This window comes from Bacteroides sp. DH3716P (assembly GCF_025914115.1).
Lineage (GTDB): Bacteria > Bacteroidota > Bacteroidia > Bacteroidales > Bacteroidaceae > Bacteroides > Bacteroides ovatus.
In genome coordinates, this window is record NZ_CP083673.1 from 1 (window position 1) to 230,686 (window position 230,686).

General features: G+C 42.6%; 132 protein-coding genes and 2 pseudogenes (1 of these 134 cut by a window edge). 71 read left to right on the forward strand and 63 right to left on the reverse strand.

The window, feature by feature from the left end:
* Positions 1-243 precede the first annotated feature (243 nt).
* From KQP79_RS00005 to KQP79_RS00030, 6 genes are all read right to left on the reverse strand, one after another.
* Positions 244-1,152 carry an MUN family extended-spectrum class A beta-lactamase MUN-1 gene (locus KQP79_RS00005; RefSeq protein WP_206340447.1) on the reverse strand — a complete coding sequence of 303 codons (909 nt, stop codon included), beginning with the start codon at positions 1,150-1,152 and terminating at the stop codon, positions 244-246.
* Between the two features lie 312 nt (positions 1,153-1,464).
* Positions 1,465-2,769, reverse strand: coding sequence for a MobV family relaxase (mobV, locus tag KQP79_RS00010; protein WP_048927168.1), 1,305 nt, complete (start codon positions 2,767-2,769; stop codon positions 1,465-1,467).
* A gap of 216 nt (positions 2,770-2,985) precedes the next feature.
* A complete protein-coding gene (locus tag KQP79_RS00015) occupies positions 2,986-3,963 on the reverse strand; it encodes a toprim domain-containing protein (RefSeq protein WP_048927169.1) in 978 nt (325 codons plus the stop codon).
* Between the two features lie 274 nt (positions 3,964-4,237).
* Positions 4,238-5,479: a primase-helicase family protein gene (locus tag KQP79_RS00020; RefSeq protein ID WP_054350315.1), complete on the reverse strand. Its 1,242-nt coding sequence runs from the start codon at positions 5,477-5,479 to the stop codon at positions 4,238-4,240.
* A 200-nt stretch (positions 5,480-5,679) separates the two neighbouring features.
* Complete coding sequence (locus KQP79_RS00025; RefSeq protein ID WP_048927171.1) at positions 5,680-6,069, reverse strand: hypothetical protein; 390 nt, start codon at positions 6,067-6,069, stop codon at positions 5,680-5,682.
* A 22-nt stretch (positions 6,070-6,091) separates the two neighbouring features.
* The gene (locus KQP79_RS00030) at positions 6,092-7,324 is read right to left on the reverse strand and encodes a site-specific integrase (RefSeq protein WP_048927172.1); all 1,233 of its coding nucleotides are present in this window, start codon (positions 7,322-7,324) and stop codon (positions 6,092-6,094) included.
* 523 nt (positions 7,325-7,847) lie between these two features.
* On the opposite strand from KQP79_RS00030, the gene KQP79_RS00035 reads away from it, so the two are divergent.
* The 3 genes from KQP79_RS00035 to meaB all read left to right on the forward strand — a co-directional run bounded on the left by KQP79_RS00035 (position 7,848) and on the right by meaB (position 15,990).
* Positions 7,848-13,583: an alpha-2-macroglobulin family protein gene (locus tag KQP79_RS00035; protein ID WP_004312096.1), complete on the forward strand. Its 5,736-nt coding sequence runs from the start codon at positions 7,848-7,850 to the stop codon at positions 13,581-13,583.
* Between the two features lie 236 nt (positions 13,584-13,819).
* Positions 13,820-14,887 carry a DUF1573 domain-containing protein gene (locus KQP79_RS00040; protein WP_004301426.1) on the forward strand — a complete coding sequence of 356 codons (1,068 nt, stop codon included), beginning with the start codon at positions 13,820-13,822 and terminating at the stop codon, positions 14,885-14,887.
* 11 nt (positions 14,888-14,898) lie between these two features.
* Positions 14,899-15,990, forward strand: a complete 1,092-nt coding sequence (gene meaB, locus KQP79_RS00045; RefSeq protein ID WP_004320987.1) for a methylmalonyl Co-A mutase-associated GTPase MeaB — start codon at positions 14,899-14,901, stop codon at positions 15,988-15,990.
* 91 nt (positions 15,991-16,081) lie between these two features.
* Here the strand turns inward: meaB and KQP79_RS00050 are convergent, their stop codons facing one another.
* Positions 16,082-16,999, reverse strand: coding sequence for a DMT family transporter (locus tag KQP79_RS00050; protein ID WP_138343166.1), 918 nt, complete (start codon positions 16,997-16,999; stop codon positions 16,082-16,084).
* A 122-nt stretch (positions 17,000-17,121) separates the two neighbouring features.
* Between KQP79_RS00050 and KQP79_RS00055 the strand changes: the two genes are divergently transcribed.
* The 7 genes from KQP79_RS00055 to KQP79_RS00085 all read left to right on the forward strand — a co-directional run bounded on the left by KQP79_RS00055 (position 17,122) and on the right by KQP79_RS00085 (position 28,687).
* A complete protein-coding gene (locus KQP79_RS00055; RefSeq protein ID WP_004315636.1) occupies positions 17,122-17,985 on the forward strand; it encodes an AAA family ATPase in 864 nt (287 codons plus the stop codon).
* Between the two features lie 22 nt (positions 17,986-18,007).
* Positions 18,008-19,036 carry a DUF4435 domain-containing protein gene (locus KQP79_RS00060; protein WP_004315637.1) on the forward strand — a complete coding sequence of 343 codons (1,029 nt, stop codon included), beginning with the start codon at positions 18,008-18,010 and terminating at the stop codon, positions 19,034-19,036.
* Positions 19,037-19,073: 37 nt separating this feature from the next.
* Complete coding sequence (locus KQP79_RS00065) at positions 19,074-20,414, forward strand: mechanosensitive ion channel family protein (protein ID WP_008776530.1); 1,341 nt, start codon at positions 19,074-19,076, stop codon at positions 20,412-20,414.
* A gap of 34 nt (positions 20,415-20,448) precedes the next feature.
* The gene (locus KQP79_RS00070; RefSeq protein ID WP_004315639.1) at positions 20,449-21,345 is read left to right on the forward strand and encodes an AraC family transcriptional regulator; all 897 of its coding nucleotides are present in this window, start codon (positions 20,449-20,451) and stop codon (positions 21,343-21,345) included.
* A gap of 373 nt (positions 21,346-21,718) precedes the next feature.
* Positions 21,719-24,433, forward strand: coding sequence for a TonB-dependent receptor (locus tag KQP79_RS00075; RefSeq protein ID WP_138343167.1), 2,715 nt, complete (start codon positions 21,719-21,721; stop codon positions 24,431-24,433).
* 43 nt (positions 24,434-24,476) lie between these two features.
* Positions 24,477-25,685 (forward strand): hypothetical protein, encoded by a 1,209-nt coding sequence (locus KQP79_RS00080; RefSeq protein ID WP_115485039.1) that lies wholly within the window; start codon positions 24,477-24,479, stop codon positions 25,683-25,685.
* 191 nt (positions 25,686-25,876) lie between these two features.
* Entirely contained in the window at positions 25,877-28,687 is a 2,811-nt protein-coding gene (locus tag KQP79_RS00085; protein WP_138343168.1) for an ATP-binding protein, read from the forward strand.
* 140 nt (positions 28,688-28,827) lie between these two features.
* Here the strand turns inward: KQP79_RS00085 and KQP79_RS00090 are convergent, their stop codons facing one another.
* The 11 genes from KQP79_RS00090 to KQP79_RS00140 all read right to left on the reverse strand — a co-directional run bounded on the left by KQP79_RS00090 (position 28,828) and on the right by KQP79_RS00140 (position 39,524).
* Positions 28,828-30,267: an NADH-quinone oxidoreductase subunit N gene (locus KQP79_RS00090; protein ID WP_087321454.1), complete on the reverse strand. Its 1,440-nt coding sequence runs from the start codon at positions 30,265-30,267 to the stop codon at positions 28,828-28,830.
* Positions 30,268-30,304: 37 nt separating this feature from the next.
* The gene (locus KQP79_RS00095) at positions 30,305-31,789 is read right to left on the reverse strand and encodes a complex I subunit 4 family protein (protein ID WP_004312107.1); all 1,485 of its coding nucleotides are present in this window, start codon (positions 31,787-31,789) and stop codon (positions 30,305-30,307) included.
* 38 nt (positions 31,790-31,827) lie between these two features.
* Entirely contained in the window at positions 31,828-33,759 is a 1,932-nt protein-coding gene (gene nuoL / locus KQP79_RS00100) for an NADH-quinone oxidoreductase subunit L (RefSeq protein ID WP_022199692.1), read from the reverse strand.
* A gap of 191 nt (positions 33,760-33,950) precedes the next feature.
* Complete coding sequence (gene nuoK, locus KQP79_RS00105; protein ID WP_004312109.1) at positions 33,951-34,259, reverse strand: NADH-quinone oxidoreductase subunit NuoK; 309 nt, start codon at positions 34,257-34,259, stop codon at positions 33,951-33,953.
* Between the two features lie 37 nt (positions 34,260-34,296).
* The gene (locus KQP79_RS00110; protein ID WP_004312110.1) at positions 34,297-34,809 is read right to left on the reverse strand and encodes an NADH-quinone oxidoreductase subunit J; all 513 of its coding nucleotides are present in this window, start codon (positions 34,807-34,809) and stop codon (positions 34,297-34,299) included.
* A gap of 2 nt (positions 34,810-34,811) precedes the next feature.
* A complete protein-coding gene (locus KQP79_RS00115; protein WP_004305338.1) occupies positions 34,812-35,300 on the reverse strand; it encodes a 4Fe-4S binding protein in 489 nt (162 codons plus the stop codon).
* A gap of 12 nt (positions 35,301-35,312) precedes the next feature.
* A complete protein-coding gene (gene nuoH / locus KQP79_RS00120; protein ID WP_004315645.1) occupies positions 35,313-36,389 on the reverse strand; it encodes an NADH-quinone oxidoreductase subunit NuoH in 1,077 nt (358 codons plus the stop codon).
* A 20-nt stretch (positions 36,390-36,409) separates the two neighbouring features.
* Positions 36,410-38,002, reverse strand: coding sequence for an NADH-quinone oxidoreductase subunit D (locus tag KQP79_RS00125; RefSeq protein WP_004312112.1), 1,593 nt, complete (start codon positions 38,000-38,002; stop codon positions 36,410-36,412).
* 82 nt (positions 38,003-38,084) lie between these two features.
* On the reverse strand, positions 38,085-38,687 hold the full coding sequence (locus tag KQP79_RS00130; protein ID WP_004312113.1) for an NADH-quinone oxidoreductase subunit B: 603 nt from the start codon (positions 38,685-38,687) through the stop codon (positions 38,085-38,087).
* Positions 38,678-39,028, reverse strand: a complete 351-nt coding sequence (locus KQP79_RS00135) for an NADH-quinone oxidoreductase subunit A (protein WP_004312114.1) — start codon at positions 39,026-39,028, stop codon at positions 38,678-38,680. The genes KQP79_RS00130 and KQP79_RS00135 overlap by 10 nt, the downstream gene beginning before the upstream one ends.
* A 118-nt stretch (positions 39,029-39,146) precedes the next feature.
* Positions 39,147-39,524: a hypothetical protein gene (locus KQP79_RS00140; RefSeq protein ID WP_004312115.1), complete on the reverse strand. Its 378-nt coding sequence runs from the start codon at positions 39,522-39,524 to the stop codon at positions 39,147-39,149.
* 260 nt (positions 39,525-39,784) lie between these two features.
* On the opposite strand from KQP79_RS00140, the gene KQP79_RS00145 reads away from it, so the two are divergent.
* The 10 genes from KQP79_RS00145 (at position 39,785) to KQP79_RS00190 (ending at position 58,990) form a co-directional block, all read left to right on the forward strand.
* Positions 39,785-41,389: a DUF6377 domain-containing protein gene (locus KQP79_RS00145; RefSeq protein ID WP_008020697.1), complete on the forward strand. Its 1,605-nt coding sequence runs from the start codon at positions 39,785-39,787 to the stop codon at positions 41,387-41,389.
* 192 nt (positions 41,390-41,581) lie between these two features.
* Positions 41,582-42,106 carry an RNA polymerase sigma-70 factor gene (locus KQP79_RS00150; RefSeq protein ID WP_008642111.1) on the forward strand — a complete coding sequence of 175 codons (525 nt, stop codon included), beginning with the start codon at positions 41,582-41,584 and terminating at the stop codon, positions 42,104-42,106.
* Positions 42,107-42,183: 77 nt separating this feature from the next.
* Entirely contained in the window at positions 42,184-42,414 is a 231-nt protein-coding gene (locus KQP79_RS00155; RefSeq protein ID WP_004305330.1) for a hypothetical protein, read from the forward strand.
* Positions 42,415-42,426: 12 nt separating this feature from the next.
* Entirely contained in the window at positions 42,427-44,991 is a 2,565-nt protein-coding gene (locus KQP79_RS00160; RefSeq protein WP_234120535.1) for a glycoside hydrolase family 38 C-terminal domain-containing protein, read from the forward strand.
* Between the two features lie 18 nt (positions 44,992-45,009).
* Complete coding sequence (locus KQP79_RS00165) at positions 45,010-47,349, forward strand: GH92 family glycosyl hydrolase (RefSeq protein ID WP_008776537.1); 2,340 nt, start codon at positions 45,010-45,012, stop codon at positions 47,347-47,349.
* A 48-nt stretch (positions 47,350-47,397) separates the two neighbouring features.
* Entirely contained in the window at positions 47,398-50,487 is a 3,090-nt protein-coding gene (locus KQP79_RS00170; RefSeq protein ID WP_234120537.1) for a discoidin domain-containing protein, read from the forward strand.
* 45 nt (positions 50,488-50,532) lie between these two features.
* Positions 50,533-51,939, forward strand: a complete 1,407-nt coding sequence (locus KQP79_RS00175) for an SGNH/GDSL hydrolase family protein (RefSeq protein WP_234120539.1) — start codon at positions 50,533-50,535, stop codon at positions 51,937-51,939.
* Positions 51,940-51,948: 9 nt separating this feature from the next.
* Positions 51,949-54,630: a family 78 glycoside hydrolase catalytic domain gene (locus KQP79_RS00180; RefSeq protein WP_234120541.1), complete on the forward strand. Its 2,682-nt coding sequence runs from the start codon at positions 51,949-51,951 to the stop codon at positions 54,628-54,630.
* Positions 54,631-55,663: 1,033 nt separating this feature from the next.
* Positions 55,664-57,808 carry a TIM-barrel domain-containing protein gene (locus KQP79_RS00185; protein ID WP_234120543.1) on the forward strand — a complete coding sequence of 715 codons (2,145 nt, stop codon included), beginning with the start codon at positions 55,664-55,666 and terminating at the stop codon, positions 57,806-57,808.
* Between the two features lie 384 nt (positions 57,809-58,192).
* The gene (locus KQP79_RS00190; protein WP_151921179.1) at positions 58,193-58,990 is read left to right on the forward strand and encodes a KilA-N domain-containing protein; all 798 of its coding nucleotides are present in this window, start codon (positions 58,193-58,195) and stop codon (positions 58,988-58,990) included.
* A 256-nt stretch (positions 58,991-59,246) separates the two neighbouring features.
* Here the strand turns inward: KQP79_RS00190 and KQP79_RS00195 are convergent, their stop codons facing one another.
* Genes KQP79_RS00195 through KQP79_RS00220 form a run of 6 tightly spaced genes read right to left on the reverse strand, consistent with a single transcriptional unit; the run spans position 59,247 to position 70,402 of the window.
* Positions 59,247-62,342, reverse strand: coding sequence for a SusC/RagA family TonB-linked outer membrane protein (locus KQP79_RS00195; protein WP_004301480.1), 3,096 nt, complete (start codon positions 62,340-62,342; stop codon positions 59,247-59,249).
* Between the two features lie 6 nt (positions 62,343-62,348).
* A complete protein-coding gene (locus tag KQP79_RS00200; RefSeq protein WP_004320977.1) occupies positions 62,349-64,124 on the reverse strand; it encodes a RagB/SusD family nutrient uptake outer membrane protein in 1,776 nt (591 codons plus the stop codon).
* Positions 64,125-64,138: 14 nt separating this feature from the next.
* Entirely contained in the window at positions 64,139-66,970 is a 2,832-nt protein-coding gene (locus KQP79_RS00205; RefSeq protein WP_138343175.1) for a SusC/RagA family TonB-linked outer membrane protein, read from the reverse strand.
* A gap of 33 nt (positions 66,971-67,003) precedes the next feature.
* Positions 67,004-68,071, reverse strand: coding sequence for a DUF4961 domain-containing protein (locus KQP79_RS00210; protein WP_138343176.1), 1,068 nt, complete (start codon positions 68,069-68,071; stop codon positions 67,004-67,006).
* Positions 68,072-68,086: 15 nt separating this feature from the next.
* On the reverse strand, positions 68,087-68,542 hold the full coding sequence (locus KQP79_RS00215) for a DUF5004 domain-containing protein (protein WP_044135567.1): 456 nt from the start codon (positions 68,540-68,542) through the stop codon (positions 68,087-68,089).
* A gap of 15 nt (positions 68,543-68,557) precedes the next feature.
* Positions 68,558-70,402 carry a RagB/SusD family nutrient uptake outer membrane protein gene (locus KQP79_RS00220; protein ID WP_061448033.1) on the reverse strand — a complete coding sequence of 615 codons (1,845 nt, stop codon included), beginning with the start codon at positions 70,400-70,402 and terminating at the stop codon, positions 68,558-68,560.
* A gap of 357 nt (positions 70,403-70,759) precedes the next feature.
* Here KQP79_RS00220 and KQP79_RS00225 point away from each other — a divergent pair, with 357 nt between their 5' ends.
* From KQP79_RS00225 to KQP79_RS00250, 6 genes and pseudogenes are all read left to right on the forward strand, one after another.
* Positions 70,760-72,064 carry a DUF5005 domain-containing protein gene (locus KQP79_RS00225; protein ID WP_138343177.1) on the forward strand — a complete coding sequence of 435 codons (1,305 nt, stop codon included), beginning with the start codon at positions 70,760-70,762 and terminating at the stop codon, positions 72,062-72,064.
* Positions 72,061-72,285, forward strand: a pseudogene (locus tag KQP79_RS00230) (9-O-acetylesterase); the annotation flags it as partial. The gene KQP79_RS00225 and the pseudogene KQP79_RS00230, both read left to right, overlap by 4 nt.
* 55 nt (positions 72,286-72,340) lie before the next feature.
* A complete protein-coding gene (locus KQP79_RS00235; protein ID WP_234120545.1) occupies positions 72,341-74,614 on the forward strand; it encodes a GH92 family glycosyl hydrolase in 2,274 nt (757 codons plus the stop codon).
* 30 nt (positions 74,615-74,644) lie between these two features.
* Positions 74,645-76,801 (forward strand): GH92 family glycosyl hydrolase, encoded by a 2,157-nt coding sequence (locus KQP79_RS00240; protein ID WP_138343433.1) that lies wholly within the window; start codon positions 74,645-74,647, stop codon positions 76,799-76,801.
* Between the two features lie 78 nt (positions 76,802-76,879).
* Complete coding sequence (locus tag KQP79_RS00245; RefSeq protein ID WP_138343435.1) at positions 76,880-78,013, forward strand: glycoside hydrolase family 130 protein; 1,134 nt, start codon at positions 76,880-76,882, stop codon at positions 78,011-78,013.
* A 49-nt stretch (positions 78,014-78,062) separates the two neighbouring features.
* Positions 78,063-79,445, forward strand: coding sequence for an SGNH/GDSL hydrolase family protein (locus KQP79_RS00250; protein WP_004301490.1), 1,383 nt, complete (start codon positions 78,063-78,065; stop codon positions 79,443-79,445).
* 213 nt (positions 79,446-79,658) lie between these two features.
* On the opposite strand, the gene KQP79_RS00255 is transcribed toward KQP79_RS00250, so the two are convergent.
* From KQP79_RS00255 to KQP79_RS00270, 4 genes are all read right to left on the reverse strand, one after another.
* Positions 79,659-81,110: a TrkH family potassium uptake protein gene (locus tag KQP79_RS00255; protein WP_117683328.1), complete on the reverse strand. Its 1,452-nt coding sequence runs from the start codon at positions 81,108-81,110 to the stop codon at positions 79,659-79,661.
* Positions 81,111-81,206: 96 nt separating this feature from the next.
* On the reverse strand, positions 81,207-82,547 hold the full coding sequence (trkA, locus tag KQP79_RS00260; protein WP_004305310.1) for a Trk system potassium transporter TrkA: 1,341 nt from the start codon (positions 82,545-82,547) through the stop codon (positions 81,207-81,209).
* 1 nt (position 82,548) lies between these two features.
* Positions 82,549-84,453 (reverse strand): 1-deoxy-D-xylulose-5-phosphate synthase, encoded by a 1,905-nt coding sequence (gene dxs, locus KQP79_RS00265; RefSeq protein WP_004301493.1) that lies wholly within the window; start codon positions 84,451-84,453, stop codon positions 82,549-82,551.
* A 268-nt stretch (positions 84,454-84,721) separates the two neighbouring features.
* Positions 84,722-84,859 carry a hypothetical protein gene (locus KQP79_RS00270; protein WP_153882607.1) on the reverse strand — a complete coding sequence of 46 codons (138 nt, stop codon included), beginning with the start codon at positions 84,857-84,859 and terminating at the stop codon, positions 84,722-84,724.
* Between the two features lie 148 nt (positions 84,860-85,007).
* Between KQP79_RS00270 and KQP79_RS00275 the strand changes: the two genes are divergently transcribed.
* The 6 genes from KQP79_RS00275 to KQP79_RS00300 all read left to right on the forward strand — a co-directional run bounded on the left by KQP79_RS00275 (position 85,008) and on the right by KQP79_RS00300 (position 94,684).
* A complete protein-coding gene (locus KQP79_RS00275) occupies positions 85,008-86,465 on the forward strand; it encodes an RNA-binding domain-containing protein (protein ID WP_074707650.1) in 1,458 nt (485 codons plus the stop codon).
* Positions 86,466-86,491: 26 nt separating this feature from the next.
* Entirely contained in the window at positions 86,492-87,481 is a 990-nt protein-coding gene (locus KQP79_RS00280; RefSeq protein ID WP_138343437.1) for a GSCFA domain-containing protein, read from the forward strand.
* A complete protein-coding gene (locus KQP79_RS00285) occupies positions 87,457-89,997 on the forward strand; it encodes a bifunctional UDP-N-acetylmuramoyl-tripeptide:D-alanyl-D-alanine ligase/alanine racemase (RefSeq protein ID WP_049701911.1) in 2,541 nt (846 codons plus the stop codon). Before KQP79_RS00280 ends, KQP79_RS00285 begins: the two co-directional genes overlap by 25 nt.
* Before the next feature lie 157 nt (positions 89,998-90,154).
* Positions 90,155-90,376: a twin-arginine translocase TatA/TatE family subunit gene (gene tatA, locus KQP79_RS00290; protein WP_004301497.1), complete on the forward strand. Its 222-nt coding sequence runs from the start codon at positions 90,155-90,157 to the stop codon at positions 90,374-90,376.
* Between the two features lie 17 nt (positions 90,377-90,393).
* Positions 90,394-91,230 carry a twin-arginine translocase subunit TatC gene (gene tatC, locus KQP79_RS00295; RefSeq protein WP_004301498.1) on the forward strand — a complete coding sequence of 279 codons (837 nt, stop codon included), beginning with the start codon at positions 90,394-90,396 and terminating at the stop codon, positions 91,228-91,230.
* Positions 91,193-94,684, forward strand: coding sequence for an AAA domain-containing protein (locus KQP79_RS00300; RefSeq protein ID WP_138343441.1), 3,492 nt, complete (start codon positions 91,193-91,195; stop codon positions 94,682-94,684). The genes tatC and KQP79_RS00300 overlap by 38 nt, the downstream gene beginning before the upstream one ends.
* 399 nt (positions 94,685-95,083) lie before the next feature.
* Here KQP79_RS00300 and KQP79_RS00305 read toward each other — a convergent pair whose 3' ends face one another.
* From KQP79_RS00305 to KQP79_RS00315, 3 genes are all read right to left on the reverse strand, one after another.
* On the reverse strand, positions 95,084-96,601 hold the full coding sequence (locus KQP79_RS00305) for an MFS transporter (protein WP_061448036.1): 1,518 nt from the start codon (positions 96,599-96,601) through the stop codon (positions 95,084-95,086).
* 328 nt (positions 96,602-96,929) lie between these two features.
* Entirely contained in the window at positions 96,930-97,850 is a 921-nt protein-coding gene (gene kduI, locus KQP79_RS00310; protein ID WP_004324875.1) for a 5-dehydro-4-deoxy-D-glucuronate isomerase, read from the reverse strand.
* A gap of 67 nt (positions 97,851-97,917) precedes the next feature.
* Positions 97,918-99,324 (reverse strand): PTS galactitol transporter subunit IIC, encoded by a 1,407-nt coding sequence (locus tag KQP79_RS00315; RefSeq protein ID WP_004301502.1) that lies wholly within the window; start codon positions 99,322-99,324, stop codon positions 97,918-97,920.
* A gap of 301 nt (positions 99,325-99,625) precedes the next feature.
* Here KQP79_RS00315 and KQP79_RS00320 point away from each other — a divergent pair, with 301 nt between their 5' ends.
* From KQP79_RS00320 to KQP79_RS00335, 4 genes are all read left to right on the forward strand, one after another.
* Positions 99,626-100,825, forward strand: coding sequence for a glycoside hydrolase family 88 protein (locus tag KQP79_RS00320; protein WP_032844441.1), 1,200 nt, complete (start codon positions 99,626-99,628; stop codon positions 100,823-100,825).
* Between the two features lie 9 nt (positions 100,826-100,834).
* Positions 100,835-101,806, forward strand: a complete 972-nt coding sequence (locus KQP79_RS00325; RefSeq protein ID WP_138343445.1) for a pectinesterase family protein — start codon at positions 100,835-100,837, stop codon at positions 101,804-101,806.
* A gap of 337 nt (positions 101,807-102,143) precedes the next feature.
* Positions 102,144-103,892, forward strand: coding sequence for a pectinesterase family protein (locus KQP79_RS00330; RefSeq protein ID WP_061448038.1), 1,749 nt, complete (start codon positions 102,144-102,146; stop codon positions 103,890-103,892).
* Positions 103,893-104,057: 165 nt separating this feature from the next.
* A complete protein-coding gene (locus KQP79_RS00335; protein ID WP_022199668.1) occupies positions 104,058-108,593 on the forward strand; it encodes a two-component regulator propeller domain-containing protein in 4,536 nt (1,511 codons plus the stop codon).
* 144 nt (positions 108,594-108,737) lie between these two features.
* Here KQP79_RS00335 and KQP79_RS00340 read toward each other — a convergent pair whose 3' ends face one another.
* From KQP79_RS00340 to KQP79_RS00370, 7 genes are all read right to left on the reverse strand, one after another.
* The gene (locus tag KQP79_RS00340; RefSeq protein WP_004309412.1) at positions 108,738-110,234 is read right to left on the reverse strand and encodes a pectate lyase; all 1,497 of its coding nucleotides are present in this window, start codon (positions 110,232-110,234) and stop codon (positions 108,738-108,740) included.
* 35 nt (positions 110,235-110,269) lie between these two features.
* Positions 110,270-111,931: a pectate lyase gene (locus KQP79_RS00345; RefSeq protein WP_008650710.1), complete on the reverse strand. Its 1,662-nt coding sequence runs from the start codon at positions 111,929-111,931 to the stop codon at positions 110,270-110,272.
* Between the two features lie 31 nt (positions 111,932-111,962).
* Positions 111,963-113,546, reverse strand: coding sequence for a hypothetical protein (locus KQP79_RS00350; RefSeq protein WP_004309414.1), 1,584 nt, complete (start codon positions 113,544-113,546; stop codon positions 111,963-111,965).
* A 93-nt stretch (positions 113,547-113,639) separates the two neighbouring features.
* Positions 113,640-115,268 carry a pectinesterase family protein gene (locus tag KQP79_RS00355; protein WP_004305292.1) on the reverse strand — a complete coding sequence of 543 codons (1,629 nt, stop codon included), beginning with the start codon at positions 115,266-115,268 and terminating at the stop codon, positions 113,640-113,642.
* Positions 115,269-115,352: 84 nt separating this feature from the next.
* A complete protein-coding gene (locus KQP79_RS00360; RefSeq protein ID WP_004309416.1) occupies positions 115,353-117,230 on the reverse strand; it encodes a DUF5123 domain-containing protein in 1,878 nt (625 codons plus the stop codon).
* A gap of 15 nt (positions 117,231-117,245) precedes the next feature.
* The gene (locus tag KQP79_RS00365; RefSeq protein WP_004301514.1) at positions 117,246-119,153 is read right to left on the reverse strand and encodes a RagB/SusD family nutrient uptake outer membrane protein; all 1,908 of its coding nucleotides are present in this window, start codon (positions 119,151-119,153) and stop codon (positions 117,246-117,248) included.
* 25 nt (positions 119,154-119,178) lie between these two features.
* Positions 119,179-122,436, reverse strand: a complete 3,258-nt coding sequence (locus tag KQP79_RS00370) for a SusC/RagA family TonB-linked outer membrane protein (RefSeq protein WP_061448040.1) — start codon at positions 122,434-122,436, stop codon at positions 119,179-119,181.
* Positions 122,437-122,783: 347 nt separating this feature from the next.
* Here KQP79_RS00370 and KQP79_RS00375 point away from each other — a divergent pair, with 347 nt between their 5' ends.
* From KQP79_RS00375 to KQP79_RS00425, 11 genes are all read left to right on the forward strand, one after another.
* The gene (locus tag KQP79_RS00375; protein ID WP_004301517.1) at positions 122,784-123,578 is read left to right on the forward strand and encodes a LiaF transmembrane domain-containing protein; all 795 of its coding nucleotides are present in this window, start codon (positions 122,784-122,786) and stop codon (positions 123,576-123,578) included.
* A 3-nt stretch (positions 123,579-123,581) separates the two neighbouring features.
* Complete coding sequence (locus KQP79_RS00380) at positions 123,582-124,400, forward strand: LytTR family DNA-binding domain-containing protein (RefSeq protein ID WP_004309417.1); 819 nt, start codon at positions 123,582-123,584, stop codon at positions 124,398-124,400.
* A gap of 118 nt (positions 124,401-124,518) precedes the next feature.
* The gene (locus tag KQP79_RS00385; RefSeq protein ID WP_061448041.1) at positions 124,519-126,048 is read left to right on the forward strand and encodes a hypothetical protein; all 1,530 of its coding nucleotides are present in this window, start codon (positions 124,519-124,521) and stop codon (positions 126,046-126,048) included.
* 397 nt (positions 126,049-126,445) lie between these two features.
* Positions 126,446-127,327 carry a hypothetical protein gene (locus KQP79_RS00390; protein ID WP_004309419.1) on the forward strand — a complete coding sequence of 294 codons (882 nt, stop codon included), beginning with the start codon at positions 126,446-126,448 and terminating at the stop codon, positions 127,325-127,327.
* Positions 127,328-127,339: 12 nt separating this feature from the next.
* Positions 127,340-129,145 carry a DUF5123 domain-containing protein gene (locus KQP79_RS00395; RefSeq protein WP_004309420.1) on the forward strand — a complete coding sequence of 602 codons (1,806 nt, stop codon included), beginning with the start codon at positions 127,340-127,342 and terminating at the stop codon, positions 129,143-129,145.
* Between the two features lie 34 nt (positions 129,146-129,179).
* Positions 129,180-131,555, forward strand: a complete 2,376-nt coding sequence (locus KQP79_RS00400; RefSeq protein WP_004309421.1) for a BACON domain-containing protein — start codon at positions 129,180-129,182, stop codon at positions 131,553-131,555.
* 36 nt (positions 131,556-131,591) lie between these two features.
* Entirely contained in the window at positions 131,592-134,801 is a 3,210-nt protein-coding gene (locus KQP79_RS00405) for a SusC/RagA family TonB-linked outer membrane protein (RefSeq protein ID WP_061448042.1), read from the forward strand.
* A 24-nt stretch (positions 134,802-134,825) separates the two neighbouring features.
* Positions 134,826-136,727 carry a RagB/SusD family nutrient uptake outer membrane protein gene (locus KQP79_RS00410; protein WP_004309423.1) on the forward strand — a complete coding sequence of 634 codons (1,902 nt, stop codon included), beginning with the start codon at positions 134,826-134,828 and terminating at the stop codon, positions 136,725-136,727.
* A gap of 18 nt (positions 136,728-136,745) precedes the next feature.
* A complete protein-coding gene (locus KQP79_RS00415) occupies positions 136,746-138,389 on the forward strand; it encodes a DUF5123 domain-containing protein (RefSeq protein WP_004309424.1) in 1,644 nt (547 codons plus the stop codon).
* A gap of 123 nt (positions 138,390-138,512) precedes the next feature.
* Entirely contained in the window at positions 138,513-139,868 is a 1,356-nt protein-coding gene (locus tag KQP79_RS00420) for a pectinesterase family protein (protein WP_004309425.1), read from the forward strand.
* Between the two features lie 48 nt (positions 139,869-139,916).
* On the forward strand, positions 139,917-141,494 hold the full coding sequence (locus KQP79_RS00425; protein WP_004309426.1) for a glycoside hydrolase family 28 protein: 1,578 nt from the start codon (positions 139,917-139,919) through the stop codon (positions 141,492-141,494).
* 853 nt (positions 141,495-142,347) lie between these two features.
* Here KQP79_RS00425 and xyl3A read toward each other — a convergent pair.
* Positions 142,348-144,939: a xylan 1,4-beta-xylosidase gene (gene xyl3A, locus KQP79_RS00430; RefSeq protein ID WP_004309427.1), complete on the reverse strand. Its 2,592-nt coding sequence runs from the start codon at positions 144,937-144,939 to the stop codon at positions 142,348-142,350.
* Between the two features lie 410 nt (positions 144,940-145,349).
* On the opposite strand from xyl3A, the gene KQP79_RS00435 reads away from it, so the two are divergent.
* Positions 145,350-146,117 (forward strand): class I SAM-dependent methyltransferase, encoded by a 768-nt coding sequence (locus tag KQP79_RS00435; protein WP_004309429.1) that lies wholly within the window; start codon positions 145,350-145,352, stop codon positions 146,115-146,117.
* Positions 146,118-146,250: 133 nt separating this feature from the next.
* Here the strand turns inward: KQP79_RS00435 and KQP79_RS00440 are convergent.
* Positions 146,251-150,587 (reverse strand): annotated as a pseudogene (locus KQP79_RS00440) (two-component regulator propeller domain-containing protein).
* Between the two features lie 476 nt (positions 150,588-151,063).
* Between KQP79_RS00440 and KQP79_RS00445 the strand changes: the two are divergent.
* Genes KQP79_RS00445 through nagB form a run of 3 tightly spaced genes read left to right on the forward strand, consistent with a single transcriptional unit; the run spans position 151,064 to position 154,157 of the window.
* On the forward strand, positions 151,064-152,041 hold the full coding sequence (locus KQP79_RS00445; RefSeq protein ID WP_004305273.1) for a TIGR01212 family radical SAM protein: 978 nt from the start codon (positions 151,064-151,066) through the stop codon (positions 152,039-152,041).
* Positions 152,042-152,099: 58 nt separating this feature from the next.
* Positions 152,100-153,296 carry an FprA family A-type flavoprotein gene (locus KQP79_RS00450; protein WP_004309431.1) on the forward strand — a complete coding sequence of 399 codons (1,197 nt, stop codon included), beginning with the start codon at positions 152,100-152,102 and terminating at the stop codon, positions 153,294-153,296.
* A 48-nt stretch (positions 153,297-153,344) separates the two neighbouring features.
* A complete protein-coding gene (gene nagB, locus KQP79_RS00455; RefSeq protein ID WP_004301540.1) occupies positions 153,345-154,157 on the forward strand; it encodes a glucosamine-6-phosphate deaminase in 813 nt (270 codons plus the stop codon).
* 102 nt (positions 154,158-154,259) lie between these two features.
* Here the strand turns inward: nagB and KQP79_RS00460 are convergent, their stop codons facing one another.
* The 6 genes from KQP79_RS00460 to KQP79_RS00485 all read right to left on the reverse strand — a co-directional run bounded on the left by KQP79_RS00460 (position 154,260) and on the right by KQP79_RS00485 (position 163,219).
* On the reverse strand, positions 154,260-156,386 hold the full coding sequence (locus tag KQP79_RS00460; protein WP_022199656.1) for a GDSL-type esterase/lipase family protein: 2,127 nt from the start codon (positions 156,384-156,386) through the stop codon (positions 154,260-154,262).
* Between the two features lie 145 nt (positions 156,387-156,531).
* Entirely contained in the window at positions 156,532-157,146 is a 615-nt protein-coding gene (locus KQP79_RS00465; RefSeq protein ID WP_004301542.1) for an L-threonylcarbamoyladenylate synthase, read from the reverse strand.
* A 19-nt stretch (positions 157,147-157,165) separates the two neighbouring features.
* Positions 157,166-159,694: an AsmA-like C-terminal region-containing protein gene (locus tag KQP79_RS00470; protein WP_004309434.1), complete on the reverse strand. Its 2,529-nt coding sequence runs from the start codon at positions 159,692-159,694 to the stop codon at positions 157,166-157,168.
* Positions 159,695-160,059: 365 nt separating this feature from the next.
* Positions 160,060-162,054, reverse strand: a complete 1,995-nt coding sequence (locus KQP79_RS00475) for a tetratricopeptide repeat protein (RefSeq protein ID WP_004309435.1) — start codon at positions 162,052-162,054, stop codon at positions 160,060-160,062.
* A gap of 2 nt (positions 162,055-162,056) precedes the next feature.
* A complete protein-coding gene (locus KQP79_RS00480; protein ID WP_004301545.1) occupies positions 162,057-162,842 on the reverse strand; it encodes a Cof-type HAD-IIB family hydrolase in 786 nt (261 codons plus the stop codon).
* Positions 162,843-163,042: 200 nt separating this feature from the next.
* The gene (locus KQP79_RS00485) at positions 163,043-163,219 is read right to left on the reverse strand and encodes a hypothetical protein (RefSeq protein ID WP_004309436.1); all 177 of its coding nucleotides are present in this window, start codon (positions 163,217-163,219) and stop codon (positions 163,043-163,045) included.
* Between the two features lie 302 nt (positions 163,220-163,521).
* On the opposite strand from KQP79_RS00485, the gene KQP79_RS00490 reads away from it, so the two are divergent.
* Complete coding sequence (locus tag KQP79_RS00490; RefSeq protein ID WP_004309437.1) at positions 163,522-164,793, forward strand: hypothetical protein; 1,272 nt, start codon at positions 163,522-163,524, stop codon at positions 164,791-164,793.
* Between the two features lie 185 nt (positions 164,794-164,978).
* Positions 164,979-166,151 (forward strand): MalY/PatB family protein, encoded by a 1,173-nt coding sequence (locus KQP79_RS00495; protein WP_004309438.1) that lies wholly within the window; start codon positions 164,979-164,981, stop codon positions 166,149-166,151.
* A gap of 344 nt (positions 166,152-166,495) precedes the next feature.
* On the opposite strand, the gene KQP79_RS00500 is transcribed toward KQP79_RS00495, so the two are convergent.
* From KQP79_RS00500 to KQP79_RS00525, 6 genes are all read right to left on the reverse strand, one after another.
* Positions 166,496-169,261, reverse strand: a complete 2,766-nt coding sequence (locus KQP79_RS00500) for a glycosyl hydrolase (RefSeq protein ID WP_004320957.1) — start codon at positions 169,259-169,261, stop codon at positions 166,496-166,498.
* The gene (locus KQP79_RS00505; RefSeq protein WP_004309132.1) at positions 169,258-170,661 is read right to left on the reverse strand and encodes a glycoside hydrolase family 28 protein; all 1,404 of its coding nucleotides are present in this window, start codon (positions 170,659-170,661) and stop codon (positions 169,258-169,260) included. The genes KQP79_RS00500 and KQP79_RS00505 overlap by 4 nt, the downstream gene beginning before the upstream one ends.
* Positions 170,658-171,260, reverse strand: a complete 603-nt coding sequence (locus KQP79_RS00510) for a DUF4450 domain-containing protein (protein WP_061448043.1) — start codon at positions 171,258-171,260, stop codon at positions 170,658-170,660. Before KQP79_RS00510 ends, KQP79_RS00505 begins: the two co-directional genes overlap by 4 nt.
* Positions 171,211-172,746 carry a glycoside hydrolase family 28 protein gene (locus KQP79_RS00515; protein ID WP_264386610.1) on the reverse strand — a complete coding sequence of 512 codons (1,536 nt, stop codon included), beginning with the start codon at positions 172,744-172,746 and terminating at the stop codon, positions 171,211-171,213. The genes KQP79_RS00510 and KQP79_RS00515 overlap by 50 nt, the downstream gene beginning before the upstream one ends.
* Before the next feature lie 48 nt (positions 172,747-172,794).
* A complete protein-coding gene (locus KQP79_RS00520) occupies positions 172,795-174,033 on the reverse strand; it encodes a rhamnogalacturonan acetylesterase (RefSeq protein ID WP_004305254.1) in 1,239 nt (412 codons plus the stop codon).
* A gap of 129 nt (positions 174,034-174,162) precedes the next feature.
* Entirely contained in the window at positions 174,163-177,039 is a 2,877-nt protein-coding gene (locus KQP79_RS00525; RefSeq protein ID WP_032847388.1) for a sugar-binding domain-containing protein, read from the reverse strand.
* Positions 177,040-177,281: 242 nt separating this feature from the next.
* On the opposite strand from KQP79_RS00525, the gene KQP79_RS00530 reads away from it, so the two are divergent.
* From KQP79_RS00530 to KQP79_RS00550, 5 genes are all read left to right on the forward strand, one after another.
* A complete protein-coding gene (locus tag KQP79_RS00530; RefSeq protein WP_004309136.1) occupies positions 177,282-179,639 on the forward strand; it encodes a family 43 glycosylhydrolase in 2,358 nt (785 codons plus the stop codon).
* 31 nt (positions 179,640-179,670) lie between these two features.
* Positions 179,671-181,821, forward strand: a complete 2,151-nt coding sequence (locus tag KQP79_RS00535) for a beta-galactosidase (protein WP_004305251.1) — start codon at positions 179,671-179,673, stop codon at positions 181,819-181,821.
* A gap of 38 nt (positions 181,822-181,859) precedes the next feature.
* Positions 181,860-182,225, forward strand: a complete 366-nt coding sequence (locus KQP79_RS00540; RefSeq protein WP_004301557.1) for a hypothetical protein — start codon at positions 181,860-181,862, stop codon at positions 182,223-182,225.
* Positions 182,226-182,269: 44 nt separating this feature from the next.
* Positions 182,270-183,655 (forward strand): glycoside hydrolase family 28 protein, encoded by a 1,386-nt coding sequence (locus KQP79_RS00545; protein ID WP_004309137.1) that lies wholly within the window; start codon positions 182,270-182,272, stop codon positions 183,653-183,655.
* Between the two features lie 96 nt (positions 183,656-183,751).
* Entirely contained in the window at positions 183,752-184,429 is a 678-nt protein-coding gene (locus KQP79_RS00550; protein WP_032847384.1) for an SGNH/GDSL hydrolase family protein, read from the forward strand.
* Positions 184,430-184,530: 101 nt separating this feature from the next.
* Here KQP79_RS00550 and KQP79_RS00555 read toward each other — a convergent pair whose 3' ends face one another.
* The 3 genes from KQP79_RS00555 to KQP79_RS00565 form a co-directional block, all read right to left on the reverse strand.
* On the reverse strand, positions 184,531-186,612 hold the full coding sequence (locus tag KQP79_RS00555) for a RagB/SusD family nutrient uptake outer membrane protein (RefSeq protein ID WP_032847382.1): 2,082 nt from the start codon (positions 186,610-186,612) through the stop codon (positions 184,531-184,533).
* Between the two features lie 24 nt (positions 186,613-186,636).
* Positions 186,637-189,768, reverse strand: coding sequence for a SusC/RagA family TonB-linked outer membrane protein (locus KQP79_RS00560; RefSeq protein ID WP_032847379.1), 3,132 nt, complete (start codon positions 189,766-189,768; stop codon positions 186,637-186,639).
* Positions 189,769-190,271: 503 nt separating this feature from the next.
* Positions 190,272-191,450, reverse strand: a complete 1,179-nt coding sequence (locus KQP79_RS00565) for a tyrosine-type recombinase/integrase (RefSeq protein ID WP_032856251.1) — start codon at positions 191,448-191,450, stop codon at positions 190,272-190,274.
* Between the two features lie 399 nt (positions 191,451-191,849).
* Between KQP79_RS00565 and KQP79_RS00570 the strand changes: the two genes are divergently transcribed.
* The 8 genes from KQP79_RS00570 (at position 191,850) to KQP79_RS00605 (ending at position 210,392) form a co-directional block, all read left to right on the forward strand.
* Positions 191,850-192,863, forward strand: coding sequence for a fimbrillin family protein (locus KQP79_RS00570; RefSeq protein WP_157133807.1), 1,014 nt, complete (start codon positions 191,850-191,852; stop codon positions 192,861-192,863).
* A gap of 45 nt (positions 192,864-192,908) precedes the next feature.
* Positions 192,909-194,534: a fimbrillin family protein gene (locus tag KQP79_RS00575; protein WP_004301565.1), complete on the forward strand. Its 1,626-nt coding sequence runs from the start codon at positions 192,909-192,911 to the stop codon at positions 194,532-194,534.
* 59 nt (positions 194,535-194,593) lie between these two features.
* On the forward strand, positions 194,594-197,773 hold the full coding sequence (locus KQP79_RS00580; protein ID WP_004301566.1) for a SusC/RagA family TonB-linked outer membrane protein: 3,180 nt from the start codon (positions 194,594-194,596) through the stop codon (positions 197,771-197,773).
* A gap of 21 nt (positions 197,774-197,794) precedes the next feature.
* Entirely contained in the window at positions 197,795-199,807 is a 2,013-nt protein-coding gene (locus KQP79_RS00585; RefSeq protein ID WP_004308490.1) for a RagB/SusD family nutrient uptake outer membrane protein, read from the forward strand.
* A 46-nt stretch (positions 199,808-199,853) separates the two neighbouring features.
* On the forward strand, positions 199,854-202,904 hold the full coding sequence (locus tag KQP79_RS00590) for a SusC/RagA family TonB-linked outer membrane protein (protein WP_032855809.1): 3,051 nt from the start codon (positions 199,854-199,856) through the stop codon (positions 202,902-202,904).
* A gap of 21 nt (positions 202,905-202,925) precedes the next feature.
* On the forward strand, positions 202,926-204,647 hold the full coding sequence (locus tag KQP79_RS00595; protein WP_004301569.1) for a RagB/SusD family nutrient uptake outer membrane protein: 1,722 nt from the start codon (positions 202,926-202,928) through the stop codon (positions 204,645-204,647).
* Positions 204,648-204,727: 80 nt separating this feature from the next.
* Positions 204,728-206,812, forward strand: coding sequence for a hypothetical protein (locus KQP79_RS00600; RefSeq protein WP_004308492.1), 2,085 nt, complete (start codon positions 204,728-204,730; stop codon positions 206,810-206,812).
* Positions 206,813-206,993: 181 nt separating this feature from the next.
* The gene (locus KQP79_RS00605; RefSeq protein ID WP_004308493.1) at positions 206,994-210,392 is read left to right on the forward strand and encodes a DUF6250 domain-containing protein; all 3,399 of its coding nucleotides are present in this window, start codon (positions 206,994-206,996) and stop codon (positions 210,390-210,392) included.
* Here KQP79_RS00605 and KQP79_RS00610 read toward each other — a convergent pair.
* The 3 genes from KQP79_RS00610 to KQP79_RS00620 all read right to left on the reverse strand — a co-directional run bounded on the left by KQP79_RS00610 (position 210,373) and on the right by KQP79_RS00620 (position 215,748).
* Positions 210,373-212,133, reverse strand: a complete 1,761-nt coding sequence (locus KQP79_RS00610) for an ATP-binding protein (protein ID WP_234120717.1) — start codon at positions 212,131-212,133, stop codon at positions 210,373-210,375. The genes KQP79_RS00605 and KQP79_RS00610 overlap by 20 nt on opposite strands.
* Before the next feature lie 712 nt (positions 212,134-212,845).
* Complete coding sequence (locus KQP79_RS00615; RefSeq protein ID WP_004308494.1) at positions 212,846-214,480, reverse strand: rhamnogalacturonan acetylesterase; 1,635 nt, start codon at positions 214,478-214,480, stop codon at positions 212,846-212,848.
* A gap of 128 nt (positions 214,481-214,608) precedes the next feature.
* On the reverse strand, positions 214,609-215,748 hold the full coding sequence (locus KQP79_RS00620; RefSeq protein ID WP_008642231.1) for a glycoside hydrolase family 88 protein: 1,140 nt from the start codon (positions 215,746-215,748) through the stop codon (positions 214,609-214,611).
* A 244-nt stretch (positions 215,749-215,992) separates the two neighbouring features.
* Here KQP79_RS00620 and KQP79_RS00625 point away from each other — a divergent pair, with 244 nt between their 5' ends.
* From KQP79_RS00625 to KQP79_RS00640, 4 genes are all read left to right on the forward strand, one after another.
* Positions 215,993-217,834, forward strand: coding sequence for a rhamnogalacturonan lyase (locus KQP79_RS00625; protein ID WP_004308496.1), 1,842 nt, complete (start codon positions 215,993-215,995; stop codon positions 217,832-217,834).
* 3 nt (positions 217,835-217,837) lie between these two features.
* Entirely contained in the window at positions 217,838-219,247 is a 1,410-nt protein-coding gene (locus KQP79_RS00630) for a glycoside hydrolase family 105 protein (protein WP_061448045.1), read from the forward strand.
* Between the two features lie 19 nt (positions 219,248-219,266).
* Positions 219,267-219,581, forward strand: coding sequence for an L-rhamnose mutarotase (rhaM, locus tag KQP79_RS00635; protein WP_004308498.1), 315 nt, complete (start codon positions 219,267-219,269; stop codon positions 219,579-219,581).
* Positions 219,582-219,806: 225 nt separating this feature from the next.
* Positions 219,807-224,099 carry a two-component regulator propeller domain-containing protein gene (locus KQP79_RS00640; protein WP_032855813.1) on the forward strand — a complete coding sequence of 1,431 codons (4,293 nt, stop codon included), beginning with the start codon at positions 219,807-219,809 and terminating at the stop codon, positions 224,097-224,099.
* A gap of 70 nt (positions 224,100-224,169) precedes the next feature.
* On the opposite strand, the gene KQP79_RS00645 is transcribed toward KQP79_RS00640, so the two are convergent.
* The 5 genes from KQP79_RS00645 to KQP79_RS00665 form a co-directional block, all read right to left on the reverse strand.
* On the reverse strand, positions 224,170-224,376 hold the full coding sequence (locus KQP79_RS00645; RefSeq protein ID WP_004308500.1) for a DUF3791 domain-containing protein: 207 nt from the start codon (positions 224,374-224,376) through the stop codon (positions 224,170-224,172).
* A complete protein-coding gene (locus KQP79_RS00650) occupies positions 224,373-224,897 on the reverse strand; it encodes a DUF3990 domain-containing protein (RefSeq protein ID WP_004308501.1) in 525 nt (174 codons plus the stop codon). Before KQP79_RS00650 ends, KQP79_RS00645 begins: the two co-directional genes overlap by 4 nt.
* Positions 224,894-225,142 carry a DUF3791 domain-containing protein gene (locus tag KQP79_RS00655; protein ID WP_004308502.1) on the reverse strand — a complete coding sequence of 83 codons (249 nt, stop codon included), beginning with the start codon at positions 225,140-225,142 and terminating at the stop codon, positions 224,894-224,896. The genes KQP79_RS00650 and KQP79_RS00655 overlap by 4 nt, the downstream gene beginning before the upstream one ends.
* Positions 225,143-225,213: 71 nt before the next feature.
* On the reverse strand, positions 225,214-228,177 hold the full coding sequence (locus tag KQP79_RS00660) for a glycoside hydrolase family 2 protein (protein ID WP_004308503.1): 2,964 nt from the start codon (positions 228,175-228,177) through the stop codon (positions 225,214-225,216).
* A gap of 14 nt (positions 228,178-228,191) precedes the next feature.
* The gene (locus KQP79_RS00665; protein WP_004308504.1) at positions 228,192-230,093 is read right to left on the reverse strand and encodes a rhamnogalacturonan lyase; all 1,902 of its coding nucleotides are present in this window, start codon (positions 230,091-230,093) and stop codon (positions 228,192-228,194) included.
* Positions 230,094-230,313: 220 nt separating this feature from the next.
* Here KQP79_RS00665 and KQP79_RS00670 point away from each other — a divergent pair, with 220 nt between their 5' ends.
* On the forward strand, positions 230,314-230,686 hold the 5' portion of the coding sequence (locus tag KQP79_RS00670; protein ID WP_004308505.1) for a glycoside hydrolase family 28 protein. The gene runs 1,091 nt beyond the window's last position; the window shows 373 of its 1,464 coding nt (coding positions 1-373); the start codon lies at positions 230,314-230,316; its stop codon lies beyond the right edge, outside the window.

The window sequence follows — 230,686 nt, forward strand, 5'->3', positions numbered from 1 at the left end:
AGATTTTCAACGGTTTAATATAACCGTTTGAAGAATAAACATTTAACTGAGTATTTGAGAAACAGTGGTAACGAGTTAGCAACTGTGCTATTTTCAGCGTTTTGCGGTGCTATACTGTCAAATAACTCTTTCATTTGCAAAGTTATTACTTTTTATTGAAACGCACACTTTTCCGATATGAAATTTAACAAAAAGTCTCCAACAAATATATGTTAGAGACTTTGATTCATTACAATTGGATTTTTATTTATTCAAATGACGATAAACTATATTTGATATATCTGCCATTATTTTGGCGTTATCATCATCAGACTCACGAGAATCCTTTATCAAAACGACAATGTAGCACTTCTCACCGTTGGGAAGATATATCACTCCTGCATCTCCCTCGCTTATCTGTATGCCATCAGCAGTTCGGTTAGAACGTCCCGTTTTATGCCCAAATTTTATATCGGTAGGCAACCCCGCTATTAGTTTGTTCTTGCCAGACACACAATCAAGCATGGCTGTCTCTAAAAACGCAAAATGCTCTTTTGTCAAAATATTTTCTGTATGAAGTTTCTTGAGCAATTGCGCAATAGCTAATGGTGTGCTCCAATTGTTGTAGCATAACATAATGTCCGTATGCATGCTTTCCTCTGTCTCCGTGAAATTCATATCCTTTATCCCAAGAGATTTTATGTAGGAGTCCACTTTATCAATACCACCAACAAACCTTATTAACCAATCGCATGTGTTGTTGTCGCTAATCGATACTGTGTATTTGATTATATCCCTATAAGATATACGAATCCCTTGGTCGGGATATTTATCCCTTAACGGGCTATACGTGTTTTTCAGCATTTCTTTCTGTTTGATATACACCATTTTGTCCAGCGGAATATTCTCTGCTTCCATTTTTTTCAGAGCTGTCACTGCTATATGGAATTTGAATACACTCATAGTGGGATATTTGTCCTCGTTGGCAATGGCAATTATATCGTCATTATGGATAATTGCTACCCCGACAGACGCTTGCTTCCCTTTGATAATCTTTTCAATTTCTTGGGTCATGTTCTGCCCGAAAGCCATAATGCTGCAACAGCAACAAAGCATAACTGATAATAGCGTTTTTGTCATGTTCATTTTTGATAGTGGAACTTTTTGTTTCATATAGTTTTCTTTTTTGCTTCTTAGCCCAAAGAAGCGGATGCTCAAATGCAGAAACGTGGACTACCAATGCAACATTCTAAGTCGAAGGTCGTAGGAAACCTAAATGCACGAATGTAGTATAGCAGCCCACGCTATATGCGTGAGAACCACTATGCCATCCTTGTGCAGTGTCTTGAATTTCCTACGTTCTCGACTTACAAGAAAGCATAACGCTTCTTTTTCTTATGTCTTGGATAGAGTTGCCTCAATCCGAGTGCAAAAGTACAAAAAATCCGTGATATGTCATTCAACAATCACGGACTTTATTTTGATTTACAGTTGCATACCTCTGTTTTGTCTTGGTTTCGGTATTCCGATAGCTTCCCTAAACTCGTTCATCTTCTTTCTGAACCAGCTTATATGTGATACTCCATCAATCTTGAAATCGAACTTTCCATTTTCATCCTCTTTAATGGAGCAGACGGCACGTTGGGTTTCAAAGCCTTGGTTGAACTCGGAAGAATGTAGCTTGCCTTTTATGGGAACGTCCTTGAATGTGCATAATCTTCGGATAATATCGTCATTGAAGCCCAAGCGTTCACGCAGGAAATTTATTGTCGGTATCAGCTTCTCCACATATGGGAAGTAGCGTTTCACAAAGTCTGTAAACTCGGACAATTTGCGGTGTCGCAGCTCGTAAGCGTCTGTTATCTCCTGTATGTGTTTCGCCTGTTGCTGTTCCCTTTGTCGGGCTTCTTCTTGAAGTTCTGATACACGCTCATGCAGATTCTTGTTCTCCCTCTCCAGCGTCTTGACCTTGTTGCTGCCGAAAAAAGAACCGACACTCTCGGCTATGTTGGTCGCTGCGGTCGTGGCTGCGCCTTTCAGTTTCTCAGTCTGCACCTCTTTCTTGGCTTGGCGGAGTTCCTGCCGTGCCGCTTCTTTCCGCTCCTGCAAATCTACCACTTCCGCTTTGAGGCTATCGACAAGTTTCTGTGTGTCCCGATAATACTGCTGCGTGGACTTGTGCCGTGCCGTTGAACCGTCTATGCCACGCTGCAATCCGTACTTTGCCATCGCAATGGCGTAGGTATCTTGGTAGGTCTTCAATTTCAGCCGTGTCATAATGTCATCGGCACACAGTCTTACGGTGTCGGTCGGCTTCTTGCGGTAGCGTTTCTTTGTCTGTTCCTCCCGTTTCCTGCGCTTACGTTCCCCCTTTACGATTGGAACAAGGGTGATGTGTATGTGTGGCGTTTCCTCGTCCCGATGAAGGTGCGCAGCCACAATATTCTCCTTACCGAACATGAAGGCAAAGTAGCTCATGTTGTCGGCACACCACTCGTCCAATCTGCCTTCTTTTTCGATACGCTCCATGTCCTCATGCGTTCCCGACACGATGATGCGGATTGCCTGTACTTGGTTGTTACCGATTTTGCGTGTCAACCCTGCGTTTTCCAAACGGTGTTGGATGGCTGCTGTTCGGTCTTTCACTCCATCGGGATAGTCGATGAGTTTTCGGTTAAGATGCGTGCGAGTTGGATCGGCGTTCTTCGGTATGATAAAACGCTCGATGTGGGCGGTCGTTCCGCTGTCGGAACCGTGCGCCTTTTCCATATGTAATACGACAAATCCCATATATGGTTTTCCTTTCTTTTTTAGCTTGTGAAACAATGGTTGATTATTCTCCTGTACGGCTTCTGCCGTTGGCTTGGGAGAGTCCAGAGAGGTGCAACCTCTTTGGCTTATTGGGGAATTTTCAGCGTTGCTTGCAATGCGGCTCGGAAAATTCCCTAATAAGCTATGGTATTTTCCGCTTGTAAATATCCGCACGGCTGCAAGCGTTCTCACTCCCTACATCTTCAGCCCTCGCTTTTTCGGTGGCTGCATCATCCGCCTTGCGGATTGGACTTGCCTCTCCTGCTTCATCGGCTCTGCCGATTGGGACAAGGGCTTACCGCACAGGTAGTCGTTCAAGTCCTTATACTCACTATAGTGTATGGACTTGTCGGAAAGGCGTTCCCCGAACCTTGCTTGCAGATGCTCACAGGCTGTCCGTCCTGCCGTATCGTTGTCAAGGAAACAGCCGATTTGGGAATAGTCAGCCAATATGCCCTCCGCCTTTGCGAGATTGGAAACGGAGTTCAAGATGATATAATCCTGCGTGGTCAGTCGGGGGCATTGCGGATTGTTCCTCACACGGATGGAAAGGAACGAGAGGTAATCCATGAAGCCCTCGAAAAGATAACAGGTTGTCGGCTGTTCTCCACTTTGTCGGATATGGGTGATGTCCTTTGGAGCGACACAACCTTTGAAATAGCGGTTGCGCACCTCATAACCACCTGCCATATTCGGGAAACCGATGGCGAAGTATGGTCTGCCCTTGTTTTCAAAATGCAGTTCCTTACATTCCCTCTTGGCGAGTTCGGTGCTTATTCCTCGCTCCTGCAAATAGGATAATAGTACAGGAGAGGATAACTCCGAAACTTGCAGATGTCGGTACATCGGTTCTGAAACGGATTGCCGACCAAAAGAAAATGGTACATGGATGGCGGTGTGCAGATGCGGTGTCTGTTTGGCGATGCACTCCAACAGATACGGCACGTTGTCGGAGCGGTAGAGTTCCGAAGCCAATGCGATGATATTGCCACCCTTGCCGATGCCGAAGTCATACCATTGGTTGAGTTCGGTGTTTACCTTGAACGAGGCTTCGGCTTCCTCTCTCAGCGGTGACTTGTACCAAAGGCTGCTATCTTGTCGCTTGACGGGTGTGTACCCCAGACTTTGCAGATAGTCTGCTATTCTGATTTGTTTTGCTTCCTGTATTGTCATAATGTATATTCCTACGGATTTGATGATGGTTGATAAAGCGATGATTTGATGAACATATGGTTTAACACATTGATTTATATCTATATATCATCTCATCATTTATTCATCAAACCACTCACGAAAAGAGAAATTCATCGTTTACGGTGTCGGGCATGGTCTGTCCGTCCTGTTTTCTCCTTTCATCAGTGAGATACTTTTGATGAATGTTTGATGAGAATGTAAATATCTATATTTCAATATATTTATATACTTATTCATCATTTCATCAAAATAATCATAGTGTTTCCAAAAACGATTTTGTCACGGTGTAGAACCGTCCTGTCTTCCGCATGGGCGAATAGTGACAGTCACGGGTATAGTCCAACTGATAGGTGGTATAGGTAAGCGTGTTGGGTGCAGGATTAAGTTTCCAACACTCTTTCAATACCCTGCGTACTTGATGTTTCTCCACTTTTGCCTGTGAATACCGCAACAAAAGAAAAATATCGTTGCAGTCAAAAGAGAAAGTGTCCGTGCCTACACTTTCCATAATGTCAAGGATAAGCTCGTGCATCTCTATCTCCAATCTGTTGCGGTTGCTGCGGATAATCTTCTGCAAGGCTTCGGTATGCAGTAGTGAGGGCGTGAACCACATACGGCTTTTCTTTTCGGTGGATAGCTGCCTATGCTGTAAATGGTGGAGAAAAGCAGGTATCTCCGCTTTCAGTTTTTGCAGGAAGTCGGTATCATCCGACTGCAAGCGGTCTATCTTGCGCACCCAATAACGGGTTTCACCTGCATCAATGATGACAGGCAGGTACTCGTTGTTTGAACACAGCACGAATTTGGCGAAGAACGCAATTTCGTCACGGTCTTTGCCTTTGGCTTCCACCTTGTAGGATAGTGCCGTGCTCAGGTTCTTCAACCGCTCGCTGTCCTCCCGGCGGCTCAGCAATACTTCGTCCACCACGATAAGGAGTTTCCCAGCCCAGTCGGAATTGAACTGGCTGCGGAAATCCTCGTTGGTGTTGAATGTCACGTTATTCTGAAACAGGGCTTTCAGAAAATTGAGGAATGTACTTTTGCCTGTGTTGCGCTCCTCCGACACCAACAGCAGGATGGGCAACTTCTGAATGGGTTGCAGGTAGAGCAGTTGAAGATAGTCCATTCCCAACTCGTATTGCTCCCCGAAGATATGTTCCACCAATGAGCGGACAGAGGGGAAATCACCCTCTTGCGGTTGGTGGGGTATCGGCTCGTAGAGGTTAAGGAACTTGCCGATTACAGGCTGATAGCTGACGTGTTCGGGTACGGTGCAGAAGCCGTCATACTTGGGTACGCTGCCGATGTAGTCCTTGCCATAGTCTTGGCGCAGGGTCTCGTTGTTCCATGCGATGCGCTTCCTTACATACCCTCCGTTCAGTCTTGGCTGCTCCACAATCTTGTAGAGCGTTGTGCCGACACGGATAAACTCTTCCTTTGCCATGCCGCCATCTGTGGGCGGTCGGTGGCTGTCATTTACTTTGTTTGCTTCCATATTCCAATGATTTAAGTTTGAAAAAATGTCAGCTACAAAAGTATAATCAACTGTCGGATAAGTTGATACGCAAATCACAGCAGAACGCAGCAAAAAATACTTCGGGGCTGTTCGGGGCTGTAAAAACAAAAAATCCGAAGAAACAGAGCTGAAAACAGATGCTTCTTCGGGTGCGTGAGTATGTGTGAATGGCAATACGCCTATGCAAAGTATTTCGGATTTGCCGTATCAGTGATGTTCAGCGAAAAGAAGATGCCTGTTTTTTCTTTTCGCAAGTACAGTCTTTCAAGTATGGCTCTGCGAACCTGTTCCGCTCCGAATGTGTTGATGCGGAAAGCAAGGGCGATGATGGCTTCAAGACTGTAAACCTCCATGCTGCGTTTGTCCGACAGTTTGATGGTATGCTTTGTCTCATATTCCCTCAAAACACCGCTTTTACAAAGAGCCTTTATCCCTGCTCGGATTGTTGGGGCGATAACCCCGAACAACTCGCAGAGTTCCCACTCGGTCATGGCAATGGAGACTGTATCGGTCGGCAGGGCGATGTTGCCCTGTCCGTCCATCGTGATGATGCTTCGTTTCTCTTTCATCTGTATTCTTCTTTATGGGTTATCAAATGGCACTGCAAATGCTTTTCTCCATATCCCCCAACTTGTCGGACAACAGTTCCAAGTCCTGACTTATCTTTTGGGCGGTTATCTTCGCGTAGATTTGAGTGGTCTTTATGTTGGTATGCCCCAACAGGCGGCTGACGGTTTCAATGGGTACTCCGTTGGATAACAGTATGGTAGTTGCTGCCGAATGTCTTGCGACATGATATGTTAAATGTGTCTTTATACCGCACAAATCGGCTATGGCTTTCAGCTTTTTGTTGCAGGTCGTATTACTTGGCATGGGGAAAACCTTATTGTCCTTTGCCATCCCCTTATACTTCTCTATAATCTTTCGGGGAACGTCCAACAGACGGATATTCGATTCGGTGTTGGTCTTCTTTCTTCGGGTGATAATCCATAAGTTACCGTCAAAGAAAGTTTGCAGGTTGTCGGTGGTGAGGTTCTTGACATCGGAATATGCCAACCCCGTGAACACCGAAAACAGAAACAGGTCCCTCACAAGCTCGTGGGTCTTGTCGGGCATCTCGGTATTCATCATGGTGTGTATCTCCTCTTTCGTGATATACCCCCTGTCCACGCTTTCGGGAGAGTTGATATACCCTGCAAAGGGATTGAACGGCAGACGACCGTCATTTCTCGCTATGGAAATGATGTGCTTCAACACAATCATATAGCCCCAAATGGTATTAGTGCGGCATTTCTTCACCGTGCGCAGGAAATACTCGAAGTCGTTGATGAACGTGAGGTTTAACTCTTTGAGGGGAATATCCTCACGCTTGTATGTATGGGGCAGGAACTCCCGAATATGCTTGCAGACGGTTATGTACCGTTGGAATGTTCCTTTGGCACGGCTGTGTCCGACTTTCTTTGCAAACTCCGCATTGTGCTGCTCAAAGAGTTTCAGCAAGGTTTCCTGCTTGATACCGATACCGAGATAGGCATCTTTCAGTTTGGCAGCGGTCACATATCCGTCTGTCTGCATCAGTTCTTGGTAGCGGCGGTTCACCTCCACCCGAATCTTGTCAACCGCACGGTTGATTCTCTGCGCTTCGGCACTCTTGCCCGAAGCACGGTTGTTCTTCACATCCCACAAATGGGGTGGAACTTCCATTTTGCAACTGAACTGCTTAATCTCTCCGTCCACCGTAAGGCGGCACATCAGTGGCAGGTTGCCGTTGGGCTTTGCACTGCCTTTCTTCACGTAGAATAAGACCTTGAATGTACTTCGCATAACTCACTTCTTTTTTGGTGACAAAATTAGTTTACCGTGAGTTACCAACAGCTACGCAAAATTACGCAAATCGCAGAAAAACAGATGCTTATTCTGGAAGTTCACACATTACGGCAGTAATGATGTGGTAACTGAACTCTTGCGTTGTGTGGCTTTTGGATGTCTGCAAACGACCTTTTCCACATCAAAAGCAAAAGCGTAACGACCACTCTTTCAGTTGAATCGCTACGCTTTTCTCAAATTTACTTTTTAGCTATCTGTTTATTTTANCATCAAAAGCAAAAGCGTAACGACCACTCTTTCAGTTGAATCGCTACGCTTTTCTCAAATTTACTTTTTAGCTATCTGTTTATTTTATTCCAGAGCGAGTTGATTAATAGGCTAATGTTTATACAATATGGTATGGGGCTGATAGCTTGATAAAAGCTTTTTTTAAGCTAAAAAGTACAAATCTTTAAACTTTATTTCCTTACTTTGTTATTTATAAGAGTGAGACTTATAGCAAACTTAAACTAGAAAGATTATGAAAGTAAAGCAAATTTGTATGATGGTGCTGCTATGGTTGGGAGTGATTCCGGCGGTACAGGCACAAACTTTCGACAAATTATGGAAAGAAGTGGAGCAAGCGGAGAAAAAGAGCTTGCCTAAGACTGTGATAAAACTGACTGATGAGATTTATCAGAAAGGGGAAAAAGAGAAAAACTCTCCACAAATGCTCAAAGCATATACGTGGCGGATGAAATATCGGGAAATGTTGAATCCCGACAGTCTTTACGCTGATTTGAAAGGACTGGAACAATGGGTGAAACAGACTGACCAACCAATGGATCGCGCCATCCTACACTCTTTGATAGCGGGAATCTATGCAGATTATGCAGCCAGCAATCAGTGGCAACTCCGCCAACGGACAGAAATCGTAGACCAGACACCTGCTACCGATATGCGTGAATGGACAGCCAATATGTTCATCGAAAAAGTGCGGACAAATATAAAGGAGGCATTGGCCGATTCTGTATTGCTGCTCAAAACGTCCTCACGCGGCTATATTCCTTTTGTAGAACTGGGGGAAACGAGCGAATACTATCACCATGATATGTATCATTTATTGGCTTCCCGTAGCATTGAAGCACTGCAACGGGTGGAAGAATTGAGTAACAGGATTACTAATGACGGTACTGTGAATCCGGTCAAACAAGATATAATAGCTATTTATGGGAATATGATTCCCGCTTATAAAGCAACCGGATTAAAAGAAGGTTATGTGTTGACAGCACTTAACTACCTGGAATGGAGATGGAATGCTGATCGGAATATTCGACCTCTGCAGGCTAAGGGCGAACTTCCGGTACTGACGGAAGATACTTATCTGAAAGCTTTGAACACATTGAAAAGCAAGTATGCTTCCGAACCGATCTGTGCCGAAGTCTATTTGGCAGAAGCCCGGTATACTATTGGAAAACAACAGCAGCTCAATGCATTGCAGCTTTGCGATGAGGCAATCCGCCTTTATCCAGGCTATCGCAGAATCAATGCTTTGAAGAATCTTCGGGAAGAGATATTGGCTCCTTATTTGAATGTTAATGCATCCGATTTGGCTTTTCCGAACGAAGAGATAGAATTAAGGGTCTCACACAAAAATCTGGATGGTTTCACTGTCCGTCTTTATCAGGCGAAGAAACTGATAAAGGAACAACATTACGCTGTGCTTCGTCCGAAAGATTATCAGACGCAGGACACTGTGTTTACATTCAAAGCTCCTGAACTTGGATCTTACGTGATGCGTATCATACCGGATATTCGTGCGAAGAGAGATAGTGAAAGCAAGTTTGATGTAACACGTTTCAAAGTGCTGACATGCCGTTTGCCGGACAAACAGTATCAAGTGGTGACGCTGGATGGACAGACAGGGTATCCTATTCCCCATGCGAAAGTGACGATGTACAGTAATGACGAAAAAGTGTTGCAGGAGTTTACGACAAACGAAGAGGGTAAGGTCGTATTTCCCTGGAAATCCGAATACCGCTATCTGAAAGCTTCCAAGGGGACGGATACGGCAATGCCGAAACAAGGCATTTATGCAGGAAGTTACGGATATTACGGCGACGAAGATAAAGTGACTGAAAATATGACTTTATTGACCGACCGTTCTTTGTATCGTCCCGGACAGACTGTGTATGTGAAGGGAATTGCTTATTCTCAACAATCGGATACGGCGAATGTACTTCCGAACAAGGAATATACGGTGACTTTATTGGATGTAAACAATCAGGAAGTAGGGCAGAAGTCGGTACGTACCAATGAGTTCGGTTCGTTTACCACCGATTTCGCATTGCCTTCGGCCTGTTTGAACGGAATGTTTTCTTTGAAAGCGGGAAGAGACCATACAGGCATTCGGGTAGAAGATTATAAACGTCCGACATTTGATATCACTTTTGAAAAGCAACAAGGAAGTTACAAACTGGGTGATGAGGTACAGGTGAAGGGTAAGGTACAATCTTATAGTGGTGTGCTGCTTCAGGATCTTCCGGTGAAATATACGGTAAAGCGTTCTGCATACAGCCTTTGGCGGTTTGCGGAATCTGTGCAGATTGCTTCCGGTGAAGTGATGGCCAATGAGAATGGAGAATTCACGATACCGGTTCGTTTGCAGGAAAGTGACTCTTATAAGAATAATGATAAGGTATATTATCGTTATTCCATTGAGGCCACTGTTACCAATGTGGCAGGTGAAACACAATCTTCTACGGACGTGATTTCGGCAGGAAACCGTTCGTTGATTTTGCAGGTGGAATTGCAAGATAAGACTTGCAAGGATCAACCCTTCGAAACAATGTTTAAAGTGCAGAACCTGAATGGACAACCTGTGGAGGTGAAGGGGAATTATTACTTGTACCCTGCCAAAGACAAGGACTTTAAGCAGTTGGAAGAGAAACCGGTTGCAACGGGAACCTTTACTTCTAATGAAGACATGACGCTTGACTGGAAGAATCTTCCATCGGGACCTTATGTGCTGAAAGCATCAGTGAAAGATAATCAGGGCAAGGAAGTGACTGCTGACACCAACACGATTCTTTTCTCTGTTGAGGACAAACGTCCGCCTGTAGAAACGACGATGTGGTTCTATGGTGCAAATACGGAATTTGATGCTGCCCATCCGGCCGTGTTCTGTTTCGGTACGTCGAAAAAAGATGCTTATGTGATGATGAATGTATTTTCCGGTGATAAATTGCTGGAGAGCAAGACGTTGAATTTGTCAGATACGATTGTACGTTTCGAGTATCCATATCGGGAAAGTTATGGGGATGGTGTCTTTGTGAATCTCTGTATGGTGAGGGACGGACAGGTTTATCAGGAACAGGTGCGGCTGACCAAACGGATTCCTGATAAGACACTGACTATGAAGTGGGAAGTGTTCCGTGATAAATTGCGTCCGGGACAAAAGGAAGAATGGAAGCTGACGATTAAAACGCCGCAAGGACAAGCTGCTAACGCGGAAATGCTGGCAACGATGTATGATGCTTCCTTGGATAAAATATGGAATCGGCAACAGAATTTCCAAATCTATTATAACCAGATTGTCCCATATTCTAACTGGATGAGTGGATATTCCGGCAATAATTCATTCAACTACTGGTGGAATACGAAGAGTCTCAAAGTGCCATCACTGGAGTATGACCATTTTGTGATGCTATCGGACTATTATAATAATGGAAGAGATTTGGGTGAAGTAATAGTGAGAGGATATGGCTTGACGAGAAAGTTGACGGTGACAGGTAGCGTTTCGACATTGGACGTTGCAACTTTAAGGAGTAATGCGCCAAAGATGAAATCGGCTATGGCTGCTGATGCCATGACTAATGTTGAATTTCAATCGGAAATGATACCCACGGGAGAAAAAGCGGATGAGGCATCTGACAACGAAATGCTTCCCGAAGCATCTGCTGACTTGCGTACCAATTTAGCAGAAACAGCATTCTTCTATCCTCAACTTCGCACCAATGAACAGGGAGAGATCTCTTTCTCATTCACGATGCCTGAAAGTCTGACGCGTTGGAACTTCCGTGGATATTCTCATACAAAGGGAATGTTGACGGGAACATTGGATGGCGAAGCTACCACAAGCAAAGAATTTATGCTGACTCCTAATCTCCCTCGTTTTGTGCGTGTGGGTGATAAGACTTCTCTGGCAGCTTCTATCTCTAATATGACTGGTAAGCCGCAAGCCGGAACGGTCAGTCTGGTCCTTTTTGACCCGATGACAGAGAAGGTTATCAGTACACAAAAACAGAAATTCAGCCTTGCTGCCGGAAAGACAATGGGTGTGGACTTCCAGTTTATCGTTAGTGATAAATACGAAATAGTGGGATGCCGGATGATTGCCGACAGTGGTACTTTCAGCGATGGAGAACAACAGTTGCTTCCGGTTCTTAGCAATAAAGAGCATTTGGTGGAGACACTTCCAATGCCAGTGCGTGGAGAAGAAACCCGTACTTTCTCACTCGATCATCTGTTCAATCAACAAAGTAAAACAGCCACAGATCGTAAACTAACTGTTGAATTTACAGGAAACCCGGCTTGGTATGCCGTTCAGGCATTGCCTTCATTGAGTCTTCCGACAAGTAATAACGCTATTTCCTGGGCTACTGCCTACTATGCCAATACATTGGCTTCGTTTATCATGAACAGTCAGCCGAAGATCAAAGCGGTATTTGAAAGTTGGAAACTGCAAGGAGGTACGAAAGAAACGTTCTTGAGCAATCTGCAAAAGAATCAGGAAGTGAAGAATATCATTTTGTCCGAGTCTCCCTGGGTACTCGAAGCACAGACGGAAGAGCAACAGAAAGAGCGCATCGCCACCTTGTTTGATTTGAATAACATCCGTAGTAATAATATCGCAGCTTTGACTCGATTGCAGGAGTTACAGAACTCAAATGGGGCATGGTCCTGGTATAAAGGAATGAACGGGAGTCGATCTGTAACTACCTATATCGCCGAACTGAATGCCCGTCTGGCTATGCTGACAGGTGAGAAATTAAGCGGATCGGCTCTTTCCTTGCAACAGAAGGCTTTCGCTTACCTTCATCAATCAGCTTTGGACGAGTATAAGGAAATCCTGAAAGCACAGAAAGACGGTGTGAAGTTTACTGGCGTTTCGGGCAGTATTCTGCAATATTTGTATCTCATCGCTATTTCGGGAGAGCAGGTACCCGCAGCCAATAAAGCGGCTTATACCTATTATCTTTCTAAGGTAGGAGAATTGCTGACTTCTCCTTCGATGGATACAAAAGCGATTGCCGCCATTGTGCTTGATAAAGCCGGACGCAAGAAGGAAGCGCAGGAATTTGTCGCTTCTCTGAAAGAACATCTGACGAAGACAGATGAACAGGGAATGTTCTTTGCTTTCAACGAGAATCCATATACATGGGGCGGAATGCAGATGCAGGCTCATGTAGATGTGATGGAAGCGCTGGAACAGACAGGTGGCAATACCGATACAGTGGAAGAAATGAAACTTTGGTTGTTGAAGCAAAAGCAGACACAACAGTGGAATTCTCCGGTAGCTACTGCCGATGCGGTATTTGCATTGCTGATGAAGGGCGCTAATTTACTCGACAATCAGGGAGATGTACGGATTGTGATTGCTAATGAAGTGCTGGAAACTGTTAGTCCAAGTAAAACGACTGTTCCTGGATTGGGATATATCAAACGTTCTTTCACACAGAAGAATGTGGTGGATGCCCGCAAGATTGAAGTGGAAAAGAGAAATCCGGGTATTGCTTGGGGAGCTGTGTATGCAGAATTTGAATCTCCTGTCAGTGATGTGAAACAACAGGGCGGCGACCTGAATGTTGAGAAACAGTTGTATGTGGAGCGTACGATGAATAACGTGCCTCAATTACAGCCTATTACTGCCAAAACGGTTCTTCAGGTAGGTGATAAAGTCGTTTCCCGTTTGAGCATCCGCGTAGACCGTCCGATGGACTTTGTACAGTTGAAAGATCAGCGGGGCGCTTGTTTCGAACCGATCGGCAGTATCTCCGGTTATCGTTGGAACAACGGGCTTGGCTATTACGTAGACATCAAAGATGCATCGACTAATTTCTTCTTCGATCATTTAGGAAAGGGTGTATACGTGTTGGAATATAGTTACCGTGTCAGTCGTGCAGGAACTTACGAAACAGGTTTGGCAACTATGCAGTGTGCTTATGCACCGGAATACGCTTCGCATTCTGCTTCGATGACAATTATTATTAAATAGTTCCGGCAGGGGATTTTTATTCTCACCGACGAGCGAGGCGTTCCTCACCGATGAAGAGGGTGTTCCTCACCGAGGAAGGCATCCTTCGTCGGTGAGGAACTTTTTTCTTATAAACAGGGGCTTACAAGGACTGCTATTAAGTAAAGTCTTTTCCCAATCTGTGTTAATCTGTGTAATCTGTGGTGAAAAACTCATCTAAAACCCCTACATTTGTGCACCAAAATAAAAAATATCGCATGAAACGTAGTTTACTATCTATATTATCTTTACTTACTGTCGCTTTGGCAGCCGTTGCCCAACCTCGTATCTCTTCAAATAAAGAGACACATAACTTCGGACAAATTGAGTGGAAACGTCCGGTGACAGTGGAATATACCATCACTAACACGGGAAACCAGCCATTGGTACTGACCAACGTCACAACCTCTTGTGCCTGTGCCGTGGCCGACTGGACCAAAGAACCGATTGCTCCGGGAGGAAAAGGAGTCGTAAAAGCTTCTTTTGACGCAAAAGCGTTAGGACATTTTGAAAAGTCGATAGGAATATATAGCAATGCCAGTCCGAGCTTGGTCTATCTGAAGTTTACCGGTGAAGTAGTGCAGGAAATAAAAGATTATACAAAGCTACTTCCTTATACAATCGGAAATATTCGTTTGGATCGTGATGAGTTTGCTTTCCCCGATGTCTATCGCGGACAGCAGCCTTCATTGACCTTCGATATCGCCAATCTTTCGGACCGTCCTTACGAACCGGTATTGATGCATCTGCCTCCTTATCTGAAAATGGAAGCAGAACCCAAAGTCTTGTTGAAAGGCAAGAAGGGAACTATCAAACTGACGCTGGATGCGAGCCAGCTAAAAGATTACGGATTGACACAGACTTCTGTCTACCTTTCCCGTTTCTCCGGTGATAAGGTGAGCGAAGATAATGAAATACCGGTTTCGGCCATTCTTCTTCCCGACTTCTCTCGTATGACGGAAAAAGATTCTTTGAACGCTCCTGCCATGCACATTTCGGAAACGGATATTGATCTTAGTATCCCGTTGATAAAGAAGAATAAGGTAAGCCATGATATATTGATAGCCAATTCCGGAAAGACTCCGTTAGTCATCAGTAAGTTGCAGGTATTCAATTCATCGGTAGGAGTGAGCCTGAAGAAGACGGTCCTTCCTCCGGATGGAATGACGAAGCTCAAAGTAACTATTCGTAAGCGTGACGTAGGTAATAAGAAGCATCATTTACGTATTCTGATGATAACAAATGATCCGTTACGCCCGAAAGTCGAAATCAATATCAAACGCTAAATCCTATGATTATGGAACATCCTGAAAATAGTGAAGAATATAAGGGGCTTGTTGTCAATAAAGGCATTGAGCAACCCTCATCTGTGAATCCCTACTTAAAGCGGAAACCTAAGAAACGCCAACTTTCAGTAGCAGAGTTTGTAGAAGGTATCGTAAAAGGTGATGTCACCATATTGAGTCAGGCTGTGACATTGGTTGAAAGCGTAAAGCCTGAACATCAGGCTGTCTCACAGGAAATCATAGAGAAGTGTCTGCCATTTTCCGGTAATTCGATCCGGATTGGTATCAGCGGCGTTCCCGGTGCGGGAAAGAGTACATCCATAGATGTATTCGGTCTGCACGTGCTCGAAAAGGGGGGCAAACTGGCGGTATTGGCCATTGACCCTAGTAGTGAGCGTAGTAAAGGCAGTATCTTAGGGGATAAAACGCGTATGGAGCAGCTTTCCGTGCATCCTAAATCGTTTATCCGCCCTAGTCCGTCAGCCGGTTCTTTGGGAGGAGTGGCACGCAAAACACGTGAGACGATTATTCTTTGTGAAGCTGCCGGATTCGATAAGATTTTTGTGGAGACCGTAGGAGTGGGACAGAGCGAAACGGCTGTTCACTCGATGGTTGATTTCTTCCTGTTGATTCAGTTGTCCGGTACGGGCGATGAACTGCAAGGGATTAAGCGTGGTATTATGGAGATGGCGGATGGTATCGTTATCAATAAGGCCGATGGAGATAATCTGGAACGTGCCAAGTTGGCTGCCACTCAATTCCGTAATGCATTACATCTGTTTCCTGCGCCTGAATCCGGATGGATTCCCAAAGTATTGACTTACTCCGGTTTTTATAACCTGGGAGTGAAGGAGGTCTGGGATATGATTTACGAATACATTGACTTCGTGAAAGAAAACGGCTATTTTGAATATCGCCGCAACGAACAAAGTAAATACTGGATGTATGAAAGCATCAATGAACAACTTCGTGACAGCTTTTATCATAATCCGAAGATTGAAGCGATGCTCTTAGAAAAAGAACAGCAGGTATTGAAAGGCAACCTGACTTCGTTTATAGCTGCAAGAAGTCTGCTCGATACTTATTTTGAGGATTTGAAATGAGACTTTAAATGATAATAAGGTTCTGATTTTTAGAGAATACATTTAGCATAAGCGGGTAGGAAACTTTCAGTCTTTCTACCCGCTTGTACTATTAATGAAGCTTTTCTGCTTTTTCAAGATCAGCTCTCGATTTACTTTGAGTCACAATATATACTCCCAGGAATACAAGTGCGATAGCAATCCCTTTCTCCCAGCCGAAACTTCCGATACCCATCGCGATTGCTGCAATCGTAGCCACGATCGGTTGCATATAATTGTACATACTGACTACCGTAGGACGGAGCAGCCTCTGTGCAGTCATAATGCAGAGATATGCGAGGAAACTACCTCCTAATACGACATAAAGTACCTGTATAATGGCGACAGTGGAAACAGAAGTCCATTGAATCGTAGAAATATCATAATAAGAGAACGGAATATAGCACATTGAAGCATATATGAACATCCATTTATTAATCGTTACTGCCGAATATCGTTGAGACAATCCTTTGAATACAGTCAGGTATATGGAAAAACTGATTTGCGCAACGAGACAAAGTAAGTCACCAATCAGGCTTCCATTTCCGTTGCTTCCTGCCTGGCTACTCATAATGAGAATAAGTGCTCCCATCGCACCTACAAAAATCCCCAGTACTTTCTTATTGGTAATAGGTTCTTTCAAGTAAATGGCCGCTACAACCATTGTTACAATCGGTAGAGTGGTAGTTACGATAGAAGCATCAATAGGAGAAGTCATAGAAAGCCCGAAGATGAACACTCCTTGATTGAATACTAGCGCAAACAGTGAAGCAAAGAAGATTTTCAGCATATCTTGATGATTCACATGTTCCTGTTTGCAAAACATGGAAAGGATCCAGAAAGCGGCTGCTGCCCCCACCATGCGGAATGTAGTGACAGAAATTGGAGAAAACTCTTGAAGAGCCGACTTACCGATGGGAGACATTAATCCCCACATAACGTTTGCTGTAAGCGCAAACAAATGACCATACAGGTTCTTACTTTTGTCCATGTTGATACTATTTATTTTACCATATCTCTGATATCATTAACAATCAAATAGAGAAAACGGTTGCAAAGGTAGTCTTTTATCGTATGATTTGTTTATATTTGCCTTGATTAAACTTGAATATTATGGAACAACAAGCCAATTATATCCGTCGTATCGAGATACACGGACTATGGGAACGCTTTAATATAGGATGGGATTTGCGTCCCGATGTGAACATCCTCTCCGGCATCAACGGAGTGGGGAAGACTACCATTCTGAACCGTTCGGTGGGATACCTCGAAGAACTTTCCGGTGAAATGAAAAGTGACGAGAAGAACGGTGTGCGTCTCTTTTTCGACAATCCCCAGGCAACCTATATTCCTTATGACGTCATCCGAAGCTACGACCGTCCCCTGATTATGGGTGACTTCACAGCCCGCATGGCCGACAAGAATGTAAAGTCTGAACTGGACTGGCAACTCTATCTCTTGCAACGCCGTTACCTCGATTATCAGGTCAACATTGGTAATAAGATGATTGAAATGCTTTCCAGCACTGATGAAGAAGAACGTCGTAAGGCAGCCACATTGTCTGTAGCTAAACGTCGTTTTCAGGATATGATTGACGAACTGTTCAGCTATACACGCAAAAAGATAGACCGGAAACGGAACGATATCGCTTTCTATCAGGATGGCGAACTATTATTCCCTTATAAACTGTCGTCCGGTGAAAAGCAAATGCTGGTTATCCTGTTGACCGTACTCGTGCAGGACAACAGCCATTGTGTATTGTTTATGGATGAGCCGGAAGCCTCCCTTCATATAGAATGGCAGCAGAAACTGATTGCTATGATACGTGAACTGAATCCGAATGTGCAGATTATCCTGACTACCCATTCGCCTGCCGTCATTATGGAAGGCTGGCTGGATGCCGTGACAGAAGTAAGCGATATATCTACCACCGTAGGGCACAAGCTCGACAAGGATTCTCCCAACTGTAATTTGTAATTCGTAACCTGTAATTGAACAAATGGCAACTTCACTACGAGATAATCTGACTTCTTCTTATTTCAATGCCGCCCATAAGCTTTATCCGAAGAAAGCCCGCCGACGTATCATCGCTTACGTAGAAAGCTATGACGACATCGCTTTCTGGCGCACATTGCTTGAAGAGTTTGAAGACGACGAACACTATTTCCAAGTGATGCTTCCTTCGGCCACCTCTCTGGCAAAAGGAAAAAAGATGGTACTCATGAACACGCTGAATACTGCCGAATTGGGGAGAAGTCTGATTGCCTGTGTGGACAGTGACTATGATTTCCTGTTGCAGGGAGCTACCAATACTTCCCGTAAAATCAACCGGAACAGGTATATTTTTCAGACTTATACCTATGCTATTGAAAACTATCATTGTTTTGCCGAAAGCCTTCACGAAGTATGTGTGCAGGCTACGTTGAATGACCGTTCCATTTTAGATTTCAACTTCTACCTGAAGAAGTATTCTGAAATAGTATATCCGCTTTTCCTCTGGAACGTATGGTTCTATCGCCAACGGGATACTTACACTTTCCCCATGTACGATTTCCATACTTATACTTCTTTGCGCGAGATTAATCTCCGGCATCCGGAAAAGAGCTTGGAATCCCTTCAACAACGGGTTAATCAGAAGTTGGCAGAGTTGAAAAGGAAATTCCCCCATAACATCAATCAGGTGAATGGATTGCGGACTGAATTTAAAGAGCTGGGCTTGGTGCCGGAAACTACTTACTTGTATATGCAGGGACACCATGTGATGGATAATGTGGTAATGAAACTACTGATTCCGGTCTGCACCGTATTGCGCCGTGAACGGGAACAGGAAATCAAGCGGTTGGCCGAACACAATGAACAGTTCAGAAACGAACTGACTTGTTATCAGAACAGCCAGGTGAACGTAGAAATCATGCTCAAGAAGAATGTAGCCTACAAAAGACTCTTCCATTATGATTGGCTACGGCAGGATATCAGTGAATATTTGGAAGAAGGAAAGAATAAAGAAGAAAAGAAACAGAGATCATAAATAAAAGAAAAACTAAAAAAGAGAGAGACGATTGCTTATGAAAGAAGTAAAAGAAGTGGTTGATACAGTGAGTGTGGCATTAGCAAACGGGCAACCGGAAGAAGCAGGTAATGTAGTGATGCAAGAGGTGAATCATGCTTTGCTCTCGATGGGAGTGGATGAAGCTATGGCTGATAAGATTGATAACTTTATCATTTTATTGTTTATTATTGGAATAGCATTATTGGCTAATCTGATTTGCCGCAAGATTATTCTGCGTACCGTGGCTAAATTGGTGAGACAGACAAAAGCTACTTGGGATGATATTGTATTTAATGATAAAGTAATGGTGAACATCAGCAGGATGGTGGCGCCTATATTGATTTATATATCTATTCCTATTGCCTTCCCCGAACATGCAGACTCTGCTTTGCTTGATTTTCTTCGAAGACTTTGCATGATTTATATCCTTGCAGTCTTTCTTCGCTTCGTCAGTGCTTTGTTCACGGCTGTGTATCTGGTATATAGCGCGCGTGAACAATATAAAGACAAACCTTTGAAGGGGCTTTTGCAGACAGCGCAAGTCATTCTCTTCTTTATAGGAGCTATCATCATTATCAGTATTCTGATAAAGCAAAGTCCGGTAGTGTTGCTGACCGGATTGGGAGCTTCCGCTGCGGTTCTGATGTTGGTTTTCAAGGACAGTATCATGGGATTTGTCTCCGGCATCCAGCTTTCCGCCAATAATATGCTGAAGGTGGGCGATTGGATCACGATGCCGAAATACGGTGCGGACGGTACGGTGATAGAAGTAACATTGAATACCGTAAAAATACGTAACTTCGATAATACCATCACTACCATTCCTCCTTATCTATTGATTAGTGATTCTTTCCAAAACTGGCAGGGAATGCAGGAATCCGGCGGACGTCGTGTGAAACGTTCCATCAATATAGACATGACCAGTGTGCATTTCTGTACACCGGAGATGTTGGCAAAATACCGGAAGATACAACTGTTGAAAGACTATGTGGATGAAACGGAAAAGGTAGTGGAAGAATATAATAAGGAACATCATATCGACAACTCTGTGTTAGTGAATGGACGTCGGCAAACAAACTTGGGAGTTTTCCGGGCCTATCTGACTAACTATCTGAAGAGTCTGCCTACCGTCAACCAAGACCTGACCTGTATGGTACGTCAGCTTCAGCCTACTGAAACCGGTATCCCATTGGAACTTTATTTTTTTTCTGCCAATAAAGTATGGGTTGCCTACGAAGGCATACAGGCAGATGTTTTCGATCATGTGCTTGCCATTATTCCCGAATTCGACTTGCGTGTCTTCCAAAACCCGTCGGGGGCAGACCTGCATCGGATAGGGGTAAAGATAGAAAACTAATCAAACGATAAAACGCTTATAAATTGTAATTACTATGACTACACCGTTATCCAACCAGATTATCCGTGAAATCACTCCTTTGTCAGATAAGGATTGCTTTTACATTGCGGAACGTTATAAAACGGAATTCACTTATCCTATACACAACCACTCCGAGTTTGAATTGAACTTCACCGAAAAGGCTGCCGGAGTAAGGCGGATTGTAGGAGACTCTTCCGAAGTGATAGGTGATTATGATTTGGTATTGATAACAGGAAAAGATTTGGAACACGTCTGGGAACAGAACGACTGCCATTCGAAAGAGATACGGGAGATTACGATTCAGTTTTCTTCCGATCTTTTCTTCAAGAGCTTTATCAATAAGAATCAGTTCGACTCTATCCGCCGGATGCTGGATAAAGCACAAAAAGGGCTTTGTTTCCCGATGTCTGCCATACTCAAAATATATCCGTTGCTGGATACGCTTGCTTCCGAGAAGCAAGGATTTTATGCGGTCATTAAGTTTATGACGATCCTGTATGAACTTTCTCTCTTTGAAGAAGAAGCGCGTACCTTGTCCAGTTCGTCTTTTGCCAAGATAGATATTCATTCGGACAGCCGGCGTGTGCAGAAAGTGCAGGAGTACATCAATACACATTATCAGGAAGAAATACGCCTGGGGCAGTTGGCCGATATGGTGGGGATGACGGATGTGTCATTCAGCCGCTTCTTCAAACTGCGTACAGGCAAGAATCTTTCCGATTATATCATTGATATTCGGCTGGGCTTTGCTTCCCGGTTGCTGGTAGATTCTACCATGTCAATAGCCGAGATTTGTTATGAGTGCGGTTTTAATAACCTTTCCAATTTCAACCGGATCTTCAAGAAGAAAAAGAGTTGTTCGCCCAAAGAGTTTCGTGAGAACTACCGGAAGAAAAAGAAACTGATTTAGTGTATTCATCCTTATGAACTAATTCGCCGAATACGGAGAATTAGGTTTCGATATGCATAAAATTAATCGTCTGACGGTTGTTATCTTTTCGTCTGACTACTGTTGAACTTTCGTCTGACAATTGTCAGACGAAAGTTCAACAGTAGTCAGACGATTAATTTTATGCATAATGAGAGATAAAAGAGTGAAGTTCCGGTCTTAAATTTGCTTATAAACAAGTTAAACTAATAGCGTAACTGATTGATAATACGTTTGTAACATCTTGTCATCATCTTGCAATGACTCTTTCAATAGATTGTATTTTTTTCGTCTTACGGTTGTAATGCTCACCCTCTATCTTTGCCGACGTAATTAAAACGTAGAGCAAAGTTAGATGAAAAAACTATTTCTTATCCGATTTTCAGTGGTAGCCTTCTTTTGCCTGTTGTGTGTACTTCCTGCATTGGCTGCTAATATCAAGATTAAAGGAGCTGTGAAAGACAAACTATCCAAGGAACCTTTGATAGGAGCTACGATACGTTTGCTCGGAACTCAAGCCGGAGCAGTGACCGATATGGAGGGCAATTTCGAATTGAACAGTATGGGCATTCTGGAAGGTATGTATGATATTGAGATTAAATATGTAGGCTACAAAACAGAAGTGCGCCATAAAGTGCGTGTGGAGAATGGAAAACAGGTGATACTGAATCTGGAGTTGGAAACCGATGCACAGGAACTTGCCGATGTGGTGGTTGTAGCTAAGAAGAATAGGGAAAATGAGAATATGCTGTTGCTCGAACAGCAAAAAGCAGTCATTGCCGTACAATCTGTTGGTGTCAGGGAGCTTTCCCGCAAGGGTGTTTCGGATGCAGAAGGTGCTGTGACGAAAGTTGCCGGAGTGTCTAAACAAGACGGAGTGAAAAATGTCTTTGTCCGTGGATTGGGTGACCGGTACAATGCAACTACTTTTAATGGATTTGCTCTTCCTTCCGAAGACCCGGAATATAAGAATATCTCTCTTGATTTCTTCGGTACGGACATTATTCAGTCGGTAGGTGTAAATAAAGCATTCAACGCGGGAGGCAGCAGCGATGTCGGAGGGGCAACCATTGATATTGTATCCAAAGAACTAATTGGTAGCGGTCATCTGGGATTCGGCATTTCCGGTGGCTTGAATACACAAACGGTAGCAGCCGATTTTCTGAAACAGGATGGAGTGAACTTCATGGGCTTTGCCAATCGCACCGAACCTGCCGATGAAAATTCATGGAACTTCAGAAATAAGTTAGACCCTTCCGCTCAACATTTTCAAATTAACCGGAGTTACAGTATTTCCGGAGGTAAACGATTCTATGTCGGAAAAGACAAAAATCCGCTTTCTTTCTTCCTGACCGCCGGACATACGATGGACTATCAGTATACGGATGAAATCATACGTAATACAACTACCAGCGGTACGGTCTACAAAGATATGAATGGTAAGAAGTATGCGGAGAATATCAGTCAGCTGGCACTTGCCAATGTGGATTTCGATATGCAGAACCGTCATCACATCAGTTATAATTTGATGATGATTCATGCCAATACCCAGTCGGTGGGCGATTACAACGGTAAGAACTCGATTTTTAGTGATGACTATGAAAACCTCGGATTCACCCGTCGCCAACAAACAAATGACAATATGCTGATCGTTAACCAACTGATGACTAACTGGGGATTGACCAAATCATTAAGTCTCGATGCAGGTGCTTCCTATAATATGGTGAAAGGGTATGAACCGGATCGTCGTATCAATAACCTGACTAAAGCGGAAGACGGCTATACGTTGCTAAGGGGCAACTCACAACAGCGCTACTTCTCAACTTTAGATGAAGACGACTTGAATGTAAAAGCAGGCTTGGTCTATCGTCTGAAAGATAATATAGAAGAAATTTCGAATGTCCGTTTCGGATATACAGGCCGATTCGTAGATGATAACTTCAAAGCTACGGAGTATAACCTGACCGTAGGGCATGTTTCTACCCTCCCTTCTTTGGACAACTTATCGCTTGACGATTATTATAACCAAGAAAACTTTGCTTCCGACTGGTTCAAGATACAGAAGAACTTAGATGAATATACCGTAAAAAAGAATATCCATTCCGCTTATGCCGAGGCTACCTACCAGTTTACTCCCTGTTGGATTGTGAATCTGGGAATGAAATACGACAAGGTAGATATTGAAGTGGATTACAATGTGAATCGTGGAGGCTCTAAAGGAAACAATACCATTCAAAAAGATTATTTCCTGCCCAGCTTGAATCTCAAATACAATCTGAATGATAAAAACTCGCTTCGCTTCGGAGCAAGTAAGACATATACGCTTCCACAGGCCAAGGAGATATCTCCTTACCGTTATGTCGGCGTGAACTTCAACAGTCAGGGTAACCCCAATCTGAAACCTTCGGATAATTATAACCTTGATCTGAAGTGGGACTTTAATCCCACTCCGACCGAGTTGATTTCTCTCACAGCTTTCTATAAATTGATTAAGAATCCGATATCCCGCATCGAAGTGGCAAGCGCCGGAGGTTATCTTTCTTATGAGAATATAGCGGATAAGGCAACCGTGGCAGGAGTGGAAGTAGAAATACGTAAGAATCTGTTTGTCCGTCCGGTGAGTAATGCTGCGCACGGAATGAATAAACTCTCTTTGGGATTGAATGGCTCTTATATCTACACGAATGCAAAAATGCCTTTGGCAACGGTTACCACCGGTTCGCAACTGGAAGGAGCCGCACCGTGGATTGTCAATTTCGACCTCTCGCATAACTTCACGAAAGGAGAACGCAGTTTTGTCAATACATTGGTACTTAATTATGTGAGTGATAAAATATATACCATTGGCACACAGGGCTATCAGGATATAATGGAGCAGGGAGTACTGACACTGGATTTTGTGTCCCAAGCCAAACTGAACAAGCATCTTTCGCTTAACCTGAAAGCCCGCAACCTGCTGAATCCCTCTTATAAGTTAAGTCGCAAAGCGAACGAAAACGGGGAAAAGGTGATATTGAATGATTATAAGAAAGGAATAAATATAAGCCTGGGAGTGTCGTGTACATTCTAAGCCGGGTGATGAAATAAGATTATTAACTAATAATGAAAGCAAAATGAAAAGATTGTTTGTGAACTTTATGACGTTTGCCGTTATGGCAACAGCACTTACATTGACTGCATGTAGCAGTGATAGTGACGGAGACGGTGATGGTAACGGAGATGGTGGAAACAACGGTGGGACCGGTAGCTCTATTGTTGTGGGCGAAAATATCCTGTCCGGCACGCTGACCGGAGAACAGACACTGGAAGCTAAGGAATATATTCTGAATGGAACGGTAGTCATTGAAAATGGAGGCCGTCTGAATATCCCTGCCGGAACAACGATTAAGGCTCGCGAAGGTTTCAGCAGTTATCTGCTGGTAGCACAAGGCGGTAAACTTTATGCTGACGGTACAGCTGATAAACCGATTGTTTTCACTGCCAATTCAACAACCCCTACATCCGGCTATTGGGGAGGAATTATTATCAATGGTAAAGCTCCGATTTCCGGTTCGAACGCCAATAAGAGTGATACAGGTCTGACGGAAATCGACAACAACTATAAATACGGTGGTAATGTCGATAATGACAATTCCGGTTCACTGACTTATGTGAAAATCTGCTATGCCGGTGCCCGCTCTACTGCCGATATCGAGCACAACGGATTGACACTGAACGGTGTTGGAAACGGTACCAAGATCGAGAATATCTACATTCTTGAGAGCGCGGATGATGCCATCGAATTCTTTGGCGGTACGGTGAATGTAACCAACCTGTTGGCTGTGAACCCGGATGATGATATGTTCGACTTCACTCAAGGATATTCCGGTAAATTGAAAAACTGCTATGGCGTTTGGGAAAGCGGTTATACCAGTACGGAAGCAGATCCGCGCGGCATTGAAGCAGATGGTAACTTGGATGGCATTTATCCGGATCATTTACGTCAGTCAGACTTTGCGGTTGAAAATATGACAATCGTAAATAATGCTGCCAATACAACGGATAATGTAGACCGTATGCAAGACGTGATTAAAATCCGTCGTGGAGCAAAAGCTACGATCACCAATGCTCTTGTCAAAGGTTCCGGCGGTACAATCGATTTGATTGATATGAATGACAGTAAAGGGGCAGGAAGTGCAGCTTCCAGCATCAGCATCACTCATACATTGAACTTTAAGAATAAGCTGAACGGTACATTGAATACATTTACCGAGCCGACTACGAATACTGGTGCAGATGCATCCCTGTTTACTTGGACTGGATATAATATTTCCTCATTATAATAAGATATAGGTTAGCGGAGTCCGTATTTTTCAATAGGAGGTATGGGAGAATTTGTAACAAACAGATTCTCCCATATTCTATTTATTTATTTTCGTAATCTTCTTTTAGCTTTTTTATTTGCTCCTTTATGGTATCAGTGATTACCTTTTTTGTATATTTGTCAACCTATTGTTTTACAATGATACAAAATATGCAGACAGACAACGAGCGATACAAAAAAATGGCTTCTCTTGCACAAATCGGGTGGTGGGAAGTAGATTTAACGGCAGGATATTATTTATGTTCCGATTATCTTTCTGATCTTTTGGGATTGGACGGCGACACCATCTCTACTTCGGATTTTCTGAACCTGATACGTGAAGATTATCGCAAGCAGATTGCCCAGGAGTTCCGGGCAAATTCTTCTATCCATAAGGACTTTTATGAACAAACTTTCCCTATTCATTCAAAATATGGCGAGGTCTGGTTGCATACCCGTCTGGCTTTTCGTGAGAAGGGTACAGGTGTTGATGGAGGTGATAAGTCTTTCGGAATAATCCAGCGCGTTGAGGCTCCCAAGGAAGAAGATCAAAGGGATGCATTAAGGCGTGTGAATGATTTGCTTTGTCGTCAGAATTTTGTTTCGCAATCGTTGCTTCGTTTCCTACGTGATGAGGCAGTAGAATCTTGTATCGCAGATATTTTGAGAGATATTCTGAATCTTTATAATGGAAAAGGGCGTGTTTATATTTTTGAATACGACGAAATTTATGCCCATCATAGTTGTATCTACGAAGTTGTTTCTGAAGGAGTATCGGCAGAGATAGACAATCTGCAGGACATGCCTGCCAGTGAGTCAAAATGGTGGAGTGAACAGATATTATCGGGCAAGCCGATTATTTTAAATACACTGGAGCAGTTATTAGAAGAGGCTCCTGATGAATATCAGATTCTTGTAGTTCAGGGAATCAAATCGTTAATGGTGACTCCTTTGATGACAGGCGACTGCGTTTGGGGATATATGGGGATTGATCTGGTTGAGACTTACCATGACTGGAGTAATGAAGATTTTCAATGGTTCTCCTCATTGGGAAATATTATAAATATCTGTATCGAGTTGCGTAAAACTAAGGACAAGGTAATCCGTGAACAGACTTTCCTAAATAATCTGTTTCATTTTATGCCGATGGGATATATACGTATGTCCATTATCCGTGACGAGAATAATAAACCTTGCGATTATCGGGTGACGGATGCGAATGAGGTCAGTTCAACCTTTTTCGGGCTTCCTTTGGAGTCGTATATTGGTTCTTTGGCATCTGAAAAGCATCCTGACTATCTCCAAAAACTTAATTTTCTGGAAGAAATACTGGATAGTAATTCTTATAGAGAGAAAGATGAATATTTCCCTCGAACGGAACGGTATACGCATTGGGTTATTTATTCTCCCGGAAAGGACGAAATAGTCGGTCTATTCCTCGATTCTACGGGATCGGTACAAGCTAACCGGGCATTGGATCGTAGTGAAAAACTCTTTAAGAATATCTTTGCTAATATTCCGGCAGGAGTAGAGATCTACGATAAGGACGGCTATTTGATAGATTTGAATAATAAGGATTTAGAAATATTCGGTGTAGTGAATAAATCGGATGTGATAGGGGTTAATTTCTTTGAGAATCCGAATGTGCCGCAGGGGATTCGTGATCGTGTGCGGAATGAAGATCTGGTGGATTTCAGACTTAATTATTCTTTTGAGCAAGCAGGAGGATATTATGAGACAAGCCGTTCTAATGTGATAGAACTATATTCGAAGGTTAGTAAACTATATGATAATGAGGGCAACTTCAGCGGATATATTTTAATAAGCATTGACAATACGGAGCGTATTGATGCAATGAACCGTATTCGTGATTTTGAGAATTTCTTCTTGATGATATCCGATTATGCAAAAGTAGGATATGCTAAATTGAATCTCTTGAACCGCAAAGGTTATGCTATAAAACAGTGGTATAAGAATTTAGGTGAGGAGGAAGATATTCCTTTGAGTGAGGTGGTAGCAGTTTATAGCCAAATGCATCCCGAAGACCGTAAGCGTTTCCTTGATTTTTATGATGGAGTCAGAGACGGAAAAAGGAGGCATTTCCAAGGGGAGATGCGTATTCGTCGTCCCGGAACGAAGAACGAATGGAATTGGGTCAGCAGTAATGTAATGGTCACCAATTATAAACCGGAAGAAAATGAAATAGAAATCATCGGTATCAATTATGACATTACAGAATTGAAGGAGACTGAAGCCGAATTGATTCAGGCACGTGATAAAGCAGAGATGATGGATCGTTTGAAAAGTGCTTTCCTTGCCAATATGAGTCATGAAATCCGTACGCCGCTGAATGCCATTGTCGGTTTCTCCGATTTGCTGGTAGAAACTGAAGAGCTGGCAGAACGTCAGGAGTATATTAAGATTGTACGTGAGAATAATGAACTTTTGTTGCAATTAATTTCAGATATACTCGATTTGTCAAAGATTGAAGCGGGTACATTTGAGTTTACTAACGGAGATGTAGATGTAAATCTGTTATGTGAGGATATTGTCCGCTCTATGGGGATGAAAGCGAAAGAAGAGGTGGAACTGGTGTTTGATGATCATCTTCCGGTTTGTCATGTCATTAGTGACCGTAACCGTATACATCAGGTGATCTCTAACTTTGTTAACAATGCAATGAAGTTTACCTCTGAAGGTAGTATTCATGTGGGATATAAACTAAAAGATGGCGAATTGGAATTCTATGTTGAAGATACAGGCATCGGTATTGAAAAAGAGCAGTTGCCACATATCTTTGAGCGTTTTGTGAAGCTTAATTCTTTTGTACACGGTACAGGATTGGGACTTTCTATCTGTCAGAGCATCGTTGAACAATTAGGTGGGCGGATTGGCGTTGATTCTGAAAAAGGAAAAGGATCAAGGTTTTGGTTTACTATTCCCGGAGTGATCGTGACGGAAGAGATGAACTGTGCCCGGTAGAGTGGTAATAAGGCAGGTGAATATCTTCCTTCCTCATTAATAAAAGCGGCTTTTATATAGAAGAAACGGTCTTGGTTTTGATGTCGATTGATACTGACATGAAACCAAGACCGTTTCTTTGGTGAAAAGGTGTAGTCCGTTTAAATTCCGAACGACAGTTTATCGATAGATTGATATACGATACTTGCAATACCCAGTCCGATGATACCCAATGTGCAAAGTGCCAATCCCCATTTTGTGCAGCGGTCGCTGCGGAAAGTAGGAATCGGGTTGTCGGAAGGAGTGATGTACATTGCTTTTACAATCAATAGATAGTAATACAACGAAATCACTGTATTTACCAATGCGATGAATACCAGCAAGTGGAAACCTGCATCGAAAGCAGCCATGAAGATAAAAAACTTAGAGAAGAATCCGGCAAACGGAGGGATGCCTGCCAATGAGAACAGAGACAGAGTCATCAAGAGAGCGATTTTGGGATTCGTTTTATAAAGTCCTGCGTAATCTTCGAGCGTGAATTTCTGACTGCGTAATGCCACGATAGTGATAACGGCAAATACTCCGAGGTTGGCGGCAGCGTACACTAATACATAATATACCAATGCCGTCATGCCTTGTGCTGTGCCTCCGATAACGCCTAACATAATATATCCCGCTTGCGAAATACTGGAGAACGCCATCAAACGTTTCAGGTTTTGCTGACGGACAGCAAATATATTTGCAATAGTGATAGAAGCGATGGTTACCCAATAAAGTACTTCCTGCCAGTCATTAATCATTGGAGCGAATACTTTGATAAGGACGGCCAATAATACAAATGCTGCCGATCCTTTTGATATAACACTCAAATAAGCGGTAACTGCACTCGGAGCGCCTTCGTAAACGTCTGCTGTCCATAAGTGGAACGGAACCAGTGACAACTTGAATGCCATTCCTGTGAAGAAGAATATAAATGCCATGATCTGTAACGGATTTCCGTCGATATGGGCAGGGAGGTCATCGAAATAAAGAGTCCCGGCAGAACCATAGATCATGGACAGACCAAACAACAGCAATGCACTGGAGAAAAGAGCTGTCAGAATGTATTTGGCACCTGCTTCGGCAGAGTTGTGACGGTATTTATCGAAGGCAATCAATGCTGCCATCGGAATAGAAGCTGTTTCGAGCCCGATGAAGAACATCAGGAAATGTCCGGCGGAAATCATGAGATACATACCAAACAAGGTAGAGAGTGTAAGCACATAGAATTCTCCTTGTTTGAATGAAGTGTCTTCTCTTTTCATCCACTCGTGTGCCATCAGGAAAACAATCAGTGTACCGACGTTCAGGATTGATTTAACAACTGTGTGCATCGGTACATAGTGATACATACCACCGAATGCATCGGCAGCAGTTCCCGGAATCAGGTTGATAGCCGTATGGATAGCCATCAGAATAACGGGCAACATGGTGTTCAGGCGTGCTTTCCCACTATTTTTGTGTGCATCCGGACTCATGAAGAGGTCAGCTAGAAATAGCAGCAGTAAGACAGCTATGAGCGACAGCTCTTCTCGCATATTTAGAAATTGTGAATAATCCATCTTGTTTATTTATGAATTAAGAATTATGATTTATGAGTTAGGGGATTAGTTGTGAGACAACCGGTAATACGCTTTCACCAATCATGTGGCTAACCCAGAAAGGAGCCATACCTAGTCCGGCAACGCAAACGATGAGGCAGATAACGGCTACACGTTCGTCCCAAGTTGCATCAGTCAGTTCGAGGTGATGTTTGTTGGTGCAGGTTCCGTATAGGATCTTACCTACCAGGCGCAGGATGTAGACTGCGGTAATCACAATTGAAGAACAGGCAATGATAGTCAGTGTACGGTGAAATACATCGTTGTTCTGGAAAGAGCCGACGAAGATGGTCATTTCAGCAATGAAACCGCTTAATCCCGGCAGACCGAGGTTGGCAAGACCGGCAATCACATAACATACACTAAGGAACGGCATAATTTTCATTAAACCGGCAAGTTCGCGAACGTCACGTGTGTGTGTACGTCCATATATCATACCGATCAGAGCAAAGAACAAGGCTGTCATCAATCCGTGCGAAAGCATCTGAAGGATTGCTCCTGTTGCTGCTGTCTGGTTTAGCATCAGAATGGCGAAAAGAACCAGTCCGCAGTGAGATACGGATGAATAAGCATTGATATATTTCAAGTCGGTCTGTACGCAAGCGGAGAAGGCTCCGTAGACTACAGAGATACCTGTCAGTATCAGGAATATCCAGGAAAGTTCGTTGGCTGCTTCCGGCATCAGATACATGGCGATACGGAAACATCCGTAACCTCCCAGTTTCATCAATACTCCGGCATGAAGCATGGATACGGCAGTCGGGGCAGAAGCGTGACCGTCAGGACTCCATGTGTGGAACGGGAAAAGGGCGCCCAATACACCGAAGCCGAGGAAAGTCAGCGGGAACCAGATGCATTGCTGTGCAAAAGGTATGTTGTGCAACTGTGCAATTTCGAGAAGGTTCATGGTGGTTGCTCCCGAGCCGAAATAGATTCCGAGAATACCGATCAATAGGAAAGCGGAACCGCCCATCAACATAAGGGTCAGTTTCATGGCTGCATATTCTTTACGTCCTGATCCCCATACACCAATCAGCAGGTACATCGGTATCAACGCAATTTCATAGAACATGAACATGGTGAACAAATCGACGGATATAAAGAATCCGAATACTCCCATAGACAACAGGGTGAACCAGAGGAAATATTCTTTCGTCAGCGGTTGCAGGCGCCAGGAAGCGAATGTACCGGTGAATACGATGACAGCAGATAATAACAACATGGCTACCGAAATTCCGTCAACACCTACTGAATAAGATATGTGAAGCGGGGCATACCAAAGCGTATCTGCACGGAAAAGCATTTCTGCCGTATTTCCGGCGCTACGCTCTCCCAGATACAGGAATGTAAGTACGACGGAGGCAATCAGAAGTGCCGATGCGCCAGTAACCATAACCCCCCGGATGGCTTTGATTCCTCGTGCTGCCCAAAGTCCGGCCAGCATCAATAAGGGGATAAGTACGAATATGGATAAGAAATTCATCTTTATGATTTACTATTTAAAGATTTACTATTTACTATTTAGAGAATCAGCAGTAGGATAAGTGCCAATGCACCGCAAAGGAACACATACGCATATTGTTGTACCTGACCGCTCTGCAAACCACGAATCTCGTCGCTTGTTGTATTGGTGGCCCATGCCAGGAAGTCAAAGAATCCATCCACTACATGACGGTCGAACCATGCGATAGGAGTAGAGATGCAGCGGAAGATAATCTTATGCGTAATAAACTGGTAGATATCATCAATATAGAAGCGATTATAGGCTGCCTTGTGCAGACCTTTGAATCGTTTTGCCAACGAATCAGCAACAGGCTGTTTGGCATTCTTGTACATCCATGTAGCGATTGCAATCGAAATAATCGCAATAACAACGCTCGTAATAGTTACTGACGGATCGAGATGGATAGAATAAGATTCACCATTCGAACTGATGAAGTGTCCGAAAGGAATAAATCCTGCTCCACAAGTTACAACTGCCAGGAACATCAGCGGGAAAGTCATAGCCAACGGACTCTCATGTGGGCGGCAAGGTGCCGCTTCCAAGTTTCCGTGCGGCGTGTTATGTTCCGAATGGGAACCTGCCCGGGGCGGCTCGCTCCCCCAAAAAATACCGTAGTAAAGGCGGAACATATAGAAAGCTGTCATTGCAGCGATGACTGTCATCACCCATCCCATTACAGGGCTGTATTGGAAACAAGCAGCCAGAATTTCATCCTTCGAGAAGAAGCCCGAGAACGGAGGAATACCGGCAATAGCCAGACAAGCAATCAGGAATGTCCAGTGAGTGATCGGCATATATTTGCGTAAACCTCCCATAGCGGACATTTCATTAGAATGTACGGCATGGATAATGCTACCTGCACCGAGGAAGAGTAATGCCTTAAACATGGCATGTGTGAAAAGGTGGAACATGGAAGCCATGTAGCCCAAACCTCCTTCGTGCGGATTCATGGAAGTACAAACACCCAGAGCTACCATCATGAAGCCAATCTGTGAAATGGTAGAGAAAGCCAGTACACGTTTGATGTCTGATTGTACGCAAGCCACACTTGCCGCGTAGAATGCTGTAAATGCACCTACCCAAGCAACCATGTGCAGCGTATTCGGTGCGTATGTAATGAAAAGTGGGAACATACGTGCCACCAGATATACACCGGCAACTACCATGGTAGCCGCATGAATCAATGCGCTGACCGGAGTAGGACCTTCCATTGCATCCGGCAACCAGATATGCAACGGGAACATGGCACTTTTACCGGCACCACCGACAAACATCAGTCCGAGAGCCAACGGAAGCATAGAAGCTCCACCGCTTATCAAGGATATTGTATCCGGAGTGAAGCCGAATGTACCACCGTAATATCCGTAAATCAGGATACCGATCAGGAAGCCCAAGTCAGCAAAGCGAGTAACAATAAACGCTTTCTTGGAAGCAGCAATGGCAGCCGGTTTTGTATAATAAAAACCGATTAGCAGGTAAGAACTTACCCCCACCAGCTCCCAAAAAAGGTACATCTGGAAGATGTTGGTTGCAACGACCAATCCCAGCATAGACATGGTAAACAGGGATAGGAAAGCGTAATAGCGTTGAAAACCGACTTCTCCTTTCATGTAACCGAAAGAGTAGATATGTACCATCAGTGACACTGTAGAGATGACGATCAACATCATTACCGATATAGGATCGAGCAAGATGCCCAAATCGAAGTGTAAAGTCTCTGTAAAAGGAAGCCACGTGAAGTTGTAAGGCATCAGTGTGGCGAATGTTCCGTCTTCCAGTCGTGGAGCGGAGAAATATTGGATAGCTGTAACGTAGGATAGTACTGCTACTGCTCCCAGTATCAGCGTACCGATTGTACCCGCTGTCCGGTGGGACATCCATTTACCTCCGATTCCCAATATGAGAAAGGAGAAGAAAGGAAGAAGGAGTATTAGAATTGTTAGTTCCATACAGTTTTATTTAATTACTTGAGTTATTATTATTAATTTTTGGTCTTATAGCTGATAATCACTATACTCGGACCTTCTGTTTGGTTTCCCGGTGTGAAACTAGTTGTTCCTCGGTGAGAAACACTTTGTTTCTCGGTGTGAAACGAAGTGTTTCAAGGGATGAAACACCTTGTTCCTGGGAATGAAACAAATCACCACTTCAACTCGTCCAGGTTGCGCACCTGAATGCTTCGAAGATTACGATAAATGTTAATCATGATGGCGATAGCTATTGCAGTTTCCGCAGCCGAGATGGCGATGGAAAAGAGTGCAAAGAAATAACCCTCCATTCCCCCCGGAAAAAGGAAACGATTGAATACGGCGAAGTTGATGTCCGTAGCATTCAGCATTAACTCTACAGAAATCAGGATAGCCAGTGTATTTCGGCGGGTAAAGAATCCATAGATTCCTGCAAACATCATGATGGTAGAAACTACCAGGTAATATTCCATGTGTATCATATTCGAACTCTATTTTGATAGTTAATACTTAAAATTCCTATCTCTTACGTGCAATCATGATGCCACCGATGATACACGCCAGCAATAATATGCTGACAGCTTCGAAAGGCAATACATAACCGTATTTGTCACTACTTAATAAAGCGTTCCCGATAGCATGAATGCTAATTTCTTGCGGGGCCAAATTAGCTGTCTGCATGAAATCGTGCTTCAGTGTGATAAACAGGATAATGGCCAAACCGGCAATCATAGTGAAGAGTCCGGCTAAGACTTTACTTCGTTTTGCTTTCTCGGCCCGGTCGCCTTCTCCACTGGTCAATAGGATGGAGAATACATAAAGAACGACGATACCACCGGCATAAACCATAATCTGAACGGAACCCAGAAAGGTGTAACCCAGCAAAAAATAGATGCCGGCCGTGCCGAAGAGCACGAAGAGCAGGTAGGTGGCCGAGCGTACGATACGTTGGGTAGTCACCGTCATGATGGACATAGCAATAATAAATGCTGCCAAAAAGTAGAATACTACTGTTTCAAGTGTTGATCCCATATCTAAACTTCTTTTTTCTTTTCTATTACTTTACTACCGTCGTGGTTCAACTTCAGGACAAGTTTCGTCCGGTCGAAGACTGCATGTTCGAAGTTCTGGTCGAACGTGATGGCATCGTGCGGACAAGCATTGACACAGAGCTGGCAGAACATACAGGCACCCAAATCATATTCATAGGTTGCCAGAATTTTCTTCTTCTTTCCATCTTCTGTTTCGACGGTTTCGCTGGTCACTTTGATTGTATCGTTCGGACAGGCCATTTGACACAATCCGCAAGCTACACAGCGATGTTCATTATTCTCATTGTGGGGCATATTCAGCGTACCACGAAAACGGTCGAACATTTTCAGCTCTTTCCGGTTTTCGGGATATTGCTCGGTCACTTTCTTACGGAAGTATACCTTGATGCTGGTTTTCATACCCGTTGCCAGTGTACTGATGCCATGCACCAGACCACCTAAGTACGTATATTTTTTATCTTTATATTCCATAATTTTCATTTATCAAAAGTGGAAGCCGAAAGCTACGCAGCATGCCATTAATAATAGATTTACCATAGAAATTGGAACCAGGTATTTCCATTCCAGATTCAAGATCTGGTCGATACGCAAGCGTGGGAAAGTCCATTTGATCCACATCAGAAGGAATACCACAAAGAATGCTTTGGCGAAGAACCAGATAAAGCCCGGAATATAATCCATTACAGTGTTAAATCCATCCAAACCAACAATGTGCAGCGGCATCCATCCTCCCAGGAAGATGGTGGCGGCAACACTGGCTACGATAAACAGATTCAAGTATTCTGCCAGATAGAAGAAACCGAAACCCATACCGGAGTATTCAGTATGATATCCGGCTGTCAGCTCACTTTCCGCTTCGGGAAGGTCGAACGGGCCACGGTTACATTCTGCATTTCCGGCAATCAGATAGATGATGAAAGCAATGACCGCAGGAATATGTCCCTTGAAGATGAACCAACCATCAGCTTGTCCTTCTACGATTTCAGAAAATTGCATGGTTCCCGTCAGCACTACCATTGTCATGATACTCATACCAACCGAAAGTTCATAACTGATAATCTGTGCACCGCTTCGCATGGCACCGATCAAAGAGAATTTGTTGTTACTACCCCAACCGGCCAGCAAGATACCGACAACTCCAATGCTGGAAGCTGCCAACAGGAAGAACACGCCCACATTAAAGTCCAGAATCGCCGCACCTTTATTAAAAGGAATACAAGCGAAAGTCAGGAATGAAGCGATAATCACCATGAATGGAGCAAGATTGTAAAGGAAATGGTCGGCACCCTTCGGCATGAAGATTTCTTTGGTCAGCATTTTGAGCACGTCGCAGACCACTTGGATAGAACCCCATTTACCAACACGGTTCGGTCCAAGACGACACTGGAAGAAACCGCAGACCTTACGCTCCATGTAGATCAATATGATAGCCAGGATGGCATACAGTGCTACGAGGCACACGCCGACAGCTACACATTCTATAAAGATGGCTAATCCCTCCGGCATAATGGAGAGCAGTAGCTCATGTATCCAGTTTGTTACTATACTAAAGTCGAACATATATTTTTAATAATTAAGTATTATCTGTCAATATCCGGAACGACATAATCTATTGTTCCGCCAATAGCAATTAAGTCTGCAATCTTTGTTCCCCGGCAAATGGTGTCAATTGCAGCAACAAGCGGCAATCCCGTAGCACGGTAGTGCAGGCGGTAAGGCGTTTTGTCACCCTGACTTTCCAGGAAGACACCAAATTCACCACGACTTCCTTCTACTGCTGCATAGTAACTGCCTTCCGGAACACGGATGATAGGTTTCATCTTCTCCTGATAAGGTCCCTCGGGAATATTGTCTATTAATTGCTCAATGATGTTCAGACTTTCCATGATCTCATCCATACGCACCAGGTAACGGGCAAAGCAGTCACCTTCCGTATAAACGATTTCTTTGAAATCGACTTTGTCATATACACCGTATGGCATTCGTTTACGTACGTCACACGCCCATCCTGATGCACGGCCTGTACCTCCGGTACAACCGAAAGAGATGGCATCTTCACGGCTTAACACACCGACGCCTTTCATACGGCTCTGTGCGATGATGTTACCCGTGAATATATCGTGATATTCGTGGATAATTCCTCTCATATATGGAATGAACTCTTTTACTCGTTTGACGAAGTTAGGATGAAGATCAGCCTGTACACCGCCAATCGTATTGTAGTTCATAATCAGACGTCCGCCGCAAGTTTCTTCAAAGATATCGAGAATTTTCTCGCGGTCACGGAATCCATAAAAGAATGCTGTCAACGCTCCTAAGTCCATAGCAAGACAAGAGTAGAACAGCAAGTGAGAATCGATACGTTGCAACTCGTCCATTATGGTACGGATGTACTGTACGCGTTCACTGACCTCAATGCCCATGGCTTTTTCAATGCACATACACAATGCATGGCGGTTCTGATGCGCGCCCAAATAGTCCAGACGGTCTGTCAAAGCCAATGTTTGAGGATAAGTGAGGCTTTCATTCATTTTTTCGATTCCCCGATGGATATAACCACAGTTCGCATCAATCTTACGAATGATTTCACCTTCCAGAGAAACACGGAAGCGCATTACACCATGAGTAGCAGGGTGCTGCGGACCGATGTTGACTACATATTCTTCTTCGCCGAACAGTTTCGTCTCTTTGTTCTTGATGGTTCCGTCCGGGTTCAGTTCTATTTCTTGAGTCGTATCAAACGTCTCTTCATTGGTCATGCACAGTGGGTTATCCTTTTCCGGGTCGTTATCTTTACGCATTGGATAACCGATCCAATCGTTGCGCAGGTAGAGCCGGCGCATATCAGGATGACCAACGAAGGTGATGCCATAAAAATCAAAAACTTCACGTTCGTAGAAGTCGGCTATCTTCCAGATGTCGCTGACAGACGGAATTTCCGGTAGCTCGCGGTTGGTTGTCGCTGTTTTTAGTGCTATCCGTTCGCCTGTAATGGTAGATTCCAGATGGTAGACTACGCCTAAGCCGCGGAGTTTTTCCGGAGCGTCTTTCTCATCGGCTACTCCCCAGTCCATACCGGTGAGGCTTTCGAGAAAGTCCATCTGTTTTTCATTTCGCAAGCGCAGCATCTCGTCGTGTAACGCTGCAGGAGCTATAAATTGTATTTCTTGCATAAATCAAATTAAATTAAGAATGAAAAATTAAGAATGAAAAATCTGCCGGGATGTTGCATGCGAATTCTTCATTCATCATTCATCATTCTTCATTTCTTAAATAATCCGGTTTCTTCTCTTTTCTGTTTACTCCACCAAAGAACTTTTCTATTTTCACTTTGCGTTGCAATTGCATCATGCCATAATAGAATGCTTCAGGACGTGGCGGGCATCCGGGAATATATACATCTACCGGAAGAATCTTGTCCACCCCGTTTACTACGTGATAGGACTTCTTGAAAGGACCTCCGCTGACAGCGCATCCGCCTACGGCAACCACATACTTCGGATCGGGCATCTGGTCGTAAAGTCGTTTCAGTACCGGAGCCATTTTATTGGTGATTGTTCCGCATACCATAATCATATCAGCCTGACGCGGGCTGGCACGTGCTACCTCAAACCCAAAGCGGGCCATGTCATAACGCGCGGCACCCAGTGCCATAAATTCGATACCACAACAACTGGTTGCAAAGGTAAGCGGCCACAGTGAATTGCTGCGTCCCCAGTTGATAAAGTCGTCAAGTACTCCGAGGGCAACATTGGCTCCTCCTGCATTAAGTTCTTTGACCAACTTTTCCAATGATTCATTGTCAATAAACTCATCATACGGAATAGATTTTATTTTTGGCTTTTTGGTTATTTCCATTCCAAAGCTCCTTTCCTCCAGGCATAAGCAAGACCCAGAACTAAAATGATAAAGAAGAAGAGAACACTAATAAGTCCCTGTGGTCCCATGTCACGCATAACTACCGCCCACGGAAACAGAAAAGCTGTTTCGACATCGAACATAAGGAATAGGATGGCAAACAAGTAGTAGCCTACACGGAACTGCATCCATGATTTACCACGTGTCGGTATACCACATTCATAAGCCTCAAACTTTTGCAGGTTGTATGAACGGGGAGAGATAGCACGCGAGAGGGCTATTACTACACCGACAAAAGCAAGCGCTGTCAGTAAAACAACAACTAAAAATGTAAAATTCATAATTCAATAGCTGTTTAGATTGAATATTATATAGAAATAAGCAATTAGTCTATTCGCCCTATGGAGAATAAAACCAACTGTAATAAATGACGAGCAAAAGAGTCTACTGTACTGTAGGCTAAATGACAATCTTTCTCAACCCATATATATAATAGGAGATAGGATCGTAATAATATGTAGGAGAATGGGATGAGACAGGGTAAGGCGGACTTTGATGTTTGTAATGGTCACAGAAATAAGCGATTAACAAAAACATGCTTTTATCTGTCGGAACATGTGCGACATCTGTATGACTCATGTCACAGGTTTGCGTCGTATAAAGATTATAAAGACGTTCCAAAGCATCCTGAATCGGACGATCTTGTGATACATAGCATTTCTCCTGCCGATAAGTCGGGGAGGAAACTTTGCACATATCTTCCATTGCTCCATTAGTTGCACAATGGATGAGCAAAGCCAACACTAAAAGTAGTCCGAATTTTAAGCTTTGTTTCATCTTTCTCTTTTAACGGCTGCAAATATAGAACTAATATTTATACTTTTTGCAAAGTCCGTATAGCAAAAAAGCTTTTTTTAACTCCATATCTTTTAGATTCATTTTTTAGTCAGCATGGTTTCACAAATATCATTTAGAATGGGGTAATTTCTCCATCTTCATTTGTTAAAAGATGCAATAAAAAGAATGATTTACGCTCTTTTTGGCGAATAACACAAAGAAAATACATTTTTTTGCAGATTAAGAAAGAATACATGATTATGAAACGCACACTTTGGTTTATATTTTTCCTTCTAAACTCCTTGTTTTACCTCTATGCAGATAGTGAGAATGATTCTTTGTTGAAGGTGTTAGACAAAGTGATTTCTGAACGTTTGATATATACCCAGAAAAAAGAAGCTACCATAAAAGAATTAAAGAAAAAGAAGGTTGGCCTTAATTCGTTGGAGGATATATATAATTTAAATAAAGAGATTATCCATCAATATGAGACTTTTGTCTGTGACTCGGCAGAACAATACATTCATGAAAATATTGATATAGCAAAAACGATCGGTAATAAAGAATATCTTTTGGAAGAGCAGCTCCGGTTGGCTTTTGTCTATTCCTTATCCGGTTTGTTTATTCAAGCAAATGATATTTTTAAGTCGATAAAATGTGCGGATTTACCCGATCATTTGAAAGCTTTGTATTGCTGGAATCGTATACGTTATTATGAAAATCTCATTAAATACACGGACGATGTACGGTTTTCAAACGAGTATATATCGGAAAAAGAGGCTTATCGGGATACTGTGATGAGCATCTTATTTGACCAGTCGGATGAATATAGAAAAGAAAAAGCTGTGAAGCTTCAAGATAAGGGAAGTACCAAAGAGGCTCTTCTGATTTTGACAGAGATATATGATAAACAAGAGCCGGCATCTCATGGATATGCTATGATGGCTATGGGGCTTGCCAGGGCTTATCGGTTGATTGGGAATTATGCACTGGAAGAAAAGTTTCTAATGCTGGCTGCTATGACAGATACAAAACTGGCTGTCAAAGAGAATGAGGCATTATTGACATTGGCAGTTAATTTATATCATAAAGGAGATATAGATAGGGCTTATAACTATATTAAAGTAGCGTTGGATGATGCCATCTTTTATAATTCCCGTTTTAAGAATACAGTAATTGCCCGCATCCATCCGATTATTGAAAATACATACTTGATCCGGTTGGAAAAACAAAAGCAGAACCTCCGTTTCTATATATTTCTGACTAGCTTGTTTGTGGTAGCTCTTGCTATCACCCTGTATTTTACATATAAACAAACAAAAATTGTATCCCGGGCTAAACGGCATCTTAAAGCTATGAATGAGGAACTGGTCGGGCTGAATAAGAATCTCGACGAAGCTAATCTGATCAAGGAAAAATATGTGGGGTATTTTATGAATCAATGTGCCGTTTATATTAATAAACTCGATGAGTACAGGAAGAATGTGAACAGGAAAATCAAGACCGGACAGATTGATGATTTATATAAGTCATCCTCCCGACCTTTTGAAAAGGAACTTGAAGAACTTTATCATAACTTTGATAAAGCGTTCCTTAATTTGTATCCTAACTTTGTGGAAAAGTTCAATTCTTTGTTGAAACCGGAGGAGCGTTATAAACTGGAAAAGGACCAACTGAATACAGAATTACGCATATTTGCATTGATACGGTTAGGAATTACCGATGTTGGACAGATTGCTGTATTTTTGCATTATTCTGTGCAGACAATCTATAATTATAAGAGTAAAGTGAAGAGAATGTCGACTCTTGATAGTAATATCTTTGAGGAGGAGGTAAAAAAGCTTGGTTCTTTGTCTCAAAAATGATTCTATCCGGTTTACCAAAACTAAAAAATGAAATCTTTTTAAAGTGTTGATTATTAGATTTATATACACATATTAATCTCTAAAACGTTTACTTTCCCGCCTACTTCCATTAAGAAGTAGGCTTTTTTCATCTCTATATTTGCATCACAAGATTTTTGATAACTGAATACTAATCTAAAGAAACACACAACTATGAGTTTTTCAGAATTGTATCTTATTTATTATCCCAAACTAGTTCGGTTTGCAAAAGAATTTGTGATGTCGGAAGAGGAGGCTGAGAACATAACACAAGATGTGTTTACAGACTTATGGGAAAAGAGAGAGTCAATGAATCATATTGAGAATATGAATGCTTATCTTTTCAGGCTTGTAAGAAACAAATGTTTGGATTATTTAAAGCATAAAGTATTCGAGCAAAAGTATGTCGAGAATGTGAAGGCTTCTTTTGAGATTGAGTTGAATCTGAAATTGCAATCTTTGGATCGTTTTGATGTATATGATATATCAGAAAGAAATCAGATGGAGAACCTGATACGGGATGCTATCAATAGTTTGCCTAAAAGATGTCGTGACATATTTTTGTTAAGTCGCATGGAAGGATTGAAGTATAGGGAAATATCCGAACGTTTGGGCATTTCGGTAAATACAGTGGAATGTCAGATGGGAATAGCACTAAAAAAGTTGAGAGCAAAACTCAATGTGACATTGGCTGCATAACTTTTTAATGAATTTATCGGTATTTTTTAGGGGTATTTATTGAGATAATCGTTCTTTGATAAAAAAGGACTGTGTATATGGAGAATTGTCTGAATAAATATTTTGCGGATGAATTTACTTCTGATGAAAAAACAGAGTTTCTCATAGAAGTGGAAAACAACGAAAGGCTGAAGGAAGAATTTATAGAAAATCAGAATTTGCTGGCACTCGTTGATTGGATATCTCCGGAATATGAAAATAATAAAGAAGTTGTCCAACATAAATTATATGAATTTATGCGTAGAATGGAGCAACACAAAGATAAATAGCTTTAGGATACTATGAGTAAAATTTATATCATATTACTGACTGTTTTCTTTTATGCAAATGTTTATTCTCAACAAGCTTATTTTGTTGATGGGTATCATGGCGGGATATATGGACATTATCCGGTAAAGTGGAAAACTCAATTTATTGTGGATCAGCTGGCTATGCATCCGGACTGGCGGATTTGTATGGAGATAGAGCCTGAAACATGGGATACAGTCAGAGTACAGACTCCGGAGGCTTATTTGCGTTTTAAAGAGATGGCTACTAGTAATCAGGTAGAGTTTACGAATCCTACTTATGCACAGCCTTATTGCTATAATATCTCGGGAGAGAGTATAATAAGACAGTTTCAATATGGTATTGCTAAAATAAACAAACATTTTCCGGGGGTGGATTTTGTAACCTATTCGGTAGAAGAACCTTGCTTCACAAGTTGCTTGCCACAAATCCTTAAACAATTCGGCTTTAAATATGCTGTATTAAAATGTCCCAATACCTGTTGGGGAGGGTATACTGCTGCTTATGGCGGAGAATTGGTTAATTGGGTAGGACCGGACGGGACTGCAATATTGACTGTTCCCAGGTATGCTTGTGAAAAACTGGAGCCGGGATCAACCTGGCAGACAACTGCGTGGGGAAATTCGGATGCTTATTTAAAAGATTGCCGTAACGCAGGTATCAAGCATCCTGTTGGTATGTGTTTTCAGGATGCGGGATGGAAAAACGGCCCATGGCTGGGAAGTGGAAAGAACACAAAAAATAACTCTATATATATGACATGGAGAGATTATATTGAAAATGTCTCCATCGGAAAAACGGATGATAATTGGTCTTTTTCACAGGAAGATATACATGTGAATCTTATGTGGGGAAGTCAGGTTTTGCAAAAAATAGCGCAAGAAGTACGCGTTTCAGAAAATAGAATTGTCATGGCAGAGAAAATGTCTGTAATGGCTTATCTGGAAAATAAATATATTTGTCGACAGGCAGATATGGATGAGGCTTGGCGTACACTGATGTTGGCACAACATCATGATTCGTGGATTGTGCCTTATAATGGACTGAATAGGAAAGGAACATGGGCTGATCAGATTAAGCGATGGACAGACAGTACCAATCATCTTGCAGATGGAATTATTGAGGCATCTATGCGGAGCTTTAATGAAAAGTTTATTCCGCAAAATAATGCTCAACAGCAATATATACGTGTTTTTAATACATTAGGAATGAGAAGAAAGGAAATCGTAAGTGTTCTTCTGCCTACGGAATTTGAAAATGCGGATTTAAGTGTTTATGACTGGAAAGGTAAAGATATAGGTTGTTTGGTAGAAAATGGAGGTAAAGAGATAAGATTATTTTTTGAGGCAGAGATTCCTCCCTTTGGTTATTCCACGTATTGTATAAAAAAGAAAGAAGCCGGTAAGAAAGAGGCTTCGGAGAGTAGATTCGTTTTGGAAGGTAATAAGGTGAATAAACAGGAATACGTGGTTGAAAATGATATGTATAAAATTGTTTTTGACTTATCAAAGGGAGGAACCATAAAAAGCCTGATAGCTAAAAAAGAAGGGAATAAGGATTTTGCAGGTAAAACGGAGAAATATGCCTTAGGGGAGCTACGAGGCTTTTTTTATGAAGAAGGTAAATTTCGTTCTTCTATAGAGACTCCGGCCAAGCTGACAGTAGTAAGGGATAATGTATATGAGCAAAAAATTAAGATAGAGGGTGAGATTGCTTCCCATCCGTTTACACAAGTAATCACTCTCACTAAAGGAACGAGACGGATCGATTTTGATTTGACGGTTGACTGGAAAAAGAATGTAGGTATTGGTGAATATAAAGAGGAACGTTGGCGTGATAATCGTCGGGCTTATTGTGACGATCGGTTTAAACTAAGTGTATTATTCCCGACTGATTTACATGCTCCCCGTATCTATAAAAATGCACCGTTTGACGTATGCGAAAGCAAACTGACTGATACTTTCTTTGGTTCTTGGGATCAAATCAAACATAATATTATACTTCATTGGGTTGACTTGGCTGAACAGGAAGGCGACTATGCTTTGGCTTTATTATCAGACCATACTACTTCTTATTCTTATGGAGAGGACTATCCGCTAGGACTGACTGCTCAATATTCGGGTGGAGGACTTTGGGGACCTGATTATAAAATAACACACCCTTTGAGGATGAAGTATGCAATTATACCTCATCGTGGCAAATGGGACAAAGCATCAATCGCAGATGATAGCGATTGTTGGAATGAACCATTGCTGTATTCTTGCTATCCAATGGCAAAACCGGAATCGAAATCATTTATTGATTTACAGAATACTGGTTATCAAGTGAGTGCTCTTCAAATGAAAGATGGAAAGGTACTATTGCGCCTGTTCAATTCTGAAGGAGACGAAAGATTACAAAAGGTTACCATTGACATGCCATTATCCGGAGTGGAGGAAGTTGATTTGAATGGACAATGTATCGAAAGAAAGAAGATAAAAACACGTGCAGGTAAATCGGAAATGACGATTTCAATGCCTCGTTTTGGTATTAAGACTTTCGTTCTTAGTTTGACTTAAAATAATTAGATTATTGTTATGTATAAAGCGACTGCTAATCTTTTAATTGTTTGCTTTTTGTGTTGGATGACGGGTTGCTCATCAACCCATACCGCATCGGAAGATTTGGTTCCGACTGATTATGTAAACCCGTTTATTGGTGCCAGTACTAGTGTAGGGGCTGCCGGTGTTTATCACGGATTAGGTAAAACTTTTCCCGGAGCTACGACTCCGTATGGTATGGTACAGGTTAGTCCTAATACAATAACGGGAGGTGATAACGGTTCCGGATACAGTGATGAACATAAGACAATCGAAGGATTTGCTTTTACCCAGATGAGTGGTGTGGGATGGTTTGGTGATTTGGGCAATTTTCTTGTGATGCCTACAACTGGTGAATTATATAAAGTGGCAGGTAAAGAGAATAATGATAGTATAAAAGGATATCGTTCGGCTTATAACAAAGCCACTGAAACGGCTAAGGCCGGATATTATTCGGTAGAATTGACTGATTATCATATCAAAGTAGAAAGTAGTGCGACACCGCACTGTGGAATTTTACATTTTACTTATCCTTCTAGTGACCAATCGCGTATTCAGATTGATTTAGCCCGTAGAGTAGGGGGAACATCTACTTCCCAGTATATTAAAGTTGTAGATGATTACACTATTCAAGGATGGATGAAGTGTACACCTGATGGTGGTGGATGGGGTAATGGTGAAGGAAAAGCCGATTATACCGTTTATTATTATGCACAATTTAGTAAACCTTTGACTAATTATGGCTTTTGGAGTGCAGATATTCCCGAACATTGGGTTCGGAAACGTGATGAAGTAGTGAGTATTCCTTATTTGACTCGTGTATCACAAGCTCCGGTTATAAAAGACAAGAAAGAACTGACGGGTAAACATCTGGGCTTTTTTACTGAATTTCCAACGAAGGAGGGAGAGACTGTAGAGATGAAAGTTGGTATCTCTTTTGTTGATATGGAGGGTGCTGCAAATAACTTTGAACAAGAAATAGCCTCTAAAAATTTTGGACAAGTAAAGCAGGAAGCTACTGAATTGTGGAATAAAGAACTTAATCGTGTCCGGATATCCGGTGGTACGGATGATGAAAAAACGATATTCTATACTGCCATGTATCATACGATGATTGATCCTCGTATCTATACAGATGTAGACGGACGTTATGTAGGCGGTGATTATAAAATACATACGGCTGACAGCACCTTTACAAAACGTACTATATTCAGTGGATGGGATGTATTTCGTAGTCAGTTTCCTTTGCAGACTATAATTAATCCGCGTTTAGTAAGTGATGAACTGAACTCATTGATTACTATGGCAGATCAGAGTGGGCGCGAATACTATGAACGTTGGGAATTGCTGAATTCCTATTCCGGCTGTATGTTGGGAAATCCTGCTTTGTCTGTTTTGGCAGATGCTTATATCAAAGGGATTCGTACGTATGATGCAGAGAAAGCATATCGTTATGCCATTAACACATCCCGTCGTTTTGGTAATGATTCATTGGGGTATGCTCCGGAACCATTGAGTATTTCAACCACTTTGGAGTATGCTTATACTGATTGGTGTATATCTCAATTAGCGAAAGCTATGGGGAAAGAAGACGATGCCAAATGTTTCTATGAAAAGGGACAGGCATATCATCATATTTTTGATAAAGAAAAGGGATGGTTCCGTCCCCGTAAAGCAGATGGTACATGGGTAGAATGGCCGGAGAATGCACGTCTTAAAGAATGGTATGGGTGTATAGAAGCAAACTCTTATCAGCAAGGTTGGTTTGTACCTCACGATGTTACGGGAATGGTGAATTTGATGGGTGGTAAGGAGAAAGTTATTGCGGATTTAACAGATTTCTTTAATAAAACTCCTTCTAATATGCTGTGGAATGAATATTATAATCATGCGAATGAACCTGTGCACTTCGTTCCTTTTTTGTTCAATCAGCTTGAAGTTCCCTGGTATACTCAAAAATGGACACGCTATACATGTGAAAAGGCTTATGCAAACAAAGTTGAAGGAATTGTTGGCAATGAAGATGTAGGTCAGATGTCAGCGTGGTATGTGTTGGCTGCTTCCGGTATTCATCCTTCCTGTCCGGGAAATACACGTATGGAGATTACAAGTCCGGTTTTTGATAAAGTAGAGTTCAATCTTGATCCCAGCTATTATACTGGTAAGAAATTCACGGTGATAGCTCATAATAACAGCATAAATAACGTCTATATACAAAAGGCCTTGTTGAACGGTCAGGAATACAATAAATGTTATCTTGATTTTGCGGACATTGCAGCCGGAGGTACATTGGAGCTGTTTATGGGTGATAAACCTAATGTTGAGTGGGGACTTTGATTGAATAACATACTCTAAAACAAATTGTTACTTTAAAATCTTGATAGTATGATGAATAAACTTGGGCTTATCATTATATCGGTTATATGTGCTCTAATCCAGACAGGGTGTGCAGAGCAGAGTACATGGATGTCTTTGAACAGCTCTAATCCTCGGATTATCTGGGAAGTGAAACCCCAGGCAGATTTAGAGAACATAACCGGAGAGCAGATTTCTACTCCGGAATTTAAAATGTCCGATTACGTTAAAGGTGTGGTTCCCGGAACTGTTTTTACTGCTTATGTTGAAGCAGGAATCGTTCCAGATCCTAATTATGCCGATAATATTTATAAAGTAGACGAAACGTTTTATAACCGTCCTTTCTGGTATCGTACGGAATTCGAACTCCCGTCTTCTTATTCGGAGGGGAAGCGGGTATGGCTTCATTTCGACAATACGAACCGCTTTGCCGATTTCTATTTTAATGGTGAGAAGATATCAGGAACAAAAACATCTACTAAAGATGTAAGCGGTCACATGTTACGTTCGAAGTTTGATGTAACTAATCTGATAAAGAAATCCGGTAAGAATGTGATAGCTGTTCTGATTACCGATGCTGATCAGAAAAAGACGCGTAAGGCTAAAGACCCGTATGGAGTTGCGTGTAGCCCCAGTTATCTGGCTGGTGCCGGTTGGGACTGGATGCCATACGTACCGGGACGTCTGGCTGGTATCACAGGCAATGCTTATCTTGTGGTAACGGGAGATGTAGTGATGGAAGATCCTTGGGTACGTTCAGAGTTACCGACCTTGCAGAAAGCAGAGCTTTCTGTCTCAACAGATATTAGAAATGCTTCTTCTTCCCCCAAAGATGTCGTTGTATCCGGAGTGATTCAGCCGGGGAATATTTCTTTCTCTAAAGACATTCGGGTAGAAGGAGGAACAACAGCCAGACTATCTATTAACAAAGATGACATAGCGCAATTGGTCGTTGACCATCCGAAACTTTGGTGGCCGAATGGTTATGGTGATCCCAATCTTTATACTTGTAAGCTGACTTGTTCTGTAGATGGAAAAGTGTCGGATGTAAAAGAAATGACATTCGGTATCAAGAAGTATGAGTATAAAATGGTCGATAATGTAGTGGGATATCCTGTTCTTACATTCTTTATCAACGGACAGAAGATCTATCTGAAAGGTGGAAACTGGGGAATGAGCGAATATCTGCTTCGCTGTCAGGGTAAAGAGTATGAAACGAAAATCAGACTTCATAAGGAAATGAATTACAATATGATCCGTCTATGGACCGGTTGTGTTACTGATGATGAGTTTTATGATTATTGTGATAAATATGGGATTATGGTATGGAATGATTTCTGGTTATATGTAGCATACAATGACGTGGCTCAACCGGAAGCATTTAAAGCGAATGCCCTTGATAAAGTCAGACGTCTTAGAAACCATCCTTCTATTGCTATTTGGTGTGGAGCAAATGAAACGCATCCGGCACCTGATTTGGATAATTACCTGCGTGAAATGATTGCGAAGGAGGACAATAATGACCGTATGTATAAGTCTTGCTCCAATCAGGATGGATTGTCCGGAAGTGGTTGGTGGGGAAATCAACCTCCAAGACACCATTTTGAAACTTCAGGCAGTAATCTGGCATTTAATACACCGGCTTATCCATACGGTATTGATCACGGTTACGGTATGCGTACAGAAATAGGAACGGCCACTTTCCCCACATTTGAAAGTATCAAAGAGTTTATCCCGCAAAAAGACTGGTGGCCTCTACCTACTGATGAGCAGTTGAAGAATGATGATGACAATGTATGGAACAAACATTTCTTCGGTAAGGAAGCGTCTAATGCCAACCCGGTTAATTATAAGAATTCAGTAAACACACAGTACGGAGAATCATCCGGACTGGAAGAATTCTGCGAGAAAGCGCAAATGCTGAATATCGAAGTGATGAAAGGTATGTATGAGGCTTGGAACGATAAGATGTGGAATGATGCAGCCGGACTTCTGATCTGGATGAGCCATCCGGCTTATCCCTCGTTTGTATGGCAGACTTATGACTATTATTACGATCCTACAGGTGCTTATTGGGGAGCAAAAAAGGCTTGTGAACCTTTACATATCCAATGGAATGCTTCCAATAACAATATAAAAGTAATAAATACTACAGCAAAGGACTTGAAAGGTGCAATAGCTAAAGCTGCAATTTACAACTTGAATGGAAAAGAAGTGCCTGCATACGGACAGGCAAAACAGGTCGATGTGGCAGCCAGCAACATTGCAGAAGCATTTTCTTTGAACTTTAACCCTTTCAATCTGGCTTATGGAAAGAAGGCTGTAGCTTCTTCTTCAACAGGTGCCTCTAAAAGTGCTTCAATGGTTACTGACGGAGGAGCGGGAAGTCGTTGGGAAAGTGCATACAGTGATCCTCAATGGATATACATTGATCTTGGTAAAGAAGAAAAGATAGAAAAGGCTATTTTGAAATGGGAGGCAGCTTGTGCTAAGAAATACGAACTGCAAGTATCGAATGATGCGCAAGAATGGAAAACCGTTTATGCCAACAAAGATGGAAGAGGTGGTACTGAACAGATTGAATTGGAACCTGTTACAGCACGTTATGTGAAATTGGCAGGCATCAGCCGTGCCACACAGTTTGGATATTCATTGTTCGAATTCGAAATCTACGGTGAGAAACCAAAAGAGATAGAAGAACTGACTCCGCTTCATTTTATCAAGTTGGAACTGATAGATGCCAAAGGTAATCTAATCTCTGAAAACTTCTATTGGCGGAATGGCGTGAGAGATCTTGACTATACATTGCTGAACACACTTCCGGAAGTTGCTTTGTCTTGCCGATTGGTGGATAAATCGATGTCTGACGGAAAGATAAATATAGCTGTAAAGAACAATTCCGGGACTGTGGCTTTTGCTAATCGGGTGAGGCTTGTTAATAAGGCTACGCAAAAACGAATACTTCCAATTATTATGTCCGATAATTATGTGACGTTGATGCCGGGCGAAGAAAAGGTTATCACTATGGAGGCGACTCCCGAACTGTTGAAAGGAGGCGTAAGTGTATTGGTGAAACAGTATGGGAAAGCAGAGAAGAATAAGCTGGATATAGCAGATTGATTGTTGTACGGTTATCTTTATGGTTTGATTAAAAGAATAAAGAAAATGGCTAATAGACTAAAAATGAGGATATTCTTGTTGTTATCTTTAGTTTATATAAATTGCGATTACTTACAGGCACAAACAACAATACCCCGGTTTGAAGAAGGGGAACGTGTCGTATTTGTAGGAAACAGCATTACTCACGGCGGACATTATCATTCATTTATCTGGTTGTATTACATGACTCGTTTCCCGGATAAACCGATTACTATCATGAATGCCGGAATTGGTGGAGAGAGTGCGTGGGATATGAAGGATCGCCTGGACTATGATGTTTTCAACAGGAAACCAACTTATGTGACTCTAACTTTCGGTATGAATGATACCGGTTATGATATTTACATGAAAGACGATGCAAAAGAACTGTCGGAACAACGGATTGCAAAGTCATTGGAAAGCTATCGGGAAATAGAAGAACGCTTACTGGCTAAAAATAAAATAAAGAAAGTTTTGATTGGTGGTTCTCCTTATGATGAGACTTCCCGGTTTAATAATTTTATATTGCATAATAAGAACAACGCCATTTTAAAAATCATAGATGCCCAACGTACATCGGCTAAAAAGAATGGCTGGGGTTTTGTTGATTTTAACCAACCGATGCGTGAGATAAGCAGAAAAGAGCAGGAGGCAGATTCTACATTTACATTCTGCAGGATAGATAGAATTCATCCGGATAATGACGGACAGATGGTTATGGCCTATTTGTTTCTGAAAGCACAGGGATTGGCTGGGGATGAAGTGTCGTCAGTATCTATTGATGCATATCATTCATCTGTAATAACCCATAAGAACTGTAAGATTTCAAAACTAAAAAAGAGCGGAGCTGATCTGACTTTTGATTATCTGGCGTATGCTCTTCCTTATCCGCTGGATTCTATTTCTAGAAGTGGCTGGGGAAATAAAAGGTCACAACGCGATGCAATGCAGTTGGTTCCATTTATGGAAGAGTTTAATCAGGAACGTTTTCAGGTAACAAACTTAGAGAAAGGAATGTATCGGTTAACTATAGACAATCAGTTTATTGACAATCTCTCATCCGAAAAGTTGGCGAATGGAGTGAATTTGGCAGATTACCCGAATACTCCCCAATATCAACAAGCTGCGAAAATCATGTATCTGAATGAAGAACGGTTTGAAGTGGAGAAACGTTTTAGAGAATACTTGTGGACCGAATATTCATTCCTGAAAAAAGAAGGATTACTGTTTACTGATGATCAGAAAGCTATCGATAAACTAAAAGAATATTTACCTAAAGACGGGTTTCTTAGGATGAGCTACGATTGGTATATAAAAGCGATGAATCCTGAAATACGGGAGGTTTGGAGCAATTATATGAAGAGTCTTGTTGAAACAATTTATAAAATCAATAAACCTGTCACTCATAAAGTGAGGCTGGTAAGAGTTGAATAATAATAGAAGATGAATAGAATGAAACGATTGCTATGTTTAGGTTTGATTTGTTATTTCTGTTGTCTGTCGATGATAGTATATGGAAATGAGAAAACTTCGCCTTTCTATTTGGCGGAATTAAAATGTGAGAATCTTATTGATCCTTTGGGGATTGATAATGTAACTCCTCACTTTAGTTGGAAGTTAAAGGGGGACGGCTGGAAAGGCGGGCAAACTTATTATGAAATACAGGTAGCTTCGGATAGTATTCTGTTGGTGCAGGATAAAGCTGATTTATGGAATACCGGGAAATTGAAATCCAATGCTTCGGTTATGGTACCTTATCAGGGAAAGGCTTTAACTTCTCGTTCTTTGTGTTATTGGCGGGTACGCGTTTGGGATGTTAAAAAACAAGCTTCATCATGGAGTCCTGTTGCCCGTTTTGGAGTTGGCATCTTGGATCAGTCACAGATGAAAGGAGAATATATAGGGGCTTCTGTTGAAGGTGGTAAGATTTGTGCTCCTATTCTTCGCAAAAAAGTGAAACTGACTCAAGGGGAGACTTCTTTCTTGCATGTAAATACGTTAGGTTATCACGAAATTTATATCAATGGGAGAAAGGTTGGGGAGGACGTTCTGACCCCTGCTGTATCACATTTATCTAAACGTTCACTAATTGTTACTTATGATATTACTCCTTATTTAAGAGAAGGAGAAAATGATCTGCTTATCTGGCTGGGACAAGGTTGGTATAAAACGACGACTTTCGGAGCAGCTTATGAAGGTCCGCTGGTAAAAGCAGAATTGGATGTGTTGAGAAATGGTAAATGGGAAGTCGTAACGAAGACAGACGGATCATGGTACGGACGTGAAAGTGGCTATTCGGATACAGGTACTTGGCGTGCTTTGCAGTTTGGAGGTGAGAGGGTGGATGGAAGGATTCTTCCGCGAGATCTTTCAACACAGGCTTTAGACAAAATGAAATGGACTCCTGTTGTGAAAGTGAATGTTCCCGATCATATCGCTTCCCCTCAAATGTGTGAGATAAACAAGATACATCAGATTTTGCAGGCTGTTTCTGTAAAGAAGCTGGGTGAAAGTCTCTGGCTGGTAGATATGGGGAAGGTTCAGACCGGATGGTTTGAGATGCAAATGCCTATATTGCCGGCAGGTCATGAAGTTATTATGGAATATAGTGATAATTTGACGAAAGACGGTGAATTTGACAAGCAAGGTGAAAGTGATATTTATATATCTGGTGGTAAGCAAGGAGAATACTTCAGAAATAAATTCAATCATCACGCTTTTCGATATGTGCGCATTTCCAATCTTCCTCAAAAACCGGAAACAGGTGCTATGAAATCTCTGCAGATTTATGGAGATTATAAACAGACCGCAACTTTTGAATGTTCGGATGCCGACTTGAATGCTATTCACCAAATGATTCAGTATACGATGAAATGTCTGACTTTTAGTGGATATATGGTAGACTGTCCGCATTTGGAACGTGCAGGATATGGTGGTGATGGAAACTCCTCAACGATGTCTTTGCAAACGATGTACGATGTAGCTCCAACATTTGAAAACTGGGTGCAAACATGGGGAGACTCCATGCGTGAAGGAGGAAGTTTGCCGCATGTTGGTCCTAATCCGGGTGCCGGTGGCGGCGGTCCGTATTGGTGCGGATTCTTTGTACAGGCTCCCTGGAGAACGTATGTCAACTATAATGATCCCCGCTTGATTGAGAAATATTATTCTCAAATGAAAGAGTGGTTTAAGTATGTTGATAAATATACAGTAGATGGTTTGCTGAAACGTTGGCCCGATACCAAATACCGTGACTGGTATTTGGGTGATTGGCTGGCACCTATGGGAGTAGATGCAGGTAATCAGGCTTCAGTGGATTTGGTAAGTAACTGTTTTATCAGCGAATGCTTGAGCACTATGTATAAGACAGCCATAACATTAGGAAAAAGAGAAGAGGCGGAAGAGTTTGCTATGCGTAGAGAAAAACTCAACAAGTTGATTCATCAGACGTTCTACCGTGAGGATGAAGGGATCTATTCTACCGGTTCACAGTTGGATATGTGCTATCCTATGTTGGTAGGTGTTGTACCTGATTCTTTGTACAATAAAGTGAAAGAGAATGTCGTTGCCATGACCGAAGAAAAATATAAAGGACATATTGCTGTTGGTTTGGTTGGAGTGCCTATTTTGACAGAATGGGCTGTTCGGAATAAACAAGTGGATTTCTTCTATCAAATGATGAAGAAACGTGATTATCCCGGTTATCTGTATATGATTGACCATGGTGCGACAGCGACTTGGGAATATTGGAGCGGAGAACGAAGTCGTGTGCACAATTGTTACAATGGAATTGGTACTTGGTTTTATCAGGCTGTAGGAGGAATACGTCTTGACGAGGCTAAACCTGGATATCGTCACTTCTATGTCGATCCTCAAATTCCAAACGGTGTGACCTGGGCAAAAGTAACGAAAGAATCACCTTATGGCACAATTGCTGTTAATTGGAAGTTGAAAGATGATAATCAGTTGAATCTTCAATTGACAGTTCCTGCCGGAACAACGGCTACAGTTTGCATCCCTAATAATGCTGTCTCATGTAAAAAGAATAAGAAGAAAGTGAGCGTTAAGGAGCAGACTGTTGATGTAGAAGCAGGGCATTATGATTTTCTATTTAATTTGAAATAGATACCCTACTAGAGTGTATTTATGATTTTCATTTCTCATATTCTCATTCATTAATCATAAATAGCAGAAAACTAATAGAATAGACTATGAGAAATGATTTCTAAGACGGCATTTCTCATAGTTTTTCCGTCAAATACCCCGTATTTTACCTTGTTTCTCATACTTGTTAGATTCATTTCTCATAGTGTTTTTCCAATCAACCTATACAAGAATAAAGAAGCAACTAGTCAACGATTATCAGGGAAGTACATATTCTTCTTGTCCCATATATTGTGGGAAGGTATTCCCTATTAACAGGGAAAAGATTCTCTTATTTTGTGGGAATAAATTCTCATAATATTAGGGAACATTTTCCCATAATATATGGGACAATCGGAACTACAGTTTATCTTCAACCAGAAAAAAGGAGAAGTATAGTATTTAACTATGAGAAATACTCTGAAATACTATGAGAATAAGGTGAATTTTAAGCTAAAATAGAAGGTGTATTATGAGAAATGCCGTCTTAGAAAGTATTTCTCATAAGCTATTTATTTGACTATTTGTTGTTTATCAGTCACCTATGAGAATATGAGAAATGAAATTTAAAAATCTTCTCTAGAGGCTGCTGAATTTTTTATTGATACATTTAAAAACGTACCGTAATAAACTAAATTATCATTTAATTTAAATCTGTGCAGAAACAAAATTAACTTTAGGAAAATTGTCTTGTGAATTGACTTGAAGTTAATCGCCTTGATTATTATTTTTATATGATTCTTTTTAAATTTCTCTTTAGTGGTTTCTTAAATTTCAAGCGTTCATAGTATAAAGTTCAATAGATATAGGTAAAAAGTTAGGATTGGTGTTTGAAATTCCACAATATTCCTCCGGTCTGTTTATTCTTCTTTTATGAGTGACCGGAGGAGTTGCTGGAAATCCTGTTTGACCAAAATGAAAATATGATATCATGAGGACTGTTTTCCAAGCTTTTGATAATGAAATTGCCAGACTAAAATCCGTTGGCGGAACTAATAACTAAAATAATATTTAAATGAGAAAAAGAATATCGTTATTGCAAATGGCTGTTTTCTTCTTTACGGCTCAGGTAGCTTGGGCAGGTAATATAAAAACAGAAAAAGTAACACTGGTAGGAAATGGAATTGTAGAATTTATCCCCGTAGGGTATGATGTTTCCCGTACGCCTTCATTAATTCTCTCCCATGAACCGGAAAAGAAAGGTGAAGTACCGGAAAACTGGAAATTAGTACCTCAATTTACGATGACTGATGGCAAGGCAAATGCCTCATTGGATGTTCCAGCCGGAACAAGTCTGTATGGAGGTGGTGAAGTGACCGGTCCGTTGCTGCGTAATGGGCAAAAGATTAAAATGTGGAATACGGATAATGGTATGTATCGGGTTGATGGTGGCTCACGTCTGTATCAAACGCATCCGTGGGTGTTGGGTGTTCGTCCGGACGGGACAGCATTTGGCGTATTGTTTGATAGTTTTTGGAAGGCTGAATTGATTACTAATTCAGATAAAATTGAATTTAATACTGAAGGAGCACCTTTTCGTACTTATATCATAGATCGTGAATCTCCGCAAGCTGTATTAAAAGGACTTGCCGAATTGACCGGTACTATAAGTATGCCTCCCAGATGGGCAATCGGTTATCATCAGTCTCGTTTTTCTTACGTGCCGGAAGCTAGAGTGAAAGAAGTTGCCAATACTTTTCGTGAAAAGAAGATACCGTGCGATGTAATATGGTTTGATATCAACTATATGGATGAATTCCGTGTATTCACGATTAATAACAGGGATTTTCCCGATCCGAAGCGCATGAATAAGTATCTGCATGATAATGGATTCCATTCCGTGTATATGATAGATCCAGGCGTAAAAGTGGATGATAACTATTTTGTATATAAAACCGGAAAAGAGCAAAATGCTTTTGTTTGTGATATCTATCGTAATGAGTTTCACGGGAAAGTATGGCCGGGTGCTTGCGCATTTCCTGACTTTACCCGTCCGGAGACGCGCACTTGGTGGTCCGGACTTTATAAAGACTTTATGGCTAATGGAATAGATGGCATTTGGAATGATATGAATGAACCGTCTGTATTTGATGGTCCTGGGGGAACGATGCCGGAGAACAATATTCATTTAGGAGGAGGCAATTTACCTATTGGTAGCCATTTAATGTATCATAACGCTTATGGTCGTCTGATGGTCGAAGCTTCTTATAATGGCATGATGGCTGCTAATCCAGGCAAACGTCCATTTCTTCTTTCCCGCTCCAATATTATTGGCGGACAGCGTTATGCAGCCATGTGGACGGGCGATAACGAAGCTACTTATGAACAGATGAAACTTTCTGTACCGATGTCTATTACATTGGGGTTGTCCGGTCAACCTTTCAATGGTCCGGATATAGGTGGATTTGCTGGGAATACGACTCCCGATTTGTGGGGAAACTGGTTAGGCTTCGGTGCATTTTTCCCTTTTTCCAGAGGACATGCTTCCTGTGATACAAATAACAAGGAACCGTGGGCATTTACTAAAGATATAGAAAAGGAATCACGCATGGCATTAGAACGTCGTTACCGTTTGCTGCCTTATCTCTACACAGCTTTTCATGTGGCTCATAAAGATGGACAGCCTGTGATGGCTCCGGTTTTCTTTGCCGATCCGAAAGATGAAAGTTTGCGTGCTGAAGAGCAAGCTTTCATGTTGGGGACAGACCTGTTGATAATTCCTGCATTTGCAAAGAATCCTTCTCTACCCAAAGGAATTTGGGAAAATTTATCTTTGGTTAAAGGAGATACAAAAGGTAAATATCAGGCTAAATTAAAAGTGAGAGGTGGTTCTATTATTCCAGTAGGCAAAATAATTCAGAATGTGAATGAAAATTCATTCGACCCATTGACTTTAGTTGTTTGCCCGGATGAGGATGGTAAAGCGGAAGGCTCTCTGTATTGGGACAAAGGAGATGGATGGGGATTTCAGAAAGGAGATTATAAACAGCTAACTTTTAAAGCAGAGTTAGTAGACGGGCATCATCTTATTGTAAAAGTGACAGAAGATAAAGGGGAAGACCAAATTGATTTTGGAATGATAAAGGTAGAAGTATTGCATGCTGGCCATACTTATAAATCTTCTGGTGATATAGCTAAAGGCATTACAGTGAAATTGTAAGGGAGAATACAATAAATGAGGAGTTCGTTTATTTAACTATCTTCTTTTTGTACTGTTTAGAACTAAACTTCATCCTTATAATCCAAATGTGATTACTAAAAATAGCTTCCAGTCAAAAACATCAGTAAAAAAGGTTTTTGACTGAAAGCGAACCGAAAGCAAAAAAGAGAGATGAGTTCAGTCTCTTTTTTAGAGCCTCTATATTCGTTCAATAGAGCCTCTGTTTAAGTGAAATGCAGGCTTCGTTTCACTTAAACAGAGGCTTTGTTTTACTCACCTGACGCGTTCTTTGACTTGTTGTAAACGAAAACTATTCATAAATAATGTGTTAGAGATTGAAGGGAAAAGTGTACCTTTGCCCATCGTTTAACCGGAGAAGACAAGATGACCAAAATAACAGTATTGACTACAGACATCAATGTAGTGTCTATTAATAACGAAGATTATATCTGCATTACTGACATGCTAAAAGCCAAAGATGGCGATTTCTTCATATCAGACTGGCTGAGAAACAGGAATACACTGGAATACCTCGGTATATGGGAGCGGTTGTATAACCCAGGATTTAATTATGGCGAATTCGCCACAATTAGAAATCAGTCGGGGTTGAACAGTTTCAAAATCAGCGTGAAAGAATACGTGGAGAAGACCCATGCTATCGGTATTCAAGCGAAAGCCGGAAGATATGGAGGCACCTATGCACACAAGGACATCGCATTTGAATTTGGAATGTGGATTAGTGCTGAATTTAAAATCTATTTAGTCCGCGAGTTCCAGCGTCTTAAGGAGCAGGAACTCGCGCAACTGGGCTGGAGTGCCAAGCGAGAACTGTCGAAAATAAATTACCGCATCCACACCGATGCTATCAAACAAAACCTTATCCCGGCAGAAGTCACACCACAACAAGCTTCCCGCATCTACGCCAGCGAAGCCGATGTGCTGAACGTTGCCATGTTCGGCCTCACTGCCCTCGAATGGCGCGATGCGCATTCCGACCTGAAAGGAAACGTCCGCGACTATGCCACGGTGAACGAATTGATTTGTCTCTCGAACATGGAGAATCTGAATGCCGTATTCATAGGAGAAGGACTTCCTCAGCACGAAAGGCTTGTCCGGCTGAACCGGATAGCTATCCAGCAGATGCAGATACTGGAAGATGTAAACAAGAAGTACCTCAAGTAGCTGCTTTTACCAGAATGAACCGATAGATTTTTAGCACGGCAACTATAATAGTTTTCGTCCCGCCCCGCACACCGACTTGTGTGTGGAGTGGGACGTTTTCGTTTACGGCAAGCCATGTACCCCTACATGTACGGATTCGGCTTCCTATCAAATAATAATGCTTGATTTACAATGTGTTATCAATGAAAAAAGGGGATGCATCTATGAAGACGCATCCCCTTTTTCATTGATACTACTATGAGTATTTATCAGTTTATTAGAATGTAAGTTGTACTCCTAAGTTAAACACGCGCTGGTTCATGTATGCATCACCGGCGGAGTTGGACTTGATTTCCGGGTCTTGTTGATACTTATCAAAACTTGTCCATGTAAACATGTTGTAAGCATTGAGATAGACACGGAGGTTTGTAAGCCATGAAGGCAACACTTTTGTGGGCACTTGATAGGAGACGTCGATGGTTTTCAAGCGGATGTACCAAGCATCAATCAACCAAAAGTCGGACATATACGCTGCTGCGCTGTTTACAGTTGACGGATTGCTTGTTAAGCGCGGAAATTCGATGGCTTCACCGTTCAGGTAGCGTTCTAATGTCCAGCGTTTCTGGTGTAGAGGTTGGAATTGACTCTTGAAAGGTTCAATACCTGTGCCGTTTACCGAGAAACTGTAGTTGAACGAACCTTGGAAGAGTACGCTCACTGACAATCCTTTCCACGAACCACCGATTGTCCATCCCAACGTGGTGTTGGGTAAGTTTGGCTTACCAATAGCTCCCTTGTCGAAGTCGTTGATAACACCGTCTCCGTTCAAATCTTTGTATTTCAAGTCACCGGCTTGGATAGGAACGTCGGTATTGGGCACAGCCGGTGCATTTGCGGCTCCTGCATGAATCAAGTCCACTTCTTCAGGTGTATAATAACCTATCCAAGTGTAACCGAATGGTTGACCGATAGGACGACCTGTTGCCGACAACCAATCGTATCTTTGTTGTGCTTCGGCATTAAATTCTACCTTATTCTTAGCATACGAGAATACGAAGTTGGTATTGAAGTTGAACTCACCGAAACGGTCTTGATAACCAATCTGTCCGTCGAAACCCATATTGCTGGTGCGTGCCACGTTGATAGGTGAAGTACCCACACCTAAGATCTGCGGTATGTCATTGCGTTTCACAAGCTGATTGTATCGTTTGTCATAGAACCAGTCGAAAGTAAATGAGAAGCGGTCGAATGCATTGAAGTCGAGACCTATATCAAACTTCTTGGCTTCTTCCCATGTCACACTGCTATTACCAAGGTCACCTTCCGTAATAGCAGTGGAAGTGACATCGCTTTGTCCAAAATTATAAGCATTATCAGTTGCTGTATATATCTGGTTGTAAAGGTAGCGGTTACCCATAGCTACGTCCGAGCCTACAATACCATACGAAGCTCTGATTTTCAATAGTTGGATGAAAGAAATGTTATCCTTGAAGAACGATTCTTCGGAGATACGCCAACCCACACCAATAGCAGGGAATATTCCGTAGCGGTGTCCTTCGGCAAAACGGTCGGTACCGTTGTATGCAACATTGAAGTCGACCAGATATTTATCTTTATATTTGTAACCTACGGTAGCGGTAAGACCCTGAAAGTTTTCGGGAATCTTTTCTCCTGTATCGTCTGGATTTTTTTCTACGGTACGGCTTTGGCGGCTATACAGTAACGTGGCACTAACGTCATGTATTCCATTGAATATGCGTGCATAGTTGATGGAGGCCTGAACATCCAGATTTTTCACAGCCTGGTTGGTTCCGGCCGTCAGAGCATACTGTGAATAAGCATATTTACGGTTGGGGTTGATGTTATACTGATCCGTAGTAGGATCGTAGTGGTAGGTAGGGTACGCATCTTTTCCACGGTTTACTTTGCGGAAGACTTCGTCAATGGTAGAGTAAGCAATACGAGCATTGGCTGACAATCCTTTGGTGAGCCAATCCATCTTCCAGTTCACACCGTAGAGAATGTTGTTATCGTTACGGCGTGTACGCGTGTAACCTTCGTTAGCCAAACGTGCATTCAATGTAGGTCCGTAACCGTCCACATCTGAAAGATAAGCATACGATCCGTCCGGATTGAGTACCGGTGCCGAATAGGGGTGCATGGCGGTGAAATTGTAAATCTCGCCTGTAGCATTCAGACTACTCGGTTCGTTGATGTTCATGAAGCGCGAACTGAAGTCCAGACGCATAGTCAGATTATCAGTAACAGTAAAGTCCAAGTTGGTACGGTAGTCAAAACGGCGGTAAAAATAGCCGGTATTCACATCGTCATCCGCTTTAGCAAAGTTACGAACCAAACCACCTTGTGAGAAATAACCCCCGGATACGAAGTATTTCAAACGTTTGGTACCACCCGATACGTCGACATTGATGTTCGACTGCATAGCCGATTTTTTGAACACTTCGTCGTACCAGTTTACATTAGGATGTCCGTATGGGTCGGAACCGTCTTTAAACAGTTCCAAATCATGTTGTGTAAACATTTTAGTCAAACCATCGTTAGTACGTGCCTCGTTGACTAACAGGGCGGTGTTGTATGAGTCTAAGAAGTTGGGTTTACGGACAGGTATCTGACCGCCGGCTTCTGCACGTACATGGATCACTGGTTTTCCTTCTTCACCGCGACGGGTCTTGACTACCAACACACCGTTAGCACCCTTGATACCATAAATAGCAGTAGTGGATGCATCTTTCAAAATAGATATGCTTTCAATCTCATTGACATTGATTTGTGATAGCTGTTCGTAACTGTATTCCACATCATCAACCATAATAAGCGGTTTGTTACCGTCTTCATTCAAGGAGCTGACACCACGGATAAAGAAGTCGGAAGCATCTTTTCCCGGCTGACCGGAACGTTGCTGACTGAAGAAGCCGGGCAGTTTACCCGATAATGTATTCTGTAAGCTACTTGTAGGAACTCTACGCAATTCGTTGGCTTGAATACCGCTCACGGCACCGGTCAGAGTGATACGTTTCGCGCTACCGCGACCTGTGATAACAACTTCGTTCAGGTTGTTGGCTTCGGAAACCCTCAATGCGATATTCAGTGTGCGCTGATTCGTTATTGCGACTTCCTGATTTTGATAGCCCACAAACGAAAATACCAATGTTTCGCCACGTTTCACTTCCAGCGAATATTTTCCATCTATATTGGTGATGGTACCCCTTCCGGCTCCCTTTACCAGAATACCAGCTCCGATAAGCGGTTCGTTGCTTTCCCCATCAATAATGGTACCGCTTATCGTAAACGATTGGGAGTATGCCTGTACAATGCAGAGGAGGCACAAGAATGTTATAATTACTCTTTTCATAAGATATTACCAATTAGGGTTTTGAACCATATTCTTATTTTTTATTACTTCCGAATAAGGAATCGGATAGAAATAACGTTTATTGTCCCATTGTACATTGAGTACAGCTTGCGGAACATAGGTCGTGGAAGTCTGTGATTTAGTGATGTACATTCCTTGAATAGGCTGTGCATAGACCTGTTCGGCAAGTCGCCAACGACGAATGTCCCAATAGCGATGCTCTTCAAAAGCTAATTCAATGCGGCGTTCATTCTGAATCACTTTGCGCATTTCGGCTTGCGTCAAATTGTGTGTCTGCTCATTGGTTGTTAGTCCATACAAATTCTTTTCACCAGGTTCGATGCCTGCACGTCGGCGCAGGGCGATGATAGCATCATATACAGCTTGCGAAGGAGTAGACAAATATTCGTTTTCGGCTTCGGCAAAGTTCAGAAGTATTTCGGCGTAACGGAACATCACCCAGTTGTGTTGTGTGTCTTGATATTCGTTGGCTGCTTCGAAATCACCCATAAACTTGCGCATGTAATAACTCGTGAGCGAGTATGACGAACCAAGAGGATTATTGGCTCCACCTTGCCAAGTTTCCATCGTAGAGTTCACCCATGACGAACCATTGTGTATAATGGTATATTCCAAACGTGGATCACGTTGTGCGTAAGGAAGCTGTTCATTGTATTCATATTTACCTTTATCATTGATAAAGTGACCGTCTTTCATTAAAAAGGCATCGACTAAATTCTGTGTGGGATTGGTGCGGCCGTTTCCTTGTTTGGCACCGCTAAGTCCCAATGGACCGTTAGCTGTTTCCACCGTCTTATCCATTGCGTTTTCACGGAAGAAGATAACTTCTTTATGTTCGTTTGAATACCAATTGGTAAATACATTTTTGAAATTATCGTCAAGTCCCATGATAGCTCCGTCACCTGTTCCGTACGTGTTAATAAAGTTGCGGGCGGCATCGGCTGCTATTTTCCAACGTTCGCGATCATAAGAGGCATATCCTATCAACTCATTACCAGATTCAATGGGCTTTTCGTTGAATAACGGACTTGCTGCATAGAGCAATACACGAATCTTCAGTGCCTGGGCAGCCTGTGTGTTTACTACGTGTGCGCTAGCGGCGGCGTCAGGTAGTGGCAGCGAACGAAGGTCATCTTTGATATCGTCAAGCTCACTTACAATATACTTGATACATTGCTCGAACGTGCTACGTGGCAATTCGATGTTTTCGTTCAATTCGTACACTTTATCACCGATAATGGGCACTCCACCGTAGCGCTTCACCAATTCAAAATAGAAGTAAGCACGCAGGAACCGGGCTTCGGCTTTCATAGAATCATTGAGCCTGCGTGTATTACCGAGTGCATCAGTGTAAGTAGTGTTGAAAGGTACTACGTCAATGCCACTCAACAGAATGTTCACGCGGCGAATCACCAAATAAGGGTCGCTCCAAATCATATCCGAGTTAATAAAATTGGAGGCACTGTAACGTCCGATGGCCAGTTTGTATACATCGGACTCGGACGAAATAACAGAGAGCGCATCGTCGGAAGCGGCATCCAGGTAGTCACCATTTACGCCGTTGTGTCCATTACGCATGTAATAGTAGATGCGGTTGAGGTATTTACGTACTACAGTTCCGTTGGAGTCGGTCTTCGAGAAGAGGTAATCTTCTGTAAACATATCTACAGGCGTACTCTCATAACTGTCTGTACATGCGGCAGCACTCAATAACAGCATAAATGCTCCTACTGCCCATGTGCCATATTTATTTTGTTTCATATCCATCATTTTTATTAGAAGTTAAGATTGATTCCAGTCGTAATGGTGCGCTGTAACGGATAGCTGGTGAAGGTAACTTCAGGGTCTTGCAAACGGGTACGTGACCATGTGAGTAAATTTTGTCCCTGTACAAATATCTTCACGCGCAGTCCGCCTAAGTAATTACGGCAGAAGTTTTCGGGTAGTTTGTACGATACGGTGGCGTTCTTGAGACGAATGTAGTTTCCGTTCTGTACAAAGAGTGAAGAGTTCCAGTTGTTTCCGTAGTTGTACATATTGCCTCCGGCAGTCAGTCTCGGATACGTAGCTGTTTCAGCTGTTTCGGGTGTCCAACGATTCAGCAAATTGGTGTAAGCTTGTCCGTAGCTTTGTCCGATCACTTGGAACCCTTCGAGCAACGTGCGGTCGCTATTATATAAGTCGCGGTTGTAAGCACCTTGGATAAGTGCTGTAACTTCCAACCCTTTCCATTCAAAGCCTAAATCAATACCAAAATAGCAAGTCGGTTTGTCGCCACCAATCACAGTACGGTCGAATTCGTTGATTTCGCCGTCACCGTTCATGTCTTTGTATTTCACGTCACCCGCTTGAATATTGTTGAAGCCGTTCATTACGGGATAACCATCGGCTATATCTTTAGCTGTGAGGAATCCGGTAGCTACCAATCCGTAGATGGTACCGGTGGGTTGACCTGTCATTTTCAGATAGTCGTAAGGTACGTATTGCTCGTCCATGAACAACCGTTTGTTCTGTTCCATACTCCAGTTGGCTGATACATAATAGTTCACCTTACCGATGTGATCTTGCCAGCTAAGTTGTGTTTCCAATCCGTAGTAACGTGTTTTTCCGATATTTTCTGCCGGATAAGCAATACCTAATAATTGGATACTTTTACCACGTGATTGCAAAATATCGTAGTAGTAGTCATTGTAATAGTCGGCCGAGAGAGTCAAACGGTTCTTTAATAAGGTTAAATCTAAACCTACATTGACCTTCCTTCCTTTTTCCCATGTCAGGAGGGTATTAGCCAATGGGGATATTTCTGACACTGAACCTCCGTTGCTCATGGATGTACCGTTGCTATACCAGAATCCGCCATCTTCATTGTATCTCTTTAAATAGCTGAAGTAACCGGCATTGTCGATTCCGTTTCCTGTATGACCGTATGTGGCACGTAACTTGAGTTGGTCTATCTTCGATGCCTCCATAAACTTCTCTTTGCTGATATCCCAACCCAGACCTACTGCCCAGAATGTTCCCCAGCGACGTCCATTGTCATAGCGGTTGTAATAACTTTCCGTTACGGCTGCTTGCGCGAAGTATTTGTTATCGTAATTGTATTCAACTTTCTGTCCGATGTTCGACGGAATCATAGGCAGGTCGTAGTTGTTGAGTATAGTACGTGTATCGCCCCAAAGTGAAGCTTTTACACCATGCATACCGAATTGGCGTTCCCAGTCTACATACATTTTGCCATACATATATTGGTACGTCGATACTGAACGGTAACTGTTGGTTTGTGAACTCACATCTCCATACTTGTCATAAGCCTCGTTGCCTTGTTGGGTTATGCTGTATTGAAATACTTGTGCCTGTTTGGTACGAACGATAGCATTGCGCACTTGCGATGAGATGTTTCCCGTTGCACCAACGGAAAGTCCTCTCACCAATTTATCGAAGTCATATTTCAAATTAATGGTTCCTACGACGTCGCGGGTATTGCTTGAGATATATCCCGAACCAGTGGTCTGTGCATAGAGATTTTGGGTATACGAAGCGTTACCACCATACGTACCGTTGGGATTTAAGACGGGATAAGCATTGTTGGGAGTCTGCCATACGTTGCTCAAAAGGTCGCTGTATCCTGTCCCCGAAATACCTCCAGGTTGGTTTCCTTTTTCTATACGTCCCATTAAAGACATGCTTACCTTAAATTCATCTGTCACGTTGATGTTTACCTTCGATGTGATGAGATACCGGTTGTACTTGAAATTGGTGTTGTAGCTATTAGCATCGCTCGTCTTGAACAATCCGTTTTCGCTGTAATATCCCAAACTTACAAAGTATTGAGCCACTCGTCCGCCACCTGTTACATTCAGGTTATAGGCTTGCGACGTAGTAGAATTGTTCATAATAGCATCTTTCCAATTTACGTCGGGATGCAGATAAGGGGAAGTTCCATTACGATAGGCTTCGAAATCATCATACGTATAGAGTGGTGATTTGCCATCATTGAGCAATGCTTCGTTGAGCAAATAAGCATATTGATAAGCCGAAAGTGGATTTGGGCCAGATTTCAATGCACTGGATATACCAAACTTTCCGGTGAGTGAGAGATGGAAACCACCTTTTGCATCAGGATTTTTGGTAGTAATAATCAATGCACCACGTGAACTGCGCATTCCTAAAAACATATTGGAAAGGGCATCCTTTTGAATGGTAACTGATTCAATGGCTTCGGGATCTATGGAATACAGGTCACGTTCTACACCATCGACAATAGCTACAGGCGATTGTCCGCGTGCTGAAATGAGAAACTCCGAATTATCTCCGTAGATACCTCCACCTACATTAGGAATAGCTCCCACTATATCGGATTTAGTATTGGCATCAGTCCGTAACAGTTGCATGCCACGGAAAGGTGATACATTAAGACCTTTCAATCGTCCTTGCAATCCGGTAAGGATGGTGGCTGACTGATATTTTATCAAGTCGTTGGTATAAACCGTCGAAGATGCCCCTAGGGTATTACTTTTAGTGTGATCCACACTGTCTATCGGTGCATCTTGTGCCTTTAGTGCGACGGCAGCTATACATAGTAGTCCCGTCGTTATCATTTTATACATATTCTGTTTCATTATCAGTAGAATATAAGGTTATCACTCGCAATAGAACGTATATATGAATGGTTCCTTCTGCGGAGGAAGAGGTATATTTAACATTACGAAGTCATCATCAGACTGTGTAACGGAGATAGATCCATCGGCATTAGTGAAGGCATATTCAATACTTACAAGCTCTGTTCCTTCAGGTACATTGAAGAACCCTTCCGGCCAGAATGTGATATTGTATGTTTTGGTATACTGATTCTCTCGTTTCATCAGGGTCTTGTCACTCTTCTCATTTACGGTATAACGGTGTCCGTCGCTAGCTACCGCCGTTCCTTCAAAATAGATCTTATCGGCCTTGACAAGTGCATTTTTGTCGTCCATGCCTCCTATGAAGCTAAAGGTTACAAAGTCGTTTTGCAATGCTGTTAATGGAGTGGTTTTGTTGAAGTGTTCGCTACAGAAGTCAGTGACAAGTCCTTCACCTTCTACTACCTCAAAACATCCGGCTTCCTCACATTTCTTTGCATCTGCACTTGTACTGAAGTTATCGTCAGTACTGTTAATAAAGAATGATGGTTTGAAACGCAGATTTTTGTTTCCTACCGGTACACGGACATAGATTGTAAAATGAATTTCATCTGCGACACCGTTATAGGGTCTTGTCCAATAGGCTGCCCATTCCATATCTTCCAGAATATTGGTACCGACACCGTATTCCTGCATGAGAGCAGCCGACCACGACAATCCTGGTTTGTTGCTAGGTTGTTCGGTCAATAGGATAAGCGTCATGTTTTGCTCACCTATATTCGGATCAAATGTATCTTCTGTGTACGAAACCCTGGCATTTTGTGCCAGATTCCAACTCTTAGGAGCCAAAAAACCGAAAACAAGTCGTTTGTCATTGCGTGGGTCTCCTTGAACCTTAATGTGTCCATGCATTTTGAAAGTAGCAGTCGTTCCGGCCTTTGCATAGTTTACGGCTTTTCCATCTATCATTTGGGTTATATCGACAGAATCGATAAAGAGGCAACTCATAACGATGAAAGTCATAAGTATAGTTGATAACGCTACGATGTGCCGTTTGCGTTGAAGCAAGCTGATTAATTTCTTTTTCATAAAGCGTTATGATTTTTAGTTTTCTGATATTTTCTTGAATACATAGGTGTAGGTATTCGAACCACACCCGGGGCTATGAGTAATCACGATGTTACGTTCGCCATTGGTAATGGGGAATAGGATATCGGTACTGGCCTGCTCCGTGGCTCCATCCTCTGTGAAATAGAGGCGAAAAGGATAATAGATATCGTCAACTTTCCACGTGCCATTGTGGCGTACCACAAAAGGCAGATAGTTTTCAATTGTGTACTTACCATCTTTCTTCAGGTTAATTTGGAACTGGCTGAAGTCCATGGTTTCGGTAATATCATTACTGTTGCGGCTCACTGTGGTGAGTTGCCACGTGCCTGATATGTCTTTGACCTGCTCCGTGTTTTTGTCAGGATCAGCAGGAGCAGAGAACGTATCACACGATGTCACAAGCAGAGTAGTCAGCAAGGCTATTGCCGCCAAATGTATGCTATGTTTCATATTTAGGGTATTTTATTAATTATAGTAGGGATTCTGTAGCAAATCTTTCGACTTCACCGTTTCATTGTAAGGAATTGGGAAGAAGTACATAGCCGGACGCCATACATGCGTGCGTACATCAAATTCTTTCCAAGTCTTTGTTCCGTCAGTGGCGCGAGTGATTTCAATGCCATGCATGGTTTTGCTTTCGGTTTGCGGAGCAATCATCCAGCGGCGTACATCAAAGAAGCGATGCCCTTCAAAAGCAAATTCAAGGCGGCGTTCTTCCTGAATGGCTTGGCGCATCTGTTTTTGTGTCATATTCTTTTTAAGTCCATACATACCATCTGCACCGGGCTCGATGCCGGCACGCTTGCGAATGAGTTTTAATATAGGATAGCAACCAAGTTGTTGTCCACCTAGTGTTTCTTCGAAATCGGGACCATGATATTCATTGGCTGCTTCAGCATACATCAGTAAAATGTCGGCGTAACGTATCAGTGGATCGTTGTGACGGCTTGGGTTCCATGTACTACCTTTACATAAGCGATCACATCCCTTGCGTACATAGAAACCGGTGGCAGTGCCTTGGTATACGGCATCGCTTGTCTGCCCTACGCCAATCCATGTGTTAACAACTGTGGTAGCACTGTAAGTATCGTCGGCAGGGACCAAAGCACCATCATAAATCACGGTGTTGTTGAAACGTGGATCACGATTTTGAGCGGGATTCAGAGGATCGAATGTGTATTGGCTGTTGTCAATGGGTTTACCGTCAATCATAGGGAAGGCATCTGCCAATTCTTTGTATATATACCCGCCGTGGCGTGTTCCGGAGTGACTGCCACTAGGTGGATAGTAAGCAGCTTCATGTCCGGACTCACGTTGATACTTACGGTCGAGGATATTGCCGGCAAAGGCTCCGTTATTGTTTTTACCATCATCATCGGTTAAATTGGCATTTCGTGTATCGCCGGCTTGGAATACGACGTAGAATCCGAAACCTGGTTCGGCTTTGCCGTTCAAATCTTTACTTCTAATAAAGAGATTATAGGTTCCTAGGTTGATTACTGCGCGGGCAGCATCCATTGCCGTTTTCCAACGTTCTTTATCATAAGAGGGATAGCCTACTAATTCTTTGGTATCAGTAGGAGCGAAATCACTTCCATTGAATAATGGACTAGCTGCATAGAGGCAGACACGGGCTTTAAGACCCAATGCCGCTGCCGATGAGGCGCGACCGTTTTCTTGACCTGTTCGTCGCACGGGAAGTACATTGAGTTGGACGATAGAGTCACATTGATGGGACACATACTCTACACATTCTGCCCATGTATTGCGCGAGGTTTTCATTGTTGAAGTGGCATCATACACGTTATTACCGATAATAGGTACACCACCGTAGTGTTTCATCAAAATGAAGTAGTACCAGGCACGCAAGAAAAGTGCTTCGGATATGTATTGAGCTTTCCGGCTTTGTACCATCGGTGATCGGTCGATGTTGGCAAGGAATACGTTACACCGGCGAATGTTAGTGTAGCATTTCGACCATGCATCATCACTCACCGTAACCGGATTAACCGTACCGGTAGCAAACATCATGTTTGTCCAGATGGTTGACGAAGGATAAAATTCAGCTTCGTCACAAGCGCTTTGCAGCCCACCACCATTAGCCAAAAGGTATGTCCATCGGTTGTAGTTGATATCAAACCCGATGTCGGTATAAATTCCGGTCAGGAAGTTGGCGGTATACGTACTATCTGCAAAAACGGTCTCACGATTTAAATCCGAAGTTTGGGTTTGATCGAGGAAACTGTCATTACAGGACGCAACTGTTCCTAAAAATAGGAGTAGCGTTAATGATTTCATGTACAATTTCATAGTAAAACTTATAAAATTAAAATTAAACAATTTAAAGCCAATAAGCCGAGACTAATTCACGACTTGAATTTGTATTAAGACGATTGACAAGATATACACCACTAAACACAATACTTTTTTTTCACGTATTATTATTCAGTGAAAAGGTCATTGTATTATTCGAGCAATGATAGTAAATCAAATACATCTAAAGAAAGAATTATCCGAGTTAGTGGTTTTTCATTCCTGAATCGTCTTTATCCTAAACTCTAATAGTATAACATTATGAGACGCATCTTTTTGTCAACCTTTATAGCTTGTATTATCGGCTTTACAGGTGCAGAAACAAATTAAATAATCTTAAATATCTTATTAAACATGAAACCAATTCATCTTATCCTAAGTATCGCACTCCTCGCCGGAGGAGCATGTGGTGACCAGCAAGAACCTTATTACGGCAATTCAGAAGTGAAGATGCCTCAAATTGATTCCGAATGGAATCTCGAACTAATGCCAAATCGATCAGGACAATATTGGAAAGTATTCGTCTACAAAGACTTGAAATACAATGCCCTTTTCACTCGGTCGTTGGGCTGGAATGGAGGAGACGGTGTGTTCACCACTGGTTTGCCTGACGGGAATATATTTTGGTCGTTCAATGATAGCTTCTATGGCGTAATCAATGAAAATCGTTCACGAGGTAATTGTAGTTTCCCTCGTAACAGTATTATGGTACAAACACCTGGTGAGAATGATGAAAATCTTGTTTGGTTAGCTGATTACGTACAAACCAACGATCCTAATGCGGATAGATACTATCAGGTACGTACTCACATTCGTCATCCGAAAGCTACACTATCGGATGAAAAAATACAAGCTGGAGAAATCGATCAGGATTATCTTTATTGGGCAGGAGATGCTACGATATATAACAATCAGATGCAAATGTTGTGGGGAGCCGTTGATAATACCGATCCGAACAACTTGATGCGCCGCTTTGGTACTTGCTTGGCTACTTATAGCTTGGAAGGAAAGCCGGGTGATGCTACTTATATGAAACTTATCAGTCGTAATGATAATTTTAACGACCACACTTTAGGTTATGGCGACACTATGTGGGAAGACGAAGACGGACATATCTATCTTTACACAACTTCCAATTATAAGGTGGCTGTGGCACGTACCGCTACACGCGACCTTGGCAGCCAGTGGGAATATTATGTGGCCGATCCGCAAGGACATTTCTCGTGGACAACGCAGTACCCCTCAATCCAAGATGCTGAAAACTCTACAATTATCCCTTTGGAAAGTGCATGCTCTATGCCTTGGGTATTTAAAAAAGGTGATACCTATTACATGATCGGACAATCCATGTGGTTCGGGAGAGACGTGCTGATGTTCCGTAGTAAGCACCCTTATGGGCCGTTTGTCGACCAAAAGACTCTTTTTACATTACCCGAATTTCTTGATAAGATTGGCGAACAACGTTATCAACATGTTTATATGGTAAATATTCATCCGGCTTTATCACGTACCGGTGAATTGGTGATCTCTACCAATACAGACTGTTCCAACTTTTGGGATAATTTCAATGCACCGGGTAGTGCTGACTTCTATCGTCCTTATTTCTACCGTGTATTTAATTGGGAATCATTGTACGATAACGATGCTCCACTTGAGTAAAAGGATTTACTATCTCTGGCGTTGATCATAAGTTTCATTGGGCTGATGCTGTGATTGATGGTAATTCCATCATCGTCTCATCTCCTGAAGTTGCTTTCCCAATAGCAGTGCGTTATGCTTGGGCAGATAATCCAATTTGTAATTTATACAATGGAGTTAACCTTCCGGCGTCCCCTTTCCGTACAGATGACTGGCAGGGTATTACTTATGGTAATAAATAGATATAGTTGTTTCGATTTGCCAAGTGAAATAGATGTAACACATAAAAAAATAACCATGAACAAGCTCATTTATTTAGTAATCTTCTCTTTCTTATCAACAAGTATATATGCCCAAATGAAAGACCTTGTGCAATATGTCAATACACTGCAAGGTACCGACTCTCATTTCGGATTAAGTTATGGAAATACATATCCTACTACAGGTATGCCTTATGCTATGCATACGTGGTCTGCCCAGACAGGGAAAAATGGAGAAGGCTGGAAATATCAATATGCAGTAGATAATATCAGAGGATTCTGCCAGTCTCACCAATGCAGTCCGTGGATGAGTGATTATGCAGTGTATTCCTTTATGCCGATGGTGGGGAAATTAGTTGTAAATCAGGAGATGCGGGCAACGAAGTTCAGCCATGATAATGAAATAGCCAAGCCGCATTATTATAAAGTGATGCTGGATAATGGAATTACAACCGAGATGGCTCCAACTACTCGTGGTGTACATTTACGCTTTTCTTATCCCTCTACCGAAGACGCCTATCTGGTAATTGACGGATATACAGATATGAGTGAAATCAAGATTGATCCGGCAAAGAGACAAATCTCCGGTTGGGTGAATAACCAACGTTTTGTAAATAACTCTAAGACATTCCGTAGTTACTTTGTAGTGCAGTTCGACAAAGCATTTGAGGATTACGGTATGTGGGAAAATCAGAAAGATGAGATTTATCCTAAAAAGTTGGAAGGAGAAGGCAAAGGCTATGGTGCTTATATCAAATTTAAGAAAGGATCGAAAGTACAGGCAAAGGCTGCCTCTTCCTATATCAGCGCAGAGCAGGCTGTGATTACATTGAACGACGAACTGGGTAAAGATAAGAATTTGGAAGCCACCAAAATACGTGGACATAAAACGTGGAATGAATTATTGAACAGAATCCAGGTAGAAGGTGGAACAGACGAACAAATGAAGACTTTCTACTCCTGCCTGTTCCGTGCCAATCTCTTCTCACGCAAATTCTATGAACGTAAAGCGAATGGAGAACCTTATTATTATAGTCCTTATGACGGCAAAGTATATGATGGATATATGTATACAGATAATGGCTTCTGGGACACTTTCCGTTCTCAATTTCCATTAACTAATATTCTTCATCCTACCATGCAGGGACGTTACATGAATGCCTTGCTTGCCGCACAAGAACAATGCGGATGGTTACCTTCCTGGTCAGCTCCCGGAGAAACAGGAGGAATGTTGGGTAATCACTCCATTTCATTATTGGCAGATGCGTGGGCAAAAGGGATTCGGACTTTTGATCCGGAGAAAGCCTTAAAAGCATACGCGCACGAAGCCATGAATAAAGGTCCTTGGGGAGGTGCCAACGGACGTGGTTTCTGGAAAGAATATTTTGAACTGGGATATGTTCCTTATCCGGAATCAATGGGATCGAGTGCACAGACAATGGAATATGCATACGATGATTTCTGTGGCTACCAACTGGCTAAAATGACCGGAAACAAACACTATCAGGAAGTCTTTGCCCGTCAGATGTATAATTATAAAAACGTATTCGATCCGTCTATCGGTTTTATGCGTGGAAAAGGCGTTGATGGTAAATGGCAGGAACCGTTTGACCCATTGGAGTGGGGTGGACCTTTCTGCGAAGGTAATGCCTGGCATTATACCTGGTCCGTATTCCATGATGTAGAAGGATTAATAAACTTGTTCGGAAGCGACCAAAGATTTACGACCAAAATGGATTCGGTATTCACCCTTCCCAGCACTATTAAACCGGGAACTTACGGAGGAGTGATCCATGAAATGAAAGAAATGGAATTGGCGGGTATGGGACAATATGCACACGGCAATCAGCCGATTCAGCACATGCCTTATCTGTATAGCTATGCCGGCCAACCGTGGAAAACCCAGTATTGGGTGCGTCAGATCGTTGAAAGATTGTATAATTCCACAGAAAGAGGATATCCGGGAGACGAAGACCAAGGTGGTATGTCATCATGGTATATCTTGAGCTCATTAGGCATTTATGCCGTTTGTCCGGGTACGGATGAGTATGTAATTGGTAGCCCGTTATTTAAGAAAGCTACTATAACGATGGAAAACGGCAATAAATTCGTGATTGAAGCGAACAACAATAGTAAAGAGAATCTCTATATCCAGTCTGCTACCTTAAATGGACGTGTGTTGGATAAGAATTTTATCAGATACGACGATATAGCAGACGGAGGAATTATCCGTTTTGAAATGGGAAGTCAACCGAATAAAGAACGATGTACGTCGAAGTATGCTGCTCCTTTCTCATTGTCGAAAGAATAAGAAACTAAAAAGATATAAGAAGAATACAGTATGAAAAATAAAATTTTAACAGGTTTATTATTGGTTTTGATTGGAGGGTGGGGGAGTCTCTCGGCGCAGAGCGCTGGGAGTAATTATGCCCGTCAGGTAAATACCCTAATAGGAACGAAGGGCGTGGGTTTGACTTCGGGATATCTTTATCCCGGAGCCACCTATCCTTATGGAATGGTGCAGTTCACCCCCTCTTATTTTTCCAAACGTTCCGGATTCGTCATCAATCAGTTGAGTGGTGGCGGTTGCGAACACATGGGCAACTTTCCCACTTTTCCGGTAAAAGGTAAACTGAAGATGTCTCCGGACAATATTCTCAACTACCGCATCAATATTTCTGAAGAAAAAGGACACGCCGGTTATTATGAAGCAAAGGTGCAGGAAGATATTCATGCAAAACTGACAGTAACTGAAAGGACCGGTATGGCGAGTTATGAATATCCGGCAGATCAGCAATATGGTACGGTAATTATCGGTGGAGGCATTTCCGCAACTCCGATAGAGCAGGCCGCCATCGTTATTACTGCACCGAATAAGTGTGAAGGATATGCAGAAGGCGGTAATTTCTGTGGACTCCGTACACCGTATAAAGTCTATTTTGTAGCAGAGTTTGATACGGATGCGTTGGAATCGGGAACATGGAAAAGAGATGAACTGAAGCCGAACACGACTTTTGCTGAAGGAGAATACTCCGGAGTCTATTTTACTTTTGATGTAAATAAGAAGAAAAATATCCAATATAAGATTGGGGTTTCTTATGTATCAGTAGAAAATGCACGCGAGAATCTGAAAGCGGAGAATACCGGATGGGATTTCCTGCAGATTCAGAATCAGGCAGAATCCAAATGGAATCATTATTTGGGTAAGATTGAAGTAGAAGGAACCAATCCGGATCGTACCACTCAATTTTATACTCATCTGTATCGTTCATTCATTCACCCGAATGTATGCAGCGATGTGAACGGAGAATACATGGGAGCTGACTTCAGAGTGCATAAATCCCGTTCCAAGCACTATACTTCTTTTAGCAACTGGGATACCTATCGTACACAGATTCAACTATTGTCAATCCTTGATCCTGAAGTAGCCTCTGATATTGTTATTTCTCACCAATTGTTTGCCGAAGAAGCTGGTGGTGCTTTCCCGCGTTGGGTGATGGCTAATATAGAGACCGGCGTGATGCAAGGAGATCCGACTCCTATCCTAATATCCAATGCTTACGCTTTTGGTGCCCGCAATTATGACCCGAAACCGATTTTCAAAACCATGAGAAAAGGAGCGGAAGAACCGGGAGCAATGTCACAGGAGGTTGAGGCTCGTCCGGGACTGAAACAGTATTTGGATAAAGGATATTACAACGCTTCTATACAACTAGAATATACTTCCGCTGATTTTGCAATCGCACAATTTGCTTTACATGCCGTAGGAGATGAGTTTGCAAGTTGGCGTTATTTCCATTTTGCACGTTCATGGAAGAATCTGTATAACCCGGAAACCGGATGGTTGCAATCACGTAATCCGGATGGTTCGTGGAAACCACTGACTGAAGATTTCCGTGAATCGACCTATAAGAATTATTTCTGGATGGTGCCATACGATATTGCCGGGCTGATAGAAATCATCGGAGGCAAAGCAGCGGCAGAAAAACGCCTGGATGAATTCTTTACTCGTCTGGATGCCGGCTATAATGATGCCTGGTTCGCTTCCGGCAATGAACCGAGCTTTCACATTCCCTGGATATACAACTGGGTAGGAACTCCCTATAAAGCACAGGAGATTATTAACCGTGTATTGAATGAACAGTATTCAAGTAAAATTGATGGTCTGCCGGGCAATGATGATTTAGGGACGATGGGTGCCTGGTATGTGTTCGCTTGTATCGGTCTTTATCCCGAAATACCGGGAGTGGGAGGCTTTACGGTGAACACTCCGATATTCTCATCCGTGAAAGTTCATTTGAAGAAAGGGGATATGGTGATAAAAGGCGGTTCGGAAAAGAATATTTATATCAAGTCCATGAAACTGAACGGTAAACCGTATGACAGTACATGGATCGATTGGGATCAACTGAATAATGGGGCTACAATAGAATACACTACTTCGGCTAAGCCTGACATGAAGTGGGGAACTAAAGTGACGCCTCCCTCTTTCCCTTAAAGCAAATCAACGAGGTATATAAATTTATGATATAAGATAATTTTGTAAGAGCACTTATTTATAACATCAAACGTGAAAATGAAAAGAAAACTACAAAACATAGCTTATCTACTGATGGCTGCCGCATTAATCACTTCCTGTGGCGAGAAGAAGCAAACAGCAGAATTCCCGGATTGGGCGTGGGCAGATTTCCAGCGTCCGGAAGGAATTAATCCGATTATTTCTCCTGACACTACTACCTTTTTCTATTGTCCGATGCGACAGGATTCAGTAGCATGGGAAGCGAGTGATACGTTTAATCCCGCTGCTACTGTTTATGATGGGAAAGTAGTAGTCCTCTACCGGGCTGAAGACAATTCGGCAACCGGTATCGGATCACGCACCTCCCGTTTGGGATATGCCTCTTCTGACGACGGACTACACTTCAAACGAATGTCCGTACCTGTATTTTATCCGGCAGACGACAGTCAGAAAGAGTTGGAAAATCCCGGCGGTTGCGAAGACCCACGTGTTGCTGTAACAGAAGACGGGCTTTACGTAATGCATTACACACAATGGAACCGCAAACAGGCGCGTTTGGCAGTGGCCACCTCGCGCGATCTTCAAACGTGGGAAAAACATGGACCGGCTTTCGCAAAAGCATACAACGGAAGATTCATAGATGAATTTTCCAAATCTGCCTCTATCGTAACCCAATTAATCGACGGCAAACAAGTGATTGCCAAGATTGACGGCAAATACTGGATGTACTGGGGAGAAAAGTTTGTGAATGTAGCCACTTCCACAGACCTTGTCAACTGGGAACCGATGTTGGATGAAAATGGAGAATTCCTGAAGGTGATGACTCCCCGCGCAGGTAAGTTCGACAGTGACCTGACCGAATGTGGTCCTCCTGCCATCCTGACTGACAAAGGAATACTGCTGCTTTATAACGGCAAAAATAAATCGGGCGCAGAAGGAGACACACTGTATACAGCCAACTCTTATTGCGCCGGACAAGCCTTATTTGATGCCAAAAATCCTACTAAACTAATCGATCGCTTGGATAAACCTTTCTATATTCCCGAATCAGACTTTGAAAAGAGCGGACAATATCCAGTCGGAACCGTATTTATAGAAGGGCTTGTATTCCACAATCAGAAATGGTTCTTATATTATGGCTGTGCCGATTCACGCGTGGCAGTTGCCGTATATGATCCTCTCAAAAAATAAAGAAAACGTTCATAATGAAAATAACAGTTTATAAAATAGAAATTAAGACATGAAAAAACTTTTTGTATTGATTGCAGCGGCTTGTATGACATGTACTGCTGCGTTTGCACAAACTGTGAAACCTTTTAAGGAGGGTGAGAGAGCAGTGTTCCTGGGAAATAGTATAACGGATGGTGGGCATTACCATTCATACATCTGGTTATATTATATGACTCGTTTTCCGGATATGCCTATCCGTGTTTTCAACGGTGGTATTGGTGGAGATACGGCCTATGATATGAACAAACGTCTGGATGGTGATATTTTTGCGATGAAACCTTCCGTGTTGATGGTTACTTTTGGTATGAATGATTCCGGATATTTTGAATACAACGGTGATAAGCCCAAAGAATTCGGTGAGCAGAAATATCAGGAAAGTATAAAGAATTACCAGCAGATGGAGAAACGTTTTAAAGATCTTCCTGATACCCGTATCGTGATGGTCGGAACTTCTCCGTATGATGAAACCGTACAACTCAAAGAGAATACACCGTTCAAGACAAAGAATGAAACCATCAAACGGCTTGTTGAATATCAGAAAGAATCGGCAGCTAAGAATAATTGGGAATTTACCGATTTAAATGCTCCTATGACAGCTATTAATCAGCAATATCAGCAGAAAGATCCTACCTTTACCCTTTGTGGCAGTGACCGTATTCATCCCGATAACGACGGACACATGGTAATGGCCTATCTTTTCCTGAAAGCCCAGGGATTTGTAGGTAAGGAGGTAGCGGATATGGAGATTAATGCTAATAAGAAACAAGCCGTTAAGTCGGAAAATTGTACCGTTTCAAATATAAAGAAGAATGGAAAAGATTTGAGTTTTGACTATTTGGCAGAAGCTCTTCCTTATCCTTTAGATACTATTGCTCGTGGTTGGGGACAGAAAAAGAGCCAGGCAGAAGTGCTGAAAGTTGTTCCTTTTATGGAAGAGATGAACCGTGAAACGTTGAAAGTAACAGGACTGAAAGGCAATTATAAGTTGTTGATAGACGATGAAGAAATTGGAACCTGGAGTGGAGATGAACTGGCAAAGGGCATTAATCTTGCTGCTGAATCCAAAACTCCCCAATACCAACAAGCATTGACGGTGATGCACCTGAATGAATATCGTTGGGAAATTGAAAGAACATTCAGAGAATATGCGTGGTGTGAATTCGGCTTTTTCCAGCAAAAGGGATTGCTGTATGCTGACGACAGAAAAGCGATCGAGGTGATGGATGAAAACTTGGATAAAAACGTTTGGTTGAAGGGACGTCGTGATATGTATTCAAAGATGATGTTTGAAGCTGTCCGTGATGCTCGCCAACAGGAAATGGATGTTCTTATCAATAAGATTTATGAAATAAATAAGCCTGTTGTAAGAAAGATTTTACTTAGAAAGATATGATGTGATAACAACGTACAAATACGATAGAATACTCACCGTAATGAGAAAGAATTCTCACTGTAATGAGAACTTTTTCTCATTGCGATGAGTATTTTTTCTCATTACGGTGAGAATCGTTGAGAATATATGAATAGATAAGTACTCTTTGTAATAGCCTGATAATGTACTCCTTATTGTAGCTTTTGCATTAAAGAGACTACCTTTATTGAATTCTTAATTCTTTTTCCAGAAATCGGAAGTGAAAAGTAGTAATACTGTAAACAATTCCAAACGTCCCAAGAGCATTAAAAAAGAAAGCAGCCATTTGGCGGCATCAGGCAATTCACTCCATGAGAAGGCCGGGCCGCATGTGCCAAGTCCCGGTCCCATATTACCCATACTTGAGATTACGGTTCCGATTGATTCCAGAAAACCGACTCCCAGCCCCATCATGATAAGTATGCTGATGATAGCGATGACTGCATATAAAAAAGTAAAGGCCAATACTGTAGACTGGATGGAAGGAGAAATAACCTGTTTGTTAACTCGCACCGGGAGCACGGCATTAGGGTGAAGAATATGTTTGAATTCGTTTTTCACAACCTGAAACAGGATAACCATACGAATACATTTTATACCTCCTGTTGTACTGCCGGCACAGGCTCCGATTATCATCACTATTAGAAGGCATCCCCAAAGGATAGAAGGCCAAAGCATATAATCGGCTGTGGCAAATCCCGTAGAAGTTTGCAAGGAAATCACTTGGAAAAGTGATTTACGGAACGCTTCTTCTATCTCCATAGAAGAAGTCTGATGAAGCCAGACTGCAATAAATATAGTAAAGAAAGAAACACACCAGAAATAGAATTTTAGCTCTGCATCATGAATGAACTTCTTTATTTTTCCATTGAACATCAACAGTAATAGCGTGAAGTTGATGCCCGAAAGAAACATGAAAATAGAGATTACATAATCTATATAGGGTGAGTGATAATATTCGATACTTGCTTGTTTGGTAGAAAATCCGCCAGTGCTGGTTGTCGTGAAAGCATGGCATATACTGTCAAACACACTCATACCTCCAAATACTAATAAGACAATCAATGTCCCTGTCATTCCGGCATAAATACCCCAAATCCATTTGGCAGTGATACCAATACGGGGATGCACTTTGTCATGAGTAGGACCGCTGGCTTCTGCTGCAAACACCTGAATCCCGCCCACACCGAAAATCGGCAGAACGGCAATGGTGAAGAATACAATACCCAAACCGCCTATCCATTGTGTCATAGCCCGCCAAAAAAGTATTCCATGAGGCATTGACTCTATATTATTCAAGATGGTGGCACCCGTACTGCTGAACCCGGACATCGTTTCAAAAAATGCATCCGTAACACTTGGGATATACCCTCCTATATAATAAGGTAACATTCCGAAAAGGGAAAAGGTGACCCATGCTACACTGACTATGACATATCCATCACGGCGATTCAGGGATTTCACTGCGTCTTTCCCGATGGCGAGCAACAGAATACCGATGCTAGTGGTAATAGCCGATGAAACCAGAAAACTCTGCAAGTCATTCTCCTTATAAAAAAGAGAAACACCTCCACAACATAATAGCATAACTGTTTCTATCAGAAGCAGAAAACCCAGAATCCGGAATATCATCTTCGAGTTAATCATAAACAAGTATTTGTTAAATATTAAGTATCTAGTATTAAGTATTACCCATAACTGTCCATTTTTACCGACTAATACTTAATACTTGATACTTAATACTTAGTTAAAGAACTTCTCAATCTTTTTAATCATCATGCTTAGGCAGAATACGACTACATGGTCGCCGGGGCGGATTTGCGTATCACCTGTCACCAGGATACCTTCTCCGTTACGGATCATTCCTCCGATGGTGGTGCCTTTGGGGAGCCCCAGGTCTTTAATTAGGTGTTTGGTTATTTTGGCCCCTTCCGGTACGGTGAATTCTGCAACGTCCGCATTGGCAAAAGTCAGGCATTTCACATTAGACACGTCGGCGTCCAGCATCATTTGGTAGATATGGCTGGCAGCAATCATTTTTTTATTGATAACCGTGCCGATGTCGAGACTCTCTGCCATACCGATATAGTCGATGTTCTCCACTTCTGCCACCGTCTTTTCCACTCCCATGCGTTTGGCGGCGAGACAGGCAAGGATATTCGTTTCCGAGTTGCCGGTCAAGGCTACAAATGCTTCGGTATTCTTAAGCCCTTCCTCGATAAGCAGATCCATGTCGCGACCGTCTCCGTTGATAATCATTGTTTTGTCATCCAGTAGCTCTGTCAGACGGTTGCAACGGTTCAGGTCATTATCCACTATTTTCACCTGCATATAGTCCGGCACATATTGTGCGGTACGGACTGCGATACGGCTACCTCCCATAATCATTACATTGCGTACATCGGCATAGTCTTCTTTGCCGGCTATTTTACGTATATAAGGAATGTATTTGCGGGTAGTGGTGAAATAAACAATATCATGCAATTTAATAACATCGTCTCCGCGAGGGATAATCGTTTCCGTTCCGCGTTTGATGGCCACTACGTGGTAAGGAATGTTGGGACCGCCTAATTGGTGCAGCGGTATATTCAGGATTTCAGCCTTTTCGCGCATCTTCGTACCAATCAGAACCAGCGAACCTCCACAGAATTCCCACCATTGGCGTACCCAGCTCATGCGCATGGAAGATACGATTTCTTTAGCAGCCAGCATTTCCGGGTAAATCAGAGAATCTACTCCCAGCTTCTGGAAAAACTCTTTATTTTTGGGTAGAAGATATTCATAGTTGTCGATACGCGCCACTGTCTTTTTGGCTCCCAGGTTGGTAGCCAGCATACAGGCAGTCATGTTGCGGCTTTCGTCCGGTGTGACTGCGATGAACAGGTCGGCTTCTTTGACGCCCACTTCTTTCAATCCGGAGATGGAAGAAGGAGAAGCGGCAACAGTCAGCAAGTCAAAGTTGGCGCTAAGAGCACTTAGTTTCTCTTCGTCATCATCCATCAAGATAATATCTTGCTTTTCGCGCGATAACAGTTTGGCCAAATGGGTGCCTACGTTGCCGGCACCGGCAATAATAATCTTCATGTCAATTGATAAATTCTTTTATTTTAGTCAGAATCCCTTCTTCATCCATGCCGCACAGTTGGTACAGTTCGGCAACTGCCCCATGTTCTACAAATATATTAGGGATACCGATACGCTTCACGGTCGGTTTGTATTCGTTGTCTGCCATAAATTCGAGGACAGCGCTACCCATACCGCCTTTGATAATTCCGTCTTCGATGGTCAGGATACGTTGGAATTTACGTCCTGCCTCATGCAACAACTCTTCATCCAGTGGTTTCAGAAATCGTAAATCGTAATGGGCGATGGACAGACCTAAATCTGCTTCTGCCCGGGTGATGGCACGGGCGGCTACATTTCCTATCGGTCCGATAGTAATCACTGCAAGGTCGCTACCCTCTTTCAGTTTCCGTCCTTTTCCTACCGGGATCTCTTCCAGCGGACACTTCCAGTCCACCAGTACGCCGCGTCCACGGGGGTAGCGGATCACGAACGGTCCCTTGTCCGGCAATTGTGCCGTATACATCAGGCGACGTAATTCGTGTTCGTCCATGGGGGAACTGATAGTCAGATTAGGGATCGGGCGTAAACATGCCATATCAAAAGCTCCGTGATGAGTAGGACCGTCTTCGCCAACCAGTCCGGCGCGGTCGAGACACAAAACAACAGGAAGATTCTGAATCGCTACGTCGTGGATGATATTATCATGCGCCCGTTGCATAAAAGAAGAATAGATATTGCAGAACGGTTGCAGTCCGTCTTTAGCCATCCCTCCGGAGAAGGTAACCGCATGTCCTTCGGCAATACCGACATCGAAAGCGCGTTTCGGCATTTTCTCCATTAGTATATTCATCGAACAGCCGCTGGGCATGGCGGGAGTGACACCGACAATCTTCGGGTTGGCTTCGGCAAGTTCCACCAGTGTATTTCCGAATACGTCCTGGAAAAGCGGGGGCATTCCTTCGGTGTTGGCAATGAAACGTTCGCCAGTGACGGGATCGAACTTGCCGGGAGCATGCCATTCGGTAGCGTGTTTCTCTGCCGGACCGAATCCTTTTCCTTTGATAGTGTGCAGGTGCAGGATTTTAGGTCCTTGCATATCTTTGATATCACGTAATACTCTTGCCAGGTTCTTTACGTCGTGTCCGTCTATCGGACCGAAGTAACGGATATTCATCCCTTCAAAAATATTCTGTTGCTGGGCCGCCATTGATTTCAGGCTATTTCCGAAACGGATGAGCGCTTTGCGGCGTTCTTCGTTTAAAATGCCAAGCTTGAACAGCATGCGCGAGAGCTTGAAACGTAGCTGATTATAGCGGTTGGAAGTCGTTAAGTTGAAAAGATACTGCTTCATGCCTCCTACGCTGCGGTCGATTGCCATATCATTGTCATTCAGGATAATGAGCAGGTTGTTCGACGTGGCAGATGCGTTGTTCAGTCCTTCAAAAGCCAGTCCGCCACTCATTGATCCGTCGCCGATAATGGCTACTACATGGCGTTTGGCGTCTCCTTTCCGGGCGGCTGCGACAGCCATACCAAGAGCGGCAGAAATAGAATTGGAAGCGTGTCCGCACGTGAAAGTATCATATTCGCTTTCTTCCGGAGACGGGAAAGGGCGGATTCCACCGAGTTTCCTGTTTGTGGAAAATGCTTCACGGCGTCCTGTAAGAATTTTGTGGCCGTATGCCTGATGCCCCACGTCCCATACAATACGGTCGTATGGTGTATTGTAGACGTAGTGCAGAGCTACGGTTAGTTCCACGGTTCCCAGGCTGGCGGCGAAGTGTCCGGGGTTGCAGCAGAGTTCTTTAATAATGTCTTGCCTTAGTTCACCGCATACTTCCGGCAGTTGCTCTACGGTTAGTTTACGTAGGTCTTCGGGGTAATTGATGGAGTTTAACAAGTTATATGTTGGTTCACTATTCATGATTCTAGGAAATTTAGTGCAAAAATACGAAAAGAAAGTATATTCGACCTCCTTTTCGGCGAAAAACTTATTTTGTTTCCTACTGTCTAATCAGTCTGTAGTACCAATAATAAATGAATAAATGAGAGTAGGTTAACTATCCAGTTAATCTAAATGGTTACTTTTTATCAATGAACTAATCATTTTACATGTATGTCTTCTTGTTTTATTCCTTTAAATAATGGTTGGCATTCATTGGCTATTTCATCCAATAATTGATTAGAAATATTCATTGATAGCTGATTTGTATGAATGAAATATTGTTCCAGTTCCAGTCGGTATCTATGATACTAAATAAATCAACTCCTTGTATGGATAGTATTCCGTTTTGGTTATCTGCTTTTAGGCTAACTTGTATGTTATTCATATTATGGATAATTATATTTTGCAGTTTGTTGGTTTGATTATCAGATAAAGACAAAGATAAGAAAGTTCTTTTGCTTCTCCAATTATTTGTCATATCTTTATTGTACTTTTGCTTCGAGAAAAAGTTTAAAAAACAATATATTCAATAGATGTCTATTAATGAACTTATAAACCAGTCTGAAGGTCGGCGTTTAGAATTTAAAGGTGAGCTTCCTACAAATTCTGATTTAGCAAAAACTGTAGTGGCTTTTGCCAATGATGCGGGAGGTGAAATTTATATAGGTATCAATGATAACCCGCGACAGATAATAGGGTTGTCCGAAGAAGAATTACCTCGTATTGAAGAGCAAATTAGTAATTTAATATATGATAGATGTTATCCGATTATATTACCTGAAGTCTCTTTTTTAACTATAGAGGACAAACACCTTATTAAAGTGTGTATTTATCGTGGAAGTATGCCCCCTTACTATCTTAAAGATAAAGGGAAGCTGAAAGGAACTTATATTAGGGTTGGTTCAACCAATAAACTAGCTGATGAAACAATTATTGCAGAGTTAGAGCGGAGACGGAGAAATATTTCTTTTGATAGTGAGGTTGTCATGGATAAGTCCGCAGATGAATTGGATATAAGTGGGTTTAAATTACTCTACAAAGAGAAAACAGGTGAAGATTTAAATATTCAAGTGCTTCGTAAACTGGAATTGGTTAAGACTGAACAGGATAAAGAATATCCTACAAAAGCTTTACTTCTATTTTCGGATGATAATTTGCGTAATTCTATGTTTCCGAATGCCAAAGTTGAATGTGCCCGTTTCAAAGGGACAGGAACGGAAGAGTTTTTAGATCAAAAAAGTATTATTGTCCACATTGGGTTACAGGCGGAAGAAACTTATAACTTTGTACTTCGGCATATTAATAAAGCAGCAAATATAGAGGGAGTATATACGGTTTCACGTTGGGAGTATCCAGTGAAGGCAATAAGGGAGATTATCCGTAATGCGATTGTACATAGAGATTATTCTCTGACAGGAAAAGATGTCAAAGTTGCCATATATGATGATATGGTTGAGATCACAAGTCCTGGGCTTTTACCACCCTCTATTGATTATTCGGCAATGGAGAGCCGCCAATCAGATGCAAGAAATAAAGTAATAGCTCCTGTGTTTAAAAGACTTGGCATCATTGACCAATGGGGTAATGGATTGAAAATGGTGGCTGAAGAAATGAAATCTTATCCTGAAATTGATTTATGTTGGAAGGAGGTTGGTTTGTCTTTTCAAGTACAGTTTATTAAAAAGAACTATCAGGAGAATATAAATATGGAAGATAGTGCCGATAATGAACGAAGACCGGCTCAATATACTACCCAACATACTACCCAATCTACTACCCAATACACTACCCAGAAATTAACAGAAGCCCAAAATATGATTTTAAGTTATCTAAGAGAACATCCGGAGGCCACACGGGCGGATTTAAATAGTCATATTGAAGGTATAACAGTCGATGGTATAAAATATAACTTGGCACGTTTACAGGAGTTGGGCTTATTAAAACGCGTAGGAAGCAAACGATATGGGTATTGGGTAGTGCTTGGAGAATAGTTTGAAATTTTTAAAGAGAAAATAATATGGATTTCCGTACACAAATAGAGTTACCTGTTGGTTTACCGCCTATTACTCATGCCGGACAAATACTCATGATGGGATCTTGCTTTGTCCAAAATGTAGGGAATTTTTTGAAAGATGCCAAATTTCAATTAGATTTGAATCCTTTTGGTATTCTTTACAACCCTTCTTCTCTTTCTGCTGTTCTGATTGAAATCTTAAAAAGAAAAGTATATAAGAAGGGTGACTTGTTTTTCCATAATGACCTTTGGCATAGTCCTATGCATCATGGTCTTTTTTCTGGACCTACCTTGGAAAGTACATTGCAGAATATCAATATTCGGCTGTTACAAGTTCATCAGGCTATGCAAAAACTTGACTGGCTGATGTTGACTTTTGGAACTGCTTATGTTTATGAGCAGAAAGAAACGGGAAAGGTAGTGTCTAACTGTCATAAACTGCCTGAGAATAAATTTAATCGTAGGCTTCTGTCTGTTGAAGAAATTGTAGAAGATTATACAGCACTCATCACCGAAATGGCCGCCCGGAATCCGGAACTAAAATGGCTGTTTACAGTCAGCCCGATCCGTCATATACGCGACGGGATGCACGCCAACCAGTTAAGCAAATCGACTCTGCTACTCGCCATCGACCGATTGCAACAACTGTTCCCGGAACGAGTGTTCTATTTCCCCTCTTATGAAATCATATTGGACGAATTACGTGATTATCGCTTCTATGCCGACGATATGTTGCATCCGTCTCCTCTGGCGATTCGTTACCTGTGGGAACGCTTCTCCGAAACCTTCTTTTCTCCTGAAACAAAGCAGGTTATCGTAGCTGTGCAAGACATCCGCCGGGACTTGGCGCACAAACCCTTTCATCCCGAGTCAGAAGCGTATCAACGCTTTTTAGGACAAATAGTGTTAAAAATAGAACGACTTATTGGAAAATACCCGTACTTAGATTTTCAAAAAGAAACAGAACTATGTCATATGCGATTGAATCCATAGCCAAAAGTATCGGTGCCCGCCGTGTGGGCAAACATAAAGCGACTATTGATTGGCTGCTAACAGACAGCCGCTCTTTGAGTTTTCCGGAAGAAACTCTTTTTTTTGCTTTAACTACCAAACGAAACAGCGGAGCCCGTTATATCCCCGATTTATATGACCGGGGCGTACGTAATTTTGTAATTACGGAAGAAGACTTTAAAGAAGTTGAGAATGGAGAGTTGAGAGTTGAGAGTTCTATGCAGCATGATGGTGCGCAGCCCACTCTCAATTCTCAACTCTCAACTCTCAACTTCCTCATCGTTCCCAATCCTCTGAAAGCTTTGCAGAAGCTTGCCGAAACACATCGTGATAAATTTAAGATCCCTGTGATCGGTATCACCGGCAGTAATGGAAAAACCATTGTGAAGGAGTGGTTGCACCAGTTGCTTAGCCCGGATCGTTGCATCGTTCGTTCTCCACGCAGTTATAATTCGCAGATCGGAGTCCCACTTTCTGTGTGGCAACTTTCTGAAGAAGCCGAACTGGGTATTTTCGAAGCCGGCATTTCCGAGATGGGGGAGATGGGAGCTTTGAAACGAATGATTAAGCCTACTATTGGTATTCTGACCAATATCGGTGGTGCCCATCAGGAAAACTTCTTCTCCTTGCAGGAGAAATGCATGGAAAAGCTGACGCTTTTCAAAGACTGTGATGTCGTGATTTACAATGGTGATAACGAGTTAATCAGTAATTGTGTCGCAAAATCAATGCTGACGGCACGTGAGATTGCTTGGAGCCGTACCGACATTGAACGCCCGTTGTATATCAGCCGTGTGACCAAAAAAGAAGATCATACCGTTATATCTTATCGTTATCTGGAGATGGATAATACTTTCTGTATCCCTTTCATCGATGACGCTTCCATTGAAAATGCACTGAATTGTCTGGCAGCTTGTCTTTACCTGATGACACCTGCCGACCAGATAACCGAGCGGATGGCCCGTCTCGAACCGATTGCCATGCGTCTGGAGGTGAAAGAGGGGAAGAATAACTGTGTACTGATTAATGATAGCTACAATTCAGACCTGGCATCATTGGATATTGCTCTCGATTTCCTTGTACGCCGCTCGGAAAAGAAAGGCTTGAAACGGACGCTTATCCTGTCGGATATACTGGAAACCGGACAAAGTACCGCTACGCTTTATCGGCGTGTAGCACAATTGGTACAGAGCAAAGGGATTAATAAACTGATTGGTGTAGGGCAGGAGATATCTTCTTGTTCCGCTCGTTTTGATGATGATCTCGAACGCTACTTCTTCCCTAATACAGAAGCACTCCTTGCATCCAATATACTTAAATCGCTTCATTCGGAAGTGATTCTGGTGAAAGGTTCCCGCGTGTTCAACTTTGATTTGGTATCCGAAGCCCTCGAATTGAAGGTGCATGAAACCATTCTTGAAGTAAATCTCGGGGCGATGGTAGCCAACTTGAACCATTACCGTTCTATGCTTCGCCATCCGGAAACAAAGATGATCTGTATGGTGAAAGCATCAGCTTACGGAGCCGGTTCGTATGAAATTGCCAAGAGTTTACAGGAACACCATGTTGATTATCTGGCTGTAGCCGTTGCTGACGAAGGTTCCGAACTCCGCAAGGCAGGCATTACCGCCTCTATTATCATTATGGACCCGGAACTTACTGCATTCAAAACCATGTTTGATTATAAACTGGAACCGGAAGTCTATAATTTCCATCTGCTCGACGCACTCATCAAAGCTGCGGAGAAAGAAGGAATCACCAACTTCCCCATTCATGTGAAACTTGATACAGGTATGCACCGTTTGGGCTTTGCGGTAGAGGATATTCCATTGCTTATCCGTCGTCTGAAGAATCAGAGCGCGGTGATTCCCCGTTCGGTATTCTCTCATTTTGTAGGAAGTGATTCGTCACAGTTCGACGCTTTCACCCGCGGACAGATTGAATTGTTCGAGAAAGGTTCGCAAGAATTGCAGGCCGCCTTCTCTCATAAGATTCTCCGTCATATCTGTAATACGGCAGGAATCGAGCGTTTCCCCGAAGCACAGTACGATATGGTGCGCTTGGGAATCGGACTTTATGGAGTCAGCCCGATAGACAATTCGATAATACATAATGTAAGTACGCTCAAGACCACCATCCTTCAGATCCGGGATGTTCCTCAAGAAGATACGGTAGGATATAGCCGGATGGGGCATTTGGTACGCCCTTCACGCATTGCAGCTATTCCTATCGGTTATGCGGATGGACTGAACCGCCACTTGGGACGCGGCAACGCCTATTGCCTGGTGAACGGAAAGAAAGCTCCTTATGTGGGGAATATCTGTATGGACGTCTGCATGATTGATGTGACGGATATTGATTGTCGGGAAGGCGATCAGGCTATTATCTTCGGTGATGATCTGCCGATTACGGTGTTGTCCGATAAGCTGGAAACGATTCCTTATGAAGTGTTGACAAGTATATCGACACGGGTGAAACGGGTATATTATCAGGATTAATTCACCACAGATTACACGGATTCACACAGATTGAAGAGAATATATAGTAGCAATAAATCGAAAGATAAGCTATAAATCTGTGTGAATCCGTGTAATCTGTGGTGAAAATGATTATATTTGCAGCAACTATTAAAAACCTCTTATATCAAATAAACTTATGACAAACTTATTATTGTTAGGCTTTTTGCCCAGTGGTTCCGAATGGATTATTATCGCTTTGGTTATCCTTCTTCTTTTTGGTGGAAAGAAAATTCCTGAACTGATGCGCGGATTAGGCAAAGGCGTAAAGAGCTTCAAAGACGGTGTAAACGAAGCGAAAGATGAAATAAACAAGGCTAAAGACGAGTTGGACAAACCAGTAGATCCTTCTAAGAACTAAAAGAGCACAACATACGGATGGCAGAAATGACCTTTTGGGATCATTTGGACGAATTGCGTAAGGTACTTTTTCGGGTAGTTGGAGTTTGGTTTGTATTGGCAATAGGCTATTTTATTGCTATGCCCTACCTCTTCGACCATGTGATACTTGCGCCTTGCCACAATGATTTCATATTCTACGATTTATTACGGCATATCGGTAAAACATTTGATTTGACCGATGACTTCTTCACGCAACAATTTTATGTGAAGCTGGTCAATATCAACTTGGCTGCTCCTTTCTTTATTCACATGTCGACAGCATTTTGGATGTCGGTGGTGACGGCTATGCCTTATATCTTTTTTGAAATATGGCGTTTCATCAATCCCGCCCTTTATCCGAATGAGAGAAAGGGCGTGCGTAAAGCATTGACTATCGGAACACTGATGTTCTTCATCGGTGTACTGTTGGGCTACTTTATGGTTTATCCGTTGACTCTCCGTTTCCTTTCTACTTATCAGTTGAGTTCGGAAGTGGAGAATATCCTGTCGCTCAATTCTTATATCGACAATTTTATGATGCTGATTCTCTGCATGGGATTGGCTTTTGAACTTCCATTGGTTACATGGTTGCTTTCTTTAATGGGAGTGGTCAACAAGTCCTTCCTGCGGAAATACCGCCGTCATGCGGTTGTCGTCATAGTGATAGCTGCTGCTATTATTACTCCGACGGGAGACCCGTTCACCTTGAGTGTTGTTGCTATTCCGCTTTATCTGTTGTACGAGATGAGTATTTTGATGATAAAGGACAAGAAGAAAACAGAAGAGGAAGTTGAAGATGAAGCTGGAGATGAAGTTGCCCTGTCCGAAGAGTGAAGCGATAGAATCTTATGAAATCCTTTTAGCAGTTTGCCGGACGGAAGATGCTTATCTTGCCGTAGGATATAAGCAAATGCGCGACTTGCTGGAGCGTATTTGTCGCGCGCAAATGCAAAACGAAAGCTTACAGATGACCGACCTTTCCGCACGAATCAGTTTTGTGGCGGCTAAGGTCGGTCTCTCTGTTGCAGAGCAGAACCGGCTGCATACTTTCCGGCTCACTTCGAATGCTATCTTGAACCGCCAGCAGGAGCCCAACCGGGAACAACTCTTGCGCGATGCGAAAACATTAGCTTTCTTTATTCGTAAACTCTTGGAAGAAGATATTCCCTTGGAACTATACCGGCTACTTCCGCGTGCGGATGCCACCTACCTGGTTGCGCCTCCTGCCCGCGAACGAGTGCAGCGGATACGTGTCTGCTTCCAGTATGCCGACGAGCAATATTTGTATGTGACTCCCTTGGACGAAGTCTCGGAGAAACCATATTTAGTTCGTTATAATATTCCTCAAATCAATGAAGAGTTTGCAGAAACGTGCAAACTGCTTTGGCGTCATGCCCAGGTCAATTTATTGGATGTTGCAGTGGATGAGGCGGGAATCCTGACTCCTTCTTTCATTGTACTCGAACCGGATTATTTACTTGACATCAGTTCTTTGGCAGAGTGTTTCCGTGATTACGGGCATCATCCAGCCAATTATTTTCTTTCCCGCCTTCAACCGATTGAAAATGCCCGGCCTCTGTTACTGGGAAATATAGCCAATCTTTTCCTGGACGAATGGATTCATGCGAAGAGTGAAGACATAGATTATCGTACCTGTATGCAGAAAGCCTTCCGGCGTTATCCTATTGAGTTGGCTGCCTGTTCCGATTTGCGCGACAAAGAGAAAGAACGCCAATTCTTTGAGGACTGCAAACTGCACTTCGATCATATTCGTGAAACGGTCAATGATACCTTTCATGCAGCCGGTTATGAACTGGACAAGACAGATGCCGTGCTCGAACCGTCTTATATCTGTGAAGCACTCGGACTTCAGGGACGTCTCGACTATATGCAGCGGGACATGTCTTCTTTCATAGAAATGAAATCCGGCAAGGCGGATGAATACGCTATCCGGGGCAAGGTAGAGCCGAAGGAGAATAATAAAGTACAGATGTTACTTTATCAAGCAGTCTTGCAATATTCAATGGGAATGGATCACCGGAAAGTGAAAACCTATTTGCTTTATACCCGTTATCCGCTTCTTTATCCCTCCCGTCCTTCATGGGCGATGGTACGTCGGGTGATTGATTTGCGTAACCGCATTGTGGCCGATGAATATGGCGTCCAATTGCGAAACAGTCTGGAATATACGGCACAAAAACTGGAAGAAATCAATGCCTCCACCTTGAATGAACGAGGATTGAAAGGACGTTTTTGGGAAACATACCTGCGTCCCTCTATTGATAACTTTCAATCGAAACTGAAAGCTCTTTCTCCACTGGAAAAGAATTACTTCTATGCGGTGTATAACTTTATTACAAAGGAACTTTATACCTCAAAATCCGGTGATGTGGATTATGAAGGACGTACCGGGGCAGCTTCTTTATGGCTTTCTACATTAGCGGAGAAATGCGAGGCCGGAGAAATCATTTATGATTTGAAAATAAAGGAGAATCATGCGGCCGATGAACATAAAGCCGGACTTACTTTTTCTTTCTTTAAAAAGGAAAAGGCTGGGAAAACTTTGTTGAATGAAGCTGCCGTAAATGACATTACCGGAGATAAAGCTATTGGAAATGATATTCTTGGAAATGAAGCCTCTGCAAGTAAGACTGTCAGAAGTGAAGCTCTTGAAACAGGGACTTCTCTTCCTAATTTCCGTCAAGGCGATGCCATTATCCTTTATGAACGTAACCGCGATACAGATAACGTTACCAATAAAATGGTTTTCAAGGGTAATATTGAATACCTGACAGAAAACGAAATAGGTATTCGCTTACGTGCTACCCAGCAGAATCCATCCGTACTTCCTGCCGAAAGCCTTTATGCGATAGAACATGATACAATGGATACAACATTCCGCTCGATGTATCAGGGGTTATATATTTATCTTTCTGCAAGGAAGGAGCGGCGTGACTTATTGTTGTCACAGCGTCCTCCTCGTTTTGATGAATCATTGGATTCCATGATTTCCCGTTCGGAAGACGATTTTACGCGAATCGCCCTGAAAGCAAAAGCCGCACAGGATTATTTCCTTCTTATCGGGCCTCCGGGAACAGGCAAAACTTCATGTGCCCTGAAGAAAATGGTGGAGACTTTTCATGCAGATAAAGATGCGCAGATTCTTTTGCTTTCATACACCAACCGGGCTGTCGATGAGATATGCAAGTCGCTGGCTTCCATTGCTCCGGCTGTTGATTTTATACGTGTAGGAAGCGAATTGTCATGTGATGAAGCCTACCGCGGGCATCTGATTGAAAATGAATTATCCTCTTGTAACCGTCGTTCGGAAGTGTACGAACGCATCCGGAATTGTCGGATTATTGTGGGAACGGTAGCGGCTATTTCCGGCAAACCGGAACTGTTTTGTTTGAAGCATTTTGATGTAGCCATTATTGATGAAGCTACCCAAATATTGGAACCGCAGTTGTTAGGCATCCTCTGTGCACGTGGAGAAGACGGAAAAGATGCAATAGATAAGTTTGTGTTGATCGGAGATCATAAGCAACTGCCTGCTGTCGTACAGCAAAATACGGAGCAATCGGCCATTTATGATGAATCTTTACTGTCTATCGGGTTGACCAATCTGAAAGATTCCTTGTTTGAACGCCTCTACCGGAACTGTACTGCAACGGTTCAACGTTCCTACGATATGCTGTGCCGCCAAGGGCGAATGCATCCGGAAGTTGCTTTGTTTGCTAATCGTGCCTTTTATGGAGGGCGTCTGATCCCTGTCGGCCTGCCTCACCAAATAGAATCATCCGATACTATCTGTCGTTTGGCTTTTTATCCCTCTGTGCCGGAGAAGGCCGGAGCATCTGCAAAGATCAACTATTCGGAAGCACGTATTGTTGCCGACTTAGCTGTTCGCATTTATGAAGATCATCAGGCAGATTTTGACGAATCCCGTACTTTAGGAATCATTACCCCTTACCGGAGTCAGATAGCATTGATAAAAAAAGAAATAGAATCATTAGGTATTCCAGCTCTGAACCGAATTCTAGTTGACACAGTAGAACGGTTCCAGGGAAGCGAGCGTGATGTAATAATCTATTCCTTCTGTGTCAACTACCCTTACCAACTAAAATTTCTATCCAATCTGACGGAAGAAGAGGGTGTTTTGATCGACCGGAAACTGAATGTTGCCTTGACCCGTGCAAGAAAACAGATGTTCATTACAGGAGTTCCCGAACTACTCGAACGCAATCCACTCTATAAAAGTTTATTAAAATTAATAGAAAGCTTCTGAAAAATTGCATCATTTTGCAGATGTTAGTTTTTATTCTCTCTTTATGCAATTCATTAACACCTCTATGTTGAACAAACGCCTATATTTGCAACACGTTTTTTTCATAGAGATTTAGATTTAAGGTTAGAAGAATTGTGGAAGTCGTGAGACTTCCCTTTTTTTCATCTTAACGTTTACTATACTTCATTATAGGAATGCAAAAACACTGTTTTTAGTGTTTCGGTTAAAAATTTTGCAGGAGGATGATGCAGGATAAGTAAACCTAAAAAGCCTTCTTCGTGAGAAGAGGCTTTTTTATTTTTTCATTTTTCATTTTTTTGAATAATTGGTTAAAACAAAAGAGTAACTCGGCGACGAGTTACTCTTTTGTTTTTAACGATTCTATCTGTTTGAATAGATCTACTCTAATACGATAGGTTTGTATTTCGGAACTAATGCCTTCATGATAACCCAACCCAACAGATAAGCTACTGCACATACGCAGAAGATAACGAAATATCCGGCTGGTTTGCCTTCGAATCCCATGAATGTCATGGCTGGGTGTACGAATTGTGCTCCTTGTTCGAGTAACTCTTTCGTCATTTCCACCTCATGACCGTCAACTATCGTTGTTCCGGAAGCATATACGAACAAGTTACCTGCCACTTTCTGAAGAATCATAGAGCCTACGCCTCCTGCCATACCACCTATACCGGTGATACTTGCAATAGCTGTTCTTGGGAACATATCGCCTACGGTAGAGAATATATTGGCCGACCAGGATTGATGAGCAGCTCCACCAATACCGATTAAGATAACCGGGAACCATGGAGAAACAGTACCTAACGGTTGTGCTAACAGTACAACCAGCGGGAAGAAGGCGAAGATTAGCATCGCTTTCATACGGGCTGCATACGGATTCATACCTGTTCTGTTGATGAAGATAGTAGGTAATTTACCACCATAGATAGATAACATAGTCACTGCATAAAGCGTAAAGATCAACGCCATACCCAGCGGGTCGGAGGTTTTGATACCGAATTGTGTATTCAGATAAGACGGAGTCCAGAAAAGGAAGAACCACCATACGCCGTCAGTCATGAACTTACCGAAGACAAAGGCCCATGTTTGTTTGTAGCTGAAACATTGCCAGAACTTCATTCTCTTTTCATCTTTCTCGTCTGTCATTGGAGCACTGCCTGCTTCGCGGTGGTCTTGCTCGATGTAGTCAAGCTCTGCCTGATTGACATGTTTGCTTTTCGACGGGGCATCGTACATAAATATCCAGAAGCCCATCCAAATAAAGCCAAGTCCACCAATTACGATAAATGCCATTTCCCAACCGAACATTTTCGCCAGGATAGGAATGGTAAGAGGAGCGATCAATGCTCCGATAGATGCACCGGCATTAAAGATAGAAGTAGCATAAGCACGGTCTTTTTTAGGGAAGTACTCTGCGGTTACTTTAATAGCGGCAGGGAAGTTACCGGCTTCTCCTAAAGCGAGGATACAGCGGGCGGCGAGGAAGCAGTACATACTGACCGTAGCAATAGTCACTACCACATCTCCTGTGGCACCTGCCAGTTCTGCTGCGCTATGAAGCCCAACTTGTGCTTCTGTAACAATACCACAAACGGCATGAAGACAAGCACCTGCCGACCAGACACCGATAGCCCATAAAAATCCTTTTTTAGTTCCCATCCAGTCGACAAAACGACCGGCAAACAGCATACATATAGCGTATACAATGGAGAAAACAGAAGTAATAGTACCGTAGTGAGATTCGTCCCAGTGGAATTCCGGTTTGATAAATTCATCCCACGTCAATGAGAGAACCTGACGGTCGAGATAGTTAACTGTAGTAGCAAAAAATAGCATAGCACAGATGGTCCATCTGTAGTTTGTCATCTTTTCGCCTGTTTTTTGAAATGCATTCATGATAATGGATTTAAATAGATTTTGTTTCGTTGACAAAGGTCGGTATTTCGACTGAATTTTATTTGTAAAAATTGGTCAAAATCATGTATTATTCGTTGCATTATATATGCTATTTGTTTCAAAGGATATAAAAATGTCTCATAGCATTATCATTTGCAACGTTGGGGGTAATACAGAAAGAAGATAAACGAGTTTGTGAATCAAGAGCAAATGAGTCTAATCTTTTAGACGCAGATGACGCGGATAATGCGGATACTTATTTTTTGATCCGTGCTATCCGCGTTATCTGCGTCTGAAAAATTATATGTAATACAGGAATACGCAACGGTTAGCGCATTTCTGTATATTTGATCTTGTCCATGTCTCCGTAATCGAGGTTTTCACCTGCCATACCCCAGATAAACATGTAGTTGCTTGTTCCGGCAGCAGCGTGGATAGACCATTCCGGTGACATGATAGCTTGTTCGTTCTGCATCCATACGACGCGTTCTTCTTGAGGTTCGCCCATGAAGTGGCAGATAGCATTTCCTTCCGGTACATTGAAGTAGAAGTATGCTTCTACACGACGAGAGTGAGTGTGTGCCGGCATGGTGTTCCATACGCTACCCGGTTTCAGTTCAGTCAATCCCATCTGCAATTGGCAAGGACCTTCCTCAAGTACGTTGTTAACAATCAACTGGTTGATAACGCGGTCGTTGCTTTCTTCCAGCTTTCCGGCAGCAAATGAGTTTGCTTTCAGAGAACCTTTACGTCCGTCGATAGTAATCAATTGAGTCTTGTATTCCTTGTGGGCAGTAGCCGAGTTGATGTAGAATTTGGCAGGATTGCTGGAATCTTTGCTCTTGAAAGTTACTTTCTGCTTGCCTCTACCTACGTACAGAGCATCTTTGAATTTCAGCGTATATTCTTTACCGTCTACGGTTACGATACCTTCGCCACCAATGTTGATGACACCCAGTTCGCGGCGTTCGAGGAAGAATTTAGATTTCAACGGGTCGATTGTTTCAAGTACCAATTCTTTTGTTGCAGGCACTGCGCCACCGAAGATCAGACGGTCGTACATAGAATAAGTAACGTTGATTTCGTTTGGAACCATTACTTTTTCCATCAGGAAGCTACTGCGCAAGCGGTTAGTATCATACGTTTTCACGTCTTGCGGGCTGCAAGCCACTTGCATCTTGTAATTCACCTGGGCGGAGGCAGACATTGCTGCGATACCCAACATCATTGCAATTGCTAATTTTTTCATCTTTCGAGTTTTTTATTGAGTTATATATTATATACCACTTATTATAATCAGTTAAAGGCTTTTCTACTTATTCCTTATTACTGTTCAATGCGTTCTTTGCATCGTTTCTAGTCATGCGGATACGATTGTAGATAGCCATTCCGAGTGCCAGTGCCACGAGGATGGCAGGGCCGATAATCTTCAGACTGTAAGTAAGGTGGAAGATACCCCAGCAGAAGAGACTGGAAGCAAAGTCAAGTGCTCCACCTTCAAAACCGGCGGGGATGTTTACTGTCGGGTCACCTGTTGCTTCGTATACATCTTTAGCAGCCAGTGTGAAGAAGCCTGCCAGTCCTGTTACGAAATACAGACCTACAATCAATGCTACCAGGCCGATAATAAATGATTTCACTACGTTACCTTTTGTAATAGGCAGAATCATCGGGAACAGGTAGAACATACCTGCCAGAGAAGCCAGCGGTAAGAAACGGTTGCCCGGAAGGATAACAGCCAGGAAGATAGTGACAGGGATCAACAGCAGAGATACCACCAGGGTAGTCGGGTGACCGATAACCAGTGCAGGGCTCATACCGATACTCAAACCGGTGTTATTCTTATATTTCTTAGCGATCAGTTCGCGGGTAGCGTCAGAGATCGGTTTCAAACCTTCGATAAAGAGGCTGGTGATACGTGGAATCAATTCCATCACCGCACCCATCTTGATACCCAGTCCTAAAATGCCCGGAATATTATCCAATACTTCTTTCCAGCTGGCACAACCCAATGCACCGATACCGCAACCGATTACGATACCCAAGAACAGCGGTTCACCCATCAATCCGAATTTCTTTTTCATACCTTCAGAATCGATATTCAGCTTGTCGAATCCCGGAATTTTATCCAATAGTTTATTGATTACAATAGCAAACGGAACGAAACTTTGGCAGAACGGTTGAGGAATAGAGATACCGTCCATTTTATCATAGAACTTTTGAAAAGCAGGAGCAGTCATATCAGCCATTACCAGTGTAATGATGTAGCAGATGATGGCAGCGAAGAATCCCCAATAGATATTGTCGGAAGCGAAGTAGACGATAGCACCGATAAATGCGAAGTGCCAATAGTTCCAAAGGTCGATATTAACGGTACGGGTTGTTTTGGTAAGCAACATTAATAAATTGACTCCCAAGCAAACAGGGATGATGAAAGCACCGACTGAAGTGTTGTAAGCTACCGCCGCAGCAGAAGGCCAACCCATGTCGAAAATTCCCAATTCCAATCCGTAGATTTCAACCATTTTACTTAATGCCGGACCCAGACTGCTGGTGAGCAATGCCGTCACTACTGATAAACCAACGAAACCGACACCAACCAACAAACCGCTCTTCAGCGCTTTGGGAAGTTTAATACCGATACATACTCCTAAAATCGTGAAAATGATTGGCATCATTACTGCCGCTCCAAGACCGATAATGTACTTAAATACTTCTTCCATTCTGTTCTATTTTTTCTCTGTTTTAATGATAAATTACCTGTGTTTCCCCAGAGGGTATTAGTTGTAAACCGTGCCAAAAGTAAGACCTTTTTTGCTTTCTTCCAAAACGAAACTCTTAATTTATGAGATATTGCATCAAAAATGGACATTTTTGACGTTTGCGTGCACAAAATTAGTCGTTTCCGTGCACGAAAAACAAAAAATGCACCTACTTGACTAAAAAATCCCACTGGGTTTGGAGGAAAAACACTACTTTCGTACCGTGAAAAAAGACTATGTTGAATCCTTAAAATAACAAACCATGAGACGAACTCCTTTTTATAATTTTTTTATAGTGGCTTTATTGGTTACAATGACCGCTTCTGTATCGGCACAACAGGTAGACAGCAAACTTCCCTGGTCTGTGCGACTGACTGAATCGGAAATGATCCGTTACCCCGAATCCTGGCAGCTCGACTTTCAACCGAAACTGAAGTGGGATTATTGCCACGGACTTGAACTGGGAGCCATGCTCGATGTGTACGACGCTTATGGCGACAAGAAAATTCGCGATTACGCCATCGCGTATGCGGATACAATGGTGCACGAGGACGGAAGCATTACCGCTTATAAATTAACCGATTACAGTCTTGACCGTATCAACTCCGGAAAAATCCTTTTCCGTATCTATGAGCAGACCAAGAATCCTAAATATAAGAAAGCGCTCGACTTGCTTTATAGCCAGTTTGAAGGACAACCGCGTAATGAGGACGGTGGTTTTTGGCATAAAAAGATTTATCCCCACCAAATGTGGCTGGACGGAATTTACATGGGAGCTCCTTTCTACGCGGAATATGCATTCCGTAATAATCTTCCGCAGGACTATGCAGATGTAATCAACCAGTTTGTCACTTGTGCCCGTCATACGTACGATCCTAAAAATGGTCTTTATCGTCATGCGTGCGATGTAAGCCGCACTCAACGTTGGGCGGACCCGGTGACCGGACAGTCGAAACATACGTGGGGACGTGCGATGGGATGGTATGCGATGGCATTGGTGGATGTGCTCGAATTTATTCCGCAGCATGAAGCCGGGAGAGATTCCCTGCTTGATATATTGAATAATGTAGCTGTGCAGGTGAAGAAACTTCAGGATCCGAAGACCGGAGGATGGTATCAGGTGATGGACCGGAGTGGTGATAAGGGTAATTACGTAGAATCTTCCTGTTCCGCTATGTTTATTTATTCGCTCTTTAAGGCGGTTCGTTTGGGATATATTGATAAGTCTTATCTGGATGTGGCATTGAAAGGCTACAAAGGATTCCTGGAGAATTTTATCGAAGTGGACAAGAACGGATTGGTAACCATCACCAAGGCTTGTGCAGTGGCAGGATTGGGAGGAAAGGTCTATCGTTCCGGCGATTATGACTATTATATTAATGAAACTATCCGCAATAACGATCCTAAAGCCGTAGGACCTTTTATTATGGCTAGCTTGGAATACGAACGTTTACAAAAGTAATTTCCGACAATGAAAAGGACTATTTTTAAAGGAATGATGTGTTTGCTTCTACTGGCTGTGGGAGCAACATCTGTTTATGCACAACAACAGCAACGCAAAGACACATTAGTCGTGGCACGCGACGGGACAGGGGAGTATCGTAACATTCAGGAAGCCGTGGAAGCTGTCCGCGCTTTTATGGATTATACGGTGACGATCTATATCAAGAACGGTATATACAAAGAAAAACTGGTCATTCCTTCCTGGGTGAAGAATGTGCAATTAGTGGGCGAAAGCGCAGAAAAAACGATTATCACTTATGATGACCATGCCAATATCAATAAGATGGGTACTTTCCGCACCTATACGGTAAAAGTGGAGGGAAATGACATCACTTTCAAAGACCTGACGATTGAAAATAATGCGGCTCCACTGGGGCAAGCGGTAGCTCTTCACACCGAAGGTGACAGACTGATGTTTGTCAACTGCCGTTTCCTGGGAAATCAGGATACTATTTATACAGGAACCGAAGGAGCGCGTCTCTTATTCACAAATTGCTATATCGAGGGAACTACCGATTTTATTTTTGGTCCTTCCACCGCTCTATTCGAATATTGCGAACTGCATAGTAAACGTGATTCGTATATCACTGCCGCTTCCACTCCTCAAAGTGAAGAATTCGGTTATGTATTTAAAAACTGTAAGTTGACGGCCGCTCCGGGAGTGAAAAAAGTATATTTGGGTCGTCCGTGGCGTCCTTATGCGGCAACGGTCTTTATCAATTGTGAGTTTGGCAATCATATCCGTCCCGAAGGATGGCACAATTGGAAGAATCCGGAGAACGAAAAGACAGCCCGTTATGCCGAATTCGGAAATACGGGTGCGGGCGCAGATACTTCCGGGCGTGTGGCATGGGCTAAACAGTTGACAAATAAGGAGGCAATGAAGTATACTCCGCAAAATATCTTTAAGGAAAGCAGTAATTGGTATCCCTATAAATAAAAATACGTAGGTTTTCCGACTGTTTATGCAGCTTGAAATTTTTGTTTCCGGGCTTGGCTCTTTGCTTTCCCTAGCTTAAAACTCCTGTTCCAAGGCAGGAAACTGCAGTTTCTCTACGTGGAAACTAGCGTTTCTTCCCGGGGAAACTGTAGTTCCTATGCGTGGAAACTGAATTTGCCTGCGTGCAAAACAGGATTATATAAGGTGTTGCAGATAAACATCTGCAACGGTATCTGCAACAGTATCTGCAACGCTGCAATCAGTTGATTGCAAGTAAGATACAAGCAAAACGTTGCAGGTGGCAGATAAAAACAAAAAATAAAACTCGTAAGAGGGGATGAAGAATATGAAAACACTTAGGGTTAAAATGGTAGGGCTACTTGCAACGGCTCTTATTCTTTTTTCTGCATTTCGTGCAGACAAACCGGTCATCACTATCTTTATGATAGGTGATTCGACAATGGCTAACAAGAAAATAGACGGAGGAAATCCCGAACGTGGTTGGGGAATGGTACTTCCCGGATTCTTCTCCGAAGACATACGGATAGACAATCATGCCGCCAACGGTCGAAGTTCTAAGAGCTTTATCAGCGAAGGACGCTGGGAAAAAGTAATTTCTAAAGTGAAAAAAGGAGATTATGTCTTTATTCAGTTCGGCCATAATGATGAGAAAGCAGACTCTACCCGTCACACCGATCCGGGCAGTACTTTTGATGAAAATCTTCGTCGGTATGTGAATGAAACCCGCGCCAAAGGTGGAATACCGGTATTGTTCAACTCTATCGTCCGTCGAAATTTCGTACAGCCGAAGGATGATGCCATCGCAAAAGATGTCCGCCGCACACCAGGGGAAAAGGAACAACCGAAAGAAGGAACTGTTTTATTCGATACGCATGGCGCCTATCTGGATTCTCCCCGCAATGTGGCAAAAGAACTGGGAGTGACTTTCATCGACATGAATAAAATCACCCACGACCTGGTGCAGGAACTGGGACCAGTAGAATCAAAGAAACTATTCATGTTTGTCGAACCCAATCAGGTGCCGGCTTTCCCGAAAGGTCGTGAAGACAATACTCATTTAAACGTATACGGAGCACGAACAATTGCCGGACTGGCAGTGGATGCCATCGGCAAGGAAATTCCGGAACTGGCGAAATATATCCGTCAATTCGATTATGTAGTGGCCCAAGACGGTAGCGGTGATTTCTTTACCGTGCAGGAAGCTATCAATGCTGTTCCCGATTTTCGCAAAGACGTCCGTACCACTATCCTGATTCGTAAAGGAACTTATAAAGAGAAACTCATCATCCCTGAATCCAAGATTAATATCTCTTTGATTGGAGAAGACGGTGCGATACTGACTTATGACGGTTTTGCAAACAAGAAAAATGTATTTGGCGAGAACATGGGAACTTCCGGTTCGTCCAGCTGTTACATCTACGCCCCCGATTTTTATGCGGAGAATATCACATTCGAGAACTCATCAGGTCCCGTAGGACAAGCAGTTGCCTGTTTCGTATCTGCCGATCGTGTCTATTTTAAGAACTGTCGTTTCCTCGGCTTCCAAGATACCCTCTATACATACAGCAAGCAAAGCCGCCAATATTATGAAGACTGCTACATCGAAGGAACGGTTGATTTTATCTTCGGCTGGTCTACGGCTGTTTTCAACCGTTGTCACATTCATAGCAAACGGGATGGTTATGTCACCGCTCCCTCTACAGATAAAGGAAAAAAATATGGCTATGTATTCTATGATTGCAAACTGACTGCGGAACCGGAAGCTACAAAAGTATATCTGTCTCGTCCCTGGCGTCCGTATGCGCAAGCTGTATTTATCCGTTGCGAACTAGGTAAACACATTCTCCCTGTCGGTTGGAATAACTGGGGCAAGAAAGAGAACGAAAATACAGTCTTCTATGCCGAATATGAGAGTCGGGGCGAAGGAGCCAATCCGAAAGCGCGTGCCGCTTTCTCCCAACAACTGAAAAACCTGCAAGGATACGAGATTACGACTGTACTGGCAGGCGAAGATGGATGGGGTCCGGTAGCGGACGGAAACAAACTGATAACAGTGAAACGTTGACTTGACGAATATGTAAAGAAATGAATTACTAAGCAAAAAACAATGGATATATAAAAGACAATAGATCACTTGTCCTATAGAATGGTTCGATTCTGTTAAATAGCCGCTAAAGATTGCATAAAAGTACAACTATTTTTCTATCTTTACGGCACAGAACCTAGTTATATGATGAAGAAAACCTTAATTTCAGTAATTCTTTTGCTAGCTATTGTGTTCTCGACACATGCGCAGCAGCACTGTTTTTTCACCCACTATTCTACTGAAGATGGATTGTCCCAAAATACGGTGATGAACATCTTGCAAGATCACAAAGACAACCTTTGGTTTGCCACTTGGGATGGAATCAACCGTTTCAACGGTTATACCTTCAAAACATATAAGGCTCGTCAGGGAAATTACATCAGTCTGACCAATAATCGCGTAGACCGTATCTATGAAGACCGTTATGGTTTTTTGTGGCTACTGACTTATGATAATCGTGTCCATCGTTTCGACCCGAAGACAGAGACTTTCGAACAAGTACCTGCTGCCGGAGAGGAGGGGAGTGCTTTCAATGTGCATACCATTGAGGTGATGCCGAACGGAACCGTCTGGCTGCTGACAGAAAATGACGGAGCTATCCGCATCCTGACTCATCCAAATGAGAATCATCGCCTGACATGGGATATTTATTCCAGTAAGACGGAACTGTTTCCCTCTTTACATGTATTCAAAGTTTATCAGGATAAAGCAGGCAATGACTGGCTGTTAACAGACAACGGCCTCGGCATGATCCATCCCGGAAAGAAAGAACCGGATTCCTATTTCACGGAGACAAAAGGAAAGTTTGGCGGAATGAATCAGGCTTTCTATGCAGTACAGGAGCGGGATAAGGACATCTGCTTTGCTTCGGATCAGGGACGTATCTGGTCTTATCAGAAAGATAGCGGAGAATTTACGTTGATCGAACTTCCTACAAAAGGGCAGATCACTTCCATTCACCCCGTTGCACCGGACGTTTCTGTAATTACTACCGATTCGGATGGTTTCTTTACTTATAACCTGCGGACCAAAACAAATGTGCATTACTCATTCCTGACTTGTAAGGCTTTACCCGCAAAACCAATCCTTTCTGCTTATGTAGACCGTTCTTCGGAAGTGTGGTTCGAGCAGGAAGAACCGGGTGTTGTAGCCCATTTTAATCCCTCGACCAGAGTGGTGACCCGTGAACAGATTCTTATTGAATACAGTAATCCTGAACGTTCCCGTCCGGCCTTCCATATCCATGAAGATGTAAACGGGTATCTTTGGGTACACCCTTATGGAGGAGGTTTCTCTTACTTCGATCCTCAAAAAAAACGATTGGTTCCTTTCTATAATGGACTGGGTAGTCGTGACTGGCGTTTTTCCAATAAGATTCATTCGGCTTTCTCCGACAAACAAGGTAATTTATGGCTTTGCACCCACTCCAAGGGATTGGAGAAGGTGACTTATCGGAATGTACCTTTTGCGATGATGACTCCCATGCCGCATGAACATGAATCATTGCATAATGAGGTACGTGCCCTGTGCGAAGACAAACTGGGTAATCTGTGGGTTGGCTTGAAAGATGGTATGCTTCGTATGTATGATGCCGATAAAGCTTATAAAGGATACCTGACCGAAAGCGGCATCGTTTCTACTACCGGTACTCCCATGTTGGGAACTGTTTATTTTGTTATTCAGGATTCGAAAGGAATCATCTGGATTGCAACAAAAGGAGACGGACTTGTCCGTGCCGAGCCGACTTCTTCCAACGGAATGTCTTATAAACTGACCCGTTATCTTCATCGTGAAGAGGATATGTACAGTTTGAGCGATAATAATGTGTATTGTATCTATGAAGATCATTATGGTCGTATTTGGGTAGCTACTTTTGCCGGAGGTATCAATTATATCACGCAGAATGAAGCAGGAAAGACATTGTTTATCAATCACCGGAATAATCTGAAAGGGTATCCGATTGATCCTTGCTACAAAGCGCGTTTCATTACTTCCGATAATAATGGACGCCTGTGGGTAGGTACAACTACGGGAGCTGTTGCTTTTGATGAGAACTTTAAGAAACCGGAGGATGTGCAGTTTTATCATTTCTCCCGTATGCCGAACGATACGCAAAGTCTGAGTAATAATGATGTCCATTGGATTATTTCCACTAAGAAAAAGGAACTGTATCTGGCTACTTTCGGTGGGGGACTCAACAAACTGATATCTATCAGTAAGGACGGCCACGGAGAGTTCAAATCATATTCCGTACTGGACGGTCTTCCTTCCGACGTCTTGCTTTCTGCCCGCGAAGATAGTAAGGAGAATTTATGGATTAGTACGGAGAATGGAATTTGTAAATTTATCCCGTCTGAAGAACGTTTTGAAAGTTACGACGAACGTAGTATTACTTTCCCAGTGCGCTTTAGTGAAGCGGCTTCCACATTGACGGCTAAAGGAAGTATGCTTTTCGGTGCCAGTGGGGGAGTCTTTATATTTAATCCCGACTCTATTCGTAAGAGTAGCTATATCCCACCTATCGTATTCTCCAAACTGATGGTGACTAATGAGGATATTACGCCCGGAGATAACTCCTTGTTGAAGGTGGATATTGACGATACCGACCCATTGGTGCTCTCACACAAAGAGAATATTTTCTCCGTTCACTTCGCTGCACTCGATTATACTAATCCGCAGAATATACAGTATGCTTATATTCTCGACGGATTTGAGAAACAATGGACTTTTGCCGACAAGCAGCGTAGTGTGACTTATACGAATCTTCCGAAAGGAGAGTATGTGCTCCGTGTTCGTTCAACGAATAGTGATGGTGTGTGGGTGGATAATGAACGTATACTGAACATTGTTATTCTGCCTTCTTTCTGGGAGACGCCGGTAGCTTATGTGCTTTATGTTCTTTTTATTCTGATTATTATTCTCGTAGCCGTTTATATCCTGTTTACTATTTATCGGTTGAAGCATGAAGTTTCGGTCGAACAGCAGATTTCAGATATAAAACTGCGTTTCTTTACTAACATATCGCATGAGTTGCGTACTCCGCTTACGTTGATAGCTGGTCCGGTGGAGCAGGTCTTGAAGAATGATAAATTGCCGGCTGATGCTCGCGAACAGTTAGTGGTGGTTGAACGGAACACCAATCGGATGCTCCGTCTTGTCAATCAGATTCTGGACTTCCGCAAGATTCAGAATAAGAAGATGAAGATGCAGGTGCAGCGGGTGGATATTGTACCTTTCGTCCGTAAGGTGATGGATAATTTTGAAGCTGTGGCCGAGGAACATCGGATTGATTTCCTGTTCCAGACCGAAAAGGAACATCTTTATCTTTGGGTGGATGCCGATAAGCTGGAAAAGATTGTATTCAATTTGCTTTCCAATGCATTTAAATATACGCCGAATGGCAAGATGATTACGATGTTTATCCGGGAAGATGAAAAGACAGTTTCTATCGGTGTGCAAGATCAGGGGATCGGTATCGCAGAAAACAAAAAGAAGTCACTGTTTGTCCGTTTTGAGAATCTGGTAGATAAGAATCTTTTCAATCAGGCTAGTACGGGTATCGGACTTTCATTGGTGAAAGAGTTGGTGGAAATGCATAAAGCGACTATTTCCGTTGATAGTCATTTGGGAGAAGGGAGTTGCTTCAAAGTCGATTTCCTCAAGGGAAAAGAACATTACGATAAGGAAGCCGAGTTTATTCTGGAAGATGCGGATGCTCCGGCAAGAATGGGACAGGTAGTGGATATTGCCAATTCTTCCATTCAGTCTGAAACGTTGGTAAGCGATGATTCGGAGAAGATTGATGATGTGTATGGGGAAGAATTTGCGAAAGAAGAGAACTCCAAAGAATTGATGCTGTTAGTCGAAGATAATCAGGAGTTACGTGAATTCTTGCGCAGTATATTTTCTCCGATGTACCGGGTGGTGGAAGCTGCTGACGGTAAGGAGGGGGCAAACAAGGCTTTGAAGTACCTGCCGGATATTATCATCAGTGACGTGATGATGCCTGAAAAAGACGGTATCGAAATGACGCGTGAACTGCGTGCGGATATGACGACCAGCCATATACCTATCATTTTGCTTACTGCCAAAACTACGATTGAAAGCAAACTGGAGGGATTGGAATATGGTGCGGATGATTATATAACGAAGCCTTTCAGTGCTACCTATCTGCAAGCACGTGTGGAAAATCTGTTGATGCAGCGTAAGAAACTGCAAAGTTTCTACCGGGATAGTCTGATGCATATCAATATTTCTACCGGTCAGGAGGAAGTGCCTGTGGCTACGGATATGCCGTCTGCTGAAGAAGATGTGTCCGAAACTCCACCTACAACTCTCGAAATGTCTCCCAACGACCGTAAGTTTATGGATAAATTGATTGAATTGATGGAGCAGAACATGGATAATGGAGAACTGGTGGTAGATGATTTGGTTCGGGAACTGGCTGTCAGCCGTTCTGTCTTCTTCAAGAAGCTGAAAACACTTACCGGATTGGCTCCGATTGAATTTATCAAAGAAATGCGTATCAAGCGGGCTACACAATTAATAGAAATCGGAGAATTTAATATGACCCAGATTTCGTATATGGTCGGCATTAATGATCCGCGTTATTTCAGTAAATGCTTTAAAGCACAGGTTGGAATGACGCCTACAGAGTATCGGGATAGAGTGGGGAGATAATAATAGGAAAGGAAAGAAATAGAAAGGGGGATGTTCAAAGCTCCCCTTTTATCGAAATCACCCTCACTACAACTATCTGTGGCGAGGGTGATTTTTTGTTTATGAGAGTTCCGATACATTTACCCTCATCTTGGTTATCCGAAATTATTTTTTAGGGTATAGATGATTCACAAGGCTGTTCATATACATTTCCAGGTTTGTATATTCCGGGCTTAATGTATATTTGGCTCCGTCTGAAGGATCATTGGGATTAAGGTTGTGTTTCTTTTCCCATTCATCGGGAATACCATCACCATCTGTATCAACAAGTGCTGTTTCTGATTTATATTCCGGCCATCCTCCTACATCAGACGGTTGGTCAATCATTCCATTCGTGCTTCCGTGAGAACCTTCGTAAGTATAAGTGCCTTTGAGAGTTTCATCTACGATGCGTTGGTCTATGGCGTCACGGCGATATGAAGCACCGGCAAACTCGAGAACATCTTTGTAGGCTTTCTTGGCAGGTTGCAAAGAAGTATGTTCGGCTATGTCAAATGCTTTTTTAGACAGTACTTCCTTTTCTGTGGCAAAGTCCTTTTTGATAACCAGTCCGTAAGAGTTATCCATATTCACTTTATAAAGAGCCTCTTTCTGCTTATCGGTCAGTTTGGGACAGGTAGGATCCATATAGTTACCTTTGAAATAGAATACACCATGAACACCTGCTTTATTGTTGTTTTTGCCATCATCGGCATACGCTGTAAACAAGCGTTTGAAAGAACCTTTTGTCGCACTGAAAGGTCCCGGTTTATAGTAGTTATTGATAAAGTTGTAGGAACCTCCTTCACCGGCATAAGCACCGTCACTGCCATAATTATAAATCACATTATTGAATAATTCCACTTTTTCATCTTCCGGACGACCCGTATAACGGCTTCCGCAAAGACGGGGTGTGCGGTTAGTGTGATGGGCGAGTAAGTTATGGTGAAAAGTAGCAGGTTGTCCACCCCAGATACCCCCATAACCATGTGCTCCCTTTTCGTGGATAGAATTGGCGAGACTTTCACTGATGATGCACCACTGAAGTGTGAAATTACGGTTATCATAGAATGTGGCACATTCGTCCGTACACCAACTCATGGAGCAGTGGTCTATGATAATGTTTTGGTGCGCTTTAGTACCATTCATTGAGTCGTCACCTTTTTGTTTGATGTCGACTCCCATACGGGAACGGATGAAACGGACGATAACATTGTCTGCCTGAATAGAGAATGTATAGTTTTTCAGGCAAATGCCATCACCCGGAGCTGTCTGTCCTGCAATGGTCACATCACCATTGCTGAGTTTTAATGCTTTTTGTAATTCAATAATTCCGCTAACCGCAAAGATAATGGTGCGGGGACCTTTCTTGCTGATAGCCCAGCGAAGTGTCCCTTCCGAACCGTCGTCTGCCAGGGACGTAACAGTGTATACAGTACCTCCGGCACCACCGGTGGTATATTTTCCTGCTCCGTCGGCACCGGGGAAGGCGAGAACTTTGGAACGATCCGGGGTAGGATAGTCCTTTGATGTTTTTTCAACCGAAATGGCAGGTTGCATGGCTTGTCCCACTAGAGGAAAAGCCAATATCAAACTACAGATTGCTAATATATTCTTTTTCATTACTAATTTATCATTTGGGTTTGAATTTACTAAAATTATTCTATAACACTGCCACCTGTCGCACCATTTACCATGATTTCGTGCACCAGACTATTGAGATACATTTCCAGATTAGTGTACTTCCCGTTTTTGTCAATAGTCGTTTCTTTTCCATCAGCAGATTTCTTGGGATTCAAACCATATTCTTCTTCCCAGTAGTCGGGAATACCGTCACCGTCCGTATCTTTCACGTTTGCATTGGTTACAGATTTCAGAACATCGTAGGGATCACTTACTCCTAAGGCTGTGCAGACATCTTTCGGGTCGTTGATATATCCACTTTTGTTTTGTGAGTAGCCGGAAAGACCTTCCCATTTGCTGGCATCTCCCGTGCAACTTGCTTTTCTGTTTTTAACGTCGCTAATTATCAACTCGTCGACTTTATCACGATAGTTGCTGGCTCCTGCATAGCTCATCACACGTTCATAAGCCTCATCCGGCGTATGAGTTCTTACATTTCCTGTCTTAACTACCGGTGAACTTGATTTTATCTGGGTATGTTGGTTCCAAAGCTCCGTAGTTGCACAGTTTTTATTATCCATTTGTTCAAATACGCCTTTTGTCCAGTTATCATTGCTAACAGTCGTATTGCCTACCACTTTATTTCCGTCGATATAAAACTTCCCCCAAGTTTGAAGCCATTTTTTGTAAGCTTCGCCGGAGTAATTTTCCGGATATACATCCGGCTTGGCGATACGGTAAGCACGGTCTGCTTTACCGCTTTCATCGGTTCCGGGGCCTGGCTTGTAGTAGTTGTTAACGATATTCACGTGTTGCGCTTCACCACCGTAGCAGCCTTCGCCTCCCCAATTGTAGTAAACATTGTTGCGCATATCCACTCGCTCTCCATCGTTGTTGTTCAGTGCTAATGTAGTATATCGGGGACCAAGGCGTGGAACACGGCTTTCGCAATGGGCTATCAGGTTATGGTGGTAAGAGGCATAGTTTCCTCCCCAGTTACCGCCATATCCGTGAGAAGCGAATTTACCTGTGGCAGCATTGATCTTTACATCAGTCACACGTAAGGCTTGATAAGCTAAACACCATTGTACGGTAGAATTTTGCATACCATAGACAGAAAGACATTCATCGCTTCCCCAGCTTACTGAACAATGATCGATGATTACATTTTGTTTGTCACAACCTCCTAATCCGTCGCAGTCTACGTTAGAGTTTCCGGGGCGAAAACGGATGAAACGAATGATGATATTGCTGGAATTAATCGTAAATGGGTAATTGGCGATACAGATACCGCCCGGTGATGTTTGTCCGGCAATGGTCAGATCATCTTTCTGGGTTTTTAATTCCGATTTCAAATAGATGGTACCCGACACATCAAATACAATCGTTTTAGGACCGTCTTGTTTCATAGCCCAGCGCAGACTTCCGCTGATACTTCCACTGGTGTCGTCTTCAAGGCTAGTCACATGATAAACTTTTCCTCCGCGTCCTCCGGTGGTATTGCGACCGTGGCCTTCGGCGTATGGGAAAGCAAGAAGTTCTCCATAATCCAGTTGCTTGACATCAGAAGATGTCCCACCTGGATTATTTGTTCCTCCACCTGTATCATCTACAGGATCGTCGGAAGAGCATGAGGTACATAATCCTGCGATGCTGAATGCAATAGCTACATAAAATAGAGATATTTTCTGCTTCATTATCTTTTAACTGTTTGGGGATATAGACGATTTATTTGTTGGGATACAACGTTTCTACCAGACTGTTGAGGTAAACCTCCAGATTGGTATACGTTTTACTTAGAGTATATTTGGCACCGTCGGCCTTACTTTTGGGGTTCAAACCGTTGGCAGTCTCCCATTCATCAGGGATGCCGTCGCCGTCGGTGTCTTTTGGACCGGTTTCCTTTTTATATTCCGGCCAGCCACCTACATCGCTGGCTTTATCAATGAGTCCCTTTTCACTGCCATTGCTGCCGTCTGCCGTATAATCTCCGTTGCGAACGTTGGCTATGATGCGTTTATCGACATCATCATATTTTAAGGAAGCACCGGCATACTTTAATACTGATTCATAAGCTTCTTTTGCCGATTGAGTGAATTCGGATGCATCTTCGGAAATAGTAAATTCGTTACTTGACTGAAGTGCTTTTTCTCCTCCATCGGGTAAAGGAACGGCTTCTGTTGCATTGGGGTGTAACCCTTGCCAGTTGTCATTGTTTACAGAAGTAAGCAGAGATTGATATTCGGCTTTCAATTCAGGACATGTGCCATCAAAATAGTTTCCTTTCAGATAAAAAGTACCCCATATACCTTTGGTGTTTTTATTTGTACCGTCATCACCGTTAGGTTGGAAGATACGGTTTACAATATTTTTCTTGGTATTGGTAACTGGTCCGGGCTTGTAGTAGTTGTTCACGAAATTATAGCTTCCTCCTTCTCCTGCATAGCCACCATTGGTCGGTCCCCAGTTATAGAAAACATTATTTCGTAAATCGAGTTTTTCATTTTCCGGTTTCCCTGTATAGCGGCTACCGCATAAACGTGGTGTACGGCTGCTGTGGTGGGCTAATAAATTGTGGTGGAATGTAGCGGGTGATCCTCCCCATATTCCTCCGTAACCGTGATTACCTTTGGTGTGTACCGAACGATTCAAACTTTCGCTGATGATACACCATTGCATGGTAAAGTTAGTGTTATCGTAGAAAGAAGCACATTCATCAGTGCTCCAACTCATCGAACAATGGTCAATGATAATATTTTTATGTTGCTTTCCCCACAATGCATCACCGCTGTCGGCTTCTGCTTCTGTTGTAAAGTTGTCCGATCCCATGCGGAAACGCATGAAACGGATGATTACGTTGTCCGCCTGTACGGATACGGGATGTCCTTTCAGGCAAATACCGTCACCCGGTGCACTCTGGCCGGCAATCGTTACATCTCCGTTGGTTATCCTCAAGGGGCTTTTCAGTTCTATCAATCCACTTACTGCAAATACGATCGTGCGCTTTCCCGTGCGATTTAATGCGTAGCGTAATGTTCCTTGTGTTGTCTTATCGTTGTCTTCAAGCGAAGTTACTATATATACATCTCCGCCTGCTCCGCCGGTAGTATAACGACCTGCACCGTAAGCACCCGGAAAGGCATAACGCGTTTCGGCAGGTGTCTCTTCTTCACCACCTTCGTTCTCATTACCACCGTTACCGGTATTCTGTCCCGGTGTTTCATCGGTGATACTTGGGTCTTCGCTGCTGCAAGCAACCGATAGGTTGATTACACAGAAGCACAATAATCCCATTTTAATAGATTTGAGCATACAAATTATCTTTTAAAAAAATAGAGTTCTTTGTCTCATACATTATATTTGCTGATGATGTGACAAAGAACTCTTTATTAAATCTTATTGGTTTTATTCGCTTACTGTACCGTACTGGCTTACAGTTTTCACTGTATAAATATTGCTTTCGTCAGTGTTGGTCAGTGTAACGGTAGTGTCTGTCGTTTGCCCTGCATAGTTACCATTCATAAAGATGAGGTAGCCGGCAGCACCGGATACTGCATCCCATGTCAGAGTGTTTCCCGACAGATTGACATTGGTAGGTGCTGCAAGGGGAGTTTCCATATACTCTTTCGGGTTCCAGCTGTCAATAGTTATTATATTCTCATATGTATATTTAGCAGCTTCGGATGCTGTTAGCACTGAACTAGTGAAGGAAACGTTTCCGGAGGTGATTGTTTTACTTTCCGCAATCATATTTCCATTCTTGTCGATAGTGTTATATTCAGCATATAGTGTAGGTACTTGTCCACCATATCCCCAGTGTGAATCTATAATATCCATTTTCAACTTGGTGTTGATCCAGACAGTTTTCGTGGTTGTGGCTTGGGAACGTCCGAATGAGAATTTTGTATCATCACCGTTTACCGTACAATCTTTTATAACATATCCGTATTTATCGCTTTCACTGGTACGCGAAGCAGTTATAACGCTACCACCGTCATTGCCTGTATTATAGAATGTACTGTTTTCGATAAGTACATCGCCACTTCCCCAGATATAATCTGTATGACCTTCAATCCATGAGTTATAAACGTATGCACGATGAGGGGTTGTATTGTTCCAATAACGGGTCCACCATGTATCCTGGTAGGAGACAAGCAAACAGTTATTCAAAGCAAAGCGGTCTTCACGGTTTATCAAGGCTTCTGCCTGTCCGTTTTTACCTAAACCACCAGTGTGACGATTTGAGAATGCACCATAAAGATTGATGATTGAAATATTTTCAGCATAAAAGTCTGTGGCTTCAATCAACACTACTGTGTTTTGGTCTTCACTATATCCGGCTTTGCGGGCTGGTGAATTTTCGTTGAAAATAGAATAAGGCCATGAGGTAGCATTACTTGAATCATCTACACGGTTTACTGCAAACTGGATTTTAACACCATCACGGCTCTCACCGATTAAATGAACAAATGGTTTATTCTTATTGATCCGGACACATTCATTATAAGTTCCGTTGGCAATGAAGATTTTATAAGGACTGGTAGGTGGGGTAGTGATGGCGTTGATTGCAGCCTGGAGAGTAGTGTAATCACCATTCCCTTTTGAATCAACAATTGCATCGAATACTTTTCCACCGCCCGAAATTTCAGATTTGGCAGTAAAGCTTAAAAAGAAGTCTTCGTCGTAAGCTCTTCCCTGCATATCCGTTAATGCTCCGGCAGGAACTTCGAAAGTACATTCTTTGTTTTCCATACCAGAGAAGGTATAACGTACTTTTTCGTAGTTGATGGATACACGCACTACTCCTCCGTTGAAATAGATTTCTGTATCCGGAGCCTGACGCATAGCTTTGCTGAAAGTCAGTTCTACATATCCGCTCGGACCTACTACATCACCATCATTGATATTCTGTGAAATCAGAACAGGGATGCTTGTATCTTCTGCATCATCGTTGTCATTACAGGAAGCACCTGTAAGAATCAACAAGAACAGAAGTAAGTATTTACTTATTGTATTGATTGAATTTGTATTCATAATATCTGTTGCTTTTTAGAGAAGATTCTCCGTCAAGTAAATGCAAATTCCAGACTTGACGGAAAACCTTGTAGTTTTATTTAGTTATTTGTTCCAACGTTGGTCACCGACTCTGTATTCTTCAGGAACATCTGCTCCAAAAGTCAAATCTTCACTTGAACCATTAGGGAATAGCTGATCGGAAGTCAGAGGAAGACTAGTATAGTCTTTTCCCCAGTCGGGTGTAACAAATGAAAAGTCAGAAGCCTTATACAAGCCGTTTACGTTCAGGGTTGTAGCTACGGAACTTGTGTTGTAGAAAGGTTTAACTCCACCTTTGGCAAACAGGGTGTTTGATATAGTTATTGTCATGTCTTTTGTATCTCTGCAGAAAGCATCACTTGCTGACATATCATAGAATGTACAATCTTTGATTGTTATTGTACCGGGTTGTCCTGACTTGTGTCTTATGAATTGAGACGCAGAAGCTCCCTTGGATACAATAATAGAAGTGTTGGAAACCACTAAATTGAGAGTTGTTAATGTTACCTTGTCAGAAAGAAGTAATCCATAATGATTGGATGTTGCTGCTCTTCCCAATCCTTTGATGATACAGTCGTCAATAGTAACAGACATAGCATTACTTGTACTTGCATTCATACGAACGATACCACGGATATTGGTAATTGTACACGAGGTAACTTCTATTTCTTTGATGCAACCTGAAGCACCGTTTTGATAAATAAGGGTTGTATTTCCTTCATCGGTAATATTCAGATTATGGAATTCTACTTTATCACATATTCCGCTGGCACCTATGCCTTTTTTAATAGTCATATTAACCTGTCCGTCTTGACTGTCACCCCAGAAAATAAGGTGAGTCACGCCAGCAGCAATGCTTTCTTTTTCTTGTGCAAATCCTTCTGTTCCGGAAACATTGATTAATACTTTTCCTGAAAGATTATCCCAGTTGGCAAGGGCATCTTCCCATGTCATTTCAGTATACCCCGTCGGTTTACCTTTCTTAGTTGTAAAGGTGATACGAGAACATATAGAGCCGTTTGCGAAAGCATAAGCCGTATATTCCGTACTGGAAGCCAAACCTGTGATTGCCACCTTATGTGCAGCAATATCTGCTGGTGATAATTGGGTTCCTGATTCAGGTACTCCTTCGGTAGAAAGAACACAAGCATATTCATCTACATCCACCGTTTCTTCCCATGAGAATACAGCTGAATTTGCTGTTATATCACTGATGGTAGATTCGATTTCCAAACCAGGGATGGTAACAGTCTGTGAACCACGCGGATTATTTCCATTATAAATAGTAATCGTGTATTCAGTGAATGACTTCAAATTTTCAACCCATGCTTCACCTGCGGCAGCTTCTGTTGACGAAATAACACGTGAAGTTGCTTCTGTGGCACCCGTTTCCATGATTTCGAAATGATCGACTGCTAATCCGGCTTCCCATGACATACGTACTTTTCCTTGACCTTCAGGTAAGTCTTCAGTAGTTGGAATATTTAGGATAGCTTCTTCCTTAACTGAAGCAAAAGTCTTTTTATAATTTACCCAACGAGATTCCTTCTCTCCGGAAATAGACTTGATACGCATATAATAAGTCGTATTTACCGCCAGATTATCCATTGTGTAAGGTGACTGCTTGATCCGGTTGGCAGGATCATTTCCATAAACGATATTTCCATTTTCTTCTGATCCCATTGGAGTTTCGTCAGTCATCTCGTTAGGACTAATCTCGATAATGTAATAGTCGGTATTGGATGTTGAGCTCCAAGTTACTACCGCTCTGGCTACTTTACTGTCTGTTTCTATACTGATTCCGTTTTCATCAGTTCCGAAAGGACGGCTATAGGAAGAGTCAATATCCCAATCACTTTTCTCTGTACACGAAGATACAGCCAAAGAGGTCAGGAGCATGAAAGCTCCCATTCCCAATATATTTTTTATATTCTTCATCATTTTACGATTTTAAGATTAATCCGAATAACCATAAGAGTTATGTAATTTACCGTTTGAGGTAGAGATGGTTGTAGAAGCTATCGGCAATAAATAACGATTCTTCACAGCCTTGTTCAATCCGCCAGAAATACTAGGCAAGTTTACTTTCAGATTCTTTTGCTCCTTGTCACTGGTTTCAGCTCCGAAAAAGCTCTTGTTTTCATATTCTCCACCTACTTTAGCTCCAAATACGAGAGAAGTCATATCGATATACATCGGATTGTCCGTGCGATATTTATAGTTCACATACTGTGGATATGTACCATTATACACTGCATTTGTATATTCGTTTTTGAATTCGTCTATTTTTTCGCTCAACAGGTTCCAACGGATTAGGTCGAACTTACGAACACCTTCTCCTGCCAGTTCCCATGCATTTTCGTCAACAATTGCATCGAAGAAGTCTTTTCCCATTAGAGCAGTCCATGCAGCATCACGTTTGGTTGCATCGGTGAAAGCACGGTCGTGTACTTCTTTCAGGGCTGCTGTGGCTGTTAATGTACAACCTTCGGCTGTTGCACCCTTACCATAAAGTTCGTTCACAACTTCGGCATACATCAGCAATACTTGCGGATAACGCATTTTCACTACGTTGATACCGGAACAAACTTTCTGATCGCTGGCCAATACAGCTGCGTACCATTCAGAGTTTTCCATCATCTTACGATAATCCCATTTTCCACAATAAAGACCGAAAGGAGCATTTCCTAACATATATTCTTTAAATACTTTGGTGTTTTTGTCTGTAGAAAGTTGTGAAATAGCACAAGTCAGATCGCGGCGGATATCTCCTTCGCCAAATGACAGATAATAAGGAGCAGTCAGTTTCAACTTACCGGATGAGTTACCTTTCGGACCAAATAGGGAACTGGCACCGTTTATACGATATCCGATAGTATATCCCAGCTCACCACTTTTGTTTAGTCCCATTGGAATCTCGAACAGGTTTTCTTGATAAGTCTGATCTAGTTGTCCGATATTTATTAAACGCCAGTATTCTTCTACAGAAGGATTCAGTTTATGTTTTCCTGAACTGACAACAGCTGCCAGATGTTTTTCGGCCAATTCGAATAGTTCTCTACGTTTGGTATCGCTGCAACGTTGAGTAGGATAAGTAGCGTCACTGTTATCTCCGGTGATATATCCGTCTTTAGCTTGTTCGCGGATAGCATATCCGGCACGTGTCATTGCAATGTTAGCCAAGAGAGCGTGAGCATAGCCTTTGCTTACATGTTCGGTTGTATAACCGTCTTCACCAGCCCAAGGTAAATATCCGATAGCTTCCTCGAGTTCAATTATCAATTCATCCATGATATCGTCACGATCTGCCTTTCCAATGTAAACATTAGACAGGTCGCTGTTGGAAGATTCTGTTTTGAAAGGAATATCACCGAACAAGCGGATCAGATCGAAATAAATCATCGCACGCAATGTCATCGCTTCTGCACGGAATCTCATCATGCTGGTACGGGTTGCTCCTGCTTGTTGTATCAGTTGGCTATTGTTTATACCATCTACTACCAGATTCGCATTCTCGATTACTCCGTACATGGCATCCCATACTTTGGAAAGTTGTGACCATCCCGGATTAGCGTTGTAGTTCATATTACCACGTTCGCTGGACGTGTTGCTTGCATCCGTACCCAAACCGTCAATCAGTTCACAGTCGGTATTGGTTCCGGCAATGATAGGTAGGAAGTTAGAATAAGTCTGGTCTTGCGTCAGGCTGCCGTAAACTTTATTAAGTGCCAATTCTGTATAATAGGCATTATTAAAAGTTGATTCATTATCCAATTCAGACGGTGAGGTCTGATTCAGGAAGTCCGAACAGGAAGACAGGGCAATTAACCCCAGCCCCAGGAATAATGTCTTATATATTTTCATACGATCAATCTGTTTAATGTTTTAATTAGAATGTAACGTTAATACCACCCACAAATGTGCGGCTCTTAGGATAAGCGGCGTAATCTATACCCGGAGTCATCGCATTTTTCTTACTGCTTGTATCGACTTCAGGGTCTGCTCCGCTGTAGTTAGTCCAACAGAACAGGTTATATCCTGTCAGATAGATTCTCACATTCTGCATAAACGCTCTCCTTACAATTGTTTTCGGAAGAGAGTATCCGATAGTAATGTTATTCAAACGCAGGAATGAGGCTTTTTCTACTGCATAATCAGTCAGCTGCATGGTAGTAGCGCTGGCCGGATTGTACATATTGGCGTTAGCGTTTATTTCATTCAGACGTAATCCTGCTGTTGTCATGTCTCCATAGGTATTGAGGACATCTGTAGAGCTGGACGACAGGTTCAAACCAGTTTCCGGATCAATCCATGTGTAACGGTTAGACAATCTGAAATCATTGTTTAAGTTATAACCGGTTCTTGAACCTGAACGGAAAGAAGCTGCCAGTTTTGTTCCATTGACAATTACATTTCCGAGAGAGTAGTTAAAGAATACATTGAAATCGAAATTACCTACACGACCATCGAATCCAAAACCTCCGGTTGTAGGAGCGATAGTGTTACCCAAACGTTGTTTGAGAGGGTTACCATCTTTATCACATTCCAGTTTCAAACCACCCGGATAGTATTTACCACCGGTGATAGTAGGACTGTTATCTTGCATTCCGTCTTTTAATCCCCATTCGCTACCTGCCCAAACCAGTTCGCCGGTAGGGTTGGTGACAGGATCATATACAGTATAATAACCGTTTGTCTTATATCCCCAAACTTCACCCAAACGTCCGCCTTTCTCTACGCGGAAGTCTTCGTATTTGGCCATTGTACTACCTGACCAGTTACTACTTTGCCAGGGAGAGTCTGTATTCAGTTTATCAATGCGGTTGCGGTTGTAAGCAATGTTGGCATTGAAGTTCAAAGAGAAATTCTTTTTATCAAATAAAACAGCACTAACAGACAATTCTACACCTTTATTGGATGTCTGTCCGAAGTTCTTGTACTGATAGTTATATCCGGAGAGAGAAGGAATTTCAGTACGCATCAATAAGTCTCTGGTTGTATTCCAGTAAAAGTCGATAGCACCGGAGATACGATTGTTCCAGAATCCATAGTCAATACCGATGTTACGGGTGACTGTTGTTTCCCACTTCAAATCGGGGTTGTATAAGTTCGTTCCATGTTCCAACATGGTAGTGCTTTCTCCGTTGAAGAAAGGATTGCGTGCATCATTACCTCCCAAAGAGTAAGTGGTGGAAAGCAAACCGGAATTGATACGGTTGTTACCGGCAGTACCGAAGCTTAAACGTAGTTTCAAAGCTGACAGCCAGTCTTGAGTGTTACTCATGAAAGCCTCGTCAGAGATACGCCATGCCAAAGCTGCTGACGGGAAAACACCCCAACGATTTCCGGAACCGAACTTGCTCGAACCGTCTGCACGTACTGTAACAGCAAGCAAGTATTTATCCATCATAGTATAGTTCACACGACCAAAGAATGATAATATGTTTTCTTTTGCAGCAATGGTAGATTGGTTGGCTAAAGCTTTGCCCGAACCCATATTTGCTTTCATATCATCGAAATTCATAGTAACAGGGAAAGCTACAGATACATTTTCTATTGATTTCCTTTGGCTGCTGCTTACTTCATGTCCGATCAATACATTGAGTTTATCACGACCTTTGAACAGTTTTTTGTTATCATAGGTCAATGTGTTGGCATTACGCCAGCTCATCGTCTTTTCTCTCAACAGGTAGGCTTGTGGCTGACCGTTATATCCATATTTAGAATTAGATACTGCATCTACTCCCCAATACTGTTCTGTATCGTCAAACTTCCATCCATATCCGAATTCGGAACGGAATGTCCAGTTCTTGAATGGTTTCCAGTTTAAACCTACATTGTAGTTCTGGTTGAAAGTATTGCGGGTTTTATCCGTTGCAAGCAGACGTTCCAATGGAGATTTCTGTTGTGCCGAACTGTTTTCTTCGTCGTCATCACTGTATTTAAGTGAATCAACCGGACGGAATATGGTAGCATTAGCCACAGTTGAATTGGCAGCATTGGATTCATTGGTATCAGCACCACCACCTAAACCGTCAATGGTAGAGTAACTTAACCGGGCGTTAAAGTCCAGTGTCATCCATTTATTCAGTTCTGATTTAATTTTTGCATTTACATTGTCTTTTTTGAAGCCGGAATTAAGCATGATACTTTTTTCTTCATTATGGGCATAGCTGACACTATAAGTCATTTGCTTGGTTCCGCCACTTACATTAATGTTATATTGTTGCTGGTTTCCAGTACGTCCGAACATCTCGTCTTGGTAATCGGTACCATCAATAGAACGCCAAATATCCATATCGGCAAAGTTTCCATAATCCAGAGAACCGATTTCACGCTGATAAGCAACGAAATCGTAAGGACTCAAGACTTCAGTCAGTTTGGTTACCTGTTTAAAACCGAAAGAAGCACCGAAGTCTACTTGCGTTTTACCTTCTTTTCCGCTCTTGGTAGTAATGATGATTACACCATTTGCACCACGGGCACCATAAATGGCTGTGGAAGAAGCATCTTTCAATACGTCGATGCTTTGAATTTCCGAGGGAGCGATATCACTAATGCTTGAAACAGGGAAACCGTCTACAATATATAAAGGAGAGTTATCCTGTGATAGTGAACCACCACCGCGAACACGGATCTTTATATCTGCATCGGGAGAACCTTCAGTAGTAGTAACACTAACTCCGGCAAGTTTACCGGTAAGGGCTTCAGATGCACTTGCTACTGGTATAGCAGCTAAGTCTTTGGCACTAACAGAGGCTACAGAACCGGTTAAATCTCTTTTATTGACCGTACCGTAACCAATTACTACGACTTCGTCCAAAGCTTTCGAGTCGTCGACCATTTGTACATTAATTGTTTTTCTACCTTGAACGGCTACTTCTTGAGTTTTCATACCTATGTATGAAATAACCAATGTTTTTTTGCCATCAACTTTAATAGAAAAATTACCATCTAAATCTGTAATCGTACCATTGGTAGTATTACCTTTTTCTACAACAGAGGCTCCAATAACAGGCTCTCCGCTGGTGTCTTTCACGTTACCTTTTACGGTAATCGTTTGCGCAGATACGCTAAGCGATATTGCTGAAAATAGTATTAGCAATAAGGAGCGCATGTTTTTCACTTTGTTAGACATTCTTTGCATGTTTATTAATTAATGGTTGTTGTTTGATATTTCATAAAAAATCCCGATGAGAGTTCATTCATCGCTACAAAAGTATGAGAATGAAGATATAGTGATGTGCAATATTTGTTTTTCACCTCGTATTTTTTGTTTTTTAGTTTGTTGCGAGGTGTAGTTATTAGCTTTGAAGGGTGTTATTTGTGTTCTAAAGGCCGGCAAATATACGAATCAGAGATTTATAAATTGATTTTTTCACCGGTTTTTATCCGGCATTCATCGGAATTTATACCGTAAATCAACTGAAAAGCCTGTGGAAGCATAGGGAAATGATGTATCTTTGAACCATTAATCAATTAATAATAGAAACAATGGAAGAGAAACAAAATTTTCCCCGTGCTACAGGCTTTTCCGGTAAAATACTGATAGCTTTGCTTTTTATCCTTTCCGGGATTCTACTGTTTGCCCGTAATATGGGATGGATAACTTCAGAAGTATTTGATTTGATCGTATCCTGGCATTCACTCCTTATATTATTAGGTATATATGCAATGATTCGCCGCCATTTCATCGGTGGAATCATCCTTTTTCTGGCGGGTGTCTATTTTCTGATAGGAGGACTTTCCTGGTTACCGGAAAATTCACAGGCAATGGTGTGGCCCCTCGCTCTGATAATAGCAGGTGTTTTATTTATCTTCAAACCCGGCAGAAATAAGAGGGCGCAATGGGCTCGTCAGCATACAATGGAACATCGTCGGCAATGGATGAAGATGCATCAGGGTAGACCCGGCATGAACTTTGAGAGTGAGCAACAACAATCGGAATCAGTAGATGGTTTTTTGCGTTCGGAGAATGTCTGGGGAGCTGCACGTCACGTAGTACTTGATGAGTTGTTTAAAGGAGCTATGATTCGTACCTCTTTCGGGGGGACGACTATTGATCTTCGCCATACCCATATTGCACCGGGAGAAACCTATATTGATTTGGATTGCAGTTGGGGAGGAGTCGAGATTTATGTCCCGTCGGATTGGACAGTCGTCTTCAAATGCAATGCTTTCTTTGGAGGATGTGATGACAAACGCTGGCAAAATGGGAATGTAAACAAGGAGAATATATTGGTCATTCGTGGAACGCTTTCTTTCGGAGGCTTGGAAGTTAAAGACTAGCGTATGAAACCACATCCGATAATAGATTATCCATTCCGCTGGATTCCGATGCTGGTGCTGGCGTTGATTCTGGTTGCGACACAGGTGGTTTTAGTCTGTGGATATACCGGAAACGACTATCTTCCTGCTCTGGTAGATGGAGTGGCAACAATTGGTTGGCTGGCAGCCATAGCCTATTTGGCCTGGTTTGTGGTCGGTCTTGTTTCGTTGTTCCAGACGGATATAATCATGATAATCGTTGGAAGCCTGTTATGGCTGGCGGGTAGTTTTATGATCTGTGATATCATGGTGAGGATTGTAGGCATATCCTATATTCCTTTTGCGCAGACCATACCTTTCCGGTTATTGTTCGGACTGCCAACCTTGATTGCCATTACTTTATGGTATCGCCTGATTGTAACTAAAGAAGAAGTACAGAATCAGGAACTGGATAAAGAATTGGCTGCACATCAGCTAACTGTGACCGAACAACAAGGAGAACCACAGACAGAATTAATAGATCGCATTACGGTGAAAGACGGTTCCCGCATTCATCTGGTAAAGACAGACGAACTGATCTACATACAAGCCTGTGGAGATTATGTAATGTTGATAACCCCTACCGGAGAATATCTGAAAGAACAAACTATGAAATATTTTGAGACCCATCTGTCTCCTGATACTTTTGTGCGTGTGCATCGTTCTACGATTGTCAACGTAACACAAATTTCGCGGGTCGAGCTTTTTGGAAAAGAAACTTATCAGTTGTTATTGAAGACTGGCGTGAAACTTAAAGTAAGTCTTTCCGGTTACCGGTTATTAAAAGAGCGGCTGGGGATCTAAAATTTGTTCAATCTTATCATAAAAACTGATTTTTCCCCCATATCGGTCAAAAAATGAATGTCAGAATGAAAAGCTTCCACTACTTTTGTTTCCATCATCTAATAATGTGAATAAGGAAATGAAAAGAAAATTAGTTTATGTTTGTCTGCTGGCAATGGTTGCGGGAGGAATGATGTCCTTTTCCTATGACATACCCGAAAAACAGGAGACAGGCGGCCGGGAAGATCGAGTGATCTCTTTTCCCGGAGCTGAAGGACACGGTAGATACACGACAGGCGGCCGTGGTGGTAAAGTGTATCATGTGACTTCTTTGGAAGACGATGGTTCGCAGGGGACTTTACGTTGGGCTTTGAAACAAAATGGACCTAAAACGATTGTCTTTGATGTGGCAGGTACGATTCATCTGAAATCGGAATTACGAACAGGGAAAGATCATCTCACCATTGCAGGACAGACTTCTCCCGGAGGAATCTGTCTGGCTGATTATGGCTTTTCTATTAATTCTAATAATGTAATTATCCGTTTTCTTCGTTTCCGCCCCGGAGAAGCCAGTGGGAAAGAACCCGATGGGTTGGGCGGCTGTGATAAGAAAGATATTATGGTAGACCATTGCTCTGTCAGTTGGAGTGTAGATGAATGTCTTTCCGTTTATGGTATGGAAAACTCTACGGTACAATGGTGTATTGGCTCTGAAGCATTAAGAAAAGCGACTCATGTAAAAGGGGCACATGGATATGGAGGCAATTGGGGAGGACATAAAGCTTCTTATCACCATAACCTGATCGCTCACTGTGAGAGTCGCGTGCCTCGTCTGGGCCCTCGTCCTTCTACATTAGCTCTTGGCGAATGTGTTGATATCCGGAATAATGTTTTCTACAACTGGGCTGGAAACGGCTGCTATGGCGGGGAAGATCAGCATGTCAATATCGTCAATAACTATTATAAACCGGGACCGGCAACAAAACAGGCTTCCAAACAGGTGCAATATCGTATTGCCAAAGTCGGAGTTTATCCGCAAGCTTATGTTTACGTTGATGGAGAACCCAAAAAGAACTTGGCTTTTCAACCTTACCTGCAGAAATGGGGAACTTTCTATATTGATGGAAATAAGATAGAAGGTAACAACAAAGTTACTGCCGATAACTGGACGGACGGAGTCTATGCCCAGTTGAAGAATGATGAAAAAGTAGATTTCCTCTGGACAGAAGATGCCAAAGAATCTATCCGTCTGAAAGAACCTCTTGATTTTGGAGTAATCACTACTTATTCGGCTGACAAGGCTTATGAACAGGTGATGAATTATGCAGGTTGCTGTAATTATCGTGATGAAGTAGACAAACGTATCATTTCCGACACCCGGAAAGGAACGGCAACTTTCACCGGAGAAGGAAATAAACCCGGATTTATCAATAGCCCCAAAGACACAGGCGATTCTCCCTGGCCGGAATTATCAATAGCAGGTCTTTCGGCACCGGTAGATTCGGACGGTGATGGCATACCTGATGAGTGGGAAATAAAAAACAGACTTGATCCGAATAATCCCGTAGATGGAAATACAAAAACGAAAGATCCGAATGGACAATATACGAATCTTGAGGTATATTTGAATAGTTTGGTGCAACATATAGTCGATGCACAGAACAAATAGGTAATCAGCAATTCCCCGTTCAATGCGGAGAATTTAGATGATATGCCCTTCAGGTGTTTTATGATAACATTTGAAGGGCATATCTTTTTTGTGCATGGCTATACCAGAGGGGCACTTTTTTACCCCAGTCCGTTTTTTACTCCTTTTCTACTAAATCTTACTCTATCTTCTCTTGCTTAATCCTCAATTTTGCACTGGTGAAAGAACAAAGAATTCACTCTAGCGAAAAACATCATTAATGTACAATGAAAATCTAAACAGAATGAGAAACATGAATTTATTATTCCGGAGTATGAATTCTCCTTGAAAAGCGACCCTGTTCTTTGGGTGAAAAGGACCATAAAAAGGTGGTTGTATTTTTATATTGTATATCTTTAAACTGTATAAACTAATATTTATGAGACATCTAACAAGAATTTTATTTTTATTATTTCTCACCTTTTTCTCTTGTTCACAGCAGGTGGAGGATGGATGGGAGTCTGATGAGTTACCTTGTGAGCACGAAACGCATCCTGTAAGCGTTAGTTTTAGCCGTGCAAGTCTTGAAACCTTTACCGAAGAAGGCATAACGGAGATTGGCATTTATGCGTATCTGAAAGATTCTATGGTATATGGAAAGAATCTTTCTTTAAATGATGGAAACTTACAAATAGATCTTCCTCTCGGAGAAAATCTGCAAACTTTCGCTGTAGCAAATGCGGATCATCTGACCGATGTAGACAGCCTCTCTAAAGTAGTAGTGTATCAAGATATCTATGCACAAAAACAGGTGTATATTTCAGATGTTGTAGATCTGACCTCAGACTATTCTGTCAGTAATCTAAGTCTGGAACTGAAACGTTTGGTTGGACAAGCTACATTCCAGCCTAGAGAAACTGCAGATGAACTCAATGCTATTACTCGGTTTGACCAGTTGAATGTCACTTTTACGAATGTCGGTGTCGCCTATAAAGTAAAGACCGGTGCATGTGTTCAACAGGATATAACGATTAGTGTGGATCGGGCTGCAGGCTTTAGTGCATCTGTTTATTCGTTTCCAACAATCAATGCAGACTTAAGAACGTCGGTAGATGTGGTATATTTGAAAGGCGGAGAAGAAGTAAACCGCACAAATAGTCCGCTTGATACAGGCATTGCCTTTGAATCGTCCAAACATTCTATAGTCTATATGCCTATATTAGAGGAAGCGTATTTACAAAATTCGTGGACTCGTAGTCTGGTCATGAGGAAAACTGATATGTTCCCCCAACCATTTACAATAGAAGAATCTGAATTTTAAAACAGGAGTCTTATGAGAAAAAATATAATTTATTCTTTAGTGGGATTGGCACTTCTGCTGGGTACGTATGCTTGCTCTGATGATGATAAGTATTCGACTTCAGTAGTAAATCAAATTGAACTATTTTTGGATGATGAACCGTGGGCAGTGAATACAGGATTGTCAACCAAACCTCTTTTTATATATAAAGATAACGGAGAGTATTTTGCTAATTATACCTCACATTATCGTTTCCAGTTACCTAATGGAAAATATAGGATTTTGTCAACAACACAGACAGATTCGATTCCTTGCCCGAGTAATTTGAATGATATTGTTATTCGGCAAGACCCGGCTGCAAAAGTGAAGTATGCTATTTCAGCTCCTGTGGAATACAGTTCCCCATTCAATGATCCGTTGAGTATTCGTATGTATAACCGGACAGGAGTGATCCGTCTGAAAGCTACAGATAAAAAAGCGGATAAGAGATATTCAACGGTACGCGCTGTGCTTTCATGTCCGATTTCCGGTTATAAAGTATCAGATGCCAGATTCATAGAAACGCCGATAGAAATTATCCGCGATAAAGCTACCAGCAGTGGTGGTGTGAATTATACAGATGATATGGTGTTGTTTGAGACACGGACGATAGGAAAAGAGATAGGTATTCGCATTGATTATTTGGATCAGCATAATAATGTGGTGCAGTCGAAAACTATTGATGGTACATTCCCTATATTGCCCGATGATACTACACAGGTGGCTTTTGCTCTTAATAACGCCGACGAACCGATGATTCAGGATTATAAAGTGACGATAGCGTCGGAAGGATGGGATGAAGAAGAAATAAATCCGGAAGCCCCGATGAGAATACCGGATGGATATAGATATGTGAATCCGGAAGAGAATCTGGAACAGATATGCAAAGCGTTGATGGCGGATGTGACTGTAACTGAAGTGAAGCTGTTCTTGAAAGCAGGGGGAGAGTATAAGTTGGGAAGACAGACTGATTTTGGAAAGAGTCTCTATATTGTAGGACAGAAACCGATAAATGGACAAGAACTGGCCCATATGGAAATGGGTAATATGAGCATATCTACCGGTGATAACAAAATTGATGCTGTTCATTTTGAAAACCTGAATATAAAAACGACAGACTCGGATTTTTTCAAGTTCAAAAATCAACATTTCCATGTGAAAGAGATTTCGCTGAAAGGGTGTGATATTAATGATTTGGGACGCACGATGTGGTATCAGGAAGTAAATGCCAAACTGGCACAAACTGTTGATAACCTTATTATTGAAGATTGCCGTTTCTTCGGCTTAAATTCAGGTAGCAGCGGATTGTTTGGGTTGTCTACTAAACAGGATGCTCCTATTTACAATATTGTGTTCAGAAATTCTACATTCCATGCAAATAATCTGACTAAAGCATTGATAACAGGTTTGAGTTCCATGACCGGTGATTTGAGTATAGCCATAGAGAATTGTACGTTCATCGGAATGGCACCTGTAGGTATGACATTCTTTGATTTGTCGCCGAAGAATACCAGCAGTTTCACATTGACAGTTAAGAATAATCTGTTCAGTGGCATATCCGAAGAAGGAAGTGGTACTTGGTTTAATTTGAGAAATGTAACAGGCAGAACATTTGCAGACAATTATCATACGCAGGGTTTCGTCATGAATACTTGGGGAGTAAACGATAATGAACTTCCGGCTGAAACAACTTCAATGAGTGCACTCTTTACGGATGTTGAGGGAAGGGATCTGACTATTAAGGACAAGAGTTCGGAAGTATATACCAAAGGAATCGGTGATCCGCATTGGATTAAATAATAGTTAAAGTATAAACGAATAAATTATATAGGATATGAGATCATTTCTAATCATATTATTGGCAGGATTGCTTGGGGCTTGTAGTTCGGATGACGAAAAGAACGAAGCAGCATTAGCTAATAACTTGGAAGTATCAAAGAATGAGGTGAAACTCACCAACGTAGGAGGTTCTTTTACTATCAATGTGACTGCAACCGGCGATTGGACAGCTAAAGTCACAGAAAGTAATAGTAGCTGGCTGACTCTTTCGAAAGAAAGTGGAAATGGAAACGGCGATCTTCGTTTATTCTTCACTGAAAACACAGATGACGCGAAGCGTGAAAGTAAGATTAAGGTTACTTTGACGAATGTTAATACGACGATTGAACAGGAAATCTCTGTAGAACAACTGGGTACTGATCCGGATATTTTGCTGGATTATTCAAAGGAAGTGATTCCATTTTTAGGAACTACTCTGATTTGTCAGGTTGTATCCAATGTGGCATGGAAAATAGAGATTGACGATCAAACCGACTGGATCAAGGAAGTCGATCAGTCTGCACAGGAGAGCCGTAGTTTTGTGACAGATAATGTTCACTTTGCTATTGCATTGAACGTGGCAGCGGAGAGAAGAGGGAATATCGTATTTAAGACAGTGGGTGATTACATCATGAGTAAGACTGTGGAGATTGTTCAGGAAGGAGTCAAAACGACTCTGGAAGTAGAGCAGGATGAATATATTATTCCTTATAAGTGTAAGGCACTAACTATTCCCGTCACTCAAGAATATGCAATAGAATATACGATGACTTCAACCGAACCCTGGATTACTTTGGATAAGGAAGCTTCGACAGAAGATGCAATCGTACTGAAAATACAAGATAATACAGATCGTTTTCCACGCACTTCTTCTGTGATCATAAAGAACAGCGTGTTGGAACAGAAGATAGAGATTTTTCAGTATGGTAAACCTGATACGAGTATTGGTGACGACCCATCGGCCGGACAACTTTTGGCTTTCCCCGGTGCGGAGGGAGGTGGACGTTTTACAACCGGAGGCCGTGGCGGTGAAATCTATCGGGTTACTAATTTGGAAGATTATGGCAAAAATGAAACTCCCATCAAAGGAAGTCTGCGTTATGGAATCGAGAAGTCCGACCAGCCTCGGAATATCATCTTTGATGTTTCGGGTATCATAGAACTGAAGCGTGGATTGTTTTTAGTAGATCATCCCAATGTAAGTATCTTGGGACAGACAGCTCCGGGCGATGGTATCACGTTGAAGAACTATAATTTCTCTTTTAATCTGTCGGCAGACAGCAAAGAAATGAATGCAATTATTCGTTTCTTACGTTGCCGTCCCGGTGACAAATACGAGGATTATGCCGAAGATGCTATTGGAGGAAGATATTTCACGAATGCGATTGTCGATCATGTTACTGCCAGTTGGGGAGTTGATGAAACTCTGTCTTTCTATGGTTGTCAGAATTTTACTGCGCAGTGGTGTATGTCAACAGAGAGCTTGAATAATTCCAATCATGCCAAAGGAGCTCATGGGTATGGAGCGATGTTTAGTGGTGATAATGCTTCTTACCATCATATTCTGATGGCACATCATAGTAGCCGTGCTCCCCGAATTTCTGATATGCCGGAACCCGGAACCCAAGGAGCCGGTGACCATATCGGATATTTTGATGTACGAAACAATGTCTATTATAACTGGAGTGAAGCCGGATTTGGCTGTTATGGTGGAAAATATGGAACGTTCAATATTGTCAACTGCTATTATAAAGCAGGACCGGCTACCGGAACAGGAAGTATGTCCTGGAGAGTTCTGTCAAGTGATCCTACCGCCAGAGCATATATCGAGGGCAACCATGTGACTGCCAGTGCAGAAGTTACGGCAGATAACTGGACGAATGGAATCTGGAGTCAATTTTGGCGCGATTTGCATCCTACAGAAGAAGAAATGCATGCAATGAGAATGGCGGAACCGCAGCCATTTAGTAAGGTGACCAGCCATACACCCGAGCAAGCCTATGAAAAGGTATTGCAATATGCCGGCGCCTCTTTGCGCAGAGATATTATTGATCAACGTATCGTGAAAGAGGTCAGAGAAGGTACTTCTACATGGACTGGTTCGAAGGATGAAAAACCGCGCCCTGGAATTATTGATACGGTGGGGGATACAGAAGGATATCCTGAAGTTAAATCGTTGAAAGCCTGGCCAGATACGGATGGCGATGGAATTCCTGATATTTGGGAAGAAGCTTACGGACTTGATCCGAATAATCCGGATGATGCTGCACAGATAAGTACGTCAGTAGATCCCAACGGGCGTTATTCCAATCTGGAAGTTTATTTTCATAACCTGGTTCAGCATATTGTTTACAATCAGAATCTGGGCGGTCAGGTTATCGAGAAGAAATAGTAAACCGTATATTTTGTAACAAAAAACTTTAGTATAATGAATAAACTAATTATAAGTATATTCACCCTGTTATTGGTGGCGGTCAGTGGTTTTGCACAGACCGTAACCGGTACGGTGACAGATAACTACGGGCCGGTAATAGGTGCCGCAGTAATGGTGCAAGGCACAAAAATAGGTACTACTACCGATATGGACGGAAACTTTACACTGACCAATGTTCCTGATGTGAATAAAGCTGTGTTGACTATCCGTTATGTCGGAATGAATGAAGTGAAAGAACCGTTGAAAGGACGTACTTCCGGAATTCATATTCAGATGACGGAAGCCGTCGGACAACTGGATGATGTGGTCGTAATCGGTTATGGTACACAGAAAAGAGGAAATCTGACTGGTTCGGTATCGAGTGTATCGGGCAAGGTTCTCGAAAAAGTACCGACTGCTTCCGTTGCAGAGGCTATTGTCGGTAAAATGCCGGGTGTGCAGGTGACAGCAGTGGATGGTTCACCGGATGCGGAAATTAAAATATTGGTGCGTGGTGGAGGTTCGATCACGCAGGACAACAGTCCGCTGATTTTGGTAGACGGATTTGAAGTGGGGAGTTTAAATGATATTCCACCGACAGATGTAGAGTCCATCGATGTCTTGAAAGATGCTGCTTCTACGGCAGTTTATGGAGCTCGCGGTGCTAATGGTGTCATTCTGGTGACTACCAAACAAGCAAAGGAAGGACGCGTATCTATCAATTTGAATACTTACTTGCAGACAAGCACATTATCAAACAAGCTGGACGTGATGGATCCCTACGAATATGTTTTGATGCAATATGAGAATGCCCGTCAAAAGAATTCCATACCCGACGATTTCTTTAATAAGTATGGACAAGCATATGAATTCTATATTTATCAGGGAGATAAAGGAACGGACTGGCAGGATGAAATTTTTGGAACGAATCCGGTATCTAAATATGTAGACCTTAGTATCAATGGCGGTACAGAGAAAACGAAGTATAAAGTGGCATTTATCCATCAAGACCGTCCTAGTGTGATGGTGGGGAACGGGTTGAAACAGAACAACCTGAATGTGAGTCTGAATACCCAGCTCTTTAAATTCCTGACTTTTGAATACCGCACCCGTTTGTTGCATAAAGAAGTGGACGGTTCCGGTACGGATGGGGTGAGTCTTTTGGATGCACTCCGTCAGGCACCTACTGAAGGATTGGATGAATATATGAAATTGCCGGAAGATGATACTTATTATGACCCTGATTTATTGGATGAGATAACCCGCTTTAACCCGAAAGAAGAATCTGAAAAGAATTATAAGAAAAGAATTAATAAGTCTCTCAATACGATAGGTGCTCTGACTTGGAATATAATGAAAGGCATGACTTTCCGTACGGAATTCGGCTTTGAAAATAATGCAGAGGAGTCTCGACGTTTTTGGGGCACTGATACATCTAACGCCAAGAATAATAATAACCAGCCAATGGCTGAGTGGAGTATGTCTCAAGGTTCCAAATGGCAATTATCCAATGTGTTTAACTACAACTTTATGTTGGATGATACGCATGATATCCAATTGATGGTCGGACAAGAAATGAAGAGTTCCCAATCCAGCCGTAAGACCTATACTACCCGCTATTTTCCGGTGAATACAACTGCGGAAAAGGCATTTGATAACCTGTCTTTGGGTACTCCTTACGAAAATAAGTCTTCTGCCGGTTCGCCCACACGCATTTCTTCTTTTTTCGGTCGTGCTTACTATGGATATAAGGATAAATATCTCGCTACTGTGACCTTGCGTGCCGATGGTTCATCGAAGTTTGCTTCAGGCAATCGTTGGGGATTTTTCCCGGCAGCGGCTGTTGCATGGCGTATGTCTAATGAGGACTTTTTGAAAGAGAGTGAAGTGGTGTCGAATCTTAAATTGAGAGTAAGTTATGGTGCTTCTGGAAATGACCGTATCTCTTCCGATATTTATCAGAAATTGTATGGTATCAGCAGCAGCCGGCCTGCGGGTTGGGAAGAAACGAGCCGGTACTATTATCAATTTTATAACACGAAAGAACTGTATAATCCCCATGTAAAATGGGAGACTACCATTACCCGTAACCTTGCCGTTGACTTCGGCTTTTTCAGAGAACGGTTAAGCGGATCATTGGAATTCTATTGGAACACGGTGAAAGACTTACTGCTTTCTTCTACTATTCCCGGCTATACAGGCTACACACATCTTATGGAGAATGTGGGGCAGACTTCAAACCGAGGGGTTGAGTTGTCTCTGACCGGTTATATCATGGACCGTCCGGACTTTACATTGAACGCGACGTTTAATATCGGTCGTAATAAAAACAAGATCGACAAACTGGCAAGGGGTGAAAAGGAAATGGTGCTTTCTTCTGGCTGGGCTGGCTCTCAACTCTTGAATTCAGATGATTATCGTGCCTACGTAGGAGGTACTACCGGTTTGATCTATGGATTTGTGAATGACGGTTTCTATACAGTGGATGATTTCAAGCCATTTGATTCAAAATCCAGAACATGGACATTGAAAGACGGAGTCGTAAACTCCAGCCCGTTGTCCGGTGACCCGCGTCCGGGTAATGCCAAATTTAAAAAACTCACTCCGGTGGATGAAAATAGTGCCAACCCGTATACGTTGACGGATGACGACCGTACTGTGATCGGTAATACTACTCCGAAGTTTTCGGGAGGATTTGGATTAAATGCAACTTTTAAAGGTTTTGATGTAAGTGCATTCTTTAATTTCATGTATGATTTCGATGTGTTCAATGCTAATAAAGTAATGATGACTACATGGGCAAGCAATAATTACAACAATTTCAGTATGGATATTTCTGCTGCGAAGCGTTGGCGTAATTTTGACGATATGGGTAATGAAATTCGTTACAGTCCGGAAATTCTTGCAGAGTTTAATAAGAATGCGACGATGTGGAATCCGACTTCTATCGGACGTCCCATTGCAATGTCATATGCAGTGGAAGACGGTTCTTTCCTGCGTCTCAATACGGCTACTATCGGCTATACACTGCCACGTGCATGGACCAATAAAGTGGGTTTGAGCAGAGTACGTTTCTATGCGTCAGGTTACAACCTCTTTACGATTACCGGATATAGCGGTTATGATCCGGAGGTAGATATTGCTACCGGATTAACGCCGAATATCGATAATAACAGATATCCGAGAAGCCGCACATACACGTTCGGTGTGCAATTGACCTTTTAATAAACTAACTAAAATGAAAGAACAATGAATAAGAAGTTATTATATTCAACCATAGCCTGCGCGATGCTCTCTTTCACATCTTGTAATGACTTTCTGGATGTGGAGCCTCCTTCAGGATTTACCCCCGGATATGTTTTTACTTCAGAAGAGGAAGCCAAAGCCTTGATGACTAAAATGTATTCTGCAATGACAGAAGACGGTATGTATGGCAGTACGCTTGCCAACAGCCTGAATACGAATACGGATGTAGAAATGTCTTCCTTTAAGAATAATACCGTAGCGGCCACCGGTGCGGATATCGGTTGTTTCGATTCCAAACCCTACTGGAATACGTTGAATAGTACATGGAACAATATGTATTCCGTGATCAATTATGCGAACGACTTCCTGCATGAAATGGAAAATTCCTCTTTGTTCTCCTTACAGATAAAAGAGGAGGGACCGACTGAAATACAACAGATGTACGGAGAGGTGAAAACACTTCGTGCGATGCTTTATCTGGATTTGATTCGTACATGGGGAGATGTCGTCTTTGTGACCGAACCTTCGAAATCCACAGATGATTTCTTTTCAGTCGGTGTGACGGAACGGAACAAGATACTGGAATACCTGATTGACGAGTTGATTGATGTAGAGCCGATGATGAAATATGCCGCCGATCTGGATTACGGGGTAGAGCGTGCTTCCCGCGAATATTGCCAGGCACTTATCGGACAACTGGCTTTGTATCGTGGAGGATGGTCTTTACGTCCCGATAAAGAGAATCCGGACAACGTGGGATATATGGAACGTGGTGACAATTTCGAGCATTATTATGATATCGCTATCACCTATCTGGGTAAAGTAATCAAGGAAAACAAGCATGATTTGAAACAGAGTTACGAAGAACTTTGGTACAATGAATGCAATTGGACGACGGCGAATAATGACGATGTGATTTTTGCTATCCCTATGCTGAAAAGTGTGACCAGCCGTTACGGGTATAATGTAGGTGTAACGATTGCCGGTGACAAGCACGAGTACGGAAGTGCCAGCAATTATCTGCATTATTGTGGTACGTATATGTTTACATTTGATGGGGATGATTTGCGTCGTGACGTTACGTGTGCTCCTTACAAATACGATAAGAACCTGAATCAGGAGATGGATATGGGAATCGCCGGCATGGGAGTAGGTAAATGGTCGAAACTTAAAATGAAGTCTCCGTTAGGCTCTTCCAGTGGTGCGGGAACGGGTATCAATAGCATACGCATGAGGTTTGCAGATGTGTTGTTGATGTATGCTGAAGCGGTGAACGAGCGGTTCGGACCGCGTGATGATGCAAAGGAAGCGATGAAGAGGGTAAGGCGGCGTGCGTTTGATTCTTCTTTGTGGGCTTCGAAAGTAGAATCTTACGTAGAAAGCCTGAATAGTGAAGACGATTTCTTCAAAGCAATCATGGACGAACGAAAATGGGAATTTGGGGGTGAAAGTATCCGTAAATATGACTTGGCCCGTTGGAATAAGTACAGTGAGGTGATCTATAATCTCTATTTTGAAATGATTAATTGGGGGTTGGTTGCCAATGGTACCTATATACCGGGTATTGATAAAGTACCTGAAAATATTTATTATAAGTCAGTCCCTGATCCGGAACATCCGGACAGAACCATTCTGGATATAGTCGGCATTGAGAAAGAAGAATTCGGAACGGGTAAACCTGCCGGTTATCAAACGTTGGCATACGCTATTGGATGGAGAGTCCTGAACTCGGAAACGCAGCAATTTGAGACCTTGAAAGAGATTTCCTGGAGTTTCAGAGGATTTATCAATCTGAATAACGACAAGAGTGTGAAACCTTCTGATCCGTTGAGATATTTGTGTCCTTATCCTTCACAAGTAATTACAGACCATAGAGGGGCTATTCAAAACTATTATGGATATTAACCAGTAAAAATGAATGTTATGATGAAGTTACTATATAGATTGACAACAGTCTTATTGCCTGCTTTGTTGTGGGGAGCGCTTTTCACAAGTTGCCAAGACGACCAATATAACAAAATAGACGATCTGTTTCAGCCCAGATTCGTATTGGAGAAACCGGAGGTGAAGAGTAATTCTATTACTTTGGTGTGGTATAAAGTAAATGATGCATCATCCTATACGGTAGAGTTGCATCAGGATACGTATTACAAAAGTTTGTTTATGTCGGTAGATACAACTGAACCATTTGTCTTTCTGGACGATATCCCTTATGGAACAACGTTCTATATTCGTGTGCGTTCGAATGCGGCAAATGCAGTCAATAATTCTCAATGGACTTATACGAATGCTTCTACAGAGGCCAGACCGGAATATGCGAAGTTATTGGAAGACGTATCAAAAACAGAGATAACAGAAAACTCTGCTATCATTCGTTGGAAAGTAGATGTACAGAATCCGGTGGACAGTATCAGCGTGATGCCGATGATGGACAAAACTTTAGCGAATGTATCCCGTTATCTGACTGAAGAGGAAAAAGCACAGGGACGTGCCGAAGTGACTGGTCTGGATAAGAATACACTGTATGCGGTTAATATTTACGATACAAGTAAGCCGAGGAAATATGACAAACCTTATAATCAGGCTACTTTCCGTACAGCGGGACCGGCTGCCGAATCTATTACGGTAGGTTGGGATGATGATTTGACGAAACTTCTGACTGATAATAATGATAATGCGGAGATTCCGGAGGGTACCGAATATTTCTTGCCGGCTGGCTCTTCTTATCGTTTGAGTCCATTTGCAATAAAGAAAGGTTTCCGTCTGGTCGGTAGCACGGAAGGCATTAAGCCTATTGTCACTATGGAATCTTCATGGAATGTGGTTGCCGGATCTTATATTTCCGGTATAGAGTTTGTAAATGTTGAATTCCGGCAGGAGATATTGAACAGTTATTTCTTTAATAGTGGTAATGCATACACGCTGGAGAATATCAGTTTCGTTAATTGCGACTTCTATGGATTCGGACGTGGATTCTGGCGTCATCAGGGAGCTAACAATAAACATCTGATGAACTTCGAAATGGAAGGCTGCAAGTTTGAACAATGCGGTTGGCAGACAGGTGCATACGGTACGTTCCATCTTGGATCGACCGATAAGGAAGGTAACTCTTATGATCATCTGGAAAGAGTTATTTTCAGGAACTGCACATTTAGTAGAGATAACAACAGTACAGACGGCTGGGGCTGGGGTAACATCTTCTATGCGCCCAATCTGGACAAACCTATTCATCTGGAATATAAAAATGTAACCTTCTACAGCTTCTGTCGCAATCAGCGTATGATTAATATACAGTCTGCTGTTGGTTCGGAATTGGTGTTGGAAGGAGTAGTCTTGGCTTCACCGTGTGGTGAAATTTATTCAATCGGTGCCAATACTACCACTAGCTTCTCTAACAATTATACAACGAAAGATTATGCGTTGGGTGGTAGTAAGATCAATGCAACCGATTTGGATATGACTGCTGCCGAACTGTTTGTTGACCCGGAAAAGGGCGATCTGACAATCAAGGATTCGAATTCTCCGATTGTCACTAATCGTTCCGGTGATACTCGTTGGATTCCATAACCGGATCATTGTCAGGACCATACTGGTTATGAACAGGTAATCGTTTTTCTGAAAACAAATGGCCCTTGGGAAAAGAAACCGGGGGCTGTTTTTTCCTCTATATAAAATTTACACAATTGAAGTATGAAGAAGATACAATGCATTTTACAGGGAGTCATCTTGCTGTTCTCCTTGTGTTCCCCAGTCTGGGGTGCTGATGGGAGGGGGCTTATAGATAGGAATCATTCCGGTGAAAGTAATTCTCCTTTTCAGGCTGTAGTGGCAAGAGATGGCAGTGGTGATTACAGAACGGTGCAAGAGGCTGTAAATGCCGCACCCGAAAATTCAAAAACACCTTGGTGCATATTTGTGAAGAATGGGTCTTATCGAGAGTACCTATTTATACCAAAGACAAAAACATTCATTCATTTGATAGGACAGGACAAAGATAAAACCATCATTCACCACAGTCTGAATGTGGGTGGCAAACCAGAGGCTACTTCGACAGATATCGACTATTGGAGATATTCTGTTCATAATCCGGAATCGGATGTCTATAAATACGATGGTAGTGTAGTGAAGATTGAAGCGCCTGATTTCTATTCGGAAAACATCTCTTATGTTAACGACTGGGGAGTGGATAGCCAGAAAGGGCCGCAAGCTTTGGCAATGAGCAGTCAGGCGGATCGTATCGCATTTAATAATTGTAACTTCCGTTCTTTTCAGGATACATGGATGACTACAGGCAATGATACTGCACGACATTACGTCAAAGATTGTTGGATTGAAGGAGCGGTAGATTATTTCTATGGCGGAGGAAATGTATTGGCGGAAAATTGTACTTTCTATAATACTCGTAGCGGTGCTATTATTGTAGCTCCTTGTCATAAGGAAGCGAAATGGGGGTATGTTTTCAGAGACTGCACGATAGATGGTAACGAAGCGGCGGCTAATGTTAAGAAGTGGGGGGTGAAACTGGGACGTCCGTGGCATAATTCGCCAAAAACGGTTTATATTCACACTACTATGAACATTCCCATTTCTCCTGAAGGTTGGGCAAATATGGGTGCGATCCCTACTTTGTTTGCCGAATATAACAGTCGGGATGCCGCGGGTAATGTCCTGCAACTGGATCAGCGTAAGACGGAATATGAGGGACGTGGTGAAAATGCTCCGAAAGGAACCAGTCGTGCGGTGATAACGGCAGAAGAGGCTGCTACTTATACTTATGAGAATATAATTCCCGGAACAGATCAGTGGAATCCCCGTATGATGATGAAAAAACTTCCTGCTCCCGAGGGGCTTAAAATAAAGGACCGGAGACTGGAGTGGAAAAGTGTGAAGGATGCGACGGGGTATATTGTTTTCAGTGGGGACAGGGTAGTAGGTATGACACGTGGAATGTATCTAACTCTTCCTCAATATCCGGTGATGATATTGCAGGTTTGTGCTGTGAATCAGTATGGTTCTTTGGGAAATAAGGCGATTCTTTCCCGTTGAAAATAAATAGTATATTTCAATAGGTTTTGATACATAATAAAGATAAGTATGAATAGATTTTTGAAAAAGGATTTCAGAGTAATGCTGGTGGGACTCTTGTTATTGGCATCTTGTCAGGCATATTCAGACTCGGAGGATAAAACGATAGAAATGGAAGATTTATATAAAGACCTTCCTTTCTCCATGCCCGCCATAGAGCGTCCCGTCTTCCCCGATTATCAGGTGAATATTTGCGATTTCGGAGCAAAAAGTAATGGCGTGACGTTGAATACGGAGGCTATTAATAATGCAATCAAAGCGGTGCATGATAAGGGAGGTGGCAAGGTAGTCATTCCGGAAGGCTTGTGGTTGACAGGACCTATTGTTTTGCAGAGTAACGTCAATTTGCATGCGGAAAAGAATGCGTTGATTGTATTTAGTAGTGATACTTCATTATATCCGATCATCACCACTTCGTTTGAGGGACTGGATGTCAAACGTTGCCAGTCGCCTATCTCGGCAATGAATGCGGAGAACATAGCCATCACCGGTTATGGTGTTTTTGATGGGGCGGGGGATAGATGGCGTCCTGTGAAGAAGGATAAGATGACGGACAGGCAATGGAAGAATCTGGTGAACTCCGGCGGCAAGGTGGATGAGAACGGAAAGGTGTGGTATCCTAATGAAGGAGCGCTGAAAGCCTCTGTTCTCATGGCCGGCAGCGAAGATAAACGGACTGAAATCACGAGTGAAGAATGGGAAGATATGAAGAGTTGGTTGCGTCCCGTATTGCTAAGTATCGTGAAGAGCAAAAAGATTCTTCTGGAAGGTGTGACCTTCAAAAACTCTCCGAGTTGGTGTCTGCATCCCTTGTCGTGCGAATCTTTGATATTGAATGATGTAAAAGTATTCAATCCCTGGTATTCGCAAAACGGTGACGCGCTGGATGTGGAATCATGCAAGAATGTATTGATTGCCAACTGTTTTTTTGATGCGGGGGATGATGCTATCTGTCTGAAGTCGGGCAAAGACGAGGATGGCCGCAGAAGGGGCGAACCTTGTGAGAATGTGATTGTGAGAAACAACACCGTTTTACATGGGCATGGCGGATTCGTGATTGGCAGTGAGATGTCCGGTGGTGTGAAGAATGTGTATGTGTCTGAATGTTCTTTTATCGGTACGGATGTCGGCTTACGGTTTAAAAGTGCCCGTGGACGCGGTGGTGTTGTGGAGAATATTTATATCAATAATATAAATATGATTGATATTCCTAATGATGCTTTGATTGCCGACTTGTATTACGCGGTCAAAAGTGCTCCCGGTGAACCGGTTCCGAGTGTGAGTGAGGAGACGCCTGCTTTCAGAAACATCTATATCTCGGATGTGTTTTGCAGGGGAGCAGGACGGGCAGCTTATCTGAACGGACTTCCCGAAATGCCGATTGAGAATATTTCCATCAAGAATATGGTGGTTACAGGTGCTAAAGAGGGTATTGTAGTGAATAAAGTGGCAAAGCTCAACATTGAGAATGTGGAAATTGACACTCCCGATCAATCTATGATACAGATAGAAAATACGACGGATATCACCATTAACGGAAAAGAGTTGGGAACGATTTCGGAGAAGCGGTTGCTGACCAAGAACTAACTGTATCATCTGTTTTTATACTGTTTTTATTGTCAATCTGTCAGAGCGGCAGTTAAAGAAATGAATTACAGTATAATACATGCTGACAATAGAAGCTGACAATAGAAGCTGACAATAGGCTGACAATAAGAATTAAGTATTCTATTGTCAGCCTGTTTTTTATTGTTTGGCAAGTAAGGATACAAGTCTGTCCATTCGTACATTATAGCATTGATAGGCTGATGAGGCTATATCAATATGCCTATATCGTTCATTGATACTCTCATATCTTTATTAATATACCGATATAGTTATGCTGGCATCTTGGAATTATTGTTTCAAGGTTTTGATGTAGTTGCATTAATATGCCTGTACAGTTGAGTAAGTATGTCTGTATCGTTTGGTTAGTGTGCCTGTATAGTTGAGTTAGTGTGCCTGCATAGTTGGGCAAAGGTGCCGTTATCTTTACCTTCCCACGGTCGTGGTAACATCTTCTCACGGCCGTGGGAAGATCCTACCACAGCCGTGGAGAGATCTCGTCACGGCCGTGGAGAATTAGCAAGATCGGTGCTTTAGTGGAACAATAGCGGCACCCTGGTTGAACAATAACGGTATCTTAGCGGAATAATGCAGGCTTGGTAAATAAGGGATAATAGTTGCATAGTGTAGTTTTAAACAATAATAGGCTGACAATAAAAGACGGAAATCTTTATTGTCAGCCTATTGTCAGTTTCTATTGTCAGTGGGTAATAGCTTGAAAACAATCACTTTATGAAGCCCTAACTCTTGGCCTGACAATAAAAGCCATTTTTTATAAATTCTCAATGTAGCCTAAGTTCAACTTAGCCTCAAATTATATATGAAACGGTATTACCTATTGAATCTGAATACTGCACGTTTGCAAGTCTTTTTCATTTGAACTGTTTCCGTAAAGTATCTTATATGTTCCGTTTAAAGGACGTATGGTATTGGTCGCTGCATCAAACCATTCGAAAGAATCGTACGGAAGCTCTATCTGGACGTTCTGTGTCTTACCTTTAGCAATGCTAACCCGTTGGAAACCACGAAGAGTTTTTTGCGGACCTTCTTTGTCGTCAGGACGGCAGATGTACACTTGAACCACTTCTTCACCGTCTCTCTGCCCGACGTTACTTACCGGGATAGTAAGGATTGCTTTTTCGCCTTTGGTCAGCTTCGATTGGTTCAGGGTAGCTTTCCCATAAGAGAAACGGGTATAACTTAAACCGTAGCCGAATGGATAAAGAGGTGTTTCCGTCATGAAACGGTAGGTACGTCCTTTCATCGAATAATCTTCATAATCCGGTAATTGTTGCATGCTTTTATAGAAAGTGATAGGCAGACGTCCGGCAGGATTGTAATCTCCGAAAAGAACATCGGCAACGGCTGTTCCACCTGCCTGTCCGGGATACCATGCTTGCAGGATAGCATCGCAATTCTGCGTTTCAGGCACGATGGCCATTGCCGAACCGGAGAAGTTGACGAATACTGTTTTCTTTCCATTCTTCTTTAGAAGAGCAAGAACTTCGCGCTGGATGGCGGGCAATTCGATTTCTGTACGGTCGCCGCCTTTGAATCCGGGGTCGGATACCCGCATGGATTCTCCTTCCAATAGGGGGGAGATACCTCCGGCAAAAATAACTACATCTGCGCTTTGCAACTTGTTCAGGATTTCACGGGCATCCATTGGAGTTTGTTTTGCCAAGTCGAAGTTCAGTGCAGGGTTATCTTTAACCTGAATAAAACGCAACTCGATGTCGTAACTCTTTCCTGCTTCGTAGTTGAAAGAATACAGATTGGTATGATTCTTGATGTTGGTGGCTTCTGCTATTTGCTTGCCGTTGAGGAATAAAGTAACTCCTCCGTTAGTCATCACGCGGAAAGTGGCGGCACCGGAATCTGTTGGGCGGAAAGTGGAACGATAGATGGCGGTGAAGTTTTTCAATCCTACACCGGGAGCAAATACGGTAGAACCTTCTGCACTGAAATGGAAAGGAGTGGTCAGACGGTCGGTTGCGGCAATTTTGCCTTTATATTCGCGGTTATTCCAGTAGGTGGCGTTGAATCCGGCTTCTCCGTCGATGCTGCACTGATTGAATAGGCTGTGCAGGGTGGTGTCGTTTGTATATCCGCATACAGGTTCGTAGATGATTTGTGCGTCAGGTAGTTTGGCGCGTATTCCTTCCAGTAGAGTAACGGTATGTGAAGGGAAGCCGTTGTAGTTCCCCCATTGCATTACCGAGTCGTTGGCGTTGGGGCCGATGACTGCGACTTTCATCTGACGGTTTAATGGAAGGATGTTGTTATTGTTTTGGAGTAATACCAGACTTTCATGTGCCATTTTCAGTGCCAGTTCTTTGTGTTTGGGACAGTCGATAACAGAAAATGGAATGTTACTCCAGGGATGAGTCGAATTCATTTCTCCCAGTTCAAAGCGGGCTTTCAGTACTCTTTTGACTGATGTATTGATTTTCTCTTCCGAAATCAGGTCTTTTTTCACAGCATCGGTGATGCTTTTGAAGTTACCGCCACATTCGAGATCTGTTCCGCTTAAAACAGCGTCGGCAGAGGCATGGGCGGCATCGGGATGCGTTTCATGTTTCTTGCGTTGGAAAAAGTCTCCGATTGCTCCGCAGTCGGTGACTACGATTCCTTTGAATCCCCAGTCGTTGCGGAGAATTTGGGTTAACAGACGGTTGCTACCGCAGCAGGGATCGCCTTCGAAACGGTTGTAAGCGCACATCACTTCTTTGACTCCTGCTTTTTGTACCAGTTCCTTGAAAGCAGGAAGGTAGGTTTCCCATAAGTCTCTGGGTGCAATGTTTTCTGCGTTGAAGCTGTGACGGTTCCATTCGGGACCCGAGTGTACGGCAAAGTGTTTGGCGCAGGCATGAAGTTTGTCATATTCGGCATCTTCCGGTCCTTGCAGACCTCTGACTGCTGCCATTCCCATACGCCCGCTTAAATAAGGGTCTTCACCGTATGTTTCCTGTCCCCGTCCCCAGCGGGGGTCGCGGAAGATATTGACGTTGGGAGTCCACATGGTCAGTCCCTGATAACGTTTATATTGTCCTTTTTCATTGAATTGGCGGTTCTTGGCGCGTGCTTCGTCGGATACGGCATCAAATACTTCGTATAATAGTTCGTCGTTGAAAGAAGCGGCCATACCTATGGCTTGCGGAAAGACAGTAGCCAGTCCGGCGCGGGCAACGCCATGAAGAGCTTCGTTCCACCATTCATACGGCTTAATGCCAAGCCGGGGAATAGCCGGTGAGTTGTTTTGCATCAACGCCACTTTTTCTTCTAATGTGAGGCGTTGAAGTAAATCATCCGCCCGTTGTTCCACAGTCAGCTTCGTGTCCTGATAGGGATACTTGCTGGGTTGTTGTGCCTGTACATTTACCCCTTGAATTCCGATAAGACAGGCAATGATCCATTGCTTTTTCATTTTCTAGTTTTTTTGGTTTTTAGATTTGAGACTGCAATAGTACGCGCTTTTCATTATTTTTGTGGGGAATATCCGGTAGAAAAGGAGGATTTCCTATGCAAGGCTTATTTGGAGCCGATAAATCCATAGACCTGTTCAAAGATAAAACATTTTGTTGAATATAGCATAAGCTTTGCAATGTAAATAGATGATACCGAAATGTTGTTTTGATACTTATATCAGAGATATGTCTTGTTGAAATTTGAGTATTTAAGAGATAATTATAGCTGGATTACAGATATTTACTACATTTGCGAACGACTGGTAGTTCTTCTGGTTGTGTATAGAATATCCTTTTGGTACATTGTACGTTGGGGATATTCTCGTTTGTATAAGAAATAATCGTAAATAATGAATATTGGAGGACATAAATGAATAGTGATTATAAAGTTGGCGATTTAATTTATGATGCAAATATTTATGATGGAATGAATACCAGCATGGATGATTTGCAATTTTATAAGCGGTGGTTACCTAAAAACAAGGATGCCCGAATACTTGAGCTTTGCTGTGGAACTGGCAGACTTACTCTTCCTATTGCAAAGGATGGATATGATATAAGTGGGGTTGATTACACTGCTTCAATGCTCCATCAGGCTAAGATGAAAGCTGCCGAGGCTGGACTAAGAATCAATTTCATTCAGGCGGATATCAGGACTCTGGATTTACAGAAGAAGTACGACCTTATTTTTATTCCATTTAATTCGATCCATCATTTATATGAGAATGAAGATTTATTTAAGGTACTTCATGTCGTTAAAAATCACCTCAAAGACGGAGGCTTATTTCTGTTGGATTGTTTTAATCCGAATATTCGGTATATAGTTGAAGGTGAGAAAGAGCAGCAGGAAATAGCCACGTATACAACTGGCGATGGAAGAGAAGTCTCGATAAAGCAGACAATGCGATATGAAAATAAAACCCAGATTAATCGGATCGAATGGCATTATTTTATCAATGGTGAATTCAATTCTATTCAAAATCTGGATATGAGAATGTTTTTCCCTCAAGAGTTGGATTCATATTTGGAATGGAATGGTTTTAGTATTATTCATAAATATGGAGGATTTGAAGAAGAAATATTTAATGATGATTCGGAAAAACAGGTGTTTGTTTGTCAATGTAAGTTTGGATATTGATGTGTTGTTGACAGGCAAATCTCTTTATCTTGTATGAAAAGTCCCTTTATATCAGTTTACTCTATCGAATTTCGATTGATCGAATAATGAGACAACTGGGTATAAAGGGACTTTTTATATGCTTATCAAAGAGTTATTTTTTTCTCTCTTTGTATTCTGACGGGGTAATTCCTATCACTTTCTTGAAGCACTTGCTGAAATATTTCGGATCGTTGAACCCCGTCATATATGCTACCTGGGAGAAGTTATATTCGTCGCTGTCAATCAGTTGTACGGCACGTTTGATACGTATTTCCCGTATAAAGTCAACAGGTGTCAGTCCGACGATTGATTTTAATTTCCGGTAGAAGATTGTACGGCTAAGCATCAACTGTTCTGCAAATTCGTCAATCGTTAGTTCGGCATTGTCCATCTGTTCTTCCATGTATGCCATTACTTTTTTCATAAATTGCTCGTCGTATGGAGTAATCTGTGGTTGTGAAGGAGTCAGAGGATCGGGAGAAGAGGTATTCTTTCCTTCCATCAGCCTATTCATATAGAGCTCCTGCAATGCTTTGCGTTGTCGTAACAAGGAGGCTACACGGGTCTTTAGATAAGTAGCACTGAAAGGTTTGGTGATATAATCGTCAATGCCTTGTTCCAATCCGGCGATACGGTCGTCCAGAGAGGCTTTGGCTGATAATACAATGATGGGGATATGGCAAATATTGTTGTTCTCTTTGATTTGCCTAATCATTTCTAAACCGTCCATCACCGGCATCATAACATCGCTGATAATAAGATCGGGCAGGTCGTCAACAGCATGTTGCAATCCCTCTTCACCATTGGAAGCTGTGATTACCGTATAATTCTCCGACAAAATACTTTTCAGAAAAGCCTTTAACTCTTCATTATCTTCTACCACCAATATGGAGAAACCATCCGAATTAGTCTCAAGGTCTTCTTTTTCTTCCACCTCTTCTGGCGCTTTCATGCTATCGACGGGATGAGGTGCTGAACTCTGACTATCATTCAGGATAAATTCGACTTGTACATCCTCTTCGAAAATTTCCCGTTGTAAAGGCAAGCTTACTGTAAAACGGCTGCCTATTCCGGGTTGACTATTTACTGTAATAGTGCCATGATGCATTTCCACCATCTCTTTCACGAGAGACAGCCCGATGCCGGAAGATGGTTGCAGAATATTCTGTTTTACCAATGACTCGAAGCGTTGGAACAAGGAATGTTGCTTTTCTACTGCAATTCCGATTCCTTCGTCTGCAACCTCTATCTCTACCGTCTTCTCTTTCGTTGTGATATTGACTGTAATCGACTTGTCGGCAGGTGTATATTTGAATGCATTGGAAAGCAGATTGAAGAATATCTTTTCAAACTTATCTCTATCCACCCAGCTATATACCGACTGGATGGTAGAAGTCAGCTGATAGTTTATGTTCTTTTCTTCAGCTATCAGTTTGAAGCTACTCATCACCTTTTGCAAAAGTGGGATCAAATCGGTCTCTTCAATCAGCAGTTTCATTTTCTGATTCTGAATCTTGCGGAAATCCAGAATCTGATTCATCAGTCGGAGCATGCGCTCTGTGTTCTGATGTACCAAAGTCAAATGCTCACGGGCGGAAGGAGAAAGCGGTTCATTCTCTAATACCTCTGTCACAGGGCTACTGATTAAAGTTAGCGGAGTACGTAACTCATGAGATATGTCAGTAAAGAATCGCAGTTTGATATTTGCTAATTGTTGTTCCATATCCACTCTGTGACGTAACCGGTAGATGTAAAATAATACATATACGATGCTTGCCGTAAAGAGTATGAATAGAATGAAATAGAACAGCCATGCCCAGTAGGTTTCCCAAAAGGTGGGGAGTACATGTATAGATAGAGTCTGTACATTGTCCACCCAGACCCCGTCACTGTTTGTTGACTTTACCTGCAACTGATATTTGCCTGCAGGCAAGTTGATGTAGCTAGCGGAACGGTTATTATCTGCTTCATTCCATTCTTCTTCTAGTCCTTGCAGGCGATAGGCATATAAAATCCCTTTTGGATTGACATAATCAAGTGCAGCAAACTGGAAAGTTACATTCCTTTGAGAGGGCTCCAGTTCCAATTCTTCCAGATTGTCAATGGAGTGATCGGTAAGGTGTCCTTGAATCTTGAGTCCTGTAAACACAATAGGAGGAACATAGCTACTCTTCCGCATCTTCTCCGGAGAAACTTCCAGAAAGCCTTTATCAGTTCCTAAGATAATCTGGTTGCGGGCATTGATAATAGGAAGAGCTTCGGAGAAATTGAATTCCTGATAGATGGAACTTAATTCATAGTTCTCAAAAGTTTCTTTGGCTGGATCGAATTTGGAGAGCGCAATCTCCGAAACAACCCATAGTTGGTTCTGTGTATCTTCAATCATTGATAGTGCCAGATCGGAAGCCAGCCCGTTGTTCTTGTCGTAGTTTTTGAATTGGATATTCTCGTTCAGCAGATTGGGAGATATCACTTTATTTACTCCTCCGGTAAAGCTGACAACATAAGTCGTTTTATTCTTGTCCGTATAGATATGCATGATATCGTTGGCACTAAGACTGTTTTTATCTCCCGGTCTACGGATATTCCGGTAGAATTTAATCTCTTCCAGGCGTTCGAAGTTGTTCGAGAATGTCAGCAGTCCGTTAGTTGTTCCCACTAAAATCACTCCTCCCGGAGCTTCTGCAATATTGCGTACTTTCATACCGTAAGCTATGGGATAGTTTCTTAACTCATTATTACTATGAATAAATGAAACTTTTCCATCTTTAGCTTGTGCCAGCAGATTTAATCCGCCCCCATAACATCCTATCCAAATATTATTACGACTGTCCTGAAAGATAGCATAAATGCTATTACTGCTTAAACTATAAGGATCATTTGTCTGGTGTTCAAAATGGTGAATAGAGTAATGATTTGCTCCTGTCTTTTTAAGTTGGAAAAGTCCGATTTCTTTAGTCCCCAACCATATATTTCCATCTTTGTCTTCCAGAATTGAATATACCCCATTATAAAACGATTGTTTTTCCTTAATGATATTTCCTTGTTTGGATAAGTACCCCACCAGGTTACCATCCGGTGCGAATATCTGGATATAATTAGATTTTGATGCTGTCCATAGACGTTTATTGCTGTCTTGCAGGAATGCACGTGTTTCTGCCTCGTAATCAGTCAGGTTAAATTGATAGCTCTGTGGGAAGAAGCATAGTTTCTCTACACCACGTGCTGTTGCAAACCAACAGTTTCCCTGATTATCCAATGTATAAGACCTGACTAACGGACTGAAAATAGACTTAGGATTATTGATATCCGTAAGAAGCGGTTTGAGAGTTCTTTCCGGTCATAGTAGCAAAAGTTTCCTTCCGTGGGGAGTAACCATAGGTTTTTCGCATTGTCTTCAAAAATAAGTTTACGACTTTTACGCCCATGCTTGATAATCTCATCTTTGGGGGTGAACAGATGTTCTTTTTCATTGGTCGCGAGGTTAAGATGAACAATGCCCGGATCTTTTGAAAAAATCCAGATATCTCCCAAGTGGTCTTGATAGACAGATTCTACATCGTTGGAAGTTTGGGTAGCTGTACGGATGTCTATTTGCTGGAAACTGTTCTTCGGGATAGAATACAAAATCACTCCATTATCCGTTCCCAATGCCAGCATATCTTTTCCTATGGTAGTGACATTGTTTATTTTATGATGCGGATAAGGAATATCTACGAATTTCAGTTTTTTAGTGTGGAAGTCATATCTGGCTAACTTGTCATTTTCTGCAATCAGACAGATCGTTTCCTTTATTTGGGTGATGAACTGGAAAGGAAAGTCTGTATCCAGTGTTTTCTTTCCTATGATGGAAACACCTTTATCCGTCAATATCCATTCATCTTCTTCAGAGTCTTGATAAATGTTAAATATTTGATTTCCTTTCAGGTTGTGGTTGGAAGCTGAATAAAGTGTGATGCCTTCTCCTTTTTTGCATAATTGTTCGTCCACTCTGAATGCATATCCGCTTTCACAGAGAATCCAGGCAATCCCTTTCTCCAGTGAATAAATGCGTGTAACATTGTTAGTTTGTTTCGTGGAAAGTTCAATAGGTTGGAGAACATCAATAAACTTCTCGGTTTCCACATCAAAAAGGCAGGCTTGTCCATCGTAAGTGGGGCACCATATATCTCCGTATTTGCTTTCTGAAATAGTTCCCATGCGATTACTGCCGAATGCATATTTACTCTCTTGCGAAGTTTTATATGTCTTAAAAGTGTATCCGTCAAACTTGTTAAGCCCGTTCCAGGTACTAAACCAAACAAGCCCTTTCTGATCCTGTAAAATGCTCATTACATTACCTTGAGCGAGACCGTCACTCACGGAGAAATGTTTAACTTGGCAGATAGGTTGAGCAGCTATATTGATCGCTATTGTTAGAAGAAGAAATAAAGTATGGAGCCGTTTCATAGTAGTTACTTTAATGTTTATAGCAAAAATAAACAAAACAATGCAGAATGGAAAGTCCGATAAGTGGTTTGAACGAATAATACTCGTTTTTTCCTATTTTTTCCTCTTCATCCTATACAGCATTGATCTCTATGTTGTGTTTTGAACAAAAATAAGAGAGTAATATTAGTTAAAAAAATCCTCTTTATAATCTGAATAAGATTATAAAGAGGATAATTTTATTGACAAGAGTTGCATGGGGTATGGTGAGATGAAATCATAATTGGGGAATAAATTGCACAAGACTTTCACAAGTATCCTCCTGCCAATGCCTAAAATCATAGCAAAGCTAATTAAATAGTTTTTCGAATTGCAATATTTATTAATTTATCTTATGGTATTTATGAAATTTTTAATATATTGAAGAAATTTTGTGCCAACTTTCCGTAACTCGTTGATTTTGCTTATGTTTGTAGGTAAAATAAAGAATGAAGTGAATGAATATGTCTACACAGCTATTATATAATGATTTCCCTACTTTTTTACGGAAATATTTTCCTTACAAAGTACAAAAGATTTCATTGAATGCAGGTTTCACTTGCCCCAATCGTGATGGTACAAAAGGATGGGGTGGATGTACTTACTGCAATAACCAGACTTTTAATCCGGATTATTGTCGGACAGAGAAATCTATTGCAATTCAATTGGAAGAAGGTAAATGCTTTTTTGCCCATAAATATCCGGAAATGAAATATTTGGCCTATTTTCAGGCCTACACCAATACATATGCGGAGTTGGAAGGCTTGAAGCGTAAGTATGAGGAAGCATTGGCGGTGGATGGGGTAGTCGGGCTGGTGATTGGTACGCGTCCCGATTGTATGCCGGAAAGTTTGTTGCGTTATCTGGAAGATTTGAACAAACATACGTTTCTCATGGTAGAATATGGGATCGAAAGCACTTGTGATGAAACCTTAAAACGCATCAATCGGGGGCATACTTATGCAGATACAGTAGAAGCTGTGTGTCAGACAGCGGCCTGTGGTATCCTGACAGGTGGACATATCATCCTCGGACTTCCGGGAGAAACACATGATACAATGGTGGCACATGCCGAAATTCTTTCCGATCTGCCTTTAGCTACACTTAAAATCCATCAGTTACAGTTGATCCGTGGTACGCGAATGGCGCATGAGTATGACGTAACTCCTGCTGGCTTTCATTTGTTTAACGAGGTTGAGGAATATATTGATCTGGTGATTGATTATGTAGAACATCTCCGTCCCGATATGGTTGTGGAACGTTTTGTTTCCCAATCTCCTAAAGATTTATTAATAGCTCCGGACTGGGGATTGAAAAATTATGAATTTGTAGCTCGTTTACAAAAAAGAATGAAAGAAAGAGGTGCTTATCAAGGTAAGAAGTATAGGGATTCGGAAAAAAGGATTATTTTTGCAAACGATAAACTTACCACTTAATAAATAGCTGTTTTGCGGAGTATAGAATAGTGGAAGAAATGTTTAATGGATTTGAAAGATGGAAAGTAAAACAAGAATTAAAGGAAATGTCCACTATGTGGGAGTAAATGACCGTAACAAGCACAGATTTGAAGCGATGTGGCCATTGCCCTATGGAGTTTCATATAACTCTTATCTGATTGATGATGAAATGGTGGCATTGGTAGATACGGTAGATATCTGTTATTTTGAAGTCTACTTGCGTAAAATCAAGCAAGTGATTGGAGAACGTCCCATTAATTATTTGATTATAAATCACATGGAACCGGATCATTCGGGATCTATCCGATTGATTAAACAACATTATCCGGAAATTATTATCGTGGGTAATAAGCAAACATTCGGTATGATTGAAGGTTTCTATGGGGTAACCGGTGAACAATATCTGGTAAAGGACGGTGATTTCCTCGCTTTAGGACGTCACAAACTGCGTTTTTATATGACTCCAATGGTGCATTGGCCGGAAACGATGATGACTTTTGATGAAACGGATGGAGTTCTTTTCTCCGGTGACGGATTCGGATGTTTTGGTACTGTAGATGGCGGATTCCTGGATACCCGGATCAATGTCGATAAGTACTGGGGAGAAATGGTTCGTTACTACTCTAATATCGTTGGTAAATACGGAAGCCCCGTGCAAAGGGCTTTGCAGAAATTAGGTGGACTTCCCATTTCTGCCATTTGTTCTACTCACGGACCTGTATGGACAGAGAATATTGCAAAGGTGATCGGCATATATGATCGTTTGAGTCGTTATGATGCGGATGAAGGTGTTGTTATTGCCTACGGAAGCATGTATGGAAATACAGAGCAGATGGCGGAAGCTATTGCTGAAGAGCTTTCTGCACAGGGGGTTAAGAATATCGTTATGCATAACGTAACAAAGAGTCATCCTTCTTATATCATAGCGGATATTTTCCGTTATAAGGGATTGATTATCGGTTCTCCTACGTATAGTAATCAGATATTTCCGGAGGTGGAAGCGCTGCTTTCAAAGATTCTGCTGCGTGAGGTGAAGGGACGCTATTTGGGTTACTTCGGTTCTTTTGCATGGGCAGGTGCTGCGGTGAAACGTCTGGCGGAGTTTGCTGAAAAGAGTAAATTCGAATTGATCGGTGATCCGGTGGAGATGAAGCAGGCTATGAAAGACCTGACTTATACCCAGTGCGAAAATCTGGCACGTGCCATGGCGGACCGTTTGAAGAAAGATCGTTAAAACAGTGAATGAGATAATTTATTAACTAACCTATAAAATAATCGACTTATGAGACTTATTATTCAGCCGGACTACCAGTCCGTATCTCTGTGGGCTGCACATTACGTTGCCGCTAAAATAAAAGCTGCCAATCCAACCCCCGAGAAACCATTTGTATTGGGCTGTCCCACCGGATCATCTCCTCTGGGCATGTATAAAGCTTTGATCGACCTGAATAAGAAAGGAATCGTTTCCTTCCAGAATGTGGTAACATTCAACATGGACGAATATGTAGGATTGCCGAAAGAACATCCGGAAAGCTATTATTCTTTCATGTGGAATAACTTTTTCGGTCATATCGACATTAAACCCGAGAATACTAATATTCTGAATGGTAACGCTCCGGATCTGGATGCAGAATGTGCACGTTACGAAGAAAAGATCAAGTCATACGGTGGCATCGACCTGTTCATGGGTGGTATTGGTCCTGACGGACATATTGCATTCAACGAACCGGGATCTTCATTGACTTCACGCACTCGTCAGAAAACGTTAACAATGGATACCATCATTGCTAACTCCCGTTTCTTTGATAATGACATCAACAAAGTTCCTAAGACTTCTTTGACAGTGGGAGTAGGTACTGTGCTTTCTGCAAAAGAAGTGATGATTATTGTAAATGGTCATAACAAAGCTCGTGCTTTGTATCATGCGGTAGAAGGTGCTATCACACAGATGTGGACAATCAGTGCATTGCAAATGCATGAAAAGGGTATTATCGTTTGTGATGATGCTGCTACAGCTGAATTGAAAGTGGGTACTTACCGTTACTTCAAAGATATCGAATCTGCTCATTTGGATCCAGAATCATTGATTAAGTAATTTGTGATGAAATAATAGAAATAAGGGCTGCGCACTGAAAATGTGACGCAGCCCTTTTAATTTCTGATACTATTATGTGAAGATTAGATTTTGGATGATTGTCTAACGAGCAAGTATTTTGGCTATTTCTGTTGCTGCTACTTTATATCCTTCACCAGTGAAATGAATGTAATCATTTCCATAAAGTCCGTCTTTCATAGTTCCGTCCGCTTCGGTGAACCATTTGGTGGGATTGATATATTCAACTTTCTCGAATCGGTGATGTTGTAATATGTCATGAATCTTATCACATTGTGTGCGCACTTTACTCTGTTGTTCCTTACCGGATGGAAACAGACCTAAAAGAATGATACGTGATTCGGGGAATTGCTTCCGTACTTCATTGGCTACTGCGATAATTCCTTCAGCCGTGTTTTCAGGACTGTCTTTTCCACTTATCAGATTATTAATTCCAATGGCAATCACTATGTTTTCAGGGTGGCAACTATTGTAGTTATCATAACGGACACGCCAAAGCAGGTTTTGCGTGCGGTCGCCGGATATGCCGGCACTTTCCCAATTATCCTTTCCTATGGCATTGTCCATAGCCTCTTTGCCGGGCTTGTAAGTCACTTCTTTTCTGTTACCTCCCCAACCTTGTGTGATGGAATTTCCCAATAACAACAGTTTTAAATGTTTCCCATTGAGAGTGGCGGTTATGTCTTTTGCTACGCTGTTCCAGTCCGAGTTTTGGGTCCATCCGGCTGCCGAACGGAATTCATTTCCCGGTACAGGATGCACACGCATATTTTCCGCCCTGTTCGTAGCTTTGAGGATGAACTGCACAATAGGCTCGGGATTGTTGAGGGAGTGCGGGTGATGATCCACTCCAGGCTTATGAATAATAGTAATTGGTGCATGCAATTCCTCCATACGTTGTTCGAAAATGGCTGTGTTTTCAGCAACCGACACCACTTGATCAGCATCACCTACCACGTGCAGGATGGGGATTCCAGCTTTTGCCATTGTCGGTGCACAGTCTATCGGATTCTTTTTCCAGTTCAACGCTTCAGCTTCGTTTTTAAAACCGTAAGCATTGAGAAGTTGTTTCGTATCCATGGCGGAACCGGCAGATTTACCTTGTCCCATAGGCCAACTTTTGAAGTCCATTACGGGGGCATCTGCATAAATACATGCCACTTTTTCCGGGTTTTGTGCCGCCCAGTTATAGACAATCAGCCCGCCACGACTCATCCCTTCAAGTGCCACTTTCTTGTTGAATCCGGCTTTCACCATTCGCTTGTAAAAACTATTCCAGCGTTGAACAGCTTTATCCGAGCCATATAAGTCGGCTACATCACAGTAAACAATATGAAAGCCATGTTCCAATAATGCTATGTCAGTCTGTGGCTCATGCCCCCAAAAGCGTGCACGAATCATCCAAGGTTTTCCTATGGCTTCTTTTGCGGGCTCTACTACAAGGCATTTTACTCCCTCATTCTCAAATTCATACCCTTGGTGTCCATGGAAGTTGAATCGTTTGGCATCTTGTATTCCCAGTGATGTCTGCAGCTTTGTTGGAGAAGCTGTTGCTTTTACAGCGAGATATTTATATATCTTTTGGGCCATGACTCCTGCTCCGATAGAAGAGGGGTGCAGTTTGTCCGGTAGCATAACCGAATCCCACTGGTCGCCGAAGAGATTAAACAGATTGATAATTTCCAGTTGATTTTTCCAGGCCAATTCTTCCACCGTGGGGCGTACCTCGTTTTCTATCAGTTGTGCATTGATTTCCGAACCCTCCGGCAGGAAACAACGGATAGGAGTCAGGAGAATAATACGTGGATGTGATTTCAGATTCTGGTATGTGTCAATTAATGTCTGGTAATTGTCTTTGAATTCGTTTTTGTATTTCCAGTTTTGCGGTTTGGTATCGTTAGTACCTAATTTGATTAATACAATATCGGGCTGATATTCCAGAGATGCTTTGTAGGTATCTGTTTCGGAATATGGGTAATCTCCTTTAGACAATATAGTTCGACCAGAGGCTCCGAAGTTTTTGACCTCATACCCATCTCCCAGATAAGCTTGAAGTTGTGCCGGATAGCAGTTCATTTCCCGGTTGGGGATGAATGTTCCATAAGTAATACTGTTTCCTATGCACGCTACCCGTATGGGTTCACTTGCAAATGATTGGATAGTAATGAATAGACATACAAGAAAGATGCCGATGTGATTTAATTTTTTCATGATGAATATGATGATTTTGGTTTGTTGGGGGGATAACCAATCGTTGTTTTGCTGTGTATAAACGAACTGGCATGCTACTAATAATAAAACTTATTTATTCACGTTCCTATCATATAGCATACCAGTTCGATTCATTTTTCGGCTTTTATACCTCTTCCAGCCAGCCTTTCCCTTGCCGGATGATTTCCAGTTCGTCGTCGGTACATTTCACTACAGTGGAAGGTTCTATACCTCCGATACCTCCGTCAATGACCAGATCGACAATGTCACCGAACTTCTCATCTATCAGTTCGGGATCTGTCATATATTCCAAGTCCTCATGCTCTTCGTAAGGCAGAGTGGTCGTCATAATGGGAGCATCCAGCAGGCGTGCGATTTCGCGGATTATATTATTATCCGGCATACGGATACCCACTTCTTTCCGGTTGCGGAAGATTTTGGGTAACCGGTTGGTTCCGTTCAAAATAAAGGTGAATGGCCCCGGAAGATTATGCTTCATCAGCTTGAATATATTATTGTCTACTTTCGCATATTCGCTGATGCTACTCAAGTCATAACAGATGATAGACAGATTGTTCTTTCTAGGGTCTATCTCTTTGATCCGGCATATCCGTTCTATAGCACGTTCCTTCAAACCATGACAGCCGATGGCGTACATCGTATCAGTGGGATAGATAATCAGTCCGCCGTCATTCAGGATGTCGATGATTCGTTGTAAATCCTGCGGGTTATTATTTTTGTCATATAGCTTCAGAAGCATAATTCATTCTCCTTCTCTCTTATTTGAGTTTCTTTTTTAAGAAATCCAGTGCCTTTTCTGCTGCTTTCTCTGTCACCTTTTGTTTGATTGAATCCTTATTGGCGGTAGCGGCAGAGTCCAGTCCCAGTTTCTGTCCGAGTTTGCTGATAGCTTCATCGGCTACAGCCTCGACAGCTTGATTGGCCATGCTTTTAGTATCGACGCTGACTTTCGGAGAGGTAAATGAACCTCCGATCTTCAAGTCAAGAGTCATTAGTTTAGAGATATTGCCTACAGATGCCGGCAACTTCACTTTTCCGGAGTAGTCGATGGTTTGATCGAGGCCTGTGCTACCGGAAAGATTCAATGTGTAGTCTCCCATCTTGATATCGAACGGTTTGGTTTCTACGCGTCCGTCTTTGATGGTGAAATCCAGTGTCATATCTTTCACCTTCATGTCTTTCAGACTTGGCTGTTTAACGGCATCGGCTATTTCGTCGATTGCTTTCACTCCGCTTAAACTAAGATCACGGGTGGAAAGGCTACCATCACCTTGCATTGTATTCAGTACAGGGCTCATGGTTGCATCCAAATCTGTCAGTACATTAATACTTCCGGAGAAATTACCTTTCAGGTTTTCGAAGATAGGAGCCATCTTCTGCACCATGTCCAATTCTTTGTAAGCTTGTGCGAAACCGATATTGGAGAGTTTGAATCCGGCTTTCATTTCCGGCTTCTTTACGTTGGCAGTGGAGTAGTAGCCGTTCATGACCACGTTGCCACCCATGGTATTCATGGAGAGGTTTTTCATATCCACTTTGCCATCTTTTACCACAAGCTTGCCGTTCATATTATTGAAAGACATCTTATCGAATAACACCTGTTTCAGGTTAGCGTCCATTTGGAAGTCGATGTTGCGGGGAACTTCCATAATACCCGTGGCAGCTGTAGCTACGGAGTCGGTAGACGCAGTTTCTGATGCAGTCGCTTCATCCGCAGAAGCAGCCATGAAGTCGTTCAGATTGAAATAGTTGGAACGAATATTCAGGTTTCCTTTCAATGTAGTACCTTTCAATGCGTAACCGATATAGTTTTCAAACCGACTGTCGGCTGTGATATCATTCTTTCCGATGTTGACGGTTGTCTCGCTCAACTGGAGGTATTTCGGGGTGAAAGTGAAGAGAGACTTCTTGATTTCTACGTCCGGCATATCTTTCATTTTGAGTTTCATACCCGTCAGTCCGATAGTACCTGAAGCTTGCATACGTTCGTATTCCTCTTTTTCGATATAGGAAAGGCGTCCTGACATTTGCATATCGGCGTCAATGGTACCGTTCAACTCCATATCTCCAAGTGGATAGACTTGTTTTATCATACCTAAATTGAGAATCCCTTTAGCTTCAGCTTTAAAGTCCGGATCGCTGATCGGTGTTTTTACATTAGCCGTCAGGCTAAACGGATTTCCGGCAAGACGGAAACTGAAAGGATTGATATTGACCGTCGTCAGGTCGATATTTCCTCCCGGGTTCTGGACGTTGGCACTGATATTGATTTGATCCACTCCTGCCGGTAAAGCCGGATAGCGGAACATGGCATTCTTGACTTGCATATCAATGTTGAATGCAGGAACGGTGTCGCCTTGCAAGATACCTTTGGCCGTTGCAGTAAGCGTAGCGGTTCCGTCTGTTTTCAGACTGGAGAATTCCGTTGCATAAATGGCTGGAATCAGTGACAAGATTTCCTTAAACCCGATATCGTTCGTGTTAAGTTTCAAGTCTATGTCGATAGCCGGATCTTTCAAGGCTACCCAACCGTCGATACCTGCCTGAATGGCGTTGAGGCGGATGGTGTTGTCTTTTAATGTGTATTTGTTATTGGCAAGGTCGGCATCCACATCCATTGTTGCGGAGATATTGGCATTGGCCAGGAAAGGGATTCCATTCATCTTGTAAGTAAGTGATTTGGTTTCCGCTTCCAACTTCAGAGTAGTGCGGTCACTTCCTAAGTCTCCGGCGCAGACTGCGTTAAAGTCGCGGATATCAGCATACATCTTTCCTTGTTGATCGTCATAAATCAGGTTCATGTTTTTGATAACAAAGCGTTGTAGCTTCACTTTGAAAGGAGAAGATGCTTCTTCTTCTGAAACAGGAGCTTCGGCTGTTGCTGTTGTATCCGGTTTCATAATATCCCAGTTGGCACGTCCGTCCGGCAATACAATGGCATGTAACCGTGTATCTTCAATGAATATTTTAGAAATATCGTAACCGCTATCTCCGAAAAGAGAGAATAAGTTGACTGCGGCAGTAACTTCTCCGGCCTGTACAAGGGTGTCGTTGGCAAATTCACCAGTACCTTTTAACCAGAAATCCTCGAGAGTGACAGAAGCCTGTGGAAAGTTACGGAACAGGCTAATGTTAAGGTTCTTAAAGTCAAATTGTGCATTAAGCATCTTGTTGCCTTCTGTTTTTACAATGTCGGCTATCTTTCCCTGGAAGGCGAAAGGAAGAAGGAACATCAGAATGATGATGACTCCTACTGTGATAGCTGCGATTTTCAAACCTTTTTTCATTTGCTTCTATTTTAAGAGTTTGAGATATTACAAAGAGCAAAACTAATAAAAGTTTTTGATATAGAGGGAGAATCAGTTCCTTTTCTTTCGTCTTGATACGAAAGAAAAGGAACCAAAAAGAAAGAATCAAGGCTACGTTTTTCCGACTACTCCGGTGTTTCCTCCGGCTAAAGGGCAGAAACTCGCTACGCTCAAACAGTTTGCCCTTTTTAACGCCGGAGAAACCACCTGCGCTTGACGTCGGAAAAACGAGGCCGGGAGGCCATGCGGGGGCACTGTTTGATGGAGATATTGTGTGTAGGATGATTTTTATGTAAGTGTGTAGATGACAAAGATGGATAGGTGCGGAGGTCGGGAAGAATAGGCTATTTTTTCTTTCTAAGTTCTTCTGCAATTCTCCATTGTAAGGCGGCTTCTCCTTCTTTCCCGACTTTCAACAGAGCGTCTCCGAAGAGTTCGTGTGCACCGGCATGTTCCGGTTTCAGGCTGGTGGCCTTGTCCAGGTCGGCAATGGCACCTTCTGTGTTTTCTGTTTTTAGCCGGAGCTTTCCGCGGTTATAGACAGCTTTAAAGTTTGCCGGATAGAGGGTGACTGCAATGTTGAAGCAGTTTTCAGCATCGAAATACTCTTTGTTGTTGAAGAGAGTGATTCCTTTGCGTATCCAGGCATCCACATAATTAGGGTCGAGACTAAGTGCCTTGTCGTAGTTGGCGAGGGCGGCACGTGAGTCGTGTGCCTGGGTGATACATTCGTTACCCATTAATAGATATTCGTGAGCATATTGGCGGAGGCGTTCCTGCTGTTCGCGCATTTGCTCTTTGAGTTTCTTATTCTGCTCTTTCAAGGTGTTTATGACACCGAGTTTACGTCGGATAAAACGGCGGGGAACAGGTTTCTCAATATCATAGCGGGAATGAATGGCGCGGAAAAACTGTTCCAGACATTCCTCCATGTCTCCTTTGTCGAAAGCGCGTGAAGCAGCAGCGTATTGCACGTCGGCCTGCGCTTGTTTCAGAGCTTTGTCGATAGCCTGCCGGTCGTTGAAACGTCCGGCAAAGTTTACGATTTCGGGGCGGACGAAGACGTCAGCACGGTTAATAGGCTTTTTGAGCTGAATACCGTCCAGTGAGGTACAGCGGCTTAGTGCCACGTATGCTTGTCCACCTGCAAATACACCACCTGTGAAGTCGATGACTACACGGCTGAAAGTCAGTCCCTGACTCTTATGGACAGTGATGGCCCAAGCTAACCGAATGGGATATTGTGTGAAGCTACCTAAGACTTCTTCTTCTATTTCTTTTGTCTTTTCGTTGTAGCGATAACGGATATTGCGCCATGATTCACGCTTTACGTCACATTCTTTTCCATTGTCGGTGATAACGTAGATGGTTTCTTCTTCCTCATCAATTCCGGCAATGACACCAATGGTACCGTTTACCCACCTGCGGTCGAAATCATTTTTAATAAAGATGATTTGTGCACCGGGTTTCAGTACGAGCTCTTGTGAGGTGGGTAGACTGCTTTCGGGGAAATCTCCTTCGATGACTCCTTCAAAAGTAATTGGGTCTCCGGGAAGTTCCGCCAGTTTCTTTTCGTTGATAGAGTCTACCGTGTCTCTACGGGTGGCCAGAGTGATATACATATCAGCTTCCGATTCTTCTATCTGGCTTCCATAACGGGTGTTCAGTAGTTGCAGATCAGCCGCTCCGGCTGTATTGTTCCGGATATGGTCGAGGACGCCGACAAAAACGGGGTCTGTTTGGCGGTATACCTTTTGAAGTTCGATGGATACCAGGTCTATCTGGCCGAATACTCTGGCAGAGAAAAAATAGGGTGTAGGATAGAAGCGGTTCAATATTTCCCGTTCGTCGTTTTTTACGACGGGCTCCAGTTGGAATACGTCGCCTACCAATAACAGTTGTTTTCCTCCGAAAGGTTCACGCAGATTGTGAGAGTATACACGTAGGATTCGGTCGATGGCATCAATGATATCCGCCCTTACCATTGAAATCTCGTCGATGATGACCAGTTCTATTTGTTCCAACAGCTTCCGATGAGGCTTGGTGTATTTGAAAAATTCATGGATACGACCACGCTGGAGACTCAAGTTCGGGTCATCCGGCAGCAGCGGATAGAAAGGGAGTTTGAAGAAACTATGCATCGTACTTCCTCCGGCATTGATAGCAGCGATGCCTGTCGGGGCGAGTACAACGTGTTTCTTTTTGGTATTTTCGCAGACGTAACGCAGGAATGTAGATTTCCCTGTACCCGCTTTCCCGGTCAGGAAAACCGATTGACGCGTATATTGAATCAGGTTCAGGGCGTCCTGAAACGCTGCGTTATTGGTGTCTACGCTCATAATCAGATAATACCAAAATGCTTCATTGCCTTGCTGATGCCATCCTCGTCGATGGGAGCTGTCACATAATCGGCAGCGGCTTTCACATCCTCTTTGGCTTGTCCCATGGCTACTCCGATGGCTGCATGGCGGAGCATGCTGATGTCATTTCCTCCGTCTCCGAAAGCCATGGTATCTTCGAGTTTAATATCAAAATAGCGGATTATTTCATCAATGCCCTTTTGCTTGGTGTCTCCTTTGGCGGTCACATCGGCAAATGCAGGATACCATCGGCCTATCTCGCAGGTAGGAATAGACGGACGGATTTCTTTTTCTTCCTCTTCCGTGATAAAGGGTGTCATTTGGATGACTTCCTTACTGGTTGCCTCCTCGAAAGATACAGTCGGAATCACATTCACGTGCAGGAAATCATAGAATATCTTTTTCACCATGTCATTGGGCTGGCAAACGGAAATGTTGTGTTCCTCTACAAAGATACAGGGAACGCCTTTTTTCTCGCAGAAATCTCCCATCGCTTTTACTTCGTCCTGGGGGATGGCACTTTTATAGATTACCTGTTCCCCGACAAAGCAGTAAGCCCCGTTCATGGTGATATATCCATCAATCAGATTCCGGTCTTGCAATTCGGAGAGGTTGTTGATAATGGCTTTCGGACGTCCCGTAGCGATAAATATCTTCAGTCCTTTTGCACGGGCGGCTTCCAGTGCCTCAATGGTAGACGACGGGATGCGGTGAGTTTCAAAACTGACCAATGTTCCGTCTATATCAAAAAATAATGCTTTCGTCATAAATTCTTTTTTGAATGGAGTACAAAAGTACTATTTTTCTATGTAAATAGCAATTAGGAGATTTCTCTTATGCTTTTTTTAAATCTCTACTCTTATCGATAGGAACACAATTATTTAAAAGTGCCTAATAAAATGATTAATTATAATAGGTTCCTTTATTCTTTTGACTAAAAAAGTTTCCCAAGCATGGCATCAAGTCTTTATTCTTCTAACGAATTCTCCTTATACTTCTCTCCATAGAGTTGCTGGTACTCCTTTTGGAAACGGTCATAAACACTTTGTGCATACGCTTTTTGTCCAAGTTTCTTGAGTGCTTTTATTTTGAAAGTCAATGCCGTTTCGCTCATTCCGTCAAACGAGAAAAGCACGTCGGACAATACGATAACCTTTCTGGGTTCATTATTCGCTTCTACGATAGGAAGCAGTTTCTCGATGATCCGGATGAAAAGTTCGTCATGGTTAATTTTGATATTGCCAAACCATTCGTAATCTACAAAAGTAGGCAGTAAGGTGCCTCGTTGCAGCAGGCCGATAAATCAGAATCCTAATTATTAATGGGATGGCAATTATGCTTCTTTCTGTTTTAATAAGACGGGATATTGCAGAACTTGATAAAACTAACAGTCTGTCCGGATATTCCCTTGGGGGGATTTAATCGGGCTTTAAAAATCTTGAATCAATGAAACAAATAAAATATTTATCCTTTATCCCTTTTCTAGCTCTTCTCTGCTTGATGACGGGATGTGAAAATGACAAAGATGTGTATTACCCTTATGTCAATGTTCCGCTTACTACGCACAATCCGGTGCTCGTTGAGGGAGAAGTCCTGCATATCGGTATTGGTTTGGACGGTGTGAATTATCGTGTAGAGAGTGATAATGAGGATGTGGTGACTGCCGAGGTGGTCGGCAACGAGATACTGTTGACAGGCGGTGACATAGGTAGCACCATCGTTCGCCTTTCGGATGATAGCTACAATCGTGTTCTCATGACGGTTGAAGTACGTAAACTTCAGGAACTGACACTCGAATCGTTCCCGGAGGGAGTGGAAGTATTGCGTCTGGATAATGACGGCGTTATTCTTCGTGAAATGAAAATCCTGACCGGTAATGGCGGTTATACAGTAACCAATTCTGCTCCTGAAGCCATCAGTGCTGAAATTGTGGAAGACCCCGACGTAACAGGAGGATATAAACTGATACTTGGCGGTAAAGCAAATGTCGATCAGGCAACGATTACTGTGACAGATTCCCGAAACAAGTCAGCTACTCTTAAAGTGCGGGTGACGAATCCGATTCGTCCTGTTCTGTTTGATAAAGAGGGGACTCTTGAGGGAGAATATGTGTACGAGGGTACGCCTCAACAGATTTCTTTCAATATTACTTCCGGTAATGGCGGCTATACCGTTAAATCTCTGAATGAAGGGGTAGCTACTGTGGCAATCTCCGGCACTACAGTAACTGTTACTGTGGTAGGTGACGGTGGTACAACTATTACTGTGACCGACCAGGAAAAGGAAAGCCGTTCCATAGATTTATGGGTACCGCTCAATCTTGACGACCCGACGCCACGTATTTATTGGGATGGTTATCGTGCCGATATTAACACGGTCGGAGTTTCCAGTACCGGATCTTATGCAACGCCAAAAGATATGTACTGGTATCAACAAAACGGTGAAGTGAAAGATACATATTATGTCTACTTTAACGGTGGTTGGGCAAACAATTTAAATAGTGTGAATGCTGCCAACCGTAATCCGAAGTTTGAAACGACTATCAATGACACTAAGACTTCGTATACAGACAAAGCAGCCTCTGCCGTTAAACTGACCGAGTTTATTTTGGAAAAACGTATCGGTACAGGTCCGACGAGCCATCCGCATATCTATTTCATCTCTTTAAAAACAGAAGATGGTAAGCGTGGATTTATAGTGCATCGTTGGAATGAATAATAAAGACAAATAGGTTCTTAGTTTTTTTTTCAGGGTATGAATATGAGGGTCGGATGCTGTATTGCTCCGGCCCTCTATGTTTTGATAGAGCATACAAAATTAGAGGCTGCCTTTCGGTAATACCACGAAAACAACTATCTTTGCTAACTGTTTATTATACACATAACCTAACAATATTATGCAGTATGAACTATAATTTTGATGAAATAATAAACCGTCATGGTACAGATTCCGTAAAATGGGATGCAGTAGAGAATCGTTGGGGACGCAATGACCTGATTCCAATGTGGGTAGCTGATATGGATTTCCGCACAGCTCCTTTTGTCATAGAGGCTTTGAAAAAACGCCTGGAGCATGAAGTACTCGGATATACATTTGCTTGCAAAGAATGGTCGGAGTCTATTATTAACTGGGTGAAGGAGCGCCATGGTTGGGTGATTCGTGAAGAGATGTTGACTTTCACTCCCGGTATTGTTCGCGGCTTGGCTTTTGTGATCCACTGCTTTACGCAAAAAGGAGATAAGATAATGGTAATGCCCCCTGTTTATCATCCTTTCTTTTTAGTCACTCAAAAGAATGAACGTGAAGTGGTATTCAGCCCGTTAGTCCTGAAAGATGAACAATATTATATTGATTTCAACCGCTTCCGTCAAGATATTCAAGGATGCAAATTGCTTATTCTAAGCAACCCTCATAACCCGGGTGGACGTGTATGGACCAAAGAGGAACTGTCTCAGATAGCCGACATCTGCTATGAAAGCGGCACATTGGTTATCTCTGACGAGATTCATGCTGACTTAACCCTGCCTCCATACAAACATCCTACCTTTGCTTTGATTTCAGAGAAGGCACGGATGAACTCTCTTGTCTTTATGTCTCCCAGCAAGGCATTCAACATGCCGGGATTGGCTAGTTCTTATGCAATTATTGAGAATGACGAACTTCGTCACCGTTTCCAGACATATATGGAAGCAAGCGAGTTTAGCGAAGGACATCTCTTTGCTTATTTAAGTGTAGCAGCTGCTTACAGTCATGGTACAGAATGGCTGGACCAAGTGGTAGCATATATTAAAGGAAATGTGGATTTCACTGAAACGTATTTGAAAGAACATATTCCTGCTATCAAGATGATCCGTCCGCAAGCCTCTTACTTGATCTTTCTGGATTGCCGCGCATTGGGACTCAATCAGGAAGAACTGAACCGTCTTTTTGTAGAAGATGCTCATCTGGCGCTGAATGATGGAACAACATTCGGTAAGGAAGGCGAGGGATTTATGCGGTTGAACGTTGCTTGTCCACGTGCTACGCTGGAAAAAGCATTGAAACAGTTGGAGCAGGCTGTAATGGATTTAAAATAGTCTTTTAAGTCCATTACCCGGTTCGGAAATAAAATCAATCCGTTCAGGGGATGAAGCTATATTTCCTGTCTCACTCTTGCTTTTTACTATTTTATTTTGTATCTTTAGTGCTTCTCATCTTCCCAAAGACAGGTAATCATATTACAAAGTGACCAATATCATCTTATAAGGTGATATTGGTCACTTTGCAATGTGCCTATTGTCCCATTGTAACGGGACGACTTACCGGCTGCATAAAAAAACTAATCTCTGCACTGAAAACCCTTAATCTTTGCACTGAAAAGTCTTAAGTACAAGATTGAAAAACTAGTTTGTTGCAGTATGATGATATGACAATGCCTCAACTATGGCATCACATTTACCGGAATCAGCCGTACCTCACTATTCAAGCCGGAGGGTAATGGACTCCAATGTCCATAATTGGCCGGACGATAGTTCAAATCAACAATATTGATTTCTTTGAATTTGCGCCACTGCACTCCCTGCCTGTCTAATTCTGTAATTCGATTCGCAGGGAGATTCGTGACTTCTATCTCGATGTGGTTTTTTCCGGGTTTTAAGAACTGGCCCACCTTTAGTTGATAAGGCACTGCCCATGCGCATCCCGCTTCCTGTCCGTTGATGCGGACACGGGCACTTTCGCGTACATCTCCCAAATCAAGAATCCAGTCGTCGGCCTGCAAAGTCGGCAATTCGATGTCTAAGGAATAAACACCGGTTCCCATGTTCGTTTGGGCTGCCGGATGATCGATATGGGTCCATGAACAGGGGCGATCTATATCAAATGTTCCTTGAATTTCCGGTTTGCTTTCGGCGAAGTGTAACTTCCAACCATGATCCAGACGAAGACTGAAAGGTTGCTCTTTGACATACTTCCACGGTTTGGATGCCTGCAAAGGTTGTTGATATGTTTGCAGAATGAACGATTCACCGGATTTTAATTGCAGATAGACTTGTGTTTTTCCGTTTGCCTGTCTTACCTTAGCTTCACCACATTCTCCGGTCATGGGATTGAAGAGAGCGGCTGCGGCTGCATTCGTTCCCAATGTGATCCAACCGTCCACTCCTTTATTTTGCAAGGAAGAGATGAAATAGTGGTGTCCCGTATCATTCACTCTTCGGATCGCTTGTAGTCCGAATTTGGTTTTCATTTCTTCGGGAGAAATATTGCAGCTGGCCAATGTGCGTGCATAATCCGTTCCTGTGATAATCTTCCCCTTTCCGATTGGAGTAACGGTTGTTTCCGAGAAAGAAACAGCCGGAAGTTGCCGGAGCGTACGCTGGTAACTTTGGCGTTTTTGTTCCAACTGACCGTATCCCGGTACATCTGTCGGATAATTTTCGAGGAATACGATAGTAGCTCCCTGTTTGGCCAGTTCATAAAGATGTGCCAATACATCACTCGGCATTAGGTGTGCAGCAGGCACTACCAATGCTTTGTAGCCCGTTCCGCCTGAAGTAACCAACTGTCCGTCTTTGAAACGTGTACTGCGAATAAAGTTATCGGAAATATAATCCCCGTCATACCCGCTGTTGTTGATGCGATGGATAGCGTCGATAAACTTAGGAGCCAGTTTATCCATGTGGTGTATCGTGAATAATAACAATCGTCCCGGTTGCTCATTCCACATATCATATACCGGAAGATAAATCAGGAAATCATTATCCGGCCGTCCCATTTGCAGAAAGCTCTGGCAACGGGTGATATAGTTGAAGAACGAAGGGGCATCACGCCAAATACTGTTTGTCGGACTCATATTGATAGAAGCGTAGAACAACCATCCGGGCCATTCGGCTTCTTTCGGAGAATACGGAGTGCCGTGGAAAAACATGTGATTGACTCCGGAAACAAACATCAAATCCATATCCGGTTTACATTGCGACAGGGAAGTACGGAAATGCTCCGTCAGCCATGTAAATGTCTCGGAAGAAGTATACGTTTTTCCTGCAATATGAGCTGCCGAGGAGGCATATTTCAGCATAGACAGGTCCGAATCATTCTTTTTGGTCAATGAGTCCTGACGCAATCCTTCGATGTGGAACTGCGACAGTCCGAAACCTTCACATTCCGGAATATCCACGGAAGCATAGATATCAATCAGATTACCGGGCGAACCATGTGCCTGATTACGGGTGATACTACCGTTTTTGTGTGCCCAGTCTGTCCATTGATGACTGAAGTTCTCCAATAAGAGGTCGGAAATGGTTTCCCGGTAATCCGACACGATACGTCTGCTAACTTCCGGACGGTTTTTATCCAGGAATTCGGGGAAATGTTCTTCCAGTTTATACCCCCGTCTACGAGCGAACTGTTCCAGGAAATCATCCGTCCAGTCAGCTTGATAAACTTCGTATGAATCGTTGAAGAAAGTATGTGGATAACTTGTCTTGCTACTTTTGAAAGCACGGTCAAAGCGGGAAAGATAATTTTTTACCGCCTTTTTTGAGAGATGATTCATCACATAGCCTTCTCCTCCCGGAGCTGCCCGTTTCACTTTCTGCCTTGTTTTTCCGATGTAAAGAGCGATCACTTTCCATTTGCCGGCAGGCGCTTTCCATTGCAGTTTGTCTTTTTTGACGTGAGCAGTCAGGTTGATACATTTGCCTTTCTCATCATATGCCATCACCCGGCTTAGTACAGAAAATGGTTGTTGCTTGGGATCGGTCACATTAATATCCTGTTCAATCTCTTTGCCGCCCTCTATTTCGTATGTCTGGAAGATAGCCTTGGTAGCCGCATCTTCTATACTAACTTCAGGTCCGCCAAAAGGCCATCCGGTTCCGGTATTCATATCAATCTCAATACCCGTACGTTTTCCTTCCGTTTGTGTATGCTTAAGCATTTCCATCCAGCGGGGAGAAAGGAACTGAATTTCATTCGCGTCATTGCCTTGCACCCCATAGATAGGAGTAATTTCTACTGCTCCCATTCCGGTACGTGCGTATTCTTCCAGATTATACGTCAGATTCTTTTCGTCTACGGCACTTCCCAGCCACCACCATCTGGCGCCGGGACGTGCTTCCACCGGAGTGTCCGGCCATTGTTGTGCTTGCATTACTCCACCTGCGGCGAGCAGGCAAAGAACTATCAATTCTCTTTTATTCATCATTCTTTCGGTGTGTTATAGTATTCTATATTTTCTGCGTCATCAGTTACAAAAAGCGGTCGTCCGTCCGGCTGTTCAAAGTGGAAGCGGATGCCGTCGAAGGTAATGTTCCGTGCGTGGCGGATATAAAACCCTTTGGCGGGAATAGTGCCGAACATCCAGGGTTCGGGGTATACTTTCTCCTGTTCGGGCGGAATACGTTTGCCATCCTCTTCGCTATATCCTCCTTTATAATAGAGGTGAATATTCCGAAAAGTTACGTCCTCAATACATGCACCCGGCACTCCGTTGATGATAGAAGCATACCGGCTGTCGGCATTCCATACATTGATATCGCTGATAAGAATACGTTTCATGGTACCTACAGGAGTACCTTCAGGACTGCGCATACGTGCGCCCAACCGAAGGAAAATAGGCGCGTTGACTATATTTCTCATTGTAATATTACTGATTACAATATCTTCCAGATGTCCTCCGTCTACCGTTTCCAATGCCAATCCACGGCAATGTTCAAAGATACAGTTCGTAATCGCAATATTGCGGAAACCTCCACTACTTTCTGTGCCGAGTTTGATGCGTCCCGTACGGAAACCATGATCGGGAGCCTGCGGTTCGTCCAACTGCCAAGTGCCGTCCATTACACTGCCTTTGTCAAAGCCGCTGACATAACAATCACTGATCGTCACATTTTCCGTATCTTGGAAGCGTCCTAATCCATAAGAGGCTTTCAATACAATGGCATCATCCCAGGGGGAGTTCACCGTGCATTGGCTGATACGTACGTTCCGGCAGCAATCAATATCAAAGCCATCCCGGTTGGTGTCTACTTTCAGATTCATAATCGTCAGATGATCCACTCCGGTAGCCAACAGGGCGAAATGCCCGCAATGCAGCATGGATAAATCTTTCAGGGTCACATTTCTGCAATCTTTCAGGCTGATAGCCTTATTGCCTACCCCCGGTAGGCGACTCTCTTCACGGGTCAAGCCTTTGCCATAGATTAAGCCGGGACCACTGATCGTAATATTCTCCAGTCCGATTCCCCAAATTAAAGAGTTTTTCCAATGGCTGTGACCGAAATCCTGATACTTATTATGTTCATTCGGTTCGGCGGTATCATATCCTTCCTCTTTTCCGGGAAAGGCGGCAATGATACGGGTGCCCTGTTCCAAATAGATATGAATGTTGCTTTTTAACCGGATGGAATAACACGCATATTCTCCCGCAGGTAGATATACTGTGCCTCCTCCGGCCTGTGCGGCCGCTTCAATTGCACGATTGATGGCAGGCGAATCAATCGTTTTCCCATCCGCTTTGGCTCCGAAGTCCATTACATTATAAATGGCTGCATGTAGATAGATGCAACCTATTAACAGACTGAATAATAAATAGATCCTTTTCATTTTTTGTCGATTTTGGCAAAAATATCCGGTAACATATAGTAGTTGTAATCCGCTTTTTCATTCTGTTCGTAGAAACAGAAGTAAAGCCGGAAAGGCTTGCTTCCTTCGTTTCGCGAAGAAGCCGGGGAGAGACTGCAACGTCCGGTCAGTACAGGGCGGTCGGTTCGTTTGCCTGATTCGTAAAGCATCAGGGGAGTTGCATCCTTATGTCCGTCACTCAAGCGAATATCATCGGTAGGAGTGACAGCCTGCAGCGTCCGTAATTGCATACTTTCTCCGTAGTAGCAAGTGAAGGCTTGTCCCTCCACGCTGAATACATTGATGTCCGAATCCGGTTGGCAATCGCCGAAACTCCAAAATAGGGCATCGGCTTCCGGAGCAGAGGCGACTTCTACTTCCAGAATAAATCCACGACTATCGGGCAGTGCTTTCCATTGGAAGGATACTCCCTGTATCTTTTCTTTAGGTTTTAGCCAGTGGCTTTCATTTCCTTTTGATATGCCCAACCGGAAAGTGCCGGCAGGTGGCGTCAGTGCTTGTGCTTGCGCATCAATGAGCAAGATTCCCAGCAGTACGATGGTCAGGAGATGTCTTAACATAGTTGAAGTTGATATTACTTTGTTCGTTCTCTTTTAGTTCAATGACATTCTTTTCTTCTGTCTTTAATGTAATTTCAGACAAGTTGAAATTCTTCGTATAGCAGATTTTGCCCGGTTTGTCGGTCTGCGCTTCGATGGCATAAAGATAGAAATTTTCCAGACGTAACGAGTCATTCCATCCCGAAGCGGAGATAAATTCGTCCACATTTTCCGCTTTTACCTTTGATACGTAGACATTGCGGAAACGCGGATAACCTTTTTCGGGAGGCGTTACCGGAGTCAGCATGATTCTCCAGTGTTCCGGGATTTCTTTCCCTTCATACTCTTTGGGTAAAGTGCTGTAACTGTAACTGGGGTTCCAGTTCAAGTCTGCCGCCAGCACGTGACGGACGTTTTCCGCTTTTACTTCGGTCATATAAATGTTTTCGATTGTCCCTCCACGGTTCATGGCGCTTTTCAACCGCAGCACGGCGGAGGTGCCGATTGCTTCCAGATTATATCCCAATACATTCCGTATGCTACCGGAATTTTCGCTTCCGCAGGTGATAAGTCCGGCACCTTTGCGGGCGATGCAATTGCGTATGACCACATTTTCCGTAGGAAGGTTCACCCGCAGTCCGTCTGCATCCCGTCCCGATTTGATACAGATATTATCATCGTTACAGTCTACATCGCAGTTTTCGACCAAGATATTGCAGGAAGAATCAATGTCGATACCGTCCGTGCTCGGACCGTGTCCACCTATATTGTTGTTGATGGTCAATCCGTCTATCGTGCAATAATCGGAGTAAAGAATCTGACATCCCCAAAAACCGGTACGCATCAGGGTAAATCCTTTCAATGTAATGTCCGAGCTACGTTCTATGAGGATGCCCCGTACCCGTTTGCAGTCATAATCCACAATCCAGCGCAATCCTTTTGCTTCGTATTCTTTCCGCATTTCCCAATATTTATCCCAAAATACTTTTCCCCGGCAGTCCAGCGTTCCTTCTCCGCTGACGGAAGCGTTCTTTTCATTGACAATGTTGATAACTGCCGCGGGCCATGTCATCTCGATTCCTGCAATCCGTGAGCGGAATTCGGGATAATGATGAATGTAAGGGCTGGCCAGTAAAGTCACCCCTTTGTCCAGTTGCAGGTTGACACCGCTTTTTATGAACAGTGCGCCAGTCTGATAATATCCCGGCTGAAAAACTACCGTTCCTCCACCGATGACGGCACAACTGTCAATTGCTTTCTGGATAGCTTCCGTGCTAAGCACCGTGCTGTCTGCTACTGCGCCAAAAGAATTAGCGGATAAAATTACATGGTTTCCGGGCATTTGCCGGCTGCCTACACTATCGGCCCATGACAAATCCGGTTGTTGCGGTACTTGCCCCCATTCGAAGCTGTTGTTTCCTGCCTGTTTAGCCGTTGGGGTGGCGCAAGCTGCTGTCAAAAGTGTGCCTGCCAATAGGAACAGGGGAAAGATGCTTTTGGTTTTCATATTTATCTAATGCCTGATTCTTAATACTTAATACCTACTACTTATCTCTTAATTTCCGTCCGGTTTTTCAATTTCCGTGAATGGTGATTCGTTCCAGTGGAAACCATTTACATCGTCCGGCTGTGCCGGATTATAGGACGGGTCTATTTTCAGGTGTTTAGCCAGTTCCGGTACGGCTTTCTTCATTCCTTCAATCACACATTGGGCTATTTGATAGGCTCCGTATGGATTGAAGTGGGTGTTATCCTCAAAAGCTTTGGTCTGTCCCGGATAAGTGCCTGCCGGATAGTGTACGAAAGCACGTTTCGACGTTTCTGTTCCCAAAGCTTCATAAAGCGTACGGGTCATCTCGTTGAGGTCGATCAACGGAACATTTTCTTTAGCTGCCAGCCAGCGCATGGCTTCCGGATAATCTTCGTGTGTGTCACGGATATGTCCGGTTGCGTCGAAACTCCGGCGTTGGGTGGGAGTGACCAGTACGGGGTATGCTCCCCGTGCACGAGCTTCATCAATAAATGTTTTCAGGCTGGTCATAAAAGAGTAATAAGCTCCTTTGCCCGGTCCTTTTTGCTTTTGGTCGTTATGCCCGAATTCCATGAAAAGATAATCTCCTTTCTTTATCTGGCTCAATGCTTTTTTCAAACGTCCTGCGGCAATAAACGTATTGGCTGATTCGCCCGATTCCGCATAATTGGCGATACAAACGTCCGTACCGAAAAAATGAGGTATCATTTGTCCCCAGCTTGCCCATGGCTCGTTGTCCTGGTCGACTACGGTACTGTTACCGCATAGAAAAACGGTAATCACCGACGGATCGGCAGGCTCGATGCTGATACTCTGGCATACGGGTGCATCGCCGTTAAATTCCAGCGTCAGTTTATCGTCCCAGTTCAGTTTGGCTTTTTCGCGGGGTTTGATACGTACGGATTCTTTTTCGGAAATGCGGGGGTTGCGTTTGTTGATGATAAATGTTTCATCTACGAATTGTCCCTTTTTAGTAGCGAGGTTATCAATGAACAGTCGGCGTGATTCGCCTCTTACTGTTGTCACCCCTGCCTGTTTCTTGCTTCCCAGGCGAACGGTTACTTGATAGTTACCGTCCGGCACGCGGACAGAAAAGAAGAAGGGTGCCTTGCTGCCTTTTTCGGGAGTAGCGACGAGATCATATCCATATCCCGTCTCCTCACTGTAGCGGGGAGCATCTGCCAACTGGTATGTTTGGGCTTTCTCCTGTGCATTGACACTTGCCGTAGCTAAGAGTAGCAAGCCTATGATCGTAGTTTTCATGTAAAATGATATTTAATGTATATTGTTTATGGAATTTAGGCACGGATTACACGGATTTCACGGTTTTTAGAATTACGCTTTTATAAAGCAACAGCGTAATCCGTGTAATTCGTGCCTGATAATTCCCATTTAGTTAATTTTCGGTTTGAGCTCGTCAGGAGAATCTTTGGTATAAGATTTCACATCTCCCGCCACTTTGGTGAATAATGCTTGTATTAGCTCCGGAGCTATCTTGTCTGCCGGACGGAAAGCATCCGAATTCATATAATTCAGGATTGCTTTGTGCATCTGGCGGGCAACGATTCGTTTTTCCGGTTGGGAAGTAATGTCCATACTGGTCATCATCAATTTACCGTTCAAGACCTTTGCTTCGAACAACATGCCGATTTTCCGGCTGATAAACCAAGTATCAATACTTTGAACCGTTGGTTGGAATGTTGCCGGGAAGTCGGTGAATTGCATCACCTGCGCTTTGTTCAGCAGTTCCCACCATTGAAGGTTACTATGATATTCGGTAGGGAATTCGCGGAAAAGAGGGTGATATTCATTCAGGAAAATACCGGTTGTGTGCGGCGGACGCATCTTGAACCAGGAAGTATTCCAGAATACGGGAGTGAAGTATTGTTTGACTTCTTTGCCGTATTGTATCTTTCCGGCAGCCGTAATCAGCACATTTCCTCCGTCTTGTAACACAGCCAATGCCTTGGCGTCCAAGGTGTCGGTGGTATATACTGTTCCTTGTACCAGTTCCACTTGTGCCGGATATACCCAGAAATCCCAGTCGTTTACGGCATCACAGCCTTCGATACGTACTTCCAGATTTAGTTTCTGCGGTGTATCGATTCCTTCCAGAGTCATATCTACACTACCCAGAGAATAAAGATTTCCGATGGGAATGTGATGGGTGCCGACAGTTCCATGAGCATATACTTTTCCGAATTTATCCTTAATGGTATATACTGTTTTTGCACTTTCTAAGGGAGCAGCTCCGAAATGAGATACTTCAATGTCGGCATGGAATGTTTCATTGTTGGCATATACAAATTTAGGAATACGTGCCAAAAGTACGGTCGGACTGCAAAAGCGTCTGAACTGTTCTGCGTTGATATATCCTTTTTCTTCAAAGAACACGTCCAGTACACCGACTAATGCAGTTCCCTGGCCGGAATAATCATTGAGAGCCAGCAACTGGAATCCCGCATAGTCCGGAGTACGCAAGGTCTTTTCAATCTCATGTTTGTAGCAGAGTGCCTGCAATTTGCCCGAAGCCATCATAAAGTCGTGACTCTGGCTTCCCATGTGGTTATCGTTCAGAATATCCCGGAAGATTTCAAAGTTCTTCGCTTTGTTGACTCCGGTATATTTACGGATCTCATTGAAATTCGGGAATACGCACCATTGACCTGTTTCGTGTGATACATACGGTTGTTTCACCGTGTCGATTCTTGCACGATAATCCGATTCACTTTCCGGTTGCGCACCTGCCCAACTAAGTCCGCGTGCGCCGGCTTTCACATGATACTCATTGTGAGGTTGCCATTGCCAGCTGTTTCCAACGGAGGCTCCTGTGTATACACGACGCGGATCGGTTGCTTTCCAATAATCCACGAACTTGCTGACCCATGCCACCCAACGACCGGAAGGTTCATTGCCGCAAGCCAGCATGCAGTAAGAAGCGTAATTCCCATATTCCTTGGTCAGTGCAATGGTTTCGTCCATCAGGTATTTGTCAATCGGTTGTCCGTTACCCAGTCTCGGACCGTGGTTCGGCCAGCTCGGTCCTTCCGGTTGCAGATAGAAACCGACCAGATCGGCAGCGATGAAAGCTGCTTCCGGCGGACAGAAAGAGTGGAAGCGCATGTGATTCAGGCCATAGTTACGACAAATGCGGAACACCCGTTCCCAAGAAGCTACATCCATCGGCGCATAGCCTGTCAATGGGAAGTCACAGTTTTCCACCGTACCGCGAAGCATCGTTTTGCGACCATTTACATAGAACCATTTCCCTTCTATCTTGAAATCACGCATACCGAACTGTACTTGTTGTGTGTCAGTTTGCTTGCCGTTGGTTAATTTTGCCGTCAGTTTATAAAGTGCCGGACTGAATTCATCCCACGTCAGAAACTCTTTTCCCATCGGAAGTTCCATTTCCACCGGATTATCTCCCGGACGGATGTTGAAACTTTGATGTACGGGAGCCACTTTGTGCTGAATGTCCGTGTTAAAGCTCGCAGCGGAAAGGGTGATCTCTCCCTTGGTGGAAGAAGCAGACCGTATATTCATGCGAACCAGCGCTTTCTGATTGCTCAAATCGGGATATACCTGAATATCTTCTAAATGGACTTTAGGAGTAGCTTGTAATTCGATTCGTCCGACGATACCGTTCCAGTTACCTTGTGTCTGGTCGGTGATGCTGTGAGAATCTGGACCTACGTTGATTTCTTTGATTCTATTATCGATACGGATGGTAATCAGGTACGTTTTTCCGGGGGTGGTTGCAGCAGTCAGGTCATAGACATGGGGAACACAAAGACTGTTTTGCATACCAAGCTCCTGCTGATTTACCCATACAGTAGTTTCGATGTGCGGACGTTCCAGAAAAAGAGTGATTCTTTCTCCTTTCCAGTCAGCCGGAATTGTCACTTTCTTTTGATACCAGGCCACACCTACATAATGTTTGTCGGGAGTCAGAAAGAAGGGTAGCTTTACTTGTCCCTCTATCTTGTATTTTTCCATATATGGGTTGAAGTAGTAAGAACTGTCGTAGAGGCTTCCGGTCCATTGGGTACGGACGGTCACTTCATCTCCTTTCAGTTTTTCGGGCATGGAGCCGGGCAGGTTGATAGAATCGTCGAGGGATTTTTTGAACCATTGTTCCTTGACGCCGGTATCTTCCCGGTCTATCCGGAAATTCCATTTGCCGGATAAGCTGAAAGAGTGATTTTGTCCCGCTACGGTCAGTATGGAGATAAATACGATAGCAATACTTACTAAAAGTCGTTTCATGATATATAGAGTTGATATGTTTTTCATTCTTTTTAAAATCTGCCGCTAAAGTAGAGCTTTTTAAGGGTTTAGTAAATAGAAAGATGTACAGATACATAGAATATTGTATCAAAATGGACATCTAAAAGCGTTCGTGTACAAAACTACATGGATTTGAAATATTGTCCATGCTCTTTATCTTTGAGGAGGGGCGGAGATGCCTTATCTTTGCAAGGTAAACTTTTTAATCTTAATAAGGAACCATGAAAAAAGTAGTAATCTGGATAGCTCTAAGTCTTTGGTCGGTGATGACAGTCTTTGCCGGTGAGACAGCTTACCTCTTTTCTTATTTTATCAATGACAGTAAAGACGGACTGCATTTAGCATATAGTTATGATGGATTGAACTGGCTGCCTTTACATGGCGGACGTTCTTATCTTACCCCTGCGGTTGGTAAAGATAAATTAATGCGTGACCCCAGCATTTGCCAGTCGCCGGACGGAACTTTTCACATGGTCTGGACTTCCAGTTGGACGGACCGGATTATCGGATATGCCTCTTCACGCGATTTGGTTCATTGGAGTGAGCAACAAGCAATCCCTGTGATGATGCACGAGCCGGATGCACATAACTGTTGGGCTCCCGAACTGTTTTATGATGAACCTTCACAAACCTATTATATCTTTTGGGCAACTACGATTCCCGGCCGTCACAAAGAAGTGGCTACCAGTGAAAGTGAGAAGGGACTGAATCATCGTATTTATTATGTAACAACGAAGGATTTTCGTACTTTCTCAAAGACGAAGATGTTCTTCAATCCAGATTTCAGTGTGATTGATGCCGCTATTGTGAAAGACCCGAAGCGGGAAGACCTGATAATGGTAGTCAAGAATGAAAATTCCAATCCGCCGGAAAAGAATTTGCGTGTGACGCGTACAAAGAAGATAGAAAAAGGATTCCCGACCAAAGTATCGGCACCTATTACAGGAAAATATTGGGCGGAAGGTCCAGCTCCTCTTTTTGTAGGTGATACGCTTTATGTCTATTTTGATAAATACCGTGACCATCGTTATGGAGCTGTTCGTTCTTTGGACTATGGTGAAACATGGGAAGATGTGTCCGATCAGGTCTTTTTTCCGAGGGGGATTCGTCATGGAACGGCGTTTGCAGTGGATGCCTCCATTGTGGAGTCACTGATTGCCGACCGGAACTATAATCCGCTTATTCCCGATAATCTGGCGGATCCGTCTGTCTCCAAATTTGGTGATACCTATTATCTTTATGGCACTACCGATCTGGATTACGGACTTGGACGTGCCGGAACTCCTGTCGTATGGAAATCGAAAGATTTTGTGAACTGGAGTTTCGAAGGTTCCCATATCAGCGGGTTCGACTGGTCGAAAGGATATGACTACACGAATGATAAAGGTGAAAAGAAAAAGGGCTATTTCCGGTATTGGGCGCCTGGAAAAGTGATTGAGCAGGACGGCAAGTTTTATTTATACGTTACGTTTGTGAAACCGGATGACAAGATGGGAACTTATGTACTTGTAGCTGATCGCCCGGATGGTCCTTTCCATTTTACTGCGGGACAGGGGCTTTTGCCTCCCGGAGAAGAAGGAACAGATAGCCCGGCTGTCGTTGATGATATTGACGGAGAACCTTTTATTAATGACGATGGTTCAGGATATATCTTCTGGCGTCGCCGGAATGCGGGACGGCTTTCTGCGGACAGGCTTCATCTGGATGGTGAGCCGGTAGCTCTGGCAACAGCCCGCCAGGGATATTCCGAAGGTCCGGTGATGTTTAAGCGTAAAGGTATCTATTACTATATTTATACGTTGAGTGGTCATCAGAATTATGTCAATGCTTATATGATGAGCCGCGAGTCTCCTTTGACGGGTTTTGTAAAGCCGGAGGGGAACGACATTTTTTTATTCTCTTCTCCTGAAAATCAAGTGTGGGGACCGGGACATGGCAACGTGTTTTATGACGAGGGAACGGATGAATATATTTTTCTCTATCTGGAATACGGAGATGGCGGAACTACCCGTCAAGTGTATGCTAACCGGATGGAATTTAATGACGATGGAACGATAAAGACATTAATCCCCGATATGCGTGGTGTAGGTTATCTGGCTGCTTCCCAAGAGACCCGGCCGAATCTGGCATTACAGTCGCATTTTTATGCTTCCAGTGAGAAATCTCCCCGTACTTCCGTGGTCAATATCGAAACGCAACCCAATCAACCGTTGCCGGAAAAAGGTTCGGTGAAGAGCTATACCCGCACGCATACTTATCAGGCTACCCATGTAGCTGACGAATCGAATGGAACCCGTTGGATGGCGGCTGATACGGATAGCAGTCCGTTTATTACAGTCGATTTAAAGGAAATCCGTAAGGTCGGGGAGTGCCAGCTCTATTTTACCCGTCCTACTGAAGGACATACCTGGCGACTGGAGAAGTCTATCGACGGAAAACATTGGCAGATGTGTGCCGAACAAGGGAAAGTACAAGTATGCTCTCCACATATTGCTAAGGAGATAGGAGAGACACGTTATCTCCGTCTTCATATTCGTAGGGGAGATGCCGGTTTGTGGGAATGGAAAATATATGAATAACGTTTTATAACGCTAATAATCAATCGAATTTATGAAGTATATGGTAAAAAGTAAAATTCTGGCTACTTTCTGTGCCGGTCTATTAACCGTTTCTACCGGAATACAGGCAGCAGAGAGACTGGCAACCGGAACTCAACAGAAGCAAGCTCAAAAGACTGTAATTGAAACTTCTCCCTGGTTTGATGATAAAGACCTGACTTTGACGGGTGTCTATTATTATCCCGAACACTGGGATGAGAGCCAGTGGGAACGTGACTTCAAGAAAATGCATGAATTGGGATTTGAATTTACCCATTTTGCCGAGTTTGCCTGGGCGCAACTGGAACCGGAAGAGGGACGCTATGATTTTGCATGGCTGGACAGGGCTGTAGCTTTGGCAGCCAAGTATGATTTGAAAGTTATCATGTGTACTTCTACTGCCACTCCTCCTGTATGGATGAGCCGGAAATACCCCGAAATTCTATTGAAGAATGAGGATGGAACGATACTTGACCACGGTGCTCGCCAGCATGCTTCATTTGCTTCGCCTCTTTACAGGGAATTATCATACAAGATGATTGAAAAACTGGCGCAACATTATGGCAATGACTCCCGTATTATCGGATGGCAACTCGACAACGAACCTGCTGTACAGTTTGATTATAATCTGAAAGCGGAGCTTGCTTTCCGTGATTTTCTCCGTGCCAAATACAATAATGACATTCAACTTTTAAATAATGCATGGGGCACTGCTTTCTGGAGTGAGGTTTATTCGTCTTTTGATGAAATAACGCTTCCCAAGCGCGTACAGATGTTTATGAATCATCATCAAATTTTGGATTACCGCCGTTTTGCTGCATCACAAACCAATGATTTCCTGAACGAACAATGTCTGTTGATAAAGAAATATGCAAAGAACCAATGGGTGACTACGAATTATATACCGAATTATGATGAAGGTCACATTGGTGGTAGCCCCTCGCTTGATTTTCAAAGTTATACCCGTTATATGGTATATGGTGATAATGAGGGGATTGGTCGTCGAGGCTACCGGGTAGGTAATCCGTTGCGGATAGCCTGGGCAAATGACTTTTTCCGTCCGATACAGGGAACTTATGGTGTGATGGAATTACAGCCGGGACAGGTGAACTGGGGCAGTATCAATCCCCAACCTCTTCCGGGCGCAGTTCGTCTGTGGATGTGGAGTGTGTTTGCCGGTGGAAGTGATTTTATCTGCACCTATCGTTATCGCCAGCCTCTTTACGGCACGGAACAATATCATTACGGAATTGTCGGCACGGACGGAGTGACTATAACTCCCGGTGGAAGAGAATATGAGACATTTATAAAGGAGATTCGTGAACTTCGTAAACATAGCTCTTCCCGTGAAACCAAACCTGCCGATTACCTTGCCCGTCGTACAGCTATTCTTTTTAACCATGAAAACTCCTGGAGCATTGAGCGACAGAAACAGAACCGGACATGGGATACTTTTGCACACATCGAAAAGTACTATCGTACCCTAAAATCATTCGGAGCTCCTGTCGATTTTATTTCCGAAGCAAAGAACTTGTCCGATTATCCGGTCGTTATTGCACCGACTTATCAATTAGCTGATAAAGAACTGGTAGACAAATGGATCACTTATGTAAAGAACGGCGGAAACCTCATTCTGACTTGTCGTACGGCACAGAAAGACCGTTATGGTCGTCTTCCGGAAGCTCCCTTTGGTTCTATGATTACTCCGCTGACCGGAAATGAAATGAACTTTTATGATTTGCTGCTTCCCGAAAATCCCGGTACTGTTGTTATGGACGGAAAAGAGTATATTTGGAATACATGGGGAGAGATTCTGAATCCTCCGGCAGATGCTCAAGTATGGGCTACTTATAAAAACGAATTCTATGAAGGAAGTCCGGCTGTGACTTTCCGCAAACTGGGGAAAGGTACGATTACCTATGTAGGAGTGGACAGCCACAATGGAGCATTGGAAAAAGATATATTGAAAAAGCTATATGTACAGCTGAATATCCCGGTAATGGATTTGCCTTATGGCGTGACAATGGAATACCGGAATGGGTTGGGAATTGTATTAAACTATTCAGATCAGCCTTATACCTTCAACTTATCGAAGGGAGCCAAAGCATTGATCGGGACTACAGAGATTCCTACAGCGGGTGTATTTGTGTTTTCAGTGAAATAAGTGTTGAAAAGAATTATGTTACAATTAAATTATTTATTATGAGACTGTTGAACTATTGTTTTTTGATTGGAGGAATATTAATTGCTTCTTGTGTTGGTAATTCGAGTAATAAATCTCAAAATGATAAGAAAATAAATCCGGCGGATACTATTTATTTAGGAGATTTACGTGAAAAATTTGAAGGAGATTCTGTCTTTTTTGCAAAAGTGGCACCGGATCTGATATTGACAGATTATCAATATTTCTGGGCGGCAACAGAGTCAGATGCCATAGCCAATGGGTTAACAAAAGATTATTATAAGAAAGTAAAACAAGAAATTACTGCCACAAATGAAGCAATAAAGAAGGGAGTAATGAAAGGCGCTAATGTGAAACGAATTCCCGATTTTCAGAGTGTGAAATAGCTAAGAATGTTTTATCTTGGTATGTTGGATAATAGAGTAATGATATGATTAAAAGATATTTTCTAAGTTTAATAACTTGTACTTGTTTTTATTTGTTAGCCGCTTCTTTTACTTCGAAAAATGGCAACTATGAAGTGCTTAAAGTAACCGCTCCTTTTCCGATGCAACCTATTAAAGTGTTTATCTATCCTGATAAGGACTTTATAATTACAGACTTCGGTGCCGTCAATGGAGGAAGAGTAGATAATACAAAAGCAATTACTAGTGCTATTGAAGCGTGTAACCAATCCGGTGGCGGACGTGTTGTTGTTCCGGCAGGTACATGGCTGACCGGTCCCATTCATTTTAAAAGTAATGTGAATCTTTATTTGGAGGAGAATGCGGTTTTGAATTTTACGGATAATCCTTCTGATTATCTTCCGGCAGTGATGACTTCATGGGAAGGCTTGGAATGTTATAATTATTCGCCATTACTCTATGCTTTTGAATGTGAGAACGTGGCGATTACAGGTAAAGGGACTCTTCAGCCGAAGATGGATACCTGGAAAGTATGGTTCAAACGTCCTCAGTCTCATTTGGAAGCATTGAAGGAGTTGTATACAAAAGCTTCGACTAATATCCCTGTGATCGAACGTCAGATGGCAATAGGGGAGAACCATCTTCGTCCGCATTTGATTCATTTCAATCGTTGCAAGAATGTTTTATTGGATGGGTTTAAGATTTGTGAAAGTCCGTTTTGGACCATTCATCTCTATATGTGTGACGGGGGATTAGTGCGTAATCTCGATGTAAAAGCACACGGACATAATAATGACGGTATTGATTTTGAAATGAGCCGTAACTTTTTAGTGGAAGATTGCTCTTTCGATCAGGGGGATGATGCAGTAGTGATTAAAGCCGGACGTAATCAGGATGCTTGGCGGTTGAATACTCCTTGTGAAAACATCGTTATCCGTAATTGTCAGATTCTAAAAGGACATACTTTACTTGGTATCGGAAGCGAAATATCGGGAGGAATACGGAATATTTATATGCATGACTGTACTGCTCCGAATTCTGTGATGCGCCTTTTCTTTGTGAAAACCAATCATCGCAGAGGTGGATTTATAGAGAATGTTTATATGAAGAATGTAAAGGCAGGAACGGCTCAACGTGTACTCGAAATAGATACCGAAGTGTTATACCAATGGAAAGATCTGGTACCTACTTATGAAGAACGAATTACTCGTATTGATGGTATTTATATGGATAAGGTGACTTGTGAATCGGCAGATGCTATTTACGAACTGAAAGGTAACTCCAAACTTCCGGCTAAGAATGTAATGATTAGGGATGTAAAAGTAGGAGAGGTAAAGGAGTTCGTGAAGAAAGTGAATAATGTAGAGAATGTAGTGGAAAAGAATGTGACTTATGATAGGAAAGGGAAATGACCCTTTCCTGAAAGTAGTAGAAAATTTCATGCTATAATTTTAGTATAATGTAGTATCTTAGCAGCAAAATTGAAAACTTTATGCTAAGATGAAGAAATCCTTTTATTATTACTGCTAATCACTCTATATAGCAGTATCAGCTTTGCTCAAAGCCTGAAATCTATATCTATTTTAGGCGATTCGTATTCAACATTTGAAGGATACCTGCAACCCGATACCAATAGCATTTGGTATTATGTTTCTCCGCGACAGCAAACGGATGTAACTTCCGTAAAGCAGACCTGGTGGCATAAATTCATCAAAGAGAATAACTGCCGCCTTTGTGTCAACAACTCCTTTTCCGGTGCAACGATTTGTAATACCGGTTATAATCAGGCTGATTATTCGGATCGTTCTTTTATTACCCGTATGGATAAGCTGGGATGTCCGGATATCATCTTTATTTTCGGTGCAACGAATGATTGTTGGGCCGGCTCACCGCTTGGGGATTACAAGTATGAAGGGTGGACCAAGGAAGATTTATATACATTCCGTCCGGCTATGGCATATCTGCTTGACCACATGATTGATCGTTATCCTAATGTTGAAATCTACTTTCTGCTGAACTCTGGTTTAAAGGAAGAGTTTAATGAATCAGTCAGAGCTATCTGCAATCACTATAACATTGATTGTATTGAACTGCATGATATTGACAAAAAGAGCGGTCATCCTTCGATAAAGGGGATGGAGCAGATTAGTGAACAGATTAAGATGTTTATGAGGAAGACGAAGTGAAAAACAACGGAAATATAAGAAATAATATTGCCACTTGCTACTCTTTGATTAGGAATACTATTTCAAAGAGTGCCAAGTGGCAATAAGTTTAGTTGTTTATCTTAATATCCCGGATTCTGCATTGCTTTCTTTTCTTCATTGCTTAGTGCAGAACCATTTGAATTGGTGATACCGTCCAAGAAGGCTTGGGGGATCGGACGATAGTAATGTTTCTCCGATTTGAATTCGCCAAGACCTCTGCTGGCACCGTCGTTGAATTTATGCCAGCGGGCGTCTAACGTCTTGGTACGTGCCAGATCTTCCCAGCGTTGCAATTCGCCACAAAGCTCACGGGTACGTTCATTTAATAGGAAGCACATCATTTTGTCAGCATTGGATGTACATCCCAGTTCGTTGTAGATAGGAGTGTCGACTGTAGAGTTATAAACGTCTGCCACACTATTTAATTTCATCGTAGTTTTGGTAGAAGCAGTAGTCTCCTGTTCGATATTGTTTGACTCATAATAGGTGTTTTCTTCCCAGTAAATAGCACCTTCGGAGGAGTGACCGCCTCCTTTCCCGGAACAATAAGGATTATTCTTATAAGCTTGTCCACCATCTACGTTCTTACTACGGTCTTCACCAGTTTTATAACCGGCACGTTCACGTAGTTTGTTCATCCATTCGACAGCTTTGTCATAATTGGCTTCACCTTTACGAATATATGCTTCGGCAACCATTAGTACATCATCTGCCGAACGGGCGATGATAGCATCGCGAGTACCGAATTGAGATGCGATGGAAACACGATAACCATCACGGAATTTAGATAAAGCTACTGAACGCTTGTGAGGTATGATATCGTAATAATTACCTGTTTTCTCATTTATATTCCAGCTGTGTTCCTGTCCTTTGAAATAGCGTACATATGTATACGTGTTACACATTTTTCCATCTTTCAAAACAGTATATGCCGGAGCGTTGGGATATTTCTCATAGCGATTGTCTCCCGGGTCATTCACGATGTATTTCATACCGAGTTCACCTCCACTGAAACGTTTGTCACCTTCTTTTACACCTGCCGGAGCGTATGGCATATCTTCTGCTGTCCAGGTGGGAGCACTTTTGGTTTCGTTGGCTCCATAACAGGTGATGAATGATTTCCAGAAACGAGAGTCATTGACACGGTCAAATACCTGCATGGTATACTCTGTAGCACTTACGTATGAGAATTCACGTCCTCCGGAGATGTCACGTTTACATCCACCTATATCATTACCTTGGTATACGGCCGGATAATAAAGATGCATCTGGTTTCCATAACGTCCCCATGTTGATTCATCATTAGAGAATTGAGCTGCTAGAATCACTTCACTTACTTTTTCATTGGCTCCGTTCGGCTGTTCATAGTCCCAAAGTTCTACATAATCATTACACAACGGATGTGCGTCTACAACTTCCGAACCATATTGAATAACAGCATCGAGGTCGGATGCTATATAATTACTATTCCAATCGCTGTACAATTCGGAGGCACGGAATAAATGTGCTTTTGCAAGGAAATGGGCAGCAGCATATTTGTTAATTCGTCCGATTGATTCACCTTTATCCGGAAGTAGTCTGTAGGCTTCTCCAAAATCAGCTATAACCTGTGTGTATATTTCTTCAGCAGAATTCCGTGTGAAGTACGTTTCCGCGCTTGTAGACGGAACTAATTTCAACGGTACACCACCAAATTGCTTCACTAATTCAAAATAAGCATAGGCTCTTAGAAAGTGTGCTTCTCCCAAGCGTGTGTTATATGTGGGTGAACTTTGGTTATAATATTGAGGTATGTTTTGGATCAATATGTTTGCGGGTTCAACCAGTCCGTAGTAATTGTCCCAGATAGGTTGGTTAGCGGCATTTTCAGATGAATTTAAATCTTGACTATAGTGATTCCATGCTGGAATAACATTATTAGCATCAGTAAATTCATCCACTCCCATGTTGTAGCACTGAATCCCCCATATATAGTTGAATTTGAATTTCAGTTTCTGATAGGCTCCAGTCACTAATTCATCAAGACCTTCTTGTGTCTTAAAGCGGTCGGTACTATGTTGAGTTGTTAAATTCTCATCAAGGAAAGATTCACTGCATGAAGTGATCGAGCTTCCTGTTACGCTGGCCATTAAAGCTGCAAATAATATTCTATTTAATTTCATAATGTCTTTACTTTAATTTGTTTATTAGAATCCGATGTTGACACCTATTACAAAACTCTTCAAAGTGGTAGGTGAACCAAATATTTTGGTATTATTGTCATAATTTACCAAGTCTGTATCCAAAAAGTCACATGCTTTATAGATATTGAATGGATTCATGGCTTGAACATATAGCTTCAAATTATTGATACCCAAGTTCTTTAATTGTTGTGGGGTAAAGTTATAACCCAATGAGATATTACGAACTTTGATGTACGAGCCATCCTGATAGTTCATTGCGCTGTTAAAGGCATCGGCTCCTTCACCGTTGGAACCGGGTGAATAGTATTTTGCATTCTCATTGGTACCGGCTACCCAATAGTCTATTTTACGTTGCATATAGCGACCGTCAAGAGTAACAGCTCCCTGTGGAACAGTAAATCCCCAACGTGATAAAATAAAGAAGGATAGCTCAAAATTCTTATAGCTGAAAGTGTTACTCCAGCCACCTGTCCAGCGTGGACGTGTATGCCCTACAATTTTCTTATCGTCATTGGCATCTATTGTATCATCATTATTTAAATCTTTCACTTTGATTTGTCCCGGTTTACGTCCGTATTTGGCAGCTTCTTCAGCTTCTTCTGTTTTCCAGATGCCATCATATACCCAGTCGTAATAAACACCGATTTCTTCACCGACAAACCATTTGTTGTTCACATCTTCTGTTCTACCATTAGACAATTCGTCGATTCGGTTTCTATCCATTGACCATGTTAAAGTAGTGCTCCAAGAAAAATCTTTTGTTTGTATAGGTATTGCATTTACTTGTAGGTCAATTCCATATCCGGATGTTTTACCCACATTGGCATAAGTAGAAACATAGCCCGTTAGTGAAGGAATTGACATTTCCAGTAACAAATCATCAGTTTTCGTTTTGTATGCATCGATACTACCAGTAAGTCGGTTATTAAAGAAACCGTAGTCAACACCAACATTGTATTGTGTAGTTCTTTCCCAGCCTAGAGTTGGATTAGCCATTTTGGCGGGTTCCTTCTGTGAAGGATCTGAAGGTACATAGCCCAAAGATGACTCATTCTGTCCCCAGTTATAGTATAAGCCTGTGATAGCGCCTTTAGTTGCATATGCTTTGATTGCCGCATTACCTGTAACACCCATACCTATACGAAGTTTCAACTGATTCAGCCAACTGATGTCTTTCAGGAAATCTTCCTGATCCATTCTCCATGCGATAGCAGCAGAAGGGAAACTTGCCCATTTGTGCCCTTCGGCTAATTGAGAGGCGCCGTCCCAACGCATAGATGCTGTCAATAAGTATTTATCTTTATAACCATAGTTTAGGCGAATCATATAAGATGCCATTTGAGTTTCGGTCAGACCTGTGCCAAAAGAGTTTAGTGTACCGGCAGATCCTATATTATACCAAAGCTCATCCGATGAGGCTACATTAGTAGCTCTCATATCTCCCATCTCGTAATGGTAGGCCGAAGCGGATTGCATCAATGTCATGCCTAAATTATGTTGACCCAGGGCTTTGTTATAATAGATCAGGTTATCCAATGTCCATGCACGTTTTTGTTCGTTCTTGTATTGTGCACCATTGTTACCATCTCCATTAATACCATCTGCTGCATTAGCAACTCCTAAAGTGTAGAATTGGAATTCAGGGCCAAACTGAAGACGATAAGATAAGCCTTCCAGGGGTTTCCAGATTTTGCCGAAATCAATTTGCGAATACAAACTAGCAGAAGCACGGAAAGTGCGGCGTTGGTTGGTGTTGTAGTCTAATTCACGAATAGGGTTGATGATATTTACATCCCCACTCGGATAACGGACATATTCACCGTTTTCGTCATAAGGTACTGTCCATGGAATCATACTTCTTAATGCGCTATAGAAATCACCCGAACCGGTTACAGACTTGGAGAAACTATATCCATAGTCTTGAGTGGAATAAGATGCATTAATTGAAGATCCCATTTTGAACCAATTGACAGGAGTTACATCAAATGAGGTCTTTAATGTATAACGTTCATATGCTTGCCCTGGTTGTGTACCTTTCTGGTCCAAATAACCGAATGAGGCATAGCCTTGGAATTTGTCAGACCCTCCGGATGCGCTTAAGGTATGTTCGTGTGTAATCCCCGTCTGTTTACCGTGCGAAGCCCAGTCGTATGATCCTACTAAAGATGGATCGTAGACTCCATTTACCCATGCCTTTTCGATGTTTTTCCATGAAGCGGTTACGCTACCAAATGCAGCTTTATCTGCTTCATAAGTTGGAGTGGCAGAAGCATAAGAACCTGCATTATATTTGGCTAAGCGGGCATAATCCAACCATTCGGCGGCAGACATCATTTCTGTAACATCGTGTAGCGTTTCAAAAGTGACAGTACCGGAATAGTTTAGGGTCACTTTACCTTCTTTTCCTTTTTTGGTAGTTACAAGAATCACACCGTTGGCACCACGTGAGCCATAAATAGCTGTGGCTGAAGCATCTTTTAAAATGTCAATAGCTTCAATGTCGGAAGGATTGATATTTTCAATGCCTCCATTTTGAATTACCATACCGTCTACCACATACAGTGGACCCTGTTCCGCATTAATAGAGCGTTGTCCACGAATATTAATGTTGCCCACCTCTCCGGGACGCTGACTGGATGTAATATCTACACCGGCTGTTTTACCTTGCATCCCTTCTAGTGCATTTCTTACAGGCATTGCTTTCAGTTCTTTTTCACCTACGCGAGCCATAGCACCGGTTACGTCACTTTTTTTCTGTACTCCATAGCCTACAACTACTACTTCGTCTAAGGTCTCGGTATCTTCTTGAAGAGTAATTTTAAAGTTGGTATTTCCTGCTACGGATACTTCTTGTTTTTTATATCCTATATAAGTGATAGTGATTGTACCTTTGGTTGGTACATTGGAAAGAGAAAACTTGCCATTTAAATCAGTAATTGTACCATTAGTAGTACCATTAACCAACACACTGGCACCAATAACCGGTTCTCCGGTAAAATCTGTAACTGTGCCCGAAATTGTCTTATTCTGGGCATAAGATTCTACTATTAAAAAGGAGAACAAAGTGAGAAGAAATAGCCGTCGGATAGTATCCTTATAGGCATACAGGTGATTACCTTTTTGGTTGCTTTTCATACTTTAATTATTAAGTTATAAATATTGGTTTATAGATCCTTTATTGTTGATTTATCTTTTTATCCTCTAATGAAGACTCTTTGTTTCTTTTTATATGGATATTCCTGTAACGTAGTACTTTATAGAGGTTTAGTAGTATAATATATTGTATGATATTAATATATTTACATAGCGTATTTATTATAGAGTTAAACAAAAGTTAGATTCTCTTTTTAAACATAACTACCTGCGCATCAAACGACTACATACAGCTAGCAATCAATTGAGGATAAGATTTGAACAATTAGTACCATTAATATCTTTTTTACCTATTATGAGTTATCCGGTATGCGAATCTTTCTTCGTTCCACTATAGTTATCTTTGCGTTTGACTATAGTTATCCGCAAGGGTAACTATAGTGTACTTTGCGGATAACTATAGTGGAACGAAAAAAGGATAGCGATCGGAATGAAATCGATTAGCAAAAGAAGGAACTAAAAATGGCAGTGAAAAACTATCTATACTATAGCAATTGGTCAAGTACGGCACGGAACACCTTATCGGCATGTTCTTGCATAATCTTAATATAATTAAAGATAGGACGGTTATTTTTCATACTGTGTCCGATACAGTATTCTATTTTTTCAATTTGAATGCCTAAATCATATCCGTGTTGTGCAAATGTCTTTCGGGCGGAATAGTAAGTAACCTTTTTCTTTACCCCCGAAAGTTCTGTTACCTTATTTATATGTCGGAAGACTAAACTATATATTTGTTTATAAGATGAATATTTACCAAACTGCAAATGCCCATTTCTCGACATATATTTATCTATAAGCACTTTTGCTTCAGGCTGCAAAGTAAATACAATTTCATTTTCTCCCTTCTTGCTATTACGTGTTTTGTGACGCACATAACGCATATCGTTCTTATTTTTAAAATCATATGCTAATAAATCTCTCAGGTTGATACCGCCTAAATAATAGGTAAGCATAAAAATATCTCTCACCATGGATAAAGAAGACTTTAAAAGCCGGACATCACGTATTCTCTTCAGTTCATCTATTGACAAATCAAGTTCCCGCACATTACTTGTCGGCATCTTAAAGAGGACAAAAGGATGAATGGAGTAAGATACATAATTCATCTTACCGGCATAATTTACTATCACCTTTATTAAAGTCAGATATATTCTGATAGTTGTATCTGCCAGATTCTCCTCGTGAAGAACTTTGGCAAATCCTTGGATATGTATAGGTGTCAATTGAATTAAAGGAAAATCCCCTTTCATATATTTGACTAATCTTTCGGAAGCTATCTTATAAAGTTTATAAGATTTCTCCCGCTCTTCTCCTTTCATGAAATTCATGTATTCTTTTGCAACAGCTTGAAAGGTTATACCTTTTTTCTTTTGTTCATAAGTAATTATATGTATAAGTTCGGTACATGAAATTGCTGGTAAATAGCTGATCGATGTAACAATTTCTTCATACTCATTGATTAGTTTCCGAAGACAGGCATTCATATTCGCTGCATTCTCATGCCTTACTACTCGACCATTTTTTAGTTGATTGGCAGAATCCAAAGTAAATTGGGTAGATATATATCTGGTTTGAGAATGATGTGCTACGGCTATCCTTATTCGATGTCTGCCATTTGATAATTTTTTAGTTGGAACAACTACAATTGAAAAATTCGCCATATCATTTTTAGGTTTATAAATTACTATTTTCCATACAATAAAATAGAAACAAAAAGGTTCATAGTCATTAGGTACTAATCGAAAATCGCTCCTACAGCATGGAATATCGTGCAAAAGACGGTATTTTCCATGCATTTGTACGATTCTGCATTGCTATATCTTGATTAAGTCGTTATGTTTGCAACACTTTTTCACAGGTAGAGTGTGAAAAATTACTTTTAAAAAGAGAATCTAACTTTTGTTTAACTTAACAGATGTATCTAATAGATATGGAAAACAACAAAAAAAATGCTTCATTTATTTCAATTGCTGGTTGGAAAAGAATGCAGCCATTGTCTTTTTTACTTTACGACGATTTTACTAATCAACAAAAATATGTTTAACTTTAAAAAACATGGTATGAAAAAAAACTATGTCACAACTGCTGTTGCCTTACTACTTTTAGCAGGATGTAGCAACGATATTAAAGAAACTGATATTCAGTTTACCGGTGATACGGGAGCGAAAGTTTCTTTTAGTGCAGTAATAAACAATCATGAGGCTAGCAATCTTGTTACAAGAGCTACGGAAACAAACTGGGAGGCAGAAGACTCGGTAGGAATCACTTGTGGTACGGAACAAGTGAATATTCATTACAAATACAAGGGCAATGGTCTTTTTGCGGCAAAAGGAGGAAATGCAGAAGAGATTTGGGTATTAGGTTCCGGAGAGTATGATGTAGTGGCATACGCTCCATTTTCTGGTACATCAGGTGAAGAACAACCTGTATTGGAAGTGACTACAGCCAGTGACAATCAAGCTACAGCAGAAGAACGTGCGAAGATAGATTTTCTTTTTGCTAAAGGGAAGGCTACATCACAAACCCCGAACGTGACATTAGCATTCAATCATGTGATGAGTCGTATTAGATTGGAGTTTCAAGCTGGCGAAGGTGTGGACTTGGCAGATATAACTTGTTATCTTATTGGGCTTAAGAATAATGGTACATTTAATCCTAAAACAGGGGAGACAACAGTCAGTGAAGACCCTGTTACGGATAAAGATGATATTTATTGGGATAAAATAGGAGAGCAGGATAATTATACAGTACAAGCTATTTTACTGCCACAGAAGGTGCAAGGCAAAGTAACTATCCAAGCTAGAATGAACGGTTATCTTTATGAAGCCGAGTTTGCTAACTTGACAGAATTGAAATCAGGATTTTCTTATAATTACATCATCAAGACAAATAAATACGAGGACAATAATTATGTGTTGACAATTACAGAACAAACGCAAATAATAGGATGGGAGGATGAAAACCACGATCCTATAACATCCGACCCGAGTATAGCTGAAACTGGAACAGAGATAACTAATCCTAGTTGGAATATTACAGAAGAAACCGTAACTCCACAGCCTGTTGTGAAGTGATCTGTTTACCAATCTAATATAGATAAAAATGCTAAAAATATAAACATGAGATTTATGAAAATATATAATTATATATCAATGCTTTTTCTGGCTGGCGCAGCCATAGTTGCGTCTTGCTCGCAAAATGAAGAACTCACCGGAGAAACACCGGATTCTTTGCAGGGATTTCAGATTAGTGTGTCTGATGAAGGATTTATGGACGAAAGTGGTAAGACACGTGCTACAGAGAATGGATATACTACCCGATTTTCTAACGGAGATGCTATCGGTATATTTGCGGTAAGAGGAGAAACGGTGGTAGAGGATATCAAGAATCGGAAATTCACACTGACAGATGGCTATTGGGAATTGACTGATGGAGGGGATCCTATTGAATACAAAGGTTCACAATTTCAGCGGATGACTTTTTATGCATACTATCCGTATAATGCGAATGTGACTTTTGATCCGACGAAGGTGGATCCTTTTGAAACATACGTCAACAATTGGAAAATAGGCAGTGAACAAAATGAAGGAAATTATACACAATATGATTTGATGACGAGTACGGGTAGTGTTCAGGGGGATCGTTTGAAAGGACAGATCGCTTTTACTATGCAACATCGGATGGCTCTTGCGGTAGTGAAGATGCCTAATTTGACCTATAGCTTTACAAATGGCGGTATAGATGATTATTTGTTACCATTAACAGCCGGTTCGTTTACAGTGAACAATACTCAAGCAACTCCTTATTATCAGGAAAGTACGGATACATACCGTTTCTTGGTTAATCCGAAGAAGGAATTCTCAATTAAGGGTACTTATTCTGGAGTAAGTGAGATGGAATATGAAGCTAAAGGTACGCTGGAAGGAGGAACGGCGAAAATGTATACCATCGAAGATAAAAGTAAAATCAACCATACTTTGCAGGTAGGAGACTATTTTTGTGCAGATGGAAAAATAGTTTCAGTAGATGCGGAAACGGTGCCGGAGAATGTGATTGGTATTGTATGTTATGTAGGAAATTCACAACCCAGTGTAACACATACTGAACTCTATTCAGCAGAAGTTGATGCTTTGCGTCGCGATTTCCCTGCATGTACGCACGGTATAGTGCTATCTATTAAGAATTCTGTGGTAAAAGATAGTGAACAAAATGATGTTGCTTTGAAAATGTTCCATTCAAGTAAGTCCGGTTATTATTCAGACTGGTTTACTTCAGATGAGAATTGGGCAAACAAGTTTGTAGGTTGTAACACAGAGAAGGATGTTAACAAGAATGATGCTTCATTGGTTTTCCCAGCACTAATGGGATACAATAATACACAGTTACTTACTATGTGTTACGAAGGTATGGGTAGTCCTTCTACTTGCGACCATGCTTATGCGTATATCAAGGCTTATCGTGAAGCGGAAGCTATTCCGGCAAATGTGACTCCTTGGTATTTGCCCTCTATAATGTGTTGGGATACAGTCGCTAAGAATTTGAGTGTTATTAACCGTTGTCTCAAGAATGTAAATGGTGATGAGATGACCTCTGTCGAGTCAGGAACTAACAGTGGACACTATTGGAGTAGCACACAGCGTTCTCCAGCCAACCAATGGACACACGGTATGGCTGGTGGAAGATATCACATAATTTGTGAACGTGATTCGCGTGCCGGTTATTTCCGTATGATGCTTGCATTCTAAAATAATGACGGTATATAAAGTCCGTTAAAATTATACTTATATCATGAACATATACATATATGAATAAGAAAAACTTTATAAAGGGGACAACCTTACCTGTCGCTCTGTTTTTCACTATAGCAACTTTTGCACCTGCATGGGGATTGCAAACAGCTTCGGCAGCCATCGAAGTTGTACAGCAGCAAAGTACTATAAAAGGAACAGTAGTAGATAGCCAAGGCGAACCGATAATTGGAGCAAGTGTACTTGCGGAAGGAACATCTAATGGTACAATTACCGATATTGACGGTGTATTTAGAATAAATGTACGTCCCGGTGCGAAATTGAAAGTATCTTTTATAGGTTATACCGATAAAAAAGTAGTAGCGAAAAATGACATGAAAGTCATTCTGGTAGAGGATGTGACAGCACTTGAAGAGGTGGAAATCGTAGCTTATGGTACGCAGAAGAAAGTGACCATGACAGGAGCTATCGCTAGTGTGAAGGGAGAAGAATTGACCCGTGTATCTGTAGGTTCGGTTTCCAATGTATTAGGAGGGCAGATGACAGGTTTGACTACCGTACAATATTCCGGTGAGCCGGGAGCGGATGCCGCTGAAATTTTTATTCGTGGTAAAGCTACTTGGGAAAATTCTTCACCGTTAATTCAGGTAGACGGTGTGGATCGTGAAAGTATGAGTGATATCGACCCGAATGAAATTGAATCCATTTCTATCTTGAAAGATGCTTCGGCAACAGCCGTATTTGGTATTCGTGGAGCAAATGGGGTCATTTTGATTACAACTAAACGAGGAAAGGAAGGAAAGGCGAAAATTTCGTTTACTACTTCTGCTTCTGTATTGATGCCTACAAAAATGGTAGAACAGGCAAGTTCCTATGACTATGCCCGTTTTCATAATCAAATGATGTCCGGTGATGGCAAATCTGCCTTATTTAGTGATGGCGTGATTCAAAAATTTGCAGATGGTTCCGATCCTATTCGTTTCCCAAATATACAATGGGCTGACTATATTATGAAAAGCTCTACGCTTCAGAGCCAGCATAATCTGAACATCTCGGGAGGAACAGATAAAGTACGTTATTTCATCTCTGCAGGTGCTTATACGCAAGGAGGACTTTTTAGTGAGTTTGATCTTCCTTATAATTTAAGCTATCAGTACCGTCGGTTTAACTATCGTACAAACTTGGATATGGATGTCACTAAAACGACTACTTTGTCATTCAATATTAGTGGTAATGTGAATAATTCAGATCAACCGCGTACGAGTCAGGGATCTTCCGGATTGATTAAAAATATGTATTATGCTACTCCTTTCTCCAGTCCGGGAATCATAGATGGAAAATTGGTAAATTCGAGCGATGAGACTTATTCAGACGGACTGAAATTACCATTTACAGGAGGTACAGGTATGGGATATTATGGAAATGGGTTCAGCCAGACCAGCAACAATTCGCTGAATGTGGATGTGATTCTGGATCAAAAAATGGACTTCTTGACTAAAGGACTTTCCTTTAAAGTGAAGGGATCTTATAACAGCTCGTTTACAGTTAATAAAGTCGGTTCTGGTGGGTCTATTGCTACATACACTCCTGTATTGATGGATGACGGTAGTATTGCTTATCGTAAGTTTGGAGAGAATACAGATGTGAAGTATTCGTATACTACAGGCAAAGCACGTAATTGGTATATGGAAGCCAGCTTTAATTATAATCGTACTTTTGGTGATCATACGGTGACAGCCTTAGTTTTGTATAATCAACAGAAAGAGTATTATCCGAAATTATATTCGGACATTCCTCATGGATATGTCGGATTAGTCGGACGTGTCACTTATGATTGGAAGAGCCGCTATATGGCAGAGTTTAATGTGGGTTATAACGGTTCGGAAAACTTTGCGTCCGATTTGCGCTTTTCTTATTTCCCGGCTGGTTCTATAGGTTGGGTGATGAGTGAAGAGAAGTTTTTCCGTCCTTTGAAGTCGGTGGTTAGCTTCTTGAAATTACGTGCCAGTGTCGGTTTGGTAGGTAACGATAATATTGGAGGATCGCGGTTTATGTATATGGCTGATCCATATAATGTCGGTTTAGGTGACTTGGCAAATCGTGTAACGGCAAGTGGAGGAGCAACTAACGCCTGGGGATATGGATTCGGAACAGATAATGGTACTGTTAGTCTGGGTGCGCGTGAGGTAGCTAAGAATAACCCTGCTGTGACATGGGAAAAAGCTCTGAAACGGAACTATGGTGTTGATATTAACTTCCTTGATGACCGTCTGAAAACAACCTTTGAATATTATAAAGAACGTCGTAATGACATCCTTTTGCGTGACGGTACAGCTCCGGGAATGTTAGGGTTCATTACTCCCTATTCAAATTTAGGAAGTGTAGACAGTTGGGGCTGGGAACTTTCTTTAAAATGGAACGATAAGATTGGCGATAATTTCCGTTATTGGGCGGGTATTAACCTTTCTTATAATCAGAATGAGATTCTTGAAAAGAAGGAAGCCCCGCAGAATAATTTATATCAATATCAGAAGGGACACCGTATCGGTTCGCGTAGTCAATACGTTTTCTGGCGCTTCTATGATGAGGATACACCTGCGTTATATGAGCAGACATTTAATCGTCCGTTCCCCACTCACGAGAGCATTCTTCAAAATGGAGATGCGGTATATGTTGACTTGAATGGTGACCGTAAGATTGATGCGAACGACGCAAGTTATGACTATGGCTTTACGGATGATCCTGAATATATGCTAGGTATTAATTTAGGATTCAGTTGGAAGAATCTGGAAATAAGTACTCAATGGACAGGGGCCTGGAACGTAAGCCGTATGATTTCGGATGTATTTCGTCAGCCGTTCTATTCATCTTCCAATAGCGAGCAGGGAGGATTGTTGGCATACCATTTGGACCATACATGGACACCGGAAAATCCGTCACAATCTTCGGAGTATCCGAGAGCTACCATTGACAATGCGAAGAATAACTATGCTACCTCCACCTTATATGAGAAAGATGCAAAATACCTGCGTTTGAAAACTCTTCAGGTGGCATACAATTTTCACTTCCCATTGATGAAGAAACTTGGACTGAATACATGCCAGTTGGCTTTTGCAGGATATAATTTGTGGACTATTACACCTTATTTGTGGGGTGATCCGGAGGCAAGAGCTACTAATGCACCTTCTTATCCATTGTCCAAGACTTATACGTTGAGCTTGAAATTAGGATTCTAAAATAGATAAAGGAAAGATACAATGAAATTACAAAATAAATGGTTCATCGGTGCGATGTTGGGAGCGGCAGTTTGTTTGGTTTCCACTTCATGTGTGGACGAAATTAAATTCGGAAACTCTTTTTTGGATAAGGCACCGGGCGGAAATGCTACTATTGACACAGTGTTCAATAGTGCGGAATATACGCGCCAATTTTTGAACACCTGTTACAGTAGACAGTATTACGGATTACCCTATAATACGGACAGTAACGGTAATATTCCTGATTCTTCCAGTCCTTATTTAGGAAAGAAGGATGCGCTAACAGACTGCTGGTCACTTTATTTTAGTGACGCAACTGTATATCAGCAGTATTATTTGGGTTCTCTCAATGCCAACTATGGCACGCGTGGTAATATTTTCCCATATACACGGGAAATGGTATGGGAAGTAGTGCGCTGGTGCTGGTTGTTAATGGAAAATATAGATAGAGTGCCGGGCATGGATAGCACTGAAAAAACTCAGTTGGTGGCAGAAGCTAAATGCCTGATTGCGGCACGCTATTTTGATATGTTCCGTCATTATGGAGGTCTTCCATTGTTATATGCTTCATTCACCGGTACGGAGTCAGGTTATGAAATCCCCCGTGCTACGGTAGAGGAGACTGTTAACTACATGATAAAGATGTTGGATGATGCTATCAATTCCGGTGGATTGGTGTGGGCTTATGCTGATGCCGATCTTGCCAGCAAGGCCGGACACTGGACAAAGGCCGGTGCGATGGCATTGAAATGCAAAATCTGGCAATTTGCCGCTTCTCCGTTGTTTAACGATGTCAACGGATATGCAGGAGGAAACTCAGAGGCTGAACAGCAGCATCTGGTATGGTACGGCGGCTACCATGCGGAACTTTGGGATAACTGTTTGAAGGCTTGTGAAGCATTCTTTAAAGAGCTGGAGAGTCAAGGCGGGTATAGCCTGAATAAGGCTTCGGAAGAAACACCGGAACAGTATCGGCAGGCATATCGTATGGGATATATTCGTCAGAACAGCAAGGAGGTCTTGCATTCTGTCCGCACGAATATGTCGGACGCTTTCAACTCAAGTTCTTATATGTGGCATTCCTGGGCTGTTCCGTCACTTTGTCGTACCGAATATCCGCCTACACAGGAATATGTGGAGATGTTCCCATGGGCCGACGGTACTCCGTTTGACTGGAAAAAGGCGGAAACAGAAGGTAAGTTGGATGCAATGTTCCTGACCGGAACATTCAAAAATGGAGAACAACTATTGTCGGAAATCGTATTAACCCGTGATCCTCGTCTGTATGAGCATTGCATGGTAAACGGATTGCCGAAGATGTTAGACTGGAGTGCAGGAACAATGTCCGGTTTACCTTATGAACTGTGGGTCGGAGGATACGATGAAGGACAAAATGCAGCGCTTGAATCAGGTAACTATGCGACTGGTTATAAAAATATGAAATATTATTTGGGAACAGAGTACCAACGTCAGTATACGCATTGGGTATATCTTCGTTTATCTGACATTTATTTAACTTATGCAGAGGCCTTGCTTCAAGCCAAGAATGATCACCGGGGCGCTATTAACCAAATGAATATAGTACGTGCCCGTGTAGGATTGAAGAAAGATTTGGCGGAGTGTGTTACAGATAAGAATTTACTTTCTGACAAAGCAGCCTTATTGGAAGAATTGCTGTGCGAGCGTGTTCGGGAATTGGGGCTTGAAGATAGCCGTTACTTTGATCTTATCCGTTACAAACGTGCCGATCGTTTCGAGAAGCGCCTGCACGGGTTGCTCACCTATCGTTTGGATGATACCGGTAATCGTATAACGGGAAATGCTAAATGGAATGAAGGAGATAAGAACAAGGGAGCATTGCAGCCTACTCGTTTTGAATATGAAAGGTTTGAGTTATCCAAACCGGTCCGTCGTTGGTGGACATACGGATTTGATCCCAAATGGTATCTTTCTCCATTCCCGCAAACGGAAATTAACAAAGGATATGGATTGATTCAGAATCCGGGTTGGTAATGTGAGACAGCGAAATAGATTAAAACAATATTGAATATTGATTTATATGAGAAAAAATAAGATTCTGATACTGGCTTTACTGGTTTGTTTGAGCATTCCGGTCAGAGCGCAGAATACAGACAACAACATTATAGGTATTGTTGTTGATAAATCGGGAAACCCAGTCTATGGAGCGTCCGTTAATGTGGAAGGTGGCGCAGTGGAGACCCGGGTTGAAACTGATAAAGATGGTAAATTCGAGATTGCGGTCGAGAAAGGACAACGCTTGAGTGTCGTTTCTGTCGACAAAGGCTCTACCACAGTTGTGGCAAAGACTGATGGTCCGATGACCATTGTGATGGGATATGCAGCTCAGACTATTGATGTGGGAGCTAACCGGACATTCAATCGTCATGAATCAACGGCAGCAGTTTCTACCACCTATAATGAAGAGTTTAATAAGCGGTCTTCCCGGAATATATCCAATTCTTTATATGGATATGGATTGGGCCTTACTACTTTGCAGAATGCGGTCAGTACCGGGTTAATGGCAGATCCTACCTTTTATGTACGTGGTTTGCAGAGCTTGTCAAGTAGTACACCGCTTGTGCTGGTTGACGGTTTGGAACGAGACATGAGCTTGGTGAGTCCGGAAGAAGTAGAATCCGTTTCCATCCTGAAAGATGCCGCGGCTGTGGCATTGTACGGATACAAAGGAGTGAACGGTGCGATCTTGATTACGACGAAGCGTGGTAAGTACAAAACAAAAGAGATAACCTTTACGTATGATCATATCATTAACACACAGTCTCGACGTCCGGAATTTGTGGATGCGGCTACGTATGCTTCTGCAGTGAATGAAGCGCGTGGATATGAAGGTTTGGGAGCTCGGTATACTCCGGAAGAAGTCGATGCTTTCCGTAATGGAGTAGGCAGTGGAGGGGCTTCCCGTATGTACCCTTATCTCTATCCTAATGTGAACTGGATTGATGAAACCTTTAAAGACAGAGGAGTGTCTAATAAATATACGATCGAATTCCGTGGAGGAGGAGCAAAGTTCCGCTACTATACTATGGCGAATTTATTAACAGACAAAGGGTTTATCAAAACCCCGAATGCAAATGACGGATATTCTACACAAAATATGTATTCACGTGCTAATTTGCGTACAAATCTGGATATTGATTTAACCGCCACTACCAAATTGAAGTTGAATCTTCTCGGTACCTTGTCCGAATCTCGGATTCCGGGGGCTTCGGTTAACCTATGGGATATGATTTATTCGATTCCTTCTGCAGCTTTTCCGGTTCGTACGGAAGATGGCAGTTGGGGAGGAAGTACTACTTGGGCGGGGACGTCGAATCCTGTCGCACAATCGCAGGGAGCTGCTTATTCTAAAGGACACTCTCGTAGTTTGTTTGCCGACCTTACCTTGTCACAAGATTTGTCTGGTTTGCTGAAAGGATTGGGAGCTAACTTTCGTTTAGCTTATGACAACTATTCCAATATTCTGGAAGATCATAGCAAGACTTATACGTATGCCGGTTATGCAACAAGCTGGACAACTAACGGTCCGTTTTATACTGCCATTTCAGGTGGCGAATCCAGTGAAATGGGTTCGGGTGCAGGTATTGACAACTGGGCGCGCCAATTTAACTTTGCAGGTAGTGTAGATTATAATCGCTCGTTCCAAAAGTGGGATGTGTATTCTCAATTGAAATGGGATTATGAATATCGTGATTCATACGGTCTGAATACCACTATTTATCGGCAAAATGTTTCCTGGTATAATCATGTAGGCTTCTCTAATCGCTATTATTTGGATCTGGCATTGGTTGGCTCGGCCTCCAGCTTATTGGCACCGGGACATAAATGGGCTTTCTCTCCTACCATTTCTGCTGCTTGGGTACTTTCGGAAGAAAAATGGTTGAAAGATGTGTCTTGGGTGAACTTCTTGAAATTGCGCGCTTCGTTTGGAGTGATCAATGTTGATTATCTGCCTAAAGACGGAAGTACTACCGTATATGACTATTGGGATCAGATTTATACGACTACCGGTACGCAATATAAGTTTAACAGTAGTTACGACTCTGAATTCGGAAGTACTATTATCGGGCGCCTGGCAACTGCTAATTCGACACATGAGAAAGCGTATAAATACAATGTTGGTGTTGATGCCGTGTTGTTCAATGGACTGGACGTGACGGCAGAAGGCTATTACCAACGGAGAAAAGATATTTGGGTCTCTTCCGAAGGAAAATATACCGATGTGTTGGGCGTAGATGCTCCGTTCGAGAATGCCGGAATCGTTGATAGCTATGGCGTGGAACTAGGACTTAACTATACGAAACGGTTAGGAGATGTAGTGTTCAACCTTGGCGGTAATTTTGCTTGGAATAAGAATGAAATTAAGGAACAACTGGAAGAACCGCGTTTGTATAAGAATCTTGTGCAAACAGGAAATCGGTTGGGACAAGTATATGGAATGGTAGCTGAAGGTTTCTTCAAAGATAAAGAAGATATAGCAAACAGCCTTCCGCAAAACTTTAGTACGGTAGTGCCGGGAGACATAAAATATAAAGATGTGAATGGAGACGGAATCATTGATGCCAATGATAAAACAGCTATCGGTTATAGTACGACGGCTCCAGAAATTTATTATTCTTTCCATTTGGGAGCCGAATGGAAAGGGATTGGAGTAGATGTAATGTTTCAGGGAACAGGTAACTATTCTGCTGTCTTGAATACGAAGAGTATGTTTTGGCCGTTGATAAATAATACGACACTTTCTACTCATTATTATGAGAATCGTTGGACACCGGAAAATCAAAATGCCAAATATCCTCGTTTGAGTTCACAGAGTAATGCCAATAACTATCAGGCTAATACAGTTTGGTTGGCGGACCGGTCATTCTTGAAGTTACGTAACGCGGAGGTGTATTACAGATTTCCGGAAGAATGGATGAAGAAGACTAAGATATTGGGGAGTGCCAAGTTATATGTCAGAGGAACAGACTTGTTCTGTTCAGATCATATTGATGTGACAGATCCGGAATGTTATGGTGTAGCGACTCCGCTGAATAAGAGTGTAGTAGTCGGTGTTACGATTGGTTTTTAATCATAAAAACAAAGCGAAAGAATGAAACTGAAAAACATTATCTACGGAATGATGTGTGTAGCCGCACTCGGTTCCTGCTCAGATAAGATGGAATATCATGAGTACAATAATTATGATGAGGATTTTGTGAAGCTCAACTTCGGTAATGTAGGAGGGCTGATAACAAATATCTATTTGTCCATGGATGTGGACTTTGGAAACTATAGCGGGGCAATTCTTGGTTCTGCTACCGATGAGTCCGAATATGCTTATTCGGGAAATCAGATTGAAGACTTTTACAATGGTTCTTGGAGTCCGTCGAATGCTAAAAGTAGCATGTGGACGTCCTGTTATGAAGGGATAGCCAATTGTAATTTATATCTGGAGAAGTTTACCGGACTGACATTTCCCGAGTTGGCTTTGAACAGTGATTATGCACAACAGATGTTCCGCTATACCAATTACCAGTATGAGGTACGTTTCCTTCGTGCATATTTCTACTTTAACTTGGTACGGCAATATGGAGATGTGCCGTTTAGCGACCATATATTAACAGCCGAAGAATCGAATACGTTATCGCGCAGACCGGCACAGGAGATTTTTGATTATATCATAGCCGAATGTGATGATATTAAAGATAAGATTATCGTCGATTACAGTAAACTGGGAGATATGGCATTGCCTAGTAGTCCGGCGGAAACAGGACGTGCCAACCGTAAAACGGTATTGGCCTTGAAAGCTCGTGCAGCATTGTATGCGGCAAGTCCTTTATTTAATCCGACTGATAATAGAGAACTGTGGTATCGTGCAGCTAAAGCCAATAAGGAAATTTTAGATGACAGTAATGGGTTTGCTGAAAAGGCAAAACTCTTAGTGGAGGATTATTCATCACTTTGGAGCAAGGACAATTACAATGACGCTACTAATGAATTGATTTTTCTCCGTCGTGCCACTACTACCACTAATTCTTTTGAGGGATATAACTTCCCGGTAGGGTTGGAAAATTGTAAAGGTGGAAACTGTCCCACACAGACACTGGTGGATGCGTATGAGATGAAGGATACAGGGTTGCGTCCGGACGAGTTGGATAACTATGATCCTGCTAATCCTTATTATACCAACCGCGACCCTCGTTTCTATCTGACTATTGCCAAGAATGGGGACGAAAAGTGGCCTAACTGGAATACTGTTCCTCTGCAAACCTATCAGGGCGGACTAAATGCGGAGCCTTTGAGTGGCGGAACTCCGACTGGCTATTATCTGAAGAAGTATTGTCAGACGGCAGTAGACTTACGTGCCGGTACAGCTTCAAAGACCTATCATTCATGGATTACATTCCGTTTTGGAGAGTTCTATTTGAATTATGCGGAAGCTGTATATAAGTATCTGGGTAGTCCGTATGCAACGGATAATGAATTTACAACTTCGGCTGTGGATGCTATCAAAGTAGTTCGTACGCGTGCCGAGATGCCCGGATTCCCTCAAGGGATGACCAATGATGCTTTCTGGAAGAAATATCAGAATGAACGTATGGTAGAATTGGCCTTTGAAGGACATCGTTTTTGGGATGTACGTCGTTGGAAGGAGGGTGACAAACATTTCAAGAACATTGTTGAAATGAAGATTACGAAGAATGGGGATGATACTTATACGTATGAACGTAAGGTAAAAGAAAGAAGTTGGGATGATAAGATGTATTTCTTCCCGATTCCGCAGAGTGAAAAATCTAAGAATCCTAATTTGGAGCAGAATCCGGGGTGGTAACCCACAACCGGAATGCTGATGAATAGTGATAGGATATTCTTGCATAGAACGGATGTTTATAGAATAAAAAAACGAAAGAAATGAAGAAACATTATATAATACTGGGGCTGTTTTGTCTGCTGGCCATAGTTGCCTGCTCGGATAATGACCCCGTCGTTGAAGTGAACAATGGCAATCAGACGGAAGAGGAGTTGCCGCCTCTGCCTACTGAAGTTATAACGGGTAGCCGTGCAATGTGGGTTAGTTACGACCCGGCACCAAATGTTGACGCCAATAACTCTTCCGGCATATCATCCGCATTGATTAGCTGGAGATTACTGAAGACCGATCCGTCTAATGTTGCTTTTGATATTTATAAGTCGGTAGACGGCGAGACGGAAGTGAAATTGAATGAGAAACCTATTTCGAATACTACTTCTTGGGTGGATGCGGATATTGATGTATCAAAAACGAATGTATACCGGGTCACTCTTGCCAATCAGGCTGAAACGCTTTGCGATTATACCTTTACCTCTGAAATGGCAGAAAAGTTTTATCATGAGATTAGATTAAACATGAATGTACCCGATGCGTCGATTACATATTCTCCTGATGATATTCAGCTAGGTGACTTGGACGGTGACGGTGAATTGGAGATTGTGGTGAAGAGAGAACCGTATGATGGTGCCAACCAGGGGGGATGGAATAATGGTTCGACCTTGTTGGAAGCTTATAAGATGGATGGTACTTTTTTGTGGCAAATTGATTTGGGAATCAATATTCGTTCCGGTTCACATTATACTTCATATATTTTATACGATTTTGATGGAGATGGTTTATGTGAAATAGCTTTCCGCTCTTCAGAAGGTACAAAGTTTGGGGATGGTAAGGTCATTACCGATGCTTATGGTAATGTGAACGATTATCGAATTCGTCAGACTGACGCTGTGGGCTGGTATTCGGGAGCAAGTATTAATACAATTTGCGGTTTGATAATGGAAGGTCCCGAATATATCTCTATTTGCCGTGGATATGATGGACGTGAAATTACCCGGGTGGATAATATTCCTCGTGGTGGAAGTGGTTCAAAAGCGTCGCGTGCTAAATATTGGAGTGAATATTGGGGAGATGATTACGGAAACCGCATGGACCGTTTCTTTATCGGGGTGGCTTATCTGGATGGTATACCTGACGAAGCGACCGGAGTGAGAACAAGCAACCCCAGTCTGATCATCAGTAGAGGTATTTATCATAATTGGCAAGTATGGGCACTCGATTTGAAAGGGAATAAACTGGAAACCCGTTGGAAGTTTGATACAGCCGAACATTCTTCAAAATGGTTGTCCATGTGTTCGCATAGTTTTCGTGTAGCGGACTTGGACGATGATGGAAAAGATGAAATCTTGTATGGTTCTGCGGCTATAGATGATGATGGAAGCGAATTGTGGTGTACCGGAAACGGTCATGGTGACTGTTTATGTGTTGGCAAATTTATAAAAGACCGTTCAGGATTGCAAATTGTTGCTTCATTTGAAGAACCGGGCAATTATAATGGACAAGGACACGGTTATGGATGTCAAGTGATTGATGCAAGAGATGGTGGCTTGATTACCGGCCATGGAGCGGGTTCGACTACTGATGTCGGTCGTTGTATTGTGGCAGATATCGATCCGGATAGCCCGAATTTTGAGTACTGGTCTTCTTTGCAGGAAGGGGTATTCAGTTGTAGTGGCAGTGGATTGGTATCCAGTACATATCCTACAGGTATTGGTGGTGGAGTTTTGTATAATGTAGCCATTTATTGGAGCGGGCAGCCGACAAGAGAAATGCTGGACCGTGCTTGTGTCGTGAGCTATAAAGAGAACCCTGATGTAAACAAGACGAATAAGACTCGTTTGGTATATTTTGGAACTTACGGTAGCAATGACGGTAACCATAGCACCAAATACAATCCTTGTTACTATGGTGATTTTCTCGGTGACTATCGTGAAGAAGTAATAATGGGTTCAAGTGACATGAAATCTATTTATATATTCTCCACGAATCATCCTACCGAATTCCGTCTTCCTCACTTGATGACCGATCATAATTATGATATGTCTCAAGCGATGCAGAATATGGGATATAACCAGGGAACTAACTTAGGTTACTATGTAGGTGCTGAAACTTTGAAAAAAGCAGAATAAAAAGGTTTTTGAATAAGAAATCTCTTATTTGATATGAGTTTGTTGAAAAAGAACAATCCGGCTAACTGTCGGGTTGTTCTTTTTTTCATAGTTGAACGAATCGCCATATATATGGATAATATTCTATTTCTTAATTGATCGGCTCTCCCTACCTTTGTAAGGTGAGATAGCAAATATACATATGAAAAAACTCTTTATCCTTTTGTTCCTCTTCATCACTTTAGGAACAAACGCACAAAACAATAAAGTTTCCGGCCTCAACGCCCGCCAGTTTCATAAATATTGGAAGGTAGAGTCGGAATCTCCGGATTATAAAGTGACATTTCAGGGTGATACCGCTGAAATACTGTCTCCTAAAGGCCTTACCTTATGGAGGAAAGAAAAGATGAGCGGACGGGTAACCATTGAATATGATGCATGTGTAGTTGTAGAAAAAGAAGGAGACCGTTTGAGTGACCTGAATTGCTTTTGGATGGCTTCGGACCCCAAACATCCTGATAATATATGGAAACGTGAGAAGTGGCGTAGCGGAATCTTTCTGAATTGTTATTCTTTGCAACTCTATTACATGGGATATGGTGGAAATTATAACTCTACTACACGCTTCCGTCGTTATGACGGCAATGAAGCAGGAATCACAGATCCCAAAGTACGTCCTGCCATATTGAAAGAATATACAGATACCGAACATTTGCTAAAAGCGAATCACTGGTATCACATTAAGATAACAAATGAAAATAATAGGGTTAGTTATTACATAGACGGCAAGCGACTGGTGGACTTCCGCGATGCCGAACCTCTGACAGAAGGATGGTTCGGCTTTCGTACCACCTTATCCCGTACCCGCATTACAAACTTCCGCTATGAATGTTTGCCACCCCAAACGTCTACTGTTCCTTTACATTGGATCGGCAATACTCCTGAACAAGACAAAGCTGTAAGCTTCGGAGTTCCTTTTGATGAAGGCTACCTATTTCCAGAAACTTCATTGCGGTTAAAAACAGATAGAAATCAAGAGATTCCGGTAGATACTTGGCCATTGGCTTACTGGCCGGATGGTTCCGTGAAATGGAGCGGAGTTGCCGGAGTCATTCCTGCCGGAACAGAAAGACTGACATTAGAAAAAGCCCCCCGGAAAGCAAAAACTATCAATAAACAGCCTAATGCTTCTATTGCAATCACTGAAACGCCTGAAGATATTCAAATTGAAACAGGGCTAATTTCCGTATTTATTCCCCGACGCGGAGATTTCCTGATTGATAGCCTATTATATAAGGGAACTAAAGTAGGAGAGAAAGCGCGTCTGATTTGTAATACGCAAAACGAGCCGATTCAAGAAAATACATCTCAAATATCTTTTACTCATTACATAGGAGAAATAAAATCAGTAACCATAGAACGTCTGGGCTCTGTACGGGCACTTGTAAAGTTGGAAGGGATACATCGGAACAGGAATAAGAAGATTGATACGAATCACTCTGAAGGGGAAGGGAACTATGCGAATAACTCTGATATGAACAAACGGAATAACCGTGAGTGGCTTCCTTTTGTGGTACGTCTCTACTTTTATGGTGGTAGTGAACAGATCAAAATGGTACATAGCTTCATCTATGACGGAGATCAGAAGAAAGATTTCATTCGTAGTTTGGGTATCCGTTTCGATGTTCCTATGCGTGAAGCTCTGTATAATCGTCATATTGCTTTTTCGTGTGCAGATGGAGGAGTGTGGAGCGAGCCGGTACAACCATTGGTAGGGCGTCGCATACTCACTTTAAATAAGACAGATAATAAGAAAAACAGTAATGAAAAGAAAGATGCACAACAGATGCCGACTGATGACCCCTCCCTGCAACAGCAGCAAATGGAAGGCAAACGTATTCCGCCTTATGAATCTTTCGATGAAAAGAACCGCTCTCTGCTCGATAACTGGGCTTCATGGAATGACTACCGTCTGTCTCAACTCACTGCCGATGCTTTCTCCATTCGTAAACGTGCCAATAACGATAATCCCTGGATAGGAACCTTTTCCGGCACACGTAGCGATGGATATATTTTTGTCGGAGATATTACCGGAGGATTAGGACTTTGTATGCATGACTTTTGGCAGTCTTATCCCTCTTCTATTGAAATTTCAGACGCACGAACCCCGGTAGCTACCCTTACCGCCTGGTTGTGGAGTCCGGAGTCCGAGCCTATGGATTTACGGCATTATGATCGTATAGCTCATGACCTGAATGCCAGCTATGAAGATGTCCAAGAAGGTATGAGCACGCCATACGGCATTGCCCGTACAACTACGTTGACACTGATCCCACAAAGTGGCTATGCCGGAAAAAAGGCTTTTGCTGATTATGCCAAACAATTTTCTAGCCCTAGTCTGTTAATGCCAACCCCGAATTATCTTCATGCCCGCCAGGCTTTCGGGATATGGAGTCTCCCCGACCGTACTACTCCATTCCGTACTCGTGTAGAAGACCGCTTGGATGCTTACATTGACTTCTATCAGAAAGCAATCGAACAAAACAAGTGGTACGGTTTCTGGAATTATGGTGATGTGATGCACGCTTATGACCCTGTTCGTCATACCTGGCGTTACGATGTCGGAGGATTTGCCTGGGACAATACGGAACTGGCTTCTAATATGTGGCTATGGTATAATTTCCTGCGTACCGGGCGTATTGATATTTGGCGTATGGCAGAAGCTATGACGCGTCATACAGGCGAAGTGGATGTCTATCATATCGGTCCCAATGCCGGATTAGGCAGTCGGCATAATGTAAGTCATTGGGGATGCGGAGCTAAAGAAGCGCGAATCAGCCAGGCCGCCTGGAACCGTTTCTACTATTACCTTACTACAGACGAACGTTGCGGTGATTTAATGACTGAAGTGAAGGATGCCGACCACAAACTCTATGACTTGGACCCTATGCGCCTGGCCCAACCTCGCAGTGAATATCCTTGTACCGCTCCCGCCCGTTTGCGTATCGGTCCCGACTGGCTGGCTTATGCCGGTAATTGGATGACAGAATGGGAGCGCACAGGTAACACTGCTTATCGTGATAAAATAATAGCAGGAATGAAAAGCATTGCCGTCCTGCCTAACCGCCTCTTTACCGGCCCCAAAGCTCTAGGATTTGATCCGTCAACAGGAATCATCACAACCGAATGTGACCCCAAATTGGAAACAACCAACCATTTAATGACGATCATGGGCGGATTTGAGATAGCCAATGAAATGATGCGTATGATTGATATACCCGAATGGAAAGACGCCTGGCTTGATCATGCTGCACGTTACAAGAAGAAAGCATGGGAACTTAGCCATAGCCGTTTTCGTGTCTCCCATCTGATGGCTTACGCAGCTTATCACTTGCGCAATACCCAAATGGCTGAAGAAGCCTGGAAAGATTTGTTTACCCGGTTGGAACATACACCTGCACCGCCTTTCCGCATCACTACCATACTTCCGCCGGAAGTACCGTCTCCATTAGATGAATGTACGAGCATTAGCACGAATGATGCTGCTCTTTGGAGCTTGGATGCTATTTATATGCAGGAAGTTATTCCGAAGGATGAATAGCAGAAGCATTTATTTCTTCACATTTCACCATATCCCAACCTTGGAACTGAATTAATAATAGGTGAAGTGTCGTTCCAGTAGCCAGTTTCTGCACAACTTTATCCTTACTGTATCGCAACAGTTGCTGTCTTCCTTCTTCTGCTTGGGCTTCAAGTTCAGCATTGGTAGCTGTACGTGTAGCGTATTTCAACTCCAGAATATAGCTGTGTTCTATATCGGAATAACGCATTTTGTCCGGCAATAGGAAGAAGTCACAATAGCCATAGTTCATTTCCAGTTCCGGCTGTACGAGATAATAAGAAGCAATGGCAAGATAGGCTTTTAGGAAACCTTGCAGGTTTCTTTCCCCTTCTATCGCATCTCGTATGGAAGAGTTCTCCCGATAGGCACCGGCGATGGTTTCGAAGAATGGTTGCCAATGACCATCGAAGGCGAAATCATCTATCAAGTCTTTCAGATGTGAAAGATTCAGGGTATGGGCCTGTTGATAGTAGTCGCGCAAGAATCCAAGGTACTGCTCGCGCACACAATTGTTAGGTATGCACATTTTCAGACGGTCGCCACGGGTGCCGCACATGGTAAGTAAACCATAATAATAGAGCAGGCTTCGGAAGTTCTCTATATCTGCTATCTTTTCTGACGGGAACGAAGTATGTAAGTCTACCAGTATTTCACCTTTTGCCGCAATTTCTTCGATAGTACTCATGCGGCTTCCCTCATGGGTGTTGTCGTGGTCAATGCGTGCCAGCATTTTCAGTTTACTGTAATCCGTACGGATATTCTTGTCTACCATATTTTCGGGTGGACGGTGAAAATCAATTTGGTTACGTAAATAGTATAAAGTCATATCGCAATTAAACACACGGTCGTTGTCCAAAGATGTTCTGGCGAAGCAATAATTGTCATACCACGGTTTCATTTCTGTAATCATCGCTTCTACATCACCGACCAGCTTTCCATTTTGTTGGTAATAACGGAGCATTTCACGTACTTCAGTTTCATCAAATCCTATCATGGCATTAAAACGGGAATCAGTCGATATATTCCAGTCAATATTATACCCGCTAGATAAATCATCCAGTGTGATAGGGCTGACTCCCATTAGGAAAATTCGGTCAAACATACCTTTGAACTGCTTGAAGTATTCACGGTAGAAGCCGCTGGCATGAGTCAGGTCATGGAACATTTTCTGTCCGTGTTCGCTCAATATGACGTTGGTAAAGTTGTCATATTCGTCAATTATCAGATAGAGAGGATATCCTTTTTCTTTAGCCTTTACTTCTATATATGATAATTTTGCTTTAGCGCTTTCAATGCTTTCTACTGTTGACTTGAAATCTTCATCATAATAAGATGCGTATGCATGGGCAAACTGGTTGATGATGATACTGCAATATTCATTAAAGCTACTCATCAAATCTGCTCCCGGCAGTGAGCAGCCTGCTTTTGAGAAGTCGAAGAAAAGGACTTGGAAACTGTTATGTTGTTTGGTTGGACGGCTTCCTATCCATAAGTCACCGAAATACTTGTCGAAGTTATCCTTCTGTATTATGTCGTAATAAGTACGCATCATGCTTAGGAATAAGCTTTTTCCGAAACGTCTCGGACGAATAAGGAAAAGGTAACTGGGCATTTCCTCGATAAGGGGCAGATACATGGTTTTATCGACGAAATAGAAGTTTTCGTTCCGCATCCGGTTGAAGTCGGATATTCCGTATGGTATTCCTTTCACTTGGCTCATATTGGCAGGCTTTTAATTTGTACAGGCAAAGTTAATCTATTCCGTGGAATAAATCAATGATTTGCGACTGTATTATGTTGGATACGAACATTCATTTTTCCCTTGAATGGGGATGAACATATCCTGTCCAGATGTTCTGTTTTTAAGATTATATTAGAAAATAACCGTTGCGAAATTGATGAATCAGAGAAAAAACTGCATAAATAAGTGCAATAATATGCAGAAATATAGGCGAAAAGTGAATAATATCAGACAGAATATGCGTCTTTTCTAACGGAAAAAGAGTTCGTTAGGTTTAAACCAACAGGGTGATCCTCACCGATGAACGCTATCTTCCTCACCGATGAACTTGTCCTTCATCGGTGAGGAAGATATAAATGTGCTTTTTTAAGCTAGTTTTTCTCTGATTTACCTGGACTTTTGAATAAGAAAATAATAACATAATGGAAGATTAATCCCTGAATCGATATCGACTTGCAAGTGTTGTAGGATAAAATAGGTGTGAAATGCTAGATAAACTCTATAAATGATAAGAATGAGGATTTGCGTGTTGACAAATGTCGGAGCTTTTTTATTCTTCTTCATCTGCTATGCTGTTTTCTCCATTCTGCACTGCTTAAATATTCCTTTTTTAAGATAGAATATTTAAACAGTCCGGATAGTCTATATTTCCCTTTAGTCCTTTGCTATCTTTACAGGATTCTCTTTCGTATTATTTCAAATACTCTTTTAGCGGGCAATCACTCTTTTTCAACCCTTCAGCAATACTTTTGGCGTTCATGTGCGCTCCTTTCAAAGAAGTATGTGTATGGTCGTGATTGTAGTAAGCTGCAGCTTTCTTCACACCTTTCTTTTCAAGTTTATCGGCACTAATCTTATTCAAGTCAATGAAATAAGCTCCCGTAGCTTCCGCAGCTTCACGTGTCCACTTGCCAAAAGACTCGGTATTACGTTCTATTTTTCCATCTTTCCATTTGTTGCGTGGCGTATGACTAAGAACGATGGGAATGGCACCTTTCTCCTGAACATCCATGATGAACTTTCGAAGATACCAGCCGAAAGTATAAACAACTTGATATTTGCCTGTCTTTTCCATTAGAAAGACTTTGCTCTCATCTCCCGAACCGCGCAATTCGGCACGGGCTTTCCCTTTGTTTATATCTCCTGCATCATTATGTCCGAACTGAATCAGAACGAAGTCCCCCGGTTGCAAGGCATTGTATACCTTATCCCAACGACCTTCATCGAGGAAAGTACGTGCACTACGTCCTGCCATCGCACGATTTTCTACAGAAATTTTATTTAGATTGAACTCGTCAGCAATTACGCTTCCCCAACCCCACATACCGTTTTTGTCTTTATCTTCATTTCTGACCGTACTATCTCCGATAGTAAACAATACCGGACGTCCCTCTTTCCGACTGGAACCTGTCACTGTATCTTTCTCAACAGGTTTCAGATAATTGGCTAATTCCAGTCCTTCATACGCACGTATTCCGTCAGCAGCAGATTCAGCATTTACTTTAGCACCGAAAGCACTTGTATGTATACGGTCGATGTAGAACATATATTTCACCTTATTCTTGCCGAACTTTTCAAATTTGCGGGCACTGATATCATTCAAATCAATAAAAGGAACATGCTGTTCTTCGGCTACTTGCTTTGCCCACAATCCAAAAGTCTTGTTGACACGTGTGATGATGGTGCTGTCTTTGTCTTCCCAAGCATTGCGGGGAGTAAGCGAAAAAAGGATCGGATGAGCACCTTTGGCTTTTACATCTTGAATGAAACGACGCATATATTCCCCGTAGGTATATACGGTTTCTTTTACTCCGGTTTCTTTAATCGTTACGTTCAGTGTATCTTTGCCAATTCCGGGAATGGAAGCACGGGCACGTCCGCTGTCGTATGGGCCGTTGTCATTGTGCCCTAGTTCGATGATAACCCAGTCTCCCGGGCGTACTCCTTTGATTACATCCGGCCATAAACGGTTATAGAAAGTACGGCTACTGGTTCCACCCAGTGCATGATTTTCTACAGTAATCCGGTTAGAGTCGAAATAATCGCCTGCATAATAGCCCCATCCCCATTGTCCGTTGTTGCCGTTTCCTAAAGTTCCGGTACGCATGGTAGAGTTACCTACCAGAAACAGAACAGGGTTGTCACCTTTCCGGCTCGAACCGGCTTCCGGTCGCGAGGTACGTGCTTTATTCAGGCTGTCCAGCGTGTTGTCAATTACTTGATTGACATCTGCCATGGGAGCGGAAACTTTATTTTGCGCTTGCAGTTGCAAACTGAATGTAATGGCCGTCAGCCAACATATATACGGGAATAATTTGTTTTTCATGAATCTGTTTTTTTGAAATCCCTCACTGACCGGTGTCTAAACAGTCAGTGAGGGAACTAGCTACTAACTAACCTCTAACTAAACCTAATGAATGATTATCTTTAAACCTAATGAAAAAACTGTCTATGTTATTTTAATTTATAAACTTCTGTTCCGGCAAGCAGGAAACAACCGACTCCGTAGTCTTCAAAGTCGGGCACACTCTTATAAGTAACCGGCTGTCCGTCTTTAGGCTCTTTGCCTGTTCCCTGCACATATCCCAGGAATCCGTTCGGATGTACGGCATCTTTCACCATAGCGTTCCATGCTTTTAAAAGGACGGGAAGATATTCTCTGCGGTCGAGTAATCCGTTGCGCACTCCCCAAGCCATACCGTATACAAACAGTGCTGTTCCGGAAGTCTCTTTACCTCCGAAGTTCGTCGGATCATGAAGACTCACATTCCAGAAACCATCTTCACGCTGACATTTTTTAAGTGCTTTGCTCATAGCGAGAAAATCATTTATATAGTCCTGGCGATGTGTTTCATTAGTAGGGATTTCATCCAATACCCGTACAAGAGCTGCATATACCCAGCCATTTCCACGACTCCAGTAGCAATCTTCTCCATTCGGTTCTTTGTAAGGAGGATCAAAGTCCTGATCGCGCCACCATAAGCAATCTTTAGGATTATACATTCCGGCTTCTCCGTGCACGTTACGAGTGTAAGAATACATATCCCACATCTTATCATAGTATTTCTGTTCACCGGTCATTTTTCCAAACTTTGCGTAGATTGGCATTGCCATTTGGATAGCGTCAATCCACCACCAATCGTTCACCTGGGGAGTGTTGACTACCATATCGATACTTGCTTTTATATTCCGGATCATATTTGGGTCGGACGGACACATATTATAAAGGTCGATATACGTTTGTCCGCAGCAATGGTCGTCTGCGTTACGGGTCGTATTGCCGTTTCTCATTCCCCATTTGTGGAAATCAGCCCAATCGTAGGCATACTTATAATAATCCTCACGCGGGTAAATGCCATACAGAGCCATTAATCCTTCATAATATACGCCTCTCGTCCATATATTGCTTGGACGGACTCTGCCATAGAAAGAAGGCAATGTGTAATCGGCATACTTTTTCATAAAGTAGTCGTTTACTTTTACGATAGTCTCTAAAGTCTCTTTTTGTGCAGGTAACTCTTGTGCCATGACCGGCTTTCCTGTCATAAGACAAAGAAGGGTTACTGTAAAGAATGAGAGTAGTGATTTCTTCATGGTGAAATAATTCTGTTTTATTAATTGGGTGTTCATTCTAATTTTCATTGGCAAAGATAAGGGACGCACTTTTCTTTTTCAATGGATTTCCGTTCAGATATATTCATTTTTGTTCACCAGGTAGTTATAATGCGGTTTAAAAGTGGGCTATATGATGATTTCTACATAGATATGTACAATATTCTATTTTATAAGTAGGCTGTGCCGCTTACTTTTGTGTTGTAAATTGATTAACGATAAAACTATGAAATGCATAAGTGCTTTTTTAAGTCTGTGTCTGATAGCTGCTTTTGTAGTGGCGCAGCCGAACTATGACTTTTCGAAACTGAAACGCGAACATTTGGGACGCGGTGTAATTGCCATCAGAGAGAATCCATCTACTGTTGCCGTGTCTTGGCGTTATCTGTCCTCCGACCCGATGGACGAATCTTTTGATGTTTATAGAAACGGTGAAAAGGTAAACAAATATCCGATAAGAAATGCGACTTTCTTTCAGGATATATATAAAGGTACGGAATCCGTACTTTATACCGTCAAAGCTATCCAATCAAAAACGGAAAGCTGTTATCAATTGCCGTCCGATGCTCCGGCAGGTTATCTGAACATCCCGCTGAATCGTCCTGAAAACGGTACGACTCCGGCAGGACAAAGTTATTTCTATGCTCCTAATGATGCCAGTATCGGCGATGTAGACGGTGACGGGGAATATGAGATTATCTTGAAATGGGATCCGTCGAACGCACACGATAATTCGCATGACGGTTACACCGGAGAGGTATATTTCGATTGTTATAAATTAAACGGGCAACATTTATGGCGCATTAATCTGGGACGTAATATACGTGCCGGTGCACACTACACCCAGTTTATGGTGTTTGACTTCGATGGTGACGGTAAAGCGGAAGTAGTAATGAAAACCGCCGACGGAACAGTGGACGGAAAAGGAAAAGTGATTGGAGATGCGCAAGCTGACTATCGGAATGAACAGGGACGTATTTTGACCGGACCGGAATATCTGACTGTCTTCAACGGACTGACAGGAGAAGCGATGCAAACAATTGATTACGTACCAGAAAGAGGAAACCTGATGGACTGGGGAGACAATCGTGGTAATCGTAGTGACCGCTTTTTGGCTTGCGTTGCCTATCTCGACGGCATCCATCCTAGTGTTGTGATGTGTCGTGGGTATTATACCCGTACAGTATTGGCAGCATACGACTGGAATGGAAAGGAACTGAAAGAACGCTGGATTTTCGACAGTAACCATCCCGGTTGTGAAGACTATGCCGGACAAGGTAATCATAACCTTCGGGTAGGTGACGTAGACGGTGACGGATGCGATGAGATTATCTACGGTTCGTGTGCCATCGACCATAACGGCAAAGGGCTGTACACAACGAAGATGGGACATGGAGACGCGATTCATCTGACTCATTTCGATCCTTCCCGCAAAGGGTTGCAAGTATGGGACTGTCACGAAAACAAGCGTGACGGAAGTACGTACAGAGATGCGGCAACCGGAGAAATTCTTTTCCAGATAAAAGATAGTACAGATGTCGGGCGTTGTATGGCGGCTGATATTGACCCGACCCATCCGGGCGTTGAAATGTGGTCTCTTGCTTCCGGAGGAATAAGAAATATAAAAGGAGAAGTGGTGAAAGCCCGTGTCAGAGGATTGTCATGTAATATGGCTGTCTGGTGGGACGGTGATTTACTGCGCGAACTATTGGATAGAAATATAGTCAGCAAATATAATTGGAAGAAAGGAGTCTGTGAGCGTATAGCCATTTTCGAAGGAGCTCTTTCCAACAACGGAACGAAGGCAACACCTTGCCTGCAAGGGGATATTGTAGGCGACTGGCGGGAAGAAGTACTGTTGCGCACAGCCGATAATACCGCTTTGCGGCTTTATGTCTCTACCATTCCCACTGATTACCGCTTCCACACCTTTTTGGAGGATCCTGTTTATCGCATCAGTATCGCTACCCAGAACGTAGCTTACAACCAGCCGACACAACCGGGATTCTACTTTGGACCGGATTTGCAGGGAACCCTATTCAGAGGATGTAAAATACCTAAAAAATAAAATATGAATATTCGTATCATAGCCATTGCTTTGTTGCTGATAGCTTTGCCTGTCAGCGCACAGAAAAAGAAAACTGTAGTGAATGACTCAAACACCCCTTTGCATTTATTGCAACCTGCTTATCAGGGCACGTATGGTGATTTGACACCGGAACAGGTAAAGAAAGAGGTAGACCGTGTATTTGCTTATATAGATAAGGAGACTCCCGCCCGTGTGGTAGACAAGAATACGGGTAAAGTGATTACCGACTATACAACGATGGGAGAGGAGGCACAACTGGAGCGTGGAGCTTTCCGTTTGGCAAGTTATGAATGGGGAGTGACCTACTCTGCCTTGATAGCGGCATCCGAAGCTACGGGCGACATACGCTATATGGATTATGTACAGAATCGTTTTCGTTTTCTGGCCGAAGTAGCACCGCATTTCAAGCGTGTTTATAAAGAAAAGGGTACAACGGACCCGCAGTTGCTTCAAATCCTCACTCCGCACGCACTGGATGATGCGGGAGCCGTATGCGCGGCGATGGTGAAAGTCCGTTTGAAAGATCCCTCGCTTCCTGTGGATGAACTGATACGGAATTATTTTGATTTCATCATAAATAAAGAGTATCGTCTGGCAGATGGAACTTTTGCACGCAACCGTCCGCAGCATAACACTCTTTGGCTGGATGATATGTTTATGGGTATTTCGGCAGTAGCACAGATGAGTTATTATGACAAGGAGCAAAAAGATAAATATCTGGCAGAAGCAGTGAGACAATTCCTGCAATTTGCCGACCGCATGTTTATCCCCGAAAAAGGATTGTATCGTCACGGATGGGTGGAAAGCAGTAGCGATCATCCTGCTTTTTGTTGGGCGCGCGCCAACGGTTGGGCTATGTTGACGGCTTGCGAACTGCTCGACGTTCTACCGGAAGACTATCCTCAACGTGCGAAAGTGATGGATTATTTCCGGGCTCATGTACGTGGAGTGACAGCCTTACAAAGCGGAGAGGGACTTTGGCACCAACTGCTCGACCGGAATGATTCTTACCTGGAAACTTCCGCTACTGCGATATATGTATACTGCCTGGCACACGCCATCAATAAAGGATGGATTGACGCCATTGCTTACGGACCGGTTACTCATCTGGGATGGCATGCCGTAGCCGGCAAGATAAATGCGGAGGGGCAAGTGGAAGGAACCTGTGTCGGTACGGGAATGGCTTTCGACCCTGCTTTTTACTATTACCGTCCGGTCAATGTATATGCGGCACATGGTTACGGACCGGTTCTTTGGGCAGGTGCGGAAATGATTCGCTTGTTGAAAAATCAATATCCACAGATGAATGACAGTGCCGTTCAATACTACCAGGTGAAACAAAAGACGACAGCACCTATTTTTGCTATCGACACAGAAGAAAAGAAAGATTAACTTTAAATAGATTGAAACCATGAAACGAGAAGCATTTAAAATGTATTTGAAACCCGGATGTGAAGCCGAATATGAAAAAAGACATGCTGCCATCTGGCCCGAACTGAAAGCACTGCTTTCACAGAATGGAGTGTCGGACTATTCGATTTATTGGGATAAAGAAACAAATATCCTGTTTGCTTTCCAAAAAACGGAAGGGGGAGCAGGTTCGCAGGATTTAGGTAATACGGAAATCGTACAGAAATGGTGGGATTATATGGCGGATATCATGGAAGTGAATCCGGACAATTCACCCGTATCCATTCCTTTGCCGGAAGTATTCCACATGGATTGAGTTTTCAGTAATTCTATCAGTCTGTAATTATTTAGACGCGGATTACACGAATGACGCGGATTTTTTATTCTTAAATCTGTGTCATTCGTGTAATCCGCGTCTAAATAATGGTAGTAATTGCTCTTTAGCATATCCGCTTCCTACTATTTAATGGAGTGTTTCTTTTATTATCTCAACTATCTTGATTATTTTTGTCCAACATTTATTATTAATCTTGGAATCTTTATGACGCAAAGACACCTTTTAGTTTTCACTTTCCTTGTTAGCTTTGTACTGAATGCTTATAGTGCAATAGAGCTTCGTTCTACACAAATGAGAACTAGTGATGGTCTTCCCAACAACTCTATCCGATACATCTATCAGGATAGCAAAGGCTTTTTGTGGCTGGCTACCTTGAACGGATTAAGTCGTTATGATGGCAACTCTTTCCTGACCTTTCGTCCGGAAGCTGGAGATAAAGTGTCTTTGGCCGACAACCGGATTTACGATCTCACAGAAGATAAAGATGGCTTTTTATGGATTTCCACTACACCTGAACTATATAGCTGCTATGATTTGCAACGTGCCCGTTTTGTTGATTACACGGGTTGCGGTGAGTTAAGGCAGAATTACTCTACTGTATTTGTTACAGCCAACGGAGACGTATGGTTATCACATCAAGGCAATGGTTGCCGACGTATGGTGCATCAGAAAAACGGTGAAATGACATCTACCGTATTCAGGACAGAACGTGGAAACCTGCCGGATAACCGGGTGAAATTCGTGAATGAAGATGCCAGCGGACGTATCTGGATCGGCACTCAATGCGGATTGGTTTCTGTCTCCAACGGACAATATCGGATAGAAGACCGGTTGATTCATTTCACTTCTTCTCTGGCTTATAAGGATGACATGTATTTCCTTACGGCAGATGGAGATATTTATTATTACCATTCGGCTACGCAGAAGATGCAGAAGCTGGCTGCCCTTTCAACCGTTGCAGGGCAGACGTCGCCTACCGGAAATTTCTTGTTGAAAGATAAATGGATGATTCTGACTACGACCGGAGTATATACATATAATTTTGCGACCGGAGAAGTAGCCGCTGACCCCCGTCTGAATATTAAAAAGGGCGAACTGATTCGCGACAACCACGGAGACTATTGGATATATAATCATACAGGACACCTCACCTATGTGGTTGCCGCAACCGGTGAAAGTAAAGATTTCCAGTTGATCCCTCAAGATAAGATCAGTTACATCGACTTCGAACGTTATCATATCGTACATGATTCCCGCGGAATCATCTGGATTTCTACCTATGGGAATGGGCTTTTTGCTTATAACACAGCCGAAGATAAACTGGAACATTTCGTTGCCAACATCAACGATCAAAGTCATATCAGTTCGGATTTCCTGCAATATGTCATGGAAGATCGTGCCGGTGGCATCTGGGTAGCTTCGGAATATTCGGGTTTATCCCGCATTTCAGTGTTGAATGAAGGAACTTCCCGCATCTATCCCGAGTCCCGTGAACTGTTCGACCGTTCGAATACCATCCGTATGTTGACCAAGATGTCTAATGGCGATATTTGGGTAGGTACGCGTAAAGGCGGACTTTATACCTTTGACGCAAATCTTCAGTCGAAAATGACGAATCAATATTTTCATTCCAATATTTATGCAATCGCTGAAGATCGCCAGGGACGGATGTGGACTGGAACCCGTGGTAATGGATTGAAGGTGGGAGATACCTGGTATTATAATACCCCGTCCGACCCAACTTCATTGTCGGATAATAACGTTTTTGCTATTTATCGCGATCGTAAAGACCGTATGTGGGTGGGTACATTCGGCGGAGGGCTCGAATTGGCTGAACCTACTTCTGACGGGAAATATAAATTCCGGCATTTCTTCCAGCAAACGTTCGGAATGAGGATGGTGCGTGTGATAGAAGAAGATGAAAACGGAATGGTCTGGGTAGGAACCAGTGAGGGGATTTGTATCTTTCATCCGGACTCACTGATTGCGGATGGTGATAATTATCATCTCTTCAGTTATACAAACGGAAAATTCTGCAGTAATGAAATCAAATGTATCTATCGTGATACGAAGGGACGTATGTGGATTGGTACTTCCGGTTCGGGACTGAACCTCTGTACGCCGCAGGACGACTATCATTCATTGAAATATGAGCATTACGGAACTTCCGAAGGGTTGGTCAACGATGTGATCCAGTCTGTTCTGGGAGATAGAAAAGGAAACCTTTGGGTAGCGACTGAATATGGAATTTCCAAGTTCACCCCGTCCACCCGTTCTTTTGAGAACTATTTCTTTTCTTCCTATACTTTAGGAAATGTGTATAGTGAGAATAGTGCCTGTATGCGTGAAGACGGGAAATTGCTTTTTGGTACAAACTATGGATTAATTGTGATCGACCCTGAAAAGATACAAGATAGTGAAACGTTTTCTCCGGTTGTTTTCACTGATTTGTACGTCAATGGGACCCAGATGAATCCGCAGATGGAGGATTCTCCTTTAAAACAGTCTCTTGCTTATTCGGATGAAATTACGCTGAAATATTTTCAAAACTCATTCCTGATAGATTTCTCCACTTTCGACTATTCGGATAGCGGACATACGAAATATATGTATTGGTTGGAAAACTACGACCAGGGATGGAGTGCTCCTTCTCCACTGAATTTCGCCTCCTTTAAGTACCTGAATCCGGGAACCTACATACTTCATGTCAAGTCCAGCAATGGATCGGGTATATGGAACGACAGTGAGACTACACTGAAGATCGTAGTCGTCCCACCGTTTTGGAAGACTAACTGGGCAATGTTGTGCTATGTTCTGTTATTGATGGTAGCCTTGTATTTTGCCTTCCGCATCGTCCGCAACTTTAATGGTTTGCGTAACCGTATTAACGTAGAGAAGCAACTGACTGAATATAAGCTGGTCTTCTTCACCAATATTTCTCATGAATTCCGTACGCCGCTTACTTTAATCCAGGGAGCTTTGGAGAAAATTCAGCGTGTCACGGATATTCCGCGCGAATTGATATATCCTCTGAAAACAATGGATAAGAGTACGCAACGTATGTTGAGACTCATCAACCAGTTATTGGAATTCAGAAAGATGCAGAATAATAAACTGGCGCTTTCTTTAGAGGAAACAGATGTCATCTCTTTCCTTTATGAAATATTTTTGAGTTTCGGCGACGTGGCGGAACAGAAGAATATGAACTTCCGTTTCTTGCCTTCGGTGCCATCTTATAAGATGTTTATTGATAAAGGTAATTTGGATAAGGTGACTTATAACCTGCTTTCAAATGCATTTAAATATACTCCTTCCAACGGAACGATTATTCTTTCGGTGAATGTGGACGAAGGGAAGCAAACATTGCAGATTCAGGTTTCGGATACGGGAGTGGGGATTCCTAAAGAGAAACAGAATGAATTGTTCAAGCGGTTTATGCAGAGTAATTTCTCCGGTGACAGTATTGGAGTCGGTCTGCATTTGAGCCACGAACTGGTGCAGGTGCATAAAGGTACGATTGAGTATAAAGACAATGAAGGTGGCGGTTCTGTATTTACCGTATGTATTCCGACAGATAAGACGGTGTATTCGGAGAAAGACTTCCTTGTTCCGGGCAACGTATTGCTGAAAGAGGCAGACGGTCACGTACATCATTTGTTACAGCTTTCGGAAGAGCTTCCTGACCCGGAAAAGATGGCTGCTCCTTTGAACAAACGGAAAGTGCTGATTATTGAAGATGATAATGATATCCGTGAGTTTCTACGGGAAGAAATTGGCGCATACTTTGAAGTGGAAGTGGCTGCCGACGGCACGTCCGGATTTGAAAAGGCCCGTACGTATGATGCCGACCTGATTATCTGTGATGTTCTGATGCCGGGAATGACCGGATTTGAAGTGACCAAGAAACTAAAAACAGATTTTGATACGAGTCATATTCCCATTATCCTTCTGACTGCGTTGAACTCACCGGAAAAGCATCTGGAAGGAATTGAGGCAGGTGCGGATGCATACATCGCCAAACCATTCAGCGTTAAACTGCTGTTGGCACGTGTATTCCGTTTGATCGAACAGCGTGATAAATTGCGTGAGAAGTTCTCCAACGAACCGGGTATTGTGCGACCGGCTATGTGTACTACCGAACGGGATAAAGAATTTGCAGACCGCTTGGCTGCCATTCTCGAACAGAATCTTGCCCGCCCGGAATTTTCTATTGATGAGTTTGCGCAGCTTATGAAGTTGGGACGAACCGTTTTTTATCGGAAATTACGCGGCGTAACAGGATATTCGCCTAATGAATATTTGCGTGTGGTGCGAATGAAGAAAGCGGCGGAGTTGTTGCTGTCAGAAGATAATCTAACGGTTGCGGAAGTCTCTTACAAGGTAGGCATCAGTGATCCTTTTTATTTCAGCAAATGCTTTAAAGCACAGTTTGGGGTGGCACCATCGGTTTATCAGCGTGGTGTGAATAATGAAGGAATAAATGAAAAAAATGAGTGATAAGGATTCAAAAAGGAACGGTATGAAAAGAAGAGATTTTGTTTGCTTGGTATCATAATATATTCTAAAATTACTGCTTGTCTTGTAATTCACGCAATACATCATTTATAATATAAGTATCACTCATTAGATGCAGTCCGTAACGGGAGTCATGTAACATGGCACATACATTCGTTTCATAAAACAGATTTAATGCTCTTTCCGGGCTTATCTCCAATCGGGCTGATAATAATAGGACGATGCGACTGATTTTTCTCCAAAGTACTTGTTCTCTCATTTGTTACCTCCTTTTCTGTCCATAGTATCCAGTGGAAAACTATTATCAAAATGTAGATATGTATCAATGAGTTGCTGATTGAGCAAACATATCTGATGATTAGGTTGTGCATATACCAATTGCCCGAGGGCTTGCTCTATGGTGATAATGTCGTTAAGGTAATCTTCTATGGTGTCAATAACCCGATCGTTTGCTACGCCTCCTTCTATAATATCATAATCTTTCCAAGGCTGTTTTCCATTCCTACTAGCGACAATAAAATTCAACCAATGCTGATCGTAAGCATCAAAACGAAGTAGCTTGAATCCAGCTTTTATAGCTGCATCCATATCAAATTCGTATACATTAATCCATGCAGTAGTACTTGCCCGTAATAGTTGTACGCGGGCAGCCCACTGTTCTGCTTGTGAGCGTAGTGAGGTTAGATAAAAACCTCTACCGAAATCTAAATCGGCACGTCCCACTTTGGCTAAGGGATGCTCTATAGAAAGGGTGGAGCCATGATAAAGTGTTATTTTCATCCCTTCTCGCCCTCCTGTGCCTCCCAGTTCTTCAAAGCCTCGACCACATCCTCGCCTACATGTTTTAGACTTTGTGTGTGCATCACTTCGTAATTGTCCAGTAGAAGACGTTTGATTAGATTCATTTTCTCTAAACGTCGGCGCATTTCCATAGGAGAAATTCCCATTTCGCGTGCTCCAGCTTCTATTGCCATGACTGCAAAGTGAATCTTTTCACTTTCTAGGATATCCGGTTGTTTACACATAAGCGTTAAAATTCAGTTTATGAACAAAGATACTTGATGGCAGGCAAATAAACAACATTGCCGGAACTTTTTTATTTGATTGTTTCGAGAAACTCAACTTCGATGATTCTCAACTGGTGTTTGCTACTGCTTTTTTCCAATTCCATTGTATTGGCCGCTATAGCCTCTACTTCGATAATCTGTCCGAAAGCATCTTTGTCACTGGTGTTTCCTTTCAAGCGGATGGTTATCGTATTAGCACGTACGGGCTTTTCTACATTGAGATGAATATATCCCAGGCTTTTATCCGTGTTTCCGCTCCAAATCAAGGTGTTGCCGGCATATACTTCCAGCGGGTAACTTCGTGAACGCCATCCTTGCAGTTTGATGCATATATCGTCTATTTCGGCATCTCTTTCCAATGTATAGGTAATCCATGCAGTGCTTAGTTTACCGTCATTCTTCCATTCGGTCAGTTCGATATCATCGTAGCTTTTTTCAGCATCATTATTGTTGGAACCGGCTTTTGCCGAAACGATTCGTACACCCTTTTTGCTGTCTTTGTAAGAAGGGGTAGAAGGTGTTTCTCCTCTATCCAGTCTGCCTTTCAAAGTGGCCTGCGGAAGATAGGTACTCAAACCTCCGGTCACTTTTACAGGCACCGTTTCCAATGTGAGAGAGGCACTTAGAAGTCCTTTAGCCTGTGCTGTCAGAGTTACTTTTCCGGCAGCCGTCGTGCTGCGGATCAGTGCGCGGTTGATACCACATTCTACCGGAAGGTTTGTATCAAGAATATGATTGTTTTTACCTTGAGCAATACCTCCGCGCCATTCCGCCTGACCCTTGAGTGTGAACTGAATAGTGCGGTTGTCCAACGGACAACGTTGTCCGTCTTTATCTACCACTTCCACCTGTATCAATGTCATATCCGCACCGTCTGCATGAAAGCCTTCGGGGTTTTGGATAGCGGTAAGTTTCAGACTGGCAGGTTCACCGGCTGTATTTACAGCATAACGACTGATTTCTTTCCCTGCTTTATTGTAGCTGACAGCTTCCAGTTTGCCCGGTTTGAAGGCTACGTTGTCGAAAGTAAAGAGAAAATTGTATTGGCGTTTGCCTTTACCCAGGGAGTTACCATTCAGGAAAAGCTCCACCTCTTCTCCGGTAGATACTACCTGCACAGGTTTTACCGTATTATCCGGATAGTTCCAGTGTCCGATGATGTAGGTCTGGTCTTTTTCCGTATCTACCCATCCGTCCCACATTACCTGATGTGCGTAGAAAGCATCTTTTTCGATACGCATCGCGTCCGTCACTCCACTTCTTCGGTAGTTTTCCGCACCCCGGTAGTGGGTATTGGTGTCGGAGAAGATAATTTTAGTACCGCCGGAGCTGACTCTGTTACCCGTTCCGGGACGCTCACGCCAATAATCATACCAGCGGGCTATCATGGTGATGGCAAGTTCATCTTGGTTGCGGTTATAGTCAGTGGCCGGTTGTCCTTTATAAAGTGGTCCGTCACCTTCTTTGTGGAAAGGATAGCTATATTCATCCCAGTACTTTCTTAAACCTTCGTCGCGGCAATATTCGGTCGCCCACATCGGATGATGTTCGCTTCTGTTGATGTACAGCATTTCGCCACCGTATTCCGCTTCGCGGATATCCAACATTTCACGTGATCCGATGGCACGTCCGCCGAACGGGTCGTATTTGTCGCGGACAGCTTTCATTTCTATCATGTGTTCGCGGCTGATGGCTTTGTTGCCACATTCGTAGAACAGGATACTCGGATTATTACGGTTGTAGATAATCGCGTCTCGCATCAACTCCACCCGTTGTTCCCATTGACGTCCTTCACGGTCTTTTTCTGCATCTCCGGCAGGCATTGCCTGTATCAGACCTACACGGTCGCAGGATTCTACATCCTGTTTCCACGGAGTAGCGTGCATCCAGCGAACCAGATTCGCGTTTCCTTTCACCATCAGGTCATTAGAAAAATCGCTCAACCAGGCAGGTACGGACAGACCTACTGCCGGCCATTCGTTGCTGGTGCGCTGTGCATACCCTTTCATTTGGATAACACGGTCGTTCAACCATATCTTTCCTTCCGCGAAGCGGGTCTTGCGGAAGCCGGTGCGGGTACTGACTTCGTCGAATATCTGATTATTATCATCTTTCAAAGCGGTTTTTACCGTATACAAGTAACCATATCCCCAACTCCAGAAGTGAAGATTATGAAGGATGGCAGATGCTTTTACCGTCTTAGTCTCTCCGGCTTTCAAAGTCACTTTATCACCTTGGAAAGTTTTCATTAGTTTGCCGTCGGCATCAAGTATAGTCACCTGATAGCTGAATTGCCGGGTAGCTTTACTGTCATTTCTGACTTCCGATTCGGCATGAATCGTAGCTTTGCGTCCTTGGATGTCGAAGTCTTGGGCATAGACGTATACGCCTGTCGTTTTCAGGTTGCTATATAGGGGAAGAGTCTGATATACATTATCAGTAACGTACAAGAAGACGTTTTTAGGAATACCGCCATAGTTGGCATTGAAATTGCGGTCGTTCCACTGGAACTTAGAGTTAGTTCCTTCTTCTCTGTACATCCAGTCGTTGTCGGTGCGAACGGCAATCACGTTCTCACCCTCTTTGATATGTGGAGTCAGGTCGAACCCTACCGCCATAACACCGTTTTCGTGTCTGCCTAGATAATGTCCGTTAAGATAGAAGTCTCCGCGTTGGCGTACTCCTTCAAATTCGACGAATACTTTCTGATTACTTTTCAGTTCCGGAATCTGGAAACTCTTGCGATACCATACCACTGTATCTGTCAATTGTTCAATGGAAAGTTTGAATGCTTCATCTTCATTGAAGGCATGGGGCAAAGTTACTTGTTTCCATTTACTGTCGTCGAATTTTGTATCTTTGGCTTTAGGAAAGTCTCCTATCCGCAGCTTCCATTCGCTGTTGAAATTGTATTTTTTGCGTTCGGATGCCTGTATATTAATGGCGGACAGTATAGCCAGGAGAAATGTGAAAAGAAATAATTTGTGTTTCATGATAGTCTCTTAACTTACTTGAATTGATATCCTCTGAAAGTACCTTTCATTTTTATAAGGTCCGGTCCGAAATAGAATCCCGGTTGTGTTGGCTGGTTATAGCCTACATTTTGGGTAGCGATACTGATTCTGTATATCGGTTCTTCAAGGAAGGTGTGGAATCTGTATTCGGTCGGAATAGTCGAAACGTAGAGCCGGAGAGCAGCGTTGTTCTCGGAGCGTACGAGTACTTCTTCCCGCCAATCGCCTATAATGTCACCTTGGAGACAAGGATTCGATTTCGTTCCATTGTTGAAAAGAGTTCCTGTGAATTTGACAAGCGGAACAAACTTTTTGTTTTCCCAGTCGTATTTAATAATCATGTTTCTATCCAATAGTTCGCGTAATAGGTCTCCATCCCACCAGACAGCCATATTGGTCGGCATATTTCTCATTTTAGGGGCTATGATTTCTCCTTTTACGTTTCGAATTCCTTGTGAATCTCCTGACCACATTTCCACACCCGGATGAGTCGGGTCAATGTCGGCGGCCATACAACGTCCTACATCGGTATTGCTTTTTATCTGTAATAACACTTCTCCGGTGGCGGCATCTCTGTACGTACTTCCGTCACGTTTGTTTTCGTGGCAGTCCCATACTTGCAGACCTTTACGGGAAGGGTCAAAATGTGTCAGGTGGATGGCGTCTCCATGTCCCATTCGGGTAGAATAAAGTCCTTTGCCGTTGTGGTCGATAGCACAGGAACCGTAAATAATTTCGTCGCATCCGTCACCATCCACATCGCCTACACGCAGATTGTGGTTTCCTTGTCCGGCGTACTGCTCGCATCCGGGATGGTTGCTGTCGAATACCCATCGGTTCTTCAGTTCTTTTCCGTTCCAGTCGAAGGCCGCCAGAACGGTGCGTGTGTAGTAGCCTCGGCACATGACAACACTTGGGTGTACTCCGTCAAGATAGGCTACACAAGCCAGGAAGCGGTCGCTTCGGTTACCTTTTGCGTCTCCCCAGTCGGCAACGTTGCCGCGGGCAGGGATATAGTCGATGGTATGTAAGGCTTCACCGGTGTCTCCTGAAAAAACAGTCAGGTATTCTTTGCCTTTCAGAATACGTCCTTGCTTCATCATTTGATTCCTGCTTGGGTCAAAAGTACCGGCTTCGCGATAGTCTGCATCAGCATTTCCAATTACTTTTCCTTTTCCGTCCACTGTTCCGTCGGCAGTCCGCATCACTACTTCCGCTTTGCCGTCACCATCCAGATCGTACACCATGAATTGAGTATAATGAGCTCCTGCACGTATGTTTTTACCCAAGTTGATACGCCATAGTTGTTCTCCGTTCATTCGGTAACAATCGATGTATACTTCGCCTGTATAACCTTCGTGTGCATTGTCGTGTGAATTGCTGGGATCCCATTTGAGGATAATTTCGTATTCGCCGTCACCGTCTACGTCACCGATGGAAGCATCATTGGGACTGTACGTGTAGGTATCGCCTGCCGGAGTTATTCCGTCTGCCGGTTTTTGCAGGGGAATTTCCAGATAGCCGAGAGGCGCGTTTTCCGGGAATGTGTATGTACCGTCAATGTGATGCGTCTCCTTTCCTTTTAGAACAGGACGCACTTCGTAAACAGCCGTTTTCTGACTGTTATTCTTATCACGGAACAGGGTGCTGACAGTGATGGGAGTGTCTGTCAATTTCTTCCCGTCTCTGTATACGTTGAAACCGGTTTGTATCGGATCGGAAGAAAGATACCTCCACGAAACGATTACTTCTGAAGGGTTTTCGCGAATGGCAACTACGCCGCGGTTTAGTTTCTCCCGTTGTAACTTTGAGTAGTTATAACCAGGTTGTGCTGTCATTGTTACAACAGGCAGTAACATGAATATGCACAATAGATAAATTGCAATTCTTCTCATATTTGTTTTATCGGTTTGGACCTTATTGTATTTATTCACTCGCAAAATTACTCCTTTTTGTGATGTATGAAATGGAGAAATGTACAAAGACTATATACAATTGTGCACCCTTTCAAGTTAATTGTCCGTATGATATAATATTCTATCTTTTGCGTACATCTGTCCATTACCTCTTTGATGATATGCGATAATTTTGCAACGTGAACTAAAAGAAGTAATTATGAAGTATCTTTTATCTATTGTACTATTGGCCTTGATTGGTTTTACAACTCCGAAAAAGACGATTCCTGCTTATGATTGGGGAAGTGTATCTGCAGAGCCGGATTTGTCGTGGGCCGATCAGGTGGGGGCGCAGAGGACTCCGGAAAACACAGAATGGGATGCCGGAAAGTTCGGGTTGCGGAATGACACTTCCGTATTCAGTACTCCTGCTATCCAGGCCGCTATTGATGCTTGTCACCAACAGGGAGGAGGTACGGTAGTTGTTGCCCCGGGGTATTATAAAATAGGTGCTTTGTTTATCAAGAGTGGTGTGAATCTGCATCTTAGTAAAGGTACTACCTTGCTTGCGAGTGATAATATTCAGGACTATC

What these genes read in the sequence shown, in the direction of transcription:
- KQP79_RS00005 (WP_206340447.1), bottom strand. Translation starts at nt 1,152, where the DNA reads ATGAAACAAAAAGTTCCACTATCAAAAATGAACATGACAAAAACGCTA.
- mobV (WP_048927168.1), bottom strand. Translation starts at nt 2,769, where the DNA reads ATGGGATTTGTCGTATTACATATGGAAAAGGCGCACGGTTCCGACAGC.
- KQP79_RS00015 (WP_048927169.1), bottom strand. Translation starts at nt 3,963, where the DNA reads ATGACAATACAGGAAGCAAAACAAATCAGAATAGCAGACTATCTGCAA.
- KQP79_RS00020 (WP_054350315.1), bottom strand. Translation starts at nt 5,479, where the DNA reads ATGGAAGCAAACAAAGTAAATGACAGCCACCGACCGCCCACAGATGGC.
- KQP79_RS00025 (WP_048927171.1), bottom strand. Translation starts at nt 6,069, where the DNA reads ATGAAAGAGAAACGAAGCATCATCACGATGGACGGACAGGGCAACATC.
- KQP79_RS00030 (WP_048927172.1), bottom strand. Translation starts at nt 7,324, where the DNA reads ATGCGAAGTACATTCAAGGTCTTATTCTACGTGAAGAAAGGCAGTGCA.
- KQP79_RS00035 (WP_004312096.1), top strand. Translation starts at nt 7,848, where the DNA reads ATGAAAGTAAAGCAAATTTGTATGATGGTGCTGCTATGGTTGGGAGTG.
- KQP79_RS00040 (WP_004301426.1), top strand. Translation starts at nt 13,820, where the DNA reads ATGAAACGTAGTTTACTATCTATATTATCTTTACTTACTGTCGCTTTG.
- meaB (WP_004320987.1), top strand. Translation starts at nt 14,899, where the DNA reads ATGGAACATCCTGAAAATAGTGAAGAATATAAGGGGCTTGTTGTCAAT.
- KQP79_RS00050 (WP_138343166.1), bottom strand. Translation starts at nt 16,999, where the DNA reads ATGGACAAAAGTAAGAACCTGTATGGTCATTTGTTTGCGCTTACAGCA.
- KQP79_RS00055 (WP_004315636.1), top strand. Translation starts at nt 17,122, where the DNA reads ATGGAACAACAAGCCAATTATATCCGTCGTATCGAGATACACGGACTA.
- KQP79_RS00060 (WP_004315637.1), top strand. Translation starts at nt 18,008, where the DNA reads ATGGCAACTTCACTACGAGATAATCTGACTTCTTCTTATTTCAATGCC.
- KQP79_RS00065 (WP_008776530.1), top strand. Translation starts at nt 19,074, where the DNA reads ATGAAAGAAGTAAAAGAAGTGGTTGATACAGTGAGTGTGGCATTAGCA.
- KQP79_RS00070 (WP_004315639.1), top strand. Translation starts at nt 20,449, where the DNA reads ATGACTACACCGTTATCCAACCAGATTATCCGTGAAATCACTCCTTTG.
- KQP79_RS00075 (WP_138343167.1), top strand. Translation starts at nt 21,719, where the DNA reads ATGAAAAAACTATTTCTTATCCGATTTTCAGTGGTAGCCTTCTTTTGC.
- KQP79_RS00080 (WP_115485039.1), top strand. Translation starts at nt 24,477, where the DNA reads ATGAAAAGATTGTTTGTGAACTTTATGACGTTTGCCGTTATGGCAACA.
- KQP79_RS00085 (WP_138343168.1), top strand. Translation starts at nt 25,877, where the DNA reads ATGCAGACAGACAACGAGCGATACAAAAAAATGGCTTCTCTTGCACAA.
- KQP79_RS00090 (WP_087321454.1), bottom strand. Translation starts at nt 30,267, where the DNA reads ATGGATTATTCACAATTTCTAAATATGCGAGAAGAGCTGTCGCTCATA.
- KQP79_RS00095 (WP_004312107.1), bottom strand. Translation starts at nt 31,789, where the DNA reads ATGAATTTCTTATCCATATTCGTACTTATCCCCTTATTGATGCTGGCC.
- nuoL (WP_022199692.1), bottom strand. Translation starts at nt 33,759, where the DNA reads ATGGAACTAACAATTCTAATACTCCTTCTTCCTTTCTTCTCCTTTCTC.
- nuoK (WP_004312109.1), bottom strand. Translation starts at nt 34,259, where the DNA reads ATGATACACATGGAATATTACCTGGTAGTTTCTACCATCATGATGTTT.
- KQP79_RS00110 (WP_004312110.1), bottom strand. Translation starts at nt 34,809, where the DNA reads ATGGGATCAACACTTGAAACAGTAGTATTCTACTTTTTGGCAGCATTT.
- KQP79_RS00115 (WP_004305338.1), bottom strand. Translation starts at nt 35,300, where the DNA reads ATGGAATATAAAGATAAAAAATATACGTACTTAGGTGGTCTGGTGCAT.
- nuoH (WP_004315645.1), bottom strand. Translation starts at nt 36,389, where the DNA reads ATGTTCGACTTTAGTATAGTAACAAACTGGATACATGAGCTACTGCTC.
- KQP79_RS00125 (WP_004312112.1), bottom strand. Translation starts at nt 38,002, where the DNA reads ATGCAAGAAATACAATTTATAGCTCCTGCAGCGTTACACGACGAGATG.
- KQP79_RS00130 (WP_004312113.1), bottom strand. Translation starts at nt 38,687, where the DNA reads ATGGAAATAACCAAAAAGCCAAAAATAAAATCTATTCCGTATGATGAG.
- KQP79_RS00135 (WP_004312114.1), bottom strand. Translation starts at nt 39,028, where the DNA reads ATGAATTTTACATTTTTAGTTGTTGTTTTACTGACAGCGCTTGCTTTT.
- KQP79_RS00140 (WP_004312115.1), bottom strand. Translation starts at nt 39,524, where the DNA reads ATGAAACAAAGCTTAAAATTCGGACTACTTTTAGTGTTGGCTTTGCTC.
- KQP79_RS00145 (WP_008020697.1), top strand. Translation starts at nt 39,785, where the DNA reads ATGAAACGCACACTTTGGTTTATATTTTTCCTTCTAAACTCCTTGTTT.
- KQP79_RS00150 (WP_008642111.1), top strand. Translation starts at nt 41,582, where the DNA reads ATGAGTTTTTCAGAATTGTATCTTATTTATTATCCCAAACTAGTTCGG.
- KQP79_RS00155 (WP_004305330.1), top strand. Translation starts at nt 42,184, where the DNA reads ATGGAGAATTGTCTGAATAAATATTTTGCGGATGAATTTACTTCTGAT.
- KQP79_RS00160 (WP_234120535.1), top strand. Translation starts at nt 42,427, where the DNA reads ATGAGTAAAATTTATATCATATTACTGACTGTTTTCTTTTATGCAAAT.
- KQP79_RS00165 (WP_008776537.1), top strand. Translation starts at nt 45,010, where the DNA reads ATGTATAAAGCGACTGCTAATCTTTTAATTGTTTGCTTTTTGTGTTGG.
- KQP79_RS00170 (WP_234120537.1), top strand. Translation starts at nt 47,398, where the DNA reads ATGATGAATAAACTTGGGCTTATCATTATATCGGTTATATGTGCTCTA.
- KQP79_RS00175 (WP_234120539.1), top strand. Translation starts at nt 50,533, where the DNA reads ATGGCTAATAGACTAAAAATGAGGATATTCTTGTTGTTATCTTTAGTT.
- KQP79_RS00180 (WP_234120541.1), top strand. Translation starts at nt 51,949, where the DNA reads ATGAATAGAATGAAACGATTGCTATGTTTAGGTTTGATTTGTTATTTC.
- KQP79_RS00185 (WP_234120543.1), top strand. Translation starts at nt 55,664, where the DNA reads ATGAGAAAAAGAATATCGTTATTGCAAATGGCTGTTTTCTTCTTTACG.
- KQP79_RS00190 (WP_151921179.1), top strand. Translation starts at nt 58,193, where the DNA reads ATGACCAAAATAACAGTATTGACTACAGACATCAATGTAGTGTCTATT.
- KQP79_RS00195 (WP_004301480.1), bottom strand. Translation starts at nt 62,342, where the DNA reads ATGAAAAGAGTAATTATAACATTCTTGTGCCTCCTCTGCATTGTACAG.
- KQP79_RS00200 (WP_004320977.1), bottom strand. Translation starts at nt 64,124, where the DNA reads ATGAAACAAAATAAATATGGCACATGGGCAGTAGGAGCATTTATGCTG.
- KQP79_RS00205 (WP_138343175.1), bottom strand. Translation starts at nt 66,970, where the DNA reads ATGTATAAAATGATAACGACGGGACTACTATGTATAGCTGCCGTCGCA.
- KQP79_RS00210 (WP_138343176.1), bottom strand. Translation starts at nt 68,071, where the DNA reads ATGAAAAAGAAATTAATCAGCTTGCTTCAACGCAAACGGCACATCGTA.
- KQP79_RS00215 (WP_044135567.1), bottom strand. Translation starts at nt 68,542, where the DNA reads ATGAAACATAGCATACATTTGGCGGCAATAGCCTTGCTGACTACTCTG.
- KQP79_RS00220 (WP_061448033.1), bottom strand. Translation starts at nt 70,402, where the DNA reads ATGAAATTGTACATGAAATCATTAACGCTACTCCTATTTTTAGGAACA.
- KQP79_RS00225 (WP_138343177.1), top strand. Translation starts at nt 70,760, where the DNA reads ATGAAACCAATTCATCTTATCCTAAGTATCGCACTCCTCGCCGGAGGA.
- KQP79_RS00235 (WP_234120545.1), top strand. Translation starts at nt 72,341, where the DNA reads ATGAACAAGCTCATTTATTTAGTAATCTTCTCTTTCTTATCAACAAGT.
- KQP79_RS00240 (WP_138343433.1), top strand. Translation starts at nt 74,645, where the DNA reads ATGAAAAATAAAATTTTAACAGGTTTATTATTGGTTTTGATTGGAGGG.
- KQP79_RS00245 (WP_138343435.1), top strand. Translation starts at nt 76,880, where the DNA reads ATGAAAAGAAAACTACAAAACATAGCTTATCTACTGATGGCTGCCGCA.
- KQP79_RS00250 (WP_004301490.1), top strand. Translation starts at nt 78,063, where the DNA reads ATGAAAAAACTTTTTGTATTGATTGCAGCGGCTTGTATGACATGTACT.
- KQP79_RS00255 (WP_117683328.1), bottom strand. Translation starts at nt 81,110, where the DNA reads ATGATTAACTCGAAGATGATATTCCGGATTCTGGGTTTTCTGCTTCTG.
- trkA (WP_004305310.1), bottom strand. Translation starts at nt 82,547, where the DNA reads ATGAAGATTATTATTGCCGGTGCCGGCAACGTAGGCACCCATTTGGCC.
- dxs (WP_004301493.1), bottom strand. Translation starts at nt 84,453, where the DNA reads ATGAATAGTGAACCAACATATAACTTGTTAAACTCCATCAATTACCCC.
- KQP79_RS00270 (WP_153882607.1), bottom strand. Translation starts at nt 84,859, where the DNA reads ATGAATAACATACAAGTTAGCCTAAAAGCAGATAACCAAAACGGAATA.
- KQP79_RS00275 (WP_074707650.1), top strand. Translation starts at nt 85,008, where the DNA reads ATGTCTATTAATGAACTTATAAACCAGTCTGAAGGTCGGCGTTTAGAA.
- KQP79_RS00280 (WP_138343437.1), top strand. Translation starts at nt 86,492, where the DNA reads ATGGATTTCCGTACACAAATAGAGTTACCTGTTGGTTTACCGCCTATT.
- KQP79_RS00285 (WP_049701911.1), top strand. Translation starts at nt 87,457, where the DNA reads ATGTCATATGCGATTGAATCCATAGCCAAAAGTATCGGTGCCCGCCGT.
- tatA (WP_004301497.1), top strand. Translation starts at nt 90,155, where the DNA reads ATGACAAACTTATTATTGTTAGGCTTTTTGCCCAGTGGTTCCGAATGG.
- tatC (WP_004301498.1), top strand. Translation starts at nt 90,394, where the DNA reads ATGGCAGAAATGACCTTTTGGGATCATTTGGACGAATTGCGTAAGGTA.
- KQP79_RS00300 (WP_138343441.1), top strand. Translation starts at nt 91,193, where the DNA reads ATGAAGCTGGAGATGAAGTTGCCCTGTCCGAAGAGTGAAGCGATAGAA.
- KQP79_RS00305 (WP_061448036.1), bottom strand. Translation starts at nt 96,601, where the DNA reads ATGAATGCATTTCAAAAAACAGGCGAAAAGATGACAAACTACAGATGG.
- kduI (WP_004324875.1), bottom strand. Translation starts at nt 97,850, where the DNA reads ATGAAAAAATTAGCAATTGCAATGATGTTGGGTATCGCAGCAATGTCT.
- KQP79_RS00315 (WP_004301502.1), bottom strand. Translation starts at nt 99,324, where the DNA reads ATGGAAGAAGTATTTAAGTACATTATCGGTCTTGGAGCGGCAGTAATG.
- KQP79_RS00320 (WP_032844441.1), top strand. Translation starts at nt 99,626, where the DNA reads ATGAGACGAACTCCTTTTTATAATTTTTTTATAGTGGCTTTATTGGTT.
- KQP79_RS00325 (WP_138343445.1), top strand. Translation starts at nt 100,835, where the DNA reads ATGAAAAGGACTATTTTTAAAGGAATGATGTGTTTGCTTCTACTGGCT.
- KQP79_RS00330 (WP_061448038.1), top strand. Translation starts at nt 102,144, where the DNA reads ATGAAGAATATGAAAACACTTAGGGTTAAAATGGTAGGGCTACTTGCA.
- KQP79_RS00335 (WP_022199668.1), top strand. Translation starts at nt 104,058, where the DNA reads ATGATGAAGAAAACCTTAATTTCAGTAATTCTTTTGCTAGCTATTGTG.
- KQP79_RS00340 (WP_004309412.1), bottom strand. Translation starts at nt 110,234, where the DNA reads ATGAAAAAGAATATATTAGCAATCTGTAGTTTGATATTGGCTTTTCCT.
- KQP79_RS00345 (WP_008650710.1), bottom strand. Translation starts at nt 111,931, where the DNA reads ATGAAGCAGAAAATATCTCTATTTTATGTAGCTATTGCATTCAGCATC.
- KQP79_RS00350 (WP_004309414.1), bottom strand. Translation starts at nt 113,546, where the DNA reads ATGCTCAAATCTATTAAAATGGGATTATTGTGCTTCTGTGTAATCAAC.
- KQP79_RS00355 (WP_004305292.1), bottom strand. Translation starts at nt 115,268, where the DNA reads ATGAATACAAATTCAATCAATACAATAAGTAAATACTTACTTCTGTTC.
- KQP79_RS00360 (WP_004309416.1), bottom strand. Translation starts at nt 117,230, where the DNA reads ATGATGAAGAATATAAAAAATATATTGGGAATGGGAGCTTTCATGCTC.
- KQP79_RS00365 (WP_004301514.1), bottom strand. Translation starts at nt 119,153, where the DNA reads ATGAAAATATATAAGACATTATTCCTGGGGCTGGGGTTAATTGCCCTG.
- KQP79_RS00370 (WP_061448040.1), bottom strand. Translation starts at nt 122,436, where the DNA reads ATGCAAAGAATGTCTAACAAAGTGAAAAACATGCGCTCCTTATTGCTA.
- KQP79_RS00375 (WP_004301517.1), top strand. Translation starts at nt 122,784, where the DNA reads ATGGAAGAGAAACAAAATTTTCCCCGTGCTACAGGCTTTTCCGGTAAA.
- KQP79_RS00380 (WP_004309417.1), top strand. Translation starts at nt 123,582, where the DNA reads ATGAAACCACATCCGATAATAGATTATCCATTCCGCTGGATTCCGATG.
- KQP79_RS00385 (WP_061448041.1), top strand. Translation starts at nt 124,519, where the DNA reads ATGAAAAGAAAATTAGTTTATGTTTGTCTGCTGGCAATGGTTGCGGGA.
- KQP79_RS00390 (WP_004309419.1), top strand. Translation starts at nt 126,446, where the DNA reads ATGAGACATCTAACAAGAATTTTATTTTTATTATTTCTCACCTTTTTC.
- KQP79_RS00395 (WP_004309420.1), top strand. Translation starts at nt 127,340, where the DNA reads ATGAGAAAAAATATAATTTATTCTTTAGTGGGATTGGCACTTCTGCTG.
- KQP79_RS00400 (WP_004309421.1), top strand. Translation starts at nt 129,180, where the DNA reads ATGAGATCATTTCTAATCATATTATTGGCAGGATTGCTTGGGGCTTGT.
- KQP79_RS00405 (WP_061448042.1), top strand. Translation starts at nt 131,592, where the DNA reads ATGAATAAACTAATTATAAGTATATTCACCCTGTTATTGGTGGCGGTC.
- KQP79_RS00410 (WP_004309423.1), top strand. Translation starts at nt 134,826, where the DNA reads ATGAATAAGAAGTTATTATATTCAACCATAGCCTGCGCGATGCTCTCT.
- KQP79_RS00415 (WP_004309424.1), top strand. Translation starts at nt 136,746, where the DNA reads ATGATGAAGTTACTATATAGATTGACAACAGTCTTATTGCCTGCTTTG.
- KQP79_RS00420 (WP_004309425.1), top strand. Translation starts at nt 138,513, where the DNA reads ATGAAGAAGATACAATGCATTTTACAGGGAGTCATCTTGCTGTTCTCC.
- KQP79_RS00425 (WP_004309426.1), top strand. Translation starts at nt 139,917, where the DNA reads ATGAATAGATTTTTGAAAAAGGATTTCAGAGTAATGCTGGTGGGACTC.
- xyl3A (WP_004309427.1), bottom strand. Translation starts at nt 144,939, where the DNA reads ATGAAAAAGCAATGGATCATTGCCTGTCTTATCGGAATTCAAGGGGTA.
- KQP79_RS00435 (WP_004309429.1), top strand. Translation starts at nt 145,350, where the DNA reads ATGAATAGTGATTATAAAGTTGGCGATTTAATTTATGATGCAAATATT.
- KQP79_RS00445 (WP_004305273.1), top strand. Translation starts at nt 151,064, where the DNA reads ATGAATATGTCTACACAGCTATTATATAATGATTTCCCTACTTTTTTA.
- KQP79_RS00450 (WP_004309431.1), top strand. Translation starts at nt 152,100, where the DNA reads ATGGAAAGTAAAACAAGAATTAAAGGAAATGTCCACTATGTGGGAGTA.
- nagB (WP_004301540.1), top strand. Translation starts at nt 153,345, where the DNA reads ATGAGACTTATTATTCAGCCGGACTACCAGTCCGTATCTCTGTGGGCT.
- KQP79_RS00460 (WP_022199656.1), bottom strand. Translation starts at nt 156,386, where the DNA reads ATGAAAAAATTAAATCACATCGGCATCTTTCTTGTATGTCTATTCATT.
- KQP79_RS00465 (WP_004301542.1), bottom strand. Translation starts at nt 157,146, where the DNA reads ATGCTTCTGAAGCTATATGACAAAAATAATAACCCGCAGGATTTACAA.
- KQP79_RS00470 (WP_004309434.1), bottom strand. Translation starts at nt 159,694, where the DNA reads ATGAAAAAAGGTTTGAAAATCGCAGCTATCACAGTAGGAGTCATCATC.
- KQP79_RS00475 (WP_004309435.1), bottom strand. Translation starts at nt 162,054, where the DNA reads ATGAGCGTAGACACCAATAACGCAGCGTTTCAGGACGCCCTGAACCTG.
- KQP79_RS00480 (WP_004301545.1), bottom strand. Translation starts at nt 162,842, where the DNA reads ATGACGAAAGCATTATTTTTTGATATAGACGGAACATTGGTCAGTTTT.
- KQP79_RS00490 (WP_004309437.1), top strand. Translation starts at nt 163,522, where the DNA reads ATGAAACAAATAAAATATTTATCCTTTATCCCTTTTCTAGCTCTTCTC.
- KQP79_RS00495 (WP_004309438.1), top strand. Translation starts at nt 164,979, where the DNA reads ATGAACTATAATTTTGATGAAATAATAAACCGTCATGGTACAGATTCC.
- KQP79_RS00500 (WP_004320957.1), bottom strand. Translation starts at nt 169,261, where the DNA reads ATGATGAATAAAAGAGAATTGATAGTTCTTTGCCTGCTCGCCGCAGGT.
- KQP79_RS00505 (WP_004309132.1), bottom strand. Translation starts at nt 170,661, where the DNA reads ATGAAAAGGATCTATTTATTATTCAGTCTGTTAATAGGTTGCATCTAT.
- KQP79_RS00510 (WP_061448043.1), bottom strand. Translation starts at nt 171,260, where the DNA reads ATGTTAAGACATCTCCTGACCATCGTACTGCTGGGAATCTTGCTCATT.
- KQP79_RS00515 (WP_264386610.1), bottom strand. Translation starts at nt 172,746, where the DNA reads ATGAAAACCAAAAGCATCTTTCCCCTGTTCCTATTGGCAGGCACACTT.
- KQP79_RS00520 (WP_004305254.1), bottom strand. Translation starts at nt 174,033, where the DNA reads ATGAAAACTACGATCATAGGCTTGCTACTCTTAGCTACGGCAAGTGTC.
- KQP79_RS00525 (WP_032847388.1), bottom strand. Translation starts at nt 177,039, where the DNA reads ATGAAACGACTTTTAGTAAGTATTGCTATCGTATTTATCTCCATACTG.
- KQP79_RS00530 (WP_004309136.1), top strand. Translation starts at nt 177,282, where the DNA reads ATGAAAAAAGTAGTAATCTGGATAGCTCTAAGTCTTTGGTCGGTGATG.
- KQP79_RS00535 (WP_004305251.1), top strand. Translation starts at nt 179,671, where the DNA reads ATGAAGTATATGGTAAAAAGTAAAATTCTGGCTACTTTCTGTGCCGGT.
- KQP79_RS00540 (WP_004301557.1), top strand. Translation starts at nt 181,860, where the DNA reads ATGAGACTGTTGAACTATTGTTTTTTGATTGGAGGAATATTAATTGCT.
- KQP79_RS00545 (WP_004309137.1), top strand. Translation starts at nt 182,270, where the DNA reads ATGATTAAAAGATATTTTCTAAGTTTAATAACTTGTACTTGTTTTTAT.
- KQP79_RS00555 (WP_032847382.1), bottom strand. Translation starts at nt 186,612, where the DNA reads ATGAAATTAAATAGAATATTATTTGCAGCTTTAATGGCCAGCGTAACA.
- KQP79_RS00560 (WP_032847379.1), bottom strand. Translation starts at nt 189,768, where the DNA reads ATGAAAAGCAACCAAAAAGGTAATCACCTGTATGCCTATAAGGATACT.
- KQP79_RS00565 (WP_032856251.1), bottom strand. Translation starts at nt 191,450, where the DNA reads ATGGCGAATTTTTCAATTGTAGTTGTTCCAACTAAAAAATTATCAAAT.
- KQP79_RS00570 (WP_157133807.1), top strand. Translation starts at nt 191,850, where the DNA reads ATGAAAAAAAACTATGTCACAACTGCTGTTGCCTTACTACTTTTAGCA.
- KQP79_RS00575 (WP_004301565.1), top strand. Translation starts at nt 192,909, where the DNA reads ATGAGATTTATGAAAATATATAATTATATATCAATGCTTTTTCTGGCT.
- KQP79_RS00580 (WP_004301566.1), top strand. Translation starts at nt 194,594, where the DNA reads ATGAATAAGAAAAACTTTATAAAGGGGACAACCTTACCTGTCGCTCTG.
- KQP79_RS00585 (WP_004308490.1), top strand. Translation starts at nt 197,795, where the DNA reads ATGAAATTACAAAATAAATGGTTCATCGGTGCGATGTTGGGAGCGGCA.
- KQP79_RS00590 (WP_032855809.1), top strand. Translation starts at nt 199,854, where the DNA reads ATGAGAAAAAATAAGATTCTGATACTGGCTTTACTGGTTTGTTTGAGC.
- KQP79_RS00595 (WP_004301569.1), top strand. Translation starts at nt 202,926, where the DNA reads ATGAAACTGAAAAACATTATCTACGGAATGATGTGTGTAGCCGCACTC.
- KQP79_RS00600 (WP_004308492.1), top strand. Translation starts at nt 204,728, where the DNA reads ATGAAGAAACATTATATAATACTGGGGCTGTTTTGTCTGCTGGCCATA.
- KQP79_RS00605 (WP_004308493.1), top strand. Translation starts at nt 206,994, where the DNA reads ATGAAAAAACTCTTTATCCTTTTGTTCCTCTTCATCACTTTAGGAACA.
- KQP79_RS00610 (WP_234120717.1), bottom strand. Translation starts at nt 212,133, where the DNA reads ATGAGCCAAGTGAAAGGAATACCATACGGAATATCCGACTTCAACCGG.
- KQP79_RS00615 (WP_004308494.1), bottom strand. Translation starts at nt 214,480, where the DNA reads ATGAAAAACAAATTATTCCCGTATATATGTTGGCTGACGGCCATTACA.
- KQP79_RS00620 (WP_008642231.1), bottom strand. Translation starts at nt 215,748, where the DNA reads ATGAAGAAATCACTACTCTCATTCTTTACAGTAACCCTTCTTTGTCTT.
- KQP79_RS00625 (WP_004308496.1), top strand. Translation starts at nt 215,993, where the DNA reads ATGAAATGCATAAGTGCTTTTTTAAGTCTGTGTCTGATAGCTGCTTTT.
- KQP79_RS00630 (WP_061448045.1), top strand. Translation starts at nt 217,838, where the DNA reads ATGAATATTCGTATCATAGCCATTGCTTTGTTGCTGATAGCTTTGCCT.
- rhaM (WP_004308498.1), top strand. Translation starts at nt 219,267, where the DNA reads ATGAAACGAGAAGCATTTAAAATGTATTTGAAACCCGGATGTGAAGCC.
- KQP79_RS00640 (WP_032855813.1), top strand. Translation starts at nt 219,807, where the DNA reads ATGACGCAAAGACACCTTTTAGTTTTCACTTTCCTTGTTAGCTTTGTA.
- KQP79_RS00645 (WP_004308500.1), bottom strand. Translation starts at nt 224,376, where the DNA reads ATGAGAGAACAAGTACTTTGGAGAAAAATCAGTCGCATCGTCCTATTA.
- KQP79_RS00650 (WP_004308501.1), bottom strand. Translation starts at nt 224,897, where the DNA reads ATGAAAATAACACTTTATCATGGCTCCACCCTTTCTATAGAGCATCCC.
- KQP79_RS00655 (WP_004308502.1), bottom strand. Translation starts at nt 225,142, where the DNA reads ATGTGTAAACAACCGGATATCCTAGAAAGTGAAAAGATTCACTTTGCA.
- KQP79_RS00660 (WP_004308503.1), bottom strand. Translation starts at nt 228,177, where the DNA reads ATGAAACACAAATTATTTCTTTTCACATTTCTCCTGGCTATACTGTCC.
- KQP79_RS00665 (WP_004308504.1), bottom strand. Translation starts at nt 230,093, where the DNA reads ATGAGAAGAATTGCAATTTATCTATTGTGCATATTCATGTTACTGCCT.